Source organism: Glutamicibacter sp. NPDC055354, assembly GCF_053644955.1.
Genome location: NZ_JBSHMB010000001.1, coordinates 401391 through 632076, shown reverse-complemented (window position 1 = coordinate 632076; position 230686 = coordinate 401391). Strand labels below are relative to the sequence as shown.

Sequence of the window (230686 nt, the reverse complement as noted above, 5' to 3'; positions counted from 1 at the left end):
TGCCTGCGACGCTGTTCTACCGGGAAGATATCGCGCCGCATTGGAGCATTGCCATGTGCGATGTGGGCCAGGGCGACGCCTTCGTCATCAATCTGGGGGATTCAGAGGGCTGGCTGATCGATACCGGACCACCGGAGAGCGGGTTGCTGCTGTGCCTGGAGCGGCTGGGCATCAGCACCTTGAGCAAGGTCTTCATCACGCATACCCACAGCGACCATTTCGGGGCCGTGGGCGAGCTGGAGAATTCGCACGTAAAGATTGGTGAACGCCTGGTCTCGACTGGGTTCGACCTTGAACTATGGCCCGGTGCACGCGCCTTGGAGCCCGGTACGCGGCAGGCTGCAGGGGAGGTGGGCTTCGAAGTCGTGGGCCCCGAGGCGCGCTTCGCGAAATACGCCGAACCCAACGATACGTCGCTGGTCATCCGGTTCAGCTTTTCCACCGGGCCCGGGACCATCGATCTCTTCACAGCCGGGGACATGGAAACCGAAGCCATGGATCGCCTGCTGCGCCTGCATCCGCAAGGGCATGCAGCGATCCTGAAAGCCTCGCACCATGGGGCACGCAACGGCGGAACCGAAATCATCGAGCAGATCCGTCCGCAGATCCTGCTGGTCTCCGCGGGGAAGGATAATTCCTATGGCCATCCGCACCCCGAAACCCTGGCGATGGCGCAGCAGGTCGGCGCGACGGTGATTCGCACCGACCAATCGGGTACCGTACTGCTCACATTTACCAGCCAGGGCGTTCTGGGTACCGCCCTGGGTACGCCGGTTCGGTAGGATCGTTATATCGACCGATGCACTAAGGAGTTCGATGGCACGCGCCCAAGCAAATCCGGGTATCTCATGGCGGGAACTGCGCCCACAACCACTGATCCTGTTGACCGGTTCAGAGGATTACCTCGCTTCGCGCGCCTTCGAATTGCTGCGTTCCCAGGCATCCCAGCGGGACGATATCCAGCACACGCGTCTTGACGCGGCAAAGTACGAGCCTGGAGAGCTGCTCATGGCCACCAGCTCTTCGCTGTTTTCCAGCGCCAATCTGGTCGAGGTCCACGAACTGGCCCACATGAACGAGTACTTCCTCAAGGACGGCCTGGCCTACCTGAAAGACCAGGCTCCCGAGAATGTGCTCATCATGCATTACTCGGGTGGTACGCGCGGCAAGAAGCTGATTGACGCAATCAAAGCTGCCGGTGCCCTGATCGTCAATTGCCAACCGGTGAAAAAGGACTCCGAGAAGATCGACTTCGTCCAGTCCGAATTCAAAGCCGCCAAGCGCCGGATTACCAATGACGCGGTCAAAGCCCTCGTAGCGGCGGTAGGCAACTCGCTGGCAGAGCTTGGATCGAGCTGCTCCCAGCTGATTGCCGACACCACGGGAACCATTGACCAGGATACGGTCGACAGGTACTACGGCGGCCGGGTTGAAGCAACTGCTTTCAAGGTGGCCGATGCCGCAATTTCCGGCAACGCCCAGATGGCGCTTCGCACTTTGCGCCATGCGCTGGGTACTGGAACCGACCCGATTCCCATTGTGGCCACCTTGGCGATGAAGGTCCGCCAGATCGCCAAGGTCGCCGGCGTGAATGAACCCGCAGCTTCATTGGCATCCGAGTTGGGGATGGCGCCGTGGCAAGTTCAGCAGGCGCAGCAGCAGGCTCGCGGCTGGAAACGCAGCGATCTTGCCCTGTGCGTCGAAGAAATAGCGAATACCGACCGCATGGTCAAGGGCGGCAGCCGTTCACCGGGCTACGCGCTGGAACACGCCATCATGTTCATTGCAGGCAAGGCTCCGGGACGCTAGCCGCTGAGGTTCCAGGTGGGGGCGGGCACGATGCACTCGTGCGTGCTCCCACTGCTCTTTAATGAAGGCTAGCCATCGGCGCGTGTCTGCCTGGAAGCTTCGACGAGCAGTTCCGGGCAAAACAAAACCCCCGCACTCGATGAGTGCGGGGGAGTTGATGAAGTCTAAGCTCGGCTTAGAGGGCGTTAACCTTCTTGGCGATAGCCGACTTGCGGTTAGCAGCGTTGTTCTTGTGCAGAACACCCTTGCTTACAGCCTTGTCGATCTTCTTGCCAGCCAGGCGCAGTGCCTCGGTTGCCTTTTCCTTGTCACCGGAGACTACTGCCTCGTTGACGTTACGGATCACGGTCTTGACCTCGGAACGGACAGCTACGTTACGCAGACGTGCCTTCTCGTTGGTCAGGATACGCTTCTTCTGGGACTTGATGTTAGCCACTTTAATAAACTCTCTCGTTTATCGTTTTATACGGTCGGTAGAGGGTTCATCCTTCAAGCCATCGACTGAGCGGTGTGGGGCACCTATGGCGACCCGAAGGGGGCGTGTTGCCCAACCTGCGCAACACACAAAGATTAACTTTATCAGATAGGGAGCCTGACAACGAGTGCTTATGCGCGTTCGTTTAGGGCGTTCACCACATTTGAGAAGCGTTCGCGATCCAGGATGGCGCCTTCGCGCCGGACGGCTTGCTCGCCGACTCGGATAATGCGATCGAGCTTGACCTCGCTCGGACGCCGCTCGCGGTCCCAGTCGCCGGTACCGATGTCCATGTAGTTGCGGTCGCGGTGATCCGAGTTGTTCTTGTCCTTGCTGGTGAGCATCAACCCCAGCAGCCAGCCACTATCACGGCCGACGATCAGCACCGGGCGATCCTTGCCCTGCGAATAATCCTCTTCATAGGGAACCCAAGTCCAGACAATTTCTCCCGGATCGGCGTTGCCGTCCTTCGCCGGGTTGTACTCGTAGTGAATCTTGCCACGGTAATCACCCGGGTAGCCGGCACCCGCTGGAGAATCCTGCATGGAGTTGGCACGAGAGCGGCTTCCGGCAGTGCTCGGGGACCCGCTGGCCGCGCGGTTGCTGGCCGGGCGCTTGCTTGCCGAATTTGCGCGGACCTTGCTGATTTCCTTCAGCGCGCGCATGACGATGCTAAATATCTTCTCTGGATTCAGTGGCATGGACGACAAACTATCAGTTTCAGGCTGTCGAAATATGAGAAGACGCGGAAATCATGACAGAATAGAAGCTAATCCAACTATGTCTTTTAGTCAGCTAGTGAGGTCTGTTTAGGTGTCTCCATTGGCCCGCACCGCTCCGGTGCCTGCCGCGACCGATCCGTCGCTCATCCGTAACTTCTGCATCATTGCCCATATCGACCACGGTAAGTCGACCCTGGCCGACCGGATGTTGCAACTGACCGGCGTTGTCGCTGCCCGCGACATGAAGGCACAGTACCTCGACCGCATGGACATCGAGCGCGAACGCGGCATCACCATCAAGTCCCAGGCTGTGCGCATGCCGTGGGGAGCCGAAGATGGCACCCCATATGCACTGAACATGATCGATACCCCCGGGCACGTCGACTTCACCTACGAAGTCTCGCGTTCGCTGGCAGCCTGCGAAGGCGCGATCCTGCTAGTTGACGCCGCCCAGGGCATCGAGGCGCAGACCCTGGCCAACCTCTATTTGGCTATCGAGGGCGATCTGACGATCATCCCTGTGCTCAATAAGATCGACCTGCCCAACGCGCAGCCGGAAAAGTACGCTGCCGAGCTGGCCAACCTGATCGGTTGCGAGCCAGAAGACGTGCTGAAGGTTTCGGGCAAGACCGGTGAAGGCGTTGAAGCACTGCTCGATGAGGTCATCAAGCAGCTCCCGCCGCCTGTCGGCGATGCCAAGGCTCCGGCTCGCGCAATGATCTTCGACTCCGTATACGACACCTACCGTGGCGTGGTGACCTACGTTCGAGTTGTCGATGGCAATCTGTCTCCTCGCGAGAAGATCCAGATGATGTCCACCGGCACCACCCACGAACTGCTGGAAATCGGCGTATCCTCGCCGAACCCCGAGCCCACCAAGGGCCTGGGCGTTGGCGAAGTGGGCTACCTGATCACCGGTGTCAAGGACGTGCGCCAGTCCAAGGTCGGCGATACCGTCACCAACTTCCACAAGCCGGCCACCGAGTCCCTGGGCGGGTACGAAGAGGCCAAGCCAATGGTCTTCTCCGGCCTGTACCCGATGGACGGCACCGACTACCCGGTACTGCGTGATGCACTGGATAAGCTGCAGCTTAACGATGCTGCGCTGACCTACGAACCGGAAACCTCCGTGGCCCTGGGCTTCGGCTTCCGCGTGGGCTTCCTGGGCCTGCTGCACCTGGAAATCACCCGCCAGCGACTGGAATCCGAATTCAATCTGGACCTGATTTCCACGGCGCCGAACGTGGTGTACGAGGTCATGGGCGAAGACAAGCAGATGATTACGGTGACCAACCCCTCGGAATTCCCGGATGGCAAGATCCTGGAAGTCCACGAGCCAATGGTTGCCGCCACCATCCTGGCGCCAAGCGAATTCATCGGCTCGGTCATGGAACTGTGCCAGACCCGCCGCGGCACCATGCGCGGCATGGACTACCTCTCCGAGGACCGTGTCGAAATGCGCTACCACCTTCCGCTGGCTGAGATCGTGTTCGACTTCTTCGACCACCTCAAGTCCAAGACCCGCGGCTATGCTTCGCTGGACTGGAAGGCCGACGGCGAGCAGGTGGCAGATCTGGTCAAGGTCGACATCCTGCTCCAGGGCGAGCAGGTGGATGCTTTCAGCGCCATTACGCACCGCGACAAGGCCTACAACTACGGGACCATGATGACCTCGAAGCTGCGTGAGCTGATTCCTCGCCAGCAGTTCGAAGTTCCAATCCAGGCCGCGATCGGTTCGCGCATCATTGCCCGTGAGAACATCCGCGCAATCCGCAAGGACGTTCTTGCCAAGTGCTACGGCGGCGATATCAGCCGCAAGCGCAAGCTGCTGGAAAAGCAGAAGGAAGGCAAGAAGCGCATGAAGATGGTCGGCCGCGTGGAGGTTCCGCAGGAAGCCTTCATTGCCGCACTGTCCACCGACGAGCCGAAAAAGAAGTAGATGCCTTCAGTACTGCCTGACGGCGATCCGGCTCCGGCCGATGGTCTGCTCCCTGCCTCATGCGCGCATGAGGCACAGGGGCGGACCATGTCCTTTTATGTGCATATTCCGTTCTGCACCGTCCGTTGCGGCTACTGCGATTTCAACACGTACACCGCCACGGAGCTGGGCTCCGGTTCCAGCCAAGCAACCTACGCTGCCACTGTCAGCAAGGAAATCAGCTTCGCCCGCGAGGTGATGGACCGTTCGGGCCAACCGCACCGCGAAATTGAAACTGTCTTCTTCGGCGGCGGAACTCCCACGCTGCTGCCCGCCGGAGACCTGGTCTCGGTGCTCGGCCGGATCCGCGACGACTTCGGCCTGAAGCCGGGCGCGGAAATCACCACGGAGGCCAACCCGGATTCGGTGACCCGCGAAAGCCTGCAGGAGCTGGCCGACGGCGGGTTCACCCGCGTGTCCTTCGGCATGCAGTCCGCGGTGCCCCACGTGCTCAAGGTGCTTGAGCGCACCCATGATCCGAAGCGCGTTCCGCAAGCCGTTGCGTGGGCGCGCGAGGCCGGCCTGGATGTCAGTGTCGATCTGATTTATGGCACTCCGGGGGAGAGCCTGGCAGACTGGCGCACCAGCATCGAAGCCGCGTTGAGCTACGAACCTGATCACATTTCGGCGTATGCGCTGATCATCGAGGAAGGCACCAAGCTGGCGGCCCAGATTCGCCGTGGCGAGGTACCGAACATCGATGATGACGACCATGCCGAAAAGTACCAGTTGGCCGACGACATGTTTGCCGCGGCCGGTTTCTCCTGGTACGAGGTCAGCAACTGGGCGAAGACCCCGGCGAATGCCTGCCAGCACAACATCGCTTACTGGCAGGGCGGCGACTGGTGGGGCGCAGGCCCCGGCGCGCATTCCCATGTTGGCGGGCTGCGCTGGTGGAATGTGAAGCATCCAGCCGCGTATCAGCAACGGATCGATGCTGGAATCTCCCCGGGCCACGGCCGCGAATACCCGGATGCCGAGGCCGTGCAGCTTGAGCGCACGATGCTGTTGACCCGGCTGGGTTCGGGCATGAAGATTAGCGAGCTCGATGAAACCGGACGCAAGAAAGTCGCCGGCTTGATCGCCGACGAGCTGATTGATGCCAAGGCCGCGTTCGCCGGCACATTGGTGTTAACGCAGCGAGGCCGGCTCCTGGCCGACCTCGTGGTGCGTGAACTGCTCGATTTCTAAGACTGGGCAATCACTGCTACTTCATCAGCCGCAGATTGAATTGGTAGCGGTAAGGGCGTCCCTTGTTGGCCTGGATGGCAGCAAGGGCGCCCGAGACCGTCATGAAGACCCAGAGGGCCACGGCGAGTACTGCGAAAAGCCAGCCGATCACCGGCAAGACCATGAGCACATTGAATACGATGGCGAGAATGGTCAGCGGGAACGTGAAATTGAACGCTTCCTTCGATTCCTGTGCAGTGAACGGGCCACGGTCCCGGAATACGGCAAAGACGATTGCCGAAGGAACGCAACCCAAGATGGCACCGAAGTGGGCCATCATTGCCCACTGGCGATCTTCTGAAGGAGTCAGCGGCAGCGCAGAGGTCCTGGAACCTTCGAAGCGGGAATTCTCCGATGGCTTCGTCTGGCGTGATGTCACTATTTTTCCTTGTCTTGCTAAGTGTGGTTCCTCTTATCATAGCGACCGCGGCTGGGCCCACGGGGAGATTCGCAGACTAATCTCCAACTATTAGTCAATCGTTAGGAAACCGTAATCTTCGGTCGTGAGAAAATCGATCAATTCTTCAATCCGGCCCAAGAGCTGTGGTTCAAGCTGCCCGTAATGCTGCACCGTGGACAAGAGCCGCTGCCATCCGATGCCGATGTCTTCCGCGGTGGAGTGCGGCCAGCCAAAGGCCCGGAGCACACCGGTTTTCCAATCGGCGCCCTTGGGGATCACCGGCCAAGCCTTGATGCCCAGTGTCGCAGGCTTGATCGCCTGCCATACATCCACGTACGGGTGGCCGAGGATCAGCACGTTTTGCGCTGCACCGGGGACCTTCATCGCCTCGGCAACGATGCGCGATTCCTTGCTTCCGGCAACCAGGTGGTCAACCAGGATTCCCAGGCGGCGCTGGGCGGAGGGGGCGAAGTCGCGGATAGCCCCGGCAAGATCGTCCACGCCATGCAGTGGTTCAACGACGATGCCTTCAACACGCAGGTCGTGGCCCCAAACTTTTTCAACCAGCTCAGCGTCGTGCTTGCCTTCTACCCAGATGCGGCTTGCCCTGGCCTCCCGGGCCTTCAGTCCGGCAACGGCACGCGAACCCGAAGCCGAGACCAGCTTCTGGGGCGGTGCGGCCTTGGCAACGGGATCAATGATCTCCACCGCTTCGCCTTCGAGGAAGAACCCGAAGCCCGCCTGGAAGGAGCGGGTCTTGCCGTGGCGGTCCTCGAGCACGATCACGCGCATGCCACCGGATTTCTCGGTACGGATGACTTCTCCTACCCATCCTGAGGTGGCATCTTCCAGAATCATGCCACGTTCAACAGGGACCTGGCGGAGTTTTTTCGGTGCCGGTGCACTCAGATCCCGTGGTCCCCAGGAGTAATTAGTCACGTACTGCCTTTCGCTGTGATCGAATACGCTCGAAATCCAATGCTAGCAACTGCTGAACGTATTAGACTTGGCACTTGACAGGTTAGAGTGCCAAAGCCGGGCACAGGGAATCCAAGGAGGTGCTGTTGTGACAGAGCCGCGACGCCTAGACGTTCTGCGTGCCATCGTGGAGGACTACGTCCAATCCCGTGAGCCAGTGGGCTCCAAAGCGCTCCTGGACCGGCACAACCTCGGTGTCAGCGCCGCGACGATCCGCAATGACATGGCTATGCTGGAAGAAGAGGGGCTCATAGTCGCTCCGCATACTTCCTCCGGACGGATCCCCACCGAAAAGGGATACCGCCGCTTCGTCGATGAGATCGGCGAGCTCAAGCCGCTGTCGCGGGCTGAACGCGACGCCATCAACAAGATCCTGGACAGCTCCACGGACCTGGACGAGATGCTCAAGAGCACTGTTCGCCTCCTGGCGCGGTTGACCAACCAGGTAGCAATGATCCAGGTGCCGCACTACGACACCGCTTCGTTGAAGAACCTCGATCTGGTCGGACTGGGCTCGGCCCAGGTGCTGATGGTGATGATCGCTTCCAATGGCACGGTGGATCAGCGCATGATGCCGGTCCAGCGTTCCTACAGCGATGATGAGCTGGATGACTTGAAGCTGTGGCTGCTCAACAATTTCGGGGGAGTGAAGCTTGCCGAACTTGCCGGCCGGCTCACCCGCATCGAGCGCAGTTCGACGCAGCAGGCCGACCCCCTGGTGGACCAGGTGATCGGTGCGCTGGAAGAAATGGCCCAGGCGGCCAACGCGCAACGCATCATCATGGCAGGCACCGCGAACCTCGCCCGCGTGGAAGGGGACTTCCCGCTGAGCATAACCCCGGTGCTCGAGGCGCTCGAGGAGCAGGTAGTGCTGCTCAAGCTCTTCTCCGAGCTGGAAGCCGATTCGCGCGGCGTAGCCGTGGCCATCGGCACCGAGCACCACTACGGGCAGCTGTCGGAAGCCGCCGTGGTCGCCACCACCTACGGCACCGATGTGCGCAACAAGCTCGGGGTCCTGGGCCCCACCCGGATGAACTATCCAACCTCCATGGCCTCGGTTCGTGCGGTGGCACGGTACCTGTCGAAGATTTTGGCTAACTAGCCTCGCTGGGCACCGCCCGGCACTACCGAATTTCAAGATTCTCAGGAAAGGACACGGCGAATAACGTGAGCTCGCATTACGAGACCCTAGGCGTCGCCAAGGACGCGACCCCGCAGGAAATCAAGAGTGCCTACCGCAAGTTGGCGCGTAAGCTGCACCCGGATGTAAACCCTAGCGATGACGCTGCAGAACAGTTCAAGCTGGTCACCCGAGCCTACGAAGTCCTTTCCGACCAGACCAAGCGCTCCAACTACGACGCCACCGGCGATGAGAACGGCAACGGCCACCCGGGCTTCGGCGGTGGCGGCCAGGGCTTTGGCGGCTTCGGCGACATCTTCGAGCAGTTCTTCGGTGGCGGCCAGGCCCAGGGCCCGGCATCACGCACCCAGCCGGGCCGCGACGCGCTGATCACCATCACCATCGACCTGGAAGATGCGGTCAAGGGCACGGTCTACCCGCTGGAGATGGAAACCGCTGTCACCTGCAAGACGTGCAACGGTTCGTGCACGCGCGAAGGCACCAGCCCGGTCACCTGCGACATCTGCCATGGCGCAGGCCAGGTGCAGCGTCCAGTGCGTTCATTCCTGGGCCAGATGATGACCGTGGAAACCTGTGCGGCCTGCCGCGGTTTCGGCACCACCATCCCGGACCCCTGCCTGGAGTGCAACGGCGAAGGCCGGGTGCGCGAGCATGTGTCGAAGTCGCTGAACGTTCCTGCAGGTGTCGACTCCGGCACCCGCATCCAGCTGCGCGGACAGGGCGAAGCCGGCCCGGGCGGCGGGCCTAACGGCAACCTGTTCGTCGAGATCGACGTGCGCCGCCATAAGGTCTTCGAGCGCGCCGGCACCGACCTGCACGCCAAGATGAGCCTGCCAATGACCGCCGCCGCACTGGGTTGCGAGCTGAAGCTGGAAACCTTCGACGGCGGCCAGTCCATCAATGTGGAGCCAGGCGCCCAGGATGGCGACACCGTCACCCTGCCGAGCCTCGGTGTGCCGCGCCTGCGCGGAGGCAAGCGCGGGGACATCATCGTGCACCTGCAGGTGGAGACGCCGACCAAGCTCGACGCTGCCCAGCGCGATCTGCTCGAGCAACTGGCCAAGCTGCGTGGCGAAGAACTCTCGGCCGGCCGTGTGGAGCACAGCGGCGGCATGTTCTCCCGCCTGCGCGACAAGCTGAACCAGCGCTAGGCATGAGCAACCACAGCTTCGTCATCGACGCCCAGCAGGGCCGGGACGCAACGGTCGGGGACATTCTTGAACTGGATGGCTCCGAAGCGCACCACGCGGTCACCGTTAAACGGGTCTCCGCGGGCGAGCACCTGGACCTGCTGGATGGCAAGGGGCTGCGCCTGACTGTGGAGGTCATCGGCACCGCCAAGGACCTGCTGAGCGTGAAGGTCCTGCGCCGTGCCGAGGAAGCGGTCAGCGATCACCCGGTCACCCTGGTCCAGGCGCTGTCCAAGGGGGATCGCGACCTGCAAGCTGTCGAGTCCGGCGTGGAACTTGGCGTGCTGTCGGTACGCCCCTGGCAGGCGGACCGCTCGATCGTGCGCTGGAACGCGGCCAAGGTCGACAAGGCCATGGCCAAGTGGCGCGCCCAGGTGCGCTCGGCGCAGAAGCAGTCGCGCCGCTCCTATGAGCCGGAGGTGCTGGACCCGCTGGGTTCCAAGGAACTGGCCAAGGCCATCGCGGCCGATACCGCAAATGGCGCACTGGTTCTGGTTCTGCACGAGCAGGCCGCGGAATCGGTGGCCCGGCATGTGCAGTCGTGGCTCGCCGATGCGCGGACCGGCCAGGAGATCATCATGATCGTCGGGCCAGAAGGAGGCATCTCCGAAACGGAGCTGCAGTCCTTCGTCCATGCCGGCGCCCAACCAGCCCTGCTGGGCCAGCATGTGCTGCGTGCCTCGACCGCGGGCCCCGCGGCCCTGGTCTTGATCCGCCATTTGATCGGCGAAATCTAGGTTCCAGAATTCCGGTTAGCAGGTGAATTGCTCCGCAGATCCCGGCAGGCATGTGCCTGCCGGGATCTGCGGAGCAATTTCGTCTCCGGCCGGCGCAACGGGTTCGAGCCGAGAAAAGGCCTCGGGACGGGGAACGCGAAGTCGCTGCGGGCCGGATACGCGAATGCGGCAGCCGATCGGATAAGGACGCTGTCCAAGGCAACGGCACTGGAAATCCTGCCAGCAGGCCAAGAATGCTCAGCTGCCACCAGTTCAGGAGCTGGCCCGGACAACGGGCGCCCAGGTTCATGTCCAGGACTTCCGGCGGGGGCTGCAGCGCTGGATGCTGCGTTACTCGACGCGGAAGTCGCTGGTGACCTTGCCGACCAGATGGTCCGATCCGGTCTCAACGCCCCAGAAAGTCAGCCGGTATGAGCCGGCACGCAGATCGGTGGTCAGGGTGAATGAACCGTCGGCATTGATCTGCCCGGGGTTGACCTGCTTCTGAGCGGTCATCACCGTGAGCTTGCCGTCGGCGTCCTTGCGCTGCAAGGAGTAGAAGGTGCCGATGTCGAACTGGGTGGTTCGGCCGTTAATCTTGATCGAGCCATCCGCCAAGGTCTTGTTGAACTGCGGATCGATGATCCAGATCGGTGCAATGAACGCCGCATCGCGCTCGTAGACATCCTTGAGCCGGAAACCGTCGAAGACTGTGGCATTTGCCTGGCCGTCAACCAGGATGCGGACCGTTGCGGGAAGCTCGCCCACGACCAGTCCAGCGCTGGCGGCAGCTGCCGTAGCGGTGAAGACCAATTGCTGGATGGCGCGCTCCGACAGGCCCTGGTCGAGATTGGCGCTGAAGACCTTGGCCGGCAGATCCAAGGTGATGACATTCGCATTATTGATTGAAACCCCGATTTCATCGGTGGGCTTCAAATGGGTATAACGTTTCGGCTTCATCGGGTCGGCTGAGAGCAGCGTCCAGATCGCATCGCCGATGGGTTCCTGATGGCGGGTGTCCTCGATGTACTCGCGGTACAGGAACACGCCGGTATCGGTGTTTTCCAGCCAGTAGATGGGCAGGCTAGCCGCGATGCCGACATCCTCGCCAGCGTCGGTGGCGTTCGGCAGGTTCAGCGATTCAGCCACGGCGGTCGATGGCATCTCATAGGAGCTCTCGCGATTCGTCAGACCGCATCCTGCGGCGACGACGAGAGCGGCAGTGATTCCCAAAACGCCGAATCGGCGTGGAATCTTCCGCAAGATCCTTGATTGCACTGCGTACCAATCCGTGGTGATTTTAGCTGTTGTGGCTCCTGGCCGTATTGGAACCGCTCTCAAGCTTGCCATATCAGAAGCGGCTAACTGCAGAAAAATGGCCCAACTTACTAATCCGTAACCAAATCTATATGTTCGCCACTTGCCCCGATTAGCATCATTCAAGACTACTTTCAGGTTCTACTGCTTACGCTGAGACCTGAATTTTCTCCGGATTGGCCTGCGACTCGATAGAATGGCAAGCAGGACAAATCACGATTACCACCAAGCTCGCAAAGGGGCGCCGCGCACTGCATGCAGGTTGAACAGAATAAGGCGACAGCGGAGAACGGATCCGCATCGCTCACCATCAGTTTCGATACAGCTGAGCTCATGATTGCCACCCTCGGTCCCAATGACGAGCTCTTGCGTATTCTCTCCGGCGCCTACCCGCAGGTGAGCTTCCGCCCCAACGGCCAATCCCTGGCTCTGGTAGGTGAACCGCAGCAAGTCCGCAAGGCCCACCGCGTCACCGAAGAAGCCCGTTCGCTGGCCACTCGCGGCTCGCGCATGAGCGCCGAAACGATCGAGCAGATCATCAAGATGCTCAGCGCCGGCAATCCGGATGCACCCACCGACGTCCTGGGCCTGAAGATCCTCTCGGGGCGCGGACGTTCCATCCGCCCCAAGACCGTGAACCAGAAGAGCTATGTCGACGCCATAGAGGATTCGACAATTACTTTCGGCATTGGCCCAGCCGGTACCGGCAAGACCTTCCTGGCCATGGCCATGGCCGTCGCCGCCTTGCAGGACAAGCAGGTCAACCGCATCATCCTGACCCGGCCTGCCGTTGAGGCAGGGGAGAAGCTGGGGTTCCTGCCGGGCTCGTTGACCGAGAAGATCGACCCGTACCTGCGCCCGCTCTACGATGCCTTGCACGACATGATCAATCCGGAAACCATTCCGCAATTGCTCGAAGCCGGAACCATTGAGGTCGCTCCGCTGGCCTATATGCGTGGACGCACCCTCAATGACGCCTTCGTGATCCTGGATGAAGCGCAGAACACCACCAGTGAACAGATGAAGATGTTCCTGACCCGCCTGGGATTCGGTTCCAAGATGGTAGTGACGGGGGATGTCACCCAGGTGGATCTGCCCAACAATGCGACCTCCGGGTTGCGCATGGCCAGCGATGTCCTTGAAGGCATCGACGACATCAGCATCTGCCGACTCGACTCTTCGGATGTGGTTCGCCACCGTCTGATTGCCGACATCGTTACTGCTTACGACCGTTGGGATGACACCCGACGCAAAGACCACAACCGGGGACGCCGCAGCAAATGAGCATTGAAGTAAATAACGAAACCGAATACGACGTCGATCTCAAGGATGTCAACGCCTTGGCAGAATCGGTGATGCGGGCAATGTTCCTGCATCCGGAAACCGAAGTATCGATCGTTTTCATCGACGAGGATGCCATGAGCGCCCTGCACGTCGAGTGGATGGACCTCGAAGGCCCCACCGATGTGATGAGCTTCCCGATGGATGAGCTGCGCCCAGGAACTGCCGGTGCGCCGGGGGAGAGCGGCATCCTTGGCGACATCGTCATCTGCCCTGCCGTCGCCGAAGCGCAGGCCAAGGCCGGGGGCCACAGCACCCACGATGAAATCCTGTTGCTGACCACCCATGGCCTGCTGCACCTCATGGGTTTCGACCACATGGAGCCAGCAGAAAAGGAAGAGATGTTTGCGCTGCAGCGCCAGCTCCTAGAGAGCTACACCGGCCGCCCCGCGCCAAAGGAAACGGTGGAATAACCCCGTGGAAATAATTTTGCTGATTCTCGCCCTTGTTTTCATGGCCTTCTCGGCCGTGCTGACTGCCGCAGACTCAGCCTTCTACGCATTATCCCGGCACGCTGCTGAACGCCTGCGCGCCGAGTCCAATTCCAAATCGCTGTCCGCAATTCTGGATGAAACAGAAACCCACGCCCAGGCAGTGAAGTTCTGGCGGATCTGGTTCGAGACCGCTTCCGCTGTCGCTGTAGCCCTGCTCGTTTCGCAGTGGATCGAGAATGTGTGGCTGATCGGCATGATCTCCACTATTGCGATGGCCGCCCTGGGATTCGTCCTGGTCAGCGTGTCGCCACGTCGCTACGGGCGTTCCAACGCCCAGAACGTCGTGCAGTCCACCGCCACCCTGGTCCGCTTCCTGCGCCTGGTTCTCGGACCCATCACCACGTGGTTGGCATCCATCGCCAAGGCACTGAGCCCCGGCGGTGTGGATGGAGACGGCTACCTGGGCAAGGAACGACTGCGTGATCTGGTGGATCGCGCCTCCGAAGGCGAGGACCTGGATGAGGAATCGGCGGAACTGATCTCCTCGGTGATCGACTTGGAGGAGACCAGCGTTCGTTCGGTGATGGTGCCGCGCACCGACATGGTGGTGCTGGATGCGGATCATTCCTTCCACAGCGCCATGGACCTGTTCATCGCCTCGGGCTTCTCCCGCATCCCGCTGATCGGCGAGGACACCGATGATATCCAGGGCATCATCTACCTCAAGGACCTGATCCGCGAGATCCACGGCCTGCAGCAGGCCCGGACCCTGGCCGAATTGGCGCGAAAGGTCCGCTTTGTTCCCGAATCGAAGTCGGCAGCAGAGCTGATGCAGGAACTGCAGAAGGAATCCATCCACCTGGCCATCGTCATCGACGAGTACGGCGGCACCGCGGGCCTGGTGACCCTGGAAGACCTGCTTGAGGAAATCGTTGGCGAAATCGATGACGAGTATGATCGTTCGAGGGCCGAATTGATCCAGAACCCTGACGGGTCGATTTTCGCCGTGGCGGCGGCATCCATTGACGATATTGCCGACCACTTCGACATGCACATCGAGGAAGAGGACGTCGACACCGTCGGCGGCCTGCTCTCCAAGGCCTTGGAATCGGTGCCGGTACTCGGTTCCACCGCTGAAGTGCACGGCCTGCGCCTGACCGTGGTAGCCCTCGCGGGCCGCCGCAACCGTATCGGCAAAATCCATGTAGAGCGTCTGGAAACAGATGCATCCGACCATATTGAGAACGACGAGGATTCCTCACATGAGTGAAAACCACAACCTGCTTGCATCCAGCGGATGGCCTGAGGGCTTCCGCTCCGGCTTCACCTCTTTCGTAGGCCGCCCGAATGCCGGCAAGTCCACCCTGACCAATGCGCTGGTAGGCCAGAAGGTGGCCATCACCTCGGCCAAGCCGCAGACTACCCGCCACACCATCCGCGGTATCGTGCACCGCGAGGATGCGCAGTTGATCCTGGTCGATACCCCGGGCCTGCACCGTCCGCGCACCTTGCTCGGCCAGCGCCTGAATGACCTGGTCGCCGACACCCTCTCCGAGGTGGACGCGATCGGCTTCTGCATCCCGGCCAATGAGAAGATCGGCCCGGGCGACCGCTACATCGCCACGCAGCTGGCTCAGCTGCAGCGCAAGCCGATCATCGCCCTGGTCACCAAGGCTGACCTGGTGGACCGCGAACAGCTCGCGCAGCAGCTGGTTGCGGTGGCCGAGATGGGTACCCAGAACTTCGGCGAGAACGGCTTCGCCGCAATCGTTCCGGTCTCGGCTGTCAAGGAATTCCAGGTCGAAGAGGTGGCCAACGTGCTGGCAGAGCACCTGCCAGTGGGCCCGCCGCTGTACCCGGACGGCGAGCTGACCGACGAGCCGGAAGCCAAGATGGTTTCCGAGCTGATTCGCGAAGCCGCCCTGGAAGGCGTGCGCGACGAACTGCCGCACTCGCTGGCCGTCGTCGTTGAAGAGATGGTTCCCCGCGAAGGACGCAGCGAAAGCAATCCGCTGATCGACATCCACGTCTCGCTCTTCGTTGAGCGCTCCAGCCAGAAGGCCATCATCATTGGCCGTGGCGGTTCGCGCCTGCGAGAGGTCGGCACCAACGCCCGCCAGGGCATCGAGAAGCTGCTGGGCACCAAGGTCTATCTGGACCTGCATGTGAAGGTTGCCAAGGATTGGCAGCGCGACCCGAAGCAGCTTGGACGTCTCGGCTTCTAGGCTGCGCACTTCAGCGCTGGAAAATGCGTAGCTCGTCCCTCAAGACCAGACCGGTCTTGGGGGACGAGCTGGTTAACCGGCTGCTTGGCCCGCACTCTGGATCTCCCGGGCCAGCCTTTCCGCGGGAGAAACGCCAGTACGCAGCCCATGGGTTCCAGCGCCGATGCGGATCGTCTCCATCCATGGACCTCCCTGGCGCTTAGCTCCATGAGCCCCATTGTTCGCCTGCTTGGGCATCCTGTCCGCCGCCTTGCGCAAGGCGGACGTCCACTATGTGACACGCAAGTGACATAAGTTTCACTTGCCTCCAAAGCGCGGTGCTATGCTCATTTCGTGCATTTCGAGCTTCTACTACTACTTAGCCGCTGCGAGGATCCAAAGGACCGCTAGTGGTCTACAGGCCGACCCCTCGTCGCGGAGTAGCTCTTGTCTGGCCCCACAAACTAAGCACTAATTTTGTCTAGGGGACCCACAGAAATGCAGAACATGCAGAAATCTTCGAACATGCCAATCCACAAGTATGTTCCATTCCAGGACCAGATCGAGGTCAATCTGCCCGATCGCACCTGGCCCGACAAGTACATCACCAAGGCCCCGCGCTGGTGCGCGGTCGACCTGCGAGATGGCAATCAGGCGCTGATCGATCCGATGAGCCCGGAGCGCAAGCACAAGATGTTCGACCTGCTGGTCGAAATGGGCTTCAAGGAAATCGAGGTCGGCTTCCCATCGGCTTCGCAGACCGACTTCGACTTTGTCCGCCAGCTGATCGAGCGCGGCATTCCCGATGACGTGACCATCCAGGTGCTCACCCAGTCCCGCGAGCACCTGATCGAGCGCACCTACGAAGCGCTGGAAGGCGCCAAGCAGGCCATTGTCCACCTGTACAACTCCACCTCGATCCTGCAGCGCGAAGTCGTCTTCCGCCAGGACGAAGACGGCATCGTGGACATCGCCGTCCAGGGCGCCCGGTTGTGCAAGAAGTACGAAGAGCAGCTGACCGGCACCAAAATCACCTACGAGTACTCGCCAGAGTCCTACACCGGGACCGAGCTGGCCTTCGCCAAGCGCATTTCCGAGGCCGTAGCCGAGGTCCTGGAAGCGACCCCGGAGAACAAGATGATCCTGAACCTGCCGGCCACGGTGGAAATGGCTACCCCGAATGTGTACGCCGACTCCATCGAGTGGATGCACCGCAACCTGGCCAACCGCGATTCGATCATTCTCTCGCTGCACCCGCACAACGACCGCGGCACCGGAGTGGCCGCGGCCGAACTGGGCTACCTGGCCGGCGCCGACCGCATCGAAGGCTGCCTGTTCGGCAACGGCGAACGCACCGGCAACGTCGACCTGGTGACCTTGGGCATGAACATGTTCGGCCAGGGCATCGACCCACAGATCGATTTCTCGGACATGGACCACATCCGCCGCACCGTCGAGTACTGCAACCAGCTGCCAGTGGCTGAACGCAGCCCGTACGGTGGAGATCTGGTCTTCACCGCCTTCTCCGGTTCGCACCAGGACGCAATCAAGAAGGGCCTGGAAGCGATGGAAGCCAAGGCTTCGGCTGAAGGCAAGGACATCAACGACCTGGTCTGGGCTGTTCCGTACCTGCCGATCGACCCGAAGGACATCGGCCGTTCCTACGAGGCCGTGATCCGCGTGAACTCGCAGTCCGGCAAGGGCGGGGTTGCTTACCTGCTGAAGAACGACTACAACTTGGACCTGCCGCGCCGCGCGCAGATCGAGTTCTCCGGCGTCATCCAGCGCAAGACCGATACCGAGGGCGGCGAGATCTCCTCGCAGCGCATCTGGGACGTTTTCCAGGATGAGTACCTGCCGGTCAGCGAAGATTCGGGCATGAACCCCTGGGGCTACTACCAGATTGCTTCGGCGACCGCGGCTTCGGCGGAGGACGGAAGCTTCCGCCTGGATACCAAGCTGATCATCGACGGCGTGGCCCATGAGCGCAGCGCCCAGGGTAACGGTCCGGTCTCCGCGCTGGTCAAGCTGCTCAACGATGATGGCGTGGATCTGCGCGTGCTGGACTACTCCGAGCACGCCATGAGCGAAGGTGGCAACGCCCGTGCAGCCGCATTCGTCGAATGCGCCGTGGGCGATCGCATCCTGTGGGGCATTGGCCTGGACACCAACACCAACATTGCAGCACTGAAGGCCGTAGTTTCGGCCGTCAACCGCGCAATCCGCGACAGCAAGTAGGTCTGCGGCACCACCTCGTTGCCAGCTCGACGCCACGGCCAGCCTCACCACGCTGGCCGTGGCGTTTTGCCTTCTCGGTACTGCCAGGGCGGCTGGCAAGCAAGCGCCGACGAAGAAAAGGAACTGGCTACTGCGTCGCTGTCGGCGTTCCCGCTGAATTCAAATCAAGAGACGCCTTGAACCCCATTTCCTCGGGCCCGGTAGATGCCGGATTGCTCCTGCAGCTACCGCGCCCAGGGACGAATCGACACCCATAGGAATCGATGGATTCAGAGTTTTGGGAGTGAAGTGGGAGAATATTGTCCGTGTCCAGATCAGGTTTCGCCTCCAAGAGCTACCACACCCGTGGTTTGGTCTTGCGTACCCACAAGCTGGGAGAAGCCGATCGCATCATCACCCTGCTGACGCCCAATGGGATTGTCCGTGCCGTGGCGAAAGGCGTACGCCGGACCTCGTCGAGGATGGGTGCCACGCTGGAACCGTTCATGGAAGTCGACGCGCTTCTGGTGATGGGCCGCAATCTTGATATCGTCTCGCAGGCACAGCTTCGAAATCCTTACGGCCAATTGCTGGTCATGGATTACCCGAGCTACACGGTGGCCAACGCCATGTCGGAGATCGCTGAAAAATTGCTGGAAACAGAAAGCGATTCGGCCCTCAAGCAATATCAGCTCTTCCACGGTGCGATCGCCCTGTTATCCAAGCAGCGAGTCGATTCCGGAGCCGTGCTGGACTCCTACATCTTGCGGGCCCTCTCGGTTGCTGGTTGGGCGCCGTCCTTTACCGACTGCGTGCGCTGCGGCAAGCCTGGCCCGCATCAAGCGCTCCACGTCCAGCTTGGCGGCGTCGTCTGCCCCGAATGCCGTCCCTCTGGATCGTTATCGCCGCACCCCGTCACCATTGAATATCTGCAGGCGCTGCTGGAAGGGGACTGGTCCACCGTGGCAGAAGCAGGACCTCGAGCGCGCAAGCAAGCTGCAGATATCGTGGCCAACTACTTGCAGTGGCACCTTGAGCGTGCCGTGAATTCCCTACGTCTTGTGGAGAGAAATTGAAGAAGCTTCCTAAGATCACCGGCCGCCGAGGCCCAGTCGCTCCTTATGCGCATCCGGATCATCCGCAGATGCCCGCCATTCCGCAGGAACTCATCCCTGAACACGTAGCTATCGTCATGGATGGCAATGGACGTTGGGCGAACCAGCGGGGATTGCCTCGTACCGAGGGGCACCGTGCAGGCGAAGCAGCTTTGCTTGATGTGGTGGCCGGAGCCGTGGAGCTGGGCGTCAAGTACGTCTCTGTCTACGCGTTCTCAACCGAGAACTGGAAGCGCAGCCCTGAGGAAGTGCGCTTCCTGATGGGCTTCTCACGTGATGTTCTGCGCCGCCAACGCGATACGTTGAACTCTTGGGGCGTCCGCGTACGCTGGTCGGGGCGAGAACCCAAACTCTGGAAATCGGTTATCAATGAACTCAAGGAAGCCGAAGAACTCACCAAAGACAACCTGGGTTGCCAGCTGACCATGTGCGTGAACTACGGCGGGCGCGCGGAACTAGGCGACGCTGTCAGCGCGATTGCCCGGGATGTTGCAGCCGGCAGGCTTCGCGCTAGCTCGGTTGGCGAAAAGACTATCGCCAAATACCTGCATGCTCCGGAACTGCCTGATGTGGATCTTTTCCTCCGAACCAGTGGCGAGCAACGCACAAGCAACTTCCTGCTGTGGCAGTCGGCATACGCAGAGATGGTCTTCCTCGACCAGCTTTGGCCGGATGTCGACCGGCGAACGCTGTTTACCGCCGTAGAAGAATATGCCAAGCGCGATCGCCGTTACGGCGGAGCTATCGACAAGCCACAGGCCTAGGACGTTTTCAGCGTTGTTCCCACCAATCGCAACCAGAGGCTTAGATCTCTATATGCTGCGGATCTGGCGGGTTCAGCGGAGGTGAATACATCGTGCATTGCGCCAGGAATTTCGGACAAGATAACGAAACTGCCTAGTTTCAACGCCCGCAAGCGCGTTTGCTGAACGTCGAGTACCGAATCGCAGTGCTGCATGTCAGGGGAGTAGCTCGTGCCGATATGGGTGCGATCCGAGGTGAGGATGAAGATCGGCTGTTGAAGTTTCAGCCCCTTCGCAACTAGGGCATGGCCATCAAATATCGTTTTCAGCCATCCCGCGGTGTTCGGAAAAGCGATCCGTGGTCGCCATAACCGATGAACGTCCCACTGGCCGTGGCTATCAGTACTTAGCGATTGCCAGTAATGATCGAATTCTGGTCCGTTGAGCTTCCTGCGCGGATTCGTGCGGGTGATCGCTTCCATAAGGCCGTGAAAAGGAATGCGCAGGAAGGCCGTTCCCTGAAATTCAAGCCATGGAGCATTCAGGACCAGAGCTTTAATGCCCGGCGCTTGGCGCGCAAGCCACAAGCTCAGGATCAAGCCGCCAGTCGAGTGCCCCTGGGCTACTACCGGTAATTGAGGATGCTCGTTACGCAGCAGTTCCAAGCTCGCGTTGAGCTCCTCATCGAAGTCCGCCAAGTCTTCGACGTAACCAGGCAAAGCATGTTCGGCTCTCAGACTGCGTCCATGCCTGCGTAGATCAAGTGCGTAGAAGTGGTATCCATGGTGATGCCAGAAAGCTGCCAGTTCGCGGTTGTAAAAATAATCGCTCCAGCCATGCACGCTCAGAACAATTCCCTGGGCTCGTCGTCCGAGCCGATTCCTGAATCCAGCCGGGCGATAGCGGACCAAGGTCGCGACGGCCGGTCCTTCCGCATCGACGCCGAAATCCAAGGTTTGGTGCTCAAAATCAGGCCCGAGGGGATCTTCAACCCATTGCCCCGGCCTAGTTGAAGACATAAAGTCTGGCCAACTGGTGCTTTCTGGAACAACGAAGTGCTTCATATCTTGAATACTACCCATCTCAAGTTGTCTGTTTCGGGTTCTTCACGGGAAAATGGTTCCATGCGCATATACCCACTGGTCTTCAAGCACGTGTTCACCAAGATGGATCCTGAGCAGGCTCACCATTTTGCATTCAACGCGATCAAGATTGCGCAACGCGCAGGGCTCACTAAGGCAGCTCGCAAGTTCTTCGCTCCGGCACCCAAGCTGAAGCGCACCGTTATGGGCATCGACTTCCCGTCCCCATTCGGATTGGCTGCTGGCTTCGACAAGGGCGCCACCGGAATCCTGGCGTTGAGCGACATCGGTTTTGGCCATGTTGAAATCGGAACCGTCACCGGACAGGCCCAGTCCGGCAACCCGCAACCGCGGCTCTTCCGCTTGGTTGAGGACCGCGCGGTAATCAACCGGATGGGCTTCAACAACGAAGGCGCCGAAACTGTCGCTGCCCGTGTCGCCAGTTCTCGCCAAGAGCTCAAGGCTGGTTACGCTGGAACCCGCCCGGTCATCGGCGTGAATATCGGCAAGACCAAGGTCGTAGAGCTGGAAGACGCGGTAGGGGATTACCTCGCGTCCACCCGCCAGCTGGCGATCCACGCAGATTATCTGGTCGTCAATGTTTCGAGCCCCAACACCCCGGGTCTGCGCCTGCTCCAGAGCGTTGATTCTCTTCGTCCGCTGCTTTCGGAAGTCGGCCAGTTGGCTGACAAGGTTGCCGGCCGCCATATTCCGTTGCTGGTCAAGATTGCTCCCGATCTTAGCGATGAGGATGTCGCTGACGTTGCACGCTTGGCCATGGAACTTGAACTCGACGGCATTATTGCCACCAATACGACCATCGGTCGCGAGAACTTGACCAGCGATGCGTCCAAGGTTGAAGAGATTGGCGCCGGCGGGCTATCTGGCGCTCCGCTCAAGCAGCGATCGCTTGAAGTTCTTCGCCAGTTGCGTTCACTCGTTCCGGCCGATATGGCTCTGATCGCCGTCGGCGGCGTGGAAAATGCAGCGGATGTGAAGGAACGCCTGGACGCAGGCGCTGACCTGGTACAGGGTTACACCGCATTCCTCTACGAGGGTCCGTTCTGGGCACGTTCGATCAATAAGGACCTGGAGCGCATGCTCTAGTTCTTTGGAGTGGAATGTCCCAAATGCTCCGGTATGGCTCCGATTCGCGAAGAGTCGGAGCCATTCCGCGTTAACTGGGCCCATCTTCTGCGTACGTTCTTCCTGCAACAGCTTTGAACGCAACTTGGATCAGGAGACTAGGAGAGGGCAGCCGCGCTAGGGGAGAACGTGGCAATAGCGGTTGCCGACCGGGATGAATCCTTGTATCTGAGCCAACAAGGCCGCATGCTGCGAGCACGGACAGTGACTGGCAGAAATGCGTCGCGGCAACGATATTCCTATCGCAGAATCTGCATCAACTTGTACTTGGCTCCACAAACTTTGAACATTGTTATTCAATCAAGCAATTAACTAGAAAGGGGCAAGCTCAGCGAGCTTGCCCCTTTGCGGTCTAGCGGTATCGACTAGTCGATATTTGCGCCGCGCTTGACCTGTGGCTTTGGCAGGCGCAATTTGCGGAACTGCATTCCACGCATTGCCGCGTACATGCGTACGCCCTTTTCCATGTGGCCGAACTTGGCGACCAGGCGCTTCTTCAAGAGGATGGTCGTCACAATTGCTTCGATGATGATCAGTGCGATAACAACCCAGAGGGCTGCCTGCACAAACATCTGGATCTGCAGGTTGCGCTGGAACACCAGCGAGACAACCAAGAAGGCCAGGATGATGAACATCATGAACTCGCCGAACATCCAGCGAGAGTCAATGAAGTTACGGGTGTAGCGCTTCTGCTCACCCTTGTCGCGTGGCATCAGGTAGCGTTCATCGCCAGTTTCGTTGGCTAAGCGCAAACGATTCTGCGCTTCAACACGCTGTTGACGCTGGGCTTCCTTAGCGGCCTTGCGATCGGTAGGAACCAACGGGCGCTGACGGTTCGCCTGCTGCGCATTGCGCTTGGGCGTTGGACCAGTCTTGCGGCCGTCGGTTGTTTCCGGGGCCTGCTGGGCAGACTCCACATTTACGGGGGATTGAGGTTCATCCTTCTTACGTCCAAACACCCCTCTATTCTAGCCGGAAATAGTTAGCGGCGTGACATTCGATACGCGAGGAATTGCTAGGCTGAAGGCATGACCGAAAATACTACCTTCGACGCTGTTGCAAGCGGCGTCGATATTGCCGCGCTAAAAAGCCACATCGAAACGAACTTCGAGAAGATCCTCGAAGAGCTCACTTCCCTGGTCGCGATCCCGAGCATCGCATGGGAATCCTTCGACCCGCAGAACCTGGAAAAATCGGCTGCGGCAGTGGCCGAATTGGCCAAGTCGGCCGGGATGGAGACCGTGGAAATCCTGCGCGAGCCTGCGCAGAACGGCGCTATGGGCGCACCTGCCGTGGTAGCCCAGCGCAAGGCGGCACCCGGAAAGCCAACCGTGCTGCTGTATGCACACCACGACGTCCAGCCTCCGGGCAACGAGGCGGACTGGAAAACCCCGGTATTCGAAGCCACGAAGGTAGGGGACCGGCTGTTCGGCCGCGGTGCCGCTGACGACAAGGCCGGCATCATGGTCCACATCGCGGCGATGCGCGCCGTGCTGGACCTCATTGGCGATTTCGGCGTCGGCGTGACCTACTTCTTCGAGGGGGAGGAGGAAGCCGGATCCCCATCATTCCGCAACTTCCTCGAAGCCCATCAGGACAAGTTGGCAGCAGATGTGATCGTAGTTGCCGACTCGTCCAACTGGTCGGTTGGAACCCCAGCACTGACCAGCTCGCTGCGCGGCATGTGCGCAGCGGAGATCACCGTCCGCTCGTTGAACCATGCAGTTCACTCGGGCATGTTTGGCGGACCAGTTCTCGATGGCCCGATCCTCGCCGCCAAGTTGATCTCCAGCTTCCACAACGAGGACGGTTCTGTTGCCGTGGCCGGCCTGGTTGCCAACGACATCGCTGAAGTCGACTTCGACGAAGCCGAATTCCGCAGGGACTCCGGCGTTCTGGAATCCTTCCAGCTTGCCGGCACCGGCAAGATCACCGACCGCTTGTGGAATAAACCAGCACTGAGCGTGATTGGAATGGATATCCCGAGTGTCGACCACTCGTCGAATACCTTGCTGCCGGCAACGCGTTTCAAGGTATCGATGCGCCTGGCCCCAGGGCAGAATCCTGCAGATGCGCTCAAGGCCCTTGAAGCACACGTCAAAAGCGTTGACCTTCGCGGCGCCGAGGTTGAATTTGTCGCCACCGAAGCAGGCAACGCCTACAAGGCGAACCTGGACGCTTCGGCAAATGACACCGCGCGCTGGGCGCTTGAACAAGCTTGGGGCGTTGTACCAGTGAATATGGGCCTGGGTGGATCAATTCCATTCATCGCAGATTTACTGGAAGTTTTCCCGAAGGCGCAGATCCTGGTGACCGGTGTCGAGGATCCCGATTCGCGTGCGCACTCGGCCAACGAGTCGCTGCATCTAGGCGACTTCCAGCACGCAATTGAGGCTGAAGCCCTCATGCTGGCGAGGATCAACGCCAAGGGACTATGAACCGTGTCATACGGAGAGACGCAGGGGAAGAATTCTTCAGCGTAGCGACGTAGGATAGAAGCAAGAACAGAGGTGCCGGTTCCAGTAACAAATCTGGAGCTTGGTGCCGCATCGAGCAGTATGGGAGGAAAATCATGACTGCATCTGTTGACCAGACCAAGGGCGATCCAACTGAGGTGCCAACCCATGAGGTGGAGATTTCCGACGTGGCGGCCGACAAGGTTCGCTCGCTTCTGGAACAGGAAGGCCGGGATGATCTTCGTCTCCGCATCGCCGTGCAGCCAGGTGGCTGCTCGGGCCTTATCTACCAGCTTTACTTCGATGAGCGCATGCTCGACGGCGACGCGGTACGCAACTTCGATGGCGTTGAGGTCATCGTTGACAAGATGAGCGTCCCGTACCTCGCTGGCGCGTCCATTGATTTCGAGGACACCATCTCGAAGCAGGGCTTCACCATCGACAACCCGGCCGCATCGGGTTCCTGCGCCTGTGGAGATTCCTTCCACTAGGCCGTAGGGAACAAACGCCGCTGTTCAAACGTTGAAGAAATTTCTCGTTAGCACAGCGGCGTTTTTCGGCATTCTGACCCCAAAGAGGGTAAGCTCTACATTAAGTAGTAAAACTATGTTTCCCTTCGTGAGCCACCTCACCGTGCAACTCGTTTAAACCACGAGGTGACTTATGAAGACCACATTCTGCACCAACAAAGAGGAAGGGCCGTCTGTGAGTTCGCAAGACCGAACCGGCAGTCGCGGGTCCGCTAAAGCCAAAGTACTGGCTTTAGTCGGCACTGGCGCATTGCTGTTGACGGGATGTACAGCGGAGGCAAAACGCGGTTGGCTCCCAAACGTGGAGCGCGACACCACCAACCACACCGGGGCAATCCAGGATTTCTGGGTTAACTCGTGGATCGCTGTTATTGTCGTCGGCGTATTGACCTGGGGATTGATGCTCTGGTGCGTCATCGCCTACCGCCGCCGCAAGAACGATACGGGTTACCCGCGTCAGCTGAGCTACAACCTGCCATTGGAGATCTTCTACACGGCCATTCCTTTGGTCCTTGTTCTAGTCTTCTTTAGCTTCAACAACACCCTGGAAAAGCAGATCAACGCCCCTGTTGATTCTGAGGTCGTAGTCGATGTCCGAGCCAAGCAATGGTCTTGGGACTTCAACTACAGCTACCAGGGCACCGAGAAGTATTACGCCGGCGAACAGGCTCACCTGAACACCGATGGCTCGGAAGGCGTTCGCGAAGAACTGCCAACCCTGTACCTGCCAGCGGGCAAGTCGGTAACCCTTGAGCTGAATAGCCGCGATGTCATCCACTCCTTCTGGGTACCAGCCTTCTTGCAGAAGCTGGACATGATCCCAGGCAAGACCAACTACATCTACCTGACTCCACAGGTTGAAGGCAGCTACGACGGAAAGTGCGCCGAGCTTTGCGGCGAGTACCACTCCGAGATGCTCTTCAACGTCGAGGTTGTCAATGAGTCCGAGTTCAAGGCTCAGCTGGCAAAGATGGAAGATGGACATATTGGTGAAGAGTACGACCGTAAGCCAGATGTTGTTAACGGCGTCGTAGTAGAGCACGGGGAAGGAGAGTAATCATGACAACGTTTGAATATGCAACTGACGACGTGAAGTCGATTGCTCCAGCCGTAGTGCCGAAGTCCAAGGGTCGTCTGTTCGTCGACTACATTACTTCGACCGACCACAAGAAGATCGGGTACATGTACCTGATCAGCTCGTTCATCCTGTTCTGTGTCGGTGGCGTTATGGCGCTGCTGATTCGTGCAGAGCTGTTCGAACCAGGCATGCAGATCCTGCAGACCAAGGAACAGTACAACCAGCTGTTCACCATGCACGGCACTGTCATGCTCTTGATGTTCGCAACCCCGCTGTTCGCAGGTTTCGCCAACGTCATGATGCCCCTGCAGATCGGTTCCCCGGACGTGGCCTTCCCACGTCTGAATGCATTGGCTTTCTGGTTCTTCTCGCTGGGCTCGCTGATCGCTCTGGCCGGCTACCTCACCCCCCAGGGTGCAGCTAGCTTCGGTTGGTTCGCTTACGCTCCGCTGTCGAACACCACCTTCTCGCCAGGAATCGGCGGAGACCTCTGGGTCTTCGGCCTTGCACTGTCGGGCTTCGGTACCATCCTAGGCGCCGTCAACTTCATTACCACGATCATCTGCCTGCGTGCACCTGGCATGACCATGTGGCGCATGTCGATCTTCTCGTGGAACACCTTGATCACCTCGTTGCTGGTCCTGATGGCTTTCCCGCCACTGGCAGCTGCGCTGTTCGCACTGGGTGCAGACCGCCGCTTCGGTGCCCACATCTTCGATCCAGAGAATGGCGGTGCCGTACTATGGCAGCACCTGTTCTGGTTCTTCGGGCACCCTGAGGTCTACATCATTGCTTTGCCGTTCTTCGGCATCGTCTCCGAGATCTTCCCAGTGTTCTCCCGCAAGCCGATCTTCGGCTACAAGGGCCTGGTCTTCGCGACCATCTCGATTGCTGCACTGTCGGTTTCCGTGTGGGCACACCACATGTACGTCACTGGCTCGGTAATGCTGCCGTTCTTCGGCTTCATGACCATGCTGATCGCAGTTCCAACCGGTGTGAAGTTCTTCAACTGGATCGGAACCCTGTGGCGCGGCTCGATCACCTTCGAAACCCCAATGCTCTGGAGCATGGGCTTCATGATCACCTTCCTGTTCGGCGGTCTGACCGGTATTATCCTGTCGGCTCCGTCGCTGGACTTCCACGTATCGGATACCTACTTCGTTGTGGCTCACTTCCACTACGTAGTCTTCGGTACCGTTGTGTTCGCGATGTTCGCTGGCTTCTACTTCTGGTGGCCGAAGTGGACCGGCAAGATGCTCAACGAGCGTCTTGGCAAGATTCACTTCTGGTTGCTGTTCATCGGCTTCCACGGCACCTTCCTGATCCAGCACTGGCTGGGCGTTATGGGCATGCCACGTCGCTACGCCGACTACATGCCTGAAGATGGCTTCACCACCATGAACCAGGTTTCGACCGTCTTCGCATTCATTCTGGGTGCGTCGATGATTCCATTCTTCTGGAACGTGTGGGTAACCCACCGAAACGCCAAGAAGGTCGAAGTAGATGATCCATGGGGCTTCGGCGCATCGCTTGAATGGGCAACTTCTTGCCCTCCACCACGCCACAACTTCCACTCGATCCCTCGCATCCGTTCCGAGCGTCCGGCACTGGATCTGCACCACCCGGAACTGAGTGGACGGGTAACCCCCGAAACTCCGGTTGCGAAGATCTTCGGCTCGGCTGACCAGAAGGACGTGTAACGATGAAAGTTGAATCCTGGATTTTCCTGGGTGGCGTCTTCTTCTTCACCCCAGTAGCGATTGTCTACGGTTACATGACCAACTGGAGCGAATGGGTCGGATTCCTGGCATTGCTGATGCTGGTCGCATTGTCCGCGATGGTAGGTGGCTACTTGCTATTCACCGCTAAGCGCGTTGGCAACAGGCCCGAGGACCGCGTGGATGGCGAAATCCACGAGAACGCCGGCGATATCGGAATGTTCTCCCCATGGAGCTGGTGGCCACTGGTCCTGGCTTCGGCTGCAGCGATTGGCTTCCTTGGCCTCGCTGTGGGCTGGTGGGTCTTCTTCATCGGCGCCGGTTTGGCCGTCGTTGGCGTGACCGGCTGGGTTTACGAATACAGCCGTGGCGATCACGCTCACTAGGCAGTAACCCTAACGGGACGACAAGCAATTTTGCTTGTCGTCCCGTTAGTCTTTTAATAGGGGTTCCTCGATGGCGATAGGCCGTCAGGATATTTGGATCAAGGAGAAGCAGCATGCGCCACGCACCGCAGCCACATGTCCAGGCGCACCTTGATCCGGTCAGCCGGCAAAGCAAGTACCGGCAAATCCGAGAGATTCTCAAGACCCATGCACGCGAGGCCTGCAAACCCGGCTACAAGCTTCCGCCCGAACGCGTGCTGGCAGAGCACTTCGGCGTGGCCCGCAAGACCATCCGCCAAGCCATCGATGCCTTAGTGGATGAACAAGTGCTCAAACGCGTGGTGGGAATCGGCACGTTCGTCGTGCCCGAAAAATTGGACCTTCGTGTCCGCCTGCATTCCTACTCCGAAGATATGATGCGCCGCGGCATGGTTCCCGATGCCCATGTACTCGAATTCGCGGAGATTAAAGCCAGCGCCACCTTGGCTTCGCAGCTGATGGTGGAGGAGGGTACTGCCGTAGTCCAGTTCAAGCGCCTGCTGCTGGCCGATGGCACCCCCATGAGCCTGGACGAGAACTATATGCCTGCCGATCTCGTGCCTGGCTTTGTGGATGGCGAGCCGCCGTCAAAGCTCTATCAGGCATTGCACGAGCGCTATGGCATCTTGCTCGAATGGGGTGAGGACCAGGTGGAAAGCACTGCGGCGAGCAAGCGGCAAGCCGTGCTCCTGGGCGTAGAACCAGGCTTCCCGCTCCTGCAGATCACCCGGTATGCCTACATCGGCGATCGGCTAGCCGACTACTCGGTCTCGCTCTACCGCTCAGACCGCTACAAGCTCTTCGTGCCGTTGCAGCGAGTGGGCACACGCACGCCTCGCTACACCGATACTTTTTAGGCCTGGCCTGGCCAGGCGGCCGGCTGCTTCGATTCCAACGCGCAAGTGCCAAGCACCCCCCGTCAACCATGCCCAAGGATGCCATATCTGCCGTTCAAAATGGTTCCGGGCATCAACTACTGAATAAGCACTCCCGCAGCCTGGTCCGCCGGTATGGAGCTATAGCAGGAGCAAGCAGGTCTCCCGCACACGGAAGAAGATCGCGGCGCAAGCTCAAAGCCGCTTCAAGGCAGCAGGACATGGAATGTCGACGGAAGTTGAAAAGTGGACACTCCAGCCGCCCTGTCCAGTGGGAAACCAGCCACACTGGTGCGATAGGCCGTAGCGAAGATCCAATATATCCCTAGATCACACAGCCTTGTTTGCAGCGTGATTCTGCCATCCGGTCGATGCGTCCAGAGTTATTCCGTCATCCAATTCAAACGATTCTGAAGCAGGACTGGAGGGCATGGTGCCTGCCGGGCATTCTTTCTGGCAGGGGAGCAGCCTTTGGAAGAGCGCTCTGGATATCGGCTCGGCCATGCCGAGCGCCAAAACGGGAGTCTGAACTGCTGCATTCGAAGTCTTGGCGAACGTGATTGCGGAACTGAGCTCGTCCCCAGTCTGGAGAGCCTTCGCTGGAAAGACGAATGCACTGAGCAGCTCTCCGCTCCGGTTCGGCCCGGGACGATTCCGGGCAGCTGCGCCAGTCGCAACTGGCATTGGCGTGTAGCATTCGATTCCAGCCAATCCAGAATGGCTGCACTGCAGGCCGGCAGTAGCATTCAGCCCCGAACGGCATTTCTGACTGAAGTGCCAAACAGGATGGCCAATTCTTCTCCGCACTGGGGAGCGCAGCTCGATACGCGGCTAGGGGAGCAGGAACGGACTTTCCACCCTGAGCACCCGGCAGTGCCAGATGCCGTTCTAAGCCACTGGAATTTCGATGGGCGTCCACCATGCGTCTTCGGAGCGCTCACCGGCGCTAGGCTCACTGGGACCGCTGGGAAAGCCGGGTTAACGAAAAGAGGGACACACCTTGCGGTGTGTCCCTCCTTTTGTGACTAACTCAGGTCGCTATTACTTGGCGATCGAGTCCTGCGTGTCACCCTCAACCTCATGGTGGCCGTGGGCTGCATGAGCAGCTTCCAGCTCCGATGGGGTTACCGGGGCGACGCGATCTTCGAAGAAGAACTTCGAGATTGCTGCACGACGCTTCTCCGAACCGGAGACGTGTCCTGCTGCGTCAGGCTGAGCCGGGATGTACTGGCGATCAACGTAGTTGGTCAGCAGGTAACGCTTGTAGACGTCGACTTCCTCGTGCTTCTCCGAGAAGCCGCCCTCAGGCGACATCTGGATGATGCCAGCTTCGCGGCCATGCAGGACGATCTCGCGATCCTTGCGCTGCAGCGACAGGCAGATACGGCGAGTCAACCAGAAGGCGAAGATTGGGCCCAGGAAGAACAGCGTACGCAGCCAGTAGGTGACATCGTTCAGCGACACGTGGAAGTGGGTCGCGATCAAGTCCGAGGAAGCAGCAGCCCACATGACGCAGTAGAAGACTACGCCGGCAGCGCCCACTGCGGTTCGGAATGGAGCGTTGCGTGGACGGTCGAGCAGGTGGTGCTCGCGGTTGTCCTTGGTGATCCAGCGTTCGATCCACGGCCATGCGAACATCACTGCAAACAGTGCGCCTGCAGGAACCAGTGCTGGCAGCAGTACCGACATCACCAGGGTGTTATCGCCCCATGGGAATGGAATGATCCATTCGAAGCTGAAGTTGCCCAGGTAACCTGGCATCAAGCGCAGCGCGCCATCGACGAAACCGATGTACCAGTCCGGCTGGGTACCAGCCGAAACAGGGGATGGGTCATATGGACCGTAGTTCCATACCGGGTTGATCTGGAACAGGCCAGCAATGAATGCCACGATGCCGAAGACGATGAAGAAGAATCCACCGGCCTTGGCTGCGTATACCGGACCAACCGGGAAGCCAACAACGTTGTCGTTGGTGCGGCCTGGGCCAGGGTACTGGGTGTGCTTGTGGGTCACGACCATGAACAGGTGCACAACGATCAGCAAGATGATGACCGCAGGAACAATCATGATGTGCAACGAGTACAGTCGCGGAATCACGGTATCGCCAGGGAACTCGCCGCCGAAGAAGAACATCGACAGGTAGGTGCCGACGATCGGCAGTGCCTTCATGACGCCATCGATAATGCGCAGGCCGTTACCGGACAGCAGATCATCAGGCAGGGAGTAGCCGGTGAAGCCGGCAGCAAGACCCATGATCAGCAGCACGCCGCCGACAACCCAGTTCAGTTCACGTGGGCGACGGAATGCGCCGGTGAAGAATACGCGCAGCATGTGCACGGACAGGGAAGCGACGAACAGCAGTGCCGACCAGTGGTGTACCTGTCGCATGAACAGGCCGCCGCGCACGTCGAAGGAGATATCCATGGTCGAGGCCATAGCCGTCGACATGCCGATACCCTTCATCGGTACGTACGAGCCGTCGTAGACGACGTGAGCCATCGACGGATCGAAGAAGAAGGTCAGGAAGGTGCCCGAGAGCAGCAGCAGTACGAAGGTGTACATTGCCACTTCGCCGAACATGAACGACCAGTGGTCCGGGAAGATCTTGCGACCGAATTCCTTGACCATGCCCGAAGCGCCGACGCGGGAATCCACGAAGTTGGCGATGCGACCGGTAGCGGTCGATGCCTGGTATTCGTTAGTTGTCGTCATGATTAACCACGCTCCCAGTAGGACGGGCCAACTGGTTCGTGGAAGTCACTCTGAGCTACCAGGTAGCCCTCGGAGTCCACGGTAATTGGCAGCTGTGGCAGTGCGTGGCCAGCTGGGCCGAAGATGACCTTGCATTCCTGCGTCAGGTCGAAGGTCGACTGGTGGCAAGGGCACAGCAAGTGGTGGGTGTGCTGCTCGTACAAGGCAATCGGGCAACCCACGTGGGTGCAAATCTTGGAGTATGCGACGATGCCGTCGACGTTCCAGGTTTCGCGTCCCTCGGAGATCTGCATTTCTGCTGGATCCATGCGCATCAGCAGAACGACGGCCTTGGCCTTTTCATTCAGCGGGTGCTCGGTCTCGTTGAGGCCTTCTGGGATCACGTGGAATGCGGAACCGATCTGCACATCCGAAGCCTTGATCGGGGTACCAGATGGGTCGCGGGTCAGACGGATGCCCTTGTCCCACATGGTGTGGCGCAGGGAATCGATCATCTCGTTCGCGGTGTTACCGGTGCGATCCAGGTCGCGGAACATGAAGATTGCTGGGATTGGCGCCAAGGCGATGGCACCGATCAGGGTATTGCGGATCAGCGGACGACGCTTGATGCCGGACTCTTCGAGCACGGTATCGATGATTTCGACGGCATCCTGGCGATCTTCTTCCGAGCGGATCTCGTGGCGCATTTCCATGAGCTCGTGATCCGGCATCAGGGTCTTGGCCCAGTGAACAATACCCACACCGATACCGAGCATCGCGAAAGCGGTGCCCAGTCCCAGTGCAGCGTTCTGCACACGCAGTTCAGCGAAGGTCATCTCGCCCAGGTGGCCCAGGACGAAGTAGGCCACGAAGAAGAAGAGCGTGCCGATGATGGAGATGGTAAATAGGAGCGCTACTTGACGCTCATGTCGCTTGGCTGCGCGCGGATCGCGGTCTGCGAGACGCGGACGATGGGGTGGTAAGCCCGGATCTGGGAATCGATCCTGAGCTACATCGTCAGCCTTAGCAACGGTGCCCGAGTTTTCGGGACTGCCGTGACTATGGTCGCCCATGTTTCTCTCTCATCCTTCTGTTAGGAATTTATGTACGTAGTGATGGTTACGGCCGAGGCCGCGGGTTTGCCTTAGGAAGGACGCGAGGTCAACCAAATGGTGAAGGCAATGATGATACCCAGACCTGCGGTCCAGGTGAACAGGCCTTCAGCAACTGGACCCAGGGAGCCCAGGGCTGCACCGCCAGCGGAACCATTTGCTTCAATGGTCTTCAGGAAGGTGATAACGTCACGCTTCTCTTCTGGGGTGATGTTCGAGTCGTTGAACACTGGCATGTTCTGTGGGCCGGTAGCCATCGCTTCGTAGATGTGCTTCTCGGATACACCGGTCAGGGTTGGTGCGAACTTGCCGCGGGTCAACGCGCCACCGGCAGCAGCCGCGTTGTGGCACATTGCGCAGTTCACACGGAAGACGGTGCCACCGTGGGCGGCGTCGCCCTGGGTGGTATCCAAGTATTCCTCATCAGGGATCGCTGGGCCTGCACCCAGGCTTGCAACATACGCTGCCAGCTGGGAGATCTGCTCGTCGTCGAACTGTACTGGCTTGACCTGGGCCTGCGGGCCCTGCATCTGCATCGGCATACGGCCGGTGCCGACCTGGAAGTCAACAGAAGCCGCGCCAACGCCGATCAGCGATGGACCGGAGTCAGAGCCTTCGGCATTCATGCCGTGGCAAGTAGCGCAGTTGGCGACGAAAAGCTTCTGACCTTCTTCTACATCGGCCTGCGATGCAGAAGTGGTCTCAGCTGCCTTCGCTTCGCTGATGTTACCGGCTGCAGTGTAAAGACTGCCGGTAATCAGCAATCCGAACAGAAGCAGGGCCACAGCGGCGAGCGGGTGGCGGCGCTTTTTCGAAAGAGCCTTCACTTGCTGGTTCCTCACTTAGTTTCTTTGGTGTGGTGTTGCCGTACTTCTTGTTGAGGCAACTAATGAATTTAAGTTGCTACTTCAAGAAGTAGATGATCGCGAACAGGGCGATCCAAACAACGTCAACGAAGTGCCAGTAGTAGGACACGACGATGGAGCCGGTTGCTTCGAAGTGACCAAACTTCTTAGCCAGCATCGCACGACCAATGATCAGCAAGAATGCAATCAGACCACCAGCGACGTGAATGCCGTGGAAGCCGGTCGTAATGTAGAAGGCCGAAGCGTAGGAGTTCGAGTCGAATGCCACGCCCTCGCTAACGAGGACAGCGTATTCGTAGGCCTGAACCGAAACGAAGATCGCGCCAAGGATGAAGGTAAGAATGAACCATTCAATCATTCCCCATTCCTTGAAGTTGAAAAGCCCACCGGAACGGCGAGGCTTGAATTCTTCGGCACGGAACACGCCTAGCTGGCACGAGAACGAGCTGGACACCAGGATGATGGTGTTAACCAGCGCGAACGGTACGTTGAGCTTGGCAGTTTCAGTCGCCCATAGTTCGGGCGCGGCAGCCCGGAGGCTGAAGTACATGGCGAAGAGGGCGGCGAAGAACATGAGCTCGCTGGAGAGCCACACCATCGTTCCCACCGACACCATGTTTGGGCGGTTCGGCGCATGTGGCGCCGTCGTATTTGGGGCATGAGTCGCAGTTGTCACACTGACATTATGTCTCTAAATGCCCCTCAGATACCAATGCAAAAGCGGGTTGGCAGAGGTTTGTTGCGCCACATCTTGGCAACATCCGCGGAAACATGCGGAAGTACAGAGAAAACTCTTTCTACAATTCGTAGAGCTTCATCCGGCGAGTCTCACGAAACAATCATTTATGCAACGAAAGTGTTTCGTATTTAACCCCAGAAACTAGGCATTTTTAGCGACCTGAGCCACATCATCTAACGACATGAATTGGGTAGCGCCCCGGTGTCTGGATAGGCTTTCCCATGTGTCAACGAGCCTTGTAAACGAAAAGTTCCCGACGTGGCCAGATCTATTGGCCACCCTGATCAACGGTGGCGATCTCAGCCGCGAACAGGCCGCTTGGGCAATGAATGAGATCATGTCCGGCGAGGCGAGCGACGTTCAGATTGCCGGGTTCCTGGTTGCACTGCGATCCAAGGGTGAAACCGTGGCCGAATTGACCGGCTTGGTGGACTCCATGGTCGCCAATGCGCGCCCCTTGACCATCGATGCACAAACTTTGGACATTGTTGGGACCGGTGGCGATCGCCAGAACACCGTCAACATCTCAACGATGGCCACACTGGTGTGCGCTGGCGCCGGCGTGAGCATAGTTAAACACGGCAACCGCGCATCCTCTTCGTCCTCGGGTTCCGCCGACGTGCTTGAAGCATTGGGCGTCCGCCTGGAGGTACCAATCGAGCGCCTTGTAGAGGTGTATGACAAGGTTGGGATTGCGTTCTGCTTCGCCAACGTCTTCCATCCCTCGATGCGCCACGTTGCCGGAGCACGCCGTCAATTGCGCATACCAACCGCTTTCAACTTCATGGGCCCCTTGACCAATCCCGCATTGCCCAGCGCATCCGCCATCGGCTGCTCCGACATGGTCATGGCACCAATCATGGCGGGCGTTCTTGCAAGCCGTGGCGTGCGTGGCCTGGTCTTCCGCGGGGATGACGGACTGGATGAACTAACCACCACTGCAGCTAACCGCGTCTGGGAAGTGCGCAACGGCACGGTCACCGAGTTCACGTTCGATGCCCAGGACGTGGGATTTGCCCGTGCGACGCTTAATGATCTGCGCGGTGGAGATGCACTACATAACGCAGGGGTTGTACGAGATGTCATCTCCGGGACTCCCGGACCCGTTCGAGATGCGGTCCTCCTGAACGCGGCTGCCGGAATGGTGGCTTACAGCGATACTGCTGAAGGCAGTTTCGAAGATCGCATGCGGGCGGCGATTGGGAAAGCGGCGCATTCCATCGATTCCGGTGCGGCGAAGGCGACCTTGGAAGCCTGGTCCTCAACGACCCAGGCGATCGTAGGCGCGTAGCACCGTCAGATGCCAACGAAGCCGGACTTTGGTTCGCGATTTTACAATCGCTGAACCGAAGGCCGGCTTTGTTCTTGAAAAGTCCTTAGTCGCCTAGGCCAAGGGAAAAGGCTGCTTCAAGATCATGTTCCGAATATGCGCGGAATGCAATGTGGGTCTGGGTGCCGCGGATGCCTGGAATCTTGGAAAGCTTATTGGCAATGACTTCGGCGAGGTCCTCGTGCTTGTTGACTCGTGCAATTGCAATCAAGTCCCAGTCGCCTGCTACGGAATAGACTTCGCTGATGCCCGAGATTGCGGAGATCTGCTTAGCGCATTCAGGGATACTGTCCGTTGCAGTCTGGATCATGACGAATGCGGTGACCATCACTGTGCCTTTCGGTTCTAACTTATCGCCTGCCAGGAGGCGGCTGATCTGGAATCAACTCTAGTCGAAAAGCAGCGAATGAGAGGCATGGGCGCATCGCCCCGCTTCGCATAGTACAATGATTTTAATTTGTAGATTCAGATACAAAGTTTTACAATTGTTCCATGATTGTGTTGACCATTGACCAGCGGCGTTCACGTTCCACCGAAGATAAGGTGGAGGCTCTAGTCAAGCAAGCTAATGCTACCGTTCCAGTGGTTCGCCCCTTCCAGCGAACCGCCGGCGATGAAGTTCAAGCTGTCTTGGATAACGCCAACGAAGCTATTCGCTTGGCAGTGATGATGGCAGCTTCAGGGGACTGGAGTGTCGGCATTGGCTTTGGGCAAGTCGAAACGCCACTGCCCGAAGAAACCCGTGCCGGCAGGGGACCTGCCTTTGAATATGCTCGTGTCGCAGTTGAGCGGGCAAAGAACACCAATGCGCATCTAGCTGTTCATGGACCGTCGCATGAAGCCACCCGTCTGGAAGCCGAGCTCCAGCTGACTGCCTGCATAGTTTCAAAGCGACGGGCCACGGCATGGGAAGCGGGCACTCTGGCCGACGAAGGCCTGACCCAGCAGCAGATTGCCAAAGAATTAGGAATCACCCAGCAGGCTGTCTCTTCTCGTCTGTCGGCCGCGCTATGGTTTGAGGCGAACCGAATGATGGATGAAGCTGCCAAATCGCTGAACCGACAGCTGAAGATGCTAAAGGAGCAGTAAATGCTTTGGATCGCTTGGGGGAGTCTGAGCCTGGCGGCGTTTGTCTCTTGCATAGCTGCCTACCTTGGCTATGCCATGGGCAAACGAGCTCGTGTCCGCGACTGGCTAGTTGTGGGCTCTGCCCTGTTCGCCATTCTCTCGGCCCTGCTGGCAGTTGCTTCTCAAACTTCGTTGGAGCAGAACGGGCTTTCGCCGGTGTACGCGATCGTCCTGAGTTCCATCTTTGCCATTAGTTTCGGCGGTCCGTTTACGGAACTTGTTTTCCGGCTTGCTGCGAAGAATGATGTCGAGCTCCAAAAGGAGGAGTCCGACCCTTCACCGCTTCGAGGCGGGCTGTGGATCGGACTCCTGGAGCGCACGGCCATCGTTGGAAGCCTCTGGGCCGGTTGGCCAGAAGGCATTGCCGTCGTCTTGGCGGTCAAGGGTCTTGGCCGGTTCTCTGAACTGAAAAACCATCGCGCCGCCGAACAGTTTATTCTGGGGACTTTCGCCAGCGGTCTCGTCGCTGCCGGTTCCTACGGGCTCGGCCTGCTATTTACCTAGCCGCTTGGCCACCATTGAGGTAACCAGCCGACGCCCCATCAAGAATGCGCCCAGAACCAGTGTCGCGACGATGATGAAGGGGAGTGCCGCAGTGGAATCCATGCCAACGCGAAGCGCAAGGCCCGCTGCTACGGTCACCACCCAGACCAGTACGCCAACAGGGAAGAGCTTGTTGATCGTGGTCCAAGGCTTGGACAGCAAGGTCACGACGACGTAGGCAACCAAGAACGGCAGGGCGGTCATCAGGATGCCGCCAATGCTCAAGGCATGCTCGTGTTCACGTCGACCGAGCAGGGCGAATAGAACAATGAGAACAACGTCGACAGCCATCCACAGCGGCCACTTACGAATAGAATCCTTCATGTACTCATCATAGGTTTACCCCGGTGTCCGCGAGTAATTCGGCGTTGGCTGGATCGTTGTCGGTTCAGACACAGAAGGTCGCCGTCGAGGCTCGCCCGAATGAGCTCACGGCCATGGTGGCCGCAGCTATTGTTCTAGCATTAGTCCTATGAAGATCTGGCCTGGCAATGCATGGATGCAAACGCACCAGATCGCCCTCTATTTATCCGCGATCACTGCCGGTTGCGTTCTCGGCCTGGCCTTGCCTGCCGCAAGCAAGGGTCTCGAGAACTCGGTTAACCCGTTCCTTGGGTTGCTGCTCTACGCTACTTTACTGGGCATGCCGCTGACCCGTTTTCCGGAGGCCTTCCGGGACACTCGCTTCATGGGTGCACTGTGCGCGGTCAACTTTGCCGTGGTGCCGCTCGTGGCCTTCGGGCTATCGCGAATAGTGGCGGGGGACCAGGCACTGCTCTTCGGCGTGCTGCTGGTCTTGCTAGCGCCGTGCATCGACTACGTTATCGTCTTTACCGGCTTAGCCGGGGGAGACAGCCAACGGTTGCTGGCGGCCACACCGCTCTTGTTGATCTTGCAGATGCTGCTCGTGCCGGCATACCTCTATATATTTGCTGGACCCTCGGCGATCGACGTGATCGTGCCAGCTCCTTTCCTGGGGGCACTGCTGGGACTGATCGTGCTCCCACTGCTGGCAGCAGCACTCACCCAGGCACTCGCCAAACGATTTACCTGGGCAGAGCCCATCGGGGATTGGGCCGACTATCTAATGGTTCCGTTGATGATGGGAACGCTATTTAGCGTGGTGGGCTCGCAGATCTTCACGGTGAGAGCAAGCCTGGGTCAATTAGGGCTGGCCATTATGGTTTTCGCTCTGTTTATCTGCATCATGAATGTCCTTGGATACTCCGCGGGGAAACTCTTCAAGCTGCCCACCGCCTCGCGGCGGGCAGTTACTTTCAGTGGCGTCACACGCAATTCTCTGGTGGTGCTTCCCCTGGCCCTGGCTTTGCCCGCGGAGCTGGAATTAGCCTCTGCCGTGGTCGTTAGCCAGACCTTGGTAGAGCTAATTGGAATGTTGGTGATGGTTCACTACGCACCGAAGCAACTCACACCAAGTAGTTCGAGCCTTACCCTGCTATGTCCGGATTAAACAGAATTTGCCTGGCCAAGAACACATGGAAGTGACCGGGCCAGGCAAATTGGATTGAGGAGTCAGGGCATTCAGTGATGCCCAGGCGAAAGCAGCCTGCTCCTCATAGAATCCATGATTAGTGCTCGCCACCTGGAGGGCCAATGAAAAGCATGGTCGAGAAGATACCGGCAATAACGACGAATAGCAGGACCGTGGTCAGCGCCGGGCGGGCAACAAGCCAACGCATCGTCGCGTCGGTCCACTTGCGATCATCTGGATGATCGGTTGCCTCGGTACGCCAGGTACCTTCCAGCTTTCCCTTGCGTTCCAGCCACTTGTCGTAAGGAATGGTCAGATATGGGACGACGGCGGTCGCGGCAGCTCCAATGATCAGCGACTTCCTCCAGCGCTGATTCATGCCAATGAGCACAGCCATCGTTGCATAAGTCAGGAAGACAAAGCCGTGGATGAAGCCGGCAATGGAAACAGGCCAATCACCAACCTTGACGACGTACTTCAAAATCAATGCAATGATCAGCATCGTCCATGTGACAGCTTCAGCGCGGGCAACTAGACGGTACAGGGCGCTTGGAGACATAGGGTGTTTTCTGTCCTTGAAGGTAGATAGGGGAGTAGTCCGGGAACTCGGTCAAGTACTAGCCTATCTGGCTCCAGGGATACCGCCGACATCCTGCCCTGGAGCATGGAGTTCCCGGTTGACGCAGCACCTACTTGATTTCTAGGCAGGCCCTTGCTGCAGGAAAAGCACCGGATGCACTTGGACCCAGATGCCCCAATGCGCCTGAATCTGGCAGGATGGCACCCATGATCCACGCAGTAGTTTTCGATTTGGACGGAGTGATCCGCAATTTTCCCGAGGCCGCCACTGCTGACGTTGAAATGGAATATGGGTTGCCATCAGGCACTTTGAACGCGGCGGCTTTCGACCCTGCTCGCCTGGAACGACTCACTACAGGTAAAATATCTCGTTTGACATGGATCAAGGAGATTGGGAAGAGCGTTGGATCCACGGAAGCCGCCAACGCATGGGGTCTCATAGAGCCCGTTGTAGATCGCGATGTGCTGCAGCTACTCGACGATCTACAACGTGCAGGTATCACCACCGCCATTCTCACGAACGGCAGCGGCACCATTGACATCGAACTTAAGCGGCAAGGAATCGCCACCCACGTCGCCCGAGTATTCAATTCAGCAAAAATCGGTTATCCGAAGCCAGACCGACGAGCATTTCTGCACGTAATCAATGCTCTGCACCTGTGTGCAAACCAGATCCTCTTTACCGACGATTCCGCCGGGAAACTTGTCGGGGCGACCGATCTCGGGATCCACACACATCACTTTACTTCCGCTGCGGATTTGAGGTCGGCATTGACCGGGCGCGGTGTACTCTACCCGGATCGATCATCGTTTGGAATAACATCAAGGGGAGTGGCAAGAGGAAAGCGCCCTAGTTCTCGAATACCTCCTGATAAACGTCCCAGAATTGATCCATCGAGCGCGGAGCCCCAAGCAGGACGGCCTCCAGATACATGAGATGCGTTTCCCATCCCGCCAGGTAATTCGAGACGCCAACGCTGAGTTTGGAGTGGCTCAACGCAAGTTCAGCTCCGAAGAGGCTCGACTGCAGAGTCAAACTAACCTCCGACACAGATTCTTCCGGAAACTTCCAGGACATCACGAGGGCGGATGCTGGCTCGACCTGTTCAATCCGGCTTTCGCAGATGTAGTTTTCCGCATGCTCGATCTGCACAGTAGAACCCACGTCAAGGCCTCCAGCGACGTGAGTTCCCAGCCAGAGTGGCAATGCCTGACGATCAATCATTGCGTGCCAAAGCCTGTCGGTCGATACGCCGAAGGACCCCCTGAGATCCACAGATCCCGCCGAAGCGTCCGCGAACTTTCGAATGATGGGCATGAAAAGAGCCTGCTTCGATATACGGGGCAGCCAGCACAAATGGCTGCAGTGAGACCCTGCGTGGGGAGTCGTGGATTTCCATTACTTTACATAATGTAGATTATCGGCTTATTCGCAATGTCGCTGGAAGTAGCCATATTCGTCCATTTACGCCACGGATTTCGAAGGCCGCTTACTGCTCAGCTTGTTGACGCTGATCCTGCAAATCCAGCCGGTGCCTCGCGAAGTCCAGGGTCTGCCGAATGAACTCGCGCGATCGCTCATCATGCATCGAGTAGATGACATGGCGGCCGGACTTCCTCGTTTGCAATACACCAGCTGCTCGCAGCTTGGATAGCAATTGGCCGGCAACCGTTGGACTAACGCCGATCAACTGAGCCAAATCGGACAGGGAAAGATCGTCCATGGACAGCGCCCAGAGCATCTGGAGCCTTGCCGGATCCGACAAGGTTTTGAGTACCGTTGCCGACATGTCCAAAAGATCGCTGGAGACGATCTCGTCTTCAGCCGTTGGGACAATGAATTCGCTGGTCATCTCACGCGCTCCCTCTCCGCATTTCGCCCGCCCTGGTCCGATTCAACTGCTTCAACCCAGCTCTATGGGTGTGTCCATTATGGCCACGGATCAAGATAAAGCGATAGGTATGCTCAAAATTCACAAGACTAAACAGGCTCGTAGCCATCTTTGGGAGCACTCCCCTATTTAAATCATCCGTTTCGAAATAAATCGAAGGCTTCTTGACTAGGCACTTTAACGTCGCCTCGGCACCGCAAGGCATCCCTGCAAGCTGGAATGGTGGCGATTGCATCACAGAAGATTGGCCGCGTCTGCGCTCAGTGGCAAAATTTAGATATGGCTAATCCGTTGCTACGCATTCCCCACGGGAATAAGTACGCTCTTCAGATCCGCGAAGCTCTCAAGCTGCAAGGTATCGAAGTTGACCCGGTTCAGAGTGATCTGATCGACGTTCTAGGACGTACTTTGCGTACGACGATGACGGCAAAGCACCCTGGCGTCTACATTTATGGCCCTCCTGGTCGAGGCAAAACCCTCATCATCAATACCTTGGTCTCGGTGCTGCCTGAAACCACGACAGCGCGCTTCCATTTCCACGAGTTCTTCCAGCGCGTAAATTCCCCGGTCAACCGTGTCCCGGGCCAGCCGCTGGGCGCGATTTTCTCGCAAGGGCTTGAGCGCGAGCTAGCTGGACTGCAGTTGCTGGTCTTCGATGAGTTCCATTGCACCGAACCTGGCGACGCGATGTTCATGGCCAAGCTCATTCGGCATTGCACGGAACACGAGATCCAGCTGGTCACTACGTCGAACTACGGGCCGGAGAAGCTGCTTGACGATGACACTTTCCATCACCTGGTTCAGCCAATTATTGACCGGATCCAACGGGACTTCACTGTATTCTCGCTGGATCATTCGGTGGACTACCGACAGCTCGCCGCCGATCCCGAGCAGGTCTTGGACGGGTATCGGAGAGGCACGCTAAATCTCTTCGAAGCACCAGGAGAACTGCCGGTCCACGATACGATGATCCAGATCGGCTACGACGAAATCGGGCCAGTCCACGTGAATGCGGATGAGATCTGGATCAGCTTCGATCAGATCTGCCGAACCCGCCGCAACACTGCCGACTATCTGGATTTGGCAAGCCGGTATTCGCGCTGGCATATAACCTGCATCCCAGCTAGTGCCACCATGCCAATGGATGAGGAACGCCGATTGGCGAATCTTATCGATATCTTCTACGACAAGAACGTGGAAGTTCATCTGTACGCCGCAGACAATCTGGGCAATCTTGGACACATGCTGCATGACACTGAAAAGGCCCGACTCACCTCGCGCCTGGCTCAACTTCAGCTCAACGAATACGAACGGACTAGCGCTTGCCGATGAACACCGAGTACACCGCACAGGACATCGAGAATATCGTTCGAGAAGTCCTGGAGACTGCAGATGAGAACCTCATACTGCCTATTGTCCAACTGGGACATCCCGTTCTCCGCCAGCAGGCGGTGGCCTACGAGCAGCAGCTTCCACAGGAACTGCTCGAAGAACTCCTTGAAGCAATGCGCCAGACCATGTACGACGCCCCGGGCGTAGGACTCGCCGCTCCTCAGGTGGGTATCCCCCTGCAGATTGCCGTGCTCGAAGATCTCTATCCCATTCCGGAGGAAGCTGCCTCGCACAGAGAGCGTGAGCCGCTGGAGTACTTCGAGATTTTCAACCCCGTATATACGGCATCAACAGAGCGCGCGGCAGTCTTCTACGAAGGTTGCCTGTCTTTCGAAGGATTCCAAGGCGTAGTGAGGCGGCCCGCCGATATCACCGCCACTTATAAAGACCGGGACGGTCAGGAAATAACTCGAAGCTTCTCCGGTTGGCAGGCCCGCATTATCCAGCACGAAACTGATCATCTGTCGGGCACTGTCTATATCGACAAAGCACTTACCCGCTCCTTGATTAACGAATCCGAACTGTGGCGCCATGAAAGCATGGACGTTGCAACTGCACAAGAGGTTCTGAAATTCTAATGTTCTCCGGCACCACGAACGTTACTTGCCCGGTCTGCGAGCAACCCCTTGGCTTCGAGGAAACTCGGGATAGAACCCTGAGTTGCGAAACCGGGCATCGTTTCGACGCCGCCAAACAGGGTTACTTCAACTTCCTTACTGGCAAAGGAACGAACTTCCTCGAAGACACCTCGGCCATGGTCCAAGCCCGCGATGCTTTCCAGTCGAAGGGACATTATGAGCCTCTGGCGCGCGCGCTGTCCGAGCTGATCAATGATCATCACGACGGACATTCGCTTGACGTGCTGGATGCGGGCGCAGGTACCGGCTACTACCTGGGGAAGATTCTAGAGAACTCTCCTGCTGCTGAACTTGATGCTTTGGCTCTGGACATCTCCCGCTTTGCCATGCGTCGTGCCGCGAAGGTTCCAAGCACGCTCGCTGTGGTCTGGGATGTCTGGCGCAAATTGCCTACTGCCGATCGATCACGCGATGTGGTGATCAACTGCTTCGCACCGCATAACCCGGCAGAGTTCCAACGTGTACTGCGTACTGGTGGATTATGCATTGTCGTGACCGGCGAACCAGATCATCTCAACGAAGTCGTCGACCCGCTGGGCATGCTCACCGTAGGACAGGGCAAGCAAGCCGCCTTGGTGGAAAAATTTGCGGCTGAAGGCCTTAATCATCGCGGATCCAAGAATCTGACATATCGGATGAACCTGAATGCGGACGATCTCTATAACCTTGCATTCATGGGTCCGTCCGGGCACCACCTCTCCCCTGAAATTCTTCATCAGCAGACGCTGGCGTTGGGTTCCCAGCCTGTAACAGCTTCCTTTGGAGTACACGCATTCGTCACGCAGGGCTAGAAGATACCCCAAAATGACTACACCTTTTATCTGCCTTCTACGGCAGAATGTAGGAAAGACCAGTTACGACTGGTCAATGTCCTAACAGAATTTAGGTGAATGCCATGACAACAGCCGAATGGATCATCAGCAACGCTTGGGTGATCTGGCTGGCACTGTTCTTGCTGCTGGCGATCATCGAGATGCTTTCTCTTGATCTCTACTTCATCATGCTCGGCGTAGGTGCCCTTGGTGGTGTAGCGGTCGCACTGCTCAGTGGACCCATGTGGTTGCAGGTCCTTGTATTCTGCGTCATTTCATTGTTGATGATCTTCCTGGTTCGACCTATTGCCGTCAAACATTTACGGAAATCACCCGAGGGCTTCCGCACCAATATCGAGCGATTAATCGGTGCGGATGCACTTATTCTCGAGCCGACCTCGCGCATGTCGGGTTCGGCCAAGATCCGTGGAGAGATCTGGACCGCCCGTGCTGAATCCAGCGTTCCGACAATGAATCCCGGCACCTATGCCGTGGTTTCACGTATCGACGGGGCAACTGCATACCTCACCGCGAAGTCCCCTGACCCTGCAAACGGCTAGCTAGCCTGACGCCCCCAAATTCATCACTACTGCACAAGGAAAGAGAGTACGAACCATGAATTCAGATGGTTTTGGCTTGACTATTGTGCTTGTCGTTCTGGCAATCTTCGTGATTGTCGTCCTGCTGCGCAGCGTGCGCATCGTGCCGCAGGCACGTGCTGGCATCGTTGAGCGCCTCGGCAAGTACAACCGAACCCTAAATCCCGGTCTGACAATCCTGATCCCCTTTGTGGATCGCTTGCTGCCGCTGCTGGACCTGCGTGAACAAGTTGTTTCCTTCCCGCCGCAGCCAGTTATTACCGAGGACAACTTGGTAGTTTCGATTGATACCGTGGTCTACTTCCAGATCACCGAGCCGCGTGCCGCGACGTATGAAATCGCTAACTACATCCAGGCCGTAGAACAGCTGACCACCACTACGCTTCGTAATGTCGTCGGTGGCCTGAATCTGGAAGAGGCCCTGACTAGCCGCGACCAGATCAACGGCCAGCTGCGTGGTGTCCTTGACGAGGCAACCGGCAAGTGGGGCATCCGTGTTTCCCGTGTCGAGCTGAAGGCTATCGATCCACCGCTGTCCATCCAGGACTCGATGGAGAAGCAGATGCGCGCCGAGCGTGACCGCCGTGCTGCCATCCTGACCGCTGAGGGCACCAAGCAGTCCTCCATCCTTACTGCCGAAGGCGCACGCCAGGCTTCCATCCTCGAAGCCGAGGGCGATGCACAGGCCGCAATCTTGCGCGCTGACGGCGAGTCCCAGGCCATCCAGAAGGTCTTCGATGCAATTCACGCCGGCAAGCCGGACCATGAGTTGCTCGCCTACCAGTACCTGCAGACTCTGCCGAAGCTTGCCGAAGGCACTTCGAATACCCTGTGGGTGATTCCAAGCGAACTGACCGAAGCACTCAAGGGCATCGGCGGAGCGCTGGGCGGCAACGGATCGGGCAGCAAGCCTGCCACTCCGGAATCGCCATCGGCCCCAGGTAGCAACCTGTAGCAACAGCTGGTTTAGAACCGATTAGCCGTCTGCGGCGAGGTGCATACAATGCACCTCGCCGCAGACGCGTATAATGGATGTTTTGGCACCAAGAATTATCTTCACCTCTAGTCGGAGGGAATTATTTCCGAGTGCCAAACGTTGGTACGTGTAGCGAATTCTTCAATCATCGCGGAGGGAAAACATGAGCGATCGCAGCCTACGAGGCATGCGCCTGGGTGCACAGAGCATGGAATCTGAGGCAGGTGTGGAGCCGGCTGCCCGTCAGCGTGTGGAATACCGTACCGAAGAGGGCGAGACCGTCTTCGTCGTCTTTGCTGCCGAAGCTGAAATTCCAGCAACCTGGCACACCAAGACCGGTAAGGAAGCCAAGCTCGTCCACGGCGAAGCCAAGGCCGAAGAACCGGGCAATGAAAAGCCTGTCCGTACCCACTGGGACATGCTTCTTGAGCGCCGTTCCGAAGAAGAACTGGAAAAGACTCTGGCAGACCGCCTCCAGCAGCTGCGCGCTGCTCGCGGGGAAACTGCCTAATCTCCCCCACGCACGGTTCCATGCTGCCTTAGCATGGCCGTAGGGGCTTGGTTGAGGGCTGGGTTTGATGACCGATGGTTATCAAACCCAGCCCTCACTCTTTTGCCTGTCTGCTATGGGGCTCAAAGACCACGCCCAGTATTTTCAACTGCGTCAAAGAGCCTGCATGAAATTGCGCGGCCAGCGCCGCCGGCCTAAGCAGCTTCGTAGAAGCTATCTTCATCCTGCACAGTCCGCCTTTGGGGCGGTGGGCTGGTTTGTATTTCACTGCCTGCCCGAGACCTGATGATGATTCCTGGTTAAACGAACTGGCGTGCAACGATCCATCGTTGCACGCCAGTTCGCTTAACCACGGGTATTACTTCTTGGAAGTCAGCTTCTTCCACCGGGCGCCCAAGCCCCAGCGGGTGACATTCCACATTGCTTCGAACACAATGTTGCCGCTCATCTTCGACGCGCCCAGTTCGCGCTCTACGAAGGTCACGGGAACTTCAACGATCGTCTTGCGCAGCATGGCCACGCGGAAGGTCATGTCCACCTGGAAGCCGTAGCCGCGCGACTCAACGGCGTCAAAATCGATTGCTTCCAGGGTTTCGCGCTTGAAGGCGCGGTAGCCTGCGGTGATGTCGCGCAGAGGCAAGCCCAGCATGGTGCGCGAGTAGAAGCTGCCGCCGCGCGAGATGATCTTGCGCAGCATTGGCCAGTTCACGACTTCGCCGCCCTTGACCCAACGCGAACCGATTACGAGATCTGCGCCCGCGGCACTGGCTTCCAAAAGGCGTGGAAGCTGCTCTGGCATATGCGAGCCATCGGCATCCATCTCTACCAGTACGTCGTAGTCGCGAGCCAACGCCCATTCGAAACCTGCAATGTAGGCGGCTCCCAGGCCATCCTTGCCGGTACGGTGCAATACGTGGATATTCGAGTCCTCAGCAGCCATCTTGTCTGCAAGTTCTCCGGTGCCGTCAGGCGAGTTATCATCAACGATCAATACATCCGAGTCAGGAACTGCGGTACGCAAGCGTCCTACGGTCAGCGGGAGCGACTCCAGTTCGTTGTAAGTCGGAATGATTGTAATGACGCGCACGCGGCGGCACCTTTCTGGGTATACAACACAAAGCCTCTTGCCTGCTCGGCGTCGACTGCATGGCTTATGCAGGACACCGGGTCGAAAAGAGTTAATCCAAACTCAAAGTATAGTCATCATTTGCCAATCAGCGCGCTGGAGACACCGCATTAACGAACGATCCTCAGTGACTTCGGCCCTATTCTCCACGCCGAAAGGCACAGAGAATGTTATCTAAGGTCACTGAGGATCGTTGTTTAAATTGCGTAGTTTCCAACGCAATGCATGTGCATCTCGAAGAGGCGCTTAGACCAGCCTAGTGGGTACCCCACCTAGGCTGTCAACCATCAAATGACTTCACTCTTTACCTAGACACCACTAGTCAGGGCCAATTTTGCGAATTCATTCTGCTTATTGAGCATCTGTTTCGCTTTAAGCCGATTCGCTTGGCTCAAGGGTATTGAAAAGCGTGATTCCAGCGCGTACTGTACGCAGGCACTGCGGAATTTCCTCATCAACGACCGGAAGCATCGGAGTTCCAGCTCGTGCATCGGTACTCCAAGAACTGATTCGGACGTCCGGAGTTTGCACAGCAAGTTCAGAGGCAGTCCACACTGCAAAAGTCGCCGGCGCGCCGATCACGAGCTGCCCGGCGAACGGGTTCATCTCCCCCATGGCGCGGTAGGTGGATCGGGTTTGAGCCAAGAAGGCCGCACGAGCCGAAATGCGAGCCTCAGCATTCGTCATGTTCATGCCGGCGCGAACAACCTGCCAGCCATCAACCTCCGTTACCGGAGCATCAGAGCCAAGCACCATTGGCACACCAGCCGAAAGCATAGCGGAGAGGTTGTTCATCGATGCTGCGCGCTCCCCCAGGCGCTGCGCGTACATGCCGTTCGAGCCGCCCCACGCCTGGTCGAAGACCGGCTGCATCGAAACCATGATGGCGTACTGCAGCAAACGGGCCCGCGAGTCTTCATCAACCATCTCGACATGCTCCAGACGGTGCCGGCACATCTGCAGCTTAGCTGCCCCAATCTGCTCAGCAGCCAGGTCAAAACCTGCCAACACCTCGTCCAGGGCGCCGTCTCCGATCACATGGAACGAGGCCTGGATCCCCCGGGAACTGCAAGCGACCAGGTGGGCCGCAATTTCGTCACGCTTCAGATACAGGGTGCCGCGTTCGCCCGGCTGATCGCTGTAGTCTTCGCGCAGGTACGCCGTGTGGCTGCCTAGCGAACCATCCACGCGAAGATCGCCACCCAAGCCCAGCACCTTTCCCGTTGGGAAGGATGCGACCAGCTCCTGGGCGATGTCTGCATCGCTAACCAGTTCGCCCCAGTAGGCATGGACTTGCGGCAGTTCAGGGTTGTCGATGGCCAGCAACTGCTCCAGCGCCTCTCGGCCCTCAATATGCGGGGCCGCCATCTCCACAACGCTGGCGAAACCACGCGAGGCGTAGTGCTCCAGTGCCAGGCGCTGGTATTCCTGTTCGGCCTTCTGCGTATTGGTGAGTGCTTCACGCACGGCGTCGTGATCCGCACCAGAAATGATGCCAGCGGCGAGGTGGCCCAGGTCCAGCAGATCCAGCAGTTCCCGATTGACCAGGGCACTGTGCACATCGCGACGCGCCAGGTAATAGCCGCGGCCTTCCGCGGCACTGGTCAGGTCGGTTTCCGCGGGCAGCTGCTGGTCAGCCCAGTTCGAGTTGTCCCACCCCTGAGCCAGGACCAGCTTGGTCGACTTCTGCGCCTGCTCGGCGACGAGGGAAAGCAGCGAAGAAGCCGAGGTTGCTGCACCCAAATCGGCTCCCGAAAGGGTGCGGCCCAAGGCGGCAAGGTGCGTGTGGGATTCGACGAACGCCGGGGTAATCAAACCACCATTGAGGTCGACCACTTCGTCGACGGCAGACGCGTGGCGCTCGGCTGCGTCTTCGCCGCCCAACCATGAAATGGTGTCGCCGTCCACCACCATTGCGGTAGCAAATGGATCGGCCGCTGAGTAGATGGACCCGTTTCGGTAGAGTGTTTTTGCCATCAGCGTCTCCCTTTTCTCGTGCACTGGCTAATAAGATTTTCGGCTGGACCTGCTGGCTAGTCCAGCACGTTCGAGTAGGCCACTACACCGCGCTTGATCTGGTCTACTGCCTTGTAGGCATTGCGAACCAGCAATGGCGGAAGGTCGCTATTCTTTGCGAACTGGTCCAATGTGTCGATGACCTGCTTGGCCCAGCGCACGAAGTCACCCGGTGCCAGATCGGTACCGCGCAGCGCGCTGTTCAGGCTCGAACCGCGGGCCCACTTGTACATTGGCCAGATCAAACCGGATTCCGGTGGAGCGGTCGGGTCAAGGCCCAAGGCCTCTTCAGCGTCCGATAGCTCGCCCCAAATCTTGATGGTGCTATTCCAGATGTCATCGATCTTGCCCGTTGGCATTTTCGGATCGGCACGGTCCCCGTCGCGGCGTGCCTGATAGACCAGGCTGGCGACAACCGCGCAGAGTTCTTCCGCATTGAGCTGCGTGAGCTTGCCGGTCTCCAGGATTTGGCTGGTGAGCAGATCTCGGTCGCCATAGATGCGGCGCAGGCGGCGGCCCGAGTCGGTCAGCGCGAAATCTTCGCCGCCCTCGGAAGGCACGAGGTATTCGAACTGCTCGAGCACTTTGCAGACCTTGTCGAACTGCGTGGCAATGGTATTGGTTCGCCCGCGGATGGCGCGACGGGCCTTGTCCGTGTCCTTCTTCAGCTTCCAGTACCTGTCGGCCCAGCGCATGTGCTGGTCCTTCTCCGAGCAGGCGTGGCAAGGATGGTCCTTGAGCTCCAGGCGCAGTGCGTTGATTTCACGCTCGAAGGAATCCGAGCCTTCGAAATCAAAGCTCTGGGCGTCCTGGCGTGGAGGACGCGACTCGTAGATCGCGTTGCGCAAGGATGAAGCAAGGTCCCGGCGCTCCTTCGGTGTGCGCCCGTTGAACCCCTTGGGAATCTTGATCCGCGAAATGATCTGCACTGGTCCGTTGAGGTCTTCCACCGAGAGCCGGCGAAGCTGCGCTTCTTCGGTCAGCACGGTGTGTCGCGGGTTGTACATGGCCTTATCAAGCTCGACGACCACGGCGCGGCCGAAGCGGCGGCCACCTGGCAGGTCCACCACGTCGCCGCGGATCACGGCCTGCAGGGACTGCTCAGCTGCCGAACGGCGCTCGTGGCGGCGGTCCTTCGCAGCGTTCTTCTCGACCTGGGCCAGGTTTCGTTGGAGTTTCAGGTACTCGGTGAAATCTCCGAGATGGCATTCCATCGACTTGGCGTAGCCGGCCAGGGATTCTTCCTTGGAACGCACCTGGCGCGCCATGCCCACCACGGAACGGTCCGCCTGGTACTGGGCAAAGGAGGTTTCGAGGATTTGACGAGTCTGTTCACGGCCAAACTGCGCCAGCAAGTTGGTGGACATGTTGTAGGTCGGACGGAACGAGGAATTCAGCGGATAGGTTCGCTTCGAAGCGAGTCCTGCCAAGGATTCCGGTTCCAGGTCGGGGTTCCAGACAACAATCGAATGGCCTTCGACGTCAATGCCGCGGCGCCCGGCACGGCCGGTGAGCTGGGTGTACTCCCCCGAAGAGATCTGCACGTGGGATTCTCCGTTGAATTTGACCAGTTTTTCCAGCACGACCGAGCGTGCTGGCATGTTCACGCCCAGTGCCAGGGTCTCGGTTGCGAACACCACCTTGATCAGGTTGCGTGCAAAGAGGTCTTCAACGATTTCCTTGAAGATCGGGAGCAGGCCGGCGTGGTGGGAAGCGAAGCCGCGAACCAGACCATCGCGCCAGGACCAGAATTCTAGAACGTCCAGGTCTTCGCTGGGGATCCGGTAGGCGACTTCATCCAGCGCTTGCGCGATCTCGGCGGCTTCTTCATTGGTCGTCAGGCGCAGGTCAGCCATGGCGCACTGCTGCACGGCCATATCGCAGCCCTTGCGGGAGAAAATGAAGAAGATAGCTGGCAGCAGAGCAGCCCGGTCAAGCTTCCCGATAACCGCTGGACGGTTGATGCGGTGCCCCATGCCTGAACTGCGCTGGGGGCCGCGGCCGCCGCGACCCCGGCCGCGCTGCACTCGGCCGCCAGGGCTGTGGGAGCGTACGAGTTTTCGCAGTTCGGGGTTGACCGAGGCCTTTGAATCGTCTTCAGCCACCTTGTCGAAGGCTACGTCTTCGGCAAACAGGTCCACCACGTTAGGGCCGACCATGACGTGCTGGAAGAGCGGCACCGGGCGATGCTCGGAGACGATGACATCGGTCTGGCCCCGGACAGTATCCAGCCAGCCACCGAATTCCTCGGCGTTAGACACGGTTGCCGAGAGTGAAATGATCTGCACGTTGGACGGCAGATGGATGATGACTTCTTCCCATACGGCACCACGGAATTTATCGGCGAGGTAGTGGACCTCATCCATGATCACGTAGCCCAAGCCGTCGAGGGTTTGGGAATCCGCGTACAGCATATTGCGCAGCACTTCGGTGGTCATGACGACGATCTGCGCTTCGGAGTTGATGGAGGTGTCGCCGGTCAGCAACCCGACCTTCTGCGCTCCATAGCGATTGACCAGTTCCGAATACTTCTGGTTGCTCAGCGCCTTGATGGGCGTGGTGTAGAAAGCCTTGCGGTTCTCGCCTAGAGCCTGGTAGATGGCGTATTCGCCAACAACAGTTTTTCCGGCGCCGGTGGGCGCAGCGACCAGTACGCTGTGCCCTTCTGCGACCTTCTGGCAAGCTTCGGCCTGGAATGGATCCAGGTCGAAGGAGATGCTTGCCCGGAATCCAGGAAGTGCAGTGCCGTTTTCGACCTGCCGTGCCTTGGAATTCGCGTAGCGTTCCGCGGGTGAAGTCACTTGTGGTCGTTCACTTTCTTGCCCTGGTTCAGAGCTGGGATTTAGGTTCGTCAATCGAGCTAGGGGTTTCAATGCCAGAAGTTTCACCAGCTGCTAGGCGTTCATTCTCGGCTTCCCGTGCCGCCAGCTTCTTTGCGCGCTTCTTGTCGTTGAAGTGGCAGATCAAGGTGGCAACGGCGAAGGTGAGGAACAACGGTCCAGCCAACGCGAACATGGTGATTGCATCGCCGCCTGGTGCTGCCATAGCGGCAACCAGGGCGATGAGGAAGACGGTGATACGCCAGTTCTTCAAGATGAGCTTGGCTGGCAGGACGCCAACCATGTTCAGGCCAACCATCAGTACCGGTACCAGCATGGCCAAGCCGAATGCCAGGAGCAGGCGGAAGATAAACGGCAGGTACTCGGAAATGTTCAGCAGGTTATCCGAGTTCTCCGGTGACAGGCTAATGAAGAATTCCAGCGCAAACGGAAGAACGAAGTAGGCCATCGCCACGCCGCCAAGGAACAGCGGAACCGCGGCTGCTACGAAGCTGTAGCTCAAACGGCGCTCGTTCTTTTTCAGTCCCGGCACGATGAATGCCCACAGCTGGTAGAGCCACACCGGCGAGGAAACGATCAGGCCGACGAACAGCGCCACCTTGATCATGATGTCGAAGGGTGACATCACCGCGGTGAACACTACCGAGCCGCCGGCAGCTTTCACAGGCGCGATCAGCAAGGCAAGCAGCCAGTCGTATACGAAGAAACCGGCTACCGTGCCCAAGGTCAGCGCGATGAGCGACTTGAATAACCGGTTCCGTGCTTCAATCAGATGCTCTTTGAGAGCCATCCGACCTTCTGCGTCCTTGGCCCGCTTCTTCTTGCTGCGCGGATTCTTGTCTTTATTTGTTGCCACTGAAGAGGTCTACGAGTTGTTCTTTTCGTTGGGGTTCGGATCATTGATGGTGCCATCAACGGTTTCAGATTTAGGATCATCATCCTTCATCTGGCGAACCTCGGACTTGAAAATGCGCAGCGACTGGCCCATCGAGCGAGCCAAGCCTGGAAGCTTTGGAGCGCCGAAAAGCAGCAGTGCAAGCACGATAATGATGACCAAATGCCATCCCTGTAAGCCACCCATGTGGATTCCCTTCTCTCTATCTAAAGTCTACGTCAGAACAAGCCAAGATCGCGCATGTTCTGAGCTTGGCCGCGCTGTGCGCGACGTGCGACGCGGCGAACTCGACGCGCCTCGATTCTTTCAGCTTTGCCCTTATCGCGAAGCTTTTTGATCTTCTCCGGATCCGCGTGCGTGGCATCGGTTCCGTGCGGGTAGCGACGAGGGTTCGCAGCGTACTCGACGACGGTGCCCTCCTGGCTTAAACCGGCGCTGATGTGATCCGCAGCGTCGCCCAGGCCCTCGACGACCGCCATTCCCCGTTTGAACAAACGGAAGCCGGCAAGTGCCGCAACAAGTATTGTCGCCAAAACGAGCACAGTCCACAAAAGTACCCAAAACCACCAAGGAAGCATCTATTAATCCTCATACATTGCGATAGTCTCGTCCAACCAGTTCACTACCTGTTCGCGCGTAGCGTCAGGAGAGACCACAGTCAGTTTACCGCTATGGCGAGCCACGAGCGGCGCAGCTACCTGGTGATCCGAGAACCGGACGTTGGCCAGATACCCCGTACCGACCTTTCCCGTGGACCAGGAAAGAGGATGGAAAGCTTCGATAACCGGTAAGATCTCGGCGTCTACATAGACCATGACCTCTAAGTCATCGTCGTTGGAGGCATACCGGATCTGGACATCTTGCTGGTCTTCATGCCGAGCCGCCAGCTCGAATTGTTCACCGGCAGTTTCCACACTTAACATCCGGTCCACCCGGAAAGTTAATAGGCTCTGGCGCTTTCGGCACCAAGCCCGCAGGTACTGCACCGCTCCGTCTTCAATGAGCCGGATCGGTTCCACATCGCGAACCTGGTGAGTTCGCGAACGGGCCGAGTAGTAATCGATGCGCACGACGTCTTGGGAACGAATCGCCTGAATCAGCTGCTGCGGAATATCGTTCTCGCGCGCCTTGGACAGTGCGAAGCCCAGCGCCCCGCTCCAGCCGTCAAAACGGGCCACCGCGGAATTCACCTTGGCCAGTGCCGTGTCGAGCACCTGCTGGTGCTCGAACTCGGGAATGCTTGCCAGGGCGTTGAGCCCGCCGAGCACGGCTACTGCTTCCAGCGGCGCCAGCTTCTGCGGCTCGGCCAGCAGGGCTGCATTGGAGATCGTAACGGTATCGGATTCAACGTCGCCGTCATTGACGTTGATCAGTTCGTCATGCTGGCCGTACGGGACACCGCACATCATGATCATGGCCAGCTCTTCACGAACCTTGGCAACGCTCATGGAGTAGCGTTCTGCCAGCGCTTCGATTTCTACGGCACCATGGGCGTGCACATACTGGATCATGTCGATATTTCGCATGACCTGAGTTGTGGTGGTGCCACGGCCGGTAGCGCGATGCGGACGGAACTTCACCTCTGCGTAGGCATCCTGGTTGCCCTGGCTGGTCTGGGAGCTGCGCGCGTCGCGCAGAATCCGGCGCACCTGGGCCACCAGTTCGGAGGGTCCCAGGACTTTCACGGCCGGACCATAAGCTGCCAGCTGCTGGGCAAATGAATGCGGATCCGCATAGCCGATCTGCAGCTCATCCTGATCGCTGCGGCCATTTACTGCCTGGGCGCGCAGCGGGATTGCTTCATCGCCCAAGAGCCGCACCGTTGCCACCAGTCCCGGATTCTGCAGGTCGAAATCCTGCAAGACCTGGGTCATGTCGAAATCCTGGGGGCGGGCGTGGTACTGCCCGTCGGCGTTAGCGCCGCCATGCCGGTAATTCGTGAACTTGCCCTGAACCCGCGAGAGGCGGAAGACACGGGTATCTTTCCGCGTGTGGTCATAGCCGGTGAAGTACCAGTTGCCGTAGCGCTGCCCGATCCCCCACACATCAACAATTCGTTCGCTCTGTGCGCCGCCAGAGGACGTATAGGCGAACTTGAGCGTGTTGCGGTTGAAGACCGCCAGGGCGCATTCGCGGAAGTTCGGTTCATCCATGGAAAGGCGTGGGACCAATGAGCCGGCTAACCGAGCGACCGGCGAGGCCACGCCATCATGGCCGGTGACTCGGGCCGCGGCATTGAGCCCCAATGACTGGAGCTTGGTGTCTTTCCAAAGGCTCGCGGCCAATGCGACCAGGCCGGCTTCTGCGGGGCTGAATTCCACCGGCGGCAAGAACCACTCGGTCGTGTCGATGCTGTAGTACGTAACATCGTCGATTACTTCTTTGTCCAGCTGCAACCCGAAGTCATTGCGGATATCGTCCTTGAGGCGATCCAGCGCCTTCTCTCGGGTCTCCTTGGTACCGCCTGGCACCAAATAGGATCCAATGCGGTCGGCGTTGAACTTCCGTGATTTAGTTGCCAGCGCATAGATGAGGCTGGTCAGGCGTTCTGCCTTGCTGGGTCCCGGGGATTGCTTTGTGCTCACGTGCCTAGACTAACCAACTTTCGCCGATAAGGATGACTTCTGGGACAGCAATGGCCCCGATTATTTAGTCGAGGCCATTGCCAGCACTTGGAATTACTTGGTGCCCATCAGATCCACAACGAAAATCAGTGCTTCGTTAGGCGCAATGGCGCCTGGGGCGCCACGCTCGCCGTAGGCCAGGTGCGATGGGATATCCAGTCGGCGACGGCCGCCGACCTTCATGCCCAGCAGGCCCTGGTCCCAGCCCTGGATAACCATTCCGACACCCACTGGGAAGTCGAGGGTCTGCCCGCGGCCCCAGGAAGAGTCGAACTCTTCGCCGGTGGACCAGGCAACGCCTACATAGTGCGCTTCAACGGTGGTGCCTGGGGTGACCTCGGCGCCGGTTCCCTCGACCAGGTCGGTGATGACCAGTTCTTCAGGAGCGTCGGTGCCCGGGAAATCGATCTCAGGCTTGGTGCGGTCGTAGTTGCGTTCTCCGAACGACATAGTCACGGCCTTTCTGTTACTTGCTTTCGCTTACCTTGTCTAATTCTACGTAGAAGACCAGTGGTCCTGCAGGACGCCCCTGGGCTTCAGCGGTGTCGCCGTAGGCCAAGTCCGTTGGGACAGTCAGCAAGACCTTGCTGCCTTCCTTCAGGCCCTGGAAGCCCTGCAGCCAGCCCTGGATGACTCCGCCGGCCATATCGGCTTCGAAGCCTTCTTCGTTGCCGAAGTTGCCGTCGAATTTCTTGCCATCTTCCCAGCGCACGCCGTGGTAGTGGGCAGTGACCTTGGACGTTTGGCCAACGGCTGGGCCGTCGCCTTCTTCAAGGACGTCCACTGCCAGGCCTGCCGGGGCTTCGGTGTCCTTGGGGATGGTGATCTGCGGATCGCCCTTGCCGGTCTTCACGGTGGGGAGCTTGCCGTCGTCCTTGAGCTGCTGGACTTCTTCCTTGCCCATCGTCTGGCTAGGGCTCTTGGAGTCCGCAATCTTGATCACGATCAGCCGTTCGGCACGCGAGCCTTCGGCCGGTTCGGCGATGGACCCGTCCGGCTGCTGAACGCCTTCGATGGCTGCGTAGGCGATCCAGTCGCCAATCTGGGACTTCAGCAGGGTTTCGTAGAGCTCGGGCATCTGCTCCTTGAGCGTCTCGTCAACCTTCATGGGAGCCGGATCAGCAGTGAAGTTCTCATTGGTCAGCAGGCCGTCGATGGTCTTGTACAGGCCCGACTGGATCTGGATGGTGTCGCCTTCCTTGATGTCGGAACCCTCGCCCTCCACCACGGTGACTGCTTCTGACTTTTCGGTCAGGAGCGGCGCATCGAATTTGACCTCAGGTGCGGTTTTGCTATCTTCTGCTGGCTTGACGTCGATGCCGCTCAGGGATGACGAACCCGAACCGCAGGACGCCAGGGCAAGGATGGACGCGGTGGCGCATACTGCCAAAACTTTTCGCACGAATCTTCTTTCCGGTTGGACTAGCTGGTCATGCATTGCGGGCTTGCACAGGGCAAGGCCCGTAATGATCTGCGTCCAGCTTAGAGGTTTTTGCTGTGTAAATACTTGTTTCCAGCTAGCTAAAGCTGCTGGCCCATCAGCTCAATGAGCTCGTCAATCTGTGAATTGGTGGTTGCGAACGGGTCCTTGCACAGCACAATTCCGCCCGGGCCATCCTCATACTTCATGTGGACCCAATCGGCGCTATAGCGTCGCCCATTGGCGCGGGCGGCGCGAATGAATTTGCTTCGCAGTGCCGCGCGTGTCGTGGCTGGCGGGTTGTTCACAGCCTGATTGATTTCAGCGTCGGAGACGACTGCGCTGGCCAGGCCGCGGCGCTTGAGCAGGTGGAACAGGCCGCGCTGCGGGTCGATGTCATGGTAAGTCAGGTTCAGCTGCGCGATCCGTGGCGCCGAGAGCTCCAGGGAGTTCTTCTGGGCATAGCCCGTGAGCAGCTTGTGCTTGATCGCCCAGTCGATGTCCCGGTCGATCAGCGAGAAGTCCTGGCTTTCCACTGCGTTCAGCGTGCGTTCCCACAATTCCAGGACGGTATCCACCTGGTCGTGGTGCGCGCCGTGGCGGGCGATGAGTTCCTTGACGGATTCGAAGAGGATCCACTGGATCTGCAGTGCGGTCGGTTCGTCGCCGCCCATGAGCCGCACCACGGTCTGGCCAGTGAAATCGTGGGAGATCTGGCGGATGGAGCGAATCGGGTTTTCCAGTCGCAGATCGTGGTAGATTTCGCCGGATTCGATCAGGCGCAGCACCAGGTCGGTGGCGCCGATCTTCAGCAGCTGGGTGGTTTCGCTCATCGACGAGTCGCCCACTATGACATGCAGCCGGCGGTGGTACTCGGCATCGGCGTGCGGCTCATCGCGGGTATTGATGATCGGACGCGAGCGCGTTGTGGCCGAGGAGACCCCCTCCCACATGTGATCGGCGCGCTGGGAGAAGACGTACTTGGTCTGCTCTTCATCGGTGATCAGATGCCCGGCACCGCACAATAGCTGGCGGGTGACGAGGAAAGGGATGAGCATGTCAGCGAGGCGCTTGAACTCGATTTTGCGTGGAATCAGGTAGTTCTCGTGGCAGCCATAGGAGTTCCCGGCGGAGTCCACATTGTTCTTGAACATGTAGATCCGGCCTTCGTGGCCTTCCTCGGCCAGCTGGTCCTCTGCCTGGTCAACGAGGTCCAGCATGAACGCCTCCCCTGCGCGGTCGTGGGCGATCAGCTGCTTGAGCTGGTCGCATTCCGCGGTGGCGTACTCCGGGTGCGAGCCCACATCCAGGTAGAGGCGCGAGCCGTTCTCCAGGAACACATTCGAACTGCGCCCCCAGCTGACTACCGGCTTGAACAGGTGCCGTGCGGCATCCTCCGGGGTGAGCCGGCGCCCATCCGACGGGACATAATTCAGCCCGAATTCGGTTTCCAGACCAAAGATTCTGCGATCCACGCGAAGCTACTTCCCCTCAACTGCGGTTCCGCCACATTGGTCAGAACACGACTTCCAAAGCTGTGTGCCCGTTGGGGCTTACTGGCCGCCCTTTTGCACGAATCCGCGGACGAACTCTTCAGCGTTGGATTCCAGCACCGAGTCGATCTCGTCCAGCAGGTCATCCACGCCGGCGGACTGGCCGGTGGTGTTCACCTGGACCTGTTCCGTTTCGGCCTGCTGGTTCTGGGTGCTGCGGCGGGCCGAGAAGCTTTCCTGAGTCATCGTTTTCTCCTAAGTCGTCGTGAATCCCGGAATTACGCGCCGAGACTCATACCTATTCTGCGCCGATTAGCGACGCCTGGCCAATTCGTCGATAAATTCCGCAATCTCCAGCTGCGTGTCGAACAGCTCGCCAACCTGCGCACGGGTTCCGCCCAGCGGTTCGGGCATGTGGAAGCGGCTGATCTTGCGCGCCCCGGGGACGGCGAAGGACAACGCATCCCAGTTCGCTGCGACCACGTAGGGCGCATAGCGCTGCAGGGTCATGCCGCGCAGGTAGGCCCGGGTATCTTCCGGCGGGCTGGCCACGGCTTGGTTGATCTCCTGCTGGCTGAAGATCCTCTGGATGGCCCCGCGTTCGGCCATGCGGTAGTACAAGCCCTTATCGGTCCGCAAATCAGCCCATTGCAGGTCCAGCATCGCCACGCGTGGATCGGACAGCTCAAGCTGGTGGCGCTGGGCGAAGCCGTTGACCAGCTGGTATTTGGCGATCCAGTCAATCTGGTCTGCCGCGTCCATCGGGTCGCACTCGAGCAACTCCAGGATCTGCGCCCAACGGCTGAGGATCTCGGTGGTGTCCGGATCATCAATGCCGCGTGCCGCACAGTAGTTTTCTGCCGCATGCAGGTAATGGCGCTGGATTTCAATGGCGGTGAGCTGGACCCCGCCGCGCAACCGCACCTTGGCCTTCAGGGTGGGGTCGTGGCTGATTTGCTGCAAGGCCAGGACCGGCTCGACCAGTTCCAGCTGCGGGGCCATCCCCGCTTCGATCAGCGAGAGTACCAAGTTGGTGGTGCCCACGCGCAGCAGGGTGGAGATCTGCCCGAGGTTCGCATCCCCGATGATCACGTGCAGGCGGCGGTACTTGTCCCAGTTCGCGTGCGGTTCATCGCGGGTGTTGATGATCGGGCGGTTGATCGTGGTTTCCAGGCCCACTTCCGCCTCGAAGAAGTCGGCACGCTGGGAGACCTGGAAGGCGGCGCGCTCGTTGAGCATGCCCTGGCCCACCCGGCCGGCACCGCAGAAGATCTGCCTGCTGGCAAAGAACGGGGTGAGCCCGCGGACAATCGAAGAGAACTCGATGCCGCGCGGCATCAGGTAGTTCTCATGCGAGCCGTAGGAGACCGACTTGTTATCGGTGTTGTTCTTGTACAGCAGCAGTTCCCCGCTGCCCAGGCGCTGGGCGGCGGCCGCGGCGCGGCGCATCACTTCATCGCCGGCTTGGTCCCAGAGCACCGCATCACGCGGGGTCATCGATTCGGGGCTGGAGTATTCCGGGTGGGCGTGGTCGACGTACAGGCGTGCGCCGTTGCCCAGGACCATGTTCATCACGACATCCGTGGATTCCTTCTCCTGGTAGAGCGTTGAACCCAGATGCGCGTCGTTGCCATCCAGCGCAATGGATTCGGCGGTCCAGATGCCCTCGTCGTCCAGCCCCGGCTCCAGGTCGGTCAGCTGGCTCGGATGCGCTTGGGCCCGGTCCATGGCGAATCCGCGCGCATCTTGCAGCGGGGATTCGTCGCTGTAGTCCCAGCGTGCTGCCTTGGCCGCCGAATCCTGCTCGGCGACCAATTGCGCGTAGGCGTCAACGATCTGCGCCGAAAGCACCGTGGCGTTGGCCTTGGGCATGTTCGGGCGGATAATTCCGTATTCGGTTTCCAGGCCGACCAGCCGACGTGCGCTCATTTGCCGGCCTGCTGCTGGACCAGGGAACGGATGTTGCTGATCCGCTCGCCCTTGCGGCCGGAAATTCGGGCCCAATCATCGGGGTTGGTGGTGTTGGGCATGTCTTCGTGCTCGGCGAACTCCTCGCGCACCGCACGCAGCAGGTACTCCATTTTCAGTCCGCGTTCGTTCTGCGTAATCAGCGCCTTGATGGCATGCTTCTTGGCGCGGTCCACGATGTTGTGGATGACCGCGCCCGAGGCGAAGTCCTTGAAGTAGAGCACTTCGGTGGCACCGGTAACATAGGTGACTTCGAGGAATTCGTTGATCCGCTCGGTGGAGTACATTGCCTGGACGGCTCCGCGGATCATGCGCGCTATGGTGGCGCCGGCATCCCCGGCATCGGCATCGAGCTCATCGGCGTGCAGCGGCAGTTCGGTCGTCAGGTACTTGCTGAAGATTTCTGTGGCGCCCTCGGCATCGGGACGGCGGATCTTGATCTTGACGTCCAGGCGTCCCGGACGCAGGATCGCCGGGTCGATCATGTCCTCGCGGTTGGACGCGCCGATGACAATCACGTTATCCAGGCGCTCTACGCCGTCAATTTCGGCCAGCAGCTGCGGCACGATGGTGGTTTCCACATCCGAGGAGACACCGGTGCCGCGGGTACGGAACAGCGCTTCCATCTCGTCGAAGAACACCACCACCGGATCTCCATGCAGCGCCTTCTCCCGGGCGCGGGCGAAGATCAGGCGGATGTGCCGCTCGGTTTCGCCCACGTACTTGTCCAGCAGCTCCGGACCCTTGATGTTCAGGAAGTAGCTGCGGTTGCTGGCCCCTTCCTTGCGCTCGACGACGCGCTGGGCCAGGGAGTGCGCCACCGCCTTGGCGATCAGGGTCTTGCCGCAGCCCGGAGGGCCGTAGAGCAGGATCCCCTTTGGCGCGCTCAACCCGTGTTCGCGGTACAGCTCAGGGTGGGTGAAGGGCAGCTCCACCGAGTCCTTGATGGCTTCGATCTGCGAGTTCAGCCCGCCAATGTCCGAGTAGGCAATGTCCGGGACTTCCTCGAGCACCAGGGACTGCATGTCGGTGAGCTGGACGCGGGATACCGCCATGCCCGAACGCGAATCGATGGCCAGCTGGTCGCCCACGCGCAGGTGCATCTCGCGCAGCGGGCCAGCGAGTTCAACGACGCGCTGGTCATCGGCACGGGCCATGACTACGGCGTGGTGATTTTCCAGCAGTTCCTTGACCGTGACCAGTTCACCGGTCTCTTCGAATCCCAGGGCCGCGACGATCACCAGAGCTTCATTGAGCAGCACCTGCTGGCCGATGACCAGCTTGTCGAAATCCATCAGCGGGCTGACGGCCACGCGCATCTTGCGCCCGGAGTAGATGACATCTGCGGACTGGGCGCCGGTGGATTCGATGCCGAGCCCGGGATCGGGGTGCTTGCGCGGGTGCTTGGCCACGATGGTGCCGTGGCTGAAGGGAGTGTCCCCGTCCTTTTCCAGCGCCGACTTCAGGTTGATGATCTGCTCGCGGGTGGTTTCCAGCAGGGCCACCAGGCGCTTGTTATTGCCGCTGATCCCGGCGAGTTGCTTGTCGAGGTTGCGATTCTTGTCGCGCAGCACGTTGACCTGGCGTTCGGTCATCTGCAGCCGCTCGGCCAATTGTTCTGCCTCGCGATTATCGTTCACGTTCCAACCTCCAACATCCAACGTCACCGGGGCGGTTCGTGCGCCCTGATGAGGTTTTTTCCGGTGCTTGGCGCACCGTCTTGCTTCCATCCTAGGAACTGAAGGCCCCGAGTGCAGAACACTCGGGGCCCAATGTCACATAATGAGACGCAATGTCTCAATATATGGTTGCAGCTCAGGCTTCGCCGCCAGCGCCTTCGGCGCCTTCTTCAGCGGCACGCACGCGCACGGACTGGTTGGCATCGCGGGCGGCCCGGCGCAGCTTCTTATCCGACAAGCCGCGCTCGCCCAGTGCTTCAGCGGTCCACTCGCCCTCGGCGTGATCGCGCGTCCATGCGCTCAGGTCCTCATCGGAGTACGAGTGCTCCTTGATGCGCTTGGCCTTCGGGATGCCATCGGCGGAATCGGCCAGACGGCGGCAGGTGATCAGGAATGCGGTGTGCGCCACCATCCGGTGATCCGGGCGGACAGCCAGGCCGTCGACGTGCCAGCCGCGCACCAGGGTTTCGAAGCACTCTGGCTCGGTGAACTGGCCCGAAGCGCGGATGGCCTCGACCACGCGGGACATCTGGGTCACCGAGGACACGTAGTTGGTCCACACGCCGCCCGGCGCCAGCACGGTAGCTACCGCATCCAGGCATTCCCAGGGGCTGAGCATGTCCAGGACCACGCGGTCGATGCTGCCCGGTGCTTCCAGCTCGACGACCCTGTCCTGGAAGTCGCCGATGGAGATCTGCCACGAGGGGTGCTCGCCACCGAAGACGGTGGAGATGTTGCCGCGGGCGATATCGGCGAATTCCTCGCGTCGCTCGAAGGAGTGCAGGAAGCCCTCATCGCCGACCGCGCGCAGCAGCGAGATGGACAGCGCTCCGGAACCGACACCGGCTTCGACGACGCGTGCGCCCGGGAAGATGTCGCCGAACTGCACGATCTGCGCGGCATCCTTCGGGTAGACCACGGTGGCGCCGCGCGGCATGGAGAGCACGAAATCCTTGGCCAGCGGGCGCAGGGCCTGGTAGCGGAAGCCGTCGATATTCTCGATGACCGAGCCTTCGGGCAGGCCGATGATGGCCTCGTGCGGCAGCACGCCCTTGTGCGTGTGGAACTCTCCACCGTGCTGCAGGGTGATGGTGTTGATCCGGCGTTTCTCGTCGGTCAGCTGCACGCGGTCGCCGACACGGAAGGGGCCGCGACGGGCTGCCGCGCCGTGCGGCGCCTGGCTCTTAGCTTCGCTCACTGATGTGATCCTTTTCTTGGTGCTTTTCAGTCTGTATAGAGTTTACTTGCGGCGTCCGGTGACGGCGTTGACGATCTGCCGCTGGTGCAGCAGGCCCACCACCTGCCCGGTGGCGCTGATCACCGCGTATTCGGCGCTGTCCACGCTGGCCAGGTAGTCGATCAGTGCGCGGCCATCGGAATCCTCGGCCACGATCGCGCCCTGGCCCAGGGCACGGGACACGGCCAAGGCCGGAACCTGGGCCGCCTGGTTCGGGTCCACCCGGGACAGTGCCTGCGCATCGATGACCCCGACCGGCATCCCTTTCGTGTCGACCAGGATGATCTCTCCCCCGCGAGCGTTCTGGCGGGAGAGCACGTCGGCTACGGTTGCGTGCGAAACCATGGCCGAAGCCGGGCGCATCAAGTCGGTGGCGATCACGGTGGGCAGGTTCAGCATCATCTTGGAGTGCGCAATCAGCTGCGTGGTGGCTTGCCACATGAACATCGCCACCATGATGCCGACCACCACCGTGATGATCTGGGGCTGCTCGCCGCGTACCAGAGGATAGATCACGAAGTAGAAGACCAGGCCCACGGCGATTGCCCGGCCCACCCAGCTCGAGGCGATGGTGCCCTTGAACTGGGATCCGGTGGCCTTCCAGACGATCGATTCGACCAGCCGCCCGCCATCGAGCGGAAGCCCGGGCAGCGCGTTGAAGGCGCCGAGCAGCAGGTTTGCATAGACGAAGAAGTCCAGCAGCAGGTTCGGGTACACGCCCATGGCCGCGTTCTCGATCACCAGCCAGCCGATTCCGGCCAGCAGGAAGTTCGACAGCGGTCCGGAGAGTGCCACCCAGAGCGAGGCGCCGGGCTTGGCCTTGAAGGAACCGAACTGGGTGTGCCCGCCCATCAGCGTCAACACGATGTGCGCATCGGGCCACTTGAAGGCGCGCGCGGTCATCGCGTGCGCGACCTCATGGATCAGCACGGCCACGGCAATAGCCACCGCGCAGGCCAGGCCCATCAGGTAGGCGTTCAGCGGCGGGATGATTCCGCCGCGCGAAAGCTGGATGCCAACGCTGAAGGTGATGACCGCGGTGATGAGGAACCACGAGCTGGAGAGGTAGACCGGGACGCCCCCGATACGCCCCAGCTTGATTCCAGGGGACTTTTCCTGAGTGTCGCTCACGCGCTAACCTGCACCAACCATCGAGTCATTTCATGTACATCCACGGATGCCAAGCTGTCGATCCGGCGCCAACTGCCTTCTCCCGGGTCGGTGGCGTTGGGAACCAGCACCGCATGCAGCCCGGCCGCGGACGCCGAGGCGATGCCCGGCACGGAATCCTCGAAACCAATGCACCTGGCTGCTTCCAGTTCTTTCCCGGTGCACTGGCCAAGCAGCTGCAGTCCAGCCAGATAAGGTTCCGGGTGCGGCTTGCCGTTGGCGACCTCTTCACCGGTAACGCTGGCCTGGAAGGTGCCTTCGGGGATGCTGAGCATCAGTTCATCGACAATGCTGCGCTCGGACATGGTCACCAGGGCCTGCGGGATGCCTGCCTGCTTGCACGCCGCGAGCAATTCGCGGGCTCCTGGCCGCCAGGGGATCTCGCGGCGGATGCCGGCAACCACCCGGGCAGAGAGCCAGTCGATGATCTCGCGGATCTCCAGCTTGACCCCGGCCTGCTGCAGGGCCCGGGCGCCATCTGGCAAGGCGTTGCCGACCAGGGCCAGGCCTTGTTCATGGCTCCACGAGCCGCCATGGGAAGCCACCAGCTCAGCTTCGGCAGCCAGCCAATAGGGTTCGGTGTCGATCAGCGTACCGTCCATATCCCACAGGACAGCTTGGGGGGTTGCGGGCTCGGTTCCGGCGGCAAAGTCAAAACTGGTGCTTGGCATGAGTCCATTCTAGATGGAAGAGTGGGGCTAAGCCGCTTCGGCGAGCCACGCCGAGAGCATCGAGTGCTGCCAAGGAGTCTTCAATGAACGAGGAATACCACGCCCCGACGCTGAATAGCTATATTGCCAAGACCCAGCATGAGATTCGCCCCACCATCGTCTTGGCTGCCTTCGAGGGGTGGAACGACGCCGGTTCGGCGGCCACGGACGCCGTCCGCCTGCTGCTCGAGTCCAACGCCCATGAGCATGTGGCCACCGTGGGCGAGGACGATTTCTACGACTACCAGTTCACCCGGCCCAAGACCCGGCGCACCGGGACCGGGCGCGTAGTGGACTGGCCGTGCACCGAGATCTTCAAGATCCATTTGCCCCAGGCGGCCGCCGACCTGCTGGTGGTGCTGGGTGTCGAGCCGACGTTCAAATGGCAGACCTTCTGCTCGCGGATCATCAAGGTGGCCCAATCCCACAATGCCCATGCCGTGCTCACCCTGGGCGCCTTGCTGGCTGATGTGCCGCATACCCGGCCGGTGCCGACCTCGCTGGCCAGCGACGATCCGCGGTTCCAGGAACACCTGAGGATCAGCGCCTCCACCTACGAGGGGCCCACCGGAATCCCCTCGGTGCTCGGCGTGGAGTTCGAACGGTACGGGATCCCGAGCCTGTCGCTGTGGGCGCAGCTCTCCCACTATGTTGCGCAGTCCCCCAGCCCGCGGGTGCAACTGGCCATCATCGAGCTGCTGGAGGAAGTCATCCCGGTCTCCGTGCCGGACCAGAAACTGCGCGAGGATGCGCTGGCCTGGAAGCATGGGGTCGATGAGCTCGCGGCAGCGGATCCGGATGTGGCCAAGTACGTTGAACAGCTGGAGCAGGCAACGGACACCAGCGAGCTTCCCGAGGCCAGCGGCGAGTCCATTGCCCGGGAATTCGAGCGCTATCTGCGCCGCCGGGGAAAGTACCGCAAAGACAGCCCGGGGTCCGACTTCGATATCTGAAGCCGGACCCCGGGATGCTTGGCGCGGTGCTGCCTAGAGCTTGAGCCCCAGCAGCGCGTCGATGCCGTGGCGCAACGCTTCGGCGCCGTCGCCATTCGAGCCGGCCGGCTGCGCCGCCCACCGGTCGAGTGCCTCCAGCGCGGAGGGCGCATCGATGTCATCGGCCATGTGCTTGCGGATGCTTTCCACTACCTTGGCTGCGTCCTCGTTGCTGGTGGTGGCCAAGGCCTGGCGCCAGGCAGCCACCCGCTGCTGGGCTGCGGCCAGCAATTGTTCGGTCCAGAACCAGTCGCTGCGGTAGTGCTGGGAGAGCAGTACGGCGCGGATCGCTACCGGCTCGACGCCGGCTTCGCGCAGTTTGGAAACCAGCACCAGGTTGCCCAGGGACTTGCTCATCTTTTCGCCGTCCAGGCCCACCATGCCGGTGTGCACGTAGGTCTGCGCGAGTTCCGCGTTATCGCCAGCAGCTGCGTGGGCCGCGGAGAATTCGTGGTGCGGGAAGATCAGGTCCGAGCCGCCACCCTGGACAGTGAAGGGGGCCGGCAGGGTCTTGCGGGCAATCACCGAGCATTCGATGTGCCAGCCCGGGCGGCCGGCACCGAGCTTGCCGCCATCCCATGACGGCTCGCCCTCGCGGGCGGCACGCCACAGCAGCGGGTCCAGCGCATCGCGCTTGCCGGCACGATCCGGATCCCCGCCGCGTTCGGCGAAGAAGCCGAGCATGGTCTGGCGGTCGTAGTTCGAAACGGCGCCCAGTTTCCAGGCATCGTTCTGGGCGGCCAGGGTGTCGAAGTACACGTCGCCTTCCACCCCATCGGCACCAGCCGGCACACGGTAGGCCAGATCCGCATCGAGCAGCTGCTCGACGACCGGGACCAGCCAGTGGATGGATTCCACCGCGCCGATGTAGTTCTGCGGCGGAATGACGTTCAGGGCTTCCATGTCGTCGCGGAAGAGCTGGATCTGCGACTCGGCCAGTTCGCGCCAATCGACGTTGGTTGCTGCGGCGCGCTCGAGCAGCGGGTCGTCCACGTCGGTGATGTTCTGGGTGTAGGCCACGGTGCGACCGGCATCGCGCCAGGTGCGCTGCACCAGGTCGAAGGTGACATATGTGGCGGCGTGGCCCATATGGGTGGCGTCATAGGGGGTGATACCGCAAACGTACATGCTGGCCGGCGCAATAGCTTCATCCGCTGGCGCAGTGGCCTGTCGGGCTCCGGTGGCGGTATTGAAAAGTTCCAGTGTTGGTGCTGAACCAGCCACCTGAGGTACCTCAGGGTTATTCCACGCGTGCACTTATGGACATCCTTTCGCAGATGCGACGTATTTCTTCCTTTAACTCCAAGTGAAGCAAGGCGAGGTTTATTCCCGTTAACTGCAAGATGCCCGTGAAGCAGTCCACGGACATCTTGGAAAACCTGGATCAGGCGGCCATCCAGCCCAATCCCAGAGCGACGAACAGCGCCAGGCCCAGCAGGATGCGGTACCAGACGAAGAAGCGGTAGGAGTGGGTGGAAACGAACTTCAGGAACCAGCCCACAATCAGGAAGCCGACGACGAAGGCCACGACGGTAGCGACACCGGTCTGCGCCAGGGTGTAGACACCTGGTTCGTCGAAGGACTTCACCAGCTTGTACAGGCCCGAGGCGAACACCGCCGGGATCGCCAGCAGGAACGAGTAGCGGGCTGCGGCTTCACGGGTGTACCCCATGAGCAGACCAGCGGTGATGGTGCCGCCCGAACGCGAGACGCCCGGAATCAAGGCCATGGCCTGGGCGAAGCCGTAGAAGATGCCGTGCTTGACGGTCAGCTTGTCCAAGGTGCGCTGCTGCTTGCCGTAGTGGTCGGCGATGGCCAGGATCAGGCCGAAGACCACCAGTGTGGTCGCAACAATCCACAGCGAACGGAAGTTCGTATCGATGTAGTCTTCCAGCAGCAGGCCCAGGATCGCGATCGGCAGGGAGCCGATAATGATCAGCCAGCCCATCTTGGCATCCGGATCCGAATGCGGGATCTTGCCGGCCAGCGCCTTGCACCAGGCGCCGATGATCCGCACGATGTCACGCCAGAAGAAGACGATCACTGCGGTTTCGGTGCCCAGCTGGGTAATGGCGGTAAATGCCGCTCCGGGGTCTTGGGCGTTGGGCAGGAGTTCGCCAACGATACGCAAGTGGGCTGAGGACGAGATCGGGAGGAACTCGGTCAGGCCCTGGATCAATCCTAGGAAAGCTGCTTCAAACCAATTCACCCCTCGACATTACTTCACCGATTGCGACTATCTGGACTCAGAAACACGGAATAGGAAAAATTCACTCCGTGGTCGTACTCACGCATCATCCGAGGGTATGGTGAAGGGCAATAACTCGGAATACTGATCGTAGAGGGCGTCTTCATAGTCTTCGAAGGCATCGGCCAGCGCGCCAAAAGCCGCGTCGACGGATGCCTCGCCAGCACCGCGGCTCTGCGACACAATTGCCAGGTGCTGCTCCAGGCGTGCAATAAATGCTTGCAGTGCAAAACTCGGTTCAGTACTCATAGCATGAGGCTACAACGCACGGCGTTCTTTAGATAGGGGGCAGGATGCTCGAAGAAAGAATTAAGCCACCGCTGCATCATCCCGATGACCAGCGCTTTGAATACCTGGTCATAACTTCTTTCCCGGGCGAACCAAAGCATGTCGCCCGCGCCGCCCTGCGGGAGCACGCCGATAACGGCAAATGGGAGCTCATGCGCACCTGCCGCTATGAAGGCGGCGCCCAAAAATACTGGCTGCGCCGCCGGGTGATGCGCATTCGCAGCACCCTGGCTCCCTGAACCGGCAACTGGGCACATGGCTCCGTGCCCGCGATTGGCCCTCACGGCAACCGCGGGTCCTTGCCTCAGCTGTCGAGCGGGCCTACCAGCCACGAGGCCACCGTATTGGCTGCCGAAGCGGCATTGGACGGGTGGTACCAGCTGGCCTGCACGTCGCGGTAGAGCCGTTCGAACTCCGACCCCCGGAAATATCCGCCACCGCCCAGCAGCTGTCCGGCCACCTGGATGTTCTCCCGTGCAGTGTCCCCGGCCAGGGTGCGCAGCGTCACCAGCTTGGGGAACCACGCGCCCTGGTGATCCGCCTTGGCCTCCAGGTCACCGGCCACCGAGCGTTGCAGGGCATCCAGGGCCAGCAGGCGCATCGCCGCTTCGGCCAAGAGCCCGCGGGCGCGCACATCCTGCGCATACCGGGTCCCGTCCTGGTGCACCCGCTGTCCCAGGGCCTCCTGGGCCAGGGTCACCGCACGATCTGCGATGCCCACGTAGACGCTTGCGGTCAGGGTCAGGAAGGATGCGAAGATGCCGAAGACCAGCGGGTCCTGGTTTGGGCCGGCCGGCAGCCGGCTATGCACCCATTCGCGCGGGGCCACCGCATTTTCCAGCTTCGTGGTGTGCGACTGGCTGGCCCGCATGCCCAGGGTGTTCCAGTCGTTCATGGAATGCACGCCCTCGCCCCTGGCGACGAAGCCGTGAACCAGTTCCCCGGATTCCTCATCCTTGCCGAACACCCCCAACCGGGTGAACGCCGGTGCCAGCGAAGTGAAGATCTTCACGCCATTGAACTCCACCGAGCCATCGGCAGCAGTTCTCGCCCTGGTCTTCGAGTCGAAGAGCACCGCGTCGTTGCCGGGCTCCGAAATCCCGAACGCCATGACTTCGCCCTCGGCAATCCAATCGGCCACCATATCCAGGCGCTGGTCCCCGCGGGCCTGCAGCAAGTACGCGACGCCCGCCCATACCTGGTGCATGTTGATCGCCAGGGCCGTGCCGGGTGCCGCGGTGGCCAGGCGGCGCTGGGCCAGGGCCAGGGTCTGGAAGTTCCAGCCCAGTCCCCCGCGCTCTGCCGGCACCAGCGCCTTGAGGTAGCCCAGTTCCACCAGTTCGTTGAAGTCTTCGATGGCGAACGAGTTCGACTCGTCATAGCCGGCGGCCCGGTCCCGGAAACGCTCAAGCAGCTCGTCGCTCAGTATGGATTCGATGGTCAAGGATTCTGCTCCTGGATTCTGTTGTGCTGGCTGGGCCAACGCTGGTTCTAGTATTCCTGCAAGAGGTTTTGGAGCACCCGCACGCCGAACTTGATGGAGTCCACCGGCACGCGTTCGTCGACGCCATGGAACATTCCGGTGAAATCCAGCTCGGCAGGAAGTTGCAGCGGCGCGAATCCGTAGCCGGTGATCCCCAGTTTGGCCAGCCATTTGTTATCGGTTCCGCCAGAAAGCATATAGGGCAGAACCACGGCATCCGGGTCTTCAGCCAGCAACGACGCGATCATGGAATCCACCAGCGCACCGGCGAAGGGCACCTCCAGGGATTCCTGCTCATGCACCATGGACAGCTCAACGTGTTCCCCGGCCAGTTCACGCAGGGTCTCCAAGGTGGCTTCGTGCTGCTCGGGCAGGGTGCGGCAGTCGATCAGCGCTGCGGCCTGCCCGGGAATGACGTTGTGCTTGTAGCCTGCCTCCAGGGCGGAGGGATTCGCGGTGTTCTGCAAGGTAGCCCCGACGAAGCGCGAGACATTGCCCATGGCCGAGAGCAGCGGGGCCGGATCGGCTTCATCGAAGTCCAGTCCGGACAGCTCGGCCACCTGCTCAAGCAATGCGCGAGTGGTTTTGGTGTAGGACAGCGGCCATTGATGCTCACCGATGCGATGGACGGCTCCTGCCAGATGGGTGACCGCATTATCGGTGTTGAGCTGCGAGCCGTGGCCGGCCATGCCCTTGGATTCCAGCTTCAGCCAGGCGATGCCCTTTTCCGCAGTCTGCAGCATGTAGGCCCGGCGGCCGTTGATTTCGACCGAGAACCCGCCGACTTCGCTAATGGCCTCGGCCGCCCCGGCGAAGAGTTCGGGATGGTTCTGCACCATCCAGCCGGAACCATAGTCCCCGCCAGCTTCCTCATCGGCGAAGAAGGCGATGACCAGATCGCGCCGCGGGGTGATGTTCTCGCGTTGCAGGTGCCGGATGGCGGCGATAATCATCGCGTCCATGTTCTTCATGTCCACCGCTCCGCGTCCCCAGATCATCCCATCGATGATCTGGGCCCCGAAAGGATCCACGCTCCAGTCTTCGGCGATGGCCGGCACGACATCCAGGTGGCCGTGCACGACCAGGGCCGGCAATGCCCGATCGGCCCCCGGGATGCGGGTGACCACGTTGGCCCGCCCGGGAGCGGATTCATAGATCGTGGCTTCCAGGCCGACGTCCTCGAGCAGCCCAGCGACATAGCGGGCGGCGTCAAGCTCCCCCGCGCCCTTGTTGCCTCCATAGTTCGTCGTGTCGATCTGAATCAGTTTCCTGCAGATCTCAACGGCTTCATTTTCCATGAGTGGAATGTCGCCAGCAGTGGACATCGCCAATGATCCTCTCGTAGCAGTGCTTTGCAATACACACTAGTGGGCAAAGCCCCCACCGTCGTGTGTGCACGTGCGCAATTTCTAGCCGTGAAGTTCCTGGTAGGCCTTCCTCGCGCCCGGGTGCAGGGGCTGGCCTCCGGTGCTGACCAAGGTTTCGGGGGTCAAGAACTGGATGCCGGCGCTGGATTCTGGCACCAGCTGATCAGCGTGGGCGACCAGGAGCTTGACGACGGCTCCGGCCAGCTCCTCGGGCATGTCCGCGCGCGCCATCAAGAGGTTGCCAACCCCGATCGTCTCCACGGACTTGATTCCGCGGTAGGTTCCCTCCGGGATGACTACCCGATCGTAGAGATCCGGGTACCGCTCGCGCAGCTGCGGCAGCACCGCTGAAACATCGAGCAGGCCCAAGTCCATGGTTGAAGCGAGCCGGCTCAGCGAAGCAACCGGCAGGCCGCCGAAAAGGAATAGCGCGTCAATGCTTCCCTTGCCCAGCGCCTCCAGCCCTGCCACGTACCCGTACTGCAGCTCCTTGGGCGCGATCCCGCGATTCTTCAGCTCCGCTGCACGCAATATGCGCTGGCCGGTCACCCACGTACCTGACCCTGGCGCACCGGTGCCGATGGTGCGTCCTGCCAGATCCTGCAGCGAGCTAATCCCGGCTGCTGTGCGGATGATGCAATGGAAATAGTTCTGGTAGACGCGGCCCAGGGCCATCGGCTGCGCCTGTGGAGCGCTGTCCTTCCGGTACTGGTCCACCGTATCGGCCAGGGCAAGAGCCAGCCCGGCCTTATTTTCTGCGAGCATCGCCAGATTCTGGGCGCTGGCCTGGGTATTGAGGGCTGCTGAATGCTCGGCGACGCCGTGGTCCACCAAGGCGTTGGAGAGCAAGGAGGCAAATTGGAAGTACATGCCCCCGTCTTCACCGGAGGCGATATCCAATCGATGCGCAATGGGCAACGAGCTGCAGGAACTCAGCGCTGGCAGTCCGGCGGCGACTGGGGCTGCCAGGAGATATCGAAGCAAGTTCCGCCGGGACGGCATGGGCTCAGGATTCATCGGGCACCTCGGGCTTGCTGCCATGCAGGGGCAGGCTGATCGTTGCTTTGAGCCCTTCGCCCGGAGCCGATTCAAGCGTGAGCTCACCGGCATTCGCGCGCGCCAAGCGATCCACGATAGCCAGTCCCAAACCTGTTCCCGGACTGTGCCGCACACGTTCTGCACGCCAGAACCGCTCGCCTGCATTCGCGAGTTCAGCAGCGTTCATGCCGGCTCCGTGATCCTGTATTTGGATGCTGACAGTTCCCGGGTTGAGCCGCAGGCCCAGGACGATCTTGCTGCCAGGGGCGTACTTGAAGGCGTTTTCCAGGAGTTCCGCGAGCATCTGCTGCAAATCGAATCCGTTGCACCACACCATGGCGGTCTGCCCCGAGGTGGCGCTGCCATCGAGCACCAGCTGGTTTCCCCGTTGCCGGGCAACCTCGGATTGGCGTTCGACTTCCTCGGCGAGCATCTGCCCGACGTCGACTTGTTGGCCGTGCATGGCTGTCTCGGGCAAGGACTCCCCCGCATTTTGCTCGGCTAGCCGATGCTCGGCGCTGGCCAAGCGCATGACGCCGTCCAGCAGGGTTTCCACCCGATGCAGTTCGTTTTCCACCGCGTGCACTCCGACGGGATCCGCTTGGTCGCCCATGCGCATCTTCAAAAGATCCACGCGCAACCGCAAGGCGGCAACGGGGTTCCGGAGCTGATGGGATGTTTCAGCAATGAGCTCCTGCTGCTGCTTCAGGCTCTCGGCCATAGTTCGGGCCATGCTGCCCAGCGACCGCGATAGCCGGCGCAGTTCCGGTGGGCCTTGCTCTTCGAGGAGAACTGGTGCCTGATGCCGCGCAATGTCATTGACGGCATCATTGAGCCGGTGCACCGGACGGAGCACCCAGAAGGTCAGGCGGTCGGCCAAGAGCAGGAGTCCAGCGCCAATGGAAATGACAACAAGCCACAGCAGGCTGGACTTTTCCAGCACCTTGGCGCGTGCAGTTTCCAAGTTCACTTGCATCGTGACAGAGCCGAGCACTTGAGCAGAATTGCCGAACGGCTGCGAGAGCAAGGCGGTGGCATCCGAGAGAGGATCGATCGGCGGGATCTGGACCAGTCCCAGATTCAGCTCTGAATTGCGCACGGTGCCAGCGACCTCGGGATCCGCAGGATCGATACTGCCCGAGACCAATTGCCGCTGGCCCAGATTGATCAGCAGCCCTTCGCCATAGAGGTCGCTATAGGTGTCCATCTCCAGCTGGAGCAGCGACATGTCATTTGCCAGATCAGCATGGGTGGCAAGCTGGACAAAGCGGTTCAATGCCGACAACCGGTTCAACTGGACTTCAGCGGTGGCATCACGGCTGACGCTCTGCAACAGCATCGCGCTGACGATGGCGACGATTGCAAGCAGCAGCGTGCCCAGGATGCCCAGTACGCGCAGCCTCACGGGTTTGGCGTCTCTAGCCGGTAACCAACTCCGCGAACGTTCACGATCATCCCGGGTGCAGCAAGCTTGGAACGCAAACCGGTGAGGTGGACATCCAAGGAGCGCGACACCGCCACGAACGCGTCGCCCCACAAGCGATCAAGAATCTGCTCCCGGGTTACCACCGCTCCGTCATGCTGGGCCAGCAATGCCAGCAGCTCGAATTCCTTGGCGGTCAGCTGGAGGTGCCGTCCATTCAGAATTGCTTCGTGCTTCCCGGTGTCCACACGCAATCCGCCGGCGATGAGCACACCGCCGTTGTCATTGGATTGGACCTTGGCGCGGCGGGCCACCGCATCGATGCGGGCCAGAAGGACCGCCAGCCCGATGGGCTTGACCAGGAAATCGTCGGCGCCCTGGCGCAGTCCCCGGACAACGCTCCGCTCGTCATTGCGCGCCGAGAGGATGACCACGGGGACTTCACTGATTTGGCGCAGTTTGCGCAGGACTTCCAGTCCATCCATATCCGGCAGGCCCAGATCCAGCAGGATCATCTGGGCACTGTGGTGCTTCAACAGCGCGTCAGCACCGCGGCTGACATGCTCGGCCTGATGTCCTGCGGCGCTCACGGCATCGATCAGGGCGCGGGCGACGGCGTGGTCGTCTTCGACGATCAACAGCTGCACGGCATCATCCTCGACGTTCAGATCCGGGCTCGGCGCCCATGGGTAACTGATCAATTCTAGCAATTCGGAACACGCCGTGTTCTCCACGTCACTGCATTCCTAAGAAAGTGTTAGTACTTGACTGAGAGTTTGCCAGTAAGAAAGATCACTACCAAGATTGAATACGATCTCACACCCCCGTGGTCCGCGTCACTGCCGATGCGACTCCGCGGCGGCATCGCACTGTGGCAAAAGGAAAATCAAATGAGCGAAAACATCCAGGCGCAACGCGCCGACCTAGACGGTGGCGGCCCACCGCGCTGGAAAGTCATTGGCCCGGGACTGGTCGTTGCGGCGACCGGCGTTGGCGCAGCCGACATGGTTGCCACACTAGTAGCAGGCAGCCAGTACGGCTATGCGCTGCTCTGGGCAGTGATTGTCGGCGTAATCCTGAAGATTGTTCTGGTTGAAGGCGCCGGCCGCTACACCCTGGCAACTGGCAAAACCATTTTCGAGGGTTGGAAGACCCTGGGCAAGTGGACCACCTGGTACTTCGGTCCCTACATCATCATCTGGGGCTTCGTTTACGGCGCTACAGCGATGAGTTCCGCTGCATTGCCGCTGGCCGCCTTGATGCCGGCAGTGGATCTGAAGATCTGGGCAGTGCTCATGGGCCTGCTGGGCTTCGCGATGGTCTGGTTCGGAAAGTACAGCTTCTTCGAGAAGATCACCGCTGTACTGGTGGGCATCATGTTCGTGACCGTGGTGGGCTTGGCTTTCATCGCTGTGCCAAACATTCCGGAAATGCTCAAGGGCTTGATCCCGATGATTCCGGAAGGCGGCGTGGTCTACACCCTGGCGTTGGCTGGCGGCGTCGGCGGTACCATCACCTTGGCCGCTTACGGCTACTGGCTGCGCGAGAAAGGCTGGTACACCCCTAAGTGGATGCGGGTCATGCGCATCGACAACTCCATGGCTTACGTCATGACCGGCGTCTTCGTGCTGGCCATGCTGATCGTGGGCGCGGAAGTTGTTCGCGCCGCCGGCGTGACCATCTCCGGTGGCGACAAGGGCCTGCTGGAACTGGGCGACGTGCTGAAAGCCGAATATGGCGATGTCGTAGGCAACGGCTTCCTCATTGGCTTCTGGGCCGCGTCCTTCTCGTCGATCATCGGCGTATGGAATGGCGTTTCGCTGATGTTCGCCGACTTCTGGGGCCATATGCGCAAGAAGCCGGCAAACCACCCGGATACGTTGACCGGTGGCAAGTACTTCAAGTTCTATGTGCTGTGGCTGACCTTCCCGCCAATGGTGCTCTTCTTGCTGGACAAGCCAATTGCCCTGATCCTGGCCTACGGCGTCCTCGGTGCGCTGTTCATGCCATTCCTGGCGGTCACCCTCCTGGGCCTGCTCAATGGCAAGCGCATCCCCAAGGAATGGGCCAACCGCTGGCACACCAACACCGCGTTGGCGATTACCGCAGTACTGTTCATCATCTTGGGTGTACAGCAGCTGTACAAGTCCCTGGCTCCGCTCTGGAGCTGATGGCCTTTCACTAGGTCCAGAAGTCATGGCGGCATGCATTGAATTGCATGCCGCCATGGCTTTCGCGTTTAGGCTGGAGGTTATGAGCATCAAGCGGATTGGAATCCTCGGAGCGGGACGAGCCGGTACAGCCCTCGCCCGCGCAGCAGCATCGGCCAGAATCGACGTACGCATCGCAGGTTCCAGGCCTCCACGGATGATGAAGTACCACCTGGCACAGTACGCATCGCATGCCACCGCCGTACTGGCCGAAGACATTGCCGAGGATGCCGATTTGGTGGTGCTCATGGTGCCCCAAGAGGAACTCGACGACATTGATGTCCCATCCCTGGCTGGCATCTTGCTGGTGGATGCGACCAATCGCTGGGAAGACGAGCCGCTTCCCGACTGGCTGGAAACATCACTTGACGCTGGCTTGTCCAGCTCCGAAGGCATTGCAACCCATTTCAAGAGCTCTCGCGTGGTCAAAGCCCTCAATCACATCAGCCATTGGGACATGGACGCGGATCGGGCAACCAAGCAATCCGCGCAACGCGCCTTGGGCGTCGCCTCGGATAACAAGCAGGATGCCCAGACGGTTTCGGAACTAACCGTCGCCCTGGGTTTCTCTCCGGTCCTCCTGCCCAACTTGGCCGCGGGCCGCGGCTTGGAACCCGGTGGCGCGATCTTCAACGAAGTTCTCGATGCGGCAACGCTGTCCGCCAGGCTCGGCCCATCTTCGCAGTAGAACCGCTAAACCCGCGTTTCACTAGGCAGATCGCATCATATTCCTGTGACGCTCGACACTGATTTTCTGATTTTTTACCTTAAACCTCTACTCAATCCCGGTTTTCCCGCGGAATTCCGGGGTTTTCACCCTCCAGTTGCGGGGAGTTTCCCGATTGGAAATCCCCTGCTGGGGGTGGTAAAGTTTTACTTCGTTGCCAGCGATAACAACGCGAACAACAGACAACCTGCGCGGGTGGCGGAATAGGTAGACGCGCTAGCTTGAGGTGCTAGTCCTCGCAAGAGGGTAGGGGTTCAAGTCCCCTTTCGCGCACAGGTAGAATCCCCGGTTGACTTCGGTCAACCGGGGATTTCTTTATTTAATCCGAACGGATCCCAGCCCTCGATTGAGGATGCGGCGCATGCCTCCGCCGCGCTTGCACGTGCGCTGCCGTAAAGTGCTTATATGACTGACTCTTCCCCGGGCAACATCCCCGCCCAGCAGGGGCTCATGCCAACTGATGATGGCCACCAGCTGTACTGGGAAGAGTTCGGCAGTCCCGAGGGAATCCCGGCACTGCACCTGCACGGTGGACCAGGAGGAACACTCGGCGCGAGCGGCTACCGGAACCGCTGGGATCTGTCCCGTACTCGCCTCATTGGTTTTGAACAGCGCGGTTGCGGACGTTCTCTCCCCTCGGCAGCCGCTGCGGATACGGACATGGGAGAATTCACTACCCAGCGGCTGATAGCCGATATCGAAACGCTGCGTGTCGGGCTGGGTATCGAGAAATGGATTATCAATGGCGTGTCCTGGGGCTCGACCTTGGCTCTCGCCTACGCACAGGCCCATCCCGAACGCGTCGTCGGCATGGTGCTTTTCGCCGTCACGACAACGAGCCGTGAAGAAGTCCAATGGATCACCGAAACTGTTGGAGCGCTTTTCCCGGAAGCATGGGACCGCTTCTCGCGATTCGCCAGCAGCCACATTCCGGCCTACGCGGCGGGTGAACTGCGACTGGTCGAGGCCTACGCGCAACTGCTCGGCTCCACCGATCTGGAACTTCGCGATGCGGCGTCCCGCGAATGGGCGCTGTGGGAGGATACCCACATTTCCCTCGGATCGGAGAAGGTAATCCGCGATCCGCGCTGGCACGACCGCCGCTTCCGGCATTCGATGTCACGGCTGACCACTCATTTCTGGGCCCATAATGGTTTCTGCAAGCCGCCGATCATCGAGAATATGGCTGGGATCCGGAACCTGCCGGCCGTTTTGATCCACGGACGAGCCGATGTTTCCGGACCGTCAATGACGGCATGGAAACTTCACCAGCTCTGGCCAGCTTCCTCACTGGTTATCTGCGAGACCGATGGCCACGGCGGAGCAGAAATGGTCGATCACTGGACGTCGGCGAACGCGAACATGCTGGACCTGGCTTCTTGATAGCATCAGAGGCGGAGTTTTGAACGAAAAATTCCGTCACTAGCACAGCACTACTGGAGTACTGAACATGCGCATAGCCATGCTTTCCCTGCATACCTCACCGATGCAGCAGCCGGGCTCCGGCGATGCAGGTGGCATGAACGTGTACATCCAGAACCTTTCCTATGCGCTGGGCGCCCTGGGCCACGAAGTCCACATGCTCACGCGCACCGCCAACGAATCCGAGTCGCTCCAGGTCAGCGAGGGCGTATGGATGCATCAGGTGCAGATCGCTGCCCATCGGAACCTTGCCAAGGAACAGCTCCCGGCGATCATCGACGAGGCCGCGGAGGAAATCGCAACGCACTTGCACGGAGTGAAGTTCGATGTCGTCCACGGGCACTATTGGCTCTCCGGAATGGTGGGGCTGCAACTGGCGCAGCGCTGGTCCGCTCCCTTGCTGGTCTCGATGCACACCTCGGCTGCGGCCAAGGAACACGAATCAGGTCTCCCCGAGCCGGGGAAGCGAAAGGAAGCAGAGAAGCAGCTGCTCGCCGACTGCGCGCGCATCATCGCGAACACGCCCGTCGAAGCGAAACAGCTGCAGCGCTTCTACGGCGTGGACTCGAACAAGCTCGACATCGTCCTGCCGGGCGTCAACCACCGCATCTTCCACCCGGATCAGGACAAGCTGCGCCGGCCTCTGGGCGACGATGACTTGCACCTGGTCTACGCCGGGCGCATGCAACCGCTGAAGGGAGCCCATCTTCTGCTCGAAGCCATGGGCATCGCGCGTCGCGAGGATCCAGCCCTGCGCATTACCGCATCGCTGTTCGGCGCGCTGTCCGGGGCAACGCACTACGACCTGCCAGCGCAAGTCCAACGCCACCGCTTGGAGGACGTCGTCCGGTTCTTCGATCCGCTCTCCCCCGAGAAGCTGGCGCTCGTCTTCGCCAATGCCGACGTCGTTGCGGTACCGTCGCTCTCCGAGACTTTCGGGTTGGTGGCGGCCGAAGCGCAGGCCTGCGGCACGCCGGTGTTGGCCAATGCGGTGGGAGGGTTGGCCTACGCCGTCAATGACGGCGAATCCGGTTGGCTCATGACCGAGCCTGATGCCCAGCTTTGGGCCGCTAAGCTGCTTGAACTGGCCAGGGATCCTGAACAGATTACCGCTGCCGGACATGGGGCGCTGGAACATTCGGCCCTCTTCACCTGGGAACGCGCGGCCGTGGCCACCCTGGCCAGCTACCGTGTCGCCCAGTCCGAGCGCCAAGTACGTTGAACGCAATAGTGCCTTGGCCTTCATTGGAAATCCATTGAAGACCAAGGCACTAGCGGTGGAGCCTAGCTCCGCACCAGATCCAGCTCGAAGTGGGGCTTGGACTTGCGTGCATTCCACGCGTGGACCTTGTACCCATCGGCTTGCGGCTGGAAGGCCAGGTCAACCGATGCCGGAAGCACTACCGGGGTCTTGAACTCGATGCTCCAGTGGTACGTTCCGTTGGCTGGTTCGATCCCCGCCAATGCCCGGGCTGCCAGGTAGATGCCATGGGCAATAGCCGCTGGCATGCCCAACGCCTTGGCGCTGAGCGCGGACAGGTGAATCGGGTTGTAGTCGCCGGCTACTGCGGCCCAACAACGTCCCGTTCCCTGATCCAGTTTCCAGCTCGCGGTACGCTGCGGTGCGGCAAAGGCCGGATGCGCGCTCTTCTCCAGTGTGCGGCCCTCGAGCCGCACCCCCTTGGCCAAGAACGTGCTGCGCAGCAGCACCCGGTCCTGCCCGTCCACCACGAGGCGCATCACCAAGTCGGAGGTGGCCCCATGGGGATGGGCCGAAAGGTTCTCGCTGTGCACCTCGATATCGAATGCTTCGTGCTCCCCCAGCGGCTGGTCCACGTCGACCTGGTTGGACAGGTGAATCATGCCCAGCAGCGGCAAGGGGAAATCATCTTGCACCATCAAGGACATAGCCAGCGGGAAAGCCAGCGAGTGCAGGTAGAGGCTGGGCAGCACGCCGTTCATCGGCGCGCCTACGGCCTGGCGGAACTCGGCGAGTTTCACCGGATCGGCCTTGGCGCCCTGGAAGACCAGGACGGTTTCGGGCAGCACCGGATTCTTCGGCTTCCGTTTCAGGGTCTTCACGGCCTTGGCATAGACCGCGGCCATCGAGGGAATCCCTGTGACGATCTGGGCACCCATCTAGGCACCTACCAGCGATTGGCCGCAGACCCGCAGCACCTGGCCGTTCAACCCGGCTGCGGCATCCGACCCGAGGAAGCTAATCGCCTCGGCAACGTCTACCGGCAGACCGCCTTGCATCAGCGAAGGCAGAACCATGCGGGCAACGGTGCGGGTACCCAGCGGGATCTTCGCGGTCATCTCGGTCTCGATGAACCCGGGAGCCACAGCGGCGATGGAGCCGCCATTTTCTGCAAACAGCTTGGCGCTGGCGTGCACCATGCCGATCACCCCGCCCTTGGAGGCTGCATAGTTGGTCTGGCCGCGGTTGCCGGCAATGCCGGAGGTGGAAGCCAGCGAAACGATGCGCAAACCGGGCAGCTTGGCTGCCAGGAAGGCTTCATTCATGCGCAGCTGCGAAGCGATGTTCACGGCAATCACCGAGTCCCAGCGGCCGGCATCCATATTGGCCAGCAGCTTGTCCCGGGTGATACCGGCATTGTGGATCACCAGATCCAGCGAGCCATGGCGGCCGATCGCATGATCCATGATCTGCTGGGCGGCATCCTGGGCGGTGACATCCAACTGCAAGGCGGTAGCACCGATGGAGTTGGCGACCTTGGCTAGCGATTCGCCGGCAGCAGGCATATCTACCACAACCACCTGCGCGCCGTCGCGGGACAGCGTCTTGGCGATGGCCGCGCCGATGCCGCGAGCGGCACCGGTCACCACCGCGACCTTGCCGGCCAGCGGCTTGGCGAAGTCGGCAGGCAGCACGCCATCATTGGTGCGCACAGAAAGGAACTGGCCGTCCACGTAGGCGCTGCGGCCGGAGAAGAAGAAGCGCAGCGCGGCCAGCGCACTAGGGCTGGCAACGCTGGTGCCTTCGGCAAGCACGATGCCGTTGGCGGTGGCTCCCCCGCGCATTTCGCGGCCCATCGAGCGCACGATGCCGTCGATCCCCTGGCGCACGGCGGAAAGCTCCGGCGCATCGTCATCGCTGGCGAGACGGGAGAAGGCCACCACGCGGCCACCTGGCAGCAGCTTGCGCAACGCCTGGCCGGCCGCCAGCATCAGCGGCGACAGCTCGGTGGGGTGCTCGATTTCATCGAGCAGCAGCACCAGCCCGCCGAGCTTGGCATCGCCGGCGTCGTGCCGGCGCACATCCAGCCCCCAGGCGACCAGGGTGTCGCTCAGGTCCTGGGCCTTGGACGAGGCACCGAGCACCAGCACCGGGCCGGGCAGCAGTGGCGCATCGGGGCTGTAGCGGCGCAAGCGCGGAGGACGCGGCAAGCCCAGCAGGGTGGCCAGCTTCTTGGTGATCCCGGAATTAACCAGTTCCATGTACTTGTCCGCCATTAGCTGCGAGCCTCCAGAATTGCGACGACGCCCTGGCCACCTGCGGCGCAGACCGAAATCAGCGCGCGGCCCGAGCCCTTTTCATGCAGCATTTTCGCGGTGCTGGCAATGATGCGCCCGCCGGTGGCAGCGAAGGGGTGCCCTGCGGCCAGCGAGGAGCCGTTCACGTTCAGCTTCGACCGGTCGATGGCGCCCAGCGGGGCATCCAGCCCCAGCTTCTCGCGGCAGAATTCCTCGTCCTCCCACGCCTTGAGCGTCGAGAGCACGGTGCCTGCGAAGGCCTCGTGGATCTCGTAGAAATCGAAGTCCTGCAAGGTGAGGTTGTTGCGCTCCAGCATCCGGGCGGTGGCGTAGGCCGGAGCCATCAGCAGGCCCTCGGCACCGTGCACGAAGTCCACTGCTGCCGCTTCGAAGTCCACGAAATTGGCCAGCATTGGCAGGTCGTTGGCTTGCGCGTACTCTTCGCTGCCCAGCAGCACGGCCGAGGCGCCGTCGGTCAGCGGGGTGGAGTTTCCGGCGGTCATGGTCGCCGCATCGCCCAGGTTCTTGCCGAAGGCGGGCTTGAGCTTGCCCAGCTTTTCCATGGTGGAGTCGGCGCGCAGGTTGTTGTCCTTGGACAGGCCGTTGAACGGGGTGACCAGGTCGTTGAAGAAGCCGCGGTCGTAGGCGGCGGCCAGGTTCTGGTGGCTGGCCAGGGCCAGTTCATCCTGGGCCTCGCGGGTGATGCCCCACTTCTTGGTGGTGATTGCCTGGTGGTCGCCCATGGACAGGCCGGTGCGCGGTTCGCCGGTGCCGGGGGCTGCGGGGGCCAGATGGCCTGGGCGCAGCTTGGCCAGCGCGGCGAGCTTGGCCTTGGTGCTGCGGGCGCGGGAAAGCTCCATCAGGATGCCGCGCAGCGCATCCGAGACGGCGATCGGCGCGTCGGAGGTGGTGTCCACGCCGCCGCCGATGGCGGAATCTAGCTGGCCCAGCTTGATCTTGTTGGCCAGCGAGCCGATGGCTTCCATGCCTGTGGCGCAAGCCATCTGCACGTCATAGGCCGGGGTGGCGTGATCCAGCGAGGAGCCGAGCACCGATTCGCGGATCAGGTTGAAGTTCTTGGAATGCTTGAGCACCGCGCCGCCGGCGACGGCGCCGATGCGCTGTCCCTGCAGGCCGAAGCGGGCGACCAGGCCCTCGAGTGCTGCAGTGAACATGTCCTGGTTGGACGCATTGACATAGGCGGTATTGGAACGGGCGAAGGGAATGCGGTTGCCACCGATGATCACGGCGTTGCGCACAGAAGGCTGGCTCATGTTCGTTGAACTCCTACAAATATTCTGGTGTGACAAGTATTACTGTAACCAAGAGTACATGATACTCTGAGTTACGTGAACAAGATCACTGAGGAAATCGACCGCGAGACCGACGGCCGGGCAGCTCGCTGGGAAGCGCATCGCACCGCGCGCCACGAGGAACTGCTCAAATTGGCACGCAAAGCCGTGCACAAGCTCGGTCCCCAGGTCTCCATGGAGGACATTGCCGGACACGCAAAGACCTCCAAGCCGGTGTACTACCGGTACTTCGGCGACAAGGAAGGCCTGCGCCAGGCACTGAGCGCCATGGTCATCAACGACTTCCGCAAACGCGTCATCGCCGCAGGCCAAGCCAAGGAAGATGAAGTCAGCGCGCTGCATGCCATGGTCTCCGCCTACTTGGGGCTGGCCACCAACAGCCCGAACCTCTACTTCTTCGTCACCAGCGCTCCGCGCTCGGCCGAAGATGAAGCAGCCGGGGCGCTGACCACCTTCTTCGAAGAAGCCTCCGCCTTGATCAGTGAACGCCTGCTCAGGCTCTACGACCAGCAAGCCACCACCGCCACCTTGGACCTGTGGCCGCGCGCGGCCCTGGGCATGGTTCGGGCCGCCGGCGAACGCTGGCTGCGCCAACCGGATTCGGAGCAGAAACCGAGCTTGGAATCGCTGGCCGAAGAACTGACCAATTGGCTGGCTTACGGCATCGCTTCCACCAATGCACCAAAGACCCGCTGAATTACCAGCATCCATCCCTGCCTCACCATTGAATGAAAGGTACGTCATGAGCGAGAACCGCATCAACGTCAACGCCCTGTCCGAACAGCTCTTCGGTCCTTATGCCGAAATCCGCAAGGCCTCCCGCGCCCGCGCCGCGGATCCGCAGCTGCAGCGCGACCCGCTGCTGGGCATGGATGAGCACCGCGAACGCGTTCTGGGCCAGCTGGGCATCCTGGTGCAGCAGGAAGCCGTCCAGCGCGCCTTTCCCACTGAATTCGGTGGACAGAATGACCACGGCGGCTCCATCGCCGCCTTCGAGGAACTGGTCGCCGCCGACCCGTCGCTGCAGATCAAGGCCGGTGTGCAGTGGGGCCTGTTCGCCGGGGCGATCCTGCACCTGGGTACCGAAGAGCACCACAAGGCCTGGCTGCCCGGCGCGATGAACCTGGACACCCCCGGCGCCTTCGCCATGACCGAAATCGGCCACGGCTCCGACGTGGCCGCGGTGGGCACCACCGCTACCTACGACGAAGCCACCGATGAGTTCGTCATCCATACTCCGTTCAAGGCCGCCTGGAAGGAATTCCTGGGCAACGCCGCCCTGCACGGTAAGGCCGCCACCGTCTTCGCGCAGCTGATCACCAAGGGCGTGAACCACGGCGTGCACTGCTTCTACGTGCCGATCCGCGATGAAGCAGGCAACTTCCTTGAAGGCATCGGAGGCGAAGATGACGGGCTGAAGGGCGGGCTGAACGGCATCGATAACGGCCGGCTGCACTTCACCAACGTCCGCGTGCCGCGCACCAACCTGCTCAACCGCTACGGCAACGTGGATGAAACCGGCACCTATTCCTCGCCGATTCCCTCCCCGGGACGCCGCTTCTTCACCATGCTCGGCACCCTGGTCCAGGGCCGCGTCTCGCTGGACGGCGCCGCCACCAACGCCTCGAAGATCGCCCTGCAGATCGCGATCACCTACGGCAACCAGCGCCGCCAGTTCAACTCCACCTCGGACACCGAGGAAACCACCTTGCTGGACTACCAGCGCCACCAGCGCCGGCTGCTCACCCGCCTGGCCCGCACCTACGCTGCCTCCTTCGCCCACGATGGGCTGCTGGAGAAGTTCGACGCGGTCTTCTCCGGCCGCGAAGACACCGACACGGACCGCCAGGATTTGGAAACCCTGGCCGCTGCATTGAAGCCGCTGAGCACCTGGGATGCGCTGGACACCTTGCAGGAGGCCCGCGAGGCCTGCGGTGGCGCCGGGTACATCGCCAAGAATCGCTTCACCCAGCTCTACGCTGACCTCGATGTCTACGTGACTTTCGAGGGCGATAACAACGTGCTGCTGCAGCTGGTGGGCAAGCGCCTGCTCACCGACTACGCCGCCGAATTCCGCAAGCTGGACACCGGCGCGATGGCTCTGTACGTGGCCAAGCAGGTGGGCACCACTGCGCTGCACCGTTCGGGCCTGCGCAGCGTCGGCCAGGCTTTCGCCGATATCTCCGATGAGCGCAAGAGCGCCAACTTCTTCAAGGACCCGGAGAACCAGCGTGCCCTGCTCACCGACCGCATCAACACCAAGGTGGCCGAAGTTGCCGGCGCCCTGCGTGCTGCCGGCAAGGACAAGGCCAAGGGCGCCGCGGCATTCAACGAGAACCAGGACCTGCTGATCTCCGCGGCACGCGACCACGGCCAGCTCTTGCGCTGGGAAGCGTTCACCGCCGCGTTGGAGCAGACCGGCGATGCTGCCACCAAGGAGGTGCTGACCTGGCTGCGCGATGTCTTCGCCCTGAGCCTGGTCGAAGACGACCTGGGCTGGTACCTGTCCCACGGCTTGCTCTCCATGCAGCGTGCCCGCACCCTGCCCGGCTACCTCAACCGCCTGCTCGCCCGCCTGCGCCCGCACGCACAGGACCTGGTCGAGGCCTTCGCCTACACCCAGGACCACCTGCGCGCGGACATCTCCTCGGGCGGCGAAGCCGAGCGCCAGGACGAGGCCATGGAGTACTTCCGCAAGCTGCGCGCCAGCGATGACGCGCCGGTCAGCGAAAAGTCGCTGCAGAAAGCCAAGGGCTAACCCGTAGCCACGCCGATGCCCGTATCCCAAAGCATTCTGGGTGCGGGCATCGGGTGGTTAACCGTTCAAGCGCTGGGCCAGCGCCACAATGATCCCCTCAGGTCCGCGAATGTATGCCATTTTCCACACGCCTTCATAGTGTCCGATGCCGCCGATCAGCGGATAGCCGTGCTGGTTCAAGTCATCCACCGTGGCCTGCAGGTCATCGAGCTCGAAAGCGATCGAACGCAGTCCCAATTCATTGGCCATCGCCGCACGGTTTCCCGGCAGGTGCGCTGGTCTTTCGAAACTCGACAGCTCGATTCCCACATTGGATCCGGGAGCCTTGAGCATCACGATATTCGTGCGCGAGTCGGGCACAGCGCAGACGGTCTCCAGGAACTCGCCTTCAAGCCCGTTCGCCCGGCCTTCCACTTCCAGCCCCAGGCTGACAAAGAAGCCGGTCACCATCTCGAGGTCGGCAACGGTGATGCCTACATGGTCGAATCGAATGGGTCGCGGCATGGGAATCGGTTCGCTTTCGCTCGAAGGTACGCCACAGCCTACCCCGAGGGACGGCGGCGAACCAGATCGCCGCTGCCTTTTGGCACCGGCAAACTAGCTAGCCCCCAGTGAAAGCTCGTCCACCACCTTGGCTACCAGCTCCCGCTCTTTCGGGCTCACCGCCTGAACCGGCAGCGGCAAACAATCTTCAGCTACCCAGCCGAAATGCTCGGCGATGGCGGCACTGACCCTAAGGCTCCCGCCGCAGTGTGCCATCAGCTCCCACAGCGGCTCCAGTCTCGCTGAGATCGCCAACGCCTTTTGCGGGTCTCCTGCCTGCACGGCACGGGTTATTGCCACCATCGGAGCCGGAACGGTTCCGCCCACCGCGGTAAACCACGCGTTGCATCCTGCGATCAGGCCAGCTGCCCCTAAAGCGTCGCCCGATACGCCGATACCCACGTGTTCGGGCAGCACCGCACGAATTGCGGCCACATGCTCCTTGGCCTGCACCGGATCGGCCGGAACCCCGGGAATCTTGATTGACACGATCCCGGGCAGCTGCGCGATACGCCCGTAGAGCCGGTTGCTGAAGGCGAAGTGGGTGGTCCGGGGATTGTCGTAGACAATGACCGGCAACTCGCTGTGTTCACTGGCCGCCTTGAACAAAGCGAAGACCTCATCGTCATTCAGCTGCTGATAGCCCACCGGGGCCAGCAGCACGCCGACGGCACCGGCGTCCCGGGCATCGCCAATATGTTCCAGGACGCGGGAAGTGCGCAGCGCACCCACGCCAGCAAGCACCGGGATCCGGTCCGCATGCTGCACGGCCAGCTCGATGACGCGCCGGCGCTCGGCGCGATCCAGGTACATATACGAGCCAGTTGAGCCCAGCACGGTGATCGAATCCACCTCGGCCCGCACTAGCCGCTGCACCAGGCCAATGAATGCCGGCTCGTCGAGCCGGTCATCGCGCAAGGGCGTGAGCGGGAAGGCGCTGAGCCCGGTCCACGCAGTTGCCAGCGCCGCGTTATTCTTCGCTGCCAAGCTCATGATCCGTTCTCCTTAATGATGCGCTGGTTCCTCGATCTTACGGCGAGCAGTGCGCAGAGGATGACCGCGCATCCGCCCACAACGGTGGGCCAACCGATGGATTCGTGCAGCAGCAAGCCCGCCCAGCAGATGGTCATCACCGGTTGCGCCAATTGCACCTGGCTCACCTGCGCCATCGGCCCGATGGCCAATCCCCGGTACCACGCGATGAAGCCCAAGAACATGCTCACGACACCGAGATAGGCGAAGGCGGCCCACTCGCCGGGTGTCGCCGTGGGCGGGTGCTGGACCGCTGAGACGGTGGCGAGCGTCAACATCACCGGAGATGCGAGAACCAGCGCCCAGGAGATGGTTTGCCACGAGCCGAGCTCGCGCGAGAGCAGGCCGCCTTCCGCGTAGCCGATAGCGCAAGCCAGTACGGCGCCGAAAAGCAGCAGGTCTGCTCCGTGCAGCCCGCCCAGCCCGCCACCTTGCACAGCCGCAAAAGCCAGGGCGGCCAGTGCCCCGGCAGCTGCCGCAATCCAGAACCTGGTGCTCGGGCGTTCCTTGGTGCGCAGCACTGCGGCAACTGCCGTCGCCGCAGGCAAGATGGCGATGACTACCGCACCGTGGCTGGCCGGAGCCGAGGTCATTGCAAAAGAGGTCAGCAGCGGAAACCCGGCGACGACTCCCCCGGCGACGACAAGCAGCCGCCAGCATTGCGGCCGCGTAGGAAATTTCTGGCCGGTCAACCAGAGTGCGGCGATGGCTAGCGCTGCGGCGATCACCGATCGCCCTGCACCGGCAAACAGCGGATGCAGGTGGCCGTGCTCTACGGCGATGCGGGTGAAGGGCACGGTGAAGGAGAAAGCGAGAACGCCCAGTAGCCCCCAGAGCAGTCCGGCACCCGGGGTGGATAGCGGTTGTCGATTATTGACAGTAGCGGTACTATGTAGCTTCATGTTCAACAATAGCAGTGAGCGTGTGGTTGCGAAACTCCAAGAGTGGATTGCGGCAGCCCCTGCCGGGAGCCAGTTGCCCTCCACGCGTGCTCTGGTGGCGGAACACGAAGTCAGCCCGGTCACGGTGCAAAAGGCTTTGCGCACGCTCATCGGCCAAGGCGTCGTTGAGTCACGCCCCGGTATCGGCACCTTCATCCGCAAGCAACCGGTAGCCCGGGCGCACGACTACGCCTGGCAAACCGCCGCGCTGGGGGTCGTCCATCGCCCGTTGCCGGAGTTGGCCGCCGCCCAGCGGGCGACACCCAATGACGTCATCTCCTTGCATTCTGGATACCCGGATCGCGAGCTGCTGCCTGAACGCCTGGTGCGCAGCGCCTTCGCCCGAGTTGCACGCAGCGACGCCGTGCTCCAGCGCACCGAAGCCGCGGGATTGCCGGAGCTGCAAAGCTGGTTCGCCAGCGAACTCGGGGCGATCACCGCGCCGGGACTGAGCGCCCCGGCGGCCAGCGATGTTGTCGTGCTCCCGGGCAGCCAAAGCGGACTGGGGTCGATCTTCCGCTCGCTGGTTGGGTCCGGAAAGCCGATGCTCATCGAATCCCCCACCTACTGGGGCGCCATCCTGGCTGCCGCGCAGGTCGGCGTGCAGCTCATCCCCATTCCCGCTGGGCCGCACGGTCCGGACACCGAGGTATTGGACCGTGCTTTCGAGCAAACCGGGGCTCGCGCTTTCTACGCGCACCCGAATTTCGCCAACCCCACCGGCGCCCGCTGGTCGCCCGAGGTTTCGCTGCGGGTACTGGAGATCCTGAAGCATCGCGGCGCGTTCCTGGTGGAAGATGACTGGGCCAAGGATTTCGGGATCGACGTGGATTCTTCACCGGTCGCCGCCCGTGATGACAGCGGCCATGTGGTGTATCTGCGATCCCTGACCAAGAGCGTTTCCCCTGCAGTGCGCGTGGCCGGGGTAATTGCCAGGGGCCCGGCACGTGAACGGATCCTGGCCGACAACCAAGCGCAATCGATGTATGTCAGCGGCCCGCTGCAAGCGGTCGCATTGGATGTGGTCACGCAACCCGGGTGGCGCACCCATTTGCGCTCCGTGCGCCAGCAGCTGGCAACCCGCAGGGACCTGGTCCTGGATGCTTTGGCGCAGCATCTGCCCGAAGCCCAGGTTGAACAGATCCCCCGAGGCGGGCTGAACCTCTGGGTACGGCTGCCCGATACAGCTAATCCGGCACAGCTGGTGCGCGACTGCGAGCTGCGCGGTGTAGCGATCGCGGCCGGCGACAGCTGGTTCCCTGCCGAGCCGACCGGACGCTTTTTGCGGTTGAACTTTGCCGGCCCGAATCCCGGAGCCTTCAGCCAGGGAGTGGAGATCATCGGCCAGGTGCTGCGCGGCTAGGTCCAATGCGAAGAGCTAACCAACATACCTGGTCTTCGTAGGGCTGCGAGGTCCGTTGGTCGAGGACAGTGCCTGCGATCATCAACTCCTTTTCGACCGGCAAGGCATTTGCCAGCGTCGCGGCATGGTCCTCGTACTCAGGATGCCAGAAGGCTTCCCAGTACCGTTTTCAGCGTTGTGGGCTACCCGTAGATATGGATGCTGCCGCCATACCCGGCGGGAAGACCTCGGCCTAGCAACCACTGGCCGAGCACTTCGGTGACCTGGGCGATGTTCAAGGATTGTGGGCCTTCGAATTCCATGTCCGTATCAGGATGGCTCGACAGAGAGTCCGGGTCGGCACCGTAGCCGACCCTGATGTTGCATGCCTGATGGCCAACGACAGCGAGCTCCAAAGTGTAGTTCCCATCAGAAAGCTTGGTGCCTTGGGCATACTTGGTCATCGGATTGTTTTCAAAGGAATAGTTTTCTCCCCATTCACGCACCATGCGCAATATTGAGGGGATCTGGGCCACCGATTCGAGCTTATGCAGCTCGTCATGCCGGCTGGTGCCCCACCAGATTTCCTCCGGAGCCACTTCATCCTCCAAGAAGGCATCAAGCTCGGTGGCGTTAAACCAGTTGAACTTCCGGCTCAAGCGCAGCTGCCCGATTGAGTCCATCACCTTATCCATATTCGGATCGTAGCGATGAGGAAGGACAAATAAGACACATCCTGAGTCCGTCTGGACAGCCCAAGATACAAGCGGCACGAAACACGGGCCGATTCACTTGGCTAAGTTAGTCATAATCATGCGCGCGCCTCGTAGGTTTTGAAAGCAATAATCAGTTCGCTGCACCCCAACGACCCAAATAAGGGCACAGGCCCCGGTGAATGAAAAATAATTTCATTCACCGGGGCCCGTTGAACTCTTTGCTGGCTACAGTCCGTCTACCTCGACCAGGCCGCGGCGCGTAGGCACCGGGGCCACGTGCGTGCCGTTGGCCGCCACGCGCTGAACCGACAGCAACCGCGGCGGCGCGCCGTCGGCGGTTTGCAGGATCCACGGACCGACCATCAGGTAGCCGCGATCATTTTCGGCCTCGGTGACCACGCCGGTAATCACGAAATCACCGTAGGGTTCCTGGCTGAAGGATGCGGCAACCAAATCGCCGTGGGACAGCTCGGAAACTTCAACGTCTTCCGGGGCGAACTCGCCTTCGAAGACTGCGGGGAATGAGCGCACGTCCTTATCAGGCTGGCGGGCCATGGTTTCGCCGCCGTCGGCGTCTTTGGCTTTCTTCTTGGCAGCGGCCGCGTTCAGCCCGCCGACCATGACGTCATCGAGCACGGTGGCGTGCGCGGCACCGGTTATCAGGAAGTTGCCGAAGCGGGCGGTCTTGTAGAGCACCGAGATCACGTCTCCGGCTTCCACCTCGCCGAAGGCCGCTTTCATGCCGGCTACATCGCGCTTGGAAGGGCCCTTGATAAAGACGTCCACGGGGTGATTCTCCGATTCTGCAGGAATTAGGTTCTGCGCCTAATCGTAGGCCAGTTGCCAGCCACGAAGAAAACGCCTAGCCTCGCAGGGCGGCGTCGAACCATCCGGTAATGCTCGCCGGATGGGTGATCGCGGTGCCCACCACCACGGCGAACGCGCCGGCATCCAGCGCGGCTTTGGCCTGCGCCGGGGTGTGGATCCGGCCCTCGGCAATCAGTGGCGGCTCCAGGCCCGCTGCTGCGATCTGCTCCAGCAGCTCAAGGTCCGGCCCCTCGGTCTTGTCCCGTTCCCCGGTGTAGCCGGCCAGCGTGGTGCCGATCAGATCGGCTCCGGCCTGCGCGGCAGCCAGCGCGTCGTCCAGCGACCCGCAGTCGGCCATTACCAAGGCGGCAGACCGTTCGTGGACCGCGCTAATGGTTTGTTCCAGGCTCTTGCCGTCGGGCCGTTCGCGGCGCGTGCCGTCCAGGGCCACGATGTGCGCCCCGGCGTTGGCCACCGCCAAGGCGTGGTGGATGGTGGGGGTGATGAACACGCCCTCATGGCCGTCCTTGAACAGCCCGATGACCGGCACCTCGACGGCGGAACGGGTGAATTGGATATCCGCGATGCCCTGCACGCGCACCGCGCCGGCGCCGCCGATCACCGCCGAGGCAGCCACCTGCGCCATGGTCTGCGGGTGGCGCATCGGCTCCCCCGGATAGGCTTGCGCCGAAACGATCAGCCGTCCGCGCAGGGCTTGCAGTGCTGCTGCCGAAAGCAACATGTCTTTCTCCTCTTAGTCTTGTGGCCAGAATAGGCTGGCCGCCCCGATCAGGGCGGCATCGGTTCCCAAACGGGCAGGTTCCAGCGCGGTGCCCCGCACCAGGTCGATGGCGCTGGCGGCGAAGCCCTCGCGCAGACCCTCCCACCAGATCTTCCCCGCCCCGGCCATCCCGCCGGCAATGACGATTTTCTGCGGGTCCAGCACGTTGGCCAGCGATCCGGCGGCGGCGCCTGCGGCCAGGCCTCCGGTATGCAATGCCCGATAGGCCAATGCGTCGCCGGCTTCGGCCAGCGCGGTCACCGCCTGGGTGTCGCGCACTTGCGGGTTGCCGGCCAAGCGCTGGTAGTGCCGGTGGATCGCGGGCCCGGCGGCGATCGCCTCCACATGCCCGGTGCTTCCGCAGGAGCATTCCAGCCCGGTGGCGTAGGCCGAATCGATGTGCCCCATATGCCCGGCCACGTGGTGGAAGCCGGTGACCAGCTGGCCGCCGTGCAGGTAGGCTCCGCCGATTCCGGTGCCGATGGCCAACAGCATCATCTGGCCGGTTCCCCGGCCTGCGCCGAAGCGGGCCTCGCCCAAACCGTGGGCGTGCACGTCATTGACCGCGCGCACCGCTAAACCGGTGAGCCGTCCCAGTTCGGCTGCCATGTCGGTGCCGGCCCAGCCCGCCAGGGTATCGGTGGCCGATACCACCTTCGCGGTTTCCGGGTCGATGACCCCGGCGGCGCCGATACCCAACCCGGCCGGCTGCGCCGAGCATGCACCGCGCAGCTGCTGCACCACGCCGGCCATGGCCGCGATGATCGCGGCGGAGCCTTCGCGGGCCGGTGTGGGTGCTTGGCTGCGCGCGGTGATGGTGCCATCGCGACGCACTACGGCGCCGGCGATCTTGGTGCCGCCCAGATCCAGGGCGAGCACCTCGCCGGCGCCTGCTAGTTGTTCTTGCACTGGGCCAGAGCCTACTTGGCGGCCACCGGCAGCAGGCCGGTTTCGGCCAGGATCCCGCGGATCGAGGCGGCCTCGGAGGCATCCAGCGACGCCATCGGGGCGCTCATGGCGTTATTGGAGATGATGCCCAGTTCCACCAGGGCGGTCTTGAAGGCGCCCAGGCCCGCAGCCCCTGGCGACACCCGGGAAGCATCGGGGGTGTAGACGATGTCGAAGACGCGGGCCAGGCGGTCCTGCTCGGCCGCGGCGCCGGCCCAGTCGCCGGCCACTGCCTTCTCGAACAGGCGGCGGTAGCCGGCTGGGTCCACGTTGCCCAGGCCCGGGACCACGCCGTGGGCTCCGCCCAGCAGTGCCCCGTCGACGACGACCTCATGGCCGGTGAACACCGAGAAGCCCTCGATGTCCTTGGTGGCCAGCAGCAGCTGGCGGAAGGACACGTCGTCGCCCGAGGAGTCCTTCACGCCCACGATGGCGCCGGACTGCGCCAGCCGGATGGCCACATCCAGCGGCAGCTTGTGGTGGGTGCGCACCGGCACGTCGTAGGCGAAGATGTCGACCTGCAGGGTGTCGTGGATGGCGGTGAAGTGCGCTTCGATCTCCGGGCCGTTGGAGATGGCATAGAACGGGGTGGTGACCACCAGCGCGTCGGCGCCCAGGGCGATCAGGCGCTGGCCCTCGTCGATGACGCGGGCGGTGGTCTGCTCGCTGGCACCGACCAGCACCGGCACGCGGCCAGCGTTGGCGGCCACGATCCGGGTGAGTACCGCGTCGCGTTCGGCATTGGCCAGGTAGGGCACCTCGCCGGAGGAACCGAGCACGAACAGGCCGGCCACTCCCCCGTCGATCAGGTGTTCCACCACGGCATCCAGGCCGGCGGCGTCAATGGCGCCATCGGCGGTGCGCGGGGTGATGACCGGCGGGATGACGCCGGAGTACTTCGGGTTGTTCGTGTAAGCCACGGGGATTCGGTCTTTCTCTAGGTGCCGCAATTGCGGCGATTGGTTAGTGCTCCAGCAGTGCCGGGGCAGCACCCAACAGGGTGCGGGTGTAGTCATTGGTGGGCGCGTCGAATACCTGTGCGGCATCGCCTCGCTCGACGATTTGCCCGGAGTTCATCACGCAGATGGTGTCCGAAACATAGCGCACGGTCTGGATATCGTGGGAGATGAACACCATGCCCAGGTTCAGCTCTGATTTCAGGTCGGTGAGCAGGTTCAGCACCTGCGCCCGCACCGAGACATCCAGCGCGCTGGTGGGCTCATCGGCCACGATCACCGCAGGTTCCAGGGCCAGCGCCCTGGCGATGGCCACGCGCTGGCGCTGGCCGCCGGAGACCTGGCTGGGCAGGGCCGAGGCCGCCGAAGCCGGCAGGCCCACCACCTCAAGCAGTTCCAGCGCCTTGGCCTTGCGCGAAGCATCGCTGCCGATGCCATGCACGCGCAGCGGGTCGGTGAGCGTGTCCATGATCGACATGCGCGGATTCAGCGCGGTGGCCGGGTCCTGGAAGACCACGCCCACGCTGCGCCCGAACTCCTTGCGGCCTGCGGCGTTGCGCTTGCCCACCGGCTTGCCGTTGAACAGCACCTGCCCGCTGGTGGGTTCCTGCAGTCCCACCAGCACCGAGGCCAGGGTGGACTTGCCGCAACCGGATTCGCCCACGATGCCCACGGTCTTCCCGCGGCGCACCGCGAAGTCCACCCCGTTGACGGCCTTGATCAGGCGCGGGGAGAACAGCTTGCCGCCGCGGATCTTGTGGTGCACGTGGATATCCTGCAGCTCGATGATCGCGTTGCTCATTTGCTGGCTCCTTGAAGGTGGCTGCCATTGCCCTGGTGGCTGGCCCAGCGGTGCTCGCTGCCGGCGTCCACCGGGACGAAGGACAGGTGCTGGTCCGGGTCGGCGCCGGCACGCTGCGAACGCTCGGCGAAGCGGTCGCCGGCGGCGAAATCGTACGGGCTGGGGACGGTGCCCGGGATCTGGTGCAGGCGTTGCGCCTTCGACTCGATGGAGAGCACCGCGCCGAGCAGGCCCTGGGTGTATTCGTGATGCGGGTCAGAGAGCACCTCGCTGATCGGACCGGACTCCACCACCTGGCCGGCGTACATCACGGTGACCCGGTGGGCCAGCGAGGCCACCAGTGCCAGGTCGTGGGAGACGAAGACCATCGCGAAGCCCAGCTGCTCGCGCAGCTCGTTGAGCAGGTCGACCACCTGCTTCTGCACGGTGACATCCAGCGCGGTGGTCGGCTCGTCGCAGACCACCAGCTTGGGGCTGCGCGAGAGGGCCATGGCGATCAGCACGCGCTGGCGCTGGCCGCCGGAGAGCTCATGCGGGTAGGAGCGCAGGGTGCGCTTGGCATCCAGCTTGACCAGGGCGAGCAATTCCTCGGGGGTCTTGCGTCCGCCGCGGCGGGTGAGCTGGCGCAACTGGTCGCCGATGAGCATCGAGGGGTTCAGGCTGGACAGCGCGTCCTGGTAGACCATCGCGATCTGCTCGCCGCGCAGGCCCTTGTAGACCTTGTCGTCCCCGGCCCGGGTGCCGCCATCGGAGGTGGCCGGCAGCAGCTCCCGGCCCTCGAAGGTGATGGAGCCGGAGAGCTTGGCGCTGCCGGGCAGCAGGCCCATGATGGCCAGCGAGGTGATGGACTTGCCGCAGCCGGATTCGCCCACCAGCGCCATGGTTTCGCCCTCGCGCACCGCGAAGGAGACATCCTGCACGATCGGGGTGTCCCCGTAGCGCTCCGGGAAGCGGATGGACAGGTTCTTGACCTCCAGGATGGTGCGCGGCGCGCCCTGGGAGGTATCGAGCACCAGGCGGTCGGTGCGCTGGGCCTCGGCCGCTGCCAGCAGGTCCAGTTCCCCGCGCAGCCGCTCGGCGGCCTGCGGGTCCGCGGCCGCCTTGGCCTTGGCCAGCGCAGGTTCGCCGTTCTTCTTCGCCTGCTTCCTGGCCGAGCCCTTGGTGTTCACCAGCGCATCGGTCATGCCTTCGGCCAGCATGTTCAGCGCCAGCACGGTCAGCAGGATCACCAGGCCGGCGAAGGTGGTCGCCCACCACGCGCCGTTGAGCACCAGGGTGCGGCCGTAGGAGATCACGTTGCCCCAGCTCGGGGCCGGGTCCTGGATGCCTGCACCGAGGAAGGACAGGGATGCTTCGAGGATGATCGCGTCGGCCACCATCACGGTGGCGAAGACCATCACCGGGGCCGCGCAGTTGCGCAGCACGTGGGTGCCCAGGATGTAGAAGCGCCCGGCGCCGATCACGCGTTCGGCGCGCACATAGTCCTCGCCCCATTGGGCCAGCACGTTGGCACGGACCACCCGGGCGATCTGCGGGGTGTAGATGATCGCGATGGACAAGATGATCACCGGCAAGGTGTTGCCCAGCGAAGCCAGCAGCGCGGCGGCCAGGGCGATGCCCGGGAAGGCCATCACCATGTCCATGATGCGCATGATCGTCTCATTGGCCCATTTGGCGCTGGTGGCGGCCAACGCACCGAGCAGCCCGCCCATGACCAGTGCCAGCGCCACCGACCCCAGGCCGACCAGCAGCGAGGCTTGGGCGCCGAAGAGCAGGCGCGAGTAGATGTCGCGGCCCAGCCGGTCGGTGCCGAAGAAGTGCTCGGCGCTCGGCTTCTGCGCCGGGATTCCGGTGGCCAGCGGGTCGTGCGGGGCGATCAGCGGGGCGAAGAGGGCCACCGCGGCAATGGCCAGCAGGAAGGCCAAGGCGATTTTGGAGCCTGCCGGCAGCGCCTTGAAGCGGGCGCCGGAATCGGAAAGGCGGTTCACGAGGTTGTTGCGTGGGGCCATGATGCTCATCCCTACACCGTCCTAATTCGTGGGTTGATCAGCAGGTAGAGCAAGTCGACGATGATGTTCACGAGCACGAAGGTGATCGCGATGGTCAGCGTGACGCCCTGGACCAGGTTGGTGTCCTTGTTGGTAATGCCGTTCATGATCAGCTGTCCCATGCCGGGCAGGGAGAAGATCATCTCGATGACCACCGCACCGCCCAGCAGGTAGCCGATGCGCAGCCCGAGCACGGTCACCGGGGTGACCAGGGCGTTGCGCAGCACGTTCTTGGAGATCACTTCGCCGCGCGGCACGCCGTTGCCGATGGCGGTGCGCACGTAGTCGCGGTCCAGTTCCTCGACCATCGAGGTGCGCACCACGCGGGTGAGCGAGGCGGAGACCGGGATGGCCAGGGCCAGGGCCGGCAGCGCCATATGCAGCAGCCAGGTGCCTGGGCCCGATCCTTCGGGGGCAGCTCCTCCGGAGGGGAACAGCGGGCTTGAACCCAGGGCGAACCACTGGATGAGCAGGATGCCCAGCCAGAAGGACGGGGTGGCGATCGCCGCGATGGAGAAGATGCGGACCAGCTGGTCCGGCCAGCCATCGCGGTACAGCGCACCGAGCAGGCCGAAGGCCAGCGAGATGACCACGGCGATGACTACGCCCAGGAAGGTCAGCTGCAAGGTCAGCGGGAATGCGCCGGCGATCATCTGGGAGACCGATTGGGCTGGCGGGGTGGTCAGGCCGAAGTCCAGGCGGATGAGCCGGCCGATGAAGCTGATGTACTGGACCACCAGCGCGTCGTTCAGGCCGCGTTCCTCGCGGTAGGCCTCTTTGGCGGCCTCGGAGGCGCCCTCGCCCAGCGCGGAGGTGGCTTCATCGCCCGGGGCCAGCTTCATGATGATGAAGACCATGGCGGAGATGCCAAGGACCATCACCGGCAGCGCGGCCAGGCGGCGTAAGAGCAGGTTGAGGAAATTCCCCATGGAGTAGCTCCGTCGAGTATCGAAGTGTGCAGGTCATTGCGCTGTGCGGGCCGGGCGGCACGGCGTGGGTGCCGTGCCTCCCGGCCTGCTGCGCGGGGCCGGGGCCAGCTAGGCCTTGCGGTTCACGCCGACAAAGGAGATGCCGGTGGTTGGCAGCGGCGCGAAGCCTTCCAGCGCGTTTTCGTCCCAGGCCGATGGCAGCTGGCGGTGCAGCACCGGGTAGAGCGGGGCCTGTTCGGCGACGATGTTGATCGCCTTGCCCCACGCCGCCATGGCCTTGTTCGAATCATCGGTCTGGATGGCCGCGTCCAGCTGCTTCTGCAGCTCCTTGTATTCGGCCGTATCGTTCCAGCGGAAGCGGTTCTTCGGCCAGACATCGCCGCGGTAGAACCAGCTCATCAGCAGGTCCAGGTCGTTGCCGAAGACCGATGGGTCGCCCGGGGCGGCCACCACCGAGAAGGTGCCGCTGTCCACGTTGTCGGTGTACAGCGCGCCGGACTGCAGGTTCTTCATGGTGACCTTCACGCCCGGGATCTTGTTCCAGGATTCGAGGATCAGCGGGGCGATGTCCTTGACCCACGAGGTGTCGGTGGTCAGCAGCTCGAATTCCAGCTTGTCCACGCCGGCTTCGGCCAGCAGCGCCGCGGCCTTCGCCGCGTCGTAGCCGTAGACCGTATCCGCCTTGATGTACTGCGGGTGGCTTTCTTGCACATAGGAGCTGGCCGCCTTGGCGTTGCCCAGCAGCGCGGTGCTGATGATCGACTCGGTGTCCAGGCCGTAGTGCAGTGCCTGGCGGACCAGCGCGTTGTCGAATGGCTTCTTGGCGCAGTTGAACATCAGGAACAGCAGGCCGAAGGAATCGGCGCTCTTCACCGTGGCCTTCGAAGCCAGGCGGTCCATATCCAGGTACGGAACGTCCTCGATGGCCTGCACGCGGCCCGATTCCATGGCGGTCACGCGGGCCGCCGCATCGGAGAGCAGGAACCAGGTCATGCCGCTGGCGGTCGCCGGGTACTTGCCGTTGTAGCCCTCGAACTTCTCGAAGACGATCTTGTCATCCTTGGTGGCCGAGACCAGCTTGTACGGGCCGGTGCCGATCGGCGCGGCGTCGAAGCCGGCCTGGTCCTTGGAAGCCACGGCCTTCGGCACGATCTTGACCACCGAGATGCGGGTCGGGAACAGCGGGAAGGCGTAGTTCAGCGTGAACGCGACGGTCTTCTCGTCCTTGGCCTTCACCGACTTGATGAAGGGGATGAACTGGGCGAACAGCGAGGCGTTGCCGGTGTCCAGCACCCGCTCGAAGGAGTAGACGACGTCCTGGATGGTGACCGCTTCCCCGTTGTGGAAGGTGGCCCCGTCGCGCAGGGTGATTTCCCAGCTGGTGTCGTCAATCTGCTTCGGCTCCGCCGCTGCCAGCGCCAGGTACGGTTCACGGGTGGCCGGGTGCAGGTCCACCAGGCCTTCGAAGATGTGCATGTTGGCGGCGAACGGCGTCGCGCCGGAGGAGGTCATCGGGTCGAAACCTGTGGACAGGGCGTAGGAAATGCCTGCCTCGATGGTGCCCGTGCCGGCAGCTGCGGTGCTGCCCGCGCCGCCGCTGGCTCCTGGGGAGCAGGCGGCCAGACTGGCCGAGAATGCCGCAGCAGCGCCAACCATGCCGGTGATCTTCAGGAAATCTCGTCGTGCAAAGGGCTTGTTGGCTACTTCGTTCAAAGCCATTCTTGCCACCTCCAGGAAAATGAGTGAGTGTTGTAGGACGTAGGATGTCCGATCTATGGTCTAGACTGTAGTGGACGTCACGCCGCATGGTCAACTGCGTCACATGAACTTCTCCGCCCGCCGAGGAAAGCAGGATCCGTTGAGCACGATGCCAGCCCGCCGATCAGATGCCCGTGCCCGCCTGCGCGCGCTGACCAATGACATCACCACGCTGATCCTGAAACGCGGATTGCTGCCCGGGGACCCGCTGCCCACCGAGCAGGAACTCATGGCCGAGCTGGGTGTGGGGCGCAACTCCCTGCGCGAGGCGATCAAGGTGCTCCAGGCCCTGGGCATCATCGACACCCGCCACGGTTTCGGCATGTTCGTGGCCCAGGAAAACCTCAACGCCCTGCATGACTCCCTGGCCTTCCGCGGGCAGATGTCGCTGCGCCACCATGGCCATGAGGCCAGTGAGCTGGTCGATGTCCGCCAGGCACTGGAAACCGGCCTGATCGGCCTGGCCATCCGCGCGGTCACCGACGAGCACCTGGAGGCCTTGGAGCAGTGCGTAAGCCAGATGGAGCAGCACGCGGCGCGCGAGGAGACCTTCGTCGAGCAGGACAAGGCCTTCCACCGCATCCTCTTCGAGCCGCTGGGCAACCAGCTGCTGACCAACCTGCTCGGAGTGTTCTGGGATGTCTACCGCACCATCTACGATGCGATCGACTCCGATCTGGAAATCACCCAGCCGGCCAAGACCGCCCAGGACCACCGCGATATCCTCGACGCGGTACGCGCCAAGGACGTGGAAACCGCCCGGCAGCTGATCTCCGAGCACTTCCACGGCATTCGCGCCCTGCTGGCGAGCCGGGAAGTTTAGCAAAAAGAACCCTAAAGCATTCCTTTCACAGCTAAGCTGGGGTGGTGGACACACTTCAACGCTATGCACCCAATGAAAACCTCAGGCGCGACGAAGCGGCCTGGCGCGCACGGAATATCGAATGGCACTTCGCCGAGGTCCAGCTCGATCTTTCCAATGCCACCGATCGCACAGCCACCAGCTTCAGCTCGATCACCACGCTGAACTTCAGCTCCAAGGATCCGGCAGCCTTCATCGACTTCATCCACGAATCCGTGGACGAGGTACTGGTCAACGGCACCGCGATCGACCTGGAATCCGCAGTGCTCGATGCACGCATCTACCTCGATCAGCTGCGCACCGACGTGCCGAACACCGTGAAGATCACCGGGCGGGCGATCTACTCGCGCTCCGGCGAGGGCCTGCACCGCTTCGTGGATCCGCAGGATGGCCAAACCTACCTCTACACCCAGTTCGAGCCTTCCGAGGCGCGCCGGGTCTTCGCCTGCTTCGAGCAGCCCGACCTGAAGACCAGCTACCGCTTCACCCTCACCGGCCCGGCAGCCTGGCATCTGGCCAGCAACCAGCCGATCGTCGATGAGGTACTGCACGATGACGGCACCAAGACCGTGGCCTGCGCCCCGACTCCCCCGATCTCCAGCTACATCACCGCGGTGCTGGCCGGACCGTACCACGTGGTGCGCGGCGAGCACCTCCAGCGGCTGGAGGACGGCGAAGAGCTGAGCATCGAGATGGCCGCCACCTGCCGCGCCTCGCTGGCCGAGCACTTCGACGGCGACGAGATCATCAAGCTGACCAGCCAGGGCCTGGACTACTACCACCAGCTGTTCGACTACCCCTACCCGTGGGGCAAGTACGACTCGGCGTTCGTGCCGGAGTACAACCTCGGCGCCATGGAAAACCCGGGCCTGGTCACCTTCACCGAACGCTACGTCTTCACCTCGCACGCCACCGAAGGCCAGTACGAGCAGCGCGGCAACACCCTGATGCACGAAATGGCGCACATGTGGTTCGGCGACCTGGTCACCATGAAGTGGTGGGATGACCTGTGGCTCAAGGAATCCTTCGCCGACTACATCGGCACCCTGGCCAACGACGAAGCCACCGATTTCACCACCGCGTGGACCACCTTCGCGGCGCGCCGCAAGGCCTGGGCCTACGTGGCCGACCAGATGCCCACCACCCACCCCATCGTGGCCGACATCCCGGACCTGCTGGCCGCGGACCAGAATTTCGATGGCATCACCTATGCCAAGGGCGCCAGCGTGCTCAAGCAGCTGGCCGCCTTTGTCGGCGCCGAGGCCTTCCGCGACGCCGCCCGCGCCTACTTCCGCAAGCACGCCTACGGCAATACCTCGCTGGATGACTTCCTCGAAGCGCTCGAAGCGGCCAGCGGCCGCGATATGGGCCAGTGGGCGGATGCCTGGCTGAAGACCAGCGGCGTGCCGAAGCTGCACGTCGAGTACACCACCGATGCCGGCGGCACCATCACCGCGGCATCGCTGATCCAGTCGGGCACCGATCCGGTCACCGGGCAGAAGATCGCCCGCCCGCATGTGCTTTCGGTCGGCGCCTACCAGCTGGACGGGAGCCAGCTGGTGCGCACCGACTCGGTGGACGTGGAGCTCTCCGGCGAATCGGCGGCCCTGGACTTCCTGGTCGGACGCCGGATCCCGGATCTGCTGCTGCCCAACGACGGCGATGAGACCTATGCGCTGATCGAATTCGACCCGGTTTCGCGTGCCACCTTGCTCGGCCACCTCTCGGGCCTGGGCGACTCGCTGCCCCGCGCCACCTGCTGGGCGTCGCTGTGGGATGCGGTGCGTTCGGCCACCTTGGATGCGCAAAGCTACGTGCAGGCGATCCTCGATCACGCGCACGCCGTCACCGACGCGGGCGTCTTCGGGGTGCTTACCGACCAGTTGGCCACCTCGATTTCCAAGTACGTTGCCCCCGAGCTGCGCGCGGAGCTGCGCCAGAAGGCCGCCGCAACCCTCACCGGGTGGCTCACCCGGTTCGAGGCCGGCGGAGACCAGCAGACCACCACCGCGCGCACCCTGGTTCGCCTGGCCCGTGCCGGCGTGGCTCCGGAGGCGCTCGACGCCTTCCTGGGCGAGCAGCCCAATGCCTACCAGGTCACCGTCGATGAGCAGCTGCTGTGGGGTTCCTACATCGCGCTGGCCGCTTCCGGCCGGCTCGACGAGGCCGCCGAGGCATCCATGCACGAAGCGGCCAAGGCCAACCCCACCAGCGTGGCGCAGAATTCGGTTCGCACCGCGCTGGCGGCGCGCCCGGATCCGCAGGCCAAGGACACCGCTTTCGACACCGTGCTGATGGCGCGCGATGAACACGGGGAGCTGTCCAACGATGCCCTCTCGGCCACCGCGCTGGGCTTCACCATGGGTTCCTCCGCCCTGCTGGCACCGTTCGAGGAACGCTACTGGGCCGCGATCCTGCCGGTCTTCGAGACCATGGGCATGGAATTCGCCACGCGCGTGATCGAGGGGCTGTATCCAGGGCACCAGGATCTCCAGGGCGCCATCGAGCAGAACCATGCACTGGCCACCGCTACCGCATGGCTGGAACGCCATGAGAGCGCACCGGCCGCCCTCAAGCGCATCCTGCTTGAGGAACGCGCAGAACTGGAACGCTCGCTGAAGGCCCAGGCCTACAGCCGCACCAGCCGCTAGGCGCTGGCCCTCCGAAGGCCGGCCCGCTGCTTATCCACGCAGCGGGCCGGCCAAGAGCCGCAGGCCGTTGCCGGTGGCGCAACCGGTTCCAGTGCGGGTCTGCCCTGCGGCCGAACCCGGCCGGCCCAGCGGAGATGGCAGGGCCACAGCAACCATGGCCTCAAGCGAAACAAGGGCCTGGCCTCGAACTTGATCGAGAACAGGCCCTTGGATCTTGGCTCGCTACGGAACCCGCGCGGTCCACTGCGCGGTAGCGAATTTGGCCTCGGCCAATTCCTTCGCCTCCAGACGGGATTCGGCATCCAGCTGCGCCGGCTTGGCCCCGGTGCGCTTGGCGAAGGTGTCCATCATGACGTTGATGATCTCCATGCGATCCAGCTTTGTCTGCGACTTCAGCGGATCCACACGCTTGACCGCTGAGGTGATGCCCTTGTCGGAGATCTTCTCCCGGCCAATGCGCAGCACCTGGGTCATCTTCTCCGCGTCGATGTCGTAGCTCATCGTGACGTGGTGCAGCATCGCACCGTTGGCCAGGCGCTTTTGAGCTGCGCCGCCGATCTTGCCGGCAGGGGTCGCGATGTCGTTCAGCGGCTTGTAGTACGCTTCCAGGCCGATGCTTTCCAGCGCTTCCATCACCCAGGCGTCCAGGTACGGGTAGGAATCGGCAAAGCTCATGCCGTCCACCAGGGATTCAGGAGCGTAGAGCGAGTAGGTAATGCAGTTGCCAGCTTCCATGAACATCGCGCCGCCTCCGGAAATGCGGCGAACCACCTGGATGCCGTGCTTTTCGGCTTGCTCCATGTCCACTTCGTTCTTCAGCGACTGGAAGGAGCCGATCACGACGGCGCCTTCGCTCCAGTCCCAGAAGCGGATGGTCGGCTTGCGGGTCCCCTTGGCGATTTGCCGGGTCAGCATCTCATCCAGCGCCACTTGCTCGGTGATTGGAATGATCTCCGGGCCCAGGACTTCCCACTCGTGGTCTTCCCACTTGGTGGCGTGTCCCAGCGCGCGGCGGACGACGCGCGCGATGGCGTCTTCGTCAAAACCGAACATCACTGCGCCTTCACGCAGATTTTTGGTTACCGCATTGCGTATGGTGCTGTGGCTGGCGTCCGCTGGCAAACCGCGTAGCGCATCATTCAAGTCATCGAGTGCATCATCTGGTTCCAGGAAGAAGTCGCCATTCAATGACACTTCGGTGATCACGCCATCGGAAGTATCCAGATCTACAACGACTAATTTGCCACCGACTACCTTGTATTCACCATGATGCTTCATGGTTTCATTCTATCCCCGGCTGCCCACTAGTCGAATCCACGCGCCCCCGGATTCGGTGGTTCGCAGTGGCAACATTCGACGCCGGATAACAATCGAATAAATATTCGAGAATACTTCCACATTCCGCGGATTTCCGGGCCAAACTGTCTGTTGCCGGCAGGATAATTAACTATGGCTATACCCGATTTCATCCATGACGACGATGATGAACATCGTCTACCGTTGCCCCCAGCTGGCACTCGCACAGAATCCCACAAGGATTCGTTATTCAGCGACCATCTCGAACATCACCTGTTCCATGGTCCGCTGAAGCAATTGGCAGATGAGCTCTACGACGCGGGCCCGCTCAATGGCCCCGACGACGCCCTCGAACGGCTGAAGAAAATCCAGCGCATCCAGAGCACCCTCGATGCAATGACATCTGTGCTGCTGGCCGATTCAGTAGAACAAGTCAGTGAATCATTTGCCGATATGATCGCCACCGCGGGGACCACTACCGAGGAGGAGGAACGCGAGGCTCGGAAAAGTGCTCAATACTATGGCGTTGACCGCGGCAGTGACCAGGTCATCAACTCCAACTTCATCGCAGAAGCGGCTGTCGCGCTGCGTGAGACCCCTCGCATAGTAGGCAAGCGGATGTTCTATGCCAAGGGTCTTCGCTACGCCTGCAAGGAAACCCTCACGGCTCTGGCTGCAGGAGAGATCACGCCCAAGGCAGCGCATGACATCGTGAAGTATTCGCAGGACTTGCTCCCCGAACAAATCATGCAGATGCAACGCGTGCTGTTGCCCATGGCGAAGACTGCGTCTGATGACGCGATATACCAACGCGCACGCCGGTTCCATGACAGGATGTGCCCGGAGGCCGCCGAACAAAGGCACAAGAAGTCTGAAAAGAATCGCAAGCTCACGCTATGGGATAACGAAAATGGCATGTCCACCCTCAAGTACTACAACAGTGCCGCAGTGATTCACTCCATCAAGAACTCCGTGAAGTGGCTAGCTGATCAGCATAACGATCCGCAGGATCCCCGCACCCGGGAGCAAATAGAAGCGGACGCCTTTGCAGACATCATCCTCAACGGCTGGCCGGACCGGGAAGGCACGCCCCTCAAGCCACGGGTATCCATCACGATTCCCGCGGTGGAAATGCTGGCGGATCCTACAAGGACCGTGGCTGACCTGGAAGGCTACGGCCCCATCCCACTGGGGGTCGCATTGGTGTTGGCAAAGGATGCGCCTTCGTTCCAGCGCGTGCTGACCGACCCATGGACTGGCGCCGCGATAGATGTCGAGCGAAGGCGCTACCGGCCCTCGCAGAGCCTCAAGGATCTGTTACGGCACCGCGATGAGCATTGCTGCTTCCCCGGCTGCCGCCGTCCAGCTGACCGCTCCGAGATTGACCATATAAATGGCTGGGCTCACGGAGGGCATACGACCAGGGACAATACGCATCTGCTGTGCAAGCAGCATCAAATGTTCAAGCATGCATTGGGTTGGAAAGTCGTTCCGCGTCCTGACGGATCCAAGATGTGGGTGACTCCACACGGGCTGAGCGCACTCGTTATTCCGGAAAGCGTCAAGCGTGTGGACCAATTCGATCATGTAAATGATCATTGCCCAGAGCGCCCTAAGGTCATTCCTTTGCCGCATATTCGACTCACGGCAGAAGTACGCAGGGTACTTGGGCTCAAGCCTCGCGTCGACATTCCAGACGAGGATCCCGGTCCTGAATCGCCGCCAGATGACGGCCAGAAGGAAACAGGCTGAGGACGCTATCCCGATTGACCGGTTTTTGGGTGACAGAATTTTTCAGTCACCAGCACCTCCACACCACCAATAACACCATTCACGCAACGGCGATGGAGCCAGTTGCTCGGAGCAGTGCGGCCAAGACGTCTGCTTCGACGAGTCAGCGAATCCTTATTCAGCCGCCACTGGAAACCCCGACGGCTATAGCACCGAAAAGCTCTGGGCAAACGCTCCTGACAATATTTTTCAGTCAATGGCGCCTCCAGGCAACTGCCAAAATGCCCGATGCGCACCGCTGTGCCAAAAACGGGACCTCTACGACAGTTCCGTGAAAACATTTTTCAGTCATCCCCGGCTGCCCCGACGGCTATTGCGCCGAACGACGCTGGGGCGAACGCTGCTGACAATATTTTTCAGTCACTGGCGCATCGAGACGACTAGCAAAATGCCACTAGCGCATCGCGGCGCGAAAAAGGAATCCTCCTAGTCAGTTAAGTGAGAGCATTTTTCAGTCATCTCCTGCCGCCCCGACGGCTATTGAGCCGGAAGACGCTGGGGCGGACGCTGCTGACAATATTTTTCAGTCACTGGCGCATCCAGGAAACTGCCAAGATGCCGCGATGCGCATCGTGGCGCGAAAAACGAATCCTCTTAGACGGTTCCGTGAAAACATTTTTCAGTCACTGATGGACAGGTGTGCTGTTAAAGCAGCAGCGGCGTGTTTCCAAATACTGGAAACACGCCGCGAAAGCTTGCTAGGGGCGAAGTATTACTTCTTGCCGCCGAAGCCCTTGAAGCGGGCGTTGAAGCGCTCGACACGACCAGCGGTGTCCATGATGCGCTGCTTGCCGGTGTAGAACGGGTGCGAAGCCGCCGAGATTTCGACGTCGATTACTGGGTAGGTGTTGCCATCTTCCCATTCGATGGTCTTGTCCGACTTAGCGGTCGAACGGGTCAGGATCTTCTCGCCGGATGCCAGGTCGTTGAAGACAACTGGGCCGTACTGTGGATGGATATCAGCCTTCATAGCTATACACCTTTTTTGTTTATGGCCACTGGATTTTGCCAGTAGCTACTTACTCGGAAATTGTGTCCCGCATTCAGGGCTCCATGAAGAGACCTCAATGCACAGACAGTCCATCCTATCGCAAAAGCGGCGGCGGCAGAAACCTTCTTAGCGTGGCGCGGAGCACAAATGCCAGAATGCAATTGCGCTAGCGGCACCAACATTCAGGGAATCCACTTCGCGGTACATAGGGATGATCACGGTCCGGTCAACGGCGGCCAGAGCTTCATCGGTAACTCCCCTGCCTTCGTTGCCCAAGATCATGGCGACCTTCTGGCCAGACTTGATCTCTACTTCGTTTAGCGGGATCGCGTCCTCGGTCAGTTCCATGGCGAGCATCTCGTAGCCATGCCTCTTCAAGGTCTGGATGTCCTCTGGCCACGACAGCATGCGTACCCAAGGAAGGTCGAAGACCGTCCCCATTGAGACGCGGGCGCTGCGACGGTACCAGGGGTCCACGCATTTGGGGGTGAGCAGCACGGCGTCAACGCCAAGCCCTGAAGCCGAACGGATAATTGCGCCGAGGTTAGTATGGTCGGCGATGTCTTCCAAGATGGCGACGCGCGAACTGGCTTCAAGCACTTCGTCCAGATCCAGCGGTTCGGGACGATTCATCGCTGCCATGGCGCCGCGGTGCAAGTGGAAGCCGACCAGATCCTGGAGCTGCCGATCATCCCCAATGAAAATCGGCGCGTCTGGGAAACGGTTGAACTCCTCGGTTAGCTGGTCCAAATGCTTTTCGGCGAGCAAGAAGCTGCGCGGCACGTGGCCCGCGTTGATCGCACGCTGCACCACTTTGGTGCTCTCGGCAATGTAGAGCCCGTTTTCCACGTCAGTGCGCATACGCAGGTTCGCTTCGGAGAGCCGGAGGTACTCGTCGAGGCGGGAATCGGCCAGATCCGCGACCGGCAGGATCCGTTCAGGGTTGAGAATTTCAGCCACGAAGCTACACCAACTTGTAGAGCATGTTGCCCAGGGCGACCAGGCCCAGGATGACGATGACCAGGCGCAGCAGCCCAGGCGAGAGCTTGCGGCCAATCTTGGCGCCGGCGAATCCGCCGATCAGCGAGCCGACAGCGATAAGCAGGACGACGAGCCAATTGATGCGTTCCGGCGCAATGATCAGGTACATCGCGGCCGCCACGAGATTCACGATCAGGGAGAGGATGACCTTGATTGCATTGGACTGCTGCAGGGATGCTTGCAAGAACACGCCGAATACCGCCATCAGCAGGACTCCCTGCGCGGCGGTGAAGTAGCCGCCGTAGACACCGATGATGAACACCAGGATGTAGAGGACCATTGGAATCTGGGCGCGATCGGCATCATCCGGGTCGGTGCCGCCGGAAGCGGCCTGCCGGGTCTTCGCCCACTTGGCAAGACGGGGCTGGAAGATCACCAGCACCAGCGCGCAAACCAGCAGCACCGGCGCAACGATGCCGAAGACGGACTCCGGCAGGTTCAGGAGGAGCAAGGAACCGATCAACCCGCCGACCAGTGAAACCGGCACGAGTTTGAGCAGCGTCTTCTTGACGCTGGCAGCTTCTCGACGGTACCCCCAGGCACCGGAGAAGCCACCAGCAACCAGACCCATGGCGTTGGAGACGACGGCATTCACCGGAGCCATGCCCAACGCCACGAGAATGGGGAAAGTGACCAACGTGCCCGAACCGACGACGGTGTTGATAGTTCCGGCCCACAGTCCACCAATGAAGACCAGGGCTTCGCGCCAAAATTCGATCACGTGGAATTTTCCCCTTTAGTTATTGCTGTTAGCTGCGTGCGAAAGCAGAGTAGCGTCCACCTTCACGGCGCAGGCTCAGCGGCATGCCGTAGGTTGCTTCCAGGTTCGCTTCGTTCAGCGTGGATTCGATCTCGCCGGCAGCGACAACTTCGCCGTCGCGCATCATCAGGATGTGGGTGAATCCCGCTGGCACCTCTTCAAGGTGGTGGGTTACCAGAACCAGCGCCGGGGCATCCTCGTCGGCTGCCAGTTCCGCCAGCTTGCCAACCAGGTCTTCGCGCCCGGCAAGGTCCAAGCCTGCTGCAGGCTCATCGAGGATCAGCAGTTCGGGATCGGTCATCAAGGCACGGGCGATCAGCACGCGCTTGCGCTCGCCTTCGGAAAGCTTGCCGAAAGGCTGGTTCATGAAGGTGGACATGCCCCAGTTGTGCAGCAGATGGAAAGCACGGCGCTCATCGAGCTTCTCGTACTTCTCGCGCCAGCGACCGGTCATGCCGTAAGCCGCGGTGAGTACTACGTTCAGCGCGGTTTCGTTGGCTGGAATGGAGTTGGCCACCAGGGCTGAGCTCAGGCCGATCAACGGACGCAGATCGAAGACCGACACCTTGCCCAAACGTTCGCCAAGGATATCCGCGGTACCGCGGGTTGGGTGCAGCCGGGTGGCCGCAATGTTCATCAAGGTCGACTTGCCGGCGCCATTGGGGCCGATCACAATCCACCGCTGTCCTTCTTTGACTTCCCAGGACACGTCCTTGAGCAGGTCTTTTCGCCCGCGTACAACGCTGACATCTTTGAAAGTTAGCACTTCGCTCATGGTATTCAAGATTAGACTTTTCGCCCCTGTTTCACTAATTGGAAATGCCGAACGGGGCCTGAGATCGCCGGATTGACCTGTATTGCGTCCAACGGCAATACTAGTTCGCTCCCCCAGGCCTGGTCAGCGACTTTGCGCCAACACGTCATGTTTGGTCGTAAACACCGAAGCAATGAAAAATGGTTGCATGGCTTCATCATTGGTTTTCGCATCCCGCCCCGCTTTCTCCCGCACCGACTTCAACGCTGTATTGCAGCAAGCGGCCGCCGCCGGGCTCATTCCCGCCGCGGACGAGAGCCAGATCAAAGCCAGCGAAGAGCGGCTGGTCGCCAAGTTCCGCATTGAACAGGCCGATCAGGCGAAGCTGCAGCAGGCTGCTGCGGCATTCGTCGATGCGCAGGTCGCCGACGGCGCACTGGAATACGCGGACATGTGCGTAGCGGTGGTACCGGCCGAACTCGTCGATGCTCCGCAGCTGCTCTTGCTGATGGATGTCGATTCCACCTTGATCAAGCAGGAAGTCATCGAACTGCTCGCCGCTCACGCTGGACGGGAAGAAGAAGTGGCTGCGGTGACCGAAGCCGCGATGCGCGGTGAACTGGATTTCGCCCAGTCCTTGATCCAGCGCGTAGCTACCTTGAAGGATCTGCCAGATACTGTCCTTGCCGAGGTAGGCCAGCGCATTGTCCTCTCGGACGGCGCCGAAGCCCTGGTCAAGCGGTTCCACGCTGCTGGGCACAAGGTCGGCGTAGTTTCCGGCGGGTTCCAGCAGATCCTGGATCCGTTGGCTGCCCATCTGGGCCTGGACCATGCGCTGGCTAACACCTTGGGCATTTCCGAGGGAATTCTTGACGGAACCGTTCACGGCCAGATCGTCGATCGCGGCATGAAGGAAACGATGCTGCGCGCCTGGGCGGAGGAACATCACATCCCGATGACGGCAACCGTCGCCGCCGGTGATGGCGCCAATGATCTGGCCATGGTTGCTGCCGCGGGTTTGGGCGTGGCTTTCAATGCGAAGCCTGCCCTGCGCGATGAGGCGGACGTGCGCCTGGACTTCTCGCGCCTGGACGTCATCGCCGACCTAGTACTCAATGATTTGGCTTAGCGGAATCCAACAACTGCATAACAATTCTGCCGATAGCGGCTTTCGGTAACTTGATCGGTTGTTCCAGCGGTTAGTATTTCTATTGACGCGTTTAACGGCTGGCGGCATAAGTCCTAGCCGCGCGCGTAGCCCCTATCGCTTTCGAAAGAGCTACCAGACCAGTGCAGACCCCCTCCCCGGACAGTTCCTCAACTACGCCTACGCACTCCGCACAAGACAAGAAGAAGCCGAAGAGCAAGGCCAAGCCTTGGATCATTACCGGTTCTTGTGTTGCAGCCGTAGCCGCAGCATATCTCGGCGGAGCCGCCTATGTCAGTTCCCAGGTTCCAGCCAACGCGTCAATTGCGGGCGTGAACATAGGATCCATGAACAAGGACCAGGCTCGCGCCGAATTGGAACGCGAGGTACTCCCCCTGGCTGAAAAGCCAATGGATGTCACCGTCAACGGTGAAAAGTACACCCTGGATCCGGCCAAGGCCGGCCTGGAACTGAACGTTGATGAAACCATCAACGAACTGACTTCCTACGAAATCAACCCGGCCAAGCTCTACGAGCGGCTCACCGGCGAATTCCACGTCACCCCAGCGGTCGATGTAGATCAGGAAAAACTGGGCGCGCAGCTTGAAGCGCTGGCCAAGAAGGCCAATGCCGAGGTCGCCGAAGGAACCATCGATTTCAAGGATGGCACCTCGAAGCTGACCAAGCCCGTTGACGGCGTAGCGCTGAAGACCGAAGAAGCCGCCACACTGATCAGCGAGGAATGGGAAATTGCCGGCGCGGCGATCGACCTGCCTGCCGAGGTCAGCAAGCCGGCAATCTCTGCCGACGCCCTGCAGGCGTTCTACGACAAGGACGTCAAGGCGCTGCTGAAGGACGAGGTCATCCTGGCATCGGATGACAAGAAGGCGTCCATCTCGGCCGCGTCTATTGCCGCGGCGGCAAAGTACGCGCCCAAGGATGGCGCCCCAGCGATCGCATTGGATGACGAGAAGCTCTACAAGGCTGCGACGAAGAATTCCGATCTTTCCAGCACTGCCAAGGATGCGCAGATCGTCTTGAAGGACGGCAAGCCGTCCATCATCAAGTCCTCCAAGGGCATCTCGCTGGAGACCAAGGGCCTGGGCGCCAAGGTCCTGGCCGCCACCGCTGCCAAGAACCGCACTGCCGAAGTTGAGATGACCGAGAAGGAAGCCGACTTCACCACCGCAGATGCGAAGAAGCTCGGCATCAAGGAACCGATCGTCACCTTCTCCACTCCCTACCCGGCTTCCGATACCGTGCGCACCAAGAACCTGCATGCCGGTTCGGCGCGCGTCAATGGCGATATCATCAAGCCCGGCGAACGCTTCTCGCTGCTGCAGGCCTTGGGCCCGATCACCGTGGCCAACGGCTACTACAGCTCCGGGGTCGTGGAAAGCGGCTTCAGCACCGAAGCCGTAGGCGGCGGACTCTCGCAGATCTCCACCCAGATGTACAACGTCGGCTTCCTGGCCGGATACGACGACATCACCCACAAGCCGCATTCGCGCTGGTTCGAGCGCTACCCCGCGGGACGCGAAGCCACCTTGTGGGAAGGCCAGATCGACATGATCTGGGAGAACAACACCCCCTACGGCGTGATGATCCAGGCCTGGGTTTCGGGCGACAAGGTCAATACCCGCCTGTGGTCCACCAAGTACTGGGATGTCTCGCAGAAGAGCTCGGGCAAGTACAACCAGACCAACCCCGAAACCAAGTACAACCCGGCCGAAAAGTGCGTCTCGGAATCTGGTGGCAAGAAGGGCTTCAGCATCGATATCACCCGCTACCGGGAAGCCTTCGATGGATCCAAGAAGCTGCCAGCTGAAACCAAGAGCTGGACCTACAGCCCATGGCACAAGATCGTCTGCGGCGACAAGCCCAAGGACTGATCCAAGCGAAATCGCCGGGCGCCTCCCTTTCGGAGGTGCCCGGCGATTTCGCTTAACCCTGCGCATTTTGCCCCAGGCACGGAAAAGCTGGCGGTCGGAACCCCTGCACGGGGTAACTGCCGCCAGCTGATGCGCGCTGCTGCGGGGGCTTACTTGCCCGACTGCTCCAGGAAGTCGCCTGCGCCGCCAACCAGCTCGGTGTGGCCGGTCTCGACGTCGGCGAAGACCATCTTGGCTACCTCGGCGCCGAACTCCTCGACGGAGTACAGCTTGCCGGCAGCTTCGCGGCGGGCGTCGATAGCACCTGGCTCCATGCGGTTGAGCAGGGTTGCGGTGATGGTGCCTTCGATCATGTCACCGGAGACCACCACGAAGGTGATGTTCTTCTCGGCCAGCTTCGGGATCATTTCACGCAGTGCATCTTCGCCGGCGCGCTTGGACTTGGCCACAGCGTCGTAGGCATCCATGGTGGTTACTTCGTTGATGAAGTGCGCCTGGTGGCTGGTAACGAAGACCACGCGGCCGCCCTCGCTCAGCTGGGGCAGCGCGGCTTCCAGCATGGCCACCTGCGCGTCGCGGTTCAGGCGCAGCGCATAGTTTTCGCCCATGGAGGTTTCCATGCCGCCCGAAGCGTTGAGCACGACGACATCCAGCGAGCCGAAGTTCTCAACAGCCGCGTCAACCAGAGCCTGCGGACCCTCAACGGTGGTCAGGTCGGCGCCCACGGCAACGGCCTTGCCGCCCTTTTCTTCAATAGCGGCAACAATCTTGTTGGCGCGCGGGGCCTTGGCGCGGTAGTTGACCACTACGCCAACGCCCTGCTCGGCCAGCAGCTGCGCGGTCACCGCACCGATGCCGCGCGAGGAACCGGTTACAACGGCACCTTTGAATTCACTCATGGTGGTACTCCTTTGGATTTCTTGCTTAAATCTTCTAGTGGCCCATGCCCAGGCCGCCATCAACCGGGATCACGGCACCGGAGATGTAGCCTGCTTCGTCGCTGGCGATCCAGCGGACCACGTTGGCAACCTCTTCAGGCTCAGCAAAGCGCTTGGCAGGGATGCTGGAGAGGTATTCCTTCTGGGTGTCCTCTGGCAGCACAGCGGTCATCTCGGTGTTGATGAAGCCCGGAGCCACAACGTTGGCGGTGATGCCGCGTGAGCCCAGTTCACGGGTCAGCGAGCGGGCGATGCCCACCAGGCCGGCCTTGGACGCCGCGTAGTTGATCTGCCCTGGCGAGCCGTAAAGGCCGACGACCGAGGAAATCAGCACGACACGGCCGCGCTTGAGCCGGATCATGCCCTTGGACGCGCGCTTGATCACGCGGAAGGCGCCGGTGAGGTTGGTGTCGATCACCGAGGTGAAGTCGTCTTCGCTCATGCGCAGCAGCAGGGTGTCCTTGGTGACCCCGGCATTGGCGACGAGGACTTCTACCGGACCGTGGGCCGCTTCAACTTCTTTGAAGGCCGCGTCGATCGATTCGCCGTCGGTGACATCGGCCTTGACGCCGAGCAGTCCGGCGGGAACCTCGCCGCTGCGGTAGGTAATGGCCACTTTGTCGCCGTTGGCTTCGAATGCGCGCGCAATAGCAAGTCCGATGCCGCGGTTGCCGCCGGTCACGAGGACACTGCGGCCAGTGGTTGGTTCCGTAGTCAATGTATTTCTCCGTTCATGCGCTCGCTGTCCTGGCATGGTAAATCTCTCCAAGGGCCAGCCGAAAAGCGCACTTTGCCTAGTTAAGTAGCTACTCCGTGAACAATCCTATTAGTTACTACCCAGTTTTACCGCTTCGACAGCGCGTAGAAATTACACTCTTCGTGCCGCAGGTGAGACAATGGGAGCAGATCCCGTACTGCGAAGCGAAGTCTTTTACATGTCCCCACAGCCCACGAATCACGGTTCCAGCCAACCGGAAGTTCACCGCATTACCGAAGCGCGCGAGTCCCATACCACCGAGCGCGATTCACGTGTGCGCAAATACACGATTTCCATGACCGTGCGCCTGATCTGCTTCGTTCTCGCTTTCTTCTTCGATGGCTGGCTGCGCTGGGTCTTGCTCGCGGGCGCAATTATCCTTCCCTATATCGCAGTGGTGATCGCCAACGGCGGTGCGGATCTGACCAAACGCGAACCGCCCGCCGAGTTCTACAAGGCTCCCGGCGCCCAGGCTATCGCCGCACCGGACGAAACCGCGCCGGCCGCGCAGCAGGCACCGGAACCAGAAGTGATCGACGGAAGCTTCGCCGAAGAAGCTGATCCGGTGCAACAGCCAACAACTGCTCCCAAGGAGGACTAGTGGATCTGCTAGGTTCGCTCGGCGGCTCCCCTGCCGCCGCCGAAATCCTGTGCTCGCGAAAGGGCTGCCGCAACGCCGCCAGCCACCAGCTGCTGTGGAATAATCCGAAGATCCACACCCCGGACCGGCGCAAAATCTGGCTGGCCTGCGAAGAGCACCGCGACTGGCTCGAAACGTATCTGAAGGAACGCCTGCTCTACAAGGAAACGCTGCCGATGCCGGGCAATGAAGGAGAAAGCAAGTAGATGTATCGTTTTCTGGCCAGTACCCGGTGGGTCGGCTGGCTCATTCTGGTGGCGATCTTCGCCGCCGCCTGCATTGGCTTGGGCAATTGGCAAGCCGACCGCCGTGCCGAAGTCCTCGAGGGCATCGAACGGGTCAACCGCAACTACTTCGCAGAGCCGGTCACCGGCACGCAGGCCCTGGAGAATTTCCAGGACCTGGACGAGGACAAGACCTGGATGACCGCGCAGCTCACCGGCCAATATCTGCCCGCGGATACCATGATCGTGCGCAACCGCATCAAGGCCGGCAGCCCCGGCTACGAGGTGCTGGTGCCGTTCAGGACCAACGAGGGCGGAACTGTCGTCGTGAACCGCGGCTACCTGCCGATCGGCAACCAGGAAGACGGCCACCCGGATGTTGTTCCAGCGCCACCTGCCGGAGAAGTCACTGTGGATGTGCGTTTGAAACCATCGGAAATCCGCTTGGACCGCGGCGCCCCGGAGGGCCAATTGGCTTCGATCCAGCTCGAAGACTACGCCAAGCTCCTGGACTACGAGATCGCCCAGGGCGCCTACGGCCTGATGTATGAAGAGGATCCGGCCCCGGCCACTGCGCCACTGCAGCTGGACGCTCCGGATATGGATGAAGGTCCGCATCTTTCCTACGAGATCCAGTGGTACATCTTTGGCGTGCTGGCCTTCATCGGCTTCTGGTATGCCGCTCGCCAGCAGAAGAAGCTGAACGCCGAGGATGCCGCCGAGCAAGCCGAAGCCGAGGCGCTGGGCCTGGACGAGCCGCTGCACAAGGTGCGCAAGATTCGCGCCAAGCCGGATAAGAAGTTCCGCCGTGACGGCACGCCGACCGATGAAGCCATCGAGGATGCGCTGCTCGACCAGGCCGACCACACGCCAGGGGGCCTCCCGAAGTAGCTGCGGAAAACAAGGAAACCGCGCGGTAGCTGGAATATTCCAGTTGCCGCGCGGTTCTCTGCTTAATGCAGTTTTCTTTCAGCTGCCGTTGGCCGGCGGAGTCCAGCGGATCCCGCTGTCGCTGCACCCAGGAGTCTTGTGCCCCTCGCCTTCGAGGCAGGAGGCATCGATGAGGGTGCGGTCCCCCACCGGCTCCTGCAGTTCCAGCGTGTAGGGCGCGGTCTCGTTGCCTTGGCAGGCATGCGCTTCGCCTTCCAGCGGTTCAACCACGATCCCGATGGCGATCTGGTCATTGGACAGCTCCACCTGGGTGGCGGTCACCTCGCCGGTCACCCCGGAGGAACAGGCAAGCCGCATGACCCCGAGGTCGAGGCTGGTGCTCGACGCATTCACCCCGGCAGGCTCCAGCAGCGTCCACTGGGCGTTGACCTCATCGGAAACCTGTGCGGCGCAGCCGGCCAGCGCGCTGGCAAGCAGCAGCCCAGCGCCTGCGATCCGCGGTAATTTGCGTCCAAAAACACTCATGGCTTGGCAGCTCCCTTTGAAGATGGTGATCTGCCAAGCCTACGAGAGCTATTACGGGTTGTCAGGAGTTAAGTCAGCGAAACCAATTCCAGGTAATCCTCGTTGAAGAGGTCCTCATCGCCATCAGGCAGGATGACCACGCGCTCAGGCTGCAACGACATCACTGCGCCCTCATCGTGGGACACCATGACCACGGCACCCGGGAAGGTGGACAGCGCGCCCAGCACCTCGGCGCGCGAGGCAGGGTCGAGGTTGTTGGTCGGCTCATCGAGCAGCAGCACATTGGCGCTGGAAGCCACGATGGTGGCCAGGGCCAGACGGGTCTTCTCGCCGCCGGAGAGCACGCCGGCCGGCTTGGTCACGTCGTCGCCGACGAACAGGAACGAGCCGAGGATCGAGCGGACGTCGGCATCGTTCAGGTGGTCAGGCGCGTTGCGGCGCATGTTCTCCAGCACGCTGGCTTCCGGATCCAAGGTGTCATGCTCCTGGGCGAAGTAGCCGATCTTCAGGCCGTGGCCCGGAATGATCTTTCCGGTATCGGGTTCGGAGACACCGGCGAGCATGCGCAGCAAGGTGGTCTTGCCGGCACCGTTCAGGCCCAGGATGACAACCTTCGAGCCGCGGTCGATGGCCAGCGAGACATCGTTGAAGATCTCCAGCGAGCCATATGCCTTGGACAGGCCTTCGGCCATGAGCGGGGTCTTGCCGCAGGGAGCCGGATCCGGGAAGCGCAGGGCTGCAACCTTGTCGGAGGCACGCTCTTCCTGCAGCCCGGAAAGCATGCGATCCACGCGCTTGAGCATGGACTGCGCCGCCGAGGCGCCGGAGGCGCGGGCCTTCATCTTGTTCGCCTGGGTCAGCAGGACCGAAGCCTTCTTCTCGATGTTGGCGCGCTCGCGCTTGCGGGCACGCTCATCGGTTTCGCGCTGGATCTTGTAGCGCTTCCAGTTCATGTTGTAGACATCCACCACGCCGCGGTTCGCGTCGAGGTTCAGCACCTTGTTCACGGTGGATTCCATCAGGCCGGTATCGTGGCTGATCATCAGCACGCCGCCGGGGTAGTTCTTGATGAAGTCGCGCAGCCACATGATCGAATCGACGTCCAGGTGGTTGGTCGGCTCATCGAGCAGCAGGGTCTCGGCGTCCGAGTAGAGGATGCGGGCCAGCTCGACGCGGCGGCGCTGTCCACCGGACAGGGTGCGCAGCGGCTGGTCCAGGATGCGGTCCGGCAGATCCAGGTTGGCGCAGATGGCGGCCGCTTCGGATTCGGCAGCGTAGCCACCGGCAGCGATGAATTCTGCTTCCAACCGGTCGTACTGGCGCATGGCCTTGGCGGAGACGGCAGCGTCCTCGCTGGCCATGTCCTCGCGGTTCTGGGCCAGCTTGGTGACCACCACGTCCAGGCCGCGGGCGCCAAGGATGCGATTGCGCGCCAGCTGCTCCATGTCAGGGGTCTTGGGGTCCTGCGGCAGGTAGCCGATGGAGCCCTTGAAGGTGACCTCACCCGAGGCTGGCTGGGTCTCGCCGGCGAGGACCTTGGTCATCGTCGTCTTGCCGGCACCGTTGCGTCCCACCAGTCCGATCTTGTCGCCCTTGTCGATGCGGAAGTTCACTTCGTCCATCAGCAAGCGGGCGCCGACGCGTAGCTCAAGGTTGGCTACGGAAATCATATGGTGTGGCCCTTTCATGCGGGTACAAGAATTGTGCGGCCCACAAATTGGGCAACTTGACTATTCTACCGGCCAACCACGCCGTGGCCTGCGGAACGTGCACAAACTAACAGTTTGGGGTTGAGCTGGCTAAAGAATCGAAGCCCGCACTTCCACCGCAGTGGAAATCCGGGCTTCGAATCGAAATTATTCCTTGTCGCTGGGTTGCGATCGGTAATCCATCATCTGGATCAGGCGGCGGCGCAAGGAGGCTTCGCGGCGCAGGTCCCCGCCGCTGGTCTTGTCGATGTGGTCCTTGCCGAAGCGCCAGAGCAGCACATCGTCAAGCAAGCGGTCCGGGCCCGGCGAGTACCGGTGGTCCAGCGCCGCACGCACATCGGTGACCACATTCGCATCCAGCAGCTGCGCCAGCTGCCAGGTCTGGTCGATGCCGTGGGAGCCGAGCAGCTCGGCGGCCCAGGACCAATCGTCATCGCGCTTGCGGTCCACGTGCGGCAACAGCGTCTGCCATATTTCGCCAATCTTCTCGCCGGTCAACGGCTCGGATCCGGCGCCCTGCTGGTCGTGGTAGCCGTTCAGGCGGTGGTACAGCTCGTCGATGTCCGTGAAGTAGTCCTCCACGGTTTCCAGCATCGCCGCGGTGGCGGTGAAGTGGCGGTCGATCTGCGGATTCCAGGCGGCCTCGCCGGGATGCTTGAAGCGGATGTCGTGCTCCATTTCGGACCAGGCATGCTGCAGCACGGTGCGGATCTGCACTTCGAAAACGAAGTTGCCGCTGGCTACCACCGGCTTGCCCAAAGCCTCCTGGAATTTGCGCACGATCGGCTCGCTGCGGGTCTTGAGCAGCAGGTGGCGCGAGGAGTAGCCGTAGGTGCCGGACTCCACCGAGCCGATGTCCTTCTCCCGGTCGCTGCGGCAGTCGAAGGAGTCGCGGTGCGACTTGATCAGGCTGGCCACCTGCTGGATTTCATGGGGCAGCATCACGATGATGCGGATGCCCACCATGTCGTGGATTTCGCGCAGCGGGTTGGGGAATTCCAGCACCGGGGCGGTCTCGGAACTTTCCTGCAGCCGGCGCGAGGCCTTGGCCGCGAAGGACTGCGGCGATTTCACCCGGCCGGTGATGAACAGCGGTTGCACCTCGGAATTCGCGAACAACCGGCGAATCTTCGCCTTCATGGCCGACATGACGGTATTGAGTTCGCCGGTCACAGACTTGTACTGCTCAACGGCGGCCGCAATCTGTTCGGAGAACTCGTCGTTCGCCTGGCCCTGCGCCGGATCCATCATTGATGCCTCCTGGATGCTAAAGCGTTCCTGAAAATGCTGTCCTCATGCTCATGCCCTGGCGCCAGCCGGGTGCGGCGACGGCCCTTATGGGCGGGAAAGGCGCTTAGCCATGTCGTCGAACAATGGCGCCTTGTCCTCGGTCTTCTTCTGCGCTGCAGGCTTGGCTTCCTTGGCTGGCTGCGCGTTCTGCTTGATCGGGGTGACCTTCGAGTCCGATCGGCCTGCCGCGATGCCTTCGGCGCGGGCTCGGGCCAGCGCGTCCTGGTGATCCTGTTCCAGGACCGATAGGCGTTCTTCCTCGGCGGTCTTGGTGTCGGTCAGCGCAGCGTTGTAGCCATCATCATAAGCGACGCCGTACTTCTCGGCGTTTTCCCGCTCTTCGTTGTATTCCAGCTCAGCGCGCAGCTTCGCGGCTTCGGACTTCTTCTGGTACATGTGCACAGTCAGGTGGGTGATGGCCAGCAAGACGATTGGCGGCATGGCGGCAACCAGCGCGGAAACCAGCGGCGGCACTCCGTTTTCGATCGAGTCCACGGTCAAGATTGCGTGGGTGGAGTTCGCCGCGGTGGAAACGATCGCACCGAAGAACAGCAGCGACCACGGGTAGATCATGGCCTTGCGATGGAAGCCGTTCAGGGCCACGATGGCCACGGTGGCGGCCACGATCATGCCGTCAATGATGATTGGCCAGATCCAGGCCAGGCGCGGGCTGATGCCCGAGCGCTCGGCCAGGTCGGTCAATGCAGCGAACGAGAGCACGAATGCGCCGATGGCAATGAGGACCGTCGCGCCTACGGCCGTGCCTAGGACGGCGCGGTGCGGTTCGGCCGGGACCTCTGGTTTGTTATCTTCCATGCTGCTGAGCAGACCTAACTTTTTGGGAATTATCGGTATGTCTTCAAACGCGAGTTTGCTGGACCGCACCCGAGGCGCAGACCACCGCGTTCCATTTTAGCGTGCGCCTTGCGGTGCTGGGGTGCCTTGGCTCAAAGGGCGCGACGGTCGATGAAACCGGTACCGCTGATTTTTCCGGCCAGTCCCCGGTGATTCGCCTCGAAGATGAAGTAGAAGGCGCTGATCGCGATATAGATCACAACGAGCATGTTCAGCAGCGGGTAGGGCGTGAAGTCGACCATGCTGGTGGAAATCTGGAAGAGGAAGTTAATCCCGCCAAATCCGAGCAGGCTGCGCAGCAAGGCCCGGCCGGCCGGAGCCGGTTGCCCCTGCCCGTCGGTGAGCATCAGCCAGGCGCAGCGCTGGCCGAGGGTGGCCCGTCCCGGCGCCAGGCTCGGCATCCAGAAGACGCAGAAGACCACGAACAGCGGAAGCCAGAAGTTCATCCACTGTTGGCCGAACTCCGGAGCACCCAAACGCTCCAGCAGTTCCAGGGCAGCACCGATGACAAGGAGCGCTCCGGCGGTGAAGCCTGCATCGAAGATGTTGGCCAGTGCACGGCGGGCGCGGGTCACCGGCCGCGCCGGCGCATTGGCCGCGTCCGCTTCCACCGGGCCGGACAGGAAGCGGAACATCGGCAGGTAGGCGATCATCGCGCCCAGCAGCGCGCCGGCAGTATTAGTGATCAGGTCATCGACGTCGGCCACGCGGTAGGCGCAGGTGTACAACCCCCAAATAGCGGTGTACTGGGTCAGCTCGATGGCCAGCGAGGCCGCGAAGCCGAGCAGGACACCGGTGAAGATGTTGCCGCGCAGCCAGCGCACGGCCAAGATGCCCAGGGGCATGAACAAGATGATGTTGAACAGCACCTGCCACAGGGTGAAGCTGGTGGCGAATCCGCTCAGCCCGCGTTCCACGATGGCCAGCCTGAAATCATCGACGAAACGGCCGGGCACCAGTTGCGGGATGGCCACCCCGGGACGGCAGAATTCGTCGCGCGTGGACGGCAGCGGAAGCATGGTGTAGCTGAACAGGCCGAATCCGTAGACGGCTGCGGTTGTGGTGGTGATGGTGCGGCGCCAGGACAACCGTCCATGCCGGCGGTATTGCACGGCCAGCAGGAAAACGCCGGCGGACGCCAAGAAGAGGGCGCCGCCGAGAATGGCGATTGCCGCTGGCCAGAACATTGTTTGCATATTTCTATCTAAGCGGAATATACCGGGAGAAAGCTGGGCTGCAGAATGTGACCTTGGCTATGCTTTCGGCCCGCGCAGCACTTGCCTCGTTCTGGCATCGGCAGTGAAGAGGCCGATGAACAAGCCCGCTACAAGCACGCCAGCCAGGGTCTTCATCACCCAGGCCGAGTGCCACTGCTCGATGGAGAGCTGGTCGACGAAAACCGCCACCAGGATCAGGCTGGATGCATAGATCATCAGCTTTTCCGATCCCCCGGACACCTTGTGCGAAATGGCGAACAGCGCCATCAACCACAGGATGTACCAAGGCTGGATAATCGGAGCCAGCAGCACCACCGCCGAAAGCGCCCACGCCGCTAGGCGGACCGGGCTGGAGGTGTCCTTGGCCAGCGCCAGGAGCGCCACAATGGCCAGCGCGATGACCTGGAACACGCCCACCACGATGGCATTCACCAAGGAGATATCGGCGCCGAATATGCCAGCGAGATTGCTCAGGGACCAGCCGATCAGTCCCACGGGAGCGTACGGGAACGCCGCATCGCCCGCGGTGAACATGGCAAGCAGCCAGCCGAACCAGAGGTTGGTGACCGCACCGATCAAAAGCAGCCAGGTCAGCGAGAGTGCTGCGACCTTGGCCCAGATTTTCCACCTCTCGCGCATCGACGGGCTCCTGCCCAGCAGGACCAAGCCGATAAAAGGCAGCGCCAGCAGCACGATCGGCTTGACCGACACGGCTATGGCCAGCGCCATCGTGGCGGCCATGGGGCGGCGGTCGTAGGCATAGGCGAAGGCGCTGAAGACACCTGCGATCATCAGCGCGTCATTGTGGACGCCGCCGATCATGGTCAGCAGGAACAGCGGATTGCCCACGATGGCCCAGTTGGCCCAGTTGGCGCTCTGCCCCATTTTCTGCGCCAGCTTCGCAGTGAAGTGATAGCAGCCCCAGACACCGAGCACGGCAACGATGCGCAGCAGGCCCACGCCGATTTCGGGAATGCCGTTGGAGGCGAAGTAGATGATGCGGGCGAGCACGAGGAAGAACGGGCCATAGGGCGAGGGCGATTGCGCCCACAGGCTGTCGGATCCGCCATCGAACCAGCCCGGAAGGGCGGACACGCCTTCGGCATACGGGGATTTGCCGGCGTGCAGCATGCGGCCCTGGGCCAGGTAGGAGTAGACGTCGCGGCTGAGGATCGGGAAGCTGAGCATCAGCGGAGCAGACCACATGGCCAGCACGCGGGCCAGTTCCCGCCCGGTGATCTCGCCGGCAGCCTGGACCCATGGCCGGGCCAGGATCCAGGTTCGGGTCAACCAGACAATTCCCACGGCCATCAGCACGATGCAGCTGATGACACCTGGCACTTCGGTTCGGAATTCTATGAAGAAGCCGCTGCGTGCCAGCGGGGACAGCTGGTTGCGCGGGAACCAGCCGATCCCCCAGGAGGCGACGGTGATCATGGCCGAGGCGGTGAATCCTTGCCATGATAGTGACCGCAGGCTAGCGCGCTGCGGTGCCAGCTTCGGCTGCTCCACTGCCACTAGGCTTTCTTGCTCTTCTTCAGCCAGTTGGTCGAGCTGAGCAGATCAGCGCAGATGTTCTTGGTCTTCGGATCGAAGAAGACAAGGTACAGGGCGCAGGCGATGGAGATGCCCCAGGAAATCAATTGGACGCGTGGAACCAGGGAATCCTGCAGGAACTGCCAAACGAAGATCTGGTCAGCGGCCTGGTAGGCCAGGAAGAAGATGGTGGTCAGGTGCAGCCAGAGCATCTGCCAGTCATCGCGCAGGCCGGTAACGGCGAAGAACGGCAGCAGCCACAGGAGGTACCACGGCTGGATCACCGGGGAGAGCACGACAATCGCCGCGAAGGCGATGGCCATGCGCTGCACCAGGTGCGAGTGCTTTCCGCGGAAGATCAAGACGAAGGCGATGGCTACGCCGACCAGGCGGCCGAAGAGCTTGGCCGCGGGCAGGATCCACTCGGTGGACAGCCCGAAGGCGGAGACCAGCCCGCTCAGCGCGATGACCGCAATGCCTACCGGGGAGAAGATGGAGTATCCGGTACCGGTGAAGAGCATGACCTTCAGCCAACCGAACCAGTAGCCGTTGAGCCACCCAACCACGGTCATCAGAGCCAGGAAGATCATGCCGGTGTAGAACCAGTAGAGGATGCGGCGCGGCCAGGCAGCATTAGGCCCTGCCCAGAGCAGGCCGATAAACGGCAGGAGCACCAGGGTGATTGGCTTGACCCCGACCGAGGCCGCCAGCACCACGATGGCCCAGAAGCCGTAGCGCTTGCATGCCAGGTAGACGGCCCAGACCGACAGGCCGGTCATCAGGGCATCGTTGTGCGCACTGGCCACAAAGTTCACCAGGAACAGCGGGTTCGCCACGGTCATCCAGGCGGCTTTGGCCCCGGAGACACCGTGCAGTTCGGCAAGCTTGGGCACGTAGCGCAGGCAGAGCAGCACGCCGATGAATGCAATGGCGCGGAAGGCCAGGATCGCCGCGTCGGTCGAAGGGCCGGTCAGCTTGACCACGAGGAATTCGATGCTCAGGTAGAGCGGGCCGTAGGGGGTGCCGTCCTGCGCCCACATGGTGTCGGCACCGAGCTGGAACCAGTTATTCAGCGAGGATATTCCGTCAACATAAGGATCCTGCCCGGCATCCACCAGCCGGCCTTGGCCGATGTAGGCGAACACGTCCCGGCTCATGATCGGCAGGGTGACGAACATCGGGATGCTCCACAGCCAGACCGCGCGGCGGACCACCTTCAACGAACCTTCGCCCCAGCCCTTGAGCTTCTGGCCCAGGCGCCACCAGGAACGGAAGAGGACCCAGCAACCCAGGGCCAGCAGGATCACGCAGGTGATCACGCCGGCCGGTTCGGTGCGCAGCATGATGAAGAACGGGTCGCGGTTAAGCGGGGATACGCTGGCCAGCCACCCGGTACCGAAGGATCCGAAAAGGATCAGGGAGGAACCGATGACGCCGCTGAGAAGGGTCCTATTCACTCCAGCGTAGGGCGGGGAGCTCACTGCTGCTGGCTTGCTGGCTGACACACTGACACCTCGGGCTGTAACGGACATGAGTTCGAGAGTAATTAAGCCAGCGTCGCATGTGCCGTGCCCTTGCAAGCAGGCAATTCAACAGCCGGAAATCTCAGACGATTTTAGCATCGAGCACGCGTCCAAGCCGGTTGAAACACTGTCCCTCCGCCCTGCGACGAGGGTGCGCTCCCCCACAGCGCTTCTTGAAGTGTAGATTGGTTACGTGGCTAGTAACTCAGAAAAAATTGTATGGATCGATTGCGAAATGACCGGCTTGGATCTGGTTAACGACGCATTGATCGAAGTAGCAGTGCTCATTACCGACTCCGATCTGGAGATCGTCGACGAGGGCATCCAGGTAGTCATCAAGCCCGAGCCGGCAGCTCTGGCGCAGATGGATGATTTCGTTCGCAATATGCATGTGGTTAGCGGCCTGCTGCCCGAGCTGGCGAACGGCATTCCCATGGAGGAAGCCCAGCGCCTGGTGGTCGACTACATCAAGAAGCACGTTCCGGAGCCGAACAAGGCGTTGCTGGGCGGCAACTCGGTGGGCACCGACAAGAACTTCTTGGCACGCGATATGCCCGAGGTCATCGAGCACCTGCACTACCGCATTATCGACGTGTCGACCTTGAAGGAGTTGAGCCGCCGCTGGTTCCCGAAGGCGCACTACGGCGCTCCAGCCAAGACCGGCAACCATCGCGCACTGGGCGACATCCAGGATTCGATCAACGAGCTTCGCTACTACCGCGACGCCATCATGGTTCCGGCGCCGGGACCAACCTCCGATGAGGCCAGGAAGATCGCCGCAGGGATCACCCAAAGCGCCGGCTAGCCGCCAAACGAAGGCCCCGGCGCATTGGTGATGCACTGCACAGTACCCCAGGGGCCTTCCGATTGGCATCAAGCGCGGAATTGTGTGTATAGTATTTCTCGTTGCCAGATACGGAATTGGTTCGCAAAAGCGTTCTGACTAGTAACGAAGCAAACATGGTGGGTATAGCTCAGTCGGTAGAGCGTCTGGTTGTGGTCCAGAAGGTCGCGGGTTCAAACCCCGTTACTCACCCCAGAGACAAAGACTCGATCCAGAGCGAAAGTTCCGGATCGAGTCTTTTGCTTTACCCGCACGCCTGGCACCGGCAGGTGCGTTTTTCGTTACGACCGCGGAGGCAGCGACAACTGCGTTCTCTCCGATCGTGACGCCGGAAAGCAGGGTCGCGTTCGCGCCAATCCAGACGTTGCGCCCTAAGATCACTGGAGCCGGAATAGTATCCGCCCACCGAGCAGGATCATGATCGTGTTTGAGTGCAGCCACAACAACGTTGTGCCCGATCAAGCACTCATCCCCGCTACGGGTACCGCCTTGGTCATGGAATTTGCGGCCAGCATTGATCAAGACGCTCGTCCCCAGTTCGATAGTGCGTCCAAATTCCGGGTTGAACGGCTCGAATAGCACCACTGACTCGTCAACGTCCATGCCGGTCAACTGCCGCAGCAAATCCCGTACTTGCCCTTTGCTGCGGTAGCCGTTGGCCGGCTCCGCGCAAATGCGCAGCTCGTCCTGGCTAGTGCGATGCATGAGCGCATGCAGCTGCGAACCGGCGGTAATTCCCTGGCCGGCGTGCAAGGCTTCTCAAAGATCACCAATATCCAAGAATTCCCTCATTATCCATTCTTCACAGTGGCTCGAACCATATCGCCCCTGGACCCGCGGCAAAGCCTTTCCCTCAGGTTCTGCAAGCAAAGGGATGATCACCGCACAGGGATTCATCTCATGAGGCAGCTCAGCGGCGAGCAACAGCCCCACGGCCATGAATAATGAGCATCCCGTCACAATCCCGGAGATGGCGCCATGCGAATTGGTATTTCCGGCCTGGATACGTGTATAGTATTTCTCGTTGCCCGGTACGAAATCATGAGCACTACAGCTTCTGACTAGTAACGAAGTAGACATGGTGGGTATAGCTCAGTCGGTAGAGCGTCTGGTTGTGGTCCAGAAGGTCGCGGGTTCAAACCCCGTTACTCACCCCAGATCGAAAGACCTGGTTCGGAATGAAAATTCCGAACCAGGTCTTTTCTCGTTTCCGACGCCTTGAAGCGCAATCGGCAAGGCACCGGGCCTCGTTGATTCCAGACCGAACACCCGGAATCCAGAGGCACACACCGCCAGTCCCCGCCAGCGAATCCGCCTCGGCGTTCAGCATCGCGCCGCTAGCCGCCAACCCGCCTTCACCGCCGGCAATGGCCACCGCATGGAACCACCAGATGCCCAGGCACCCTGCCGACGCCGAAAAGATCGCTTCCATGGCACAGGTCGGGCGCCTCGACGCGATCGCACGCAACCCTGCCAGCAGTCTCGAAACAAACAGATTCCATTAAGCGGCAACCGGGTCGATTTCGCGTGGAGCGATCCGCAACCCGCGGGACGGCTCCAGGGTTGCATCATTGGCACTGCGCGCCCCTGCACAACGGGCCGCTTGCCTCCACTAGGCCCCGATCCGAATTATCGTTGGTTCCGGTGAAGCCAACGCCATTACGCGCGGATGCGAGCTGCAGATTCGTCGCCGACAGGACCGGTTGAACATGCGGTTCGAACCTACCGGCGAGCGCAGTGCTGCCCTGATGCGGTGTTAAGTCATATTTCGGTGGCTTGGAACAGGATTCGAAACTATGTTCGAATGCGTTGTGTTTTGGGGTCTATCCCCGTGTTTTTCGAGACTTTTTGCGTTATCTAGTGACTTGAATCGTTGTTTGCCCTGGCGAATAGGCACGAATTGGCTTGAGCAACCATAATGGATGATGTACTTCGGCAAGCCAGTGAGCTTTATGCCTTCGTTCCATCCACCGAAAGGTACTCCCCCTGTGAAACGCGCGCTCTTTGAAGAGGACCACGAGCAGTTCCGTGAATTGGCTACGGAATTCAACGCCCGGGAGATTTCCGGTAAATACGCTCAGTGGGAAAAGGATCATCAGATCCCCCGCGAGGTGTGGCAGTCTGCCGGTGAAAACGGCCTGCTGGGTCTTGCCGTGCCTGAGCAGTTCGGTGGCATGGGCATCGATGATTACCGCTTCCGCGTAGTGCTTGATGAGCAGCTCGTGCGTTCGGGTCACCTGTCCGTAGCATTGGCCTTCCACCTGCACGACGACCTGGTGCTGCCTTACCTGCTCTCCTACGGCTCTGCCGAGCTCAAGGACAAGTGGCTTCCACGCATGGTCGATGGCTCCACCATTACTTCTTGTGCGTTTACCGAGCCTGGCGCTGGGTCTGACCTGCGTGCGGTGCGCACCAAGGCGGTACGCGATGGCGATGACTGGCTGATTAGCGGCCAGAAGACTTTCATCGGCAATGCTGCGTTTGGCGATGCCGCTTTGGTGCTTGCGCGCACCGATGGCGAGAGCGGACGTGCGGGCGAGCAGTCATTCTCGCTGTTCATGGTCGAGCGTTCCGAGGGGTACACCAACGGCAGCCCCTTCGACAAGATCGGGCTGCGGGCTTCTGATACCGCTGAGCTGTTCTTCGACGATGTCCGCGTCTCGTCTGCGGATCTTGTTGGCGAGGCTGGACAGGGCCTGGCCTATGTCAAGGCGCAGCTTCCCCAGGCCCGTCTGGCTATTGCCGTGGCTGCCTCGGCGATCTGCACCGCGTCCTTCGAGCAGGCGCTGGAGCATGCGAAGAACCGCTCTACCTTTGGCCAGGCGCTGACCGAGTACCAGAACACCCGTTTCGAGCTGGCTAACCTGAAGACTGAGGCGCATGTCACCCAAAGCTTCGTGGACCGGGCCGTCCTGGCATTCAACGACGGCGAGCTGGATCCTTCCGAGGCTGCCGAGGTCAAGCTTTGGGCTAGTGAGAGCGCTAAAAAGCTTTCCGATCAGGCATTGCAGCTGCATGGCGGCTATGGCTACATCATGGAGTACCCGATTGCCCAGTCCTTCACTGCCTCCCGCTTGCTGACCATCTTCGGTGGCACAAGCGAGATCATGCGTGAAACTATTGGACGAGCACTCTAAGCACTTTTGAAAGGAACCGATCACGTGCCTATTCGGCAGATCACTGTTTACGGAGAACCTGTACTTCACAAGCGTGCGGTGGAGGTCACCGAGTTTGATGGCGCCTTGCGCGAGCTCGTTGCCGATATGCACCTCACCATGGATGAAGCGCATGGCGTGGGCCTGGCGGCTCCGCAGATCGGTTTGGGCCTGCGCATGTTCACCTACGTCTTCGCGGACCAGGACGATGCTCCCGAGCGGGGCGTAGTGATCAACCCCAAGCTGACGCTTTCAAAGGTGTCGCAGGCTCCTGCGGATGCTGATGACGACTCCGAGGGCTGCTTGTCCGTGCCCGGGCTGAACTACCCGCTGCAGCGTGCCGACTATGCGAAGGTGGAGGGTTTCGACGAGTTCGGCAATCCGATCTCTTTCGAAGCGCACGGCTGGTTCGCGCGCATCATGCAGCACGAGTACGACCACCTTGATGGCTACCTCTACGTGGACAAGTTGCAGCCACGCTGGGAGAAGAAGTGGAAGAAGGCCAAGAAGGCTCTGGGTTGGGGCATGCCTGGCAATACCTGGTTGCCGGGTACCGATGAGGATCCATTCGGCCACTAGGCTTCCCGCCGCCTACCGGGCAGTCTTGAAGTCCAGATACCGCTGATGCAGCGCCGCACCGATTTTGCCGGTGGGCGCTGTTTCTGCGTTCCAGACCTTCGAAGCCCTGCCTTGTTCTAGCCAGAAGGGCAGGAACATGCCGTTCTTGCCGGGCAGGATCTGCGCGGCCATCTGCTCGTAGGCTACCAGCGTGCGATTCGCGTAACCCAGGTAGTACTCGTCAAAGGGACCGAGCAGGCGCAGTGGCAGCCCGGTGGGCTCCATCGCTTCAAGCTCCCGGTGGGCGCGGCTGCCGGCGATGACCCAGTAGCCCTCCCCGCGCTCATCGTTGCCTGCGTCCGCCAGCAAGCCACCGAGTGCTTCTGCGGCGGTTCTCATGGTGGTCAGCGTCTGTCCCGTGTACCAGGCTGCGTCGCGAAGGGTAGCTGGCCCATGCGAGTGCAGGTACCGGCGCAAGAGTTGCGCCAACGGATCTTCTGGTTCCCGGTGACTTGCAATCCATTCATCCACGAGCACGAAGTCCTGCGCGATGAGTTTCGCGTCTTGTGGAATGGGCCCCTGGCAGATCAACCCGTCCAGGACGAGGACCTGCAGGATAACCAGTCCTCGCTGCTGGCCCGTCTCCACTCCATTCTGGTTCAGTGCCTTGAAGAGCGCGGAGCGGCTGGCTTGCCCGTACTCCTGCAGATGCGCGCTGATGATGCCAGCTGCCTGGTCAATGTCCTGGGTGCCGATCTGCAGTCCCCGCATCCGTGTGGCCGAGGAGCGCAAGGTGCGTTCACGTGTTGCGCGAGTCATCCAGCGCGCATCTTCGGCCAAGCAGATATGCAGCGTGCCCCGCATGGTCCATGACCGCATGAGCCGTCCTTCGCTGAAGAGCGCATCGACTTGCTGGCGGGATTCTTGCGCTGCGGAGCGCTGAGCCAGCGCGTAGCGTCCTGCAGCGAAGTCCTGGGACTGGAACGCGAGCATGTGTTCTGCGGCCTGCAGTACGGATTCTGCCGGCTCCAGTAGCAGCTGGCTCGCCATGCGCGCCGCCAGCGTCCGGGTACTGTCTATCAACCAACCTCGATCCAATGCTTGATGGCCTAAAGCCTAGCAGTGCGGGGGCCCAGAGGTGCCCGCGAAGCGGCGCACCTGCAGTCGCCGTTGACGCAGGGGCGGCGCAGGTGGAAACGGACCTCCAAGCCCGGATGCGCGCAAAGGTCGAGACCTGCCTGGACTTTGCTGGAGAGGTGCTGGCCAGGTGCTGGTTCTCGTTGGTGCGCTGGACCCGGGAGGCCCTTTTGGAGGGCGTCGTGCCGCCCGGATGGAATAGCAGAAGGGACCATCCCAGCGCGCAATGCGTTGGGATGGTCCCTTCAGCTGCAAGCAGCGGGGTCCTAGGCAGTGACGGCTTCAGCCTTCACTGCAGGCACTGCAGCCGGGTGGGTGCCGGCCATCGATTCGATGACGCGAACAACTTGGCAGGAGTAGCCGAACTCGTTGTCGTACCAAACGTAGACGACAGCGTTCTTGCCGGACACGATGGTGGCCAGGCCGTCAACGATGCCGGCGCGGCGCGAGCCAACGAAGTCGGTGGAGACAACCTCAGGCGAATCGATGTAGTCGATCTGCTTGTGCAGGCTGGAGGTCAGCGAGGTTTCACGCAGGTAGGCGTTGAGCTCTTCCTTGGTGGTCCCGTTCTCCAGGTTCAGGTTCAAGATCGCCATGGAGACATCCGGGGTCGGTACGCGGATGGCGTTGCCGGTCAGCTTGCCTTCGAACTCCGGCAGGGCCTTGGCCACTGCCTTGGCGGCACCGGTTTCGGTGATCACCATGTTCAGCGCTGCCGAACGGCCGCGGCGCTCGCCCTTGTGGAAGTTGTCGATCAGGTTCTGGTCGTTGGTGAACGAGTGAACGGTCTCGACGTGCCCGTGGGTGACACCGAACTTGTCGTTCAGGGCCTTGAGCACTGGGGTGATGGCGTTGGTGGTGCACGAGGCAGCGGTGACGATCTTGTCTTCTGCGGTGATCCACGAATCGTTGATGCCGTGGACGATGTTCTTCAGATCGCCCTTGCCCGGTGCGGTCAGCAGAACGCGGGAAACGCCCTTGGCGGCCAGGTGCTGGGACAGGCCGGCCTCATCGCGCCAGCGGCCGGTGTTGTCCACCACGATGGCGTTGTCGATGCCGTGTTCGGTGTAGTCGACGGTGGTCGGGTCATTCGAGTAGATGACCTTGATCAGGGTGCCGTTGGCGAGGATCGTGCTGTTTTCCTCGTCGACCGTGATCGAGCCTTCGAAGCGGCCGTGCACCGAGTCGCGGCGCAGCAGCGAAGCGCGCTTGACGATGTCGTCATCCGAGCCCTTGCGGACCACGATGGCGCGCAGGCGCAGGCCGTAGCCGCCACGCTCGATCAGGATGCGGGCCAGCAGGCGTCCGATGCGGCCGAAGCCGTAGAGGACAACGTCCTGGGGTTCAGCGTCGGTTGCGCCGGCCTGGCCAACCTTCTCGCCCAATTCATCGGCCAGGAAGGCGTTCAGATCAGCGGAACCGGATTCCTTGAACTTCTTGTTCACGCGGCCGAGGTCAACTGCTACCGAACCGACGTTCAGGGCCTCGATGGCATCCAGGATGGCCTTGGTGTCGTTCAGGTCGAGCTCTTCGCCATCGATGCGGCGCACTACGCGGTGGGCCTTGATGATGTCGATGGCGGACTGGTTGATCAGCTTGCGGCCGTAGACGGAGGTCACCACATTATTCTTGCGGTACAGACGTCCGATCAGTGGGATCATGGCCTCGGCGAGCTCTTCGCGCCCGCTCCATTCTTGCTGGGCAACGACAGACTGCTGGGTCACAGAAAATCCTTCCAATTCAGCCGACTCGCAGATCCATAAAGTCGGTTGGCACCGTGGGAAGCACCATTGCTTTTGCGGTGGCACGAGGTAACAGGATCATCCTCGTAAGTACATGATCCATTCTAGACCGTGCGCAGAAAAACTGAGGATCGGGGACTGTGAATCATCTCACCAGCGCACTAAGGGCTGATGCCGGCGCAATCGCAGGAAGGAAGAGTGTGAATGGGATGGCCGATACGCCGGGTTTTGTCGCGCCGAAGCGGGACGGTCATCTATCTACGACTGCCGTTGCCGGCAGCCTCTAGCGGTCCACCCGACTGCATGGGGCGAACAGCCCTCATAACGCAGTCTGTCTGACCTTGCTCCGAGTGGGGTTTACCTAGCCACCCCAATCACTTGGGGTGCTGGTGGTCTCTTACACCACCGTTTCACCCTTACCAGGAAATCCTGGCGGTCTATTTTCTGTGGCACTAGCCTGCGGGTTACCCCGAGTGGGCGTTACCCACCACCCTGTTCTGCGGAGCCCGGACGTTCCTCGGGGCAATTGCTTGCCACGCGACCGTCTGGCCATCCCATTCACTACCAGTCTAATGCGTTGGGCGTGGGCTGCAGACCACTTCCGAACGCTGATTCGATCACAGCCGGCTTCACCCGAACCGCTGCGCCTCAAGCAACCGCAACCAGATTTCGCTGATCGTCGGATAGGCGGGGACCGCATGCCACAGCCGGTCCAGGCTGACCTCGCCGACGATCGCAATGGTGGCCGCATGCAGCAGTTCCGCGGCATCCTGGCCAGCGAAAGTGGCGCCGACGATCACCGAACGCTCCTCGTCTATCACCAGCTTGGCCCGCCCTGAATACCCGTCGGCGTGCAGGCTCGCCCCGGCCACCGCACCCAGATCGTGCTCGATAACCGAAATCTGCAGGCCGGCGTCGAGGGCCTGGCGTTCGGTCGGTCCGACCGCGGCGATCTGCGGATCGCTGAAGACCACGCGCGGCACCGCATGGTGGTCCGCCGTGGCCGCATGCCTGCCCCAGGGCGCATCGAGAACCCCGGTTCCATTGATCCTCGCGGCAATGGCCTCGCCCGCGGCCCGGGCCTGGTACTTGCCCTGGTGGGTCAGCGGGTTGCGCCCGCTGGCATCTCCTACGGCGTAGAGCCAGTCGGTGCCCGCCACGAGCATCGTGTCATCGACCTGCAGCCGCCGGGACGGGTCCACCCCGAGAGCTTCGAGTCCCAGGTTCCCGATCTCCGGCCGCCGCCCGGTGGAGACCAGCACTTCCTCGGCTTCCACGAGGGATCCTCCGGGCAGCTGGAGGCCGGCTATCCCGTGCTCATCGCGGTGGACCTGCAACGGCGTGGTGTCCTGGTGCACCACTACCCCAGCCTCGGCCAGCGACTGGGCCACCAGCTCGCCGGCGAACGGCTCTTCGCGGCCCAACAACGACCCGCGGGCAAGGATGGTGACCTTGGACCCGAGGGAGGCGAAAGCGAAGGCCAGCTCCACCCCGGCAACTCCGCCACCGATGATGGCCAGCCTCGGCGGAATCGCCTTGGCCGCAGTGGCCTCCCGGGTGCCCCACGGCCTGGCTTTAGCCAAACCCTCGATCCCAGGCAGAACCGGAGTGGATCCGGTGGCCAGGACTACGGCCCGGGCCGAGTACTCGCGATCCGCCACCTGCACCAGGCCGCGCCCGGAAAGCCGCGCCCGGCCGCGGATCAACTCGATGCCCGCCGAGCGCAGCCACCGTTCCTGCCCGGCATCATCCCAGTTGCTGGTGAAGGCGTCCCTCCGCGCGAGCACCGCCTCGGGATCCAGCGCACCAGTCACCGCTTCGCGGGCCCCGGGAACCCGGCGTGCCGCGCGCAGCGCATCGCCGCTGCGCAACAGGGCCTTGGAAGGCATGCATGCCCAATACGAGCATTCCCCGCCCACCAGCTCGGATTCGACGATGGCCGCCTTCAGGCCCTGCCGGGTGGCATAGTCGGCGGCGTTCTCCCCGGCCGGCCCGGCGCCGATCACGATCACATCGAAGTCGCAGTGCTGCCCGGAGGCAGTTTGGCTAGCTCTTGAGTTCTGCTGGGGCATGCTCTGTCCTTGCTCTGCGTGAAGCGCTGCTGGGTAGTGGGTTCAGCCTAGCCAGATCTGCTCTGCGGGTACATGCCCTGGGCAGAAGATCAGGTGAACTCCGATAAGCTGGAACGCGTGCTTATTTTGTTGCCGCCTTCCGAAGGCAAGACCGCCCACGCCGAAGGTTCTCCGTTCGAAATCGAGGACCTGTCTTTTCCGGAGCTTTCCGGGGAACGCCGCCTGGTGCTTGACGCCCTGGCTGAAGTCTCAGCCCGCGAAGATGCCATGGACCTGCTGGGAGTCGGAGCCTCGCTGGCCAAGGAAGTAGCGCGGAATATCAATCTGCACACCGAGCCCGCAGCCAAGGCGCACGATATCTACTCGGGGGTGCTCTTCGAGGCCCTGGACTACGCGAACCTGGATGAAGCAGCGCAGCAGCGCGCCGATGAATCCATCATCGTGGTCTCCGCCCTGTGGGGTGCCGTGCGTTTTGGCGATCGCATTCCGCCCTACCGCTTATCCATGTCGGTCAAGCTCGAGCCGCTGGGCAAGCTGGCCACCTGGTGGAAGAAGCGCCTGGCTCCGGTGCTGGATGCGGTGGCCGGCGACCAGCTGATCGTGGACGCGCGATCGAGCACCTATGCGGCCGCCTACAAGCCGGCCAATGGCAACACCGTTGCGGTCAACGTCTTCCAGATGCGCAATGGGGTCCCGAAGGTGGTCTCGCACTTTGCCAAGCACACCCGCGGAGAGGTCGCCGGTTTCCTGGTCCAGCAACCGGTCGCACCGGAAAACCCTGGAGAATTGCTCGAGCTGGTCCAGACCAAGTGGGAAGCGTCCCTCGTCGAAGACAAGAAGGGCTTGGCGCTGAACATCCTGCTGCCGGAGGACCACCAGTTCACCACAGTGAATTAGCGTCCTTGGGCAAGTCGCCGAAGGCGGCTGGTGCCCTGCCGATGAAGCGTGCTGGCATGGCTAATGCGGCTTCGTCAAAGCGCTGCGACTAGTTCAATCTCGAATCCGGCAGCATCTTCCAAATACGCCGCGTAGTGCTTTGGTCCCCCGGCGTACGGGTGCAGCTCCGGAAACATCAGGGTGAATCCGTGATCCAGCGCCTGGGAAGCCAACGTTTCCACCGCCTGCCTGGTGCCAGCATGGAAAGCCAAATGATTCAGCCCGGGAGTCAGGCGGTCATGCCGTTGCTTTTTGGCATCCGGTCCGGATTCCAGGACTACATAGAATCCGTCGCGGGCATAGCTGACGCCATCAGCCCATTGGGAATCCACCACATAGCCAAGGCGAGTGAGCAGCCAGCCCAGGGAAGCTGTACTGGCTGCCAAATCCTCAACCCATATTTCCAGATGATGCAGCATGGAACTCACTGACTAAGGAGTCAGCACGAAGTCCCATGGATCGGAATTAACTTGGGAAACCTCGATCTCCACGGTGTGCCCAAGATCGTTGAGCACGTTGCCCAAGGCGCGGGCACCAGCCGACAGCCAGACCCATTCCGAAGCGAAGTGGGAGACATCGATCAGGTAAGGGAACCCGCCGTTGGCAGCTTCGCGTGCCTCGCTTGCCGGGTGGTGGCGCAGATCAGCAGTCACGTAGACATCGGCCTGGTGCGAGCGCACCGCGTCAAACAGGGAATCGCCGGCACCGCCGCAGAGGGCGACCTTCCGGATGATGCCCGTTCGATCTCCGGCGACACGTACACCGCCAGCCACCGCTGGGAGCACGGTGTAAACGCGTTCAGCGAAATCCTCGAGCTTCATCGGCTTCTCCAAGAAGCCCACCCGCCCCAAGCCTTCTTCTGGCAGTCCGTCCTTGGACTCGATCAACGGCACGCAGTCCTTCAGCCCGAAGGCATCGGCGAGAGCATCGTTGACTCCCCCGATGGCGCTGTCGGCATTGGTGTGCGCCGTAAGCAATGCGGTTCCGGATTCGATCAGGCGGTGAATGGCTTCGCCCTTGAAATTGGTGCCGGCAACCTGGGTGACTCCGCGCAGGAGCAACGGGTGGTGAGTGATCAGCAGATCGGCCCCACGCTCGATTGCATCCTCGATCACCTCCAGCGTTGGATCAACAGCCATCACGATCTTGGAAATCTGCTGGCTTGTACGTCCGGTCACCAAGCCAACGGCATCCCAATCTTCGGCCAATGATTTTGGCCAAAGTTCCTCAGCTGCTTCAAGGACGTTACCCAAGGTGGTCTGCGGAACCGAGGTGTCTTCCACCGGTTGCTCAGGCGTTTCTCCGGTAACGGGCTTGAGCGTCGAGGCATCCAGGGAATCGCTGCTCTTCCCCAGGTCTTGCGAGTTATCTGCCTTGCTCTGCATACCCACCACCCTACGCGGTGGGCATGGGGATGGAACAGAATGCAACGCCGCAACGTTGTGAACTGTGTGAGTATTCCCAGCCTTCAGTCCCCTCATCAATTCAGCCCGTTCCTGGACGTCCAGGACACCAAGTTGAGCACCTTCGTACTAGCCGGCGGTTGCTTCTGGTGCTTGGATGCCGTGTACCAGCGAACGCGTGGCGTCCACGCCGTGATTTCCGGATACATCGGTGGCCACACCAAGGATCCGACCTACCGCGAAGTCTGCAGCGGCACCACCGGCCATGCCGAAGGTGTCGCCGTGATCTTTGATCCGCAAGTGGTTCCGGCCGAAGTCATCTTGGACATGTTCTTTACCGTGCACGACCCGACCACGCTGAACCGCCAGGGCTACGACGTCGGTACGCAGTACCGCTCGGCGATGTTCCCGCTCGATGACCAGCAGCGTGGCCTCTTCCAGGACGCCATCGAGAAGTTCTCGCGCGTATACCCCAATCCGATCGTCACTACGCTCGAAGAGTCCAAAGATTTCTATCCTGCCGAGCAAATCCACCAGGATTATTACTCCGAAAACCAGGAAGTCGGCTATTGCCGCGTGATTATCGATCCAAAGATCGCAAAAGTCAGGAAATATTACGCTCAATGGCTAAACGAAGCCTAGTCGCGCTTTTGGCCTACTAGGGTTAGTTGTGAACCTCATAGGTCTCCGGCGGTTACGCCAGATTCCGGCAATTATTTCGCCGCAACCAACTGCGGCCGCATAGAGTCACGTAAGGATTGCATACAAGATGGGCAAGATCTACAACAACGTCACCGAAGTCGTCGGCAACACCCCGCTGGTGAAGCTGAACCGCGTCGGCGAGGGCCTGCCAGGGAACATCGCTGTGAAGCTGGAATTCTACAACCCGGCGAACTCCGTCAAGGACCGCATCGGCGTGGCCATCGTTGATGCAGCCGAGGCCTCTGGTGCGTTGAAGCCAGGCGGCACCATCGTTGAGGGCACTTCGGGCAACACCGGCATCGCACTGGCGATGGTCGGTGCGGCCCGCGGCTACAAGGTCATCTTGACCATGCCTGAAACCATGTCCACCGAGCGCCGTGTGATGCTGCGCGCTTTCGGCGCCGAGATCGTGCTGACCCCGGGCGCCGACGGCATGCGCGGGGCCGTGGAGAAGGCCAAGGAAATTGTTGCGACTTCCGAGAACGCTATCTGGGCGCAGCAGTTCGCCAACACCGCGAACCCGCAGGTCCACGCAGAGACCACCGGTCCGGAGATCTGGTCTGATACCGAAGGCAAGATCGATGTCCTGGTTGCCGGCATCGGTACCGGTGGCACTATCACCGGTGCAGGCCGCTACCTGAAGGAAAAGAACCCAAACCTGAAGATCGTGGCCGTTGAGCCCAAGGATTCCCCGATCCTCAATGGCGGAAAGCCCGGCCCTCACAAGATCCAGGGATTGGGAGCGAATTTCATCCCCGAGGTGCTCGACACCGAGCTCTACGACGAAGTCCTGGATGCCAGCATCGAGGATTCGGTATCGACCGCTCGCGCGCTGGGCGTCAAGGAAGGTATCCTCGGCGGCATCTCTGCTGGCGCAGCCGTTTGGGGTGCGGTACAGATCGCCGCGCGTGAAGAAAACGCCGGCAAGCAGATCGTTGCGATCATCCCTGACTTTGGTGAACGCTACATCTCCACCCTGCTCTTCGACGACATCCGCGGCTAAGTAAATTTGCAGAAGCAGAATAAATCGGCGCGAGCCACTGTTGGGTCTATAGAGAGACCTGTATCGGTGCAGCTCGCGCCGATTTGCTGTGCGACATCTGCGGATTGTCCCCGAGCGAACCGCAACCCCTAAGGTAGTATTCATGAGTTTTTTCTCCCGCCTGCGTGAGGATTTGGCCAACGCACGCCAGCACGATCCGGCAGCGCGAAGCGATCCTGAAAACTTCTTCGTGTATTCCGGACTGCACGCGATCTGGCTGCACCGGTTGGCCCACAAGATGTGGCAGAACCCCTCGCTGAAGTGGCCAGCGCGTTTGCTATCCCAGGCGAACCGCGCCCTGACCGGGATCGAGATCCATCCCGGCGCCACCATTGGGCGCCGCTTCTTCATCGACCACGGCATGGGCATCGTCATTGGCGAGACTGCCGAAATCGGCGATGACGTCATGCTGTACCACGGGGTGACCCTCGGCGGCCGTTCACTGGCCAAGGTCAAGCGCCACCCGACCATCGGTGACCGCGTGGTCATCGGTGCCGGGGCCAAGGTGCTCGGCCCGATCGTGATCGGCGCGGATTCCGCCATCGGCGCGAACGCCGTGGTCGTCAAGGATGCCCCCGAAGGCTCGATTGTCACCGGAATCCCCGCACAGAACCGTCCGCGCAGGCCCGAAGAACGCAAGCCTGCAGTAGACCCGGCCGAGTACATCGACCCGGCCATGTGGATCTAGTTCTATTTCTCCTGCCACTGCGGCAAAGCAAACCCGCCCAGCACACGGACCGGCCACGGTCCGCCTGCTGGGCGGGTTTTCGCTTTCGCCCCGATCCTTGCGGGCAAAGCAAAACATCGATGCCCGGTACCACTGCGAGTCTGGTACCGGGCATCGATGCCTATGCGAGTGATGGAAGCCGTTTAGGCCAGCTTGTGGTCCGCAGCTTCGGTGCCATCGGCAAGCTCTACGACCTCGTCCTCAGGATCCTGGGGCTGGGCGCCGAGCTTGCCACGGGTCAGCTTGTGCATGATCATGGCCAGCGCGCCGTCACCGGTCACGTTGGTTGCGGTGCCGAAGCTATCCAGGGCAATGTAGGCTGCGAACATCAGGCCGACTTCGACCTCGCCGAAGCCCAGCATCTGTGCGAGCAGTCCGGCAGCGGCGGCGATAGCGCCACCTGGCACGCCTGGTGCCGCAATCATCATGACGCCGAGCATCAGGATGAATGGGAAGTAGGCGCCGAAGGAAACGTCGCCACCGGTCAGCAGCAGCACCGCGATGGAGAAGCAGGTGATCTTGACCATCGAGCCTGAAAGGTGGATGGTGGCGCACAGCGGAACGACGAAGCCGGCTACCGTGTCGGAAACACCATTCTTCTTGGCTGATTCCAGCGTCACCGGAATGGTTGCAGCCGAGGATGAGGTACCCAAGGCGGTGAAGTAGGCATTGCGCATGCCCCACAGTGCAGCCAGCGGGTTGCGCTTGTTCATCGCCCCAGCGATGGAGTACTGCACCAGCAGGACAACCAGGGTCAGTGCGAAGGAGACCACGGCGACGAAGAGGAACTTCTGCACCACGGTGACGGCGTCCCCGGCAGCGGACAGATCCAGGAAGATTCCGAAGATGAACAGCGGCAACGCTGGAACAATCACACGGCGGATCACCATCTCGATAATGCTGCGGAACTCCACTGTCCCACGGAAGATCACGGTGGATCGGAAGGCCGTCAGGCCCAGGCCCAGCATGAATGCCAGTACCAGTGCAGTCATGACGCCCATCAGCGGAGTCAGCACGATTTCGGTTGCCGCTTCGCCCGCACTGCCGACCAGGGAAATATACGGTTCGAAACCTGATCCTTCGCCTGCGCCAACTTCCTCGACGCCACCGCCGGAAAGCGACTTGGTGAATAGCCAACGGCTCACGAAGTACGCGAGCAGTCCCGCGCACAGGGTGGAGGCGTAGGCGATAACCGCGGTGATGCCCAACCACTTTCCTGCGCCCTTGCCGAGTTCAGCGATAGCCGGTGCCACCAAGCCGAAGATGATCAACGGCACGATGAACCCAAGGAATCCGGAGAAGATCGAGTTGTAGGTCAGGAATACGCTTCCTAGCCACACCGGCATAACCGGGCCAAGCAGAATACCCAGCAGGATGGCAACGAGCACCCAGCCAAGCAGTGGGATAGATTTCAGCAGCTTCATGAATGTCCTTTAAACGGTTAGGGATCGGAGCGCACTGTTGGACGGGCCACAAGTGTGTCGTGGCGCACGCCTCAATCATGATAGACGTAATTTTTGTTACACCGAAATCCTGTGAATGGATTGAGTGTTACGAGAATACGCCCTTCTGCCGAATATTCTCTACCGTAAATCGCAACACGCTCAATCAGGTTCGATCTCTGGTGCAGCAGGGGTTCGTGAGTTGAATATTCGGCGATTTTAACGGCAGCAGGGCGGGTCTGCCCCATTAAGCAGTCCCGCCCTGGCTTGGATTCATTGATTATTCGAAGTTCGCTTCGACCACGCCTTGTTCTTGGCCCTGGCCCACCACCTGGCTTTGCACGCGGAGGTTGAGCACGGATCCGTCATCGGCATTTTCATAACTCACGAAGACCGAACCGGCTCCGGCATCGCTGCCCGTTTGCGACCAGTTCGGTCCGCCCGCCGCCGAATGCCCGGTGAGCAAGGCGACCACCTGATCGGTGGCCAGCTGTTGCATCTGCGCTTCATTTCCATTGCCCCAAGCGACGACCAGGGCATCTGCATACTCGGTAGCGCTCGATGGGAGCTTGCCCAGCTCTTGGCCTCCGACAGTTCCAGATTGCTCCGACTCCCCGGCATCCCCGGGAGAGGATGCCGTTGGCGATGCGGACTGCGTTGGGCTGGCTTCAGGAGTTGACGGCTCCTGGCTTGCGGTGCCACCTGCCGTGCTGCCGCAACCGGCGAGCGCAAGGCACCCGGCCAGCGCCGCCACCGAACTGAGCTTGAGTAGTTTCCTAGGTGCGTCCGGCATGGATTTCTCCGCTCTCGCAGGGGGTCGCTGATTCCTTGTGGGTTCGATACTCCACCGGAATCGGCAGCGTTTGCAAGTCCGCTGTCCTATGGCAGGTGTCGGTTGGGGCATTTCTCAGTAGGCTAGGGGCATGAGCCAGCACCCTGCCGATAGCCATGACACCATTCGAGTACGCCAAGCCCGGGAAAACAACTTGCGAGGTGTTGACGTCGATATTCCAAAACGGCGCATTACCGCGTTTACCGGTGTTTCCGGTTCGGGCAAGTCCTCCCTGGTGTTCGGCACGATTGCCGCAGAGTCCCAGCGCCTGATCAATGAAACGTATACGACCTTCATCCAGAGCTTCATGCCCTCGATGCCCCGGCCTGACGTAGAAGTGCTGGAAAACCTCTCGACGGCCATCGTGGTCGACCAGGAACGCATGGGTGCGAATTCGCGTTCTACCGTGGGCACGGCGACCGATGCCTATTCGCTCTTGCGCGTTCTGTATTCGCGTTATTCCACTCCGAGCGCCGGCGGCGCTGGCGCGTACTCGTTTAATCTCGGCCAGGGCGCGTGCCCGGTGTGCGAGGGTTTCGGCACCGAGGCGAGCATCGACCTTGATGAGCTGCTGGATTGGGACAAGACACTGAACGAGGGAGCCATCAAGGCGCCGAACTTTGCCCCGGATTCCTGGCTGTGGCAGACGCTGACTGCCGGCACGCAGGCAGATCTGGACATGAAGCTCAGGGACATGCCCAGTGCCATGCTTGACCGCTTGCTCCACGAAGAAGCAGGCAAAGTCAAGCTCAATGGGGCCAACATGAGCTACTCCGGTCTGGTCACGCGCATCAAGTCCAATTACATCCATTCGGGCAGGGAGATCAAGCAAGCCCATATTCGTGCCTGGATCGAACGCATCTCCACCACCGCACCGTGCTCTGCCTGCGCCGGATCACGGCTCAGCCAGGCCGCTCGCGCTTCGAAGATCAATTCCTTGGGAATTGCGGACATGACTGCCCTGCAGGTTTCCGAGCTGCTCGAAACCCTGGAGAAGATCCAGATCCCGGATGCCGCGCCACTGACCACCAATTTGAAAGCAGTACTCAAATCCATGGTGGATTTGGGGTTGGGATACCTTTCGCTCGACCGTCCGGCTGGGACGCTTTCGGGCGGCGAAGCCCAGCGCGTGAAGATGATCCGGCATCTTGGATCATCGCTCAGTGATGTCACGTATGTCTTCGACGAGCCCACCGTTGGATTGCATCCCCATGACATCCAGCGGATGAACGGGTTGCTGGCTAGCCTTCGGGACAAGGGCAATACCGTGCTGGTGGTGGAGCACAAGCCAGAGGTCATTGGCATCGCGGACCACGTGATCGACTTGGGCCCGGGCGCTGGTACCCATGGCGGCACCATTTGCTACAGCGGTCCAGTGGACGGCCTGCTGTCCAGCGATACGCTGACCGGAAAGCACTTCACCACGCGTGCTGCGCTCAATGCGAACCCGCGCGAGGCACAGGGGTCCATGCAAGTGCGCAGTGCCTCCTTGCACAACCTGAAGAATGTTTCCGTGGATATCCCTACCGGCGTGATGTGCGCAATCACCGGTGTCGCCGGTTCCGGCAAATCCACGCTGATCCATTCGACAATCGCCAAACGTGATGACGTGGCGGTGGTGGACCAAACCGCCATCCGAGGCTCCCGGCGTTCGAACCCGGCCACCTATACCGGGATCATGGATCCGATCCGTGCGGCATTTGCGAAAGCCAACGGCGTGAAGCCTGCCCTGTTCAGCGCCAATTCGGCCGGAGCGTGCCCGGGGTGCAGCGGTGTCGGATACACCTATACGGATTTGGCTTCCATGGCTGGAGTGGCCCTGCCTTGCGAGCAGTGCGGCGGCAAGCGATTCACCGCTGATGTGCTGGAATACACCCTGGATGGGTTGAACATTGCCGAAGTCCTGGACTTGAGCATGGAAGAAGCATTGGAGCAGCTCAAAGTGCCCAAGGCGAAGGCCGTGCTTGCGCGGCTGAACCAGGTGGGGCTGGGATACCTGAAACTGGGACAACGGCTGAACACGCTTTCTGGGGGCGAACGGCAGCGAATCAAGCTGGCTATCCATTTGGGCCAGGGCGCAGGTACCTACATCCTTGACGAGCCAACCACAGGATTGCACATGGCTGACGTGCAGAACCTGCTGCGCCTGCTGGACGAGATGGTCGATGAAGGCAATACCGTCGTGGTCATCGAGCATCATCTGGCGGTGGTTGCCCACTGCGATTGGGTCATTGACTTGGGTCCCGGGGCAGGGCACGAGGGAGGAAGCATTGTCTTCGAAGGGACCCCGGCTGACCTTGCCGCCTCCGGCACGCTGACCGGAGTTCATCTGTCCGACTACATCAAGGGATAGGAATGGCCCAGAAGCTCAGGAAACCGCTGCCTGCCGACGCGCAGGAGCTTGCCAAGCTGCATGTCGAATGCTGGAAAGAAACCTACACGCAGCTGCTGCCGGATGGTTTTTTCGACCCTGCCCACAGTCAGCAGCGGCTGCGCATGTGGGACACGGTTCTGGAGGACCCGAATCCGCTCTTCAGGATTTCGGTGGCGGAAAATGAGGACGGGAAGCTTGTCGGATTCGCGTTCTCTGCATCACCCATGGGGAATACCGACGGGATACCGGAGAACATTTCTCGCCAGCTGTACGACCTGTATGTGCTGGAAGACTTCCATGGCGACGGAACAGGTCAGGCGCTGCTGGATGCAGTCCTTGGCGATGAGCCGGCCGTGCTGTGGGTGGCGGCCCAGAATCCGCGTGCCATCCGATTCTACGAACGCAACGGATTCGCCTTCGACGGCGTGAGCGAGGTCGACCCGGCTGCTCCGAAAATTACCGACGCAAGAATGATCCGGTAGCTAGCAAGCGGAGAGAATCCCGACGATGTCCGGGTCGCTCCCACGACCCAGTTTCGCGTCGATCTGCAGCACCAGCTGCGCCTGGCGAATCAGCGCGCCGTATTCGGGGCCAGGATCGGGGGTCGCGCGGATTCCCGTGGCGCTGAGTTTGCGCGATTTGTCCATGGCCAGCTCCTTGAGCACATCACGGATCAAGGCCAAATCCTCTGGCTGCACCGCCCAGCTATCCCTATAGCCACGAAGCCAGGATTTGCGCCGCGCCGCCTCCAAGCCTTCGGGCAGCTCGCCGACGCCTTGCAGGTGGTCGAGCATCGAGGTACCGACGTTCTGCTCGGTGATGTCTTGGGACAGGCACCGGTCGATGGCGTACTGAACACGCAGCCACCATTGCCCGGCGGTATCCAGTTTCGAGCGCAGCCGCAGTGTCCGCAAGGCCAGAACAACGCCTACGGCCGCGATGAGCACTGTCAAAAGCGGGACGAGCGAGAGCAGGATCCCCAGCCCCGCGTCCCAGCTACCACCATAACCGTTCATGCTCCGATCCTAGCCCTTGAATCGGGGGTCGGACCGGAGCAATCCTCGGGTTGGCAGAACTAGATGCGCACCAGCATCTTGCCGGTGTTCGCACCGCGCATCATGCCAAGGAAGGCGTCCACGGTATTCTCGATGCCATCCACGATCGTCTCGTCGTAGGCAATCTTGCCTTCGGAGAACCACTTGCCCATGCGCTCGCCGAACTCCGGGGCGAGGTCAAGGTAGCTGGAGAGGGTGAATCCCTGCAGTTTCAGGCCGCGGGTGATCGCGTTGGCCATGTTCTGCGGGCCAGGAGTCGACTCGGTGGTGTTGTAGCTGGCGATAGCGCCACACAGGGCAGCACGACCGCCATCGTTGAACGCTGCCAGGGCGGCTTCAAGGTGGTCTCCGCCCACGTTGTCGAAGAAGACATCGATGCCTTCCGGGGCTGCGGCGGCCAGCTGCCCGCGGACATCGCCATCCTTGTAGTTGAAGGCGGCATCGTAGCCGTACTTCCTGGTCAGCAGTTCAACCTTCTCTGCACTGCCGGCCGAGCCGATGACGCGCTTGGCACCCATGAGCTTGGCGATCTGCCCGGCAGCCGTGCCCACGGCACCTGCAGCGCCGGAGACGAAGACGGTCTCGCCCTCGGCAAGATTGGCGACTGCGCTCAGGCCTACATAGGCGGTCAAGCCGGTCATTCCCAAGATGTGCAGGCGCAGCGACGAGGAAACGCCGGGCAGATCAGGTGCGGACTTGAAATTGGCAGAGTCGGCTTGCACGGTGTCAGACCAGCCCAGCTGATGCTGGACCAGGGTACCTGCCGGGAATGCTTCGTCCGCGGTCTCGATGACACGGCCAATGGCGCCGCCGAGGATCTGCTCGCCAATCTTGAACGGCGGGATGTAGGAACGGGTGTCATTCATGCGTCCGCGCATGTACGGGTCCACGGAAATGAACTCATTGCGCACCCGGATTTCACCGGTCTTCAGCTCCGGCAGCTCAACGGTCTGGGCGGTGAAGTTCTCCTGCGTTGGCCAACCGGACGGACGGGAGGCGAGCAGGATCTGCGTGCTGGTTGCTTCAGTCATGGTTACCAGTTCTTTCAATTCTCGGTGATATTGGAAACTCTCGGTGTCGTTCTAGTTGCCCAGCGCCAGGCCGAGGACCAGCAGCGCAACTGACAGCAGCGGGAAAATCCCCTGCTTGACGGCCAGCTTGGCTTTGCCCGGGCTCCCCAGTGCCAGCACCAACGCAGCGGCCAGCATGGAGCCGGCTCCGGCGAAGACCAAGGTGGCGCCCACAGCCAAGTGGCCCATGCCCAAGGCAATCACCCCGGCAAGTGCGGCAACTGCCAAGAAGAGGTTGTAGAACCCCTGATTGAAGGCCATTTCGCGCGTTGCTTCTGCTTCAGCCTCGCTGGTCTTGAACAAAGCGCGGGTTTTTCCAGTGGTCCAGGTGATGGACTCCATCGAGAAGATGTAGATGTGGAGCAGGGCAGCGGCGGTTGTGAAGATCTGCGCGGCGATGATCATGGCTTGTCCTTGGTGTTGGGAAGGCAACTATTCTGTAACGGCCATTTCAATATATACTGGAATGGTCGTTACGAAAAGAGGAAGTGGGTGTGATGGCGCGTACATCTGCATTCGACAAGGAAAAGGCTATCCAGAACGCCCGCTCGGTGTTCTGGTCCAAGGGCTTCGAGGCCACGTCCATTCCTGAACTTGAAAATGCCACCGGCCTGAGCCGTTCAAGCATCTACAACTCCTTCGGCTCCAAGCGCGGCCTGTTCGATGCCGCAGTGGACAGCTACCTCAATGATATTGTCCGCCCGCGGTTGCGTCCGCTGCTCCAGGACCCAGTACCTTCACAGGCATTGGGAGACTATCTGCGTGGGCTTGCTGCCGTTTTCGCGAAGCCAGAGTCCCTGCCTGCAGCCCATGGGTGCCTGCTGATCAACACCGCCAGCGCACCGATCGCAGCAGAACCGCAGATTGCGCAGGTGATCGCCGCCTACCGCCAAGAATTGCACGAGGCGCTGTGCCGCGGATTGCACGCCTCCTGCCCGGAGTTACCCAGAGACCGTCAGAGGCTGCTGGCCGATACGATCACCGGCTTAGTGGTGGCCGCCTTCGCCCTGGTGCGTATCGCTCCGTCCGAGGCGGTTCGCTTGCTGCAGTGCGCCGAAAACTTGCCGGAGCAATAATCGTGCCGGGCGCCGCACCGAAGCGGGTCAATGCTGGGATTTCGACGGCAGACCCCCGAGCAACTAGCTGCAAGGCGGGCCAACATGAAGCGCGACCGCATCACAGATAGTTACCACCGCGAACTGGGCAATTTGCGCAGCTATCTGCACAACGCGGGTGACAGCGATTTGGATCGGAGTAGCTACGCAACACCCCGGGGTAACGACTAACTGCTACTCCATATGGCATTCGAATAGATGGTGGTGCTCACCCTGACCCCCAGGCGCATAGACTGGCACACTACTCTGCTCCTGTGAATTCGAGCTTCTGCCGCCTCCATCTGGCCGACACCGCCCCTATTCCACCCGTTCAACTACTGACACATGGTCTGGAAGCTGGAGCGAAACATCACCTCACTGGGTCTCAAGCCCGCGAAAGAAACACAGACCTCGCTTCCGCGCTGAACAGAATTCCACGGCCGCTGGGATCCGTTCCCCGTAGGCAAACGAGCCTGACCGAGGTCTACTCCGTTCCCAGCAAGCACTTTGCCTTCCATATCTGATGGCCCGGACACATCATCATTCTTCGCTGATCCTCTAGTGGCACCTTAGGCCGTCGTTGAACTGACGCACGTAACCCTGAGCGCATAACTTTACCGTGACAACGCGTGAAGACTACGCACAAAGAATGCCCAAGAAACTCGGTACGTTACGCACCGCAAGAGAACAACAAAAAATCGAACATACTGTATAGGAAGCTTCCATAAAAGTCCACGATTCGATGTAAATCAAGCAACAAGTAGCCGGGAATGCTTAACACTATTCCTTTACGTGCAAATCGGTTGCACCAATAGCTAGACTTAACCAGAACCGACAGGGGGGAAATGTCCAAAAATATCGGATTAGAAAACTTCCGGGCCGACTTAATTAGTACCAAATCAGACCCGAGCCTCTTCGTGACGACGCACATGTTCAACAATCGACCAAGATTCTTGGACCAATCGATCAATTTTGATGAATGGCGTCATGAGCTAGCCACAAAGCTGGGCATCGATCCACTCTCTGTTTTCGTGGTTGGTAGCGCTCAATTGGGATACTCATTGAACCCCACGAAGAACTTTAAGACCTTCACGCGGAATGCAGATAATTCGGATGACATTTCCGACTTTGATATTGCAATTGTAGATTCCCAATTATTCGAAATTGCATGGCAAGAAATGCAACTCGCGATGGCGACATCAATTCCGAGTCACGACTGGGGTAATTATCGCAAACTAGTCTTTGAAGAATGCATAGCCCTAGAAACACTTTTACCAATATTTTCATTTGGGAAAGCATGGAGTGCTGCACGCGATGACTTCATATCCTATTTAGGGCAGGACTATTATCATCAGCAGCTTAACTATCGCCTATACAGGAATCATGCTGCGTTACGCAGATACCAAATCAAGGGTGTATCAACTGCAAAAAACACTCTAGAGTTTAACACCGCGGAGGAAGAAAATGCTTAAATTTGAAATTGAGTCGAAAACTATAGCTGAATTCAAGAGACTAAATGAATCTGGTTCATTAATCCTTCAGCCAGAATATCAGCGAAAGGTTGTATGGCCGGACCAAGCAAAAGTTTCCCTAATGGAGACAATCCTTCTCGGATATCCAATCCCAGAAATTTATCTGGCCTATATCACCACACCGGACGGAGACGAAACCGCGTCAGTTGTCGATGGTCAGCAGCGGCTTACGGCTCTGATTGATTTCATTGAAGACAGATTCAAACTGCATAATTTGGAAGATGACGATTTAAAGGCAAAATACGATGGACTGAACTTTTCAGAATTGCCACCCCTTGAACGTCAGGCATTTTTTCAGTACCGGTTTCCAATTAGACGTCTATCCAACATGGATGATGCATTTATTCGTGAAGTTTTCGCGCGAGTAAATCGTGTCAATATGGTACTAACCGAGCAAGAACTGCGAAATGCACTCTTACCTGGACCTTTTAATGATTTCTTGCGTGATACAGCCGAACACCCCATCTCACTAACGTCGGGGTTGTTTAGCGGTGCTCGTACTAAACGTGGAGGTGATCTCGAATTTTATGCAGAAGTTTTCAGCACTTGCCTGTTCGGAATCGCCAATAAGAAGTCTGAGCTTAATGAACGCTACGATCGCATTTCGCGTGACTTCGAACTTTTCCAAGATTCTTCGATAGAATTTTTGGATATATTGACGTTCTTATCCTCTAGCGTCAAATGGGAAGGAAGAACTCGCTGGTCAAATATCGTTGACATGTACAGTCTTTTGGAGGTCTCTTGGAAGAATCGAGCAATCCTGCTGTCTGACGATTTTAAGAAGATAGGACAATTCCGGCAGGGGCTTGATGATTTCCAAAAAATCATTTCAGAACTAAAACGTAATGGTTCCAGCGCGGAACAAAGTACGCTTCAGGAAGCCGGCCGGCTAGCCACAGCCACGGGACTCACACGCGATAAAATTGTCACTTACGCTGACCAGTATATCGCCGGCGTACGAAATTCTTCCGATTTGGGTGCACGACGTTCGCGTAGCTACGCACTTAACTCAATCATCAGCGCACTGATCTAATACCCTAATACTAGTTACAGAAAATAGCGGTCAGAAATTTACGATTTCTGACCGCTATTTCGGTATTAATTAGTGGGTGTCCTCGGCAGCGATTTCGGTGCGGTCACCGCTCCACTGCGTGTGGAAGGTGCCTTCCTTGTCGGTGCGGCGGTAGGTGTGCGCACCGAAGTAGTCGCGCAGGCCCTGGGTCAGGGCTGCTGGCAGACGGTCGCGGCGCAGGCCATCGTAGTAAGCCAGCGACGAGGAGAACACTGGTGCAGGGATGCCCAGCTGGACAGCAACGGAAACCACGCGGCGCCATGCTGGAACTGCCTTGTTGATGGCTTCAGCGAATGCCGGAGCGAACAGCAGGTTCGAAGGCTTCTCGCCTGCCGAGTAGGCAGCGGTGATGTCCTTGAGCAGGGCTGCACGGATGATGCAGCCTTCACGCCACAGGCCAGCGATCTCGTCGAGCTTCAGGTCCCAGTTGTATTCGCCGGCAGCCGAAGTGAGCATGTCGAGGCCCTGCGCGTAGGAGACGAGCTTCGAAGCGAACAGCGCCTGGCGCACGTCCTCGACGAAGTTCTCCGGCAAGGTGACCTCGGCGGTTTCGCCGGTCAGCACCTTCTGGCCCACGGCGCGGATATCGCGCTGCGAGGAAAGGGAACGGGCGAAGACCGACTCGGCGATGGCCGAAACAGGCGAGCCCATATCCAGGCCGGACTGCACGGTCCAGCGGCCGGTGCCCTTCTGGCCTGCGGAGTCCTGGATGACGTCGACCAGCGGCTTGACGGTGGAAGCATCGACGTGGCCGAGCACTTCAGCGGTGATCTCGATCAGGAAGCTGGACAGTTCGCCCTGGTTCCATTCGTTGAAGATCTCCGACTGCTTGGCTGGCTCGATGCCGGCGGCGCTGCGCATCAGATCGTAGGCTTCGCCGATGACCTGCATGTCGGCGTATTCGATGCCGTTGTGGACCATCTTCACGAAGTGGCCTGCACCGTCGGTGGAGATCCAAGCGCAGCACGGTGCGCCGTCGTCGGCCTTGGCGGAGATCTTCTCCAGCATCGGGCCCAGCGACTTGTAGGATTCAGCGGAACCGCCGGGCATGATCGATGGGCCGAGCAGCGCGCCCTCTTCGCCACCGGAAACGCCGATGCCAACGAAGTGCAGGCCCTTTTCAGCCAGGGCAGCTTCGCGGCGGCGGGTGTCGGTGTAGTGCGAGTTGCCGGCGTCGATGACCACGTCGCCCTCTTCGAGCAGCGGCACCAGCTGGTCGATAACCGAGTCCACTGGACCGCCGGCCTTGACCATGATCAGCACGCGGCGCGGGGTTTCGAGGTTTGCTACCAGCTCTTCCAGGCTTTCGGTGCGAATGAAATCGCCCTCATCGCCATGTGCTTCAAGCAGCGCGTCGGTCTTGCCGACCGAGCGGTTGTGCAGGGCGACGGTGTATCCGTTGCGAGCGAAGTTACGGGCAAGGTTTGCGCCCATGACGGCCAGACCTGTGACACCAATCTGTGCAGGCATAAAAATAAGTCTCCATCGATTACGGGGAGTTGAACCGCCAAGCAGAGACCGGATGAGTCACGATCCCTGTTCACGGCCACGTGACCTTTCCATCCTACAAGGGCGATGCCCGTGTTTTACAGAGGATCGCGTAAATTAAAGCATATTTATTTCGCGGATCGACTCGCCATAGTCCGATTTGGCGCAAGTCATTGGCTAAACTGACCCCATGGCAACTAGTCTGCACGCTCATGTGGTTGAGCACCTCGGCTCTCGCATTATCAGCGGGCAAATTCCGCGCGGCTCCATTATCCTCGCCGCCGACCTCGAGCAGAAGCTCCAGGTCTCGCGTTCGGTGATCCGTGAAGCCATCCGCGTTCTGGCCCAATGCGGCCTAGTCACCAGCACCAAGCGCGTGGGCATCCGCGTGCTGGGGGCCGAACGCTGGAACCCCTACGACGATCATGTCATCCGCTGGCGGCTGGCCAGCGACCAGAAGGGCGCACAGCTGCGCTCGCTGACCGAGCTGCGCATTTCCGTAGAGCCGATGGCCGCGGAACTGGCTGCCGAGTTCGCCCCCGAAACGATGCGCAAGGAGCTGATGATGCTCTCGGCGCAGATGAACCATTACGGGCGCCAAGGCGATTTGCGACGTTTCCTGGAACTGGATATCCGATTCCACGCTGTGGTGCTGGCCGCCTCCGGCAATGAGATGTTTGCGAACCTCTCCACCCCGATCGGAGCGATTTTGCGCGGCCGCACCGAATTGGGCCTGATGCCTGAACGCCCGCACGAGGAAGCCCTGCTCTGGCACCAGTCGGTCGCCGATGCCATCTCCAATTCGGACTCCGCCAGCGCGCGGAAGAACATGGAAAGCATCATGCGCCGGACGCACAACGAGATCTGCAGCCTCTGGGACGGCGCGCCGCGCTTGTTCGTGGACCCGGCCAAGAGCGCCCAGTAACCCGGCATTCCCTTCTTAAATGCGAATCCGCCGGGGCAGCGATGCAGATCGCTGCCCCGGCGGATTTTTTGTCCTGCTCGCTGCCCTTAGTTAGGCCAGCGCGGTCGCCAGGCCGTAGAGCACCATGACGCAGGCGAAGCCGACCACCGATACCAGCGCCTGGCCAACAGTCCAGACCTTCAAGGTGGTTGGCACATCGATGTCCAGGAAGCGCGAGATCAGCCAGAAGCCGGAGTCGTTGACGTGGCCGGCGAAGACCGAGCCTGCTGCCAGCGCCAGCACCATGGCGGCGACCTGGAAAGCGGTCAGCGAGGCATCCGCCAGCACCGCCGGCTGGACAATGGCCGCCGCAGTGGTCAGCGCCACTGTTGCCGAGCCCTGAGCCAGTCGGACGATGGCCGCGATCAGGAAGCCGGCGACAATCAGCGGCATGCCCACCGATTCAAGCGAGGTGGCAATGGCGTTGCCGATGCCGCTGGCACGCAGCACGCCACCGAACATGCCACCAGCACCGGTGATCAGGATGATCGAGCAGACCGGGCCCAGCGCGGAGTCCACGATGGTCTCGGTAAGGGTCTTGTCCTTGCCCTTGCGGAAGCCCAGCAGGAAAATGCCCAGCAGCACGGTGATCAGCAGGGCCACCGGAGTTTCACCCAGCAGGCGAAGCCAGCGCACCCAGGAGGCTTCCGGGTCCACGACGCCGGCTGAGCCGAGCATATTCAGCCCCGTGTTCATGAAGATCAGCAGCAGCGGGAGCAGCAGCAAGCTGAACACCGTGCCCACGGAAGGAGAGGACTTGAACTCGTCCTTCGTTGCACCGTTGCCCAGTGCCGCATCCAGGATATTCGGTACCGGGATGTTGAACTTCTTGCCGACAAACTTTCCAAAGAGATGGCCTGCAACGAACCAGGTTGGAATCGCGACGACCAGGCCGAGCACCAGCACGAGCCCGACATTGGCTTCCAGCAGGCCGGATGCGGCCACAGGGCCCGGGTGCGGCGGAACGAAGACATGCATCACCGAGAATGCGGTGGCCGATGGGATGGCGTAGAGCAGCAGCGAGCCGCCCAAGCGGCGGGCCACGGTGAAGATGATCGGCAGCATGACTACCAGCCCGGCATCGAAGAAGATCGGGAAGCCGAAGAGCAGCGACGCAACCGACAAGGCCAGCGGTGCGCGCTTCTCGCCGAACTTGGAGATCAGCCAGCTGGTCATCACATCGGCGCCGCCACTGGTTTCCAGCATGCGTCCGAGCATTGCGCCAAGGCCGACCAGCAAGGCCACACTGGCCAAGGTGGATCCGAAGCCGCTGGTCAGCGTCGTAATGACCGATTCAGCAGGGATGCCGGAGGCCACCGCGGTCAGCAAGCTGGTGAGCACTAGTGCGAGGAACGCGTGGACGCGGAAGCGGATAATCAGCACCAGCAGCAGCGCTACCGCACCGACCGCCAGCATCAGGAGCCCGGGCGTACTTAACGTCCAGTTCAGTTCAAGCTCAGTTGTCATTGTCTTCCTTGATCAATGGGAGGCTTATGCCATGGGTGGTCTGTGGATTGCTGCCAGCGCACTGCGCTAGGACAGTTTGGCGATCAGCTGTCGAACGATGTCCTCGGGGCTATCGGCAATGTCGGCGCTGAGCACAGGCTCGTCCGCAGCTGGGGCCTCCAGCGTGGCCAGCTGGCTGTCGAGCAGGCTGGTGGGCATGTACTCGTGCGAGCGCGCGTTCATCCGATCGCGAATCAGGGTCGGGACACCGGTGAGGTGGACGAAGATCGTCGCTGGCTCCAAGCTGAGGATGAGATCCCGGTAGCTGCGCTTGAGTGCGGAACAGGCGATCACCAGCGGCGCCTGGCTTTGCTTGCTTTCGGACAGCTTGGTGCCGATCAGCTGCAGCCACGGCTCGCGGTCAGCGTCATTCAGAGACTGACCGCTGGCCATTTTTTCCTTGTTGGCCTTGGGGTGCAGGCTGTCGCCATCGATGAACTCATGATGCAGCTGGTCAGCCAGCATCTTTCCGATGGTGGTTTTGCCGCTGCCCGAGACACCCATTACAACAAGGGGCGGGACCTGTTCACTCATCCATTTACTCCGTCGTACGTGAACCTAATATATGACTTATGCTGTATCCAAAGTCATAAAGTATGATTTAACTAGAGTAAGAGTGGCGGCCGATGCTGTCAACAGGTCGCACCTGGTCCATTGCGGACGATTCTGCAAAGCATGTGACCAGAGAGGGAATTCCCGACTCAATTGGCCCTAGGTTCAAGCATGGCTTGAACCCAGCCTTAGAAAATGCTGAATTTCTGCGATGTCACTGTAGAACCCCAGCTCAATGCCATGTACTCTCGGTTTTTAGGTGGATCGAACCCGACCACTGCACAGTCTGACCATTGGAGCGAATCATGGGATTCATTGGATGGATAGTTTTGGGCTTGATTGCCGGAGCGATCGCAAAGGCCATTCTGCCCGGCAAGCAAGGTGGCGGCTGGATCGCTACCCTGATTCTCGGCGTCGTAGGCGCCCTACTCGGAGGCTGGATCGGAAGTGCTATCTTCGGTGAGGGCGTGGATGAGTTCTTCTCGATCTCAAGTTGGCTTCTTGCCATCGGTGGCGCCCTGATCGTCTTGGTCATTTGGGGCTTCATCACCAAACGACGGGCATAACGCTCCTCCCGAGGGACCATTGTCCCGCGGATCTTGAATTCCCGCCGAGCAGCAGTACCAACTGCTGCTCGGCGGGTTTTTCTCTTGTGTTGGCTACTTCACCCGCAGCAGCTCAGAGCCCACGGCTTCCCTGCGCAATTCGAAAAGCAGAAGGCTCCCCTCCGTGTCCGAGGCTTCCCCAAGTGCGGTATGGAACACCTTGAAGCTCAGTACCGCTGGGCAGTTGCGTGCGAACATCTGGGCCACGGCAGCAGGCCGGGACCGCTGGCCCGGGGCGTCGAAGACCATATCGGTAAATCCTTCGGGAACCCAGCGTGCACCAAGGTTGTCGTCGCCATCCAGGGAAGCTTCCTGCTGCTTTTCCCAGCGTTCAACGATCCGTTCTTCCGAGACATCTTGCGGCGCGTACGCCTCCACGATCTGAATCTCGTATCCGGCCTCCTGCAGCTGAGCTGCCAGCTTCTGTGCTGAATCCTCGGACGCAAGGACCTTGTCAATGACGACATTCAGCCCTTGCTCGAAGCATGCGGCACGCAGGTTCTCGCTGAGCATGGAAGATTCCTCATGCACCAGGCTCGCCATGTCCATCGGGAAGAACTGCTCACCGCGCTGCTCGCGCTCTTTGACTTCCCGAGGCTTGAAGAATCCTTCGTAGGTTCCGTCTTCTTGCGCTTCGCGCATCAGATTCGCCTTGAATTCATCGGCATCGATCACCACATAGTCATCTTCATGACCGCCAAGCAGTTCGCGCAGCAGGCTGCTCTTGCCGGCTCCCGGAGCTCCGGCAAGCACAACAGCTTGGCGCTGCGCTTGGGCGCCGCCCGCTGCCCGCAGTTCCTGGTCGATCAACCGCCGATGCAACTGGTCGCGTTCCCCGATCGCCTTCCACGAGCCCGGGGCCACTTCTTCGAACCAGTCAGGGTTGCGCACGGAGATGAACGGTGAATCATTGGCCAGCACTTCTCCGGGCTCATTGAGTTGAGCAATAGTCTTCAGGTGTTCGGTGATTTCTTGGTCATCTGCCATATTCGAATCCTAATCGGGATTAATCGCGATGACCCCACAGCACGCTGACAGCCGATTATCGTATAGTTCGATGATGGGCCCAGTGCCCGCGCACGACGTTAAGGAGACCCATGGCTACCGCACCGCTACCATCTGCAGGCAAAGGCCGAGCCGGGCGAACCTTCGCGCACATCGGCACCGAGCGTACTCGCTGGCGCGGGCTGATCCATGCCTGGTCCACCCCGGGCATTATCATCATGAGCCTGGTGCTGGTCGTACTGGCCAACGGACGCTTGGCGGAATGGACCACCGCGGTCTTCGCGCTCTGCTCGATCCTGCTCTTTGGCACCTCGGCGCTTTACCATCGTGGCAACTGGACCGACAAGGTCATGGGGCTCTTCCGCCGGGCCGACCATGCGAACATCTTCCTGCTCATTGCCGGCACCTACACTCCGGTAGCGGCATTGACCTTGCCCGGTCCGCAGGCGATCATCGTGCTGTCCGTCATCTGGGCCGGTGCACTGGCCGGCATTGCCATCAAGTCATTCTGGCCCGCGGCACCCCGCTGGGTTGGAGTCAGCCTCTACATCCTGCTCGGGTGGGGCGCATTGATGCAGTTGCCAGCGTTCTGGGCCGCGAACCCCGCGGTGATGATCCTGATTCTCGCTGGCGGCTTGGCCTACACGATCGGCGCGGTTTTCTACGCCACGAAGCGGCCAAATCCGCTGCCGAGCATTTTCGGATTCCACGAGCTCTTCCATGCCTGCACCGTCATGGCCTTCCTGTGCCACTGGACGGCTGTGCTTCTGGTGGCCCTATAAGCGCGCGAACCCACTGGAAAAAGCGATCGCCGCAAGCTCCACGAGGAAGCTTGCGGCGATCATTGGCTGAATCCCAGGCCGGACTAGCGCTGGCCGTAGCGCTTTCGCACGACCACAAGGCCGATCAGCGAAATCACGGCGATTGCCATGTAGTACAGGCTCGGTGCATCCAGCGACCCGGTCAGGTCCAGCAACCACGTCAGTACCAGCGGGGCAATTCCGCCCAAAAGGGTCACGCCCACGTTGTAGGCCACCGACAGGCCCGAACCACGGATGGCAGCCGGGAAGAGGTTGGAGAGCAACGCCGGCAGCGGACCGAAGTAGAAGGACATGATCACGCCGAGAACCGCGATCACGATCACCATCACGATCACGCTCGGGTTCGACGTCATCAGCTTGAACAGCGGATAGGCCAGCACGAACGCCGCGACCGCCGCGTAGGTCATCACCCGGGCCGGGCCAATGCGGTCGGCCAGATGGCCCACCAGCGGGACGCCGCACAACGTGATGATGCCCGCCGAGATGCCGCCCAGGAAGGCCGCGTCGGCAGGGATCTTCAGGTTCGTGACGGCGAAGGTCGGCATGTACAGGATCATGTACACCGAAATCGTGGCCACGCCAATGGTAGCCGCCGCGGCCAGCAGGCGGCCGTAGTGCTGGGTGAACAGCGTGCCCAGTGGCGATTTCTCCTTGGCGGCGGAAACGAACTCGTCGGTCTCATCCAGCTTGGCGCGGATATACAGGCCCACCGGCCCGATCAGCAGGCCGACGAAGAACGGCACGCGCCAGCCCCAGCTTTCCAGGGCTTCCTGGCTCAGGCCGGTGGTCAGGAAGTAGCCGAAGGCAGAAGCCAGCAGCATGGATGCACCCTGGCTGGCGACCTGCCACGAAGAGTAGAACGCCTTCTTGTGCGGTGCGGTTTCGATCAGGAATGCAGTGGCCGTGCCGAACTCGCCACCGGCAGAGAAGCCCTGGATCATGCGCGAGAGCAGGATGATCAAGGCACCGGCTACGCCCGCCACCTCGTAGGGCGGCGCCACGGCCATGATCAGCGTACCGAGCATCATCAGGCCCAGCGTAAGGGTCAGTGCGTTCTTGCGTCCCTTGCGGTCGGCGTAGCTGCCCAGCACCATGCCGCCCAGGGGGCGGATCAGGTAGGAAATCGCGAAGGTGGCGAAGGTGAGAATCAGGGCGAACGTGCCGTCCGATTCCGGATAGAACACCTTGGCAATGGTGGTCGCGAAGGTGGCATAGACAATGATGTCGAACCATTCCAGCGCCGCGCCAATGGAACTGGAAATGACCGCCTTGCGGGCTTTGACGATCTGCTCGGGTGTCGCCTTCACCTCTGCGCTCACGAGCTGACCTGCGCAATCAGCGAATCGATGAAGTTCTCGCACGCCACGATCTGCTCCAGCTCGATGTATTCGTCCGGAGCGTGGGCCTGGGCGATATCGCCAGGACCGCACACCACGGTGGGGATGCCGGCCGCGGCGAACAACCCGGCCTCCGTGCCATAGGTGACCTTTTCAGCGGTGGCAATGGCGCCGCAGGCGGCCGCGAAGGACACGATCCCTTCCTCCGCAGCGGTATCCAGTCCTGGAGCGCCCGCCTGCTGGGAGAACTCCACGGAGCAGCTCGGGTTCTGCTCGCGCATCTGGGCTTCCAGCTTGGCCGCTTCTTCGCGCAAGCGCGCGGTCAGCGCCTCGCGGTCCACCACCGCGAGCGAGCGGTACTCGAAGAACACCACCGCCTGCGAGGGAATGGTGTTCACCGCGATGCCGCCGTCGAACTTGTTCACGTTCATGGTGGTGGTCGGTTCGATGAACGCTTCATCGCGCGGGCCATGGTTGCGCAGCTCGGCTGAAACCTCCTCGACGAAATTCGCGAAGCGCAGCGCATAGGAAATGGCGTTGACTCCCTCGGAAGGCAGCGAGGAGTGCGCTGCGACACCGTTGAATTCGGCGCGGAAAACGTTCATCGACTTATGGCCGCGGATCGCCCGCATGCTCGATGGCTCCCCCACGAAGCATCCGCGAGGCGCCAGCTTCTCGTCAACAATTCTCTGCACCAGGGACACCGCGCCGACGCAGCCGACTTCTTCGTCGTAGGACAGCGCCAGGTGGATTGGTTCGGCAAGTTCTGCGCCGGTGAACTGGTCCAGCTTGGCCAGGATCACCCCGAGGAAGCCCTTCATGTCGCAGGTGCCGCGGCCATAGAGCTTGTCTGCGCGCACCTGGGCATCGAATGGATCGCTGCTCCATTTCTGCCCGTCCACTGGCACCACGTCGGTGTGCCCGGAAAGCACAATGCCGCCGGTGCGGGTTCCATCGGCGGCGGGGATGGTGGCCAGCAGGTTGGCCTTGGTGCCCTCTTCGTTGTGGATCAGCTGGGAACTGATGCCATAGGCGTCCAGCTTCTTCACGATATTCCCGATCAGCGCAAGGTTGCTGTCGCGGCTGGTGGTGTCCACGGCGATGAGCTCGTGGATTTCTTTCATACTTGCTTCGCTGGGCGCGGGCATTTCAGCTCCTGGATCTAGGCGATGATGCTATGGATTCATGCTTCCACATTGCTCCCGCACCACCTAGAAGATGTCAAAGAATGGCCTCTGGCTAGTCGGGAATAACGCCGGCACCACGCAGATAGTGCAGGATCGCGTTCTCGAAGGCCTCCTGCTGGTCCACGGGCCTTGCCGCTTGGCCCAGCGCGGCCGACAGGTGGGGGTAGCGGCCTGTTTCCAGCTGCGCTAACAGCGCCGCCGGGTCTTCGGGCCGCTGCTGGCTTTGCTCATTGAGCGCAAATGCTGCGGTCATGGCGTTGAGCATCGCCAGGCAATGCAGCTTGGCCCCTGCCTCCAGCCCGCTGCCTTTCAGGGCCGCTAATCCGCGTTCCAGGTAGGCCAAGGCGTTCGGCCCCATGGACGACTTGCCCATGGCCAGCGAGGGCGCCCAGGGATGCCTGCGCATGATCTGCAGGCCCTGGGTGGCCAGGCCGAGCAGCTGCTGGGCAGCCGAACCGGCCAGCGATTCCAGTTCATATTCCGCGCTGATCTGCTCAACCATGAGGCCGGTGAGCTCCTCATGGGACTCAACGTAACGGTACAGGGAGGCGGCTCCTGCTCCGATCTTTGCGGCTACGGCTCTGATGGATACCGCTCCCATGCCTTCTTCATCGGCCAGCGCGATCGCCGCCTGGGCGATCTTGGCCCGGGAGTGCCGGGGCCTGGGCCCGGTGCGAGGCTGGTTGCCGGTCATCGCTTGTCCTTTCCCGCAGGGCGCGTCGCGCGCCGTGCTCTGGCTGTATAGTTAACCGCAAACACTGTTCGCATTTAACTCTACAGGAGGAACCATGCGCTTGCTGATGATCGCACCGGGAACACGAGGCGATGTCGCGCCGATGGCCGGCCTCGGCCAGAAGCTGGCGCTCCATGGTATCGATGTATCCATTGCGGCAAACCCGGCATACAAGGACCTTGCCGTTTCCGCAGGCTGCCGATTCCGGGAGCTCCCCGGCGACATGAGCGCCTTGGTCAAGTCGGCAGCTCCGGGCGCTAAGGCCAGCCCCAAGGATCTGCGCCGGTACCTCCGGGAGCTCCGGGACTATTTCGAACTGGCAGCTACCGGAACGATGGCCGCAGCCGAGCGAGGTGCCGATATCATCATGACCAATGCGGTAGCACCCTATGCCTACGACGTGGCCGAGGCCGTGGGCATCCCCGCGATCGGCGCGCACCTGCAACCCATTGAACCCAGTGCAGCGTACTCGCCCATGGTTTTGGGTGCATCGCGCAGCTTCGGGCCACTGGGCAACAAGCTGCTCGGCCAGCTCTTCGCCGCTTCCAAGGCGCCCTACGACCTCCCAGCAAAGCGGGTACGCGAATCCCTGGGATTGCCCGCGCGCAGCCGTATTGCCTCCGAACGCCTTCGCCGCCAGCACCGGGGCCCCATTCTCCACGGCTTCAGTTCAGTTATCGTTCCACGGTCCGCTGATTGGCATGAGGGGATCGTCAATTGCGGGTACTGGTGGCCGCCAGCCGATCCGGCATGGACACCGTCGCAGCGGCTGCTCGACTTCATCGACAAGGGGCCGGCTCCAATCTTCATTGGCTTCGGCAGCACGCAGGCGCTGGAACCGGACTTCATCACGGATGTTGCCCGGCGCACCGGAAGACGGACTATCGTGCAAGGGGAACCGGAAATCGACGAACCTGGCATCCTGGGCATCGGCGCGGTACCGCACCACTGGCTGTTTCCGCAGATGGCAGCCGTCGTGCACCATGCCGGGGCCGGCACCACGGCCGCTGGCCTGCGGGCAGGCGTCCCCGCAGTTCCGGTTCCAGTCTTCACCGACCAGCCGTTCTGGGCCCAGCGCATCCACCGGCTCGGCGCGGCTGCCGAGCCCATTGCCTACAAGCACTTGACTGCGCAGCGGCTCGCGTCCTCAATTACCGGAGTCCTGGCCAATGAGGACCTGGCCGATGGCGCCCGGCGAATTGCCCGGCAGCTGGCAGCCGAAACGGACAGCTCGATTCCAGTAATAAGGATCCTCGAACAGCTGGGCGCCAGGCACCGGCCCAGCTAGCCTGGCCGGGACCGGTAGAATTGGAACTCCAGCCCCTCGCAACAGAACAGCTCATGCGCGGTTGCCATGCGCTTGAGCAACGCTGATCGACAGGGCCATCCCATCGCTTCCCATTCCGCCACCGCCCCTGTGACCGTTTCCTGGGACCACGAAGGAACCAGCACCACAGCCATCTGGCTGTCCGTCAATTCCCGCCGGGCACCAGCACACATCGTGGTGGCCGATGACCGCTTGAGCGCGGATGCGGCCATGCGCCACGCGGCCCGCGGCACGGCCATACTGTGGACCGGCGACTTCCACAACGCCAAGCAACTGCTTGCCGCCATGGACCGGCGCATGGCGGCCGCCAACGCGGCCAAGGCCAGCAGCGCGAAGGCCAAGAAAAAGGTCCTGGATGATGCGCAGAAGTTCTACGCCATCCGGCAGGCCCGGGCCCAGCGTTCGCGGATGCTGTCGCTGATCCTGATTCCCTTGGATTTCCACGCCGAGGACGGCCTGGCCGTCCTGGACTTGCCCCGGGCGCCGATCGTCGGTCCGGCGGTGGCATTCGGCTACGAGCAGGCCGCGGACCTGGCTGGACACCTGGCTGTGGCCAGCCTGCAGGAACTAGCTGGCATGCTCAGTGCCCACCAGTGGTTCCTGAAGGGTGTGGACGTTCCGGCACTGGGAGCGAAAATCCACCCGGCCTACGGGACGTTCATGCCCACCCGTCAGGAATATGTGGATCTGGTGGCGGTGGCTCCGCTGGAGGACCTCTCGCTGGCTTTCGACATCGGCACCGGAACCGGAGTGCTCTCGGCAGTGCTGGCCCGCCGCGGAGTCAAGCAGGTCATCGGCACCGACATCCACCAGCGCGCGGTGGACTGCGCCAACGACAACTTCGCGCGCTTGGGTATTTCCGGCGCCGCCCGTGCGCAACTGACCAGCATGTTCCCCGAAGGCCGCGCCCCGCTGGTCGTGTGCAATCCCCCGTGGCTTCCGGGCAGCGCGCCGAGCACCCTGGATGCGGCTATTTACGATCCCGAGAGCAAGATGCTGATGCAGTTCCTGCGCGGATTGCCCGGTCACCTGACCGAGAACGGCGAAGGATGGCTGATCATCTCGGATCTCGCCGAGCTGCTGGGCTTGCGTACCCGCGCGCTGCTGCTGGAGGCCATCGAGGCGGCAGGCCTTGAAGTCATCGACAAGATCGACACCGCGCCAAGGCACCACCGCGCACAGGATGCCCAGGACGTGCTGCATTCGGCCCGTTCGAAGGAAGTCACTTCATTGTGGAGGCTCAAGGCCAAGTAGCCCCGAGTGCGTTCCATGCAGAAACGGCAAAGGTGCCCGCGGAATTCGCGGGCACCTTTGCCGTTTAAGCTCCTGCGTGCCTGTTGCTATTTGTCCAGGCCGTCGCGTACGTCCTTGGCCGCATCCTTGACTGACTCGCCGGCCTGCTTGGCTTTCGCAGCGGCTTGGTCCTTAACGCCTTCAGCCTGCAGGCGTTCATTGCCGGTCGCATCGCCTACGGATTTCTTGGCCTTGCCCGAAACTTCTTGCGCCTTATTCTGGATCTTATCGCCTAGGCCCATTGGAAAATCTCCTTCTGCAGTTGATTCGACAGCGTACCTTCTCCAGCCTAATGGGCCGCGCAGATGATTCACCTGTCCCGGGCCTCTGCATTAGCTGGCAGATTTTCCCGGTTCCTCCCCGGCTGCGCAATTGCGTGTATCCTTACACGTTCTTCCGGCGATCACACCGCATCCAGCAGTGCGCGAAGCTGTTCCTTGTACTCTTCGAAGGCGGTTCGCCCAGCGCGGGTCAAGGCAATGTAGGTCACTGGGCTGCGCCCCTCCAGGATCTTGTCCACCTTCACGTAGTCACCGTCTTCCAGCTTGCGCAAATGCGTTGCCAGATTACCCGAGGTCATCGACAGCAGGCCCTGCAGCTTGGGAAACGAGATGCTGTCTCCGGCCCGCAAGGTGTCCAGGACCGTGACGGTCCTCAGCCGTGCCTGGGCGTGGATCAGCGGGTCAAGCTCCTGCATGCCCACCCCGGATCAACGCTCCTGAGACCAGTTCCGGCTTGCTGCCGTGCAGCAGGCCCAGCACGATGAATCCCAGCCCGCCAACGGCACCGGCCAAGAGGTTCAGCGGTGCCGGCACGGCCAGTGAGAGCAGGGCAATAGCCAAGATCCAGGACCCGAAGACCAGCTGGGCCCGGTCGTTGAAGAGCACCGAGCCGGCAACCACGAGCACGCCGATCACCAGGCACAGGCCGGTGAGGGCAAAAGTCGCCATGCCCATTGAGCTCAGCCCCTCGACATGCAGCCGCCAACCGAGCAAGGCGGTGATGATCATGCCCAGGCTGAAGGTGTTGCCGTAGATCGCTCCTTGCGCCATCGACGGACCTTTGGTCCCCGAACCGCGCTTGGCCGAATGCACGGCGGAAATCACGATCGCAATGAGGAATGAGGCAACTGCGGTGCCGATGCCAACCGCCGGCGGCAGCAGCGGCGAGCCCTGCGGCGCGAGTGCCAAGTAGAGCCCGAGGAAGGCAATGATCCAGGCACCGCCCCAGATGGAGAACAGCAGTTGCTGGTTCGGGCTCATGCCCTCGCGGGCTTGCTGTGCATCCGATTCGATTCCACGCAGAATGCGAGCCGGGTCGATGTCATTGCTGTTCGTGTTGTCCATGGCGCACTGCCTCCTTCGGCGATCACCGCCTCCGAGCCGCAAAGCAGTACGTGATGAAAACCACTTTGCATTACAAAGTTCAAGATAGCGCTAACGACGGCTTACCGCAAGAGGCGCATTCTGGCAGCTGCGCCTAATCGCACCCCGCCGTTTTCGACCCACGGCAGAAGCAGCAGGCCAGAGGCCTTTCAAGAGCAATTGCACGTCGCATGGAAGCGAAGTGGATTTTTCCTGCAGCGCTCGGTTTGCGCTTGGCGCTATTTGCGCCCGAGCACGGCCACCAGGAAATCGGCGGCAGGCAAATGGAAGTTCCAGGTCGAATAGCGTTGCTGCAGTGCCAGCCCCGCCTCCAAAGCGTCGGCCTCGAAGTCATCGAACCCGTAGCCGCGTCCCGAGCCGAAGCCGATGATCATGCGCCCGTCTGCCGCCAGATGCCCGCGCAGTTGCTGCAGCGCCGGGCGGCGTTCGGACTCGGAGAGGAAGGTGACGACATTGCCGGCAGAAACTATCAGGTCGAATTCCTGGTTCTCCCCCGCTGCGTCAGCGATGGTGAAGTCAGCCAGATTGCCGACCTGCCATTGGGCTTTGGGGTAATCTGCCCGGGCAACATCGATTAGATGCGGGTCGAGGTCCACGCCAACCACTTGGTGCCCTTGCTCGGAAAGCCAGCCGCCGATCCGCCCGGTCCCGCATCCGGCATCAAGAATTCTGCTGCCCCGGGCAACCATCGCGTCAACGGCGCGAGCTTCCCCGAAAATATCCTGGCCTTCGGCGGCAAGCGTGCGCCAGCGCTGGGCAAAATTCTGCGAGTGGTCCGGGTTCTTGCGAACGGTGGCGAGCCAAAGGTTTTCTTCTGGTGCAGTCATGCATCCAGTTTCGCACTTTCGCTGGCATTCGGCGATTGGCTGGCGCCGGCGGGGAATACGAAGAAGACCGCTTCAATCACTCTTTCCAGAGTGATTGAAGCGGTCTTCTTTTTGGTGGGCCCTACCGGGATCGAACCGATGACATTCACGGTGTAAACGTGACGCTCTACCAGCTGAGCTAAAGGCCCTCCTGCAGTGTGTGAAATCGGGAAGTTTCTTTCCTTCAGTCCTTCGCTGCAACAAGTAATAATCTAATGCATCCCGAACTGACTTGGCAAATTGAAATGGAGGTTTTCATAAAAGAGTGCCGAGCGTCACCACATCGCCTGATCTTGGAACCTACTCTCCAGTGGCGTTGCCGGCAAGTTCGAGGCTGTTCGCATGCACGGGTAATCCGCAATCGCCAGCATCGCCCCCACACCTGCTTATTCCACGCTGCACCACTGGGACCAGCACCATCGAGGCGCGAGCTCAGTCCAGCGCGGAAGAACACGAGGCGCCTGGATCTGCGGACTTGCCCCGCAGGTGGAAGCGAAGCAGCTCGATGAGCGATAGCACGTACCAGGAAACGGTGATCGAAGACGACGCCGCCACCCTCCACGGGGCATTGGAAAACAGCGATGCCAGATCGCTGTACCGGGTTCGCAGATTCGAAGCACCCTCCGGTCCCGCGCAAGGGCCACCGGCTCAGCCACGCTGGCTTCGGACGACAATGCCAGGAGTCCAGCGTCATCGAGGATCAAATATTCCATGAAGCCGGCACTATGGGCACCGCAGGACATGCCCGAGTGGAAAAATCGCCTCAAGGAGACAAAAAATCCCCGATCCGAATGGATCGAGGATTCTTATTTGGTGGGCCCTACCGGGATCGAACCGATGACATTCACGGTGTAAACGTGACGCTCTACCAGCTGAGCTAAAGGCCCTTACCATGTTCGCTTTTGCAAGCCAACGAGGAATAACTCTACACAGGTTTCTGCGTCCGGGCAAATCGGTGAGCCGACTTTTTTCGTGAACTGGAGCACAGCCCATATCGGCACGCTAAACGGCGCGTTCCACTGCCGCCTTGTAATCATCAATGCTTCTTGGCTGCGTCATCTCGCTGCGGAAAATATCGCGCACTTCACCGTCAACCAGGTACAGCGTCAATCTGGCAGCGACCCCACGCTCAGGGTCAAAGGCGTCGGCCTGTTGCGCCACCGCCCCATGAGGCCAAAAATCGGCCAGCAGCTCGAAGTCCAAGCCAAGCGACTGCGCATAGTTGCGCAGGGTGAATTTATGGTCCACCGAAATGGCCACGATGCGCACCTGGTGCTGCGTGAAGAATTCGTAGTGCTCTTGGAGTGTTGCCAGTTCCGACCCGCATACCCGCGAAAATGCCCAGGGATAAAAGACAACCAGCACCCGGCCGCTAGACAGCCCGGTACTGGTTATCGTTTCGCCGTACTGATTTTCCAGCGAGAAGTCGAACAGGCGTGAACCTGTTTGAATCATTAGTTCTTCTTACGCGGGGCGAGGCGGATTGCGGACCAATCCTCCGAAACGCCTTCACTAGTAGTTACATGCAGGCCAGCGGTTGGCGCCTCCTGCTGGATAAGTGCTGGGGATACATGTCCCTCGCGGCCCTGCTTAGGAGTAAGCAGCCAAACGATGCCACTCTCGTCCAAGCAGTTCAGCGCGTCCATCAATGCGTCAACTAGATCTCCATCGCCGTCGCGCCACCAGAAAATGACTGCGTCGACAACGTCATGGTCCTCTTCGGTGAGCAGCTCTGAACCAATCAGGTCCTCGATCGATTCGCGCAGATCGTAGTCCACGTCATCGTCGTAACCCAGTTCCTGAATAAGGTCTTCATTAGCGAAGCCCAATTTTTTGGCGGGCTCCAAGTTTGCCGATACGGCGTCGCTCACTTCATTCCTCCTGCTGGTGCAAAGCGTTACTACCAACGAAACACGGTTTTGCCGCTCCGTTCAAGCGCTACAGCGATAACACGCCGAACAAATATAACCCACATTCCAGTGACCCGCATCATATTGACATGGCCATGAGGAAGTTAGCTCCCGTACCTGGTTGCGCAAGTCACTTCAAATATCTGATTTAAAACGGTTTCTGCTGGAAAACGCGACACAAAACTGGATCGTTTAACACTAGAGTTGCATATGAACCGGCAGTGCACATCATTCCAGTGCTACTGCACCCGTTGTCCCAATACCGACGCACCGCAGCGCAAAACTGCACAGCGCCGGAGCCGCAATTCAATCAAGGAGCTTCCGTGGCTGTAGAGGAACACATCTCCCAGATCCGTAGCGGGTTGACTTACCAGCTGTCCGATCGGGATCCTGAGGAAACTCAGGAATGGATGGACTCGTTTGACTCCCTCGTAGAGACCCAGGGCACCGAGCGTGCCCAGTTCATTATCCGCTCGCTGCTGCAGCGTGCAGGTGCCAAGTCCGTGGGCGTGCCTCACGTGACCACCACCGACTACGTGAACACCATTCCTGTGGACCAGGAACCAGAATTCCCGGGCGATGAGGCCATCGAGCGCCGCTACCGCGCCTTCATGCGCTGGAATGCCGCCATCATGGTGCACCGCGCCCAGAACCCTCATATCGGCGTTGGCGGGCACATCTCCACCTACGCCGGTGCAGCGACCCTGTATGAAGTAGGTTTCAACCACTTCTTCCGCGGCAAGAACCACCCAGGCGGCGGCGACCAGGTCTTCTTCCAGGGCCACGCCTCGCCAGGCATGTACGCCCGCGCGTTCCTCGAAGGCCGCCTGTCCGAAGAGGACATGGACGGCTTCCGCCAGGAAAAGTCAAAGGAAGGCCACGCGCTTCCTTCCTACCCTCACCCGCGTTCCCTGCCTGACTTCTGGGAATTCCCAACCGTCTCGATGGGCATCGGCCCAGCTAACGCCATCTACCAGGCGCAGCTGAACCGCTACCTGCAGAACCGCGGCATCAAGGACACCTCGGACCAGCAGGTCTGGGCCTTCCTGGGCGACGGCGAAATGGACGAGCCGGAGTCGCGCGGCTTCCTGCAGCTGGCCGCCAACGAAAAGCTGGACAACCTGAACTTCGTCATCAACTGCAACCTGCAGCGCCTTGACGGCCCGGTTCGCGGCAATGGCAAGATCATGCAGGAACTGGAAGCCTTCTTCCGCGGTGCCGGCTGGAATGTCATCAAGGTTGCTTGGGGCCGCGAGTGGGATGCTCTGCTCGAAGCAGACAAGACCAACGCGCTGGTTGACATCATGAACCAGACCCCGGATGGCGACTACCAGACCTACAAGGCTGAGTCCGGCGCATTCGTTCGCGAGCACTTCTTCGGCCAGCGTCCGGAAACCAAGGAATTGGTTGCCGACATGAGCGACGACGAGATCTGGAACCTGAAGCGTGGCGGCCACGATTACCACAAGGTCTACGCCGCCTACAAGGCTGCTGCGGAGTTCAAGGGCAAGCCGACCGTTATCTTGGCCAAGACCGTCAAGGGCTACGGCCTGGGTTCGCACTTCGAGGCTCGCAACGCGACCCACCAGATGAAGAAGCTGACCATGGAGGACTTGAAGAAGTTCCGTGATCACCTGCGCATCCCTATCACCGACGAGCAGCTCGAAGCGGACCTCTACACTCCTCCGTACTACCGCCCAACCGAGGATTCGGCTGAGTACAAGTACATGATGGAGCGCCGCGAGGCCCTGGGCGGTTCGGTGCCTACCCGCCGCCAGGAAGCTTCGAAGAAGCTGGCCCTGCCAGGCGAGAAGACCTACGCGATCGCCAAGCGCGGTTCGGGCAAGCAGCAGGCGGCCACCACCATGGCCTTCGTGCGCCTGCTCAAGGACCTGATGCGCGACAAGGAATTCGGCCACCGCATCGTGCCGATCGTGCCAGATGAGTCCCGTACCTTCGGCATGGACTCGTTCTTCCCGACCGCGAAGATCTACAACCCGGGCGGCCAGAACTACCTGTCCGTGGACCGCGACCTGGTCCTGGCCTACAAGGAATCCCCTCAGGGCCAGCTGATCCACCCGGGCATCAACGAGGCCGGCGCTGTCGCAGCCTTCACCGCTGCCGGCACCAGCTACTCGACCCACGATGAACCGCTGATCCCGATCTACGTGTTCTACTCGATGTTCGGCTTCCAGCGCACCGGCGACCAGTTCTGGGCAGCCGGGGACCAGATGACCCGTGGCTTCATCATCGGCGCTACCGCCGGCCGCACCACCCTGACCGGTGAAGGCCTGCAGCACGCAGATGGCCACTCGCCAATTCTGGCCTCGACCAACCCTGCTGTGATCACCTACGATCCGGCCTACGGCTACGAAATCGGCCACATCATGCGCTCCGGCCTGGAACGCATGTACGGCGGAACCCACGCCGATCCGAACGTGATGTACTACCTGACCGTGTACAACGAGCCGATCAGCCAGCCAGCTGAGCCGGAGAACGTTGACATCGAAGGCATCATCAAGGGCATCCACCTGCTCAAGGAAGCTACCACCGACGGCCCGCGCGCACAGCTGCTGGCCTCGGGCGTGGCCGTGCCATGGGCGCTGGAAGCCCAGGCCATCCTGGCCGAGGAGTGGGGCGTTTCGGCTGATGTCTGGTCGGTCACCTCGTGGAACGAACTGGCCCGCGACGGCCAGCGCGCCGACGCCGACGTGCTCGTGGATCCATCGAAGCCGCGCCGCACCCCGTACGTGACCTCGAAGCTGGAGTCCACCCCGGGCCCAGTCATCGCGACCACCGACTACATGCGCGCCGTGCCCGAGCAGCTGCGCCCGTACGTGCCAGGTGAATTCCACACCCTGGGCGCGGACGGCTTCGGCTTCTCGGACACCCGTGCCGCGGCCCGCCGCTTCTTCAAGATCGATGCGCACTCGCTGGTCGTGCAGACCTTGCAGTCGCTGGTTGAGCGCGGCGAAATCCCTGCGGACACCGCAGTGAAGGCGCACGCCAAGTACGACCTGAATAACGCTAACGCCGGCCAGTCCGGCAACGCTGGCGGCGACGCCTAGGCCCCAGGTTCCAGGTGCCCGGAGCTTGCTCCGGCGCCGCATTGAGCAGCTGCCCGATGACGAGGTTTTCCTCGTTGCCGGGCAGCTGGCTCATTTAATCTCACCTTTACCTGCTGTGCCGGGCGCGGGGGAAGAAAAGAAACTAAGCTGGAACCCATGAGTCCTGAAATGGATGCCGCCGCAGCTCCGAAGAACCGTCCCAGCCGATCCCAGGCACCCAGCAGTGAAACGCTCAAGCGACTCAAAAGCCATATTGGCGTCCTGTCCACCACCGCGCTGAAGTACCTCGACCAGCAACTGCCCTGGTACCGATCGCTGGCGCCCAATGAGCGCGCCGCCTTGGGACTGATCGCCCAGAAGGGCATCTCCACCTTCGTTACCTGGTACGAGGATCCCTCCTCCACCCCGTCCTGGGTGGTGACCGACGTCTTCGGCGCCGCTCCCACGGAGCTGACCCGATCCATCTCCCTGCAGAAGGCCTTGGGCCTGTTGCGCACCATCGTGGAAGTGGTCGAATCCCAGGTGCCCGACATCGCCGCCGAGCATGAGCAGGCAGCCCTGCGCGAAGCGGTGCTGCGCTATTCGCGCGAGGTCGCTTTCGCCGCCGCCGATGTCTATGCCCGCGCCGCCGAAACCCGCGGCGCCTGGGACTCGCGCTTGGAGGCCCACGTGGTCGACGCGGTGCTGCACGGCGAGGCCCACGACTCGCTCTCCTCGCGCATTGCGGCCATTGGCTGGAAGTCGCAGAAGAATATCCGCATCCTGGTGGGCACCACCCCTTCGTCCAACCCGGCCACCTTCGTCTCGGCCCTGCGCCGTATTGCCATCCGCTACTCGCGCGATTCGCTGGTGGGCGTGCTCGGCGACCGCTCGGTGCTGATGCTTTCGGACACCAAATTCGAAGAAGCGGATCTGAGCCGGCTGACCCGGTTCTTCGGGCCCGGCCCGCTGGTCTACTCCCCCATGGCTCCGACGGTGAAGGAAATGCACCACGCCGCGGTGGCAGCCGTGGCGGGATTCAGCGCCGCCAAGGCCTGGCCGCAAGCACCGAATCCGGTCGGTGCCGATGACCTGTGGCCAGAACGCGCCTGCAACGGCGATGAATTGGCCCGCACGGCGCTGGTGGACCAGGTCTACATTCCGCTGCAGCAGGCCTCCAATGGCCTGGCTGAAACGCTCTCCAGCTACTTGGCGCTCGGCCACTCGCTCGAAGGCACCGCCCGGGAACTGTTTGTCCATGCAAACACGGTGCGCTACCGGCTCAAGCGGGTCAGCGAAGTCACCGGTTGGGATCCACTGGTTCCCCGGGATGCCTTCGTCCTGCAAACCGCGCTGCTTTTCGGACGGCTCCACGAATCGAACTTGTAGGCTTCAACCAAAGAGCGTCGAGCTCCCGACACCGATAATTCCGAGTTGATCGCGCATTACAGCGGAATTCAGCTTCTGGATACGCTAGGCTTTTGTAGAGATCCTACAAACAGTCACCACGAGCTTGGTACTCAAATGAAGCGCCAAAAGCTCCCAACATTTGGAAAGCTGTAAGAGTGTTAGCAATCGTTTGCCCCGGACAGGGCTCCCAGACCCCAGGTTTCCTCACCGAATGGCTCGACGTCGATGGCGTGGCCGAGCATTTGCAGGCGCTCAGCTCGATCACCGAGCGCGACCTCACCGCCCACGGCACCACCTCCGATGAAGAGACCATCAAGGACACCGCCGTCGCCCAGCCGCTGATCGTCGCTGCCGGCCTGGTCACCGCCCGTGCGCTCTTTGGCAGCTCGCTGCCGGCAGGCGCCGTTGTGGCCGGCCACTCGGTTGGCGAGATCACCGCGTCGGCCCTGGCCGGCGCGCTGGACGAAGCTGACGCCATGAATTTCGTGAAGGTCCGCGCCAACGCCATGGCCGAAGCCGCTGCGGCGGCTCCGACCGGCATGGCAGCAGTGCTCGGCGGCGACCCGGATGAGGTCCTGGTCAAGCTCGACGAACTGGGCCTGACCCCGGCCAACGCCAATGGCGGCGGCCAGATTGTGGCCGCAGGAACCATGGAGCAGCTCGCGGCCCTGGGCGAGAACCCGCCGGCCAAGGCTCGCGTGATCCCCCTGAAGGTTGCCGGCGCATTCCATACCGCGCACATGCAGCCCGCAGTTGGCATCCTGGAGGAACTGGCCGGAACCATCACCCCGAAGGAACCAGCGGAAACCCTGCTCTCGAACTTCGACGGCAAGGCCGTAGCCGATGGCCAGGCGAACCTCGATTCGCTGGTCGCCCAGGTATCGCGTCCGGTCCGCTGGGACCTGTGCATGCAGACGCTGGCCGAAGCTGGCGTGACCGGTGTGCTGGAACTGGCACCGGCCGGAACCCTGGTGGGATTGGCCCGCCGCGGGCTCAAGGGCGTGAAGACCCTGGCGGTGAAGAGTCCAGCGGATCTGGAAGCTGCCAAGACGTTCATCGCCGAGCACACCGCCAACTAGGCTTTTGCGCCGTTCACAGATTGTGCACGCCGGGAACGTCATGTTGCGTCCGCCGAGCGCGTCTCTGGCCTAAGCTTTAAACCGACGAAACGTGCCGCGCATTCTTGATGCGCCACCAAAGTTTCATTAAGCCGGCTGGAACCGGTTCCTGGAAACAGGATCTGCACCCAGCCACAAAAATGACCGGAGTCCTCCGGCTAAGAAGAAAAGGAGCCATCCATGGCTAGCAACGAAGAAATCCTGGCGGGCCTCGCCGAAATCGTCAACTCCGAGACCGGCCTGGACGAAGCAGACGTGCAGATGGACAAGTCCTTCACCGAGGACCTGGACATCGACTCGATCTCGATGATGACCATCGTCGTTGAGGCTGAGGAAAAGTTCGAGGTCAAGATCCCTGACGAAGAGGTCAAGAACCTGAAGACCGTCGGCGACGCCGTCAACTTCATCGCTGCGGCACAGGCCTAAGCTTCCCGGCGTTTTTCGCCACACCGTTGTGCGGGCAAGCCGCGCACACCGGCCGGTACGTCAAGCCGGCCCCCTGAATTTCCAAGCACAGTTCTTATTCGCACAGTAGAGAGTTTGATGATGGCGCGCAAAGTAGTGATCACCGGTCTCGGAGCCACCACCCCAATCGGCGGGGATGTCCCCACCCTATGGGAAAACGCCCTCAAGGGCGTCTCCGGCGCCGTAACCCTGGAAGATGACTGGGTTAAGGAATACGACCTGCCGGTCACCTTCGCCGCCCGCGCTGCTGTGCAGCCGACCGAGGTACTCTCCCGCCCGGAGACCAAGCGCATGGACCCATCGACCCAGTTCGCTGTGGTTGCGGCCCGTGAAGCCTGGGCCGACTCAGGCCTGGTCAAGGAAGAGATGGACCAGAACAAGCTGGCCGTTGCCTTCGCTACCGGCATCGGCGGCGTCTGGACCCTGCTCAACGCCTGGGACACCCTGCGCGAAAAGGGCCCACGCCGCGTCCTGCCCATGACCGTGCCAATGCTGATGCCTAACGGCCCAGCAGCTGCCGTGTCGCTGGACCTGGGTGCCGCCGGTGGCGCGCATACCCCGGTTTCGGCTTGCGCTTCGGGTACCGAAGCGATGCACGTTGGCCTGGAGCTGATCCGTTCGGGCAAGGCCGATGTGGTCATGGTCGGTGGCGCAGAAGCCGCGATCCACCCCATGCCGATGGCCGCCTTCGCGTCCATGCATGCACTCTCACGCCGCAACGATGATCCGGCCAAGGCTTCGCGCCCCTACGACACCGACCGTGATGGCTTTGTCATGGGCGAGGGCGCTGGCGCGCTGGTACTGGAAGCCGAAGAGCATGCAATCGCCCGCGGCGCACGCATCTACGCCGAGCTGGCAGGCTCCTCGGTCACCTCCGATGCGCACCACATCACCGCACCGGATCCAGAAGGCATGGGTGCAACCCGTGCGCTGAAGGCTGCCATGTTCGATGGCCGCATCCAGCCAGAGGACGTAGTCCATGTGAACGCCCACGCAACCTCCACCCCAGTTGGCGACAAGCCGGAATACGCTGCGCTGAAGAACGCCCTGGGCGATCACCTCGAGAACGTGTGGGTATCCGCGACCAAGTCGCAGATGGGCCACCTGCTAGGCGCCTCCGGTGCCGTGGAGTCCGTGCTGTGCGCACTGGCCATCTACAACCGCAAGGCCCCGGTGACCATTAACCTGGACAACCAGGATCCAGAGATCCCGTTGAAGGTCGTCACCGGCCAGCCTGCGCAGCTGCCTGCAGAGGGCTCCATCGTTGCGCTGAATAACTCCTTCGGCTTCGGCGGCCATAACGCCGTGGTCGCCATCCGCAGCGTCTAGCCGTTCCGGCAGCTGCAGGCGAGCGCGCCATTGGGCTGGTTGAAGATTACTCTTCAACCAGCCCAGTGGTCTTTAACCCCGAAAGAATTGGCTCAGAGCCATTGCTTCGGTCCTGACATGTTCGTTAAGCTCAAGTACCGCCTCATGTCGGAGGCAACTGACGGTACTTGCCACGAGCAAAGGATCCCTTCCCATGCGCACCCTGATCGCCACTTCCTTCGTCTCCTTGGACGGTGTCGTCCAAGCCCCGGGCGGCGAACCCGGCTACCGCAATTCAGGCTGGACGATGAACTCGGTCGAGTTCGACCCCGCCGCCTACGAACTGAAGGGCGCCGAGCAAGAAGAAGCCAGCGCCATGCTCTTGGGCCGGCACAGCTACGAGGCCTTCTGCGCGGTGTGGCCCTCGATGACCGAGCAGTTCCCGCAGTACAACGCGATGCCCAAGTACGTGCTCTCCACTACCTTGCGGGAGAAGGACTTGGCCGGGAACTGGGGCGAGACTGCGATCTTGCGCTCGGTCGCCGATGTGGCGCGGCTTCGAGCCGGCGACGGCGGCCCGATCAGTATCCATGGATCGGCAACGATGGTCCACTCGCTGCAAGAACATCAGCTCATCGACCAGTACAACCTGCTGGTCTTCCCGGTTTTGCTTGGTGCAGGCAAGCGCCTTTTCAGCGACGCGAGCCTGGACGCGCAGAAGCTGGCCCTCATTGATTCGCAGGTCTACTCCAACGGCATCCAGAAGAACGTGTTCAAGGTTCAGCGCTAGCTGGTCCTAGCTGGCTGCGGGCAGGTAAGGCCGGGTGATCAATTCCAGGTAGTGCCCGGAAGGATCAAGCAGATAGACTCCCCGGCCGCCGTGTTCATGATTAATCTGCCCTGGCAGCTGCCGTTGGGGATCGGCCCAATGCTCCATTTTCCCCTCGCGGATAGTCGCGTAGGCGCGGTCGAAATGCTCGTCATCGAGCAGGTAGGCATAGTGCTGCGCTGGGAAGTCCATCGGTGGTGCAGCGAATTGAAGCAGCACCCCGTGGGCCAGGCTGATGTTGGTAAATGGTCCCCAGCTTGATTCCGCGCGGGCTTCGAGCAGCTCAAGATAGAACTTTGCCATGCGTTGCGGGTCGAGTGAAGCGATGATGGTGTGGTTGAACTGTGCGGTCATGTCTCCCTTTCGTGGTTCAGATGTGCTGTTCTTTGGTGGAATGCATCTGGCACGGGAGGGCCGCGGATCAGGGAACGACCAGTTTGCCGTTCCGGGAGTGGCCGCATGCGGCCTGACTGGTCTTCATCGCCATCGAGCATAGCACTGCGCTTCGGCGCTTCTCCACAACCGCAGTTTTTAAAGCAAGAAGTGGGATCCCCGGCATGGGATCCCACTTCTTTTGGGTAACAACCCCGCACCATCGGGGTTGTATCTGAGTGCCGGTTGATAAGTCACTCAGGGACTGGATAACCAGTTGCTAAACCACCTGGTTGAGCCATCGAACAGGCGCGTCTTCGCCTGCGTGACGGAAGGGTTCGAGTTCTTCATCCCAGGGCTCGCCGAGAGCGATGGACATCTCCTGGTAGAAGACCGAGGGATTTCCGTCGCCCTTTTCATAGGCCCACCGGATGCGTTCTTCGCTGACCATGACGTTGCCAGCGCAATCAACGGTGGCGTGGAAGATGCCAAGATCAGGGGTCACGGACCAACGGCTGCCGTCGGCACCCGGGCTTGGGTCTTCGGTGATTTCGAAACGAAGGTGCTGCCAACCATGCATCTCACTGGTCAGCAAAGCGCCGGTACCTTGCGTACCTACCCACTCGATTTCGGCGCGACAAAATCCGGGTGCGACGTGCTGTTCGGTCCACTCCATTTTTACTGGAGTACCGAGCACGGACCCGATTGCCCATTCCAGATGTGGGCATAGCGCTGCAGGGGCGGAATGAATATAAATCACGCCTCTGGACATCGGTGCAGACATGCCATCCTCCGTTGCGGTGTTGATCGTCTTCCCCTACGTCAACATCGTTCCGGTGCCATCGCCGCCGATACTTCCATTTTGCCCGATGAAGAGGCCTTTCGCCACCCAGAAAGGCTATTTTTGCAGATTGGTACCAAATAGTCAGGCTCGGGGATGGGCTTGGCGGTAGCTTTGCCTCAATCGGTCAACCGAAACGTGAGTATATAGCTGGGTCGTTGCCAGCGAAGCATGCCCGAGGAATTCCTGGACAGCACGCAAATCTGCGCCCCCATCCAGCAGATGCGTGGCTACGGTGTGCCTTAAGGCATGCGGGCCGCTGGCAGCGGTATCCCCCAGCGATTGCAAGGCCTTGGAAATGACCTCTCGTGCCTGGCGTACATTCAAGCGCGCACCGCGCACCCCTACGAGCAAAGCGCCTTGAGCTTCCTGGCGGGCCAGGACCTTGCGATGCGACCGAATCCACCCGATGATCACGCGCTCGGCGGGCTTGCCAAACGGAACAACCCGTTCCTTGTTGCCCTTGCCGAGAACCCTGACGGTGCGTCGTTCGAAGTCGATGTCGTCAACGTCCAAGGCCACGAGCTCGCTGATACGCAGGCCGGATGCGTACAGCAACTCGGCGATGACTTTATCGCGTGCCGCTACGGCCTGGCTCTTGGCATCGGGGGCAGGTTCCGGCTTGCTCTCGCTGACTTCTTTTCCAGCAGGCGGCTGGGCTGTTTCGGAGAGCAAGCGGTCGATCTGGCTTGGCTGCAAAACATGCGGAAGACGCCGTTCCTTCCTGGGCGCGGCCAGCCGCAGGGCAGGGTCCGCGTCGATCAGCTGATGCTTCAGCGCCCACGCGAAGAAGCTCTTCACCGCAGAGATCCTGCGGGCCAAGGTGGTGCGGGAAATCTGCGATTCATGAAGCTGTGCCAACCAATCGCGGAGCGTATCAACTGAAATCTGCTTGAGGCTCGGATCCTGCGCATGGTGGAGCAAGAACTGGCCGAGGTTCCGCAAATCCACTTCGTAGGCTCGCAGGGTATTAGTGCTGCGGCCGCGTTCGCGTTGCAGGTACTCCAGGTAGTCTGCCACCGGCTCAGCGAATTTTGCTGACATCGCATTGCTGGCGTGCGTCGTTGATTCTTGCTTCATCACTATTGAGGATACCCTCAGCTGCGTCACCGGTCAGTTTTGGCGCACCAACTTCCATGCCAGGCCATCGGTGGCAGCCATTTGCAGTGTCTCCAATCGATTGATGGCGCGTAGCGTCTGGATCAACGGCACCCCGCTGCGGGCAGAGATCTCATCAACCAGCAATCCTTTGGTGAAGGACATGATGTCGTACACCATTGCTTCGTCCCTACCCAGGATGTCCGTCGGGCGTTGCTGAACTTTGGCACTCCGCGGCTCTGCTTGGCAGTGGTGGCCAACCAGGCCCAGCGCATCTTGCGGGCTGGCGAGCAAGGCCGCACTGCCTTCTGCAATCAATCGGTGGCACCCTGCGGAGTTGGGCGCGAAAACGCTTCCGGGAACGGCCGCTACATCGCGTCCCAACTCGACTGCATGGCTGGCGGTGTTCAGCGCTCCTGAGCGGTGGCGCGCTTCGCTGACGATAACCAGCCTGCTCAATGCCGCGATCAGCCGGTTGCGGTTCAGGAAGCGGAAGCGTGCTGATGTGGTTCCGGGAGGCACCTCTGAGATCAGCACGCCGCGAGCAATAATCTGGTTGAGCAGGTTGCTGTTGCCCGAAGGGTAGAGCCGATCGATGCCGCCAGCCATAACCGTGATCGTTGGCGGGTTCGGATGCTGCCAATCGTCCACGCTCAGAGCGGCCCGGTGCGCGCTGGCGTCAATGCCGTAAGCGCCACCCGAGACAATGGTGTACCCGTTCAGGGCCAGGGTCCGGCCAAGATCGAAGGTGACTTGATCACCGTAGTCACTGGCATCGCGGGAGCCGACGATGGACACGCTGCGCGCCAGCTCTTGGCCTTCGAGCAATTGCGGGTTCGCTGAACGCCACCACAGGCACAGGGGACGTCCCAGTTCCAGGTCGGCTAGCTGTCGAGGCCACGAAGCATCGTCCGGGATCAGCAATCCGCCACCCGCGCGCGCAGCGGCATCCAAGGCTCCCGCTGGGTTGCTCAGCGACAGGCGCTTTCTCCATCGGGCCAAGGCTACGCTCAAGTCTTGTGCGCCATCCCCGGGCGGGTGGAATCCGAGGATTCCGTCGACCGGCGCTTTGAGCGCGGCCGGGTAGAAATCCTCTCGCTGGATCAGGCGCAGCAGTTCCTGTGGGCTCATCAGTTCCAGCAAGGCCGTGGCCACATAGTCGTTGGGCTCGATAAGTTGGTTCAATTGGGCGTAGACCCGGCGCTCCTGGCTGGTTGGAGCCGAGGCTTTTCCGGCAGTGTTCACATCGTTGAAAGTCATGGCCTTACCTAGCTATTTTCCAAGTTCTGGCGAAGGTGAGCGGCGATGGCCAGATCATCCTCGGTCGGTGCTGCATGCCCTTGCTGGTCTGCAACCGTCCACGCGACCCGCAGGAGGCGGTGGATGGCGCGCGCAGAGAGCCCGCGTCGTGTGGCGAGTTGTTCAAGCGCCGCCCGGGTCTTGGCCGGGTATTCCAGTTCATTCCTGAGGATCTGAGTTGGTATTTGCGCGTTGCAAGCAATGGAGAACTTTCCCAGCCGCTCCTTGCTGCGTGCCCGGGTGGCCAAGACGCGTTCACGCACCTGTGCACTGGATTCATTTGGTACTCCGCTAAGAAGCTGTGCTTGCGCTACCGGATTGACTCTGACTTGCAGATCCACACGGTCGAGGATGGGTCCTGAAAGCCGGGCGAAATAGCGCCGGCGGGCCATGGGCGTACAGGTGCACCCGGTACCGGTGCCGAAGTTTTTTCCGCAGGGACACGGATTGGAGGCCATGATGAGTTGGAAACGGGCCGGCAGCCGCTGGTGGCCGCGTATCCGCGCGAGGTTGATATAGCCTTCCTAGATCGGTTGGCGAAGCGCATCAAGTACTCCGGTGTGGAATTGCGCTGCTTCATCGAGGAATAGAATGCCCTGGTGCGCGCGGGTAATGGCCCCGGGAATGAGTTGGGCGGTTCCGCCGCCAATCAGGGCTGAACGGGACGCGGTGTGGTGCGGCGCCACGAAAGGCGGGGTGCGTTGCAGCTGGTCCAATTCCCCGGATCCGCCCCGAGTAATGGAATGCACCGCGGTGGCTTCAAGGGCTTGCAGGTCATCAAGTGGCGGCAGAATCGATGGCAGGCACTTGGCCAGCATGGTTTTGCCGGCACCGGCCGGTCCGACCATGATCAGGTGGTGCCCGCCGGCCGCGGCCAGTTCCAAGGCGAGCCGAGCTTCCTGCTGCCCGTTGACCAGGCCCAGGTCCGCATCGCCCGAGGCAGCAGTTCCTGCGGCAGGGCCAGCAGATTCGGTAGGCGCCTGCGGCTGCCGGTGGCGCAGGTAAGTGGTGACATGTTCGGCTGGGGCACCGCAGCAGGTGAGGACCTGTCCCAGATGGCGTAGCGCCATGACCTCGATTCCATGCACCAGCCTCGCTTCGGCCCCGTTAGCCTCGGCCACGATCACCCGGTCGAGACCATGGACCTTGGCTAGCTGCACCGCTGGCAGCACCCCGGGTACTGGCCGCAAGGTTCCATCCAAGCCGAGTTCCGCCATGAACAGCGTGCTCGGTGACGCGAACAGCTGTTGATCAGCGGCCAAGGCGGCGATGACGATGGCCAGATCGAAAGCTGATCCATACTTGGGCAGGGTGGCTGGCGAAAGATTGACCGTCAGTTTCCGGTTTGCCAGAGGAATCCCTGAATTCCTTGCCGCGGCTTTGATTCGTTCACGGGCCTCGCTCAAAGATGCATCGGGCAAGCCCAGCAGGACGAATCCTGGGATGCCGTTGCCGAGGTCGGCCTCGACTTCCACCAGTGAGGCGCTGACCCCGTGCAGTGCCACTGCGCTGGTCCGGGCGGTGCTCATGAGCGCACGTTCTCATGCAGCCGGCATTCGAACCCTGTTGCTGTCAGATAGACCTCGACGATGTCCACGCGAAGTTCGGCAAGAAACATGCGATGGCATTGGGCCCAGGAAATCAGCAGCCTGTTGAGCCGGCGGAATTTTGCCGCGCTGATCGCCTCGAAGCCCGATCCATAGCGTTGCGAGGACCTGGTTTTGACTTCGACGGCGGTGATCTGGCCGTTGCCGGCTCTTGCCACCAGGTCCAGCTCCCCTGCTGGGCATCTCCAATTGCGATCGAGGATTTCGTAGTGCTGCCCGGTGAGAAATGCGGCGGCAGCTTGTTCGCCATCGGCCCCTAGGCGTTGCTTCGCGGTCTGCATGTTTGCTCCTCGATGTCTGCGATCCGTAATGGAAACATCGTCGGAGAATTATGGTCCACAGCGGCGGCGCCCGCCGCGGAATGTGGACAATTCGCTTTAAGCGAGATCGCCGGCTTTGTTCCAGGAACAGAGCCGGCGATCGAATGCCACAGTGCCTCGCGCTAGGAGCCCAGCCCATCCTTCGGGATCTGGAACTCGTCAGGGTTGAGTTCTTCGACGTTGACGTCCTTGAAGGTCAGCACCTTGACGGACTTCACGAAGCGCCCTTGGCGGTAGATGTCCCAGACCCACGCGTCGGTGAGGTTCAACTCGAAGTACACTTCCCCGGCGTTGGACAGGGTCTTCACGTCCACTTGGTTGGCCAGGTAGAAGCGGCGCTCGGTCTCGACCACGTAATTGAACAGCCCCACCACGGTCTTGTACTCGCGGTATAGCTGCAGTTCCATGTCGGACTCGTAGTTTTCCAGGTCGTCGGCAGCCATCACTTTGCTTTCTTTGTCGTGGCTTCACCTTGGGCCTGATCAGCACCCGAAGTCAAGTTCCAGCTCTTGCGGTGGTAGTCGCAGGGACCCTGCGCAACGATCGCGGCACGATGCGCAGCGGTGGCATACCCCTTGTTGATCTCCCAGCCGAAGGCCGGATGCTCGGTGGCCAGATCAACCATGATGCCATCGCGTTCGACCTTGGCCAGGATGGAAGCTCCGGCGATCGCCTGGCAGGTCATGTCGCCTTTGATGATGGTCGTCACCGGGATGTGCAGGCCCACGGGTTCGCGGTCATCGGCCAGGATGTCGAAGAGATCCGGTTCCGGTGCGGTCAGCCAGTCGTAGCTGCCATCCAGAAGCGCCGCCTCGGGCTGTACCGCGCACAGCTCCATGGCCCGCGATCCGGCCAGGCGCAGGGCGCCAGTAACTCCCAGCTCATCGATTTCAGCCGCAGAGGCATGCCCAACGCCATAGCCCACGGCCCACTGGCGAACTGGATCGACCAGTTCCGTACGGGTTTCCGGGCTCAGCAGCTTGGAGTCGCGCAGCGCTGGGAACTCCGTGACCTGCTCAATATCTATTACCGTCATGCCGACGGTAATCGGACCAGCCAAGGCGCCGCGTCCCACCTCATCGACCGCTGCGATATAGCGGAACCCATGCTTGGCTGCCAAGGCGCGCTCATGTTCTAGCGTGGTTGCCTTGCTCTTCAAAACGGCCATGGGCGGTGCCCCTACTTCGCCACTGCGTGCGGGACGTTGGCGAAGACTTCTTCGTGCGAGTCGACGATGCCCCAGCGCGAGGTTGGCCAAGAGATCACCGAAGCGCGGCCCTGGACGGATTCGAGGTCGACGAAACCGCCCTGGCGATCGGCGTGGAAGCGGGAATCCGCGCTGGCACCTCGGTGATCACCCATCACCCAGATTTTTCCTTCTGGGACGGTCGCCTTGAATTCCATGTCTGACGGGCTGTCGCCGTCAAAGATATACGGCTCGTCAATGGGCTCGCCGTTGATCGTGATGGCGCCTTCCGCGGTGCAGCATTCCACGGTGTCACCGGGCATGCCGATGATGCGCTTGACCAGGTACTGCTCATCAGCCGCTGGCAGCACGCCGACAAAGGAGAGCACATTCTGGAACGCGGTGGGGTACTCGGTCAGCGGTGGCAGCCATTCCTGGTCATCGCGGAAGACGACGACGTCGCCACGTTCCAGCTCGAACGGCCCGGGAACCATGAGGTTGGCGAAAATCCGGTCGTTGACCTCGAGGGTATGCTCCATGGAGCCTGATGGGATGTAGTAGGCACGGAAGAAGAAGGTCTTGATCACGAACGAGAGCAACAGCGCGATCGCGATGATGATGACAATCTCGCGGACGAAGCGCCATATTTTGTATAGGGGTCCCCTGCTTGGAGGAGTCTCTGCTGATGCTGCGCTCACGATTCGATTAGTACCTTCCATTGTCGCGTGTAATCCCCATCTTACGTGTCTTGCCAGGCGCAACGGATCATTGCATAGCCACGGCCAGTTGCCCAGAAACGCACCAATGGCCAGGTCCGTCGCCGGGCCTGGCCATTGGTGCGTCCGTTCAAGCGGGCTGCGGGCTACTGGGTGGCAGCAGGCGACATGATGCCACCGCTCTGCTTGTAGTCCACGGGGATTTCGCCGATGGGCTTCTCAGCGTCAATCAGCTTTTGGACTTCGTCCAGCTGGCTCTTATCCACCGACAGGGTGATGCCGCCCGTTTCAGGATTCAGCGTGTATGCATGGATGGCAGTGCGCACGGGGTTTTCCTGCTTGCCCTGCCACTTCATGATTTCGGAAATCGCCGAACGAAGCTCCTCGCTGCTGAATTGGACTAGGTGCCCGATAGCCCCGGCTTCTTCAATAACGGATAGCTGCTCTTCGCTGGTCGTCGAAACATTCAGCTGCCCGTCCTTGATCCAACCCTGGACGTATTCATCGCCCAAGGCTTCGGAGAGCTGGTCATTGGTCTGGAGCAATGCGTCTTGGTCCACGGTGTTCCCGCTCGATTTTTCTGTTTGCTGCGAGGGTTCCGATGCCGTGGCGCTGGCCCTAGCCTGCGCACCTGGATCGGTTCCCTGACCACAGCCGGTTAGCAATAGGGCAGCCATGGCGGCAGTAGAGGCCAGCATGATTGGCGTGCGTGAAGTTCTAGCGTTGAAATTCATAATTTACACCTCGGTGATATTCACGTTGCCGCAACGATCTTAGCTTTGAGACTAGTGCCGAAATCGTAGAGCAACCAAGGAACTACATGTGTGCCAAGTAAAAATGCCCCGCTACTTGTTCTCAAGTAGCGGGGCATTTTCAGCAGGACCCAGTCCCGCCGGAACAGAATCCCTTAGCCGTGGCGACGTGCGTTGCGGCGGAACAGCAGGAATGCCGCACCGGCCAGGGCCATTGCGCCACCGGCGGCGATCAGCGGAACGCTGTTCGAACCGGTATCCGCCAAAGGATCGTCCTTCTTAGGAGTTTCCTTTGGAGTTGCAGACTTGCTTGGCTCGTCGTCCTTCTGGTCCTTCGGAGCTTCCGACTTATCGTCCTCCGAAGCGGAAGGAGAGGTGCTCTCCGATGGCTTGTCGCTTTCTTCTTCGGAAGGCGATGGCGAGGTGCTCTCGGAAGGCTCCGTAGTTGGTTCCTCAGTAGGTTCCTCGGTAGGCGCCTCAGTAGGTTCCTCGGTAGGCTCCTCAGTAGGTTCCTCGGTAGGCTCCTCAGTCGGTTCCTCGGTAGGCTCCTCAGTCGGTTCCTCGGTAGGCTCCTCAGTCGGTTGCTCGGTTGGAGTCGGCGTCGGAGTCGGCGCAGCAACGATCACGACGTTGGCGTTGACCCGCTCAGAGGTGTTGAAACCGTTCTTGGCCACAACGCTGAACGCAAACTTTCCTGGTTCTTCCGGGGCAGGGAACGAGAAGTTTCCTTCAGCGTCCAGCTCAACCTTCTTGTAGAGCTTGCCGTCAACGACCACACGGATGATGGTGCCAGCCGGAGCATTGGCAAGGGTACCGGTGATTGCTTCACCAGGTTCAACTTCAGTACCGTTTTCCACCGTGATGGCAGGGGTATTGATATGGAATTTCAGCGTGTAGCCATCAATGTAGCCCTTGTCGAAGACATCATCGAGCGAGGTGTACATGGCGATGTCATCAGCGGTGTTTTCCTTCAGGTCTTCACCTGCGGCGTTGGCCGAGTTGATGCCTGCCGCCTTGCTGCCTACGAGCATTGGGCCACCGGAGTCACCCTGGTCAAGCACGCTCTGGCCAGGATTTTCAGCGACATAGCCAGCAACTGAACGGTAGGTCTTATCCGAGCCACCAACGAAGAAGACGCCTTCACCGATAATCGGGGAGCAGCTCCAACCGGTCGTACGACCCGAAGAGCAAGCTTCCGACCCAACTAGTGCCTTGGTCGTGCCAGTCACGTTGATAACTTCGTCGCGAGGTTCCTTGCCGTCAGCCCATTCGGACACAGCAGCGTGCAAGTTCAGCGCAGGATTGATGTTATCGATCACCGAGATGTCCGTGCCTGGTTCCAGGTTATTGAACTCTTCCTCGGTCATGGAGTCCAGTTCTTCGGCGGATAGGCCCGAATTACCCGGACCACCGAACTGGTTGAATCCAAAAGTACCCAGCTCGGCACCCAGAGTTGGCGATTGGCCTGGAACCGACTGTTCGGCAAGGCCCAAAATCCTGGTGGCGCCATCTTCCGAGCAGTGCCCAGCCGAGATGATGGCATCTTCGCCCTCTGCGGTCCACGCGGTGAATCCGAGCGAGCAGACGGTCGACTTACTAGTAGGTGCGCCGGACTTGTCCATTGCGTAACCCAAGGCGCCGTAAATATCCTCTGCGGCGGTGGTCTTGGCAACACCCGAGCTTTCTACACCGTCAACGTGCGTAGCTTCGCTGACGAACTGCTCAACGGTCAGCTTCTCAGGCAGGGAGCCAGCGGACTTGGACTTCAGGTCGTCCGCAGCTTCCTTCTCGTCGAAGCCCTTTGCATAGATCTTCAAGCCATCGTTGGTCTGAAGGATAGCGGTGATGCGCTTCAGTTCCTTCGGCTCGATGTTGGCCAAGAGCTCGGTGTAGACCTTGTCTACGGTCTTGACCTGCGAGTCGACTTCGGTCACCACGATAGGAGCCGGAGCAGCACTGGCCTTGACGATCTCCTTGGCCTTGGCAGCGTCCTTCTTGCTTACGGTGATCTCGGCTTTGCCGTCCTTCACCGAGGCAGTGGCGTCAATGCCTTTCGCATTCAGTTCGTCGCGGACCTTGGAAGCAGCGTCGCTGGTCTCCCCGTCCTTGACGTACTCTTCAACGGACTTATTGAGGTCCTTCTCAATAGCCTTGCCGAGCCCCTCGGTGTCCAGAGCGGTTTCGCTGGCCAAAGGCTTCTCGCTTGCCGTAGCGGACGCAGACGGCGATTCGGAGGCCGTTGGCGCCGCTGCGGCAGGCATGAAGCTAGAGCCGACCACCAAGGCGGTCGCGGCTGCTGCAACGATGCCGCGTTGCGCAGTCTTCTTTTTTGGATGTGGCATTAATGCTTCTCCCAGATTTATGGTGCGAGTGCCCGCGCGTCCCCTTACCTAAGGGCGCGCGCGTAAGCACAGGTGTTGTTACCAAAATGAAACAATACTTGGTTCCGACACAGCTTTTCAACCATCGAATCCAACAAAAATATAAATTCCAGAACCCGTTTCACCTAGTCAAATAGCTCTACCCTCATCGAGGTTGGTTACAACTTACGTGCCAGTAGTATTGGTTTAAGATTGGACTTCTCTTTCTAATCCCTAGTCAGCTTGGTGGATCCTGAGTGTTGTCGCGAAATTTACACACCAATTGCACAGCAAATCGGGTGGGATGGAAATCCATCCGAATTAATTCCATTAACCTAGAAAAATAGCGCCAGATGGGTAGTTCTACCCATCTGGCGCTATCAAAATCGCCGGTTGCTACGGCGTGTCATCTGATTACTGAACGCTGATCGAGCGGCCAAATCACCTCGGTCGCTTTGCCCGTGACGCGCTCGACGCTGATCATTCCGCCGCCGCTTGCGCCCAGCAATGCCCGCGAATCCTTGGAAGTGGAGCGGTGATCGCCCATGACCCACAAGCGGCCAACCGGCACTTCTACGGAAAACTTCTGTTCGCTCGGAGCATCCCCGGCGAAGATGTACTGCTCGTCTGCAGGCTCGCCGTTGACGAGCAGTCGCCCATCGGCGCTGCAGCATTCCACGGTGTCTCCCCCAACGCCAATGACGCGCTTGACGTACTTATTGCTGCTCCCGGTGAGGCTGAACGCCCCCAGCAGATCATCAGCGAAGCTGGCCTTGGCGTAGGGCAGGAACGAGCCGCGGCCATCGAAGACGATGATGTCTCCGCGTTGCGGTTCGGCATCCGAGTAAGCGCGGCGGTCTACGGCGATGCTCTGGCCAGGATTGAGCGTGGATTCCATGGAGTTGGACTCGATATGGAAGACGTCGATCAGGGTGGCGCGAATGACGATGGTGGCCAGCAGACCAAGAATGATGGCGAGTACAGCGAAGCGCCAGACCCATGAAAAGGCCCGGCGCTTCATTGTTGCCCGCTCAGTGCGTGCAATCCGGTTCATTGAAGAACGCAGATTACTTCTTTGCGCTGAAGTCGCGCTTCTCGCGGATGCGAGCAGCCTTGCCGTGACGATCGCGCATGTAGTACAGCTTTGCACGACGAACGTCACCCTTGGTCACAACCTCAATCTTGTCGATGATTGGGGAGTGAACTGGGAAGGTACGCTCAACACCGGTGCCGAAGGAAACCTTGCGAACGGTGAAGGTCTCGCCAACACCCTGGCCCTGGCGACCAAGGACGTAGCCCTGGAAGACCTGAACACGGGAGTTCTTGCCTTCGATGATGTTGACGTGAACCTTCAGGGTGTCGCCTGGGCCGAAGGCTGGAACGTCGCAGCGCAGCGAGGCTGCGTTAACAGAGTCAAGAATATGCATAGTGCATCTCCTAGGATCAATGCCGCAGGTCACCGAATCCTCGTAGCGGGGCCCGACACGGGTCGGAACCAGTGAAATCCCCGGAACGTTGTACCACCGATTGCCTCTAGCAAACGGTGCGGCGGTCTTCTGTGGCTCGAACTTCCCCCTGCGGCAGGAGTCGAACAAAAACACACCAAGAAACAATTATGCCGTATCAGCCAAGCCGATGCGAGTTTGCCCGAAATGGCTTTCGAGTGATTTTGGCCTCTTAGTCGCTCTCGGTGCCAGCGCCGGTAGCCCAGTCCAATTCGGACTTGGGGGTTATGGCACCGTCAACGAGCGCGAATCCGCTGTGCCATAGGGTATCGCGGTCCCTGCGGTTCAGGCTCTCGGCATCCAGCTGCGTGATCAGGTCGGGGCGACGCTCTGCGGTGCGCTTGATCTGCTCGTCGCGGCGGAACCGTCCCACCCGCTGGTGGTTGCCACCGAGCAGCACCTCGGGGACATCGCGGCCGCGCCAGGAGGCCGGCTTGGTGTACACCGGGTATTCCAGCAGAACATCCGAGTGGGATTCTTCTACCAGCGATTCCGGGTTGCCGATGACTCCTGGGATCAGCCGGGCGATGGCTTCCACCATCACCATCACGGCCACTTCTCCCCCGTTGAGCACGTAATCGCCGATGGATACGGGGATGACGTTGAAGTTCTCGTGCGCGTATTCGATGACGCGCTCATCGATGCCTTCGTAGCGGCCGCAGGCGAAGACCAGATGCTCTTCCTCGGCAAGGTCGTAAGCCATCTGCTGGTTGAAGACGGCGCCTGCAGGCGAAGGGACAATCAGGGTTGGCTTGGGGCCGCCAGCATCGGCTGGGCGCACCGCGTCCAGTGCCTGTCCCCATGGTTCCGGCATCATCACCATGCCGGCGCCGCCACCGTACGGGGTGTCGTCGACCTTGCGGTGCTTGTCGGCAGTGAAGTCGCGCAGGTTGGTGACGTTCAGATCCAGGATGCCGTCTTCGGCGGCGCGGCCGATCAGCGAAAGCGAGAGCGGCTGGAGGTACTCAGGGAAAATCGAGATGACGTCAAGGCGCATGGCTTACTTTTGTCCCTCTTCGTCGCTGCCGTCTTCATCGCTGTTCAAGGTCAGCAGGCCTGCCGGCGGGGTAATGACTACGATGCCGGCTTCCGGATCGATCTCTGGGACGAATTCGTCGACGAACGGGAGGTAGATCTCCTGGCCGTCAGCGTCTTCGAAGACCAGCAGGTCCTGGGCGGGGTTGGTGCGCAGTGCGGTGATGGTACCGACCTGCTCGCCATCGAGCATGACCTTCAGGTCCAGCAGTTCATGCTCGTACCATTCGTCCGAGTCGTCTTCCGGCTGATCGGAAACTTCAATCTCAAGGCGCGCGCCGCGCAGGGTTTCAGCCTGGTTGCGGTCGGCGATTTCCTTGAAGGAGAGCAGCAGGATGGTCTTGTTCCAGCGCGCATTGGCGATGGTCAGCGTCTTGACCGGGCCGTCGACGACGATGAGTTCTTCGCCAGCGGTGAAGCGCTCTTCCGGGGTGTCGGTCATGACCTGGGCGGTGACTTCGCCACGGATGCCGTGGGGCTTGCCGATGCGGGCAACCTGCAATCGCATAGTCTGCTGCTCTTTCTGCACTGTGTTCCATGGCGTGTGCCGGAAGACTGGAATGGAAATTCTAGGGGTAAACACGAAAGGAGTTTCCGTCACTAGTTAGGACGGAAACTCCTTTCGTTTCGAAGCCAACTTAAAAGCCAGACCTCTAAGTTGCTTAGCCTCGGCGACGGTCGGTGTCGATTACATCGACACGTACCGGCTCCTTGGCCAACGCTGCCATTACGGTGCGCAGTGCTCGTGCGGTGCGTCCCTGGCGTCCGATCACACGACCGAGATCCTCAGGGTTCACACGTACTTCGAGCAGGTCGCCGCGGCGGGTGGACTTCAAGGCGACCTTGACGTCTTCCGGTTCCTCGACAACCCCGCGTACCAGGTGGTCTAGCGCGTCAACGAGCACTGTTACTCAGCCTCGGTAGCTTCGGCCTCTGCCTCTTCAGCAGCTGGCTTTTCAGCCTTCTTGGTGATTGCCTCTGGGAGGATCACCGAACCCTTGTCAGGAGCAACGAATGCTGGCTTAGGCTCGGCAACCTTGTAGGTGCCTTCCTGGCCATCGATGCCCTTGAACTTCTGCCAGTCACCGGTGATCTTCAGCAGTGCGTGTACCTGCTCGGTTGGCTGAGCGCCAACGGACAGCCAGTACTGTGCACGATCCGAATCGATCTCGATAACCGATGGGTTCTCGGTTGGGTGGTACTTGCCGATCTCCTCGATGGCACGGCCATCGCGCTTAGCGCGCGAGTCCATGACGACAACGCGGTAGAAAGGTGCGCGCATCTTACCGAAGCGCTTCAGACGAATCTTTACGGCCACTTTTGTGGTCTCCTGTTTCTCAACATGGTCGAATCCGATTTTTAGCACCTGTGGGGCAGGCCTTACTTACCAGACTCTAAAAGGACAGGATTCATAGCGGAGAGAGGGGCCACTGCGAATCGAGTACCCTGCAATTATGCCAGAGAGCGTGCGTGGTGGCCAACTCTAATTGGCCCCGCGCGTCGGGCGAAGATCATGAGCTTGCTCACCCTGGGGGCCGCACCCAGATGCAGCTACTAGCATTGAGTGCATGACCGTTGCTTCCGCATTGCTGGGTTTCAGTATAGTTGCCGCCCTGATGACGTTGATTCCGGGTGTCGATACCGCGCTGATCCTGCGATCGGCCATCGCCCGGGGACGCGGTGAAGCGCTGCTGGCGGCGCTGGGGATCTGCACGGGAGTATTCGCTTGGGGTGTGGCCGCGGCCGCGGGAGCTTCGGCAATTCTGGCCGCCTCATCCCTGGCCTACCAGGTGCTGGTCTATGCCGGTGCAGCCTATCTGGTGTTCTTGGGCGGGCAGATGATCCATCGGAGCCTGCGGGGCAAGCAGTTGGCCACGATCCGAGTCCCGGTATCGCACAGCAGGTATCGAACCTACCTGACCGGGCTGGTGACCAACGTGCTGAACCCGAAGATCGGCGTCTTCTATATCGCCGCGATCCCGCAGTTCACCCCGGCGGGCACCAACGCCCTATTCATGGGCATGGGGCTATCGGCGGTGCATGTTGCACTGACCCTGGTGTGGGCAGTGGCCTTGGTATACGGGGTTCGGATCGCTGGCCGCTGGCTGGGCTCAGCGAAGTCGGTGTCCTGGATGGACCGGATCACCGGGACAGTGCTGATCGGGTTCGGACTGAAAGTTGCGCTCTCGCGCCCATAGCATCTTGGCCACGCCGGCAGGTGCAGCAGTTCGCGGCTCCGGGTGCTCAGGCGGCCACCGGAACACTGTTTCTTCGCGGTACCTGCATCGGGTCCAGGTGCTTGGGCAGCAGGATGTGAGCCAGTCCCCCAACGGTAACCAGGGTCAGCAATCCTGCATGAATGGCATGGTGGTGCCTCCGGCACAGGCAGCTGCCATTGCGCGATGAAGTGCACCCGCCACGTTCCCACCAGTTGTCGTGATGGTATTCGAGCATTTCAGGCGGTGCGGTGCATCCCGGGACGATGCATCCGCGGTCGCGGGCGAAAATTGCGCGCTTCATTGCATCCGTGAAGAAGCGTTCCTTGCGTCCTACATCCAGCGGTTGCCCATCGGGTCCGAAGACCACCCGGTAGATCTCGCCTTGGCAGATCAGCTGTGCGGTGTCCGCGGAATCGAGTTTCACCCCGTGGTCGGAGGTGGCGCGAAGCTTGGCCGGATCTCCAAGATCCTGCGGATCGCGCAACTGGATATGGATGCCGATCCTTGGAATGATTCCATTGGGCGCGGCACCTGCCGTGCGCCCTCTCAGCGCGGCCAATAGTGCGTTGAGCCGGCGCTGGGCCACCGGAACCTCCCCATCGCCAAGCAGCAGGGACGCTTGGAGGCCTTCGCCTGCTCCGCCTGCGCCGCGCGTTTCCTGCTCATCAACAAGCTTGTCAGGTTGTTGCTGCGCTCCGGACAAGGATTCTTCCTCCCCGTGCCCGTCCTGGGCCCATGGCGGTGGTGGTTCCTTGCTGCTGAACAGGTCGTCGGTGGCTGATTGCCCGGCATTTGCCCCGGGATCCGCTTCCTGCTGGTCCTCTGAGGCGTTCTGGCCATCATCAGGGGCAGCGCCTGAACCGGATTTGGCGGCACGGGCGGCTTTGCCTGCCTTGGTACGCGGGTTATCGGCCTGGGCCAGGGTGGAGCGGAATTCCTCGCGCTGGGTCCCGGCGATGTAGAGCTCGTACTTGTCGCAGTCGCCCACGGTGCCTCGCGGATAGATTCCGGGTGCCGGGTTCCTGGTTTGCTTGCGGGCCCTGCGCTCGGCGGAAAGCATCGCCGCGAGCTGGGTCTCGCGTGTGGCACGGTCAGGTTCCTGCAGCAGGGCGGCGGCTTGGTGATCGAGCAGCTGGCCCTGTTCATTGCGGGCGGACGATTCCAGCGGCCGGCCTTGGAAGCTCGTGTCAGCCGGCTCGAATTTGTCCAGTGCGCGGGCCGTGCGGGCAATCAGCCGCGGGTCCAGATCCGGCGCTTCGGCGTAGAGCCTGGCCAGCTGGGACAAGCGCGGGGCGGCGGTGCTGCCATCCATGAGGCGCCGGGCGATGAGCAGGTGCGCGTCATTCACCCGGTGCTGCCCCTCATGGGCGTTGATCCCCAGCCAGCTGGCCAGGAAGTCGCCGGTGTTCTGGTAGTGGGCGCGGCCTGAATGCTGGCGGGCGGGGCGGTCGTAGCTGGTCCGCGATGCGGAAACGGCCGCCAGCTCATCGTCTTCCAGCAGGTGGGCGCCGGTTGATTCGAGATGGATAGCGCAGTGCAATTGCTCCCGCAGGGTGTAGCGGTAGAGCGTTTCAATCAGCCGTGCATGCCCCGCCGCCACCCGCGGGTCATCGGACTCGCGCAGGGTGCAGGAGAGCTTGGCCAGCAGCGCGCAGCAGGAAGCCATCAGCTCAAGGAGCACTTGGATCGCTCCGCGCGGGAGCGACCCGGTGATGGATTCGCGCAGGATCTGGATCGCTGCGGCTAGCTGGTGGATGCCCATGGACCCATCATGGGCGCGGCCAGAGGCCCGAGCTGGCAGCCATCGCCAACTGTGGATAAACCGCTAGCCGCGTTGGCGGACCTTGGATTGGCGGATGACCAGGAAGATCAGGTACGGGGCGCCAATCACCGCGGTGGCCACCCCGGCGGGCAGGATCACCGGGAAAGCCCGGGCCGCAACCAGGTCGGCCAGCAGCACGAAGATCGCCCCGATCAGCGCGGCATGGGGCACCGGCGGGATGGTGCCGCGGGCCACCAGCCGCGCGGCATGCCCGCTGGCCAGCGCAACGAAGGCCAGCGGCCCGGCGATCACGGTCGCGGCGATGGCCAGCAGCGAGGCGATGCCGAGCATCAGGACCCGGTCGCGCCCCAGGTTCATGCCCAGCGCGCGGGAGGTATCCGAATCCAGCGCCAGCACCTCGCGCTGGTTGCGCAGCAGCGCGGCCGCGGCCAGTCCCAGCACGATGACCACCGGCGCGAAGGCCAGGTCGGCCCAGGAGATCGCGTTGATGGTCCCGGCCAGCCAGGTCAGCGCCTGCTGGGCGTTGTAGATTTCTCCCAGGGTCAGCATCCAGGAGGTCAGTGCGGCGCACAGCCCGGAAAAGCCCAGGCCCACCAGCACCAGCCGGTTGCTTTCCAGGGAACTGTGCCAGACCAGCGCGAAGACCAAGGTCGAGACCAGCAAGCCGCCCAAGGTGGCGGCAATGGGCAGCCCGTAGTGCACCAGCAGTTCCGAACGCCCGCCGGCGTGCACGCTCAGGGCCAGCACGGCCACTGCACCCAGGGCCGCGCCGTTGGTCACCCCGAGGATGTCGGGGCTGGCCAGCGGGTTGCGCGCCACGTTCTGGGTCAGCGCCCCGGCCACTCCGAAGCCGGCCCCGGCCAGCACCGCAGCCACGCTGCGCGGCAGCCGGAACTCGATGATCGTCAGCTCGGTGCGCGGATCCGGGGCCGCGCCGAAGAGCGTGGCCACCACATCGCCCAGCGCGATCGGTGTGCCCCCGATGGCCAGGTGCAGGCAGAAGGCCGCGAGGGCCACGGCCAGCAGGATCAGGCCGGTGGCCACAGCGCGCCGGGCGCGCACCGCGGAAGCGGGGGTGCGGATCGCCGGGGCGCTCATACGGTGACAGCCTTGCGGCGCCGGGCCACGTAGATGAAGAAGGGCGCACCGAGCAGCGCGATGACCACGCCCACGGGCAGTTCCCCGGGGCGGGCCAGCATGCGGCCGAGCACATCGGCCACGCACAGCAGCAGCGCGCCGCACAGCGCCGAGCCGGGAATCACCCAGCGGTAGTCGGCGCCGAAGATGCGCCGGGAAATATGCGGTACCAGCAGGCCCAGGAAGGCGATCGGCCCGGCCAGGGTGACCGCCAGCCCGGACAGTGCCACGATCGCCGCCAGCCCCAGCCCGCGGGCATGCAGGGCGGTGACCCCGAGGCTGCGGGCGGAATCCTCGCCCAGGGTCAGCGCGTTCAACCCGCGGGCATTGGCCAGCGCCAGCACGGTGCCGGCCAACAGCAGCGGCCACAGCGACAAGAAGGATTCGTAGCCTTGGACCACGGAGCCGACCTGCCAGAAGCGCAGGGTTTCCAGGGCGGCCTCGCTCAGCAGCACGATGGCCGAGACCACTCCGGCGCAGAGCGCGGTGACCGCGGCGCCCACCAGCAGCAAGGTGATGGGCGATCCCCCGCGCCCGTCGATGCGCCCGATGCCGAAGACCACCAGGGCCGCCAGCAGCGCTCCGCCCAGGGCCAGCAGCGCCTGGGTCCACGCCGGCAGCGGGCCGGTGAAAGCGGCGACCGAGACGATGGCCAGGGCCGCCCCCTGGTTGATGCCCAGCAGGCCGGGTTCGGCGATCGGGTTGCGGGTGTGGCCCTGGATCAGCGTGCCAGCCATCCCCAAAGCGGCGCCGGCAGCCAGCGCGGTAACGGTGCGCGGCCAGCGGATCTCGCGGATTGCGATGTCGCTGACCTGGCCGTCGGGGGCCAGCAGCGCGTGGCGCAGCTCGGCGAAGCTGGAGGTGGTGCTGCCGATCCACAGGCTGAGCCCGATGACGGCGCCCACGCCGGCGGCCAGGGCCAGCAGCGAGCTGGTGCGCGGTGTGGTGCGGTCGATGGTGGGTGGCCTTTCTCGGGCCGCGGAGTGCGCGGCGGGTGCGTGCAGGATATGCGAAGCAGTGATGTCGCAGGACCTTGACCAGGACGGCCGGATCCATGCTACTGTTCTTCTCGCGCGCTAAGCTTACCCTTACCTAAGTGGGGCAAGCAAAAATACATCATGCGCTAATTAGTCAATCACCTTAATGGAAAGCACTCGCATGCACACTCCCCGCATTCTCGCCCTGAGCGCCGCCCTGGCCGCGGCCGCCCTGGCCCTGTCCTCCTGCGCCAGCTCCTCCCCGAGCACCGAGCCGGCAGAAACCGCCGCCACCGCGGAAGCCGATTCCAGCTTCCCGGCGGCCATCAAGCACTTCCGCGGCACCACCGAGCTGGCCGAACGCCCGCTGCGCGTCGCCGCACTGGACCCCTCCTACGTGGATGCCGCCATGCTGCTAGGAGCCGAGCTGGTGGCCTACACCGAATACCGCAAGGGCAACAACCCCTTCCCCGAGTACCTCGGCGACATCACCGAGCAGACCGACGAAGCCGTGAACGTCGGCACCATCACCGAACCGGATCTGGAAAAGCTGCTGGCCACCGAGCCGGACGTGATCATCTCCGCCGACGTGCGCCAGGGCGCCATGTACGACCAGCTGAACAAGATCGCCCCGACCATCTTCTCCGAGTCCACCGGACCAACCTGGAAGGAAAACGTGGTGCTGCTGGGCGAGGCCCTGGGCAAGAAGGAGCAGGCGGAAACGGCCGTGGCTGACTACGAGGCCCGCGCCTCCGCGGTGGGCAAGGAAATCCTGGCGAAGAAGCCCGAGACCACTTACTCGCTGGTGCGTTTCGCCGGCGAGGACACCGCGCGCCTGTACGCCACCGATTCGTTCATCGGCGAGATCATGGTGGACATGGGCATTCCGCGCCCGGAGGATGCCCCGGATACCACCGAGTCGATCTTCGTTCCGCTGTCGCCGGAGGAAATCCTGAAGGCCGACGCCGAAGTGATCTTCCAGTCCACCTGGGCCCCGGAAGGTGCCGAGGGCGACGCGTCGCGCGCCCAGGAAGACAAGTTCACCTCCAACCCGTTGTGGGAGAAGCTGGAAGGCGAGGTCATGCAGGTCGACGACTCGATCTTCCTCTCCTCGGTGTCGCTGCAGGGCGCCCACGAGGTCATCACCCAGGTGGCCGAACACTTCGAGGTCGATCCGCAGCTACCGTAAGCGGCACCCGGAAAACCGGCAATTAAAATACTCGAGTCCCTGCCCGGCGTCTTTCGCCGTAGTCAGGGACTCGATTCATTTACCGGCTCCGTGCGTGGGAGCCGGTGCCGATCAGTGGTTATCTGGCAGCTTTGCGCACCGGATCGACAGCGACCTCTGCGTGCTTCAGCCGCTTCTCAGCGCGTTTTTCCTTGATGCTCTTGCTTGGTTTTTTCGCTTCGCCCTTGCGTGGGGATTTGCTCGACATGACGTGCCGTCCTTTACCGGAGACGCGCTGCGCCTCCAACAAGTGTGGGGAGAGTACCCCATAACCTGAACCATAGGAAGTTTCGCACCGAAGAGCAAGGGCTGGAGCCTTCCCGGCGATTCTCCCACGGCGTTCGGCGAGCGCCATGGCGTTTTCGAAGATACGTTCGAATCCGCGTTGGCCGCCTCTTCGGCCACTGGGCCATCCCTGCGGTGCAGATCAGGGAAATCGAGGCCGACACGACGGCGCCTTCCCAGCGCCCGCCTAGCTTCACCGCGTAGTCTGGAACTTGGCGCGAGGAACTGCATATCTTCGCGCGAAATTAACTTTGCCGTGGTCAAACTAAGGATCATTCTCCGTGGATATCAGGGAACAGCAGCTGGACGCCTACATGGTCACGTGGAAGCTTGAGCGCGAATTCGGCGGGATGACCACCGTCTGCACCCAGCGCGCGGCCGCTTTCGCCCAGCGGCACGGTTCTGCCGCGGTGGTGACCTTCGGCCCCAACGAACAGCTCCCGCAGATCGTTGGGGAACTCGTGGAGCGCGGCAAGCTTTCGCCCAAGGTCCGGGTGCTCAATCCCTACCTCCACCTGGCGGAGCATGACCTGCAGCCGCAGGCCAGCATCCCCCAGCGGAAGGCCGAACCGGCCTGCCTGTACTTCACGGTACGCAAGTCCGTCCACCACCCCGGCCAGGGCGCCGCATTGTTCTGCGAGCACAGTGTTGCAGGCCCCGAAGACGAGGTCAAGAAGACCACGTACTACCGCAGCGATGGCACCGTCTTCTTGTCCGATATGAAGTTCCACGACGGGAAGGCCCGCCGCATCGTTGAGGCTTTTGACCGCAGCGGAACCCTGGTGGCCCGCTTCCCCAGCGCGGCGGCTTTCTACCGCCATTGGCTGTCGCAGATCGTCGACCACCCGAACTCCTTGGTGGTCATCGACAGCAAGTACACCGCGGCCATGCTCGCTTCCTGGAAACCGGTGCATGTGCCCAAGGTGTTCGCGTTCCACAGCATCCATGTGGCCAAGGGGCAGGACCTTGCCAGCGGCCAGCTCTCCAAGGGCCACGAACCCATCATCGAAGAACGATCCAACTGGGATGCTTTTGTCTTCCTGACCCACGCCCAGCGCCAGGCCTATGTGGATCGCTTCGGCGCAGCAGACTCGGCATTCGTGATTCCCAACCCGCTGACGCCTTCAATCGTGCAACCGCCGGTGCCGGCACGCAGCTCGACCGACCTCATCGTTGCCGGCTCCCTGACCCCCAACAAGAACGTAGCCGCCGCCCTGGATGTCCTTCACGAGCTGGCCCTTCGCGGCAAGCGGCCAACCCTGCACATTGTGGGCAAGGGCAGCGAACACGCCGCGCTGGCGGAACGGGCCGCCGAGCTGGGCCTGCGCGAGTCGGTGATCTTCCATGGCTATTCCGACCAGCTCCCCCGCCACTTCGCTTCCTGCACGGCGCAATTATTCACCTCGACCAACGAGGGCCAGGCGCTGGTCATCCTCGAGGCCCAGGCCCAGGGATGCATCCCGGTGTCCTTCGACATCAACTTCGGCCCTGCCGACAGCATCGCCGATGGGCATAACGGCTTCCTGGTCCGCCATGGCGATATCCAGGCCATGGCCGACCGGGTGCAGCAGCTCATGGACGATCTCGCCCTGGCCGCCCGGATGTCGCAGCAGGCCCGCACTTTTGCCAGCGAGTACCAAGCTCGCGATCTAGTCTCACTTTGGGAGGACACCATGTCCATAGCCAAGATGCTCAAGAAGCTGGGCGCGAAGAACCGCGTCCCGCATTTCGAAGCAAGGCTGCGGGGCGTCGACTTCCCCGACGGCCAGGGATTGCAGGTGCGGGTAGAGCATCGGGCCCACGTCGAAGACCTGCCCGAACCGGCAACCTTCGAGCTGGTCTTCGTCAATCGGGACAGCAAGGAAGAAATTGCGGCCGTGGCCAGCAGCAGCGTGGACGAGCAGCTGGCGGTCTTCGATGTGGAACCGCAGCTCTTGGGCGAGACCCAGGAACAGGATGCAGCGGTGGACGTGAACCTGCGCCTGCGCGTGGGCAGGGCCATGGAAATGAAGCGCCTGGGTCTGCCCGAATCAATGATCCTGCCGTACTTCACCACGCAGAAGAACCTCTCCTTCCGCCCTAAGCAGTAGCCGGGCAGCAGGTCGCATCCAGCGCGCGTTCGGGACTTGCTGACAATTCTCCAAATCCGGTCCCATAAAGTCGATCGCATGCGAATTCAGATGTCCCAACTGCGGCCGCTGCTCAAAAGCCACCGGATCCTCATGACGGTTCCGGGCATGAAGGATTTCGAGAACACCGGAAGCACCTACAATCCCGAGGCGTGGATCAGCTACCAGGAAGACCTCGCGCTGGATCCCTACACCACCTTCTGGGGAACCAGCGGAACAGCCCTTCCGCGCATGGGCGCGTTCTCCTACACCCATTCAAAACTCAACAAGGCCATCAGCGTCGGACGGTTCACCTCGATCGCCAAGGGCGTGACGGTCATGGGAGCCAAGCACCCCCTGGAGTGGGCATCGACCAGCCCGGTGTTCTACAACCAGCGGCTGCTGATGCGCACCTACGCGGCTGATCACGGCGCGGAACTGGGGACGACGAAGTACGGCTACACGCCGGGGAAGATCTCCATCGGCAACGATGTATGGATCGGCGAAAAGGTCACGCTGGGCCATGGGGTCGCCATCGGCGACGGCGCGGTCATCGCCTCAAATTCCGTAGTCACCAGTGACGTCGAGCCGTACACCGTGGTCGGCGGCCTGCCGGCCAAGAAGATCCGCGACCGCTTCGATGCGCCGACCGTCCAGGCCCTCCAGGCATCGCAGTGGTGGCAGTACGCCCCGGAGAACCTGACCCACCTGGACGTGGCCAACCCGGCCGCCTTCGCCCAGCAGGTGCTAGAGCAGGCCGAGGCAGGGAATGTACGGCCATTCCAGACGAGGCCCTTGACCGCCAAGACCATTGCCGAGCACCTGCAGGGCCTGGGCACCGGAACCGGGTGAAGACAGGAAGTGCCCCCGGGCGCTCGCCGCTTCGGCGAGCGCCCGGGGGCAATGAAGCCTCGGTGCGTTGTCTCCGCGTTAGCCTACGGCGACGCGCAGTTCGTTGTTCCAAGGGTCCCGGAAGCGAAGTTCGGCTCCGGTGTGGTGGTTTGCCACCTTGGCGTAGGCCAGCCGCTCGGCGAGCTTGCCCACTTCTTCTTCGGTCGGGACGTTGATCAGCACTTCGCCCAGCCCCAGCGTGTCCTTGCGCGGGCCGGCTCCGCGCGAGTTCCAGACGTTCATGGCCATGTGGTGGTGGTACCCGCCGGCCGAGACGAACAGTGCCTGCTCGCCCAGGGTGGTGGTTTCGTCAAAGCCCAGGGTGCTGACGTAGAACTGGCGGGCGGTTGCGACATCGCCCACCTGCAGGTGCACGTGGCCTACATCCGCAGCGGCCTTGCGCTGTTCGGCAATGGCCTGCTCGGTCAGGTGCTCATTGAGGAACTTGTTCGGATCCAGGTAGATGGTGTCCATGGCCACCTCGCCGCCGCTCCAGCTCCAGGTATCGCGCGGGCGGTCCCAGTACAGCTCGATGCCGTTGCCCTCCGGGTCGGTGAAGTAGAACGCTTCGGATACCAGGTGATCGGAGCTGCCCACGAAGCGGCTCTGGTCGAACTGGGCTGCCGACAGGACGGTCGCAGCCAGATCAGCCTTGGTGTCGAAGAGCAGCGCGGTATGGAACAGGCCCGCTTCGTTGCGCGACGGGAGCTGCAGTCCTGGCGCGTTCTGCAAGTTGACCAGTTCCTGGGTACCGCGGCCCAGGCGGGCGCCTTCGGCTGATTCGGCCAGCACTTCAAGGCCCAGGGCCTTCTGGTAGTACTCGCTCATGGTTTTCATGTCGCCGACCTTGAGCTGGACTGCGTTCATGTGGGTGGTGGCCGCTAGTTTGTCTTGCTGGAGTACTGACATGGCAAGCTCCTTTTCCAAGTGCATCGATTCCTTATTGATTAACAGCCTATCGCAAATTACTTGATGCTTCAATGAAATTGGGATGTTCAGCCGATCACAGCGAATTCTGTTCCGGAACCCCGGCTGCACGGAATCCATCCGCGAGGATTGATGAAACCGCGACCCTAGAAGTCCAGCACAAACAGCGACTGACTTCCCTGGCCAAAGAACTCAAAACCAAAAAGGAAGTAGCCCGCGAGCTGCCCGAGGATTCTGGAGGCGGGAATCCGATGGCCGAGCTCCCGCGCATGAACCATCCGCGGGGCAACTTTGCCCGCGAGTCCTAGCCATGCAACCCCAACAAGGAGAAGCCTGGCCCCTAGCAGCGGGACGCGCAGAAGAACGAAGGGCCAAACCGCTAGGCGCACCCTGGTTACCTCCTAGCAAACGACCGGATTCAGATTCGGGCCGGCCTTGCCCCTCAATCTAGGCCAATCAAATCCATGCTGGCAGACACCTGCGAAGCGAAAACACTTGCGGTCATAATAAAAGCTGGTTGCCAATCCAATTGCCAGTTCTTGCAACCAGCATCCGAAAGTCATATGCGTCAAAGAATTTGAATATTCAATAAAAATGCATAACTTGAGAACATCACTAGACTGCCCTGCAAAGCCTTCAGGGCATCCTCACTCGCACAACAAGGAACCAATAAGAATTGAAGAAAACAACTGCATGGATATCCATTGCGCTCACCGGGTCGCTGGTCACTGCAGGAGCCGTCGTCGCGGCCACGCACAATTCAGACAATCACGGAATCGTCACGCGCGTAATTGACGGTGACACCGTAGATATGACCATCGCCGGCAACGAGACGCGGGTGCGCTTGCTGAACATCGACACTCCGGAAACCGTAGACCCAAATAAGGCCGTAGAGTGCTTGGGCCCCGAAGCTTCAGAGCATTTGGAATCATTGCTTCAGCCTGGGACAAAGTCGACCTGGAGTACGACATCGAACGAGAAGATCGCTACGGCCGCACACTGGCCGCCGTCTACAAGGACGATGAGTTCATCAACAGGTCCATCGCCGCTGCTGGCCTAGGCATCGCCGTGAAGTACGAGCCGAACACCAAATTCTACAACGAGGTGCTCGAAGGGCAGAACGAAGCCGAAAAACGCACCTCTGGCCTATTCAGTCCGGAAGTATCTTGCACAATCGCCTCGCAAGCCAGCAATGCAATCTACGCGCTCAATCAGGTTCCAGACGAAGCCGCCACGGCCATCGACGAAGCCGAGTCCTTGGCGGGAGAAGCTGCAGCCGCCGTGGCAGCAGGTCTCGCGACCAGCAAGGCACTCAAGTCCATAACTCCCAGCTCCCACCCAGTTACGGCGGCCCTGCTCGCAAGTTCATTCAAGGACGCGGTTGGCACCCTCGAGCACTCAATCAATGAAACCCAGAAGCTAGAAGACAAGCATTCTGAGCGCCGCAATGAGCTCATCAAGGAAGAAAAAGAACGCAAGAAAAAAGAGGCCGCAGCTAAAGCCAAACGCGAGGCCGAAGCCAAGCGCAAAGCTGAAGAAATCGCGGAACGTCAGGCCGCGCAACGCGCGGCCGAACGTCAAGCCGCAGAGCGACAGGCCACATCGCAACCAAGGGCCACTACGCCACGACGCAGTACGCCAATACAGCCTTCGGTACCTAAAAATTACAATGGCCCACGCTGCTACGCACCAGGGGGAAAAACATGGAAGCCCTGTGGTTAGCTCATCAGGACTGCTAAGCGACAGCTAGTAATTCAAAGCCGGCCGAGCCTCGCGCATTCCAGTATTGCGCGGGGCTCGTCCATTTATTCAGGTCAAGTACCAGCACGCTTCCTCTTCCACTCGCTAGGACTTCCAAGTATATTGACTGGTGATCCACCTCACCTTGGGTTTTGGTGGTTTAACCAGAGCTACGGAAGGTTAGTTGTGAGCGTTACCGAAGAATTCAGAGCAGCCCGTGACCGTCTCCTGGAGCTAAGGGAGGATTACCACCAGGCTCGCGCCGAGTTCGCATGGCCGGAATTCACCGAGTTCAATTTCGGCTTCGACTGGTTCGACCACGTCGCCCGGGATCCGCAGCGCTCCGAGCGCCCAGCACTGGTCATCGCCGAATCCGACGGCAGCTGCACCCAGCGGACCTGGGCAGAACTATCAACCCGGTCCACCCAACTTGCGCGCTGGCTCAGCGACCAGGGCATCAAGCGCGGGGATTCAATCGCCATCATGCTGGGCAACCAGGTCGAGCTTTGGGAATCGATGCTGGCAGGCATCAAGCTGGGTGCGGTCATGGTCCCCTGCACCACGCAGCTGACGCCCACCGATCTGGCCGACCGCATTGCCCGCGGCCATATCCAATGGGTCGTCACCAACGAGGGCGAAATCCCCAAGTTCGAATCGGTGCCGGGCGATTACACGCTGATCCAGATCGGCGGGCAGCCGCCGGCTGGCATCCTCGACTACTCCCAGTCATCCTCGGCAGAAGCGGCCTTCGCACTGGAGCACCCGACCCGCGCCGATGAAACGCTGCTGCGCTATTTCACCTCCGGCACCACTTCGAAGGCCAAGCTGGTCGAGCATACGCATACCTCGTATCCGGTCGGGCACTTGAGCACGATGTTCTGGATCGGCCTCGAACCAGGCGATGTCCACCTGAACGTCGCCTCGCCGGGCTGGGCAAAGCACGCGTGGTCCAACTTCTTCACCCCGTGGATCGCCGAAGCGACGGTCTTCATCTACAACTACGACCGCTTCGACCCAGTGGCCCTGATGAACCAGATGGACGCCCAGCAGGTCACCAGCTTCTGCGCGCCACCGACCGTCTGGCGCCTGCTCATCCAGGCCGACCTCGGTGCGCTGGAGCATCCGCCGCAGAAACTGGTCTCGGCCGGCGAGCCGCTGAATGCAGAGGTCATCGACCAGGTCCACAAGGCCTGGGGGCAGGTGATCCGCGACGGGTTCGGGCAGACCGAAACCACGGTGCAGATCGCCAATCCCCCGGCGGAGCCCATCACCATCGGCGCCATGGGACGCCCGATGCCCGGCTACGAGATCGTGCTGCGCGATCCGGCCACCGGGGAAGAAGGCGATGTGGGCGAGATCTGCCTGGTCACCGCCCAGCGCCCGCTGGGTCTGATGAAGGGCTATTTCGAGAACGAGGAAAAGACCAATGAGGTCTTCCGGGACGGGGTCTACCACACCGGGGATATCGCCGAGCGGGACGAACGCGGCGTCCTGACCTATGTGGGGCGCGCCGATGACGTCTTCAAATCCAGCGACTACAAGATCAGCCCTTTCGAACTCGAATCGGTTCTGATTGAGCATCCGGGCGTGGCCGAAGCGGCCGTCGTTCCAGCACCGGATGAGCTGCGGCTGACGGTGCCCAAGGCCTACATCGTCGCTTCCGGCGGGCATGAGCCCGGACCGGAATTGGCCGAATCGATCCTGGCGTACTGCCGCGAGCACCTTTCGGCTTTCAAGCGCATCCGCCGGCTGGAATTCGCGGACCTGCCCAAGACGATCTCGGGCAAGATCCGCCGGGTGGAGCTGCGCCAGGCCGAAGAGGACCGGCACCGCGCCGGCGCCCCGGCGGGCACCGAATACAGGGACACCGACTTCCCGAATCTCAAGGGGTAGAGACCTCGAGCATCCAGGGCGCTTTCCGGACATGGCTTCGGCAGGCGCCCTGGATTTTCCTCTTCCCTCGAAACGTCCGCCAGCCCATCGCTACTCCCCTTCCTCGCGTCAAGCCGCCAGGGCTCGCTTCGGGTTTATTTCCAGAGGTTTCCCGCTTAAGAAGCCAATAGTTTACATCGTGAGCTGACACTCATACTATGAGTTCTCATGCCGTGGCTTATGTCACACTGCTCCCCGATTCCTCTAGAACGGATCCAACATGTCCGATATCGCGATTCTGATAAATACCGCGGTGGCCGTGCTTGCCGCCGTGGTGCTTATCGTGAGATTCAAGGTCAACCCAGTCATCGCCTTGGTCATTGGCTCGCTCTACCTGGGCCTATCCACCGGCTTGGGAGTCACCAAGACCATCGCGACCATCACCCAGGGTTTCGGCGACATCATGGTGGAAGTCGGACTGCTGGTGGCTTTCGGCGTGCTGATGGGTTCCATCCTCAATGAGACCGGGGCCATCCGCCGCTTGGTCGAGCACCTGCTGAACACCTTCGGCCCCAAACGGCTGCCCTACACCATGGCGTTGGCTGTCAGCACCGCGCTGCAGACCATTTTCCTCGATGTGCTGCTGGTCATCGCGGCCCCCTTGGCCCGGCGCATGGCGCCGAAAATCGGCAAGCACGGAACCGCGCGCATTGCCACGGCCATGGCCATCGCCGGCGAGGTCGGCATCGTCCTCATGGTCCCTGGCGTCGGCGCCGTCGCCTTGGCCGGTATGCTTGAAGTTCCCCTGGGCAAGATGCTGATCTTCGGCCTGCTGGTCGTCGTGCCCACGGTCTTGATTTCCGTCGCCATCATGTCCTTCTTCTTCGACCGGGGCTTCTGGAAAGCCGAGAGCGATGAGCAGCTGCTGGCGCAAGAGGAGCCGACACCGGGAACCCGCAAGCTGGAGCGCGGCGAAGGAACCGGCCAGGATGCGGCACGCACCGGCAACGCCGGAACGGCCGCCGCGGCCACCGCGGTGCAGACCGGGCAGCGCCGCGAGGCGCCCCTGTTCCTGCTCTTCCTGCCGCTGCTCGCATCCTTGCTGCTCATCGCCAGCGGCGCGCTGGCCGAAATCCTCGGCTATGAAGCCAGCTGGATCCAGCTGGTCGGCAATCCGGTAGTTGCCCTGCTCATCGGCCTGGTCGGAACGATCGCCGTGGCACGCTACACCATCGGCCAGAAGGCGATTGACCGCGGCGTGGCCAGCGGGTTCAGGGAAAGCGGGCAGATCCTGTTGCTGACCGGTGTCGGCGGCTCCTTGGCAGCCACGGTTTCCACGGCTGGATTGGGCGACATCATGGGCCAGTTCTTCTCGGCCAGCACCGTTGCACCACTGGTAGTGGTCTGGGGCATCGCGGCCCTGCTTCACATTGCCGTAGGCTCGGTGACCCTTTCCGGGATTACTGCGGCAAGCCTCTTGGCACCGATCGCCCCGAGCCTGGGCATCGACCCGGTGCTCATCGCGTTGGCGGCAGGTTCCGGAGCGCTGTTCATGGTCCATGTCACCTCGAACACCTTCTGGCTCCTGCAGTCGTTGTTCGGGCAGACCGTGCGCGGTGCCCTGAAGACCGTCAGCGTAGGCGTCTCGGTCGCATCCATCGTGGCCCTTGGAATGGTCATGATCCTCAACATCTTCATTTAGCGCGACAGCAAAGGAACGGCAGAACATGTCAGAGCACATCGCCCCATTGACGGGTGTCCGCGTTCTCGAATTGGGCAATTACATTGCCGCCCCCACTGCAGGCCGGCTCCTGGCGGACTTCGGCGCCGAGGTCATCAAGGTGGAACGCCCGGGAACCGGGGACGAGCTGCGAAATTGGCGGCTCAAGAAGGGCAGCGTCTCGATGCTGTACCGGACGATCAACCGCAACAAGAAGTCCATCGTCTTGGACCTGCGCAGCGATGCCGGCCGGGAGGCCGTGCTGGAACTGGCCAAGCACTGCGATGTGCTGCTGGAAAACTTCCGTCCGGGCACCTTGGAGAAGTGGGGCCTGGGTCCAGAGGAACTCAGCGCCGTGAATCCGGACCTGGTGATCACCCGCATCTCGGCCTTCGGCCAGACCGGGCCGCTCTCCGAGCGCCCGGGCTTTGCCGCCGTGGCCGAAGCCTTCAGCGGCTTCCGCAATCTGGTGGGCGATCCGGATCGCGCGCCGGTTCGTGTCGGCGTATCGATTGGCGATTCCATTGCCGGACTGTACGCCGCGTTCGGCGCGGTGATGGCGCTCTACCAGCGGGAGATGGCGCGCGGGGAAAAGGCCTCCCTCGGGTTGGACCATCGCGTGATCGATGTGGCGTTGCACGAGGCGATGTTCTCCATGATGGAATCTTTGCTCCCGGACCACGGCGCCTACGGCGAAACCCGGACCCGCACCGGTGGACGCATGGAAGGCATCGCGCCATCCAATGCCTATGTCTGCGCCGATGGGGCCAGCATTGTCGTGGCCGGAAACGGTGACGGGATCTACCGCCGCTACATGGAAGCCATCGGCAGGCCGGAGCTCGGGGCCGATCCGCGGCTGCAGGGCAATGCCCAGCGTTGGGAGGCAAGGGAAATGCTGGATGCCGCCATTGGCCAGTGGGCCGCAAGCGTGGATTCGAGCACGGCCCTGGCCATCCTCGATGCGGCAGGAGTTCCCGCTGGCCCGATCTACACCGCAAAGGACATTGCCAACGAGCCGCAATACATCTGCCGGAACATGATCCAGCATCTGGATGTCTCCACCGGCGAGGAAACCTTGCACGGTGTCGGCTTCCCCGGCATCGTGCCGGTCATGGGAGGCACCTCGCTGCCCATTCGGAACCTCGGCCCCGACCTCGGGGAGCATACCGAACAGGTACTGGGCGGATTGCTGGGAATGACCGATGCGCAAATCGCGCAAGCCTCGGCTGGCGAAAGGAATATCGCGTGAGCTACTCATTCACCCCCGCAGCCGCGTTGCGCGACGTCACGCTGCGTGACGGGCTGCAGCTGACCGGGAAGCTGCTGAGCACCCCGGAGAAAATCAGGACCGTGCGCGAGTTGATCCGGCTCGGAGTACAGGAAATCGAGCTCGGCTCCATGGCGCGTGCCGATCTGGTGCCGCCCATGGCCGATACCCTCGATGTTGCCCGGGGGCTGCGCCCCGACGAGCTGGAACGCTGCTGGATCTGGGTGGCGACCCCGGGGCATGTGGCCAAGGCGGCCAAGGCGGGTATCCGGAACTTCCAGTATTGCCTCTCTGTTTCTGATGCGCACAACCAGGCGAACATCGGGCGCAGCACGGAGGCGAGCCTCGCTGCCCTGCCAGAAGCCGTGCGCTATGCCCAGGAAGCCGGCGGGCGCATCCAGCTGTGCCTGGCCACCTCGTTCACCTGCCCTTTCGAGGGGCAGGTCCCCGCCGAGCGCGTGCTGGACATCGCCAATGATCCACGGGCCGAGGGCACCTGCGACATCGTCATCTGCGACACCCTGGGCCAAGCAGTTCCGGCACAGGTCGCCTCGCTCATTTCCAGGGTGCGCGGCGAAACGCCGCAACGGCGCATCGTGTTCCACGGCCACGATACCTGGGGGCTGGGTGTTGCTAATACGCTGGCAGCCATTTCGGCAGGAGCCACCCTGGTTGATGGAGCGCTCGGCGGCTTGGGAGGCTGTCCCTTCGCCCCCGGGGCCAGCGGGAACACTTCCAGCGAGGACATCCTGTTCGCCACCCAGCCGCCATGGCTCACGCCGCAGCGCTTTGCCGGGCTCGTCGGGCTCTCCGAATCCTTGCTGCAGGAGCTGGGCGAGCCGAACCGTTCCAAGTCGGCCCAGGGGGCGCGTTCCAAGGCAGAAGCCTTTGCCTGGGTGATCCCCTCTGATGCCACGCCGGATTGCGGAACGAGCCTCTAGTGCCGCTGCTGCCTGGTGCCGCCGCGGCCCTCGGACCGGGCGGGCGGCGCTAGGCGGAAGGCCGGTGGGTTTCGCCCGGGAAGCGTCCGCCGATCAGCCGGGTCATCCGTTCAGCAGTGTCCAGCAACGGTTCGATCCAGCTCTGGCAGATCTCCCGCGGCATGCGCAGGGTGGGTCCGCTGATGGTCACCGCCGCCACCAGGCCCGCCGCGGAATCGAACACCGGTGCGGACAGTCCCGAGGCCCCGCTTTCACGCTCCCCCGTGGTGATCGCGAAGCCATCGGCGCGGGTCTGCTGAACCGCTTTCTCCAGGCTGGCCATGCCGGTAATCGTGGCATCGGTCAACGGCTGCAGCTGTGATTCCTGCAACCGCTGCATGAGCTCGGGCTTCCAGGCCAGCAGCACGCGGCCGGCAGATCCGGCATGCAATGGGGCGAGCTCACCCAGGTGCATTTCCCTGCGCAGCGCGTGGCGCGTTTCGGCAATGCCCACGCACACGCGGAATTGCTGCTCGGCACGGAAAAGGCAGGCTGTTTCGCCGGTGAAGTCGCGCAGTTCGCGCAACGACGGGCTGATGACGTCCAGCACTTCCCGCCCCCGGGTCGCCGGCGCGGCCCAGTAGGCCATTTTCATCCCGATGCGGAAGCCGTCATCCTCGCGGTCCAAGAAACCCTGCCCCACCAAATTCGCGACAAGACGCTGCACCGTGGAGGCAGGCAAATCCGTTGCTTCACGGATATCGGCCAAGTTCATCACCGGCTGGCGCAGTGAAAAGGAATCGAGGATGGAACTGATTTTTCCCAAGACCAACAGGGGGTTGTGCTTCTTGGCGGGGGTCTCTTCCTTTGGCATATTCCAGACGCTAGACCATCGGCATCTGCGAGTCCAGTTGCCTGCCCGGCACTGCTCTCAGGATCCATGGCCAGCCCGCCACCGTCAGCGTCCCCGCCAACGGGTTCAGCCGGATCGGGCATTCGGTCACTATGCATGCCCGCACAGGAAGCTAGTGGACAAAATTCGTGAACTTCAGCACCTGCACCACGCATGGTGACGCAACAATTCGCCAGAACTGTGCACTGAAGTATATTGAATCCTGAAGACCGAAGAATTCTGTCGGGCGCAGGCGCCCATCACGCAAAGGACCCCCATGGGCAATACCGAGAAGTTCCGGGCAGCACGCGATCTGCTGCTGGCAGCACGCGATGACTACGACCGGGCTCGGGCAGAGTTCACGTGGCCGGAATTCACCGATTTCAACTTCGCCTACGACTGGTTCGACGAGGTAGCCAAGGACCCGGCGCGGGCCAATGAGCCGGCACTGATCCTCACTGAACCCGATGGCAGCTCGGCACGCTACAGCTGGGCCGAACTTTCGCGCCGCTCCACCCAGGTGGCCCGTTGGCTTTCCGACGAAGGCCTGCAGCGCGGCGATACCATCATCGTCATGCTGGGCAACGAGGTGGCCCTCTGGGAAGTGATGCTGGCCGGCATGAAGCTCGGCGCAGTCATCATCCCGACCACCACGCAGCTGGTCAGCGCGGACCTCGCCGACCGCATCGAGCGCGGCAACGCGAACTGGGTGATCACCAGCCATGACCAGGTCGCCAAATTCGAAGCAGTCCCCGGGGACTACCGGATCGTGCAGGTCCGCGGGCAGGCCGCCGAAGGGACCTTGCACTATGCCAAGTCCCACGACGCTCCGGCCGAATTCCGCCTGGACTCCCCGACCCTGGCCGATGAGAACATGCTGCTCTACTTCACCTCGGGCACCACCTCGTTGGCGAAGCTGGTCCAGCACACCCATACCTCGTACACCATCGGCCACCTGGCAACGATGTTCTGGATCGGCCTGGAACCAGGCGATGTCCATCTGAATGTGGCGTCCCCCGGGTGGGGCAAGCACGCCTGGTCGAATTTCTTCGGCCCGTGGATCGCCGAAGCGACGGTCTTCGTCTACAACTACGAGCGCTTTGATCCGCTGGCGCTGATGAACCAGATGGATACGGAGAAGGTCACCAGCTTCTGCGCACCGCCCACCGTCTGGCGCTACCTGATCCAGGCGGACTTAGGCAGCTTGCAGACTCCCCCGCGCAAGCTGGTCTCTGCCGGCGAGCCATTGAACGCCGAGGTCATCGACCAGGTGCGCACCGCGTGGGGGCAGGTGATCCGTGATGGCTACGGGCAGACCGAGACCACCGTGCAGATTGCCAATTCGCCGGGCACCGAGGTGAAGGTCGGCGCGATGGGCCGCCCGATGCCGGGCTACGCGGTGGAGCTGCGCAATCCGACCACCGGGCAACTGGCCGAAATCGGGGAAATCTGCCTGCGCCTGGATCCCCGGCCTGCCGGCTTGATGAAGGGCTATTTCGCCGATCCGGAGAAAACCGCCGAGGCGCTGCGTGGCGGCGTGTACCACACGGGAGATATCGCCGAACGCGATGATGAAGGCGTCTTGACCTACGTGGGGCGTGCCGACGACATCTTCAAATCCAGCGACTACAAGCTCAGCCCCTTCGAACTGGAGTCAGTGGTCCTGGAGCATCCCGCGGTGGCCGAGGTGGCGGTGGTGCCTTCGCCGGACCCGCTGAAGCTCTCGGTGCCCAAGGCCTTTGTGGTGCTGGCCTCGCACGTCGAGCCCGGCGCGGAGGTCGCCAAGGACATCCTCGGCTTCTGCCGCGAGCACCTGGCTCCGTACAAGCGGATCCGGCGGCTCGAATTCACCGCGCTGCCCAAAACCATTTCAGGCAAGATCCGCCGCGTGGAGCTGCGCCTTGCCGAGGAAGAGCAGCATGCGGCCGGCACGACCCCTAGCGGCGAGTACCGGGATACCGACTTCCCTGAGCTGAAGGAACGCGGCTAGGAACGACAAGCAGAAGACAGCCCGGCGGGAAGCGGATCCAGCCTTCCCGCCGGGCTGTCTTTTTGCCTGCGGTGAGCGCCTAGCGCTTGTTCTTGGCCTTCAGCACATCGACGATGCCCTTGCCCAGATAGAAGGCGCCATCGGCGTACCAGGCCAGCATCAGCAGCTGGCGCGCCGGCTTGGGCAGCCAGGCGAACTTGTCGCTCTTGGCCAGGACCAGGTGCGCTGCCGCGCCGGAGGCCAGTACGGCGGCACTCGAACCCATCAGCGCTTTCGGATTCCAGTTGTGGCGGTACAGCAGCCGTTCCAGTCCCTTGGCCTCGCGCTCCTGCTCAGCCAGTGCGGACTTCAAGGTCTTGAACGGGCCGCCGGTGGCAATGACCCTGCGGTCTTCGGGCAGCGGGCGGCCGGTGAGGTAATCGATGCTGCGCGGGTCGAAGCCGAAGAGCGAGACCAGGCGCTTCATGTCCTTCAGGTCCCCGCTGCTGCACAGCAGCTGCTGGGCCTCGGCGCGGTCGGCCGGATCCGAAATCAGCTGCTCGATGATCTGCATTTCTTCTTCGTCCCACCCAAAGAGCAAGCTGTTGAGCTCGTCGAGGCGCTCCGCTGCCGGCGAGCCGGCTTCCGGTTCCAGGATTGCCGTGCGTTCCAGGTCCACTACCATGGACACCGAGGAACCGAACATGGTCCGGCGTGGGCCCTTGGCCTCGATGGTTGCGGTAATGGCATTGCCGGTACGGTCCAAGCACAGGTACGGGCGGTTCGAGCGCGAGATACTCGGGGCATAGACCGGTTCCTTGGGCATGGCCATCAGGCCGGATGCATTTTCCCAAACGGTGATCTCGTTCTCGGCAAAGCCGGCTGCCAGCACCAGTTCGGACCCCTTGAGCTTTGGCCCGTGCAGCAGCTCGTTGGTGCCGCCGTACTCGCCGAGCTGCTCGTCATCCGGGTTGGGGCCGTCAATTTCGTCCCCGTCCACCAGTACGTAGTCGGCCCCGGTGGAGTTCTTCAGTTCGTGGACCAGTTTGGTCACGCGCGAGCCTTCGCGCAGCTTGCCCTTGGCATCGATGCGGTAGAGCACCGCATCGCGGGCTTCGCTCACCGTGGCCACCTCGGCGGCTACTTCAGTGGAGTTCTCGCGCTCAACAGCTCCGCCGATGAAACCCAGCAGGCGGCGATCGGCCAGCGCGGTGCGTACCAGTTGTGCAGATTCAGGCTTGTCGCCCATGAAAATGAACTCTAGGTTGAGGTAGTTGAACCCGGTTGAATCCACGAAAAGTAACCCCTTTGGTTAATTGGATATGGCGATAAGTCAATCATAGGCGGTAACCCGTGCTGTCCTGGCAGGCAGCGCCCGGGTGGTTGCCTGGCGCTAGCGCCGGCGCCGGGCGCGGAACCAGCGGACCGCGCCGAGGACGGTATTCCCGGTGGCATCAACAGAGCCGAGCACCAGCAGCAGCACGATTACCCAGGGTGGCGCCCAGGGCTGCTGCCAATGGGTGGCCGCAAGCACCAGCGAGAAGACCAGGGCCTCGATGAGCCCCAGCGCCAGCTGCGCGGCGGGTTTCCACGACAACGTGTTGTACCATCGCGGCCGGGCACCGGAGGTGCGGGATTCGGCGATCAGTGCACGGCCCACTGCCCGGGCCATTGACACCGGTTCGATCCATCGCGCGTCCTCGGGAAGATCGGCGTCGTCCAGATAGCGGGCCAGGTCCGGTGGATGCCCGAAGGTCTCCAGCACCCGCTGGGCCGACTGCAGGCTGCCGGTGCCCACCAGCGCCTGCTTGAGCCGCTCGATGTGCTCGGCGCCGACCAGAAGCCCGGCCAGCTCGTCGAGTTCCTGGCCATCCACGCTGTCCTGGTTGGCGATCAGCCAGTCCAGTTCGCGCCGGGCGGGTGTTGAGGCCTGCGGCCAGAAGGCGGGGCTGGCCGCGACCGGCCAGATGTGCACCCAGGCCGGGTGCCCGCCGAGCTTGGCCGGCTGCTTGTCGAACCAGAAGCTCGCGGTGAAGCGCGCGCCGGTGCGGCTGAGCATGATCGCCGGATGCTGGCTGGCAGCCAGCACGCCGCCCACCAGGAAGCCTTCGTGCACGGCCACGGCCGCGCCGGCGGATTCCGGCGCCAAGAGCTGCCAGCTGGTTTTGCTCGCGGCGGCCCACACCCCCAAGTCCGGCTCATTCAGCGCGCCGATGGCCACGGTCCGCCCCGGCGGCATGGCATCGAGCCGCGGATCCTCGATGGGCTCCCCGGTTTGCACCTCGGCGTCGTCCTGGTCGATGTACAGCGCACCGGTGCCCAGCTTCAGCGCCAGCGCGAAGTCCTCGACCTGCTGGCCCAGCCTGATGGCGCCCGCGGCGCCAGCAAGCAGCAAGAGCCCCTCGTGGTTCACCGCAAGGCTGGCTTCGATCATCGCCAGCCCGTTCCAGGGCACCGGCACGGAGACCAGCGAGATCACGTCGCGGGCGGCCAGCAGTGCGCGGACCGTGGCTTCGGCCTGCTGCGCCTGGGGTTCTTCGAAGAAAAGAGTCAGGGCGGCGACCAGCGTGTGCTCCTGGTCGCCGCCCTGCAAGGACTGGTTGCTACTTGTTGCCAAGGTACTTTTCGAAGCCCGCCGGCAGGTTCAGGCTCGAAGGATCGAAGTCCTGGTTGGCGCCCTGCCCGAAGGCGGCACCGCTCGGGGCGGCGGCCTTCTTGTTCTTGGCCTCCAGCTCGGCCTGCGCGGCCTTGGCCGGGTTGCCGAACTTCTGCTGCTTCTTGCCCTTGCCCTTGGCCTTCGCCTTGCGGGCAGCGCCCTTGCCGGCCCCCGGCATGCCCGGGATGCCGCCGCCGGCAGCCATCTTCTTCATCATCTTCTGCGCTTCGGCGAAACGCTCCAGCATCTGGTTCACCTCGGAGACCGAAACGCCCGAACCCTTGGCGATACGCGCGCGGCGCGAGCCGTTGATGATCTTCGGAGCCACGCGCTCGTGCTGGGTCATCGAACGGACGATGGCCTCAACGCGGTCGATCTGGCGTTCGTCGAACTGCTCGAGCTGCTGGCGGGAGATCTGCGCGCCGGGCATCATGCCCAGCAGCTTCTTCATCGAGCCCATCTTCTTGATCTGGGCCATCTGGGCCAGGAAGTCGTCCAGGGTGAAGTCTTCCTGGTCGGCGAATTTCTTCGCCATGCGCTCGGCTTCGGTCTTGTCCCAGTTCTTCTCGGCCTGCTCGATGAGCGTCATCACATCGCCCATGTCCAGGATGCGCGAAGCCATGCGGTCCGGGTGGAAGATCTCGAAGTCGTCCAGGTTCTCGCCGGTGGAGGCGAACATGACCGGCTTGCCGGTGACCGAGGCGACCGACAGCGCGGCACCGCCGCGGGCATCGCCATCGAGCTTGGAGAGCACGACACCGGTGAAGTCGACGCCCTCGTGGAAGGCCTGGGCGGTGTTGACCGCGTCCTGGCCGATCATCGCGTCGATGACGAAGAGGACTTCATCCGGGTTGATGGCGGCGCGGATGTTCGCAGCCTGGGCCATCATCTCGGTGTCCACGCCCAAGCGGCCGGCGGTATCGACAATCACGATGTCGTGCAGCTTGGCCTTGGCCTCGGCCACGCCGTCACGGGCTACCGCTACCGGGTCGCCGGTGGCGGTGTCGAATTCCGAGGAGACGCCCGGGTGCGGTGCGTAGACCGGCACCCCGGCACGCTCGCCGTTGATCTGCAGCTGCTTGACGGCGTTGGGGCGCTGGAGGTCGCAGGCCACCAGCAACGGGGTGTGGCCCTCGGACTTCAGATGCTTGGCCAGCTTGCCGGCCAGGGTGGTCTTGCCGGCACCCTGAAGGCCGGCGAGCATAATCACCGTCGGCGGGTTCTTGGCCAGGTTCAGGCGGCGGGTCTCCCCGCCCAGGATGCCAACGAGTTCCTCGTTGACGATCTTGACGACCTGCTGGCCCGGGTTCAGCGACTCGGAGACCTCGGCACCCAGAGCGCGTTCCTTCACCTGGGCCACGAAGCCGCGGACCACCGGTACGGCAACGTCGGCGTCAAGCAGGGCGCGGCGGATCTCGCGTGCGGTACCGTCGATATCCGCTTCAGTCAGGCGGCCCTTGCCGCGCAGGTTCTTGAAGGTTGCTGTCAGGCGATCGGAAAGTGAATTAAACACGTGCCGGGCACTTCTTTCGATAGGTCTTGTGGTGCGCATTGGAAAATCGCACAGGACTCAACTCCCAAGAATATCAATAATCGGGCGCTGGACTAACCAGCTGTGCAGCGTTTCACCCGTTGTCTCTTCCCCAGCGCCACGTTGCTCCCGTCCAAAGGGACGGGAGCAGCATCAAGGAACCGGGCAGCAACGGACTACGGCTTGGCCTCGCTGGCAGGTGGTGCGGCCGCTGCCTGAGGCTTCAGCTTGGCCGGTGCCGGGGCAGCTTTCTGCACGGCCGGTGCTGCGATAGCAGGCTTGGGCTTGGGCAGGGTTGCGACCGGCGCCTTGGCGACCTGCTTCACGGGCGCTGCAACTTTAGGCTTGGCCGGGGCCGCGGCCTTGGGCTTCGCTGGCGGCTTGGCCTGCTTTTTCGCAGCCGGCACCGCGACCTCGGGCTTGGGCCTCGCAGCCGGTACTTCCTTCGCGGCCGGCTTTTTCGCAGCAGTGGACTTGGCCGGTGGCAGGGCCTTGGCCACTGGCGGTTTCTTCTCCGGCTCTTCTGCTTGCAAGTCCACGGTCTTGGGTTGGGCTGCACCTATTTGACGCTCGACGCGGGCAGCAGGGTCCGTGGGATCCTCGCTGGCTAGAGCATCCTTACCGCCTGGGTCCTGGTCCTCCCGGGGGTTCAACGCCTGTTTCCTCGCTGGGTCCAGGCACTTGGGTTGGTTCAGAGGTTGGCGTGGAGTTGGTCGATTCCGATGCTTCCGGGACGCTATCCGGAGCTGATGGCGCCACGCTGGAAGGTAGTGCCGAATGACTTGGCGGCGCGGTCGGCGCCGTCGACGGGCTCGGCTCAGCAACTGGTGCAGTGCTGGGCGTCGGCGCTACGCTCGGCGCGCTCGGCTTGGCCGAAACGGGTGCTGGTGACGCTGATGCAGATGGCGTGGCCTTCGGGCTTCCGGTATTCAACTTTTGTGGCGGCTCGGGTGTCTTGCTCGGCTTAGGCGTCTTGCTCGGCTTAGGCGTCTTGCTCGGCTCTGGTGCCGGGTGCGCGGGACGCGGGGTCGGGCGGAGTTTGCCGGCTTCCTTTTTCGGCTGGGCCTTCGGCTTGGCTGGCGCGGCTTGTTTCTTCTTGCTCGCCGCTGGCGACTGGAGCGGATCCGCGTGGGAGTGCCTCGTGGTCTTCGGCGGCGCTGGATGTTCCGTTCGGGCCGATCCGTGATGCCTGGCCGCCCCGGCGTACTGCCCGCTTCTTCCTGTTGCCGGTTGATGGCGCATCGCACTGCCGGCATCGACTGCAAATTGCGTCGAAGCGAACAATGCCTGGCGTTGCCCGCCGCCTGAAGGAAGGTAGTTGCGCGGATTATGCCATTGGCCATTGACGATGACCTCGAAGTGCACATGGCACCCCGTGGAGTTGCCGGTGGTCCCGGCCAGGGCGATGATCTGGCCTTGGACAACAAGCTCGCCCACTCTGACGAGCAGGAGCGAATTGTGGCTGTATCCGGTCTGCACCTCATGCCCGTGGTCAATGGTGACGCGCTGGCCCGAATGCCCGGCCCAGCCCGCGACGACCACCCGGCCCGACTCGCTGGCGCGCACGGGCGAACCGCAGGAAATTGGATAATCCTGGCCGATATGGATTTGGCGGCCGAACCCGGTCGGGTTGAACCTCCAACCGTACGGACTGGAAATCCGGCGGGTGGCCGCTGGATGCTCCAAGAGCAGACCAGGGCTCAGCATTGCCGGACGAATGCCCTGGTTGGCAGCTAGCGGCGCGGGCTGTGCCAGCGCTCCAGGGCTTGTCTTTGCTGTCATCGCCGCCCGATTGGCGGCCACGTGTGCCAGCGGGTCGGGCGCGGACCCTCCGGTCCTGCCGCCAAGTGAACTCAGTCCGAGGACTTGGATAGCGGATGTTCCGCCCAGATCCGGTGCGGTGACAGCCTCGCTCCCGAGCGCCGGCGCTGGCGCGGCGGGAAAGGCCAGTGTGCTTGATTGGGCTCTGGCTGGCACTGCACCGGCCGCCCCGGGCCAAGCCAATGCACTGCTTAAAGCGAAGGCCGCTGCAATGGCCAGCGCCCCATACGGAAGCCGCCGGCCATTCCCCAAAACGCCGCGCGGCACAGAGCTGCTTAAACCATGATGTTGTCGTTTCATAACTTGCCAGTCCCCCAAAAACTGCAACTACTCAACAGAACCTCAGAATAGCCCCGGCACGATGATTAATCCATGGCTAGTTGAAGCAATCTTCAGCAGCGTGAGGATTCCATGCACCACTGCTTTCCCCCCTGCGCCATCGCGGCCACGCCACGCGCGTGGAAATCCAGCACCGGTTCGATGCGGTTTCGGGACCTGGGCGAGGCCCGACGCACCCTGGAATCCGCCAAAGCACCATGACTCGCCATCCCAGCCAGCACCTGTTAGGGACCGGATTCGGGCTGAAGCATTTCAAGCCCCCACATGGCATGTGGGCTGGCATGGGCCGTGAAGAGGGCTTCAGCTCGCCGCGGCAGCGGTCTGGCGGGCGGCCCGAGTCCCGGAATTTCCCAGGCCGGGCGATGTCGCTGCCGGACTCAGCCCTACTCATGTGGTGATAATGCTCTTGGGACCGCGCCGCGGCGCAACCGGTCCCACAGCGCAACACGCAGCAAAGGAGCACCGGTGGAGACCAGCACCCTGTCCAGCAGGCTGTCGCGGTGGGCGGTATTGTCCCGCGCCTGGCTGCAGGATTATCTCTATGCCGGTGCCTGGCAGCTGCGTTCGCTGCTGCCAGGTACGGAGGCCGGCCGGCTGCGCTCCGGCAGCCATCCGGCAGCCGAACCGGTGGTGCTGATTCCGGGTATCTGGGAATCCTGGAAATTCCTGCTCCCGCTGGCCGACGCGCTGCACCAGGCCGGTCACCCGGTGCACGTGATCCCGCAGCTCGGCTTCAACCGCGGCACGGTGCCGGAGATGTCCCAGGTGGTCTCCAGCTACCTGGGCCGGGCGCAGCTCGACGATGCGGTGCTGGTGGCGCACAGCAAGGGCGGTCTGATCGGCAAGTACCTGATGTCCGCCTCGCCGCAGGGCTACCGGATCAATCGGATGATCGCCATTGGCACCCCCTTCTCCGGTTCGCGCTATGCACGCTATGCGCCGGTCCGCTCCCTGCGTTCCCTGTCGCCCAACGACCAGGGCCTGCTCAAGCTCTCGGCCAACCTGAGCGTGAATTCCCGGATCATCTCCATCTACAGCAGCTTCGACCCGCACATCCCGGGCGGCTGCGACCTGGCCGGAGCCACCAACATCAAGCTGCCTACACTGGGGCATTTCCGCTTGCTGGCCGATGTGCGCCTGCACGCCGCAGTGCTCAAGCACTTGGCGCCTGGACTGCCTCCGGCCAGCTGAATTCCGGCAGGCAGCGCACCGCAATCCGTGCGTTCCGTGTGAATCGCCCGGTGCTGTTGAGCCCGCCGGGGCCCTGGCCTAGCGTGAGCGGACAAGGGCTGGATCCCCAGCCCGCAGCCCAGATGCAGATAGGAGCAGCCGATGGACCCGCAGGAATCCACCGCGTCGCAGCCCGACGCACAGTTGGATGAAGCCCAAGAGGCCAATCGCGAAGCCGCAGCCACATCCAACCCCGACCCAGAGCAGCAACTGATTACCGGACTGGAGCCGGGCGGTTCGGTGCCGCCGGGCGAAACCCCGCCCGGTGAAGGCTCGATGAGCCAAGACCAGGGGCATGGCGAATAGCGGCCCGCAGCGTCCGATCAGCGAGGCGCGCATAGGACCCTGGCTTGAAGAACTGGCCGAGTCGGACGGGAATCCGGGCGGCGGAGCGGCGGCGGCACTAATGCTCGGTGTTGCCGCCGCGCTGATGTCCATGTCCGCCGGCTACGTCTCGGCCTCCGGACCCGCACAGGCAGAGCTCGCCGGCCTGCAGGCCCGGGCCAAGCAGCTGCGGATCGACGCGCTGGGCATGGCCGACCGGGATGCCAAGGCCTCCGCGGATTTCGGGGAAGCGTCCGCGCAACCGCCCTCGGAGCAGCGCGACCGCCAGCTCGCCGCGGCCTGCTTGCAGGCCGCGAAATCCTCGGCCGCACTCGGTGCGCTGGCCATGACCGCCGTGAATGACCTGCGCTGGCTTGGCCAGCATGCGAAACCGCAATTGGTGGCCGATGTCGCCGCAGCGCTGGGCATGGTCCGCGCAGTGCTGCAGGCCGCCAGCAGCAACCTGCGCTACGACCTGTCCCAGCTGCCTTCCGGCCCGGCGCACGCGCAGCACTCCGGATTATGGGATACCGCAGCATCGCTGGAGCGGGCGATGCAGACCGCCGCGCAGCTGGCCGCACGCGTTGATGCACGCATCAAGCGCTGATCCTGCTGCCCGGGAGCACCCTCGACGACAAGGAATGATAGCCATGGCCCAGACACCGATTAATGCACTGATCCTGGTCTGCACCCTTTCCCCTTCGCCCAAAGCCTCCAGCAGCGATCTGCTGGCCCGGCAGGTGGCGGCGGAATTCGAGGAGCACCAGGTCCACTCCGAGATCCTGCGCATTGCCGATTTCGACGTGAAGCCCGGAGTGCTCAAGGACATGGGAGGCGGCGACCAGTGGCCGGGGATCCGGCAGAAGCTGCTGGCCGCGGACATCCTGGTGCTGGCCACCCCGATTTGGGTAGGCCACCCCTCGAGCCTGGCCCAGCGGGTGCTGGAGCGGCTGGATGCCGAGTTGTCCCAGACCGACGAGCAGGGCCGCCCGATCCTCTTCGGCAAGGTGGGCGTGGTGGCCGTGGTGGGCAATGAGGACGGCGCGCACCACGTGATTGCGGAGCTGGGCCAGGGCCTGGCCGATGTCGGGTTCACCCTGCCAGCCCAGGGCTCGACCTATTGGGTGGGGCAGGCCATGCACACCACCGACTACCAGGATCTGGACCAGACCCCGCAGGTCACGGTCAACGCCACGCAGATCGCCACGCGCAACGCGGCGCATCTGGCGCGGCTGCTCAAAGCCCGGCCTTTCCCCGCCCGATAGCCGCCGGATGCTGGGTGCAGCCTGCGGATCAGTGCCCGGCCATTGGCCAGCGGCGGCCGGTGCCCTAGCGTTTCAGCCAGCAGAAGACTGCAACCCCAGGCGAGAACTAAGGACGGGCCCATGCCGCACAACACCATCGACCAGACGACCTTGCACCGGTACCTGAGCGAACACCTGCTGGGTTCCGAATCGGGGCTGAACCACTTCAAGGCCGCCCACGGCACCTGGGCGGACACCGCCTATGCCCAGCGTTTCGAATCGCTGCACCAGCAGGTCCAAGCAGATCAGGATGACCTGAAACGGATCATGGACCGGCTGGGATGCCGGCAGCGTCCGCTGGCCCGCCTGCTGGCTCCGGCGGCCAAGCTCGCCGGGCACGTCAACCCGTTCAATCCGCTGCGCATGCGCAAGCTGGCCGCCGCGCAGGTGCAGCTCGATGTGCTCACCGGGCTGCTCAATGCCAAGCTGCGCATGTGGCAGACGCTGCTGCTGATGCTGCCCCATGATCCGCGCCTGGACCAGGCGCTGCTGCAGGACCTGTCGCACCGGGCCGAGTCGCAGATCAGCCAGCTCAAGGCGCTCAGCGACGAAACCTGGCCCGAGCGCTTCGCCCCGCCAGTGAACGATGAGCAGGGGGAACACCGCCCATGACCGGCAGGAAAGCGAACATTGTCGGCGCCGGGCCCAACGGGCTGGTCGCCGCGGCGGTCCTGGCCGAGCGGGGATTCGACGTCCAGGTCTTCGAGCGCAATGCCCGTCCCGGCGGTGCCGCGGCCTCCGGCAGCACGCTGGGCGAGGGCACCATCGTGGACCTGGGAGCTGCCGCCCACCCCTTCGCCTATGGCAGCCGCGCCTTCGCGCATTTCGATCTGACCGGACATGGGCTGCAGTGGGATTTCCACACCTATCCGCTGGCCCACCCGCTGGACGACGCCGAGTCGGTCTTCCTGCACCAGGACCTGGAAGCCACCATGGCGCAGTTCCCCGCCGACCGGAAGATCTGGCAGCTGCTGCATGGCCCGCTGGTGCGCCATCCGCAGGAGATCCTGGACAACGCCACCAGCCCGCTGCTGGGCATCCCGCCGCATCCGGTGCTCATGGCACGCTTCGGGCTGCGCGCGCTGCCGCCGGCGAAGCTGCTGGCTTCCGCCGCGTTCCGGACCCGGCAGGCCGCGGCGCTCTTCGCCGGATCCAGCGCGCATTCCATGCTGCCGCTCTCCCACCCGTTCACCTCGGGATTCGGCGCGCTCTTCGGGGCCTTGGGCCAATCCTGGGGCTGGCCGGTGGCGCACGGCGGCACCGGCAGCATCATCGACGCGCTGCTGCGGGTGCTCGACGGGCTGGGGGTGCAGATCCATACCGGGCACCAGATCAGTCACCTCGCGCAGCTTCCCGATGCGGACCTCACCTTCCTGGATGCCACGCCCCGCCAGGTAGTGCAGCTCGCCGGAGACCAGCTCCCGGCACGACTGCGCCGGCGGTTCGAGCGCTGGCGCTATGGCACCGCGGCCTACAAGGTGGACTACCTGCTCGATGGGCCGATTCCCTGGAAGGATGCGCGCACCGCGCAGGCCGGCACCGTGCATGTCATCGGCGATGCCGCCGAGCTGGCCCGGGCCGAGCGCCAGGTCGCCGCTGGGTCAATGCCCGAACGCCCGTTCGTGATGGTGGTCCAGCCTTCGAGCGCCGATGCCTCGCGCGCCCCGGCCGGCCGCCAGGTCATCTGGTCCTACGCCCACGTGCCCCAAGGCTATGACGGGGATGCCGGGGCGCTCATCGATGCGCAGATCCAGCGGTTCGCGCCGGACTTCAAGGACCGGATCGTGCAGCGGGTAGTCACCGGCCCGGCGCAGCTGCAGGCCTGGAATCCGAATCTGGTCGGCGGGGATATCGGCGGCGGATCACTGGCCGGCACCCAGCAGTTCTTCCGCCCCTCGCCCTCGCTGAATCCCTATTCGCTGGGCGTGCCGGGACTGTACCTGTGCTCCTCCTCCACCCCTCCGGGCGGCGGGGTGCATGGCATGGCCGGCTGGCATGCGGCGCACCGGGCGCTGCGTGATCTTGGGCGGCACTGAGCCTCGCAACCACGGTAGCTGAATAGGGATACTGACTAGTAGAGAATAAAGTCTGGGAATTTCCTCAGAATCGCGGCCTGTTCGCAACAACTTGGTGGGCCAATGATAATTTTTTATCAAGTTCCCACCGCTGGCCGCAGGGTCCACAGCGCATTTCAAGGGCCACGCTGCCCAGTCCGGAGGGACAGATAACTGCATTGTTGAAGTGAGAAGTATCGTCTAGAAGTGGAGGGTAGTTCACATGCCAGGAAGGCTAGTCAGGTCCCAGACCGCGTTGCGCGTAGCAGAGCTGCTGGGATCACGCGAGGGAAGAAGGCATCTGAGCAGCTATGGCTGGACCCAAGGAATGCCAGTGGTCATGACACAGCCTTTGGAAGCGCTCGATGATGTGATGGGCCTGGTCTCGGTGCACAAGCGGCCGGTGCTGGTCGCGATGGTTGAACCGCAGAGCGAGGAACTGAAGTTCTTGCACATTTCCGAGCCTTCTCCAGTCTTGGAAGTGGTTCAGGCCAGCGCGCCGCGCAGCAAGATCAAGGATCTGTTCGGTCAGGCCGAGCACAGCGGAATGGCTGCATTCCGTGTGAAGTACTGGCAATACACTGCGCTCGCCCACGCGGTTCCGGCTTTCGACGCCAGCAAGCTGGGACACAGGTACGCCACGCAGGAGTCCGGCAGCAGCGTGTAACCGCAAGCACCGCCGCAACGGGCACAGCCCCTCGGGAAATCGCGCATCCGCGCAGATTCGCCGGGGGCTGTTCCTATGCCAGGGACCGGGACCGCTTACTTGGGCGCTACCGGGCGTGGAGCATCTGGTGATCCAGCGCGGCAAGATAGTCCGCGAAGCCCTCGCGCAACCGCCCGCGCAAGCGCCCCGAGGTGATCGCCTGCAGCCGGGCCGTGGCCTGGACCCGGTAGCCGGCGCGGCGCAGCGCCTCGACCAAGGCCACATCCTCCCGGGCCGCCAAGGGCTCGAAGCCTCCAACATCCAGGTAGGCAGCAGCGCACACCCCGAAGTTCGCGCCGTGGATATGGCCATGCCCCTCGATCGGCTGGTAGGCCTGCTCCCATAAGGCGAAGATATGCTCATCGAGTTCGCCGCGGTCCGGTTCCACGGTTCCGGCCACCGCATCGGCCCCGCCGGCGTGCAGGCAGGCAAAGCCCTCCAGCCAATGCTCGGCGACGCAGGTATCCGCGTCGGTGCTGGCCAGCCAGATGGCGCTCGGGTCCGCTTCCGCGCCGAAGCTGGCCAGGGCGTGGCGCGCCCCGGCAGCCCGGCTGGCTCCGACATTGCCGAAGCTGGCCTGCAGCAAGCTGATCCGCCGATCTGCGCTGATCTGCCGCTGGGCAACCTGTACCGTGCCGTCGGTGCAGCTATCGGCAACCACGATGGCCCGGACCTGCAGCTGCGGGCGGGCACGCGCCAACCGGTCCATGGCCGCGCGCACCGAATCCAGGCAACGGCCCAGGCGTTCTTCCTCGTCATGGGCCGGGATGATGACCGCCATGGCCGCCAGCTGCCTACCCATGGGCACCAGCGGGCTTGCGCAGTATTTCAAGCAGGAAATCGGCCTCGCGAAGCTCCACGATGCGCTCCCACCCCAGTTCTCCCGCCATCCGGTGCACATCCTCCCCGTCCAGCGGCCAGCCTTCAATGGGATGCAGCCAATGGCAGAGCACCAGCTCTCCGCCGGCTTCCAGTGCTGCAGCACTGGCGGCGAGCACCTGCTCCAATTCGTCGGCGGCCAGGAAATAGCCGATCTCGCTGAGCACTACCAGCTGCACGCTCCCCGGCTCCAGCTGCGGAAATTGTTGGGGCACCGTGGCCTGCAGCAAGCTGACATGCTCCATTCCGGCCACGGCACGCCGGGCCTGGGCTAGCGCGGTAGCGCTGGCGTCCACCGCCAGCAGGCTGGTGCTGCGGCGGGCCAGTTCGGCGCTCTGCACCCCGATGGAGCATCCCAGCTCCAGAACCGCCGCATACTGCTCCCGGGGCAGGGAGGCGAGCAGGATTTGCTGCTTGCGCTGCTCGTAGCGGCTGCTGCGGTATTCCCACGGATCTTCGCGCTTTCCGTAGAGCTCGTCGAAGACCGCCGGAGCCGACGCGGCGTCCTTGTGGCCAGGCCAGGTGGCGCGGAAGATCTCGGCGCCGCGGGAAAAATGCTGCAGGAAGCCTTCGCTAAGGAGGACTTCGTCTCCTGGCAGGGCGGACAGCGGCCGGGTTTGGGAACGGTGGGCTTCCAGGGCGCGGGCCTTGGCCTGGGCGCTGGAAGCATCCAGGGCCAGCCGGCGCCAATGCCTGAAGCTGGGCTGCCGGTCCGGTTGCGCCCAATGCCAGAACCAGATGGGGAATTCCAGGTGGCAGGCATTGTGCGCCAGGGCGCAGTCCGCGGCGAGCAGGCCCAGGATTTCGTGGTCCGGGTGCCCGTCGCCGCGGTAGGTGCTGGCGATCAGGCAGCGCTCGCCGGCGTGCTGCTCAAGGGCTGCGCGGATCGGCTCCTGCTGCGCTTCGAGTTTCCCATCGCCCAGGCCCAAGCAGTGCAGATGCAACGTTCCGCTGCGCGGTCCTTGTGCGCGCAGCGTGTCCATGGCCTCGGCCAGTTCGGCCTGGCGCAGCGCGGCCAACCGGGCCGCGGAGTGTGTGGTGGAGTCCGGATGCGAGGCTTCCCCGAAGCTGCAGACGATCACGTGGACATCGATCCCCCGGCCAAGCGCCATGCGGATCAGCCCTCCAGCTCCCAGCGTCTCGTCATCCGGGTGGGCGGCCAGAACAATCAACGATGCGATTGCGTGGAAGAGCTTCTCCGGATCCAGTACGGCGATCCGCTCTAGCCCAGCCTGCTGCCAGCAGCTTGCAGACGTTCCCTGGTCCTCATGCGTGAAGTTCACCATGCGCTGCCACTTTCCGTTCCGGCGCGGTCCACCATCAGCTGGCCCAGCGCCGCGTCATCGCGGGCCGCGTGGTGCTGGCGCAGATATATGCCCAGGTCAGCTGCACGCCGCGCATGCTCCTCATCGGCGGTCAGCGGGCCCGGACCGGTGGACTGGCCGCTGAGCTGCAACACCCGCTCGCAGGCCCCGGCCACCTGGCCGCGGACCCGATGGGCCGAAATGGCATCCAGCGCTCCGGCATCGGCCAGCCCGGCGGCCTGTTCCAGCAGCGCGGCGCAGCCGGCCAGCAAGCGGTCTGCTTCGCCGAGCCAAGCAAGGGCCAGCTGATCCGGGGTGCGCGCTTGGGCGCTGCGCAGCAGATGGCGGTAGATTCCCACCGCTGCCCCGAACCAGCAGGCGGCCACGCCAACGCCCCCGACAGCGAACCCGGGACGGGACAGGTACCAGCCTGCGTCCTGCACCGGTTGTGCCGGCACGCCGGTGAAGTTCACGCTGCCGCTGGGCAGCTGCGCCATGCCGCGGCTGACCCAGGCATCCGATGCCGGTTCAACGCCCGGATGCCGCAAGGAAACCATGAACAGCCGGCCACCATCGGGCGTGGGGGCGGTGACCAGGGCATGCGTCAGCTGCGCGGCCAACGAGCACCAGGGCTTGGTGCCGTTCAGCTCCCATCCCCCGCCGGACTGGCGAACCGCTTCCAGGGTGGCGTTGGGCGGCTGCGCGGCGAAAACGCCCCATGCAGTGCCGGCCGGCCACGACATGCCCGCCTGGTTCAGGATTCCCGCGGCATCCAAATGCGGTTCCAGCGTCCTGGCCGCGACCAGGTCGGTGGCGGCCACGGTGGCCAGCAGCTCCCACAGGCGCTGGGTCTGTCCGGCCGCTGGCACCGGAGGTTCCTCCCCCGAACTTTCCAGCGTACGCAGCATCGCTTCCGGGTTGCCCTCGCAGCGCACGGCGGCCGCACGCACCGCTTCTTCGGCGCCCCACCATAACTCGCTGTTGCGGGTGCGGGATCCTGGTTCGGCTGCACTAAACGACACCGGCCGCTGGTCCATCGGCTCTCCTTCTCTGTTCGGAACTTTTGGCCAGTCTAGGTCACGGCCCATTCGTGCCCGGCCCAGCTGAATGACTCCTGATAACCGCAAAGGACAGCGCAACGCAGCGAGGCAGCTTATGTGGTTGGCCGCCGCGACGGCGGCACTGTGATGATCTGCAAAGTTGGCCGCAAGCAAACTTTCAGCTTCGGGACCCCGATTTGCAATCTGCCCTATAGTTCAAATTGTAAGTAACCAGATCCACACAGGAGGTAAGAATCATGGGAATTGGAGACAAGATCCAGAACAAGGCCCAGGAAGCATCTGGCAAGGCCAAGGAGGCCTACGGCGATGCCACTGATAATGAGCGCCTGCAAGCCGAAGGCGTGAAGGACCAGGCCGCCGCCAAGGCAAAGCAAGCAGGAGAACACGTCAAGGACGCCGCCAAGGATGTCAAGGACGACCTGTCCTAAACCGCACCACCAGCTATGCCCCATGGATGCGTATCCATGGGGCATAGCTCTGCGCTAGGTAATGTGCACAGCAATACGGCCGCTGCTCCGGGAATTCGGAGCAGCGGCCGTTGGCGGTTTTCGGCGTCCTAGAGTTCGACGCTATTCGAGTCCCCGGGCTCGGCAGGTTTTCCGGTGAGCTTCTGCTTCACCCAGCCGGCCACCAGGCTCGCTGCCCCGCCGGGGTTCTCCCAGTATTCAGCGGAGTCGGCATCGATGCGCAGCAGCACAGTCTGCGCAGATTCCGGGCCTTCGCTGGCGAAGGTCTCCACCGCGGCGTTCCACAGTTCCTTCTTCTTGGCGACATCGAGCACCACCTCGGCGTGGCCGCTGACCGACACCCACGCCTTGGATCCGCTGAACGCGGCATTGACCAGTCCCTGGGCCCGGATTTCCTGGACAATCCCGGCGTCGGCGGCAGAGAAGAACCAGAGCTCTCCTTCGTCGGTGGCTTCAATCAGCGTCAGGGGGCGGCTGGCCAGCCGTCCAGCGCTGTGGGTTGTGACCATGGCGATCCGCAGGTCCTTGATGATGCTGATGACTTTGCTTGCTTCGTCGTTGGCCATGATGAGCTCCTTTGTCTTGGAATGATCTGTTCGTTTCACACGCTACCGAGGTGCCGGCCCGCGCCAAGGGGCGCCCAGGCGATGGCCAACTTCGGCTCCTGCTCAGCTTTCCGGGTTCCGCCTGGAATCCGGATCCGCTTGCTCTTCGGCGTCCAGCTCGCTGGCGAAACGCAGCTGCCGCCCGTCGCTGATGTCCTGCTCTTCTTTTTCCTCCTGCTTCATGCTGGCCTTGGTATCCCGCGGCGGAAGCTGGACCGAGCGCTCGGCGGCAATCCCCGCCTGCAGCTGGCGCCCGCGCTCGGCTTCCGCGTCGAAGACCGCGCCGAACAGCAGCGACAGGTTGGCGATCCACAGCCACAGCAGCAGCACGATGACCCCGCCGATGGCGCCGTAGGTCTTGTTGTAGTTGCCGAAGTTCGAAACGTAGAAGAAGAAGCCGACGGTCGCTACCGCCAGCACGAGCAGCGCGATGGCCGAGCCGAGGCTGATCCAGCGGAACTTCGGTTGCTTCACATTGGGAGCCCCGTAGTAGAGCACGGCCACCAGCACAATCGCGCACAGCACGATCACCGGCCATTTGGCGATATTCCATATCGCCACCGCGCCCTCGCCCAGCCCCATGGCGTTGCCCAGCGCCTGGGCCAGCGGACCGGAGACAATCAGCAGCATCCCCAGCACGGACACGGCCACAAGAAGCACCAGTGTCAGCAGCAGCATCAGCGGGCGCAGCTTGTAGAACGGCCGGCCTTCGGCCACCTCGTAGATCTGGTTCATTGCCCGTCCGAACGCCCCGACATACCCCGAGGCGCTCCATAGCGCACCGAGCAGACCGGCAATCAGCGCCAGGCCTGCCGACGGGGCCGAGGCCAGCTGCTCGATGGGCTGGCGCAGGGTTTCGACCACTTCCTTGCTGGCCAGTTCCTGGATCAGCGAGAGGATGTTGCGGGTCATGTTCTCCGCCTGGCCGGCAACTCCGAGCAGGGAGACTACCGCCAGCAGGGCCGGGAAAATGGAGAGCATCGCGAAATAGGTCAGCGAGGCCGCCATGTCCGTGCATTTCTTCCGGGAGAATTCCCTGATGGAGCGCTTGGCCGCGTATTTCCATGACCTGGAGTGCATATCCGGCGGGGAATCGGGTTTGGATTCGGCATCGGGTCCAGGAGCATGCCGGGCTTTGGCAGCGGTTTCGGCCGCGTTCCCGTTCCCGGCATGGCTATCGGTTCCTGAAGGCATCTTGCACCTCTCTTCATCAGCTATCTGTGCCAGTTGATTGCCGCCGGCCCTGCTGCTGGGCCAGGCCGGCGCGGCAGGCAAATCGAATCATGCACCTGCCGCGCCACCTGCTAGGCCAGCTGGGCCACGCTGCTACTCGGCGACCGGGAAACGCTCCCACGCGCGGTGGGTGGACAGCAGCTGCTCCGCGCTTTCGGCCACCGCCGAAAGTTCCACCAGCGCGATGCCCGGCGCATCATCCTCCAGGCCGACCGCTTGCAGCAGGCCATCGGAGAGCCCGTCCAGGGTGATGATGGCCTTGTTGTGCCGGTAGGCCTCCGCGACCAGCAACGCCACGCGCGGGTCGACGGGAACCCCGCCTGCCCCCAAGGCGCCGGCCTTGGCATCCAGCGCAACCGCGGCGTCCGGGGCCGGCGGCAACGGGCCGATGAGCACCAGCGCATCGAATTCGATGGAGCGCGCCGTCAGGTAGGTGCGGTCAATGGGCAGGTCCGGGGCCACCTCGCCGCCGGAGGCCGAAACGAGCAGCGGGGACATGCCCCGTTCGGCCAGCGCCTGGGCTATTGCCGGCACGTGCTGGTGGTTTCCGCTGTTGAACACCACCCCGATCTTGCGCCCGTCCACTGGCCAGGCTTTTCCGATCTGGGACAGCGCGGGGCTGGCCACCGGGTCATCCAGCTGCACTGCGGCCGGTGCCGGCAGGCCCAGTGCCTGGGCCACCCCGGCGGCCAGCTGGGTATCGATCTTCGCCAGGCATTCCACCTGCCGCTGGCGGATCGCCGTATCGGTGCACTTGCCCAGCTCAAAGGAGTAGGCCTGCTGCACATGGGCGCGCTCCACGGCCGAGAGGCTGATGTAGAACAAGCGGGCCTGGCTGTAGTGGTCCGAGAAACTGGCCGGCTCGGAACGCACCTTCTTCCCGGAGGCCACAGGCTGCGGGAAGTCCAGCGGAGGCTGCTGGCCGGAAAGAACCTGCGACATGTACGGGCAGCCGCCATCCAGCGAGTTCGGCTTGTACGGCGCGATGCCCTTGGGCACCCGGTGCTGGTGGAAACCGTCGCGGAACATGTCGTTGACCGGCGAGTCCGGCGAGTTGATCGGGATCTGCGCGAAGTTCGGTCCGCCCAAGCGGGTCAGCTGGGTGTCCAGGTAGGAGAAGAGCCGCGCCTGCAGCAGCGGGTCGTCGCTGATATCGATGCCCGGCACCAGATGCCCGGGGTGGAAGGCCACCTGCTCGGTCTGCGCGAAGTAGTTCTCCGGGTTGCGGTCCAGCACCATCTTGCCCAGCGGCTGGACCGGGGCCAGTTCTTCTGGCACGAATTTCGTCGGATCCAGCAGGTCGATGCCCTCGAAGACCCCCGAACCGTCGTCGGGGAAAATCTGCACGCCCAGTTCCCATTCGGGGTAGGCTCCGGCATCAATGGCTTCGGCCAGATCGCGGCGGTGGAAGTCCGGATCCGCGCCGGCTGCCAGCTGGGACTCTTCCCAGGCCAGCGAGTGCACGCCGAGCTTGGGCTTCCAATGGAACTTCACCAGTGACGCTTTGCCCGCCTCGTTGACCATGCGGAAGGTGTGCACGCCGAAGCCCTCCATCATGCGCAGCGAGCGGGGTATCGCGCGGTCGCTCATCTGCCACATCACGTGGGCCTGGGCAGGGGTATGCAGGGAGACGAAATCCCAGAAGGTATCGTGGGCCGATTGCGCCTGCGGGATCTCGGTATCCGGGTGCGGCTTCGCGGCATGGACCAGATCCGGGAACTTGATGCCATCCTGGATGAAGAACACCGGGATGTTGTTGCCCACCAGGTCAAAAATGCCCTCTTCGGTATAGAACTTCGTGGCAAAGCCGCGGGTATCGCGGGCCGTGTCCATCGAGCCGCGGGAACCGACCACGGTGGAGAACCGCACGAAGACCCGGGTCTGCTTTCCCGGCTTGAGGAAATCGGCCCGGCACAGTTCGGAGGCGTTGCCGTAGCTGATGAAGGAGCCGTGGGCGCCAGCCCCGCGGGCGTGGACCACGCGCTCCGGAATCCGCTCGTGGTCGAAATGCATGATCTTCTCGCGCAGGTGGTGATCCTGCAGCAAGGTGGGCCCGCGCTCTCCGGCTTTCAGCGAGTGGTCGGTATCGCTGACGGGAGCTCCCTGGTTGGTGGTCAGGAATTCGCTGTCCTGGCCGGGGCCGGACAAGACCGGTTCCCCTCCCGGGCTTGCTTGCTGTTGTGGTTCGCTGGCCATGGCACTCTCCTAGCTGCTTGGGAATAATCGGCTGGTGAATGCCACGCTAGGGGCCGGTGCACCGCTGATGCCAGCGAACTAGGCGATTCCCATGATTTACACATGTGCCCGCCACCGGGCGTGAACACGCCAGGACCGCCGGTGGCTGCATGGCCCACCGGCGGTCCTGGTAGGACGTTTCAGAAACGCCCTGCCCCTCGTGCTTGTGTTGCGTTATTTTCCAGATTCCGCTCCTTACTTGGAAACCAGCTGGTATCCATTTTCGTTGTGCTCCGCCTCGTCGATCCCGGCAATTTCGATATCTGCCGCGACACGCCATGGGCTGAACTTTCCAATGACCGTGGCGATGACCCAGGTCATCACCGCGGAGAAGACCATGACCACAATCAGGGTGGCTGCCTGGGCGATCAGCTGGGCGACGCCGCCGCCGTAGAACAGTCCGCCAGCGCTTTCCTCGGTTGGCAGGGCGAAGAAGCCAAGGAACAGGGTTCCGATCAAGCCGGCGACCAGGTGCACGCCGACAACATCCAGCGAGTCGTCGTAGCCC

The 230686-nt window shown here is 61.7% G+C and carries 221 protein-coding genes, 5 tRNA genes, 1 other RNA gene and 1 pseudogene (2 of these 228 only partly in view); 94 read left to right on the top strand and 134 right to left on the bottom strand.

Going from position 1 to position 230686, the window contains the following annotated elements:
- Positions 1–782: the final stretch of a ComEC/Rec2 family competence protein gene (locus ACWICV_RS02880; protein ID WP_454090767.1), read on the top strand. Its footprint begins 1486 nt before the window's first position; 782 of the gene's 2268 nt are visible here — the last part of the coding sequence; its start codon lies off the left edge, out of view; its stop codon occupies positions 780–782.
- Positions 783–816: 34 nt separating this feature from the next.
- A complete protein-coding gene (holA, locus tag ACWICV_RS02875; RefSeq protein ID WP_454090768.1) occupies positions 817–1809 on the top strand; it encodes a DNA polymerase III subunit delta in 993 nt (330 codons plus the stop codon).
- A gap of 175 nt (positions 1810–1984) precedes the next feature.
- Here the strand turns inward: holA and rpsT are convergent, their stop codons facing one another.
- Both rpsT and ACWICV_RS02865 read right to left on the bottom strand, forming a co-directional pair.
- On the bottom strand, positions 1985–2245 hold the full coding sequence (gene rpsT, locus ACWICV_RS02870) for a 30S ribosomal protein S20 (RefSeq protein WP_105658324.1): 261 nt from the start codon (positions 2243–2245) through the stop codon (positions 1985–1987).
- 170 nt (positions 2246–2415) lie between these two features.
- Positions 2416–2985, bottom strand: coding sequence for a type II toxin-antitoxin system PemK/MazF family toxin (locus ACWICV_RS02865; RefSeq protein ID WP_400289083.1), 570 nt, complete (start codon positions 2983–2985; stop codon positions 2416–2418).
- Positions 2986–3097: 112 nt separating this feature from the next.
- On the opposite strand from ACWICV_RS02865, the gene lepA reads away from it, so the two are divergent.
- On the top strand, positions 3098–4945 hold the full coding sequence (gene lepA / locus ACWICV_RS02860; protein WP_105658326.1) for a translation elongation factor 4: 1848 nt from the start codon (positions 3098–3100) through the stop codon (positions 4943–4945).
- Positions 4946–6175 (top strand): radical SAM family heme chaperone HemW, encoded by a 1230-nt coding sequence (hemW, locus tag ACWICV_RS02855; RefSeq protein ID WP_332594743.1) that lies wholly within the window; start codon positions 4946–4948, stop codon positions 6173–6175.
- Positions 6176–6191: 16 nt separating this feature from the next.
- On the opposite strand, the gene ACWICV_RS02850 is transcribed toward hemW, so the two are convergent.
- Together ACWICV_RS02850 and ACWICV_RS02845 are read right to left on the bottom strand one after the other, a co-directional pair.
- A complete protein-coding gene (locus ACWICV_RS02850; RefSeq protein WP_105658328.1) occupies positions 6192–6593 on the bottom strand; it encodes a DUF4870 domain-containing protein in 402 nt (133 codons plus the stop codon).
- Between the two features lie 90 nt (positions 6594–6683).
- Positions 6684–7553 (bottom strand): DUF3097 domain-containing protein, encoded by an 870-nt coding sequence (locus ACWICV_RS02845; RefSeq protein WP_454090769.1) that lies wholly within the window; start codon positions 7551–7553, stop codon positions 6684–6686.
- Between the two features lie 127 nt (positions 7554–7680).
- On the opposite strand from ACWICV_RS02845, the gene hrcA reads away from it, so the two are divergent.
- The 3 genes from hrcA to ACWICV_RS02830 all read left to right on the top strand — a co-directional run bounded on the left by hrcA (position 7681) and on the right by ACWICV_RS02830 (position 10660).
- Entirely contained in the window at positions 7681–8694 is a 1014-nt protein-coding gene (gene hrcA, locus ACWICV_RS02840; protein WP_105658330.1) for a heat-inducible transcriptional repressor HrcA, read from the top strand.
- 65 nt (positions 8695–8759) lie between these two features.
- Positions 8760–9884 (top strand): molecular chaperone DnaJ, encoded by a 1125-nt coding sequence (gene dnaJ / locus ACWICV_RS02835; protein WP_454090770.1) that lies wholly within the window; start codon positions 8760–8762, stop codon positions 9882–9884.
- Between the two features lie 2 nt (positions 9885–9886).
- On the top strand, positions 9887–10660 hold the full coding sequence (locus ACWICV_RS02830) for a 16S rRNA (uracil(1498)-N(3))-methyltransferase (RefSeq protein ID WP_454090771.1): 774 nt from the start codon (positions 9887–9889) through the stop codon (positions 10658–10660).
- A 330-nt stretch (positions 10661–10990) separates the two neighbouring features.
- On the opposite strand, the gene ACWICV_RS02825 is transcribed toward ACWICV_RS02830, so the two are convergent.
- Complete coding sequence (locus tag ACWICV_RS02825; RefSeq protein ID WP_105658333.1) at positions 10991–11902, bottom strand: GerMN domain-containing protein; 912 nt, start codon at positions 11900–11902, stop codon at positions 10991–10993.
- A 309-nt stretch (positions 11903–12211) separates the two neighbouring features.
- Between ACWICV_RS02825 and ACWICV_RS02820 the strand changes: the two genes are divergently transcribed.
- The 7 genes from ACWICV_RS02820 to ACWICV_RS02790 all read left to right on the top strand — a co-directional run bounded on the left by ACWICV_RS02820 (position 12212) and on the right by ACWICV_RS02790 (position 20031).
- A complete protein-coding gene (locus ACWICV_RS02820; protein ID WP_454090772.1) occupies positions 12212–13240 on the top strand; it encodes a PhoH family protein in 1029 nt (342 codons plus the stop codon).
- Positions 13237–13710 carry an rRNA maturation RNase YbeY gene (gene ybeY, locus ACWICV_RS02815; protein WP_105658335.1) on the top strand — a complete coding sequence of 158 codons (474 nt, stop codon included), beginning with the start codon at positions 13237–13239 and terminating at the stop codon, positions 13708–13710. Before ACWICV_RS02820 ends, ybeY begins: the two co-directional genes overlap by 4 nt.
- A gap of 4 nt (positions 13711–13714) precedes the next feature.
- Positions 13715–15001, top strand: a complete 1287-nt coding sequence (locus ACWICV_RS02810; protein WP_402473152.1) for a hemolysin family protein — start codon at positions 13715–13717, stop codon at positions 14999–15001.
- Positions 14994–15956: a GTPase Era gene (gene era / locus ACWICV_RS02805; RefSeq protein ID WP_105658337.1), complete on the top strand. Its 963-nt coding sequence runs from the start codon at positions 14994–14996 to the stop codon at positions 15954–15956. Before ACWICV_RS02810 ends, era begins: the two co-directional genes overlap by 8 nt.
- A gap of 477 nt (positions 15957–16433) precedes the next feature.
- Complete coding sequence (gene leuA, locus ACWICV_RS02800) at positions 16434–18173, top strand: 2-isopropylmalate synthase (RefSeq protein ID WP_105658338.1); 1740 nt, start codon at positions 16434–16436, stop codon at positions 18171–18173.
- Positions 18174–18478: 305 nt separating this feature from the next.
- Positions 18479–19228 (top strand): DNA repair protein RecO, encoded by a 750-nt coding sequence (gene recO, locus ACWICV_RS02795; RefSeq protein WP_402473144.1) that lies wholly within the window; start codon positions 18479–18481, stop codon positions 19226–19228.
- Positions 19225–20031, top strand: coding sequence for an isoprenyl transferase (locus ACWICV_RS02790; protein ID WP_454090773.1), 807 nt, complete (start codon positions 19225–19227; stop codon positions 20029–20031). The genes recO and ACWICV_RS02790 overlap by 4 nt, the downstream gene beginning before the upstream one ends.
- Here ACWICV_RS02790 and ACWICV_RS02785 read toward each other — a convergent pair.
- Positions 20028–21074 carry an alpha/beta hydrolase gene (locus ACWICV_RS02785; RefSeq protein WP_454090774.1) on the bottom strand — a complete coding sequence of 349 codons (1047 nt, stop codon included), beginning with the start codon at positions 21072–21074 and terminating at the stop codon, positions 20028–20030. The two genes, ACWICV_RS02790 and ACWICV_RS02785, sit on opposite strands and share 4 nt — an antisense overlap.
- A 60-nt stretch (positions 21075–21134) precedes the next feature.
- Between ACWICV_RS02785 and ACWICV_RS02780 the strand changes: the two genes are divergently transcribed.
- Entirely contained in the window at positions 21135–22199 is a 1065-nt protein-coding gene (locus tag ACWICV_RS02780) for a quinone-dependent dihydroorotate dehydrogenase (protein ID WP_400289068.1), read from the top strand.
- 404 nt (positions 22200–22603) lie between these two features.
- Here ACWICV_RS02780 and ACWICV_RS02775 read toward each other — a convergent pair whose 3' ends face one another.
- Entirely contained in the window at positions 22604–23197 is a 594-nt protein-coding gene (locus ACWICV_RS02775) for a DUF3043 domain-containing protein (RefSeq protein ID WP_105658342.1), read from the bottom strand.
- 69 nt (positions 23198–23266) lie between these two features.
- On the opposite strand from ACWICV_RS02775, the gene ACWICV_RS02770 reads away from it, so the two are divergent.
- From ACWICV_RS02770 to ACWICV_RS02745, 6 genes are all read left to right on the top strand, one after another.
- Positions 23267–24676, top strand: a complete 1410-nt coding sequence (locus ACWICV_RS02770; RefSeq protein WP_402473133.1) for a dipeptidase — start codon at positions 23267–23269, stop codon at positions 24674–24676.
- Positions 24677–24810: 134 nt separating this feature from the next.
- Positions 24811–25185: a HesB/IscA family protein gene (locus ACWICV_RS02765; RefSeq protein ID WP_105658344.1), complete on the top strand. Its 375-nt coding sequence runs from the start codon at positions 24811–24813 to the stop codon at positions 25183–25185.
- Positions 25186–25399: 214 nt separating this feature from the next.
- Positions 25400–26281, top strand: coding sequence for an aa3-type cytochrome oxidase subunit II (gene ctaC, locus ACWICV_RS02760; protein ID WP_105658345.1), 882 nt, complete (start codon positions 25400–25402; stop codon positions 26279–26281).
- A 2-nt stretch (positions 26282–26283) separates the two neighbouring features.
- On the top strand, positions 26284–28002 hold the full coding sequence (ctaD, locus tag ACWICV_RS02755; RefSeq protein WP_105658346.1) for an aa3-type cytochrome oxidase subunit I: 1719 nt from the start codon (positions 26284–26286) through the stop codon (positions 28000–28002).
- 2 nt (positions 28003–28004) lie between these two features.
- Complete coding sequence (locus ACWICV_RS02750; protein WP_105658347.1) at positions 28005–28406, top strand: cytochrome c oxidase subunit 4; 402 nt, start codon at positions 28005–28007, stop codon at positions 28404–28406.
- A 113-nt stretch (positions 28407–28519) separates the two neighbouring features.
- The gene (locus ACWICV_RS02745; RefSeq protein ID WP_454090775.1) at positions 28520–29302 is read left to right on the top strand and encodes a GntR family transcriptional regulator; all 783 of its coding nucleotides are present in this window, start codon (positions 28520–28522) and stop codon (positions 29300–29302) included.
- 1059 nt (positions 29303–30361) lie between these two features.
- On the opposite strand, the gene qcrB is transcribed toward ACWICV_RS02745, so the two are convergent.
- The 4 genes from qcrB to ctaE form a co-directional block, all read right to left on the bottom strand.
- Entirely contained in the window at positions 30362–32032 is a 1671-nt protein-coding gene (qcrB, locus tag ACWICV_RS02740) for a cytochrome bc1 complex cytochrome b subunit (RefSeq protein WP_105658350.1), read from the bottom strand.
- Between the two features lie 2 nt (positions 32033–32034).
- The gene (gene qcrA / locus ACWICV_RS02735) at positions 32035–33084 is read right to left on the bottom strand and encodes a cytochrome bc1 complex Rieske iron-sulfur subunit (protein ID WP_105658351.1); all 1050 of its coding nucleotides are present in this window, start codon (positions 33082–33084) and stop codon (positions 32035–32037) included.
- 71 nt (positions 33085–33155) lie between these two features.
- Positions 33156–33950 carry a cytochrome bc1 complex diheme cytochrome c subunit gene (gene qcrC, locus ACWICV_RS02730; protein ID WP_105658352.1) on the bottom strand — a complete coding sequence of 265 codons (795 nt, stop codon included), beginning with the start codon at positions 33948–33950 and terminating at the stop codon, positions 33156–33158.
- 76 nt (positions 33951–34026) lie between these two features.
- On the bottom strand, positions 34027–34665 hold the full coding sequence (gene ctaE / locus ACWICV_RS02725) for an aa3-type cytochrome oxidase subunit III (protein ID WP_105658353.1): 639 nt from the start codon (positions 34663–34665) through the stop codon (positions 34027–34029).
- A 286-nt stretch (positions 34666–34951) separates the two neighbouring features.
- Between ctaE and trpD the strand changes: the two genes are divergently transcribed.
- On the top strand, positions 34952–36019 hold the full coding sequence (gene trpD, locus ACWICV_RS02720) for an anthranilate phosphoribosyltransferase (RefSeq protein WP_332594750.1): 1068 nt from the start codon (positions 34952–34954) through the stop codon (positions 36017–36019).
- An 85-nt stretch (positions 36020–36104) separates the two neighbouring features.
- Here trpD and ACWICV_RS02715 read toward each other — a convergent pair whose 3' ends face one another.
- Positions 36105–36386, bottom strand: a complete 282-nt coding sequence (locus ACWICV_RS02715; protein ID WP_105658354.1) for an Lrp/AsnC family transcriptional regulator — start codon at positions 36384–36386, stop codon at positions 36105–36107.
- A 164-nt stretch (positions 36387–36550) separates the two neighbouring features.
- On the opposite strand from ACWICV_RS02715, the gene ACWICV_RS02710 reads away from it, so the two are divergent.
- Together ACWICV_RS02710 and ACWICV_RS02705 are read left to right on the top strand one after the other, a co-directional pair.
- Entirely contained in the window at positions 36551–37147 is a 597-nt protein-coding gene (locus ACWICV_RS02710; RefSeq protein ID WP_332486221.1) for a sigma factor-like helix-turn-helix DNA-binding protein, read from the top strand.
- On the top strand, positions 37148–37690 hold the full coding sequence (locus tag ACWICV_RS02705; protein ID WP_208294227.1) for a hypothetical protein: 543 nt from the start codon (positions 37148–37150) through the stop codon (positions 37688–37690).
- On the opposite strand, the gene ACWICV_RS02700 is transcribed toward ACWICV_RS02705, so the two are convergent.
- Complete coding sequence (locus ACWICV_RS02700; RefSeq protein WP_105658356.1) at positions 37679–38053, bottom strand: DUF3054 domain-containing protein; 375 nt, start codon at positions 38051–38053, stop codon at positions 37679–37681. The genes ACWICV_RS02705 and ACWICV_RS02700 overlap by 12 nt on opposite strands.
- A gap of 148 nt (positions 38054–38201) precedes the next feature.
- Here ACWICV_RS02700 and ACWICV_RS02695 point away from each other — a divergent pair, with 148 nt between their 5' ends.
- Positions 38202–39200, top strand: coding sequence for a bile acid:sodium symporter (locus ACWICV_RS02695; RefSeq protein ID WP_454090776.1), 999 nt, complete (start codon positions 38202–38204; stop codon positions 39198–39200).
- A 118-nt stretch (positions 39201–39318) separates the two neighbouring features.
- On the opposite strand, the gene ACWICV_RS02690 is transcribed toward ACWICV_RS02695, so the two are convergent.
- Complete coding sequence (locus ACWICV_RS02690; RefSeq protein ID WP_332486229.1) at positions 39319–39780, bottom strand: DUF3817 domain-containing protein; 462 nt, start codon at positions 39778–39780, stop codon at positions 39319–39321.
- 227 nt (positions 39781–40007) lie between these two features.
- Between ACWICV_RS02690 and ACWICV_RS02685 the strand changes: the two genes are divergently transcribed.
- Positions 40008–40736 carry an HAD family hydrolase gene (locus ACWICV_RS02685; RefSeq protein WP_454090777.1) on the top strand — a complete coding sequence of 243 codons (729 nt, stop codon included), beginning with the start codon at positions 40008–40010 and terminating at the stop codon, positions 40734–40736.
- Here ACWICV_RS02685 and ACWICV_RS02680 read toward each other — a convergent pair.
- A complete protein-coding gene (locus ACWICV_RS02680; protein WP_454090778.1) occupies positions 40651–41118 on the bottom strand; it encodes an SRPBCC domain-containing protein in 468 nt (155 codons plus the stop codon). The genes ACWICV_RS02685 and ACWICV_RS02680 overlap by 86 nt on opposite strands.
- 172 nt (positions 41119–41290) lie before the next feature.
- Complete coding sequence (locus ACWICV_RS02675; protein WP_105659237.1) at positions 41291–41653, bottom strand: ArsR/SmtB family transcription factor; 363 nt, start codon at positions 41651–41653, stop codon at positions 41291–41293.
- 318 nt (positions 41654–41971) lie between these two features.
- Here ACWICV_RS02675 and zapE point away from each other — a divergent pair, with 318 nt between their 5' ends.
- The 6 genes from zapE (at position 41972) to ACWICV_RS02645 (ending at position 46620) form a co-directional block, all read left to right on the top strand.
- On the top strand, positions 41972–43024 hold the full coding sequence (gene zapE, locus ACWICV_RS02670) for a cell division protein ZapE (RefSeq protein WP_454090779.1): 1053 nt from the start codon (positions 41972–41974) through the stop codon (positions 43022–43024).
- Complete coding sequence (def, locus tag ACWICV_RS02665) at positions 43021–43662, top strand: peptide deformylase (protein ID WP_454090780.1); 642 nt, start codon at positions 43021–43023, stop codon at positions 43660–43662. The genes zapE and def (ACWICV_RS02665) overlap by 4 nt, the downstream gene beginning before the upstream one ends.
- On the top strand, positions 43662–44513 hold the full coding sequence (locus tag ACWICV_RS02660; RefSeq protein ID WP_400289052.1) for a putative RNA methyltransferase: 852 nt from the start codon (positions 43662–43664) through the stop codon (positions 44511–44513). The genes def (ACWICV_RS02665) and ACWICV_RS02660 overlap by 1 nt, the downstream gene beginning before the upstream one ends.
- Before the next feature lie 104 nt (positions 44514–44617).
- Positions 44618–45094 carry an NfeD family protein gene (locus tag ACWICV_RS02655; protein ID WP_105657869.1) on the top strand — a complete coding sequence of 159 codons (477 nt, stop codon included), beginning with the start codon at positions 44618–44620 and terminating at the stop codon, positions 45092–45094.
- 55 nt (positions 45095–45149) lie between these two features.
- The gene (locus ACWICV_RS02650) at positions 45150–46088 is read left to right on the top strand and encodes an SPFH domain-containing protein (protein WP_105657849.1); all 939 of its coding nucleotides are present in this window, start codon (positions 45150–45152) and stop codon (positions 46086–46088) included.
- Positions 46089–46272: 184 nt separating this feature from the next.
- Entirely contained in the window at positions 46273–46620 is a 348-nt protein-coding gene (locus tag ACWICV_RS02645) for an RNA polymerase-binding protein RbpA (protein WP_105657848.1), read from the top strand.
- A gap of 358 nt (positions 46621–46978) precedes the next feature.
- Here ACWICV_RS02645 and ACWICV_RS02640 read toward each other — a convergent pair whose 3' ends face one another.
- From ACWICV_RS02640 to ACWICV_RS02565, 16 genes are all read right to left on the bottom strand, one after another.
- Positions 46979–47707, bottom strand: a complete 729-nt coding sequence (locus tag ACWICV_RS02640; protein ID WP_105657847.1) for a polyprenol monophosphomannose synthase — start codon at positions 47705–47707, stop codon at positions 46979–46981.
- A 411-nt stretch (positions 47708–48118) separates the two neighbouring features.
- On the bottom strand, positions 48119–49723 hold the full coding sequence (locus tag ACWICV_RS02635; RefSeq protein WP_332727055.1) for an amidohydrolase: 1605 nt from the start codon (positions 49721–49723) through the stop codon (positions 48119–48121).
- Positions 49724–49779: 56 nt separating this feature from the next.
- Positions 49780–52563, bottom strand: a complete 2784-nt coding sequence (locus ACWICV_RS02630; protein WP_332727056.1) for a DEAD/DEAH box helicase — start codon at positions 52561–52563, stop codon at positions 49780–49782.
- Positions 52564–52591: 28 nt separating this feature from the next.
- Entirely contained in the window at positions 52592–53458 is an 867-nt protein-coding gene (gene tatC, locus ACWICV_RS02625; RefSeq protein WP_105657844.1) for a twin-arginine translocase subunit TatC, read from the bottom strand.
- Positions 53459–53467: 9 nt separating this feature from the next.
- Complete coding sequence (gene tatA, locus ACWICV_RS02620; protein WP_105657843.1) at positions 53468–53683, bottom strand: Sec-independent protein translocase subunit TatA; 216 nt, start codon at positions 53681–53683, stop codon at positions 53468–53470.
- Positions 53684–53715: 32 nt separating this feature from the next.
- A complete protein-coding gene (locus tag ACWICV_RS02615) occupies positions 53716–53976 on the bottom strand; it encodes a hypothetical protein (protein WP_133833372.1) in 261 nt (86 codons plus the stop codon).
- Between the two features lie 102 nt (positions 53977–54078).
- Positions 54079–56082, bottom strand: a complete 2004-nt coding sequence (locus tag ACWICV_RS02610) for a helix-turn-helix transcriptional regulator (RefSeq protein WP_454090781.1) — start codon at positions 56080–56082, stop codon at positions 54079–54081.
- 93 nt (positions 56083–56175) lie between these two features.
- Positions 56176–56571: an FKBP-type peptidyl-prolyl cis-trans isomerase gene (locus tag ACWICV_RS02605; RefSeq protein WP_013348985.1), complete on the bottom strand. Its 396-nt coding sequence runs from the start codon at positions 56569–56571 to the stop codon at positions 56176–56178.
- A gap of 16 nt (positions 56572–56587) precedes the next feature.
- Positions 56588–57523 carry an FKBP-type peptidyl-prolyl cis-trans isomerase gene (locus ACWICV_RS02600; protein ID WP_400289040.1) on the bottom strand — a complete coding sequence of 312 codons (936 nt, stop codon included), beginning with the start codon at positions 57521–57523 and terminating at the stop codon, positions 56588–56590.
- A 119-nt stretch (positions 57524–57642) separates the two neighbouring features.
- Positions 57643–59016 (bottom strand): Pup--protein ligase, encoded by a 1374-nt coding sequence (gene pafA, locus ACWICV_RS02595; RefSeq protein WP_454090782.1) that lies wholly within the window; start codon positions 59014–59016, stop codon positions 57643–57645.
- A gap of 78 nt (positions 59017–59094) precedes the next feature.
- The gene (locus ACWICV_RS02590; RefSeq protein ID WP_105657838.1) at positions 59095–59280 is read right to left on the bottom strand and encodes a ubiquitin-like protein Pup; all 186 of its coding nucleotides are present in this window, start codon (positions 59278–59280) and stop codon (positions 59095–59097) included.
- Positions 59281–59346: 66 nt separating this feature from the next.
- Positions 59347–60963, bottom strand: a complete 1617-nt coding sequence (gene dop, locus ACWICV_RS02585; protein ID WP_400289036.1) for a depupylase/deamidase Dop — start codon at positions 60961–60963, stop codon at positions 59347–59349.
- Positions 60960–62597, bottom strand: a complete 1638-nt coding sequence (gene arc / locus ACWICV_RS02580; RefSeq protein ID WP_402473354.1) for a proteasome ATPase — start codon at positions 62595–62597, stop codon at positions 60960–60962. The genes dop and arc overlap by 4 nt, the downstream gene beginning before the upstream one ends.
- 220 nt (positions 62598–62817) lie before the next feature.
- Positions 62818–63879, bottom strand: coding sequence for a tRNA (adenine-N1)-methyltransferase (locus ACWICV_RS02575; RefSeq protein WP_105657835.1), 1062 nt, complete (start codon positions 63877–63879; stop codon positions 62818–62820).
- 42 nt (positions 63880–63921) lie between these two features.
- Complete coding sequence (locus ACWICV_RS02570) at positions 63922–65049, bottom strand: site-2 protease family protein (protein ID WP_402473090.1); 1128 nt, start codon at positions 65047–65049, stop codon at positions 63922–63924.
- The gene (locus ACWICV_RS02565; RefSeq protein WP_402473088.1) at positions 65046–65759 is read right to left on the bottom strand and encodes an HAD family hydrolase; all 714 of its coding nucleotides are present in this window, start codon (positions 65757–65759) and stop codon (positions 65046–65048) included. Before ACWICV_RS02565 ends, ACWICV_RS02570 begins: the two co-directional genes overlap by 4 nt.
- A gap of 83 nt (positions 65760–65842) precedes the next feature.
- On the opposite strand from ACWICV_RS02565, the gene ACWICV_RS02560 reads away from it, so the two are divergent.
- Positions 65843–66751, top strand: a complete 909-nt coding sequence (locus tag ACWICV_RS02560) for a PAC2 family protein (RefSeq protein WP_332498551.1) — start codon at positions 65843–65845, stop codon at positions 66749–66751.
- Between the two features lie 33 nt (positions 66752–66784).
- Here the strand turns inward: ACWICV_RS02560 and mshC are convergent, their stop codons facing one another.
- From mshC to ACWICV_RS02545, 3 genes are all read right to left on the bottom strand, one after another.
- A complete protein-coding gene (gene mshC, locus ACWICV_RS02555; RefSeq protein ID WP_402473082.1) occupies positions 66785–68047 on the bottom strand; it encodes a cysteine--1-D-myo-inosityl 2-amino-2-deoxy-alpha-D-glucopyranoside ligase in 1263 nt (420 codons plus the stop codon).
- 127 nt (positions 68048–68174) lie between these two features.
- Positions 68175–68999 (bottom strand): undecaprenyl-diphosphate phosphatase, encoded by an 825-nt coding sequence (locus ACWICV_RS02550; RefSeq protein ID WP_105657830.1) that lies wholly within the window; start codon positions 68997–68999, stop codon positions 68175–68177.
- Positions 69000–69077: 78 nt separating this feature from the next.
- Entirely contained in the window at positions 69078–69287 is a 210-nt protein-coding gene (locus ACWICV_RS02545) for a hypothetical protein (protein WP_105657829.1), read from the bottom strand.
- Positions 69288–69331: 44 nt separating this feature from the next.
- On the opposite strand from ACWICV_RS02545, the gene ACWICV_RS02540 reads away from it, so the two are divergent.
- Positions 69332–69565 carry a DUF5703 family protein gene (locus ACWICV_RS02540; protein ID WP_105657828.1) on the top strand — a complete coding sequence of 78 codons (234 nt, stop codon included), beginning with the start codon at positions 69332–69334 and terminating at the stop codon, positions 69563–69565.
- A gap of 65 nt (positions 69566–69630) precedes the next feature.
- Here ACWICV_RS02540 and ACWICV_RS02535 read toward each other — a convergent pair whose 3' ends face one another.
- From ACWICV_RS02535 to ACWICV_RS02515, 5 genes are all read right to left on the bottom strand, one after another.
- Positions 69631–70770 (bottom strand): acyl-CoA dehydrogenase family protein, encoded by a 1140-nt coding sequence (locus ACWICV_RS02535; RefSeq protein WP_402473079.1) that lies wholly within the window; start codon positions 70768–70770, stop codon positions 69631–69633.
- 47 nt (positions 70771–70817) lie between these two features.
- Positions 70818–72134, bottom strand: a complete 1317-nt coding sequence (locus tag ACWICV_RS02530) for a M20/M25/M40 family metallo-hydrolase (RefSeq protein WP_454090783.1) — start codon at positions 72132–72134, stop codon at positions 70818–70820.
- Between the two features lie 84 nt (positions 72135–72218).
- Positions 72219–73178, bottom strand: a complete 960-nt coding sequence (locus tag ACWICV_RS02525) for a TAXI family TRAP transporter solute-binding subunit (RefSeq protein WP_181148863.1) — start codon at positions 73176–73178, stop codon at positions 72219–72221.
- Between the two features lie 4 nt (positions 73179–73182).
- Positions 73183–74619 carry an ATP-binding protein gene (locus ACWICV_RS02520; protein WP_454090784.1) on the bottom strand — a complete coding sequence of 479 codons (1437 nt, stop codon included), beginning with the start codon at positions 74617–74619 and terminating at the stop codon, positions 73183–73185.
- Positions 74616–75284: a response regulator transcription factor gene (locus ACWICV_RS02515; RefSeq protein WP_105657866.1), complete on the bottom strand. Its 669-nt coding sequence runs from the start codon at positions 75282–75284 to the stop codon at positions 74616–74618. Before ACWICV_RS02515 ends, ACWICV_RS02520 begins: the two co-directional genes overlap by 4 nt.
- Positions 75285–75527: 243 nt before the next feature.
- On the opposite strand from ACWICV_RS02515, the gene ACWICV_RS02510 reads away from it, so the two are divergent.
- The 5 genes from ACWICV_RS02510 to ACWICV_RS02490 all read left to right on the top strand — a co-directional run bounded on the left by ACWICV_RS02510 (position 75528) and on the right by ACWICV_RS02490 (position 80218).
- The gene (locus ACWICV_RS02510) at positions 75528–76808 is read left to right on the top strand and encodes an Nramp family divalent metal transporter (RefSeq protein ID WP_105657825.1); all 1281 of its coding nucleotides are present in this window, start codon (positions 75528–75530) and stop codon (positions 76806–76808) included.
- Between the two features lie 82 nt (positions 76809–76890).
- The gene (locus tag ACWICV_RS02505) at positions 76891–77535 is read left to right on the top strand and encodes an NADPH-dependent F420 reductase (protein WP_105657865.1); all 645 of its coding nucleotides are present in this window, start codon (positions 76891–76893) and stop codon (positions 77533–77535) included.
- Between the two features lie 228 nt (positions 77536–77763).
- Positions 77764–77847: transfer RNA gene (locus ACWICV_RS02500), tRNA-Leu, on the top strand.
- 132 nt (positions 77848–77979) lie between these two features.
- On the top strand, positions 77980–78957 hold the full coding sequence (locus tag ACWICV_RS02495; protein WP_105657824.1) for an alpha/beta fold hydrolase: 978 nt from the start codon (positions 77980–77982) through the stop codon (positions 78955–78957).
- A gap of 67 nt (positions 78958–79024) precedes the next feature.
- On the top strand, positions 79025–80218 hold the full coding sequence (locus ACWICV_RS02490) for a glycosyltransferase (protein WP_402473067.1): 1194 nt from the start codon (positions 79025–79027) through the stop codon (positions 80216–80218).
- Between the two features lie 62 nt (positions 80219–80280).
- Here ACWICV_RS02490 and ACWICV_RS02485 read toward each other — a convergent pair whose 3' ends face one another.
- From ACWICV_RS02485 to ACWICV_RS02475, 3 genes are read right to left on the bottom strand one after another with little or no spacing between them, the layout of a single operon-like run.
- The gene (locus ACWICV_RS02485; protein WP_454090785.1) at positions 80281–81135 is read right to left on the bottom strand and encodes a MaoC/PaaZ C-terminal domain-containing protein; all 855 of its coding nucleotides are present in this window, start codon (positions 81133–81135) and stop codon (positions 80281–80283) included.
- The gene (locus tag ACWICV_RS02480; protein ID WP_454090786.1) at positions 81136–82473 is read right to left on the bottom strand and encodes a 3-oxoacyl-ACP reductase; all 1338 of its coding nucleotides are present in this window, start codon (positions 82471–82473) and stop codon (positions 81136–81138) included.
- Entirely contained in the window at positions 82473–83768 is a 1296-nt protein-coding gene (locus tag ACWICV_RS02475; RefSeq protein WP_105661261.1) for an acetyl-CoA C-acetyltransferase, read from the bottom strand. Before ACWICV_RS02475 ends, ACWICV_RS02480 begins: the two co-directional genes overlap by 1 nt.
- 75 nt (positions 83769–83843) lie before the next feature.
- Between ACWICV_RS02475 and ACWICV_RS02470 the strand changes: the two genes are divergently transcribed.
- Both ACWICV_RS02470 and ACWICV_RS02465 read left to right on the top strand, forming a co-directional pair.
- Complete coding sequence (locus ACWICV_RS02470) at positions 83844–84503, top strand: TetR/AcrR family transcriptional regulator (RefSeq protein WP_454090787.1); 660 nt, start codon at positions 83844–83846, stop codon at positions 84501–84503.
- A gap of 46 nt (positions 84504–84549) precedes the next feature.
- Positions 84550–86565: an acyl-CoA dehydrogenase family protein gene (locus tag ACWICV_RS02465; protein ID WP_454090788.1), complete on the top strand. Its 2016-nt coding sequence runs from the start codon at positions 84550–84552 to the stop codon at positions 86563–86565.
- Positions 86566–86622: 57 nt separating this feature from the next.
- Here the strand turns inward: ACWICV_RS02465 and ACWICV_RS02460 are convergent, their stop codons facing one another.
- From ACWICV_RS02460 to ACWICV_RS02450, 3 genes are all read right to left on the bottom strand, one after another.
- Positions 86623–87069: a VOC family protein gene (locus ACWICV_RS02460; protein WP_105657817.1), complete on the bottom strand. Its 447-nt coding sequence runs from the start codon at positions 87067–87069 to the stop codon at positions 86623–86625.
- 93 nt (positions 87070–87162) lie between these two features.
- Positions 87163–88101, bottom strand: coding sequence for a dihydrodipicolinate synthase family protein (locus ACWICV_RS02455; RefSeq protein ID WP_332727441.1), 939 nt, complete (start codon positions 88099–88101; stop codon positions 87163–87165).
- The gene (locus tag ACWICV_RS02450; protein ID WP_332727440.1) at positions 88098–89042 is read right to left on the bottom strand and encodes a DMT family transporter; all 945 of its coding nucleotides are present in this window, start codon (positions 89040–89042) and stop codon (positions 88098–88100) included. The genes ACWICV_RS02455 and ACWICV_RS02450 overlap by 4 nt, the downstream gene beginning before the upstream one ends.
- Between ACWICV_RS02450 and ACWICV_RS02445 the strand changes: the two genes are divergently transcribed.
- Entirely contained in the window at positions 89041–90444 is a 1404-nt protein-coding gene (locus tag ACWICV_RS02445; RefSeq protein ID WP_454090789.1) for an aminotransferase-like domain-containing protein, read from the top strand. The two genes, ACWICV_RS02450 and ACWICV_RS02445, sit on opposite strands and share 2 nt — an antisense overlap.
- A 182-nt stretch (positions 90445–90626) precedes the next feature.
- Here the strand turns inward: ACWICV_RS02445 and ACWICV_RS02440 are convergent, their stop codons facing one another.
- From ACWICV_RS02440 to ACWICV_RS02400, 9 genes are all read right to left on the bottom strand, one after another.
- Positions 90627–91118: a hypothetical protein gene (locus ACWICV_RS02440; RefSeq protein WP_448940258.1), complete on the bottom strand. Its 492-nt coding sequence runs from the start codon at positions 91116–91118 to the stop codon at positions 90627–90629.
- 246 nt (positions 91119–91364) lie between these two features.
- Complete coding sequence (locus ACWICV_RS02435) at positions 91365–91925, bottom strand: hypothetical protein (protein ID WP_332727436.1); 561 nt, start codon at positions 91923–91925, stop codon at positions 91365–91367.
- Between the two features lie 76 nt (positions 91926–92001).
- Complete coding sequence (locus ACWICV_RS02430) at positions 92002–92688, bottom strand: N-acetylmannosamine-6-phosphate 2-epimerase (RefSeq protein WP_332498801.1); 687 nt, start codon at positions 92686–92688, stop codon at positions 92002–92004.
- Positions 92689–92700: 12 nt separating this feature from the next.
- Positions 92701–93636, bottom strand: coding sequence for an ROK family protein (locus ACWICV_RS02425; protein ID WP_454090790.1), 936 nt, complete (start codon positions 93634–93636; stop codon positions 92701–92703).
- Positions 93637–93647: 11 nt separating this feature from the next.
- On the bottom strand, positions 93648–94595 hold the full coding sequence (locus tag ACWICV_RS02420) for a dihydrodipicolinate synthase family protein (RefSeq protein ID WP_402473043.1): 948 nt from the start codon (positions 94593–94595) through the stop codon (positions 93648–93650).
- 43 nt (positions 94596–94638) lie between these two features.
- Positions 94639–95433, bottom strand: a complete 795-nt coding sequence (locus tag ACWICV_RS02415; protein WP_402473040.1) for an ABC transporter ATP-binding protein — start codon at positions 95431–95433, stop codon at positions 94639–94641.
- Positions 95430–97451, bottom strand: coding sequence for a dipeptide/oligopeptide/nickel ABC transporter permease/ATP-binding protein (locus ACWICV_RS02410; RefSeq protein WP_402473038.1), 2022 nt, complete (start codon positions 97449–97451; stop codon positions 95430–95432). Before ACWICV_RS02410 ends, ACWICV_RS02415 begins: the two co-directional genes overlap by 4 nt.
- A 2-nt stretch (positions 97452–97453) precedes the next feature.
- Positions 97454–98410 carry an ABC transporter permease gene (locus ACWICV_RS02405; protein ID WP_332488901.1) on the bottom strand — a complete coding sequence of 319 codons (957 nt, stop codon included), beginning with the start codon at positions 98408–98410 and terminating at the stop codon, positions 97454–97456.
- Positions 98411–98518: 108 nt separating this feature from the next.
- Entirely contained in the window at positions 98519–100129 is a 1611-nt protein-coding gene (locus ACWICV_RS02400) for an ABC transporter substrate-binding protein (protein WP_402473036.1), read from the bottom strand.
- 103 nt (positions 100130–100232) lie between these two features.
- On the opposite strand from ACWICV_RS02400, the gene ACWICV_RS02395 reads away from it, so the two are divergent.
- Positions 100233–100991, top strand: coding sequence for a FadR/GntR family transcriptional regulator (locus ACWICV_RS02395; RefSeq protein ID WP_454090791.1), 759 nt, complete (start codon positions 100233–100235; stop codon positions 100989–100991).
- 44 nt (positions 100992–101035) lie between these two features.
- Positions 101036–103681 (top strand): aminopeptidase N, encoded by a 2646-nt coding sequence (gene pepN, locus ACWICV_RS02390; protein ID WP_454090792.1) that lies wholly within the window; start codon positions 101036–101038, stop codon positions 103679–103681.
- A gap of 30 nt (positions 103682–103711) precedes the next feature.
- Here the strand turns inward: pepN and ACWICV_RS02385 are convergent, their stop codons facing one another.
- Both ACWICV_RS02385 and ACWICV_RS02380 read right to left on the bottom strand, forming a co-directional pair.
- Positions 103712–103837, bottom strand: coding sequence for a hypothetical protein (locus ACWICV_RS02385; protein WP_400288992.1), 126 nt, complete (start codon positions 103835–103837; stop codon positions 103712–103714).
- Positions 103838–103903: 66 nt separating this feature from the next.
- The gene (locus ACWICV_RS02380; protein ID WP_454090793.1) at positions 103904–104959 is read right to left on the bottom strand and encodes a lipoate--protein ligase family protein; all 1056 of its coding nucleotides are present in this window, start codon (positions 104957–104959) and stop codon (positions 103904–103906) included.
- 171 nt (positions 104960–105130) lie between these two features.
- On the opposite strand from ACWICV_RS02380, the gene ACWICV_RS02375 reads away from it, so the two are divergent.
- Positions 105131–106729, top strand: coding sequence for a DUF222 domain-containing protein (locus tag ACWICV_RS02375; RefSeq protein WP_454090794.1), 1599 nt, complete (start codon positions 105131–105133; stop codon positions 106727–106729).
- 751 nt (positions 106730–107480) lie between these two features.
- Here ACWICV_RS02375 and ACWICV_RS02370 read toward each other — a convergent pair.
- The 4 genes from ACWICV_RS02370 to ACWICV_RS02355 form a co-directional block, all read right to left on the bottom strand.
- A complete protein-coding gene (locus ACWICV_RS02370; protein WP_013348950.1) occupies positions 107481–107738 on the bottom strand; it encodes a type B 50S ribosomal protein L31 in 258 nt (85 codons plus the stop codon).
- Positions 107739–107885: 147 nt separating this feature from the next.
- A complete protein-coding gene (locus ACWICV_RS02365; protein ID WP_105657801.1) occupies positions 107886–108719 on the bottom strand; it encodes a TrmH family RNA methyltransferase in 834 nt (277 codons plus the stop codon).
- A 4-nt stretch (positions 108720–108723) separates the two neighbouring features.
- On the bottom strand, positions 108724–109521 hold the full coding sequence (locus ACWICV_RS02360; protein WP_133833401.1) for a sulfite exporter TauE/SafE family protein: 798 nt from the start codon (positions 109519–109521) through the stop codon (positions 108724–108726).
- 28 nt (positions 109522–109549) lie between these two features.
- Positions 109550–110335, bottom strand: a complete 786-nt coding sequence (locus ACWICV_RS02355; RefSeq protein ID WP_105657799.1) for an ABC transporter ATP-binding protein — start codon at positions 110333–110335, stop codon at positions 109550–109552.
- Between the two features lie 187 nt (positions 110336–110522).
- Between ACWICV_RS02355 and serB the strand changes: the two genes are divergently transcribed.
- Positions 110523–111443, top strand: a complete 921-nt coding sequence (serB, locus tag ACWICV_RS02350) for a phosphoserine phosphatase SerB (protein WP_454090795.1) — start codon at positions 110523–110525, stop codon at positions 111441–111443.
- Between the two features lie 161 nt (positions 111444–111604).
- Complete coding sequence (locus tag ACWICV_RS02345) at positions 111605–113353, top strand: VanW family protein (RefSeq protein WP_454090796.1); 1749 nt, start codon at positions 111605–111607, stop codon at positions 113351–113353.
- A gap of 149 nt (positions 113354–113502) precedes the next feature.
- On the opposite strand, the gene ACWICV_RS02340 is transcribed toward ACWICV_RS02345, so the two are convergent.
- Together ACWICV_RS02340 and ACWICV_RS02335 are read right to left on the bottom strand one after the other, a co-directional pair.
- Positions 113503–114252 (bottom strand): SDR family oxidoreductase, encoded by a 750-nt coding sequence (locus ACWICV_RS02340; protein WP_105661240.1) that lies wholly within the window; start codon positions 114250–114252, stop codon positions 113503–113505.
- Positions 114253–114286: 34 nt separating this feature from the next.
- Complete coding sequence (locus ACWICV_RS02335; RefSeq protein WP_454152480.1) at positions 114287–115045, bottom strand: beta-ketoacyl-ACP reductase; 759 nt, start codon at positions 115043–115045, stop codon at positions 114287–114289.
- 181 nt (positions 115046–115226) lie between these two features.
- Here ACWICV_RS02335 and ACWICV_RS02330 point away from each other — a divergent pair, with 181 nt between their 5' ends.
- Genes ACWICV_RS02330 through ACWICV_RS02320 form a run of 3 tightly spaced genes read left to right on the top strand, consistent with a single transcriptional unit; the run spans position 115227 to position 116803 of the window.
- Positions 115227–115649 carry a DUF3099 domain-containing protein gene (locus tag ACWICV_RS02330; RefSeq protein WP_332731728.1) on the top strand — a complete coding sequence of 141 codons (423 nt, stop codon included), beginning with the start codon at positions 115227–115229 and terminating at the stop codon, positions 115647–115649.
- Complete coding sequence (locus tag ACWICV_RS02325) at positions 115649–115894, top strand: acetone carboxylase (protein ID WP_332731727.1); 246 nt, start codon at positions 115649–115651, stop codon at positions 115892–115894. The genes ACWICV_RS02330 and ACWICV_RS02325 overlap by 1 nt, the downstream gene beginning before the upstream one ends.
- Positions 115895–116803, top strand: a complete 909-nt coding sequence (locus tag ACWICV_RS02320) for an SURF1 family cytochrome oxidase biogenesis protein (protein ID WP_365946122.1) — start codon at positions 115895–115897, stop codon at positions 116801–116803.
- 78 nt (positions 116804–116881) lie between these two features.
- On the opposite strand, the gene ACWICV_RS02315 is transcribed toward ACWICV_RS02320, so the two are convergent.
- The 7 genes from ACWICV_RS02315 to mptB (ACWICV_RS02285) form a co-directional block, all read right to left on the bottom strand.
- Entirely contained in the window at positions 116882–117328 is a 447-nt protein-coding gene (locus tag ACWICV_RS02315) for a hypothetical protein (protein WP_454090798.1), read from the bottom strand.
- Positions 117329–117396: 68 nt separating this feature from the next.
- Positions 117397–118998 carry an ABC-F family ATP-binding cassette domain-containing protein gene (locus ACWICV_RS02310; RefSeq protein WP_105657791.1) on the bottom strand — a complete coding sequence of 534 codons (1602 nt, stop codon included), beginning with the start codon at positions 118996–118998 and terminating at the stop codon, positions 117397–117399.
- Between the two features lie 186 nt (positions 118999–119184).
- Complete coding sequence (locus ACWICV_RS02305; protein WP_105657790.1) at positions 119185–120288, bottom strand: GTP pyrophosphokinase; 1104 nt, start codon at positions 120286–120288, stop codon at positions 119185–119187.
- Between the two features lie 84 nt (positions 120289–120372).
- Positions 120373–121143 carry a DUF2637 domain-containing protein gene (locus ACWICV_RS02300; protein ID WP_402473018.1) on the bottom strand — a complete coding sequence of 257 codons (771 nt, stop codon included), beginning with the start codon at positions 121141–121143 and terminating at the stop codon, positions 120373–120375.
- Positions 121144–121274: 131 nt separating this feature from the next.
- Positions 121275–122378, bottom strand: a complete 1104-nt coding sequence (locus ACWICV_RS02295) for a VanZ family protein (protein ID WP_454090799.1) — start codon at positions 122376–122378, stop codon at positions 121275–121277.
- Between the two features lie 57 nt (positions 122379–122435).
- Positions 122436–123911: a polyprenol phosphomannose-dependent alpha 1,6 mannosyltransferase MptB gene (gene mptB / locus ACWICV_RS02290; protein WP_454090800.1), complete on the bottom strand. Its 1476-nt coding sequence runs from the start codon at positions 123909–123911 to the stop codon at positions 122436–122438.
- Between the two features lie 5 nt (positions 123912–123916).
- Positions 123917–125416: a polyprenol phosphomannose-dependent alpha 1,6 mannosyltransferase MptB gene (gene mptB, locus ACWICV_RS02285; RefSeq protein ID WP_454132867.1), complete on the bottom strand. Its 1500-nt coding sequence runs from the start codon at positions 125414–125416 to the stop codon at positions 123917–123919.
- A 235-nt stretch (positions 125417–125651) separates the two neighbouring features.
- On the opposite strand from mptB (ACWICV_RS02285), the gene orn reads away from it, so the two are divergent.
- Both orn and ACWICV_RS02275 read left to right on the top strand, forming a co-directional pair.
- Complete coding sequence (gene orn, locus ACWICV_RS02280) at positions 125652–126263, top strand: oligoribonuclease (protein WP_365946117.1); 612 nt, start codon at positions 125652–125654, stop codon at positions 126261–126263.
- A 158-nt stretch (positions 126264–126421) separates the two neighbouring features.
- Positions 126422–126497: transfer RNA gene (locus ACWICV_RS02275), tRNA-His, on the top strand.
- Here the strand turns inward: ACWICV_RS02275 and ACWICV_RS02270 are convergent.
- Entirely contained in the window at positions 126486–127007 is a 522-nt protein-coding gene (locus tag ACWICV_RS02270) for an acyltransferase (protein ID WP_454090802.1), read from the bottom strand. The two genes, ACWICV_RS02275 and ACWICV_RS02270, sit on opposite strands and share 12 nt — an antisense overlap.
- A 376-nt stretch (positions 127008–127383) precedes the next feature.
- On the opposite strand from ACWICV_RS02270, the gene ACWICV_RS02265 reads away from it, so the two are divergent.
- From ACWICV_RS02265 to def (ACWICV_RS02255), 3 genes are all read left to right on the top strand, one after another.
- Positions 127384–127459, top strand: a tRNA-His gene (locus ACWICV_RS02265).
- Between the two features lie 831 nt (positions 127460–128290).
- Positions 128291–129439, top strand: a complete 1149-nt coding sequence (locus ACWICV_RS02260) for an acyl-CoA dehydrogenase family protein (protein WP_454090803.1) — start codon at positions 128291–128293, stop codon at positions 129437–129439.
- Between the two features lie 24 nt (positions 129440–129463).
- Positions 129464–130036, top strand: a complete 573-nt coding sequence (def, locus tag ACWICV_RS02255; RefSeq protein ID WP_454090804.1) for a peptide deformylase — start codon at positions 129464–129466, stop codon at positions 130034–130036.
- A 12-nt stretch (positions 130037–130048) separates the two neighbouring features.
- Here the strand turns inward: def (ACWICV_RS02255) and ACWICV_RS02250 are convergent, their stop codons facing one another.
- The 4 genes from ACWICV_RS02250 to ACWICV_RS02235 all read right to left on the bottom strand — a co-directional run bounded on the left by ACWICV_RS02250 (position 130049) and on the right by ACWICV_RS02235 (position 134966).
- A complete protein-coding gene (locus tag ACWICV_RS02250) occupies positions 130049–131065 on the bottom strand; it encodes a winged helix DNA-binding domain-containing protein (RefSeq protein ID WP_454090805.1) in 1017 nt (338 codons plus the stop codon).
- A 353-nt stretch (positions 131066–131418) separates the two neighbouring features.
- Entirely contained in the window at positions 131419–132876 is a 1458-nt protein-coding gene (locus ACWICV_RS02245) for a glyceraldehyde-3-phosphate dehydrogenase (RefSeq protein WP_105657779.1), read from the bottom strand.
- 219 nt (positions 132877–133095) lie between these two features.
- An RNA gene (gene rnpB, locus ACWICV_RS02240) (RNase P RNA component class A) lies at positions 133096–133451 on the bottom strand.
- A 72-nt stretch (positions 133452–133523) separates the two neighbouring features.
- Positions 133524–134966, bottom strand: coding sequence for a dihydrolipoyl dehydrogenase family protein (locus ACWICV_RS02235; protein ID WP_454090806.1), 1443 nt, complete (start codon positions 134964–134966; stop codon positions 133524–133526).
- 117 nt (positions 134967–135083) lie between these two features.
- Between ACWICV_RS02235 and ACWICV_RS02230 the strand changes: the two genes are divergently transcribed.
- Positions 135084–135863, top strand: a complete 780-nt coding sequence (locus ACWICV_RS02230) for a YaaA family protein (protein WP_402473004.1) — start codon at positions 135084–135086, stop codon at positions 135861–135863.
- A gap of 74 nt (positions 135864–135937) precedes the next feature.
- On the opposite strand, the gene ACWICV_RS02225 is transcribed toward ACWICV_RS02230, so the two are convergent.
- Positions 135938–136321: a VOC family protein gene (locus ACWICV_RS02225; RefSeq protein WP_454090972.1), complete on the bottom strand. Its 384-nt coding sequence runs from the start codon at positions 136319–136321 to the stop codon at positions 135938–135940.
- A 12-nt stretch (positions 136322–136333) separates the two neighbouring features.
- Positions 136334–137287, bottom strand: a complete 954-nt coding sequence (locus tag ACWICV_RS02220) for a Nif3-like dinuclear metal center hexameric protein (protein WP_286172103.1) — start codon at positions 137285–137287, stop codon at positions 136334–136336.
- A 132-nt stretch (positions 137288–137419) separates the two neighbouring features.
- Between ACWICV_RS02220 and msrA the strand changes: the two genes are divergently transcribed.
- From msrA to epsC, 3 genes are all read left to right on the top strand, one after another.
- The gene (gene msrA / locus ACWICV_RS02215) at positions 137420–137947 is read left to right on the top strand and encodes a peptide-methionine (S)-S-oxide reductase MsrA (protein WP_400288964.1); all 528 of its coding nucleotides are present in this window, start codon (positions 137420–137422) and stop codon (positions 137945–137947) included.
- A 127-nt stretch (positions 137948–138074) separates the two neighbouring features.
- Complete coding sequence (cysK, locus tag ACWICV_RS02210; protein WP_105661227.1) at positions 138075–139010, top strand: cysteine synthase A; 936 nt, start codon at positions 138075–138077, stop codon at positions 139008–139010.
- Positions 139011–139152: 142 nt separating this feature from the next.
- On the top strand, positions 139153–139737 hold the full coding sequence (gene epsC, locus ACWICV_RS02205; RefSeq protein WP_105657773.1) for a serine O-acetyltransferase EpsC: 585 nt from the start codon (positions 139153–139155) through the stop codon (positions 139735–139737).
- A 182-nt stretch (positions 139738–139919) separates the two neighbouring features.
- Here epsC and ACWICV_RS02200 read toward each other — a convergent pair whose 3' ends face one another.
- Together ACWICV_RS02200 and ACWICV_RS02195 are read right to left on the bottom strand one after the other, a co-directional pair.
- On the bottom strand, positions 139920–141200 hold the full coding sequence (locus ACWICV_RS02200; protein ID WP_400288961.1) for a dicarboxylate/amino acid:cation symporter: 1281 nt from the start codon (positions 141198–141200) through the stop codon (positions 139920–139922).
- Positions 141201–141498: 298 nt separating this feature from the next.
- Positions 141499–142011: a hypothetical protein gene (locus tag ACWICV_RS02195; protein WP_400288959.1), complete on the bottom strand. Its 513-nt coding sequence runs from the start codon at positions 142009–142011 to the stop codon at positions 141499–141501.
- Positions 142012–142141: 130 nt separating this feature from the next.
- Between ACWICV_RS02195 and ACWICV_RS02190 the strand changes: the two genes are divergently transcribed.
- Complete coding sequence (locus ACWICV_RS02190) at positions 142142–144403, top strand: ATP-binding cassette domain-containing protein (protein WP_454090807.1); 2262 nt, start codon at positions 142142–142144, stop codon at positions 144401–144403.
- 2 nt (positions 144404–144405) lie between these two features.
- Positions 144406–144906, top strand: a complete 501-nt coding sequence (locus ACWICV_RS02185; protein ID WP_454090808.1) for an N-acetyltransferase family protein — start codon at positions 144406–144408, stop codon at positions 144904–144906.
- Here the strand turns inward: ACWICV_RS02185 and ACWICV_RS02180 are convergent, their stop codons facing one another.
- From ACWICV_RS02180 to ACWICV_RS02170, 3 genes are read right to left on the bottom strand one after another with little or no spacing between them, the layout of a single operon-like run.
- Entirely contained in the window at positions 144907–145440 is a 534-nt protein-coding gene (locus tag ACWICV_RS02180; protein ID WP_454090809.1) for a hypothetical protein, read from the bottom strand. It lies immediately after the preceding gene.
- 59 nt (positions 145441–145499) lie between these two features.
- Positions 145500–146510, bottom strand: coding sequence for an NADP-dependent oxidoreductase (locus ACWICV_RS02175; protein WP_454090810.1), 1011 nt, complete (start codon positions 146508–146510; stop codon positions 145500–145502).
- A gap of 51 nt (positions 146511–146561) precedes the next feature.
- The gene (locus tag ACWICV_RS02170) at positions 146562–146954 is read right to left on the bottom strand and encodes a DUF1304 domain-containing protein (RefSeq protein ID WP_454090811.1); all 393 of its coding nucleotides are present in this window, start codon (positions 146952–146954) and stop codon (positions 146562–146564) included.
- Positions 146955–147046: 92 nt separating this feature from the next.
- Here ACWICV_RS02170 and ACWICV_RS02165 point away from each other — a divergent pair, with 92 nt between their 5' ends.
- The 3 genes from ACWICV_RS02165 (at position 147047) to ACWICV_RS02155 (ending at position 150208) form a co-directional block, all read left to right on the top strand.
- A complete protein-coding gene (locus tag ACWICV_RS02165; protein WP_454090812.1) occupies positions 147047–147625 on the top strand; it encodes a TetR/AcrR family transcriptional regulator in 579 nt (192 codons plus the stop codon).
- Positions 147626–148488: 863 nt separating this feature from the next.
- Positions 148489–149115, top strand: a complete 627-nt coding sequence (locus ACWICV_RS02160) for a hypothetical protein (RefSeq protein ID WP_454090813.1) — start codon at positions 148489–148491, stop codon at positions 149113–149115.
- Entirely contained in the window at positions 149108–150208 is a 1101-nt protein-coding gene (locus tag ACWICV_RS02155; protein WP_454090814.1) for a DUF262 domain-containing protein, read from the top strand. Before ACWICV_RS02160 ends, ACWICV_RS02155 begins: the two co-directional genes overlap by 8 nt.
- A gap of 69 nt (positions 150209–150277) precedes the next feature.
- Here the strand turns inward: ACWICV_RS02155 and gndA are convergent, their stop codons facing one another.
- Positions 150278–151717 (bottom strand): NADP-dependent phosphogluconate dehydrogenase, encoded by a 1440-nt coding sequence (gene gndA, locus ACWICV_RS02150; RefSeq protein ID WP_454090815.1) that lies wholly within the window; start codon positions 151715–151717, stop codon positions 150278–150280.
- A gap of 208 nt (positions 151718–151925) precedes the next feature.
- Here gndA and ACWICV_RS02145 point away from each other — a divergent pair, with 208 nt between their 5' ends.
- Positions 151926–152660: a FadR/GntR family transcriptional regulator gene (locus tag ACWICV_RS02145; protein WP_400288947.1), complete on the top strand. Its 735-nt coding sequence runs from the start codon at positions 151926–151928 to the stop codon at positions 152658–152660.
- 90 nt (positions 152661–152750) lie between these two features.
- Here the strand turns inward: ACWICV_RS02145 and ACWICV_RS02140 are convergent, their stop codons facing one another.
- Positions 152751–154166 carry a GntP family permease gene (locus tag ACWICV_RS02140; protein WP_454090816.1) on the bottom strand — a complete coding sequence of 472 codons (1416 nt, stop codon included), beginning with the start codon at positions 154164–154166 and terminating at the stop codon, positions 152751–152753.
- 66 nt (positions 154167–154232) lie between these two features.
- Positions 154233–154739 carry a gluconokinase gene (locus tag ACWICV_RS02135; RefSeq protein WP_400288944.1) on the bottom strand — a complete coding sequence of 169 codons (507 nt, stop codon included), beginning with the start codon at positions 154737–154739 and terminating at the stop codon, positions 154233–154235.
- 323 nt (positions 154740–155062) lie between these two features.
- On the opposite strand from ACWICV_RS02135, the gene ACWICV_RS02130 reads away from it, so the two are divergent.
- A complete protein-coding gene (locus ACWICV_RS02130) occupies positions 155063–155323 on the top strand; it encodes a GlsB/YeaQ/YmgE family stress response membrane protein (RefSeq protein WP_105657761.1) in 261 nt (86 codons plus the stop codon).
- Positions 155324–155416: 93 nt separating this feature from the next.
- Here ACWICV_RS02130 and ACWICV_RS02125 read toward each other — a convergent pair whose 3' ends face one another.
- Complete coding sequence (locus tag ACWICV_RS02125; protein WP_400288942.1) at positions 155417–156349, bottom strand: zeta toxin family protein; 933 nt, start codon at positions 156347–156349, stop codon at positions 155417–155419.
- A gap of 110 nt (positions 156350–156459) precedes the next feature.
- Here ACWICV_RS02125 and trhA point away from each other — a divergent pair, with 110 nt between their 5' ends.
- Positions 156460–157149, top strand: a complete 690-nt coding sequence (trhA, locus tag ACWICV_RS02120; RefSeq protein ID WP_181148856.1) for a PAQR family membrane homeostasis protein TrhA — start codon at positions 156460–156462, stop codon at positions 157147–157149.
- A gap of 83 nt (positions 157150–157232) precedes the next feature.
- Here trhA and ACWICV_RS02115 read toward each other — a convergent pair whose 3' ends face one another.
- The 3 genes from ACWICV_RS02115 to ACWICV_RS02105 all read right to left on the bottom strand — a co-directional run bounded on the left by ACWICV_RS02115 (position 157233) and on the right by ACWICV_RS02105 (position 160406).
- Positions 157233–158507, bottom strand: a complete 1275-nt coding sequence (locus ACWICV_RS02115) for an MFS transporter (protein ID WP_105657759.1) — start codon at positions 158505–158507, stop codon at positions 157233–157235.
- Complete coding sequence (gene argE / locus ACWICV_RS02110; RefSeq protein ID WP_400288940.1) at positions 158504–159649, bottom strand: acetylornithine deacetylase; 1146 nt, start codon at positions 159647–159649, stop codon at positions 158504–158506. Before argE ends, ACWICV_RS02115 begins: the two co-directional genes overlap by 4 nt.
- Before the next feature lie 115 nt (positions 159650–159764).
- A complete protein-coding gene (locus ACWICV_RS02105) occupies positions 159765–160406 on the bottom strand; it encodes a TetR/AcrR family transcriptional regulator (RefSeq protein WP_400288939.1) in 642 nt (213 codons plus the stop codon).
- 94 nt (positions 160407–160500) lie between these two features.
- Here ACWICV_RS02105 and ACWICV_RS02100 point away from each other — a divergent pair, with 94 nt between their 5' ends.
- Both ACWICV_RS02100 and ACWICV_RS02095 read left to right on the top strand, forming a co-directional pair.
- Positions 160501–161733 carry a glycosyltransferase gene (locus tag ACWICV_RS02100; RefSeq protein ID WP_400288938.1) on the top strand — a complete coding sequence of 411 codons (1233 nt, stop codon included), beginning with the start codon at positions 160501–160503 and terminating at the stop codon, positions 161731–161733.
- A gap of 66 nt (positions 161734–161799) precedes the next feature.
- Entirely contained in the window at positions 161800–163026 is a 1227-nt protein-coding gene (locus tag ACWICV_RS02095; protein ID WP_400288937.1) for a methyltransferase, read from the top strand.
- An 86-nt stretch (positions 163027–163112) separates the two neighbouring features.
- Here ACWICV_RS02095 and ACWICV_RS02090 read toward each other — a convergent pair whose 3' ends face one another.
- From ACWICV_RS02090 to ACWICV_RS02055, 8 genes are all read right to left on the bottom strand, one after another.
- Positions 163113–163307: a CsbD family protein gene (locus ACWICV_RS02090; RefSeq protein WP_105657755.1), complete on the bottom strand. Its 195-nt coding sequence runs from the start codon at positions 163305–163307 to the stop codon at positions 163113–163115.
- Between the two features lie 161 nt (positions 163308–163468).
- Entirely contained in the window at positions 163469–163762 is a 294-nt protein-coding gene (locus ACWICV_RS02085; RefSeq protein WP_105657754.1) for a transcriptional regulator, read from the bottom strand.
- Positions 163749–164411, bottom strand: a complete 663-nt coding sequence (locus ACWICV_RS02080) for a hypothetical protein (protein ID WP_400288936.1) — start codon at positions 164409–164411, stop codon at positions 163749–163751. Before ACWICV_RS02080 ends, ACWICV_RS02085 begins: the two co-directional genes overlap by 14 nt.
- Before the next feature lie 257 nt (positions 164412–164668).
- A complete protein-coding gene (locus ACWICV_RS02075) occupies positions 164669–165277 on the bottom strand; it encodes a class I SAM-dependent methyltransferase (RefSeq protein WP_105657752.1) in 609 nt (202 codons plus the stop codon).
- A gap of 112 nt (positions 165278–165389) precedes the next feature.
- Positions 165390–165465, bottom strand: a tRNA-Val gene (locus tag ACWICV_RS02070).
- Between the two features lie 662 nt (positions 165466–166127).
- A tRNA-Val gene (locus ACWICV_RS02065) sits at positions 166128–166203 on the bottom strand.
- Positions 166204–166318: 115 nt separating this feature from the next.
- Complete coding sequence (locus ACWICV_RS02060) at positions 166319–166771, bottom strand: redoxin domain-containing protein (RefSeq protein ID WP_332498654.1); 453 nt, start codon at positions 166769–166771, stop codon at positions 166319–166321.
- Positions 166771–167187, bottom strand: a complete 417-nt coding sequence (locus ACWICV_RS02055; protein ID WP_105657750.1) for a DUF3052 domain-containing protein — start codon at positions 167185–167187, stop codon at positions 166771–166773. The genes ACWICV_RS02060 and ACWICV_RS02055 overlap by 1 nt, the downstream gene beginning before the upstream one ends.
- Before the next feature lie 362 nt (positions 167188–167549).
- Here ACWICV_RS02055 and aceE point away from each other — a divergent pair, with 362 nt between their 5' ends.
- Positions 167550–170294, top strand: a complete 2745-nt coding sequence (gene aceE / locus ACWICV_RS02050) for a pyruvate dehydrogenase (acetyl-transferring), homodimeric type (RefSeq protein WP_105657749.1) — start codon at positions 167550–167552, stop codon at positions 170292–170294.
- Here the strand turns inward: aceE and ACWICV_RS02045 are convergent.
- Positions 170254–170388: a hypothetical protein gene (locus tag ACWICV_RS02045; RefSeq protein WP_454090817.1), complete on the bottom strand. Its 135-nt coding sequence runs from the start codon at positions 170386–170388 to the stop codon at positions 170254–170256. The genes aceE and ACWICV_RS02045 overlap by 41 nt on opposite strands.
- Positions 170389–170450: 62 nt before the next feature.
- Here ACWICV_RS02045 and ACWICV_RS02040 point away from each other — a divergent pair, with 62 nt between their 5' ends.
- The 5 genes from ACWICV_RS02040 to ACWICV_RS02020 all read left to right on the top strand — a co-directional run bounded on the left by ACWICV_RS02040 (position 170451) and on the right by ACWICV_RS02020 (position 175364).
- Positions 170451–171662, top strand: coding sequence for a PucR family transcriptional regulator (locus ACWICV_RS02040; RefSeq protein ID WP_105657748.1), 1212 nt, complete (start codon positions 170451–170453; stop codon positions 171660–171662).
- Between the two features lie 176 nt (positions 171663–171838).
- The gene (locus tag ACWICV_RS02035; protein ID WP_400288932.1) at positions 171839–172762 is read left to right on the top strand and encodes an ACP S-malonyltransferase; all 924 of its coding nucleotides are present in this window, start codon (positions 171839–171841) and stop codon (positions 172760–172762) included.
- Between the two features lie 219 nt (positions 172763–172981).
- Positions 172982–173227, top strand: coding sequence for an acyl carrier protein (locus ACWICV_RS02030; protein ID WP_105657746.1), 246 nt, complete (start codon positions 172982–172984; stop codon positions 173225–173227).
- Between the two features lie 120 nt (positions 173228–173347).
- A complete protein-coding gene (fabF, locus tag ACWICV_RS02025) occupies positions 173348–174595 on the top strand; it encodes a beta-ketoacyl-ACP synthase II (protein ID WP_400288931.1) in 1248 nt (415 codons plus the stop codon).
- Between the two features lie 193 nt (positions 174596–174788).
- Positions 174789–175364, top strand: a complete 576-nt coding sequence (locus ACWICV_RS02020; RefSeq protein ID WP_105657744.1) for a dihydrofolate reductase family protein — start codon at positions 174789–174791, stop codon at positions 175362–175364.
- Positions 175365–175370: 6 nt separating this feature from the next.
- Here ACWICV_RS02020 and ACWICV_RS02015 read toward each other — a convergent pair whose 3' ends face one another.
- The 18 genes and pseudogenes from ACWICV_RS02015 to rpsP all read right to left on the bottom strand — a co-directional run bounded on the left by ACWICV_RS02015 (position 175371) and on the right by rpsP (position 189812).
- Positions 175371–175757, bottom strand: coding sequence for a VOC family protein (locus ACWICV_RS02015; protein WP_105657743.1), 387 nt, complete (start codon positions 175755–175757; stop codon positions 175371–175373).
- A gap of 298 nt (positions 175758–176055) precedes the next feature.
- A complete protein-coding gene (locus ACWICV_RS02010; RefSeq protein ID WP_105657742.1) occupies positions 176056–176559 on the bottom strand; it encodes a DUF3145 domain-containing protein in 504 nt (167 codons plus the stop codon).
- Between the two features lie 141 nt (positions 176560–176700).
- Positions 176701–177696: a tyrosine recombinase XerC gene (locus tag ACWICV_RS02005; RefSeq protein WP_332489100.1), complete on the bottom strand. Its 996-nt coding sequence runs from the start codon at positions 177694–177696 to the stop codon at positions 176701–176703.
- A 33-nt stretch (positions 177697–177729) separates the two neighbouring features.
- Positions 177730–178974, bottom strand: a complete 1245-nt coding sequence (dprA, locus tag ACWICV_RS02000) for a DNA-processing protein DprA (protein WP_400288927.1) — start codon at positions 178972–178974, stop codon at positions 177730–177732.
- Positions 178975–178982: 8 nt separating this feature from the next.
- Positions 178983–179348, bottom strand: coding sequence for a magnesium chelatase subunit ChlI family protein (locus tag ACWICV_RS01995; protein ID WP_454090973.1), 366 nt, complete (start codon positions 179346–179348; stop codon positions 178983–178985).
- Positions 179325–180542 (bottom strand): annotated as a pseudogene (locus ACWICV_RS01990) (YifB family Mg chelatase-like AAA ATPase); the annotation flags it as partial. The gene ACWICV_RS01995 and the pseudogene ACWICV_RS01990, both read right to left, overlap by 24 nt.
- Positions 180539–180901, bottom strand: coding sequence for a YraN family protein (locus ACWICV_RS01985; protein WP_332595130.1), 363 nt, complete (start codon positions 180899–180901; stop codon positions 180539–180541). The pseudogene ACWICV_RS01990 and the gene ACWICV_RS01985, both read right to left, overlap by 4 nt.
- Before the next feature lie 161 nt (positions 180902–181062).
- Positions 181063–181383, bottom strand: coding sequence for a DUF2469 domain-containing protein (locus ACWICV_RS01980; protein ID WP_105657739.1), 321 nt, complete (start codon positions 181381–181383; stop codon positions 181063–181065).
- A complete protein-coding gene (locus ACWICV_RS01975; protein ID WP_105661214.1) occupies positions 181383–182108 on the bottom strand; it encodes a ribonuclease HII in 726 nt (241 codons plus the stop codon). The genes ACWICV_RS01980 and ACWICV_RS01975 overlap by 1 nt, the downstream gene beginning before the upstream one ends.
- A gap of 11 nt (positions 182109–182119) precedes the next feature.
- Complete coding sequence (gene lepB, locus ACWICV_RS01970; protein ID WP_286134220.1) at positions 182120–182824, bottom strand: signal peptidase I; 705 nt, start codon at positions 182822–182824, stop codon at positions 182120–182122.
- A gap of 164 nt (positions 182825–182988) precedes the next feature.
- Positions 182989–183576 (bottom strand): hypothetical protein, encoded by a 588-nt coding sequence (locus ACWICV_RS01965; RefSeq protein ID WP_400288922.1) that lies wholly within the window; start codon positions 183574–183576, stop codon positions 182989–182991.
- Between the two features lie 173 nt (positions 183577–183749).
- On the bottom strand, positions 183750–185936 hold the full coding sequence (locus tag ACWICV_RS01960; protein WP_454132883.1) for a trypsin-like serine protease: 2187 nt from the start codon (positions 185934–185936) through the stop codon (positions 183750–183752).
- A 424-nt stretch (positions 185937–186360) separates the two neighbouring features.
- On the bottom strand, positions 186361–187008 hold the full coding sequence (gene lepB / locus ACWICV_RS01955; RefSeq protein WP_332727385.1) for a signal peptidase I: 648 nt from the start codon (positions 187006–187008) through the stop codon (positions 186361–186363).
- Between the two features lie 13 nt (positions 187009–187021).
- Positions 187022–187381, bottom strand: a complete 360-nt coding sequence (gene rplS, locus ACWICV_RS01950) for a 50S ribosomal protein L19 (RefSeq protein WP_454090819.1) — start codon at positions 187379–187381, stop codon at positions 187022–187024.
- A gap of 250 nt (positions 187382–187631) precedes the next feature.
- Entirely contained in the window at positions 187632–188456 is an 825-nt protein-coding gene (gene trmD, locus ACWICV_RS01945) for a tRNA (guanosine(37)-N1)-methyltransferase TrmD (protein WP_454090820.1), read from the bottom strand.
- A 3-nt stretch (positions 188457–188459) separates the two neighbouring features.
- Positions 188460–189002 carry a ribosome maturation factor RimM gene (gene rimM / locus ACWICV_RS01940; RefSeq protein WP_133833441.1) on the bottom strand — a complete coding sequence of 181 codons (543 nt, stop codon included), beginning with the start codon at positions 189000–189002 and terminating at the stop codon, positions 188460–188462.
- A 154-nt stretch (positions 189003–189156) separates the two neighbouring features.
- Complete coding sequence (locus ACWICV_RS01935; RefSeq protein ID WP_038991490.1) at positions 189157–189399, bottom strand: RNA-binding protein; 243 nt, start codon at positions 189397–189399, stop codon at positions 189157–189159.
- 2 nt (positions 189400–189401) lie between these two features.
- Entirely contained in the window at positions 189402–189812 is a 411-nt protein-coding gene (rpsP, locus tag ACWICV_RS01930; RefSeq protein ID WP_105657730.1) for a 30S ribosomal protein S16, read from the bottom strand.
- A 250-nt stretch (positions 189813–190062) separates the two neighbouring features.
- Here rpsP and ACWICV_RS01925 point away from each other — a divergent pair, with 250 nt between their 5' ends.
- Positions 190063–190692, top strand: a complete 630-nt coding sequence (locus ACWICV_RS01925; protein ID WP_402472941.1) for a LysE family translocator — start codon at positions 190063–190065, stop codon at positions 190690–190692.
- 46 nt (positions 190693–190738) lie between these two features.
- On the opposite strand, the gene ACWICV_RS01920 is transcribed toward ACWICV_RS01925, so the two are convergent.
- The 3 genes from ACWICV_RS01920 to ACWICV_RS01910 form a co-directional block, all read right to left on the bottom strand.
- Positions 190739–192475, bottom strand: coding sequence for a hypothetical protein (locus tag ACWICV_RS01920; RefSeq protein WP_454090821.1), 1737 nt, complete (start codon positions 192473–192475; stop codon positions 190739–190741).
- 63 nt (positions 192476–192538) lie between these two features.
- Positions 192539–193594 (bottom strand): FecCD family ABC transporter permease, encoded by a 1056-nt coding sequence (locus ACWICV_RS01915; RefSeq protein ID WP_402472936.1) that lies wholly within the window; start codon positions 193592–193594, stop codon positions 192539–192541.
- Positions 193591–194538 carry a FecCD family ABC transporter permease gene (locus ACWICV_RS01910; RefSeq protein WP_454090822.1) on the bottom strand — a complete coding sequence of 316 codons (948 nt, stop codon included), beginning with the start codon at positions 194536–194538 and terminating at the stop codon, positions 193591–193593. Before ACWICV_RS01910 ends, ACWICV_RS01915 begins: the two co-directional genes overlap by 4 nt.
- 253 nt (positions 194539–194791) lie before the next feature.
- Here ACWICV_RS01910 and ACWICV_RS01905 point away from each other — a divergent pair, with 253 nt between their 5' ends.
- Entirely contained in the window at positions 194792–195799 is a 1008-nt protein-coding gene (locus tag ACWICV_RS01905) for an iron-siderophore ABC transporter substrate-binding protein (protein ID WP_332727382.1), read from the top strand.
- 118 nt (positions 195800–195917) lie between these two features.
- On the opposite strand, the gene ACWICV_RS01900 is transcribed toward ACWICV_RS01905, so the two are convergent.
- Complete coding sequence (locus ACWICV_RS01900; RefSeq protein ID WP_402472931.1) at positions 195918–196046, bottom strand: hypothetical protein; 129 nt, start codon at positions 196044–196046, stop codon at positions 195918–195920.
- Between the two features lie 358 nt (positions 196047–196404).
- On the opposite strand from ACWICV_RS01900, the gene ACWICV_RS01895 reads away from it, so the two are divergent.
- Both ACWICV_RS01895 and ACWICV_RS01890 read left to right on the top strand, forming a co-directional pair.
- The gene (locus tag ACWICV_RS01895) at positions 196405–198213 is read left to right on the top strand and encodes a glycosyltransferase (RefSeq protein ID WP_454090823.1); all 1809 of its coding nucleotides are present in this window, start codon (positions 196405–196407) and stop codon (positions 198211–198213) included.
- A gap of 78 nt (positions 198214–198291) precedes the next feature.
- A complete protein-coding gene (locus ACWICV_RS01890; RefSeq protein WP_400288901.1) occupies positions 198292–199083 on the top strand; it encodes a CatB-related O-acetyltransferase in 792 nt (263 codons plus the stop codon).
- Positions 199084–199161: 78 nt separating this feature from the next.
- Here the strand turns inward: ACWICV_RS01890 and ACWICV_RS01885 are convergent, their stop codons facing one another.
- A complete protein-coding gene (locus ACWICV_RS01885) occupies positions 199162–200031 on the bottom strand; it encodes a VOC family protein (protein WP_454090824.1) in 870 nt (289 codons plus the stop codon).
- A gap of 694 nt (positions 200032–200725) precedes the next feature.
- Here ACWICV_RS01885 and ACWICV_RS01880 point away from each other — a divergent pair.
- The 6 genes from ACWICV_RS01880 to ACWICV_RS01855 all read left to right on the top strand — a co-directional run bounded on the left by ACWICV_RS01880 (position 200726) and on the right by ACWICV_RS01855 (position 207589).
- Positions 200726–201109, top strand: a complete 384-nt coding sequence (locus ACWICV_RS01880; RefSeq protein ID WP_454090825.1) for a thermonuclease family protein — start codon at positions 200726–200728, stop codon at positions 201107–201109.
- Complete coding sequence (locus tag ACWICV_RS01875) at positions 201007–201771, top strand: thermonuclease family protein (RefSeq protein WP_454152489.1); 765 nt, start codon at positions 201007–201009, stop codon at positions 201769–201771. The genes ACWICV_RS01880 and ACWICV_RS01875 overlap by 103 nt, the downstream gene beginning before the upstream one ends.
- Positions 201772–201975: 204 nt before the next feature.
- Positions 201976–203682 (top strand): AMP-binding protein, encoded by a 1707-nt coding sequence (locus tag ACWICV_RS01870; RefSeq protein WP_133833450.1) that lies wholly within the window; start codon positions 201976–201978, stop codon positions 203680–203682.
- Positions 203683–203941: 259 nt separating this feature from the next.
- A complete protein-coding gene (locus tag ACWICV_RS01865; RefSeq protein WP_454090826.1) occupies positions 203942–205363 on the top strand; it encodes a GntP family permease in 1422 nt (473 codons plus the stop codon).
- 25 nt (positions 205364–205388) lie between these two features.
- Entirely contained in the window at positions 205389–206630 is a 1242-nt protein-coding gene (locus tag ACWICV_RS01860) for a CaiB/BaiF CoA transferase family protein (protein ID WP_454090827.1), read from the top strand.
- Entirely contained in the window at positions 206627–207589 is a 963-nt protein-coding gene (locus ACWICV_RS01855; RefSeq protein ID WP_332595302.1) for a beta/alpha barrel domain-containing protein, read from the top strand. The genes ACWICV_RS01860 and ACWICV_RS01855 overlap by 4 nt, the downstream gene beginning before the upstream one ends.
- Before the next feature lie 49 nt (positions 207590–207638).
- Here ACWICV_RS01855 and ACWICV_RS01850 read toward each other — a convergent pair whose 3' ends face one another.
- Positions 207639–208442, bottom strand: a complete 804-nt coding sequence (locus ACWICV_RS01850; protein WP_400288889.1) for an IclR family transcriptional regulator — start codon at positions 208440–208442, stop codon at positions 207639–207641.
- 295 nt (positions 208443–208737) lie between these two features.
- Between ACWICV_RS01850 and ACWICV_RS01845 the strand changes: the two genes are divergently transcribed.
- A complete protein-coding gene (locus ACWICV_RS01845) occupies positions 208738–210450 on the top strand; it encodes an AMP-binding protein (RefSeq protein ID WP_400288888.1) in 1713 nt (570 codons plus the stop codon).
- 79 nt (positions 210451–210529) lie between these two features.
- On the opposite strand, the gene ACWICV_RS01840 is transcribed toward ACWICV_RS01845, so the two are convergent.
- From ACWICV_RS01840 to ACWICV_RS01820, 5 genes are all read right to left on the bottom strand, one after another.
- Positions 210530–211723 carry a hypothetical protein gene (locus tag ACWICV_RS01840; protein ID WP_454090828.1) on the bottom strand — a complete coding sequence of 398 codons (1194 nt, stop codon included), beginning with the start codon at positions 211721–211723 and terminating at the stop codon, positions 210530–210532.
- Positions 211724–211822: 99 nt separating this feature from the next.
- Positions 211823–213046 carry a hypothetical protein gene (locus ACWICV_RS01835; protein WP_454090829.1) on the bottom strand — a complete coding sequence of 408 codons (1224 nt, stop codon included), beginning with the start codon at positions 213044–213046 and terminating at the stop codon, positions 211823–211825.
- Positions 213033–214598, bottom strand: coding sequence for a signal recognition particle protein (ffh, locus tag ACWICV_RS01830; RefSeq protein WP_105661194.1), 1566 nt, complete (start codon positions 214596–214598; stop codon positions 213033–213035). Before ffh ends, ACWICV_RS01835 begins: the two co-directional genes overlap by 14 nt.
- A 194-nt stretch (positions 214599–214792) precedes the next feature.
- Positions 214793–215269 carry a hypothetical protein gene (locus tag ACWICV_RS01825; RefSeq protein WP_454090830.1) on the bottom strand — a complete coding sequence of 159 codons (477 nt, stop codon included), beginning with the start codon at positions 215267–215269 and terminating at the stop codon, positions 214793–214795.
- Positions 215235–216398 (bottom strand): peptidoglycan DD-metalloendopeptidase family protein, encoded by a 1164-nt coding sequence (locus tag ACWICV_RS01820; RefSeq protein WP_454090975.1) that lies wholly within the window; start codon positions 216396–216398, stop codon positions 215235–215237. Before ACWICV_RS01820 ends, ACWICV_RS01825 begins: the two co-directional genes overlap by 35 nt.
- An 843-nt stretch (positions 216399–217241) precedes the next feature.
- Here ACWICV_RS01820 and ACWICV_RS01815 point away from each other — a divergent pair.
- The 7 genes from ACWICV_RS01815 (at position 217242) to ACWICV_RS01785 (ending at position 222355) form a co-directional block, all read left to right on the top strand.
- Complete coding sequence (locus ACWICV_RS01815; protein WP_454090831.1) at positions 217242–217967, top strand: alpha/beta hydrolase; 726 nt, start codon at positions 217242–217244, stop codon at positions 217965–217967.
- A 141-nt stretch (positions 217968–218108) separates the two neighbouring features.
- On the top strand, positions 218109–218312 hold the full coding sequence (locus ACWICV_RS01810; RefSeq protein ID WP_454090832.1) for a DUF6480 family protein: 204 nt from the start codon (positions 218109–218111) through the stop codon (positions 218310–218312).
- Positions 218302–218937 carry a cyclodeaminase/cyclohydrolase family protein gene (locus ACWICV_RS01805; RefSeq protein ID WP_454090833.1) on the top strand — a complete coding sequence of 212 codons (636 nt, stop codon included), beginning with the start codon at positions 218302–218304 and terminating at the stop codon, positions 218935–218937. Before ACWICV_RS01810 ends, ACWICV_RS01805 begins: the two co-directional genes overlap by 11 nt.
- Positions 218938–218980: 43 nt before the next feature.
- The gene (locus ACWICV_RS01800) at positions 218981–219595 is read left to right on the top strand and encodes a flavodoxin family protein (protein WP_454090834.1); all 615 of its coding nucleotides are present in this window, start codon (positions 218981–218983) and stop codon (positions 219593–219595) included.
- A 120-nt stretch (positions 219596–219715) separates the two neighbouring features.
- Positions 219716–220246: a hypothetical protein gene (locus ACWICV_RS01795; protein ID WP_402472896.1), complete on the top strand. Its 531-nt coding sequence runs from the start codon at positions 219716–219718 to the stop codon at positions 220244–220246.
- On the top strand, positions 220243–221670 hold the full coding sequence (locus ACWICV_RS01790; protein ID WP_454090835.1) for a phytoene desaturase family protein: 1428 nt from the start codon (positions 220243–220245) through the stop codon (positions 221668–221670). Before ACWICV_RS01795 ends, ACWICV_RS01790 begins: the two co-directional genes overlap by 4 nt.
- Positions 221671–222028: 358 nt before the next feature.
- Complete coding sequence (locus ACWICV_RS01785; RefSeq protein ID WP_332728540.1) at positions 222029–222355, top strand: hypothetical protein; 327 nt, start codon at positions 222029–222031, stop codon at positions 222353–222355.
- A gap of 106 nt (positions 222356–222461) precedes the next feature.
- On the opposite strand, the gene ACWICV_RS01780 is transcribed toward ACWICV_RS01785, so the two are convergent.
- From ACWICV_RS01780 to ACWICV_RS01770, 3 genes are read right to left on the bottom strand one after another with little or no spacing between them, the layout of a single operon-like run.
- Positions 222462–223196 (bottom strand): glycosyltransferase, encoded by a 735-nt coding sequence (locus tag ACWICV_RS01780; RefSeq protein ID WP_454090836.1) that lies wholly within the window; start codon positions 223194–223196, stop codon positions 222462–222464.
- Entirely contained in the window at positions 223189–224559 is a 1371-nt protein-coding gene (locus tag ACWICV_RS01775; RefSeq protein WP_454090837.1) for a PIG-L family deacetylase, read from the bottom strand. The genes ACWICV_RS01780 and ACWICV_RS01775 overlap by 8 nt, the downstream gene beginning before the upstream one ends.
- Complete coding sequence (locus tag ACWICV_RS01770; protein WP_454090838.1) at positions 224553–225614, bottom strand: acyl-CoA dehydrogenase family protein; 1062 nt, start codon at positions 225612–225614, stop codon at positions 224553–224555. The genes ACWICV_RS01775 and ACWICV_RS01770 overlap by 7 nt, the downstream gene beginning before the upstream one ends.
- A gap of 260 nt (positions 225615–225874) precedes the next feature.
- Between ACWICV_RS01770 and ACWICV_RS01765 the strand changes: the two genes are divergently transcribed.
- Positions 225875–226066 (top strand): CsbD family protein, encoded by a 192-nt coding sequence (locus ACWICV_RS01765; RefSeq protein WP_105657701.1) that lies wholly within the window; start codon positions 225875–225877, stop codon positions 226064–226066.
- Between the two features lie 128 nt (positions 226067–226194).
- Here the strand turns inward: ACWICV_RS01765 and ACWICV_RS01760 are convergent, their stop codons facing one another.
- The 4 genes from ACWICV_RS01760 to ACWICV_RS01745 form a co-directional block, all read right to left on the bottom strand.
- Positions 226195–226671, bottom strand: a complete 477-nt coding sequence (locus ACWICV_RS01760; RefSeq protein WP_400288865.1) for a pyridoxamine 5'-phosphate oxidase family protein — start codon at positions 226669–226671, stop codon at positions 226195–226197.
- A 102-nt stretch (positions 226672–226773) separates the two neighbouring features.
- Complete coding sequence (locus ACWICV_RS01755; protein WP_332727418.1) at positions 226774–227904, bottom strand: YihY/virulence factor BrkB family protein; 1131 nt, start codon at positions 227902–227904, stop codon at positions 226774–226776.
- A gap of 132 nt (positions 227905–228036) precedes the next feature.
- Positions 228037–230139: a catalase gene (locus ACWICV_RS01750; protein ID WP_454090839.1), complete on the bottom strand. Its 2103-nt coding sequence runs from the start codon at positions 230137–230139 to the stop codon at positions 228037–228039.
- A 234-nt stretch (positions 230140–230373) separates the two neighbouring features.
- Positions 230374–230686 carry the 3' portion of an ammonium transporter gene (locus tag ACWICV_RS01745; RefSeq protein WP_105657853.1) on the bottom strand. The gene runs 908 nt beyond the window's last position, so only the last 313 of its 1221 coding nucleotides appear in the window; its start codon lies off the right edge, out of view; the stop codon is at positions 230374–230376.

Coding starts and splice junctions, on each gene's coding strand:
- holA (WP_454090768.1), top strand. CDS start 817: ATGGCACGCGCCCAAGCAAATCCGGGTATCTCATGGCGGGAACTGCGC.
- ACWICV_RS02865 (WP_400289083.1), bottom strand. CDS start 2,985: ATGCCACTGAATCCAGAGAAGATATTTAGCATCGTCATGCGCGCGCTG.
- hemW (WP_332594743.1), top strand. CDS start 4,946: ATGCCTTCAGTACTGCCTGACGGCGATCCGGCTCCGGCCGATGGTCTG.
- ACWICV_RS02830 (WP_454090771.1), top strand. CDS start 9,887: ATGAGCAACCACAGCTTCGTCATCGACGCCCAGCAGGGCCGGGACGCA.
- ACWICV_RS02820 (WP_454090772.1), top strand. CDS start 12,212: ATGCAGGTTGAACAGAATAAGGCGACAGCGGAGAACGGATCCGCATCG.
- ybeY (WP_105658335.1), top strand. CDS start 13,237: ATGAGCATTGAAGTAAATAACGAAACCGAATACGACGTCGATCTCAAG.
- era (WP_105658337.1), top strand. CDS start 14,994: ATGAGTGAAAACCACAACCTGCTTGCATCCAGCGGATGGCCTGAGGGC.
- leuA (WP_105658338.1), top strand. CDS start 16,434: ATGCAGAACATGCAGAAATCTTCGAACATGCCAATCCACAAGTATGTT.
- ACWICV_RS02785 (WP_454090774.1), bottom strand. CDS start 21,074: ATGAAGCACTTCGTTGTTCCAGAAAGCACCAGTTGGCCAGACTTTATG.
- ACWICV_RS02780 (WP_400289068.1), top strand. CDS start 21,135: ATGCGCATATACCCACTGGTCTTCAAGCACGTGTTCACCAAGATGGAT.
- ACWICV_RS02770 (WP_402473133.1), top strand. CDS start 23,267: ATGACCGAAAATACTACCTTCGACGCTGTTGCAAGCGGCGTCGATATT.
- ACWICV_RS02765 (WP_105658344.1), top strand. CDS start 24,811: ATGACTGCATCTGTTGACCAGACCAAGGGCGATCCAACTGAGGTGCCA.
- ctaD (WP_105658346.1), top strand. CDS start 26,284: ATGACAACGTTTGAATATGCAACTGACGACGTGAAGTCGATTGCTCCA.
- ACWICV_RS02750 (WP_105658347.1), top strand. CDS start 28,005: ATGAAAGTTGAATCCTGGATTTTCCTGGGTGGCGTCTTCTTCTTCACC.
- ACWICV_RS02745 (WP_454090775.1), top strand. CDS start 28,520: ATGCGCCACGCACCGCAGCCACATGTCCAGGCGCACCTTGATCCGGTC.
- qcrB (WP_105658350.1), bottom strand. CDS start 32,032: ATGACGACAACTAACGAATACCAGGCATCGACCGCTACCGGTCGCATC.
- qcrA (WP_105658351.1), bottom strand. CDS start 33,084: ATGGGCGACCATAGTCACGGCAGTCCCGAAAACTCGGGCACCGTTGCT.
- ACWICV_RS02715 (WP_105658354.1), bottom strand. CDS start 36,386: ATGGTCACCGCATTCGTCATGATCCAGACTGCAACGGACAGTATCCCT.
- ACWICV_RS02710 (WP_332486221.1), top strand. CDS start 36,551: ATGATTGTGTTGACCATTGACCAGCGGCGTTCACGTTCCACCGAAGAT.
- ACWICV_RS02705 (WP_208294227.1), top strand. CDS start 37,148: ATGCTTTGGATCGCTTGGGGGAGTCTGAGCCTGGCGGCGTTTGTCTCT.
- ACWICV_RS02700 (WP_105658356.1), bottom strand. CDS start 38,053: ATGAAGGATTCTATTCGTAAGTGGCCGCTGTGGATGGCTGTCGACGTT.
- ACWICV_RS02695 (WP_454090776.1), top strand. CDS start 38,202: ATGAAGATCTGGCCTGGCAATGCATGGATGCAAACGCACCAGATCGCC.
- ACWICV_RS02690 (WP_332486229.1), bottom strand. CDS start 39,780: ATGTCTCCAAGCGCCCTGTACCGTCTAGTTGCCCGCGCTGAAGCTGTC.
- ACWICV_RS02685 (WP_454090777.1), top strand. CDS start 40,008: ATGATCCACGCAGTAGTTTTCGATTTGGACGGAGTGATCCGCAATTTT.
- ACWICV_RS02680 (WP_454090778.1), bottom strand. CDS start 41,118: ATGCCCATCATTCGAAAGTTCGCGGACGCTTCGGCGGGATCTGTGGAT.
- ACWICV_RS02675 (WP_105659237.1), bottom strand. CDS start 41,653: ATGACCAGCGAATTCATTGTCCCAACGGCTGAAGACGAGATCGTCTCC.
- zapE (WP_454090779.1), top strand. CDS start 41,972: ATGGCTAATCCGTTGCTACGCATTCCCCACGGGAATAAGTACGCTCTT.
- def (WP_454090780.1), top strand. CDS start 43,021: ATGAACACCGAGTACACCGCACAGGACATCGAGAATATCGTTCGAGAA.
- ACWICV_RS02660 (WP_400289052.1), top strand. CDS start 43,662: ATGTTCTCCGGCACCACGAACGTTACTTGCCCGGTCTGCGAGCAACCC.
- ACWICV_RS02655 (WP_105657869.1), top strand. CDS start 44,618: ATGACAACAGCCGAATGGATCATCAGCAACGCTTGGGTGATCTGGCTG.
- ACWICV_RS02650 (WP_105657849.1), top strand. CDS start 45,150: ATGAATTCAGATGGTTTTGGCTTGACTATTGTGCTTGTCGTTCTGGCA.
- ACWICV_RS02645 (WP_105657848.1), top strand. CDS start 46,273: ATGAGCGATCGCAGCCTACGAGGCATGCGCCTGGGTGCACAGAGCATG.
- ACWICV_RS02635 (WP_332727055.1), bottom strand. CDS start 49,723: ATGGCAAAAACACTCTACCGAAACGGGTCCATCTACTCAGCGGCCGAT.
- tatA (WP_105657843.1), bottom strand. CDS start 53,683: ATGGGTGGCTTACAGGGATGGCATTTGGTCATCATTATCGTGCTTGCA.
- ACWICV_RS02615 (WP_133833372.1), bottom strand. CDS start 53,976: ATGGCGGTCGTCGAGGGCCTGGGCGACGCTGCGGATCACATCAGCGCC.
- ACWICV_RS02605 (WP_013348985.1), bottom strand. CDS start 56,571: ATGTCGTTCGGAGAACGCAACTACGACCGCACCAAGCCTGAGATCGAT.
- ACWICV_RS02590 (WP_105657838.1), bottom strand. CDS start 59,280: ATGACTCAGGAAAGCTTCTCGGCCCGCCGCAGCACCCAGAACCAGCAG.
- dop (WP_400289036.1), bottom strand. CDS start 60,963: ATGAGCGCACGTCGGCTGGTCGGCCTGGAAACCGAATACGGAATTATC.
- arc (WP_402473354.1), bottom strand. CDS start 62,597: ATGACCGAACGCCAGGTCAACGTGCTGCGCGACAAGAATCGCAACCTC.
- ACWICV_RS02565 (WP_402473088.1), bottom strand. CDS start 65,759: ATGCCAAGCACCAGTTTTGACTTTGCCGCCGGAACCGAGCCCGCAACC.
- ACWICV_RS02560 (WP_332498551.1), top strand. CDS start 65,843: ATGAACGAGGAATACCACGCCCCGACGCTGAATAGCTATATTGCCAAG.
- ACWICV_RS02545 (WP_105657829.1), bottom strand. CDS start 69,287: ATGAGTACTGAACCGAGTTTTGCACTGCAAGCATTTATTGCACGCCTG.
- ACWICV_RS02540 (WP_105657828.1), top strand. CDS start 69,332: ATGCTCGAAGAAAGAATTAAGCCACCGCTGCATCATCCCGATGACCAG.
- ACWICV_RS02530 (WP_454090783.1), bottom strand. CDS start 72,134: ATGTCCACTGCTGGCGACATTCCACTCATGGAAAATGAAGCCGTTGAG.
- ACWICV_RS02525 (WP_181148863.1), bottom strand. CDS start 73,178: ATGCCGTCCCGGCGGAACTTGCTTCGATATCTCCTGGCAGCCCCAGTC.
- ACWICV_RS02510 (WP_105657825.1), top strand. CDS start 75,528: ATGAGCGAAAACATCCAGGCGCAACGCGCCGACCTAGACGGTGGCGGC.
- ACWICV_RS02505 (WP_105657865.1), top strand. CDS start 76,891: ATGAGCATCAAGCGGATTGGAATCCTCGGAGCGGGACGAGCCGGTACA.
- ACWICV_RS02495 (WP_105657824.1), top strand. CDS start 77,980: ATGACTGACTCTTCCCCGGGCAACATCCCCGCCCAGCAGGGGCTCATG.
- ACWICV_RS02490 (WP_402473067.1), top strand. CDS start 79,025: ATGCGCATAGCCATGCTTTCCCTGCATACCTCACCGATGCAGCAGCCG.
- ACWICV_RS02485 (WP_454090785.1), bottom strand. CDS start 81,135: ATGGGTGCCCAGATCGTCACAGGGATTCCCTCGATGGCCGCGGTCTAT.
- ACWICV_RS02480 (WP_454090786.1), bottom strand. CDS start 82,473: ATGGCGGACAAGTACATGGAACTGGTTAATTCCGGGATCACCAAGAAG.
- ACWICV_RS02475 (WP_105661261.1), bottom strand. CDS start 83,768: ATGAGCCAGCCTTCTGTGCGCAACGCCGTGATCATCGGTGGCAACCGC.
- ACWICV_RS02465 (WP_454090788.1), top strand. CDS start 84,550: ATGAGCGAGAACCGCATCAACGTCAACGCCCTGTCCGAACAGCTCTTC.
- ACWICV_RS02460 (WP_105657817.1), bottom strand. CDS start 87,069: ATGCCGCGACCCATTCGATTCGACCATGTAGGCATCACCGTTGCCGAC.
- ACWICV_RS02455 (WP_332727441.1), bottom strand. CDS start 88,101: ATGAGCTTGGCAGCGAAGAATAACGCGGCGCTGGCAACTGCGTGGACC.
- ACWICV_RS02445 (WP_454090789.1), top strand. CDS start 89,041: ATGTTCAACAATAGCAGTGAGCGTGTGGTTGCGAAACTCCAAGAGTGG.
- ACWICV_RS02450 (WP_332727440.1), bottom strand. CDS start 89,042: ATGAAGCTACATAGTACCGCTACTGTCAATAATCGACAACCGCTATCC.
- ACWICV_RS02440 (WP_448940258.1), bottom strand. CDS start 91,118: ATGGATAAGGTGATGGACTCAATCGGGCAGCTGCGCTTGAGCCGGAAG.
- ACWICV_RS02430 (WP_332498801.1), bottom strand. CDS start 92,688: ATGTTGCTTTCGGCAGCAGCACTGCAAGCCCTGCGCGGACGGCTGATC.
- ACWICV_RS02415 (WP_402473040.1), bottom strand. CDS start 95,433: ATGAGCAACGCGATCATCGAGCTGCAGGATATCCACGTGCACCACAAG.
- ACWICV_RS02410 (WP_402473038.1), bottom strand. CDS start 97,451: ATGAGCATCATGGCCCCACGCAACAACCTCGTGAACCGCCTTTCCGAT.
- ACWICV_RS02405 (WP_332488901.1), bottom strand. CDS start 98,410: ATGGGGAATTTCCTCAACCTGCTCTTACGCCGCCTGGCCGCGCTGCCG.
- ACWICV_RS02400 (WP_402473036.1), bottom strand. CDS start 100,129: ATGGCTTTGAACGAAGTAGCCAACAAGCCCTTTGCACGACGAGATTTC.
- ACWICV_RS02395 (WP_454090791.1), top strand. CDS start 100,233: ATGAACTTCTCCGCCCGCCGAGGAAAGCAGGATCCGTTGAGCACGATG.
- ACWICV_RS02385 (WP_400288992.1), bottom strand. CDS start 103,837: ATGGTTGCTGTGGCCCTGCCATCTCCGCTGGGCCGGCCGGGTTCGGCC.
- ACWICV_RS02380 (WP_454090793.1), bottom strand. CDS start 104,959: ATGAAGCATCATGGTGAATACAAGGTAGTCGGTGGCAAATTAGTCGTT.
- ACWICV_RS02375 (WP_454090794.1), top strand. CDS start 105,131: ATGGCTATACCCGATTTCATCCATGACGACGATGATGAACATCGTCTA.
- ACWICV_RS02370 (WP_013348950.1), bottom strand. CDS start 107,738: ATGAAGGCTGATATCCATCCACAGTACGGCCCAGTTGTCTTCAACGAC.
- ACWICV_RS02355 (WP_105657799.1), bottom strand. CDS start 110,335: ATGAGCGAAGTGCTAACTTTCAAAGATGTCAGCGTTGTACGCGGGCGA.
- serB (WP_454090795.1), top strand. CDS start 110,523: ATGGCTTCATCATTGGTTTTCGCATCCCGCCCCGCTTTCTCCCGCACC.
- ACWICV_RS02340 (WP_105661240.1), bottom strand. CDS start 114,252: ATGAGTGAATTCAAAGGTGCCGTTGTAACCGGTTCCTCGCGCGGCATC.
- ACWICV_RS02335 (WP_454152480.1), bottom strand. CDS start 115,045: ATGCCAGGACAGCGAGCGCATGAACGGAGAAATACATTGACTACGGAA.
- ACWICV_RS02330 (WP_332731728.1), top strand. CDS start 115,227: ATGTCCCCACAGCCCACGAATCACGGTTCCAGCCAACCGGAAGTTCAC.
- ACWICV_RS02320 (WP_365946122.1), top strand. CDS start 115,895: ATGTATCGTTTTCTGGCCAGTACCCGGTGGGTCGGCTGGCTCATTCTG.
- ACWICV_RS02315 (WP_454090798.1), bottom strand. CDS start 117,328: ATGAGTGTTTTTGGACGCAAATTACCGCGGATCGCAGGCGCTGGGCTG.
- ACWICV_RS02310 (WP_105657791.1), bottom strand. CDS start 118,998: ATGATTTCCGTAGCCAACCTTGAGCTACGCGTCGGCGCCCGCTTGCTG.
- ACWICV_RS02305 (WP_105657790.1), bottom strand. CDS start 120,288: ATGATGGATCCGGCGCAGGGCCAGGCGAACGACGAGTTCTCCGAACAG.
- ACWICV_RS02300 (WP_402473018.1), bottom strand. CDS start 121,143: ATGGAAGATAACAAACCAGAGGTCCCGGCCGAACCGCACCGCGCCGTC.
- ACWICV_RS02295 (WP_454090799.1), bottom strand. CDS start 122,378: ATGCAAACAATGTTCTGGCCAGCGGCAATCGCCATTCTCGGCGGCGCC.
- ACWICV_RS02270 (WP_454090802.1), bottom strand. CDS start 127,007: ATGCATCGCACTAGCCAGGACGAGCTGCGCATTTGCGCGGAGCCGGCC.
- ACWICV_RS02250 (WP_454090805.1), bottom strand. CDS start 131,065: ATGGCGAGCCAGCTGCTACTGGAGCCGGCAGAATCCGTACTGCAGGCC.
- ACWICV_RS02235 (WP_454090806.1), bottom strand. CDS start 134,966: ATGCCCCAGCAGAACTCAAGAGCTAGCCAAACTGCCTCCGGGCAGCAC.
- ACWICV_RS02225 (WP_454090972.1), bottom strand. CDS start 136,321: ATGCTGCATCATCTGGAAATATGGGTTGAGGATTTGGCAGCCAGTACA.
- ACWICV_RS02220 (WP_286172103.1), bottom strand. CDS start 137,287: ATGCAGAGCAAGGCAGATAACTCGCAAGACCTGGGGAAGAGCAGCGAT.
- cysK (WP_105661227.1), top strand. CDS start 138,075: ATGGGCAAGATCTACAACAACGTCACCGAAGTCGTCGGCAACACCCCG.
- epsC (WP_105657773.1), top strand. CDS start 139,153: ATGAGTTTTTTCTCCCGCCTGCGTGAGGATTTGGCCAACGCACGCCAG.
- ACWICV_RS02200 (WP_400288961.1), bottom strand. CDS start 141,200: ATGAAGCTGCTGAAATCTATCCCACTGCTTGGCTGGGTGCTCGTTGCC.
- ACWICV_RS02195 (WP_400288959.1), bottom strand. CDS start 142,011: ATGCCGGACGCACCTAGGAAACTACTCAAGCTCAGTTCGGTGGCGGCG.
- ACWICV_RS02190 (WP_454090807.1), top strand. CDS start 142,142: ATGAGCCAGCACCCTGCCGATAGCCATGACACCATTCGAGTACGCCAA.
- ACWICV_RS02185 (WP_454090808.1), top strand. CDS start 144,406: ATGGCCCAGAAGCTCAGGAAACCGCTGCCTGCCGACGCGCAGGAGCTT.
- ACWICV_RS02180 (WP_454090809.1), bottom strand. CDS start 145,440: ATGAACGGTTATGGTGGTAGCTGGGACGCGGGGCTGGGGATCCTGCTC.
- ACWICV_RS02175 (WP_454090810.1), bottom strand. CDS start 146,510: ATGACTGAAGCAACCAGCACGCAGATCCTGCTCGCCTCCCGTCCGTCC.
- ACWICV_RS02170 (WP_454090811.1), bottom strand. CDS start 146,954: ATGATCATCGCCGCGCAGATCTTCACAACCGCCGCTGCCCTGCTCCAC.
- ACWICV_RS02165 (WP_454090812.1), top strand. CDS start 147,047: ATGGCGCGTACATCTGCATTCGACAAGGAAAAGGCTATCCAGAACGCC.
- ACWICV_RS02160 (WP_454090813.1), top strand. CDS start 148,489: ATGTCCAAAAATATCGGATTAGAAAACTTCCGGGCCGACTTAATTAGT.
- ACWICV_RS02155 (WP_454090814.1), top strand. CDS start 149,108: ATGCTTAAATTTGAAATTGAGTCGAAAACTATAGCTGAATTCAAGAGA.
- gndA (WP_454090815.1), bottom strand. CDS start 151,717: ATGCCTGCACAGATTGGTGTCACAGGTCTGGCCGTCATGGGCGCAAAC.
- ACWICV_RS02145 (WP_400288947.1), top strand. CDS start 151,926: ATGGCAACTAGTCTGCACGCTCATGTGGTTGAGCACCTCGGCTCTCGC.
- ACWICV_RS02140 (WP_454090816.1), bottom strand. CDS start 154,166: ATGACAACTGAGCTTGAACTGAACTGGACGTTAAGTACGCCCGGGCTC.
- ACWICV_RS02135 (WP_400288944.1), bottom strand. CDS start 154,739: ATGAGTGAACAGGTCCCGCCCCTTGTTGTAATGGGTGTCTCGGGCAGC.
- ACWICV_RS02130 (WP_105657761.1), top strand. CDS start 155,063: ATGGGATTCATTGGATGGATAGTTTTGGGCTTGATTGCCGGAGCGATC.
- ACWICV_RS02125 (WP_400288942.1), bottom strand. CDS start 156,349: ATGGCAGATGACCAAGAAATCACCGAACACCTGAAGACTATTGCTCAA.
- trhA (WP_181148856.1), top strand. CDS start 156,460: ATGGCTACCGCACCGCTACCATCTGCAGGCAAAGGCCGAGCCGGGCGA.
- argE (WP_400288940.1), bottom strand. CDS start 159,649: ATGAAAGAAATCCACGAGCTCATCGCCGTGGACACCACCAGCCGCGAC.
- ACWICV_RS02105 (WP_400288939.1), bottom strand. CDS start 160,406: ATGACCGGCAACCAGCCTCGCACCGGGCCCAGGCCCCGGCACTCCCGG.
- ACWICV_RS02100 (WP_400288938.1), top strand. CDS start 160,501: ATGCGCTTGCTGATGATCGCACCGGGAACACGAGGCGATGTCGCGCCG.
- ACWICV_RS02095 (WP_400288937.1), top strand. CDS start 161,800: ATGCGCTTGAGCAACGCTGATCGACAGGGCCATCCCATCGCTTCCCAT.
- ACWICV_RS02090 (WP_105657755.1), bottom strand. CDS start 163,307: ATGGGCCTAGGCGATAAGATCCAGAATAAGGCGCAAGAAGTTTCGGGC.
- ACWICV_RS02085 (WP_105657754.1), bottom strand. CDS start 163,762: ATGCAGGAGCTTGACCCGCTGATCCACGCCCAGGCACGGCTGAGGACC.
- ACWICV_RS02080 (WP_400288936.1), bottom strand. CDS start 164,411: ATGGACAACACGAACAGCAATGACATCGACCCGGCTCGCATTCTGCGT.
- ACWICV_RS02075 (WP_105657752.1), bottom strand. CDS start 165,277: ATGACTGCACCAGAAGAAAACCTTTGGCTCGCCACCGTTCGCAAGAAC.
- ACWICV_RS02060 (WP_332498654.1), bottom strand. CDS start 166,771: ATGATTCAAACAGGTTCACGCCTGTTCGACTTCTCGCTGGAAAATCAG.
- ACWICV_RS02045 (WP_454090817.1), bottom strand. CDS start 170,388: ATGAGCCAGCTGCCCGGCAACGAGGAAAACCTCGTCATCGGGCAGCTG.
- ACWICV_RS02040 (WP_105657748.1), top strand. CDS start 170,451: ATGAGTCCTGAAATGGATGCCGCCGCAGCTCCGAAGAACCGTCCCAGC.
- ACWICV_RS02030 (WP_105657746.1), top strand. CDS start 172,982: ATGGCTAGCAACGAAGAAATCCTGGCGGGCCTCGCCGAAATCGTCAAC.
- fabF (WP_400288931.1), top strand. CDS start 173,348: ATGGCGCGCAAAGTAGTGATCACCGGTCTCGGAGCCACCACCCCAATC.
- ACWICV_RS02020 (WP_105657744.1), top strand. CDS start 174,789: ATGCGCACCCTGATCGCCACTTCCTTCGTCTCCTTGGACGGTGTCGTC.
- ACWICV_RS02015 (WP_105657743.1), bottom strand. CDS start 175,757: ATGACCGCACAGTTCAACCACACCATCATCGCTTCACTCGACCCGCAA.
- ACWICV_RS02010 (WP_105657742.1), bottom strand. CDS start 176,559: ATGTCTGCACCGATGTCCAGAGGCGTGATTTATATTCATTCCGCCCCT.
- ACWICV_RS02005 (WP_332489100.1), bottom strand. CDS start 177,696: ATGAAGCAAGAATCAACGACGCACGCCAGCAATGCGATGTCAGCAAAA.
- dprA (WP_400288927.1), bottom strand. CDS start 178,974: ATGACTTTCAACGATGTGAACACTGCCGGAAAAGCCTCGGCTCCAACC.
- ACWICV_RS01985 (WP_332595130.1), bottom strand. CDS start 180,901: ATGCAGACCGCGAAGCAACGCCTAGGGGCCGATGGCGAACAAGCTGCC.
- ACWICV_RS01980 (WP_105657739.1), bottom strand. CDS start 181,383: ATGGCTGCCGACGACCTGGAAAACTACGAGTCCGACATGGAACTGCAG.
- ACWICV_RS01975 (WP_105661214.1), bottom strand. CDS start 182,108: ATGGCCGTTTTGAAGAGCAAGGCAACCACGCTAGAACATGAGCGCGCC.
- ACWICV_RS01965 (WP_400288922.1), bottom strand. CDS start 183,576: ATGAATTTCAACGCTAGAACTTCACGCACGCCAATCATGCTGGCCTCT.
- ACWICV_RS01960 (WP_454132883.1), bottom strand. CDS start 185,936: ATGCCACATCCAAAAAAGAAGACTGCGCAACGCGGCATCGTTGCAGCA.
- lepB (WP_332727385.1), bottom strand. CDS start 187,008: ATGAACCGGATTGCACGCACTGAGCGGGCAACAATGAAGCGCCGGGCC.
- rplS (WP_454090819.1), bottom strand. CDS start 187,381: ATGCATATTCTTGACTCTGTTAACGCAGCCTCGCTGCGCTGCGACGTT.
- trmD (WP_454090820.1), bottom strand. CDS start 188,456: ATGCGCCTTGACGTCATCTCGATTTTCCCTGAGTACCTCCAGCCGCTC.
- rimM (WP_133833441.1), bottom strand. CDS start 189,002: ATGCGATTGCAGGTTGCCCGCATCGGCAAGCCCCACGGCATCCGTGGC.
- ACWICV_RS01925 (WP_402472941.1), top strand. CDS start 190,063: ATGACCGTTGCTTCCGCATTGCTGGGTTTCAGTATAGTTGCCGCCCTG.
- ACWICV_RS01920 (WP_454090821.1), bottom strand. CDS start 192,475: ATGGGCATCCACCAGCTAGCCGCAGCGATCCAGATCCTGCGCGAATCC.
- ACWICV_RS01915 (WP_402472936.1), bottom strand. CDS start 193,594: ATGAGCGCCCCGGCGATCCGCACCCCCGCTTCCGCGGTGCGCGCCCGG.
- ACWICV_RS01905 (WP_332727382.1), top strand. CDS start 194,792: ATGCACACTCCCCGCATTCTCGCCCTGAGCGCCGCCCTGGCCGCGGCC.
- ACWICV_RS01900 (WP_402472931.1), bottom strand. CDS start 196,046: ATGTCGAGCAAATCCCCACGCAAGGGCGAAGCGAAAAAACCAAGCAAG.
- ACWICV_RS01890 (WP_400288901.1), top strand. CDS start 198,292: ATGCGAATTCAGATGTCCCAACTGCGGCCGCTGCTCAAAAGCCACCGG.
- ACWICV_RS01885 (WP_454090824.1), bottom strand. CDS start 200,031: ATGTCAGTACTCCAGCAAGACAAACTAGCGGCCACCACCCACATGAAC.
- ACWICV_RS01865 (WP_454090826.1), top strand. CDS start 203,942: ATGTCCGATATCGCGATTCTGATAAATACCGCGGTGGCCGTGCTTGCC.
- ACWICV_RS01860 (WP_454090827.1), top strand. CDS start 205,389: ATGTCAGAGCACATCGCCCCATTGACGGGTGTCCGCGTTCTCGAATTG.
- ACWICV_RS01850 (WP_400288889.1), bottom strand. CDS start 208,442: ATGCCAAAGGAAGAGACCCCCGCCAAGAAGCACAACCCCCTGTTGGTC.
- ACWICV_RS01845 (WP_400288888.1), top strand. CDS start 208,738: ATGGGCAATACCGAGAAGTTCCGGGCAGCACGCGATCTGCTGCTGGCA.
- ACWICV_RS01820 (WP_454090975.1), bottom strand. CDS start 216,398: ATGACAGCAAAGACAAGCCCTGGAGCGCTGGCACAGCCCGCGCCGCTA.
- ACWICV_RS01810 (WP_454090832.1), top strand. CDS start 218,109: ATGGACCCGCAGGAATCCACCGCGTCGCAGCCCGACGCACAGTTGGAT.
- ACWICV_RS01805 (WP_454090833.1), top strand. CDS start 218,302: ATGGCGAATAGCGGCCCGCAGCGTCCGATCAGCGAGGCGCGCATAGGA.
- ACWICV_RS01800 (WP_454090834.1), top strand. CDS start 218,981: ATGGCCCAGACACCGATTAATGCACTGATCCTGGTCTGCACCCTTTCC.
- ACWICV_RS01795 (WP_402472896.1), top strand. CDS start 219,716: ATGCCGCACAACACCATCGACCAGACGACCTTGCACCGGTACCTGAGC.
- ACWICV_RS01790 (WP_454090835.1), top strand. CDS start 220,243: ATGACCGGCAGGAAAGCGAACATTGTCGGCGCCGGGCCCAACGGGCTG.
- ACWICV_RS01785 (WP_332728540.1), top strand. CDS start 222,029: ATGACACAGCCTTTGGAAGCGCTCGATGATGTGATGGGCCTGGTCTCG.
- ACWICV_RS01780 (WP_454090836.1), bottom strand. CDS start 223,196: ATGGGTAGGCAGCTGGCGGCCATGGCGGTCATCATCCCGGCCCATGAC.
- ACWICV_RS01775 (WP_454090837.1), bottom strand. CDS start 224,559: ATGGTGAACTTCACGCATGAGGACCAGGGAACGTCTGCAAGCTGCTGG.
- ACWICV_RS01770 (WP_454090838.1), bottom strand. CDS start 225,614: ATGGACCAGCGGCCGGTGTCGTTTAGTGCAGCCGAACCAGGATCCCGC.
- ACWICV_RS01765 (WP_105657701.1), top strand. CDS start 225,875: ATGGGAATTGGAGACAAGATCCAGAACAAGGCCCAGGAAGCATCTGGC.
- ACWICV_RS01760 (WP_400288865.1), bottom strand. CDS start 226,671: ATGGCCAACGACGAAGCAAGCAAAGTCATCAGCATCATCAAGGACCTG.
- ACWICV_RS01755 (WP_332727418.1), bottom strand. CDS start 227,904: ATGCCTTCAGGAACCGATAGCCATGCCGGGAACGGGAACGCGGCCGAA.
- ACWICV_RS01750 (WP_454090839.1), bottom strand. CDS start 230,139: ATGGCCAGCGAACCACAACAGCAAGCAAGCCCGGGAGGGGAACCGGTC.